Origin of the sequence: Paraburkholderia sp. BCC1885, from assembly GCF_900996235.1 — a bacterium.
Lineage (GTDB): Bacteria > Pseudomonadota > Gammaproteobacteria > Burkholderiales > Burkholderiaceae > Paraburkholderia.
This window is the reverse complement of the sequence record NZ_CAAJGM010000033.1, coordinates 1-193243: the sequence shown is the minus strand read 5'-3', so window position 1 is coordinate 193243 and position 193243 is coordinate 1. Positions and strand designations below refer to the sequence as shown.

The 193243-nt window shown below is 62.5% G+C and carries 166 protein-coding genes, 1 tRNA gene and 2 pseudogenes; 108 read left to right on the top strand and 61 right to left on the bottom strand.

Going from position 1 to position 193243, the window contains the following annotated elements; genetic code table 11:
- Nucleotides 1-141: 141 nt before the first annotated feature.
- Nucleotides 142-1542: a GntP family permease gene (locus FQ755_RS03160; RefSeq protein ID WP_144150897.1), complete on the bottom strand. Its 1401-nt coding sequence runs from the start codon at nt 1540-1542 to the stop codon at nt 142-144.
- Nucleotides 1543-1825: 283 nt separating this feature from the next.
- On the opposite strand from FQ755_RS03160, the gene FQ755_RS03155 reads away from it, so the two are divergent.
- The 9 genes from FQ755_RS03155 to FQ755_RS03115 all read left to right on the top strand — a co-directional run bounded on the left by FQ755_RS03155 (nt 1826) and on the right by FQ755_RS03115 (nt 10578).
- Nucleotides 1826-2383: a BON domain-containing protein gene (locus FQ755_RS03155; RefSeq protein ID WP_144150895.1), complete on the top strand. Its 558-nt coding sequence runs from the start codon at nt 1826-1828 to the stop codon at nt 2381-2383.
- Between the two features lie 65 nt (nt 2384-2448).
- Nucleotides 2449-2736: a hypothetical protein gene (locus tag FQ755_RS03150; RefSeq protein WP_409937055.1), complete on the top strand. Its 288-nt coding sequence runs from the start codon at nt 2449-2451 to the stop codon at nt 2734-2736.
- 533 nt (nt 2737-3269) lie between these two features.
- Entirely contained in the window at nt 3270-3497 is a 228-nt protein-coding gene (locus tag FQ755_RS03145) for a hypothetical protein (protein WP_144150891.1), read from the top strand.
- A 260-nt stretch (nt 3498-3757) separates the two neighbouring features.
- Nucleotides 3758-4957: a serine hydrolase domain-containing protein gene (locus tag FQ755_RS03140; protein ID WP_144150889.1), complete on the top strand. Its 1200-nt coding sequence runs from the start codon at nt 3758-3760 to the stop codon at nt 4955-4957.
- 115 nt (nt 4958-5072) lie between these two features.
- Nucleotides 5073-5363 carry an H-NS family nucleoid-associated regulatory protein gene (locus FQ755_RS03135; protein WP_144150888.1) on the top strand — a complete coding sequence of 97 codons (291 nt, stop codon included), beginning with the start codon at nt 5073-5075 and terminating at the stop codon, nt 5361-5363.
- A 623-nt stretch (nt 5364-5986) separates the two neighbouring features.
- Nucleotides 5987-6511 carry a formaldehyde-activating enzyme gene (gene fae / locus FQ755_RS03130; protein WP_144150886.1) on the top strand — a complete coding sequence of 175 codons (525 nt, stop codon included), beginning with the start codon at nt 5987-5989 and terminating at the stop codon, nt 6509-6511.
- Between the two features lie 31 nt (nt 6512-6542).
- Nucleotides 6543-7580, top strand: coding sequence for an aldo/keto reductase (locus FQ755_RS03125; protein ID WP_144150884.1), 1038 nt, complete (start codon nt 6543-6545; stop codon nt 7578-7580).
- Entirely contained in the window at nt 7577-9016 is a 1440-nt protein-coding gene (locus FQ755_RS03120; RefSeq protein ID WP_144150882.1) for an NAD-dependent succinate-semialdehyde dehydrogenase, read from the top strand. The genes FQ755_RS03125 and FQ755_RS03120 overlap by 4 nt, the downstream gene beginning before the upstream one ends.
- Nucleotides 9017-9186: 170 nt before the next feature.
- Nucleotides 9187-10578, top strand: coding sequence for an MFS transporter (locus tag FQ755_RS03115; RefSeq protein ID WP_144150880.1), 1392 nt, complete (start codon nt 9187-9189; stop codon nt 10576-10578).
- A gap of 16 nt (nt 10579-10594) precedes the next feature.
- Here FQ755_RS03115 and FQ755_RS03110 read toward each other — a convergent pair whose 3' ends face one another.
- The 3 genes from FQ755_RS03110 to FQ755_RS03100 all read right to left on the bottom strand — a co-directional run bounded on the left by FQ755_RS03110 (nt 10595) and on the right by FQ755_RS03100 (nt 13649).
- Nucleotides 10595-11128, bottom strand: a complete 534-nt coding sequence (locus FQ755_RS03110; protein WP_144150878.1) for a hypothetical protein — start codon at nt 11126-11128, stop codon at nt 10595-10597.
- A gap of 33 nt (nt 11129-11161) precedes the next feature.
- The gene (locus FQ755_RS03105; RefSeq protein WP_144150876.1) at nt 11162-13219 is read right to left on the bottom strand and encodes an alkyl/aryl-sulfatase; all 2058 of its coding nucleotides are present in this window, start codon (nt 13217-13219) and stop codon (nt 11162-11164) included.
- Between the two features lie 175 nt (nt 13220-13394).
- Nucleotides 13395-13649: a hypothetical protein gene (locus tag FQ755_RS03100; protein WP_144150874.1), complete on the bottom strand. Its 255-nt coding sequence runs from the start codon at nt 13647-13649 to the stop codon at nt 13395-13397.
- A gap of 95 nt (nt 13650-13744) precedes the next feature.
- On the opposite strand from FQ755_RS03100, the gene FQ755_RS03095 reads away from it, so the two are divergent.
- Entirely contained in the window at nt 13745-15346 is a 1602-nt protein-coding gene (locus FQ755_RS03095; RefSeq protein WP_144150872.1) for a peptide chain release factor 3, read from the top strand.
- Nucleotides 15347-15357: 11 nt separating this feature from the next.
- Here the strand turns inward: FQ755_RS03095 and FQ755_RS03090 are convergent, their stop codons facing one another.
- The gene (locus FQ755_RS03090) at nt 15358-15726 is read right to left on the bottom strand and encodes a hypothetical protein (RefSeq protein ID WP_144150869.1); all 369 of its coding nucleotides are present in this window, start codon (nt 15724-15726) and stop codon (nt 15358-15360) included.
- A 148-nt stretch (nt 15727-15874) separates the two neighbouring features.
- On the bottom strand, nt 15875-16744 hold the full coding sequence (locus FQ755_RS03085; protein WP_144150867.1) for a LysR family transcriptional regulator: 870 nt from the start codon (nt 16742-16744) through the stop codon (nt 15875-15877).
- Nucleotides 16745-17018: 274 nt separating this feature from the next.
- Here FQ755_RS03085 and FQ755_RS03080 point away from each other — a divergent pair, with 274 nt between their 5' ends.
- The 5 genes from FQ755_RS03080 to FQ755_RS37940 all read left to right on the top strand — a co-directional run bounded on the left by FQ755_RS03080 (nt 17019) and on the right by FQ755_RS37940 (nt 21814).
- Complete coding sequence (locus tag FQ755_RS03080) at nt 17019-19385, top strand: GNAT family N-acetyltransferase (protein WP_144150865.1); 2367 nt, start codon at nt 17019-17021, stop codon at nt 19383-19385.
- Nucleotides 19386-19614: 229 nt separating this feature from the next.
- Nucleotides 19615-19929, top strand: coding sequence for a hypothetical protein (locus FQ755_RS03075; protein WP_144150862.1), 315 nt, complete (start codon nt 19615-19617; stop codon nt 19927-19929).
- 146 nt (nt 19930-20075) lie between these two features.
- Complete coding sequence (locus tag FQ755_RS03070; protein WP_144150860.1) at nt 20076-20318, top strand: hypothetical protein; 243 nt, start codon at nt 20076-20078, stop codon at nt 20316-20318.
- A gap of 46 nt (nt 20319-20364) precedes the next feature.
- Complete coding sequence (locus FQ755_RS03065) at nt 20365-21162, top strand: peptidoglycan DD-metalloendopeptidase family protein (protein ID WP_144150858.1); 798 nt, start codon at nt 20365-20367, stop codon at nt 21160-21162.
- Between the two features lie 193 nt (nt 21163-21355).
- Nucleotides 21356-21814, top strand: a complete 459-nt coding sequence (locus FQ755_RS37940) for a septal ring lytic transglycosylase RlpA family protein (RefSeq protein ID WP_409937051.1) — start codon at nt 21356-21358, stop codon at nt 21812-21814.
- Between the two features lie 45 nt (nt 21815-21859).
- On the opposite strand, the gene FQ755_RS03055 is transcribed toward FQ755_RS37940, so the two are convergent.
- Nucleotides 21860-22402 (bottom strand): hypothetical protein, encoded by a 543-nt coding sequence (locus FQ755_RS03055; protein WP_144150854.1) that lies wholly within the window; start codon nt 22400-22402, stop codon nt 21860-21862.
- Between the two features lie 94 nt (nt 22403-22496).
- Entirely contained in the window at nt 22497-23294 is a 798-nt protein-coding gene (locus FQ755_RS03050; protein ID WP_144150923.1) for an IclR family transcriptional regulator, read from the bottom strand.
- Between the two features lie 315 nt (nt 23295-23609).
- Between FQ755_RS03050 and FQ755_RS03045 the strand changes: the two genes are divergently transcribed.
- The 9 genes from FQ755_RS03045 (at nt 23610) to FQ755_RS03005 (ending at nt 32707) form a co-directional block, all read left to right on the top strand.
- Nucleotides 23610-24659, top strand: a complete 1050-nt coding sequence (locus FQ755_RS03045; protein WP_144150852.1) for a sugar ABC transporter substrate-binding protein — start codon at nt 23610-23612, stop codon at nt 24657-24659.
- An 8-nt stretch (nt 24660-24667) separates the two neighbouring features.
- Complete coding sequence (locus FQ755_RS03040; RefSeq protein WP_144150850.1) at nt 24668-26215, top strand: sugar ABC transporter ATP-binding protein; 1548 nt, start codon at nt 24668-24670, stop codon at nt 26213-26215.
- Nucleotides 26205-27248: an ABC transporter permease gene (locus FQ755_RS03035; protein ID WP_144150848.1), complete on the top strand. Its 1044-nt coding sequence runs from the start codon at nt 26205-26207 to the stop codon at nt 27246-27248. Before FQ755_RS03040 ends, FQ755_RS03035 begins: the two co-directional genes overlap by 11 nt.
- 25 nt (nt 27249-27273) lie before the next feature.
- On the top strand, nt 27274-27597 hold the full coding sequence (locus tag FQ755_RS03030) for a UxaA family hydrolase (protein WP_144150846.1): 324 nt from the start codon (nt 27274-27276) through the stop codon (nt 27595-27597).
- A 28-nt stretch (nt 27598-27625) separates the two neighbouring features.
- Nucleotides 27626-28948 carry a UxaA family hydrolase gene (locus FQ755_RS03025; RefSeq protein WP_144150844.1) on the top strand — a complete coding sequence of 441 codons (1323 nt, stop codon included), beginning with the start codon at nt 27626-27628 and terminating at the stop codon, nt 28946-28948.
- Nucleotides 28949-29102: 154 nt separating this feature from the next.
- Nucleotides 29103-30143 carry an aldo/keto reductase gene (locus FQ755_RS03020; protein WP_144150842.1) on the top strand — a complete coding sequence of 347 codons (1041 nt, stop codon included), beginning with the start codon at nt 29103-29105 and terminating at the stop codon, nt 30141-30143.
- A 6-nt stretch (nt 30144-30149) separates the two neighbouring features.
- Nucleotides 30150-30989 (top strand): amidohydrolase family protein, encoded by an 840-nt coding sequence (locus tag FQ755_RS03015; protein WP_144150840.1) that lies wholly within the window; start codon nt 30150-30152, stop codon nt 30987-30989.
- 88 nt (nt 30990-31077) lie between these two features.
- Nucleotides 31078-31821, top strand: a complete 744-nt coding sequence (locus tag FQ755_RS03010; RefSeq protein ID WP_144150838.1) for an SDR family oxidoreductase — start codon at nt 31078-31080, stop codon at nt 31819-31821.
- 37 nt (nt 31822-31858) lie between these two features.
- A complete protein-coding gene (locus FQ755_RS03005) occupies nt 31859-32707 on the top strand; it encodes an ureidoglycolate lyase (protein WP_144150836.1) in 849 nt (282 codons plus the stop codon).
- Nucleotides 32708-32869: 162 nt separating this feature from the next.
- Here FQ755_RS03005 and FQ755_RS03000 read toward each other — a convergent pair whose 3' ends face one another.
- Nucleotides 32870-33304: a PaaI family thioesterase gene (locus tag FQ755_RS03000; RefSeq protein WP_144150834.1), complete on the bottom strand. Its 435-nt coding sequence runs from the start codon at nt 33302-33304 to the stop codon at nt 32870-32872.
- Between the two features lie 239 nt (nt 33305-33543).
- Between FQ755_RS03000 and FQ755_RS02995 the strand changes: the two genes are divergently transcribed.
- Nucleotides 33544-35166 (top strand): methyl-accepting chemotaxis protein, encoded by a 1623-nt coding sequence (locus FQ755_RS02995; protein ID WP_144150832.1) that lies wholly within the window; start codon nt 33544-33546, stop codon nt 35164-35166.
- 14 nt (nt 35167-35180) lie between these two features.
- Here FQ755_RS02995 and FQ755_RS02990 read toward each other — a convergent pair whose 3' ends face one another.
- On the bottom strand, nt 35181-36278 hold the full coding sequence (locus FQ755_RS02990; RefSeq protein ID WP_144150830.1) for an AGE family epimerase/isomerase: 1098 nt from the start codon (nt 36276-36278) through the stop codon (nt 35181-35183).
- A 159-nt stretch (nt 36279-36437) separates the two neighbouring features.
- Here FQ755_RS02990 and FQ755_RS02985 point away from each other — a divergent pair, with 159 nt between their 5' ends.
- From FQ755_RS02985 to FQ755_RS02960, 7 genes are all read left to right on the top strand, one after another.
- Nucleotides 36438-37124 (top strand): MgtC/SapB family protein, encoded by a 687-nt coding sequence (locus FQ755_RS02985; protein WP_144150828.1) that lies wholly within the window; start codon nt 36438-36440, stop codon nt 37122-37124.
- 120 nt (nt 37125-37244) lie between these two features.
- On the top strand, nt 37245-38531 hold the full coding sequence (locus tag FQ755_RS02980) for a hypothetical protein (protein WP_144150826.1): 1287 nt from the start codon (nt 37245-37247) through the stop codon (nt 38529-38531).
- A 335-nt stretch (nt 38532-38866) separates the two neighbouring features.
- Nucleotides 38867-39025: a hypothetical protein gene (locus FQ755_RS37120; RefSeq protein ID WP_186308401.1), complete on the top strand. Its 159-nt coding sequence runs from the start codon at nt 38867-38869 to the stop codon at nt 39023-39025.
- A 427-nt stretch (nt 39026-39452) separates the two neighbouring features.
- Nucleotides 39453-39746 (top strand): hypothetical protein, encoded by a 294-nt coding sequence (locus FQ755_RS02975; RefSeq protein WP_144150824.1) that lies wholly within the window; start codon nt 39453-39455, stop codon nt 39744-39746.
- A 214-nt stretch (nt 39747-39960) separates the two neighbouring features.
- Nucleotides 39961-40875 (top strand): 3-hydroxyacyl-CoA dehydrogenase family protein, encoded by a 915-nt coding sequence (locus FQ755_RS02970; RefSeq protein WP_144150822.1) that lies wholly within the window; start codon nt 39961-39963, stop codon nt 40873-40875.
- Between the two features lie 45 nt (nt 40876-40920).
- On the top strand, nt 40921-41535 hold the full coding sequence (locus tag FQ755_RS02965; protein ID WP_144150820.1) for a flavin reductase family protein: 615 nt from the start codon (nt 40921-40923) through the stop codon (nt 41533-41535).
- A 154-nt stretch (nt 41536-41689) separates the two neighbouring features.
- Complete coding sequence (locus FQ755_RS02960; RefSeq protein WP_144150818.1) at nt 41690-42124, top strand: cupin domain-containing protein; 435 nt, start codon at nt 41690-41692, stop codon at nt 42122-42124.
- A gap of 64 nt (nt 42125-42188) precedes the next feature.
- Here FQ755_RS02960 and FQ755_RS02955 read toward each other — a convergent pair whose 3' ends face one another.
- A complete protein-coding gene (locus FQ755_RS02955) occupies nt 42189-43577 on the bottom strand; it encodes a polyhydroxyalkanoate depolymerase (RefSeq protein ID WP_144150816.1) in 1389 nt (462 codons plus the stop codon).
- Between the two features lie 222 nt (nt 43578-43799).
- On the opposite strand from FQ755_RS02955, the gene FQ755_RS02950 reads away from it, so the two are divergent.
- A complete protein-coding gene (locus FQ755_RS02950) occupies nt 43800-44453 on the top strand; it encodes a glutathione S-transferase family protein (protein ID WP_144150813.1) in 654 nt (217 codons plus the stop codon).
- Nucleotides 44454-44556: 103 nt separating this feature from the next.
- Here the strand turns inward: FQ755_RS02950 and FQ755_RS02945 are convergent, their stop codons facing one another.
- On the bottom strand, nt 44557-46905 hold the full coding sequence (locus FQ755_RS02945) for a heavy metal translocating P-type ATPase (protein ID WP_144150811.1): 2349 nt from the start codon (nt 46903-46905) through the stop codon (nt 44557-44559).
- Nucleotides 46906-47100: 195 nt separating this feature from the next.
- Nucleotides 47101-47742: an FMN-binding negative transcriptional regulator gene (locus FQ755_RS02940; RefSeq protein ID WP_144150809.1), complete on the bottom strand. Its 642-nt coding sequence runs from the start codon at nt 47740-47742 to the stop codon at nt 47101-47103.
- 207 nt (nt 47743-47949) lie between these two features.
- On the opposite strand from FQ755_RS02940, the gene FQ755_RS02935 reads away from it, so the two are divergent.
- The 5 genes from FQ755_RS02935 (at nt 47950) to FQ755_RS02915 (ending at nt 57190) form a co-directional block, all read left to right on the top strand.
- Nucleotides 47950-49368 carry a DUF1254 domain-containing protein gene (locus tag FQ755_RS02935; RefSeq protein ID WP_144150807.1) on the top strand — a complete coding sequence of 473 codons (1419 nt, stop codon included), beginning with the start codon at nt 47950-47952 and terminating at the stop codon, nt 49366-49368.
- Between the two features lie 303 nt (nt 49369-49671).
- Nucleotides 49672-53595, top strand: a complete 3924-nt coding sequence (locus FQ755_RS02930; RefSeq protein ID WP_144150805.1) for a DUF748 domain-containing protein — start codon at nt 49672-49674, stop codon at nt 53593-53595.
- 341 nt (nt 53596-53936) lie between these two features.
- Nucleotides 53937-54566 (top strand): response regulator transcription factor, encoded by a 630-nt coding sequence (locus tag FQ755_RS02925; protein WP_144150803.1) that lies wholly within the window; start codon nt 53937-53939, stop codon nt 54564-54566.
- An 18-nt stretch (nt 54567-54584) separates the two neighbouring features.
- Nucleotides 54585-56114 (top strand): Hpt domain-containing protein, encoded by a 1530-nt coding sequence (locus tag FQ755_RS02920; protein WP_186308400.1) that lies wholly within the window; start codon nt 54585-54587, stop codon nt 56112-56114.
- Nucleotides 56111-57190, top strand: coding sequence for a hypothetical protein (locus tag FQ755_RS02915; protein ID WP_144150799.1), 1080 nt, complete (start codon nt 56111-56113; stop codon nt 57188-57190). Before FQ755_RS02920 ends, FQ755_RS02915 begins: the two co-directional genes overlap by 4 nt.
- A gap of 108 nt (nt 57191-57298) precedes the next feature.
- Here the strand turns inward: FQ755_RS02915 and acnA are convergent, their stop codons facing one another.
- The 6 genes from acnA to FQ755_RS02885 all read right to left on the bottom strand — a co-directional run bounded on the left by acnA (nt 57299) and on the right by FQ755_RS02885 (nt 65462).
- Entirely contained in the window at nt 57299-60016 is a 2718-nt protein-coding gene (acnA, locus tag FQ755_RS02910) for an aconitate hydratase AcnA (protein ID WP_144150797.1), read from the bottom strand.
- Nucleotides 60017-60056: 40 nt separating this feature from the next.
- Nucleotides 60057-61508, bottom strand: coding sequence for a bifunctional 2-methylcitrate dehydratase/aconitate hydratase (locus tag FQ755_RS02905; protein ID WP_144150794.1), 1452 nt, complete (start codon nt 61506-61508; stop codon nt 60057-60059).
- A gap of 20 nt (nt 61509-61528) precedes the next feature.
- Entirely contained in the window at nt 61529-62047 is a 519-nt protein-coding gene (locus FQ755_RS02900; protein ID WP_144150792.1) for a hypothetical protein, read from the bottom strand.
- A gap of 102 nt (nt 62048-62149) precedes the next feature.
- Nucleotides 62150-63337, bottom strand: a complete 1188-nt coding sequence (gene prpC / locus FQ755_RS02895) for a 2-methylcitrate synthase (RefSeq protein ID WP_144150790.1) — start codon at nt 63335-63337, stop codon at nt 62150-62152.
- Nucleotides 63338-63362: 25 nt separating this feature from the next.
- Complete coding sequence (locus tag FQ755_RS02890) at nt 63363-64379, bottom strand: HpcH/HpaI aldolase/citrate lyase family protein (RefSeq protein WP_144150788.1); 1017 nt, start codon at nt 64377-64379, stop codon at nt 63363-63365.
- A 99-nt stretch (nt 64380-64478) separates the two neighbouring features.
- Nucleotides 64479-65462 (bottom strand): malate dehydrogenase, encoded by a 984-nt coding sequence (locus tag FQ755_RS02885; protein WP_074294070.1) that lies wholly within the window; start codon nt 65460-65462, stop codon nt 64479-64481.
- A gap of 510 nt (nt 65463-65972) precedes the next feature.
- Between FQ755_RS02885 and FQ755_RS02880 the strand changes: the two genes are divergently transcribed.
- From FQ755_RS02880 to FQ755_RS02770, 24 genes are all read left to right on the top strand, one after another.
- On the top strand, nt 65973-66776 hold the full coding sequence (locus tag FQ755_RS02880; RefSeq protein ID WP_144150787.1) for a GntR family transcriptional regulator: 804 nt from the start codon (nt 65973-65975) through the stop codon (nt 66774-66776).
- Between the two features lie 193 nt (nt 66777-66969).
- Nucleotides 66970-67386 carry a succinate dehydrogenase, cytochrome b556 subunit gene (gene sdhC, locus FQ755_RS02875; RefSeq protein WP_144150785.1) on the top strand — a complete coding sequence of 139 codons (417 nt, stop codon included), beginning with the start codon at nt 66970-66972 and terminating at the stop codon, nt 67384-67386.
- A gap of 4 nt (nt 67387-67390) precedes the next feature.
- Complete coding sequence (sdhD, locus tag FQ755_RS02870) at nt 67391-67759, top strand: succinate dehydrogenase, hydrophobic membrane anchor protein (protein WP_144150783.1); 369 nt, start codon at nt 67391-67393, stop codon at nt 67757-67759.
- Between the two features lie 4 nt (nt 67760-67763).
- Entirely contained in the window at nt 67764-69539 is a 1776-nt protein-coding gene (gene sdhA, locus FQ755_RS02865) for a succinate dehydrogenase flavoprotein subunit (RefSeq protein ID WP_144150782.1), read from the top strand.
- 24 nt (nt 69540-69563) lie between these two features.
- A complete protein-coding gene (locus FQ755_RS02860; protein WP_074294075.1) occupies nt 69564-70268 on the top strand; it encodes a succinate dehydrogenase iron-sulfur subunit in 705 nt (234 codons plus the stop codon).
- Nucleotides 70269-70349: 81 nt separating this feature from the next.
- A complete protein-coding gene (locus FQ755_RS02855) occupies nt 70350-70619 on the top strand; it encodes a succinate dehydrogenase assembly factor 2 (RefSeq protein ID WP_144150780.1) in 270 nt (89 codons plus the stop codon).
- Between the two features lie 72 nt (nt 70620-70691).
- The gene (gltA, locus tag FQ755_RS02850) at nt 70692-71993 is read left to right on the top strand and encodes a citrate synthase (protein ID WP_144150778.1); all 1302 of its coding nucleotides are present in this window, start codon (nt 70692-70694) and stop codon (nt 71991-71993) included.
- A gap of 290 nt (nt 71994-72283) precedes the next feature.
- On the top strand, nt 72284-73693 hold the full coding sequence (gene leuC, locus FQ755_RS02845) for a 3-isopropylmalate dehydratase large subunit (RefSeq protein WP_144150776.1): 1410 nt from the start codon (nt 72284-72286) through the stop codon (nt 73691-73693).
- A 77-nt stretch (nt 73694-73770) separates the two neighbouring features.
- Entirely contained in the window at nt 73771-74421 is a 651-nt protein-coding gene (leuD, locus tag FQ755_RS02840; RefSeq protein WP_144150775.1) for a 3-isopropylmalate dehydratase small subunit, read from the top strand.
- Between the two features lie 54 nt (nt 74422-74475).
- On the top strand, nt 74476-75543 hold the full coding sequence (leuB, locus tag FQ755_RS02835; protein ID WP_144150773.1) for a 3-isopropylmalate dehydrogenase: 1068 nt from the start codon (nt 74476-74478) through the stop codon (nt 75541-75543).
- A gap of 159 nt (nt 75544-75702) precedes the next feature.
- Complete coding sequence (locus tag FQ755_RS37935) at nt 75703-75831, top strand: hypothetical protein (protein ID WP_260858260.1); 129 nt, start codon at nt 75703-75705, stop codon at nt 75829-75831.
- An 83-nt stretch (nt 75832-75914) separates the two neighbouring features.
- Nucleotides 75915-77036: an aspartate-semialdehyde dehydrogenase gene (gene asd, locus FQ755_RS02830; protein WP_144150771.1), complete on the top strand. Its 1122-nt coding sequence runs from the start codon at nt 75915-75917 to the stop codon at nt 77034-77036.
- A gap of 139 nt (nt 77037-77175) precedes the next feature.
- Nucleotides 77176-80097, top strand: coding sequence for a FimV/HubP family polar landmark protein (locus FQ755_RS02825; RefSeq protein WP_144150769.1), 2922 nt, complete (start codon nt 77176-77178; stop codon nt 80095-80097).
- Nucleotides 80098-80105: 8 nt separating this feature from the next.
- Complete coding sequence (gene truA, locus FQ755_RS02820; protein ID WP_144150921.1) at nt 80106-80918, top strand: tRNA pseudouridine(38-40) synthase TruA; 813 nt, start codon at nt 80106-80108, stop codon at nt 80916-80918.
- Nucleotides 80915-81643, top strand: a complete 729-nt coding sequence (locus FQ755_RS02815; RefSeq protein WP_144150919.1) for a phosphoribosylanthranilate isomerase — start codon at nt 80915-80917, stop codon at nt 81641-81643. The genes truA and FQ755_RS02815 overlap by 4 nt, the downstream gene beginning before the upstream one ends.
- A gap of 63 nt (nt 81644-81706) precedes the next feature.
- Nucleotides 81707-82900, top strand: a complete 1194-nt coding sequence (gene trpB / locus FQ755_RS02810) for a tryptophan synthase subunit beta (protein ID WP_144150767.1) — start codon at nt 81707-81709, stop codon at nt 82898-82900.
- An 11-nt stretch (nt 82901-82911) separates the two neighbouring features.
- Nucleotides 82912-83823 carry a DNA-methyltransferase gene (locus FQ755_RS02805; protein WP_144150765.1) on the top strand — a complete coding sequence of 304 codons (912 nt, stop codon included), beginning with the start codon at nt 82912-82914 and terminating at the stop codon, nt 83821-83823.
- Nucleotides 83824-83904: 81 nt separating this feature from the next.
- Nucleotides 83905-84720: a tryptophan synthase subunit alpha gene (trpA, locus tag FQ755_RS02800; protein WP_144150763.1), complete on the top strand. Its 816-nt coding sequence runs from the start codon at nt 83905-83907 to the stop codon at nt 84718-84720.
- 84 nt (nt 84721-84804) lie between these two features.
- Nucleotides 84805-85677, top strand: a complete 873-nt coding sequence (gene accD, locus FQ755_RS02795; RefSeq protein ID WP_144150761.1) for an acetyl-CoA carboxylase, carboxyltransferase subunit beta — start codon at nt 84805-84807, stop codon at nt 85675-85677.
- Between the two features lie 168 nt (nt 85678-85845).
- A complete protein-coding gene (gene folC, locus FQ755_RS02790) occupies nt 85846-87156 on the top strand; it encodes a bifunctional tetrahydrofolate synthase/dihydrofolate synthase (RefSeq protein WP_144150759.1) in 1311 nt (436 codons plus the stop codon).
- A 29-nt stretch (nt 87157-87185) separates the two neighbouring features.
- A complete protein-coding gene (locus FQ755_RS02785; RefSeq protein ID WP_144150757.1) occupies nt 87186-88139 on the top strand; it encodes an SPOR domain-containing protein in 954 nt (317 codons plus the stop codon).
- Nucleotides 88140-88146: 7 nt separating this feature from the next.
- Nucleotides 88147-88641, top strand: a complete 495-nt coding sequence (locus FQ755_RS02780; RefSeq protein WP_144150755.1) for a CvpA family protein — start codon at nt 88147-88149, stop codon at nt 88639-88641.
- Between the two features lie 111 nt (nt 88642-88752).
- Nucleotides 88753-90300, top strand: a complete 1548-nt coding sequence (gene purF, locus FQ755_RS02775; protein WP_144150753.1) for an amidophosphoribosyltransferase — start codon at nt 88753-88755, stop codon at nt 90298-90300.
- 431 nt (nt 90301-90731) lie between these two features.
- Nucleotides 90732-91922 (top strand): O-succinylhomoserine sulfhydrylase, encoded by a 1191-nt coding sequence (locus FQ755_RS02770; RefSeq protein WP_144150751.1) that lies wholly within the window; start codon nt 90732-90734, stop codon nt 91920-91922.
- 33 nt (nt 91923-91955) lie between these two features.
- Here FQ755_RS02770 and FQ755_RS02765 read toward each other — a convergent pair whose 3' ends face one another.
- A complete protein-coding gene (locus tag FQ755_RS02765; RefSeq protein ID WP_144150749.1) occupies nt 91956-92747 on the bottom strand; it encodes a helix-turn-helix domain-containing protein in 792 nt (263 codons plus the stop codon).
- Nucleotides 92748-92767: 20 nt separating this feature from the next.
- Nucleotides 92768-93109 (bottom strand): FKBP-type peptidyl-prolyl cis-trans isomerase, encoded by a 342-nt coding sequence (locus FQ755_RS02760; RefSeq protein ID WP_144150747.1) that lies wholly within the window; start codon nt 93107-93109, stop codon nt 92768-92770.
- A gap of 210 nt (nt 93110-93319) precedes the next feature.
- Here FQ755_RS02760 and FQ755_RS02755 point away from each other — a divergent pair, with 210 nt between their 5' ends.
- From FQ755_RS02755 to FQ755_RS02745, 3 genes are all read left to right on the top strand, one after another.
- Complete coding sequence (locus FQ755_RS02755) at nt 93320-94117, top strand: sensor histidine kinase (protein WP_144150745.1); 798 nt, start codon at nt 93320-93322, stop codon at nt 94115-94117.
- Between the two features lie 171 nt (nt 94118-94288).
- Nucleotides 94289-95638 carry a hemolysin family protein gene (locus FQ755_RS02750; RefSeq protein WP_144150743.1) on the top strand — a complete coding sequence of 450 codons (1350 nt, stop codon included), beginning with the start codon at nt 94289-94291 and terminating at the stop codon, nt 95636-95638.
- Between the two features lie 30 nt (nt 95639-95668).
- Complete coding sequence (locus FQ755_RS02745; protein WP_144150741.1) at nt 95669-96391, top strand: sulfite exporter TauE/SafE family protein; 723 nt, start codon at nt 95669-95671, stop codon at nt 96389-96391.
- Between the two features lie 73 nt (nt 96392-96464).
- Here FQ755_RS02745 and treY read toward each other — a convergent pair whose 3' ends face one another.
- The 8 genes from treY to FQ755_RS02705 form a co-directional block, all read right to left on the bottom strand.
- Nucleotides 96465-99317, bottom strand: coding sequence for a malto-oligosyltrehalose synthase (treY, locus tag FQ755_RS02740; protein ID WP_144150739.1), 2853 nt, complete (start codon nt 99315-99317; stop codon nt 96465-96467).
- Nucleotides 99314-101518, bottom strand: a complete 2205-nt coding sequence (gene malQ / locus FQ755_RS02735) for a 4-alpha-glucanotransferase (protein WP_144150737.1) — start codon at nt 101516-101518, stop codon at nt 99314-99316. Before malQ ends, treY begins: the two co-directional genes overlap by 4 nt.
- A complete protein-coding gene (treZ, locus tag FQ755_RS02730; protein WP_144150917.1) occupies nt 101515-103428 on the bottom strand; it encodes a malto-oligosyltrehalose trehalohydrolase in 1914 nt (637 codons plus the stop codon). Before treZ ends, malQ begins: the two co-directional genes overlap by 4 nt.
- A gap of 54 nt (nt 103429-103482) precedes the next feature.
- Nucleotides 103483-105693, bottom strand: coding sequence for a glycogen debranching protein GlgX (gene glgX, locus FQ755_RS02725; protein ID WP_144150735.1), 2211 nt, complete (start codon nt 105691-105693; stop codon nt 103483-103485).
- Between the two features lie 69 nt (nt 105694-105762).
- Nucleotides 105763-107979: a 1,4-alpha-glucan branching protein GlgB gene (gene glgB, locus FQ755_RS02720; protein WP_144150733.1), complete on the bottom strand. Its 2217-nt coding sequence runs from the start codon at nt 107977-107979 to the stop codon at nt 105763-105765.
- Nucleotides 107972-111436, bottom strand: coding sequence for a maltose alpha-D-glucosyltransferase (treS, locus tag FQ755_RS02715; RefSeq protein ID WP_144150731.1), 3465 nt, complete (start codon nt 111434-111436; stop codon nt 107972-107974). The genes glgB and treS overlap by 8 nt, the downstream gene beginning before the upstream one ends.
- Complete coding sequence (locus FQ755_RS02710) at nt 111436-114879, bottom strand: maltotransferase domain-containing protein (protein ID WP_144150729.1); 3444 nt, start codon at nt 114877-114879, stop codon at nt 111436-111438. The genes treS and FQ755_RS02710 overlap by 1 nt, the downstream gene beginning before the upstream one ends.
- A gap of 434 nt (nt 114880-115313) precedes the next feature.
- A complete protein-coding gene (locus tag FQ755_RS02705) occupies nt 115314-115976 on the bottom strand; it encodes a DUF1345 domain-containing protein (protein WP_144150727.1) in 663 nt (220 codons plus the stop codon).
- Nucleotides 115977-116154: 178 nt separating this feature from the next.
- Between FQ755_RS02705 and FQ755_RS02700 the strand changes: the two genes are divergently transcribed.
- From FQ755_RS02700 to FQ755_RS02685, 4 genes are all read left to right on the top strand, one after another.
- Nucleotides 116155-116736: a sugar dehydrogenase complex small subunit gene (locus FQ755_RS02700; RefSeq protein ID WP_144150725.1), complete on the top strand. Its 582-nt coding sequence runs from the start codon at nt 116155-116157 to the stop codon at nt 116734-116736.
- Nucleotides 116737-116847: 111 nt separating this feature from the next.
- Nucleotides 116848-118449 carry a GMC family oxidoreductase gene (locus FQ755_RS02695; RefSeq protein ID WP_144150723.1) on the top strand — a complete coding sequence of 534 codons (1602 nt, stop codon included), beginning with the start codon at nt 116848-116850 and terminating at the stop codon, nt 118447-118449.
- Nucleotides 118450-118473: 24 nt separating this feature from the next.
- Nucleotides 118474-119916, top strand: coding sequence for a cytochrome c (locus FQ755_RS02690; RefSeq protein ID WP_144150721.1), 1443 nt, complete (start codon nt 118474-118476; stop codon nt 119914-119916).
- A gap of 175 nt (nt 119917-120091) precedes the next feature.
- Complete coding sequence (locus FQ755_RS02685) at nt 120092-120829, top strand: metallophosphoesterase (protein ID WP_144150915.1); 738 nt, start codon at nt 120092-120094, stop codon at nt 120827-120829.
- 58 nt (nt 120830-120887) lie between these two features.
- On the opposite strand, the gene FQ755_RS02680 is transcribed toward FQ755_RS02685, so the two are convergent.
- Together FQ755_RS02680 and FQ755_RS02675 are read right to left on the bottom strand one after the other, a co-directional pair.
- The gene (locus FQ755_RS02680; protein ID WP_144150719.1) at nt 120888-121589 is read right to left on the bottom strand and encodes an RES family NAD+ phosphorylase; all 702 of its coding nucleotides are present in this window, start codon (nt 121587-121589) and stop codon (nt 120888-120890) included.
- The gene (locus FQ755_RS02675) at nt 121586-122023 is read right to left on the bottom strand and encodes an antitoxin Xre/MbcA/ParS toxin-binding domain-containing protein (RefSeq protein ID WP_409937036.1); all 438 of its coding nucleotides are present in this window, start codon (nt 122021-122023) and stop codon (nt 121586-121588) included. Before FQ755_RS02675 ends, FQ755_RS02680 begins: the two co-directional genes overlap by 4 nt.
- Nucleotides 122024-122153: 130 nt before the next feature.
- Here FQ755_RS02675 and FQ755_RS02670 point away from each other — a divergent pair, with 130 nt between their 5' ends.
- The gene (locus tag FQ755_RS02670; protein WP_144150717.1) at nt 122154-122741 is read left to right on the top strand and encodes a hypothetical protein; all 588 of its coding nucleotides are present in this window, start codon (nt 122154-122156) and stop codon (nt 122739-122741) included.
- A gap of 23 nt (nt 122742-122764) precedes the next feature.
- On the opposite strand, the gene FQ755_RS02665 is transcribed toward FQ755_RS02670, so the two are convergent.
- Entirely contained in the window at nt 122765-123619 is an 855-nt protein-coding gene (locus FQ755_RS02665) for a LysR substrate-binding domain-containing protein (protein WP_144150715.1), read from the bottom strand.
- Between the two features lie 97 nt (nt 123620-123716).
- On the opposite strand from FQ755_RS02665, the gene FQ755_RS02660 reads away from it, so the two are divergent.
- A complete protein-coding gene (locus tag FQ755_RS02660; RefSeq protein WP_144150713.1) occupies nt 123717-124100 on the top strand; it encodes a tautomerase family protein in 384 nt (127 codons plus the stop codon).
- A gap of 25 nt (nt 124101-124125) precedes the next feature.
- On the opposite strand, the gene FQ755_RS02655 is transcribed toward FQ755_RS02660, so the two are convergent.
- The gene (locus FQ755_RS02655) at nt 124126-124836 is read right to left on the bottom strand and encodes a phosphatase PAP2 family protein (protein WP_144150712.1); all 711 of its coding nucleotides are present in this window, start codon (nt 124834-124836) and stop codon (nt 124126-124128) included.
- A 406-nt stretch (nt 124837-125242) separates the two neighbouring features.
- On the opposite strand from FQ755_RS02655, the gene FQ755_RS02650 reads away from it, so the two are divergent.
- Nucleotides 125243-126445 (top strand): PHB depolymerase family esterase, encoded by a 1203-nt coding sequence (locus FQ755_RS02650; RefSeq protein ID WP_144150710.1) that lies wholly within the window; start codon nt 125243-125245, stop codon nt 126443-126445.
- 141 nt (nt 126446-126586) lie between these two features.
- Entirely contained in the window at nt 126587-126763 is a 177-nt protein-coding gene (locus tag FQ755_RS02645) for a DUF3563 family protein (protein WP_144150708.1), read from the top strand.
- A gap of 78 nt (nt 126764-126841) precedes the next feature.
- On the opposite strand, the gene FQ755_RS02640 is transcribed toward FQ755_RS02645, so the two are convergent.
- The 4 genes from FQ755_RS02640 to FQ755_RS02625 form a co-directional block, all read right to left on the bottom strand.
- Nucleotides 126842-128341: a cryptochrome/photolyase family protein gene (locus tag FQ755_RS02640; protein ID WP_144150706.1), complete on the bottom strand. Its 1500-nt coding sequence runs from the start codon at nt 128339-128341 to the stop codon at nt 126842-126844.
- A gap of 108 nt (nt 128342-128449) precedes the next feature.
- Nucleotides 128450-129256: a BPSS1780 family membrane protein gene (locus FQ755_RS02635; protein WP_144150704.1), complete on the bottom strand. Its 807-nt coding sequence runs from the start codon at nt 129254-129256 to the stop codon at nt 128450-128452.
- Nucleotides 129247-130242: a homoserine kinase gene (locus FQ755_RS02630; protein WP_144150702.1), complete on the bottom strand. Its 996-nt coding sequence runs from the start codon at nt 130240-130242 to the stop codon at nt 129247-129249. The genes FQ755_RS02635 and FQ755_RS02630 overlap by 10 nt, the downstream gene beginning before the upstream one ends.
- A 177-nt stretch (nt 130243-130419) precedes the next feature.
- Nucleotides 130420-130815: a hypothetical protein gene (locus FQ755_RS02625; RefSeq protein ID WP_144150700.1), complete on the bottom strand. Its 396-nt coding sequence runs from the start codon at nt 130813-130815 to the stop codon at nt 130420-130422.
- Nucleotides 130816-131012: 197 nt separating this feature from the next.
- On the opposite strand from FQ755_RS02625, the gene FQ755_RS02620 reads away from it, so the two are divergent.
- Nucleotides 131013-132539, top strand: a complete 1527-nt coding sequence (locus tag FQ755_RS02620; RefSeq protein ID WP_144150698.1) for an AMP nucleosidase — start codon at nt 131013-131015, stop codon at nt 132537-132539.
- Nucleotides 132540-132604: 65 nt separating this feature from the next.
- Here the strand turns inward: FQ755_RS02620 and FQ755_RS02615 are convergent, their stop codons facing one another.
- Both FQ755_RS02615 and FQ755_RS02610 read right to left on the bottom strand, forming a co-directional pair.
- Nucleotides 132605-133135, bottom strand: coding sequence for a chromate transporter (locus tag FQ755_RS02615; RefSeq protein ID WP_144150696.1), 531 nt, complete (start codon nt 133133-133135; stop codon nt 132605-132607).
- Nucleotides 133132-133713, bottom strand: a complete 582-nt coding sequence (locus FQ755_RS02610; protein ID WP_144150694.1) for a chromate transporter — start codon at nt 133711-133713, stop codon at nt 133132-133134. The genes FQ755_RS02615 and FQ755_RS02610 overlap by 4 nt, the downstream gene beginning before the upstream one ends.
- 98 nt (nt 133714-133811) lie before the next feature.
- Here FQ755_RS02610 and FQ755_RS02605 point away from each other — a divergent pair, with 98 nt between their 5' ends.
- The gene (locus FQ755_RS02605; protein WP_144150692.1) at nt 133812-134711 is read left to right on the top strand and encodes a transcriptional regulator GcvA; all 900 of its coding nucleotides are present in this window, start codon (nt 133812-133814) and stop codon (nt 134709-134711) included.
- 186 nt (nt 134712-134897) lie between these two features.
- Here the strand turns inward: FQ755_RS02605 and FQ755_RS02600 are convergent, their stop codons facing one another.
- Nucleotides 134898-135641, bottom strand: a complete 744-nt coding sequence (locus FQ755_RS02600; protein WP_144150690.1) for a TIGR00730 family Rossman fold protein — start codon at nt 135639-135641, stop codon at nt 134898-134900.
- 1 nt (nt 135642) lies between these two features.
- On the opposite strand from FQ755_RS02600, the gene polA reads away from it, so the two are divergent.
- The 3 genes from polA (at nt 135643) to FQ755_RS02585 (ending at nt 140899) form a co-directional block, all read left to right on the top strand.
- Nucleotides 135643-138408: a DNA polymerase I gene (gene polA / locus FQ755_RS02595; RefSeq protein WP_144150688.1), complete on the top strand. Its 2766-nt coding sequence runs from the start codon at nt 135643-135645 to the stop codon at nt 138406-138408.
- A gap of 175 nt (nt 138409-138583) precedes the next feature.
- Nucleotides 138584-139936 carry an NAD(P)/FAD-dependent oxidoreductase gene (locus tag FQ755_RS02590; protein ID WP_144150686.1) on the top strand — a complete coding sequence of 451 codons (1353 nt, stop codon included), beginning with the start codon at nt 138584-138586 and terminating at the stop codon, nt 139934-139936.
- Between the two features lie 93 nt (nt 139937-140029).
- A complete protein-coding gene (locus tag FQ755_RS02585) occupies nt 140030-140899 on the top strand; it encodes a dienelactone hydrolase family protein (RefSeq protein ID WP_144150684.1) in 870 nt (289 codons plus the stop codon).
- Nucleotides 140900-140952: 53 nt separating this feature from the next.
- Here FQ755_RS02585 and FQ755_RS02580 read toward each other — a convergent pair whose 3' ends face one another.
- Nucleotides 140953-141822 (bottom strand): sulfurtransferase, encoded by an 870-nt coding sequence (locus FQ755_RS02580; protein WP_144150682.1) that lies wholly within the window; start codon nt 141820-141822, stop codon nt 140953-140955.
- 188 nt (nt 141823-142010) lie between these two features.
- Nucleotides 142011-143117: an aromatic ring-hydroxylating oxygenase subunit alpha gene (locus FQ755_RS02575; RefSeq protein ID WP_144150680.1), complete on the bottom strand. Its 1107-nt coding sequence runs from the start codon at nt 143115-143117 to the stop codon at nt 142011-142013.
- Between the two features lie 286 nt (nt 143118-143403).
- Between FQ755_RS02575 and FQ755_RS02570 the strand changes: the two genes are divergently transcribed.
- The 4 genes from FQ755_RS02570 to folE2 all read left to right on the top strand — a co-directional run bounded on the left by FQ755_RS02570 (nt 143404) and on the right by folE2 (nt 147645).
- Entirely contained in the window at nt 143404-143712 is a 309-nt protein-coding gene (locus tag FQ755_RS02570; RefSeq protein WP_144150678.1) for an exodeoxyribonuclease VII small subunit, read from the top strand.
- A complete protein-coding gene (locus tag FQ755_RS02565) occupies nt 143709-144590 on the top strand; it encodes a polyprenyl synthetase family protein (protein ID WP_144150676.1) in 882 nt (293 codons plus the stop codon). Before FQ755_RS02570 ends, FQ755_RS02565 begins: the two co-directional genes overlap by 4 nt.
- A gap of 85 nt (nt 144591-144675) precedes the next feature.
- Entirely contained in the window at nt 144676-146574 is a 1899-nt protein-coding gene (gene dxs, locus FQ755_RS02560; protein WP_144150674.1) for a 1-deoxy-D-xylulose-5-phosphate synthase, read from the top strand.
- Between the two features lie 261 nt (nt 146575-146835).
- A complete protein-coding gene (gene folE2, locus FQ755_RS02555) occupies nt 146836-147645 on the top strand; it encodes a GTP cyclohydrolase FolE2 (protein ID WP_144150672.1) in 810 nt (269 codons plus the stop codon).
- 151 nt (nt 147646-147796) lie between these two features.
- On the opposite strand, the gene tsaD is transcribed toward folE2, so the two are convergent.
- Nucleotides 147797-148825, bottom strand: coding sequence for a tRNA (adenosine(37)-N6)-threonylcarbamoyltransferase complex transferase subunit TsaD (gene tsaD / locus FQ755_RS02550; protein ID WP_144150670.1), 1029 nt, complete (start codon nt 148823-148825; stop codon nt 147797-147799).
- Nucleotides 148826-148973: 148 nt separating this feature from the next.
- Between tsaD and FQ755_RS02545 the strand changes: the two genes are divergently transcribed.
- From FQ755_RS02545 to FQ755_RS02515, 7 genes are all read left to right on the top strand, one after another.
- Nucleotides 148974-150197, top strand: a complete 1224-nt coding sequence (locus tag FQ755_RS02545; protein ID WP_144150668.1) for an NAD(P)/FAD-dependent oxidoreductase — start codon at nt 148974-148976, stop codon at nt 150195-150197.
- Nucleotides 150198-150359: 162 nt separating this feature from the next.
- Nucleotides 150360-150572: a 30S ribosomal protein S21 gene (gene rpsU, locus FQ755_RS02540; protein ID WP_074266548.1), complete on the top strand. Its 213-nt coding sequence runs from the start codon at nt 150360-150362 to the stop codon at nt 150570-150572.
- A 236-nt stretch (nt 150573-150808) separates the two neighbouring features.
- Nucleotides 150809-151255 (top strand): GatB/YqeY domain-containing protein, encoded by a 447-nt coding sequence (locus tag FQ755_RS02535; RefSeq protein ID WP_144150666.1) that lies wholly within the window; start codon nt 150809-150811, stop codon nt 151253-151255.
- Between the two features lie 81 nt (nt 151256-151336).
- On the top strand, nt 151337-153202 hold the full coding sequence (gene dnaG, locus FQ755_RS02530) for a DNA primase (protein WP_144150664.1): 1866 nt from the start codon (nt 151337-151339) through the stop codon (nt 153200-153202).
- 81 nt (nt 153203-153283) lie between these two features.
- Entirely contained in the window at nt 153284-155677 is a 2394-nt protein-coding gene (gene rpoD / locus FQ755_RS02525) for an RNA polymerase sigma factor RpoD (RefSeq protein ID WP_144150662.1), read from the top strand.
- Nucleotides 155678-155849: 172 nt separating this feature from the next.
- A tRNA-Ile gene (locus FQ755_RS02520) sits at nt 155850-155937 on the top strand.
- Nucleotides 155938-155993: 56 nt separating this feature from the next.
- The gene (locus FQ755_RS02515) at nt 155994-156254 is read left to right on the top strand and encodes a hypothetical protein (protein WP_144150660.1); all 261 of its coding nucleotides are present in this window, start codon (nt 155994-155996) and stop codon (nt 156252-156254) included.
- 196 nt (nt 156255-156450) lie between these two features.
- Here FQ755_RS02515 and FQ755_RS02510 read toward each other — a convergent pair whose 3' ends face one another.
- The 9 genes and pseudogenes from FQ755_RS02510 to FQ755_RS02475 form a co-directional block, all read right to left on the bottom strand.
- Complete coding sequence (locus FQ755_RS02510) at nt 156451-157368, bottom strand: ACP S-malonyltransferase (protein WP_144150658.1); 918 nt, start codon at nt 157366-157368, stop codon at nt 156451-156453.
- 3 nt (nt 157369-157371) lie between these two features.
- Nucleotides 157372-158199, bottom strand: coding sequence for a triphosphoribosyl-dephospho-CoA synthase MdcB (gene mdcB / locus FQ755_RS02505; RefSeq protein ID WP_144150656.1), 828 nt, complete (start codon nt 158197-158199; stop codon nt 157372-157374).
- 17 nt (nt 158200-158216) lie between these two features.
- Nucleotides 158217-158861, bottom strand: coding sequence for a malonate decarboxylase holo-[acyl-carrier-protein] synthase (mdcG, locus tag FQ755_RS02500; protein ID WP_222105706.1), 645 nt, complete (start codon nt 158859-158861; stop codon nt 158217-158219).
- Nucleotides 158854-159585 carry a biotin-independent malonate decarboxylase subunit gamma gene (locus FQ755_RS02495; RefSeq protein WP_144150654.1) on the bottom strand — a complete coding sequence of 244 codons (732 nt, stop codon included), beginning with the start codon at nt 159583-159585 and terminating at the stop codon, nt 158854-158856. Before FQ755_RS02495 ends, mdcG begins: the two co-directional genes overlap by 8 nt.
- Complete coding sequence (locus FQ755_RS02490; protein ID WP_260858265.1) at nt 159572-160507, bottom strand: biotin-independent malonate decarboxylase subunit beta; 936 nt, start codon at nt 160505-160507, stop codon at nt 159572-159574. Before FQ755_RS02490 ends, FQ755_RS02495 begins: the two co-directional genes overlap by 14 nt.
- A 63-nt stretch (nt 160508-160570) precedes the next feature.
- Nucleotides 160571-160756: pseudogene (locus FQ755_RS37930) on the bottom strand (malonate decarboxylase acyl carrier protein); the annotation flags it as partial.
- 57 nt (nt 160757-160813) lie between these two features.
- The gene (mdcA, locus tag FQ755_RS02485) at nt 160814-162460 is read right to left on the bottom strand and encodes a malonate decarboxylase subunit alpha (protein WP_144150909.1); all 1647 of its coding nucleotides are present in this window, start codon (nt 162458-162460) and stop codon (nt 160814-160816) included.
- Nucleotides 162461-162560: 100 nt separating this feature from the next.
- Nucleotides 162561-163367 carry an alpha/beta fold hydrolase gene (locus FQ755_RS02480; protein ID WP_144150650.1) on the bottom strand — a complete coding sequence of 269 codons (807 nt, stop codon included), beginning with the start codon at nt 163365-163367 and terminating at the stop codon, nt 162561-162563.
- A 157-nt stretch (nt 163368-163524) separates the two neighbouring features.
- On the bottom strand, nt 163525-163887 hold the full coding sequence (locus FQ755_RS02475) for a DUF4148 domain-containing protein (RefSeq protein WP_144150648.1): 363 nt from the start codon (nt 163885-163887) through the stop codon (nt 163525-163527).
- A 433-nt stretch (nt 163888-164320) separates the two neighbouring features.
- Here FQ755_RS02475 and FQ755_RS02470 point away from each other — a divergent pair, with 433 nt between their 5' ends.
- Nucleotides 164321-165253 (top strand): LysR family transcriptional regulator, encoded by a 933-nt coding sequence (locus tag FQ755_RS02470; RefSeq protein ID WP_144150646.1) that lies wholly within the window; start codon nt 164321-164323, stop codon nt 165251-165253.
- Nucleotides 165254-165344: 91 nt separating this feature from the next.
- Here FQ755_RS02470 and FQ755_RS02465 read toward each other — a convergent pair whose 3' ends face one another.
- Together FQ755_RS02465 and FQ755_RS37115 are read right to left on the bottom strand one after the other, a co-directional pair.
- Nucleotides 165345-166385, bottom strand: a complete 1041-nt coding sequence (locus FQ755_RS02465) for an alpha/beta fold hydrolase (RefSeq protein WP_144150644.1) — start codon at nt 166383-166385, stop codon at nt 165345-165347.
- Between the two features lie 567 nt (nt 166386-166952).
- Nucleotides 166953-167342: pseudogene (locus FQ755_RS37115) on the bottom strand (TetR/AcrR family transcriptional regulator); the annotation flags it as partial.
- A 278-nt stretch (nt 167343-167620) separates the two neighbouring features.
- Here FQ755_RS37115 and FQ755_RS02455 point away from each other — a divergent pair.
- The 3 genes from FQ755_RS02455 to FQ755_RS02445 are packed head-to-tail and all read left to right on the top strand — an operon-like array spanning nt 167621 to nt 171773.
- Entirely contained in the window at nt 167621-168985 is a 1365-nt protein-coding gene (locus tag FQ755_RS02455; protein ID WP_144150642.1) for a c-type cytochrome, read from the top strand.
- A complete protein-coding gene (locus FQ755_RS02450) occupies nt 168982-169449 on the top strand; it encodes a (2Fe-2S)-binding protein (RefSeq protein ID WP_144150640.1) in 468 nt (155 codons plus the stop codon). The genes FQ755_RS02455 and FQ755_RS02450 overlap by 4 nt, the downstream gene beginning before the upstream one ends.
- Entirely contained in the window at nt 169446-171773 is a 2328-nt protein-coding gene (locus tag FQ755_RS02445) for a xanthine dehydrogenase family protein molybdopterin-binding subunit (RefSeq protein WP_144150638.1), read from the top strand. Before FQ755_RS02450 ends, FQ755_RS02445 begins: the two co-directional genes overlap by 4 nt.
- A 17-nt stretch (nt 171774-171790) precedes the next feature.
- On the opposite strand, the gene FQ755_RS02440 is transcribed toward FQ755_RS02445, so the two are convergent.
- Nucleotides 171791-171991, bottom strand: coding sequence for a hypothetical protein (locus FQ755_RS02440; protein WP_144150636.1), 201 nt, complete (start codon nt 171989-171991; stop codon nt 171791-171793).
- 100 nt (nt 171992-172091) lie between these two features.
- Between FQ755_RS02440 and FQ755_RS02435 the strand changes: the two genes are divergently transcribed.
- The 4 genes from FQ755_RS02435 (at nt 172092) to FQ755_RS02420 (ending at nt 176194) form a co-directional block, all read left to right on the top strand.
- On the top strand, nt 172092-173234 hold the full coding sequence (locus tag FQ755_RS02435; RefSeq protein WP_144150634.1) for a Re/Si-specific NAD(P)(+) transhydrogenase subunit alpha: 1143 nt from the start codon (nt 172092-172094) through the stop codon (nt 173232-173234).
- A gap of 10 nt (nt 173235-173244) precedes the next feature.
- Entirely contained in the window at nt 173245-173571 is a 327-nt protein-coding gene (locus FQ755_RS02430) for an NAD(P) transhydrogenase subunit alpha (protein WP_144150632.1), read from the top strand.
- Nucleotides 173571-175025, top strand: a complete 1455-nt coding sequence (locus tag FQ755_RS02425; RefSeq protein WP_144150907.1) for an NAD(P)(+) transhydrogenase (Re/Si-specific) subunit beta — start codon at nt 173571-173573, stop codon at nt 175023-175025. The genes FQ755_RS02430 and FQ755_RS02425 overlap by 1 nt, the downstream gene beginning before the upstream one ends.
- Nucleotides 175026-175246: 221 nt before the next feature.
- Nucleotides 175247-176194: a LysR family transcriptional regulator gene (locus tag FQ755_RS02420; protein ID WP_144150630.1), complete on the top strand. Its 948-nt coding sequence runs from the start codon at nt 175247-175249 to the stop codon at nt 176192-176194.
- A gap of 80 nt (nt 176195-176274) precedes the next feature.
- Here FQ755_RS02420 and FQ755_RS02415 read toward each other — a convergent pair whose 3' ends face one another.
- Together FQ755_RS02415 and FQ755_RS02410 are read right to left on the bottom strand one after the other, a co-directional pair.
- On the bottom strand, nt 176275-177075 hold the full coding sequence (locus tag FQ755_RS02415; RefSeq protein ID WP_144150628.1) for an SDR family NAD(P)-dependent oxidoreductase: 801 nt from the start codon (nt 177073-177075) through the stop codon (nt 176275-176277).
- A 246-nt stretch (nt 177076-177321) separates the two neighbouring features.
- Nucleotides 177322-178266: a GlxA family transcriptional regulator gene (locus FQ755_RS02410; protein WP_144150626.1), complete on the bottom strand. Its 945-nt coding sequence runs from the start codon at nt 178264-178266 to the stop codon at nt 177322-177324.
- Between the two features lie 137 nt (nt 178267-178403).
- Here FQ755_RS02410 and FQ755_RS02405 point away from each other — a divergent pair, with 137 nt between their 5' ends.
- The 5 genes from FQ755_RS02405 (at nt 178404) to FQ755_RS02385 (ending at nt 183599) form a co-directional block, all read left to right on the top strand.
- Nucleotides 178404-179108, top strand: coding sequence for an SDR family NAD(P)-dependent oxidoreductase (locus FQ755_RS02405; protein WP_260858264.1), 705 nt, complete (start codon nt 178404-178406; stop codon nt 179106-179108).
- A 53-nt stretch (nt 179109-179161) separates the two neighbouring features.
- The gene (locus FQ755_RS02400; protein ID WP_260858256.1) at nt 179162-180100 is read left to right on the top strand and encodes a type 1 glutamine amidotransferase domain-containing protein; all 939 of its coding nucleotides are present in this window, start codon (nt 179162-179164) and stop codon (nt 180098-180100) included.
- A 229-nt stretch (nt 180101-180329) separates the two neighbouring features.
- Complete coding sequence (locus FQ755_RS02395) at nt 180330-181409, top strand: XdhC family protein (protein WP_144150623.1); 1080 nt, start codon at nt 180330-180332, stop codon at nt 181407-181409.
- Between the two features lie 234 nt (nt 181410-181643).
- Nucleotides 181644-182039 carry a tautomerase family protein gene (locus tag FQ755_RS02390; RefSeq protein WP_144150621.1) on the top strand — a complete coding sequence of 132 codons (396 nt, stop codon included), beginning with the start codon at nt 181644-181646 and terminating at the stop codon, nt 182037-182039.
- 240 nt (nt 182040-182279) lie between these two features.
- Nucleotides 182280-183599, top strand: coding sequence for a dicarboxylate/amino acid:cation symporter (locus FQ755_RS02385; RefSeq protein ID WP_144150619.1), 1320 nt, complete (start codon nt 182280-182282; stop codon nt 183597-183599).
- Between the two features lie 26 nt (nt 183600-183625).
- Here the strand turns inward: FQ755_RS02385 and FQ755_RS02380 are convergent, their stop codons facing one another.
- From FQ755_RS02380 to FQ755_RS02365, 4 genes are all read right to left on the bottom strand, one after another.
- Nucleotides 183626-184360, bottom strand: a complete 735-nt coding sequence (locus FQ755_RS02380) for an SDR family NAD(P)-dependent oxidoreductase (protein WP_260858255.1) — start codon at nt 184358-184360, stop codon at nt 183626-183628.
- Nucleotides 184361-184406: 46 nt separating this feature from the next.
- Nucleotides 184407-184670, bottom strand: coding sequence for a hypothetical protein (locus FQ755_RS02375; protein ID WP_144150617.1), 264 nt, complete (start codon nt 184668-184670; stop codon nt 184407-184409).
- 192 nt (nt 184671-184862) lie between these two features.
- Entirely contained in the window at nt 184863-185744 is an 882-nt protein-coding gene (locus FQ755_RS02370) for a fumarylacetoacetate hydrolase family protein (protein ID WP_144150901.1), read from the bottom strand.
- Nucleotides 185745-185985: 241 nt separating this feature from the next.
- Nucleotides 185986-186378: a tautomerase family protein gene (locus FQ755_RS02365; protein WP_144150615.1), complete on the bottom strand. Its 393-nt coding sequence runs from the start codon at nt 186376-186378 to the stop codon at nt 185986-185988.
- Nucleotides 186379-186533: 155 nt separating this feature from the next.
- Here FQ755_RS02365 and FQ755_RS02360 point away from each other — a divergent pair, with 155 nt between their 5' ends.
- The 6 genes from FQ755_RS02360 to FQ755_RS02335 all read left to right on the top strand — a co-directional run bounded on the left by FQ755_RS02360 (nt 186534) and on the right by FQ755_RS02335 (nt 192860).
- Nucleotides 186534-187448 carry a LysR family transcriptional regulator gene (locus FQ755_RS02360; RefSeq protein ID WP_144150613.1) on the top strand — a complete coding sequence of 305 codons (915 nt, stop codon included), beginning with the start codon at nt 186534-186536 and terminating at the stop codon, nt 187446-187448.
- Nucleotides 187449-187579: 131 nt separating this feature from the next.
- The gene (locus tag FQ755_RS02355; protein ID WP_144150611.1) at nt 187580-188125 is read left to right on the top strand and encodes a MarR family winged helix-turn-helix transcriptional regulator; all 546 of its coding nucleotides are present in this window, start codon (nt 187580-187582) and stop codon (nt 188123-188125) included.
- A 338-nt stretch (nt 188126-188463) separates the two neighbouring features.
- Nucleotides 188464-188895, top strand: a complete 432-nt coding sequence (locus FQ755_RS02350; protein ID WP_144150609.1) for a MarR family winged helix-turn-helix transcriptional regulator — start codon at nt 188464-188466, stop codon at nt 188893-188895.
- A gap of 170 nt (nt 188896-189065) precedes the next feature.
- Nucleotides 189066-189506, top strand: a complete 441-nt coding sequence (locus FQ755_RS02345) for a tautomerase family protein (RefSeq protein WP_144150608.1) — start codon at nt 189066-189068, stop codon at nt 189504-189506.
- A 100-nt stretch (nt 189507-189606) separates the two neighbouring features.
- Entirely contained in the window at nt 189607-191232 is a 1626-nt protein-coding gene (locus FQ755_RS02340; protein WP_144150899.1) for an MFS transporter, read from the top strand.
- A gap of 83 nt (nt 191233-191315) precedes the next feature.
- Nucleotides 191316-192860: an MFS transporter gene (locus FQ755_RS02335; protein WP_144150606.1), complete on the top strand. Its 1545-nt coding sequence runs from the start codon at nt 191316-191318 to the stop codon at nt 192858-192860.
- The last annotated feature ends 383 nt before the right edge of the window (nt 192861-193243 follow it).

Here is a 193243-nt window from a genome sequence, read left to right as displayed (position 1 = left end):
CGCGGGGCGCGCCCGGCGTTGGCCTCGCACTGGCCATTTCCGCCGTTCGCCTGTCTGCAGCTTCGGGCGACCGGCGCGACCTATATCATTCCCACCGCGATATCGCCGGTGTCGCGTGCGCTGATTTTTGGCTTTACCCCCTTAAACCCACCCCGTCGCGTAATACACCGCGATCACAAAGAACACCGCCAGTGTCTTGATGATCGTCACGGCGAAAATGTCGCGATACGACTCGCGGTGCGTCAGCCCCGTCACCGCCAGCAGCGTAATCACCGCGCCGTTGTGCGGCAGCGTATCCATGCCGCCGCTTGCCATCGCTACTACGCGGTGCAGCACTTCCATGGGAATATGCGCCGCCGTAGCGGCCTTGATGAAAGTGTCCGACATCGCGGCGAGCGCGATACTCATGCCGCCCGACGCCGAGCCGGTAATCCCCGCGAGCGAGCTGACCGACACCGCCGCGTTGACGAGCGGATTGGGAATGCTCTTGAGCGCGTCGCTGACCACCAGAAAGCCCGGCAATGCCGCGATCACGCCGCCAAAGCCATATTCCGACGCGGTATTGAGCGAGGCCAGCAGCGCACCCGCGACAGCCGCCTTGGTGCCGCTCGCGAAGCGCTCGCGCATGCGGGGCAGCGCAGTCAGCATGACCAGCACGATGCCGAGCAGCAACGCGCCTTCCACCGCCCAGATACCGACCACGGTCTTGATCGCAGTCGTGACCGGCGCATGGATACCGGGCAGCACTTCCGGCGCCACCGTGTACGACGCGCCGTACCAGTCGGGGATCAGCTTGGTCAGCGCAAAGTTGGCCACGCCCACCAGCACGAGCGGCGCGACGGCCAGCAGCGGATTCGGCAACTGCCGCGACTCGATGTGCTCCGGCTCGTTGACGAGCGACGTGCCGTACCCTTCACCCCTGGCCATCGCCGCACGCCGGCGCCATTCCAGATACGTCAGGCCCACGATGATGATGAACACCGAACCGATCGTGCCGAGTACCGGGGCCGCCCAAGAGGTGGTCTTGAAGAAGGTGGTCGGGATGATGTTCTGGATCTGCGGTGTGCCCGGCAGCGAATCCATCGTGAACGAGAAAGCGCCTAGCGCGATCGCGCCCGGCATCAGGCGCTTCGGAATATTGCTCTGACGATACAGTTCGGCCGCGAACGGATACACCGCGAACACGACCACGAACAGCGACACGCCGCCATACGTCAGCAGCGCGCACACCGCGACGATCACCGCATTGGCGCGCGAGCGTCCGATGTAACGGATCGCCGCGGCCACGATGGATTCGGAGAAGCCCGACAGTTCGATGACCTTGCCGAACACCGCGCCGAGCATGAACACCGGGAAGTACAGCTTCACGAAGCCGACCATCTTGTCCATGAAAATGCCGGAGAATACCGGCGCGACGGCGGCGGGGTCGGTCAGCAGCACGGCGCCGAGGGCGGCAATCGGCGCGACCAGAATTACGCTGTAGCCGCGATAGGCGGCAAACATCAGAAACGCCAGAGCGGCGAGGACGATAACAAAGGACATTGAGTCTCCAAAACCTGGTTGTTCTAAGTGGCCGCGCGCAAGGCGGTACGGCGCCGGCGCGCGGTCCTGAGGATTGTACCGAATCGTTTCCATTTCGAGATGCGACGCGCCTTCGCAGCGGTTGCGTCGTTGATGTCTCCGCGCAAATCGGCATCGGGCGCGCTGCTTTCTATAGGAGAATCGCCGTATGCGGGGGCAAAGTTTGTGTATCCGCGGCGGCGGCTCCGGCATCCCGGGATGGCGGTTGTCGTGAGAGCGTGTCGGTCGATGCAGCGGAGGAGCCATGAGAGGCTGGTTTGTCATCACCTTGCTGTTGGTGCTGGGCATCGCGCCCGGCGCGTCTTACGCACAGGAGCCTGAACTCAAGAACTGGTACAACGACCCGTTCTTCACGCTCTCGCAAGGTTTCGCGGATTGCCCTGTGCCGCTCGGGCCTTTCATGACGCGCGCGCAAATGGAAGACGACGCACACTATCGCGTCGAACGCGGCACGACTTGCTGGCTGGCCCACAAGTGCAGCAAGCCGAACTCGTATATGTACGACGCGGACATCGCCGCGGCGATTCGCGCGCGCTTCACCGACCCGCATGCCTTCGACGGCACGAGCGTCTGGATCCGGGTGCAGCGCCGTTTTGTCTACGCGGAAGGTTGCGCGCCGGCCACGTTCGACATTCATGCGCTGCAGCAACAACTCGAGGCCATCCCGGATGTCGAACAGGTTTTCATGCGCATCGGTACGGACGCGCATGGTCCGCTTCCCTACAAAACGCTTGCCGCGCCTGACGAAGCGCCAGTCGAGCCCGCCATGGATCCTGCAAAAGATCCTGCTGTTCGCGAGTGACGCAGTGCAACGCGCGCGTGGCACAATCGAAGGGTCAAAGAATTAGAAAGGGATCGGGGTTTTCAATGAAACGCAGCTACTCATTCTCAGTTCGAACGGACCGTCTCATGCGTGGCGTCCTGGGCGCGACCGGCTTCGCCTTGCTCGGGGCGCTGGCAGGTTGTAGCAGCAGTCCGCCGCTGTTCCTGCCGGACGGCCGCCCAACTACGCTGGTGCAATGTCCGGAGGGCTCGGATTCGTGCGCACAACAGGCGCGCGCCAGTTGCGGCGGCCAGTTCGATGTAGTTCGCCAGTCCAGCGACAACGGCTCGCTCAGTCTGATCTACGCGTGTCCGACTCGACCGCAGCAGTGACGACCGGTCGCCGCAGTTCGCTTCATCGGACTGTCGGCGATTGATAAACAGGCTTTATCAAGCGGGACCGGCGCGTCCGAGCGCAGGTCCCGCTTATGCGCGTTGCGGTCAGCCGCCGCATTGAAAATACGACGCACATGGCCGTCATACTCATAGCGGGTTATTTCAAAACGAGTTTGGGCGAAAAGGGCTGACGGCTTATATAATTCATTCACATTCGAATAGTCATCGATAATAAGAAATATATCGTCGCATTATCACGATATTGTCAGCAGTCATATGACTAATCGTAAACATGGCTTTGTCGACGCGCCCGTGACTTCAGTGCGTCGGCCGATGGAGCTATATGGTAGCTGCTTTTATCGTCGTTCCCAGCGAGGCCCACGCCGCACTGCGTCGATGGACCGGTGGGCCGCCATGAGCGGTGACGAGCCCGGAAGCGGGAAGCGTTCCCGCTTCTTAATAGCGAAGGCGTGCGCGGCACGTTTCATGCTTTGTGATCGGTTACACGAAAGATTTCCGGGGAAAAAGCAATGAATCATCATCAGATCGAAAAAGACATCGAACATCTCGAACACGTCATTACTCGAATTTCCGCTGCGGACCGCATTCCTCTCTCGTATTGGCGTAACCGGGTGACATCAATACTGGCTGCGGTATTGGTGCCGTCTCAGGCGAGCCGTGTCAGACGGCTGAGCGACGCTCTCAGCGCCATTGAAGCGCGTCAGGAACTGGTGCCAGATACCGCCCATGTGCGGTAACGTTTAGCGGATAAAAGCGGAATGTTACGTATCGTCTTTACCGAATATCCGATTGGCCGGTATATTTTGCCTATTGCGCACGAGGCGAGCTTGGGGTCAGTTCCGCGGACCATAAATCGCCACCTGCCCGCAGTCGACTTGGTTTACGCTTGATAGATTGCAATAATTGAGGTCTCAGAGCTGCCGTTCTGTGGCCGATTAAACCGTAACGCCCTTAAGCAATCCGGCGAAGCGGGCTAACTGTGCACGCGGGACGACCCATGCGGAAAGCAGGCTTTTCGGCAGCAAAACTGACGCGACTGACAGCGGCCATGCAGACTTACGTCGACCGGGGCGAGGTGGCCGGCGTAGTGACGCTGGCCTGGCGGCATGGCGAGACGGCGCACTTCGAGCCGCAGGGGTGGCGCGACGACGCTGCGCAATTGCCGATGCAACGCGACACCCTGTTTCGCATCGCCTCGATGACCAAGCCGATCACGAGCGCGGCCATCATGATGCTGATCGAAGAAGACCAGCTCACGCTCGACGCGCCCGTTGCCCGCTGGTTACCTGAACTGTCCGCGCCGCGGGTGTTGCGCGATCCGGCAGGGCCGCTCGATCAAACGGACGCCGCGCACGCTCCGCTTACCGTGCTCGATCTGTTGACCCACCGAGCCGGCTACGCCTATCACTTTACTGCCACGGGGCCGCTTGTTAAGGCCTACGAAGCAGTGTTCAACGGTTTCGAGTCGCAGGTCGATCCCGACGCATGGCTTACGCGTGTCGGCACGCTGCCGCTACTGTTCCAGCCGGGTACGCGCTGGCACTACGGTATTGCGACCGACATCCTCGGCGTATTGATCCAGCGTGTCAGCGGCCTGACACCAGGCGATTTTTTCCGTACCCGCATCTTCGAGCCGCTCGGCATGCGCGATACCGCGTTCTGGGTGCCGGAGACACAACTCGACCGGCTGGCGAGCGCCTATAGCATCGATCCGGGCACGCAGCGGCGGGTGGTCGAAGACCGTCCGCCGACGAGCCGCTGGGCCAATCCGAAGCGTTTTCAGGGCGGTGGCGGAGGCCTCGTGTCGACGGCGCAAGACTATCTGCAGTTCGCGCGCTTGTTGCTGGGGCGTGGCCGGGTCGATCAAACCCGCCTGCTCTCGAATCGCTCGGTCGACCTGATGCGCTCCAATTTCCTCAGCCGCGAGCAGCGTCGCGTGCCGGCCTTCGGGCACGAGCTTTGGGCGGGCCAAGGCTTCGGGCTCGGCCTGTCGATTGTCGACGATCCCGCGCGGCAGTTGCCGCTTGGCTATCGCTCGGTCGGCTCGTTCAGTTGGCCAGGTGCTTATGGAACGAGCTGGTTTGCCGATCCGGTGGAAAATATGATCGGTCTGATGTTGATTCAACGGCGCTCCATCGAACGATTTCCGATGTCAGCCGACTTCGAGCGTCGCCTATACGACGCCATCGACGCATGAGCTTGGAACTTGCTTGAACCGTTAATCCGAGAATGCGTGAACCGACGCTATCCGGCACTTTTTCGATCTGATAGGGTCACACTGCAGTTATCCAACCGACTGGAGACTAAGCTTCATGGCCACCTACAAACAATTGACTGCGCAACTCGAAAAACTGCATAAGGAAGTCGCTGTCGCTCGTGAAAAAGAAATTGAACAGGCCATTTCCGATATCAAGCAAAAGATAGTGGACTACGGCATCAGCGCAGAGGAGCTTGGTTTTGCAAGCAAACGCGGGTCGGCCAAGAAGACACCATTGCCGGCGAAGTATCGCAACCCGAAAACCGGCGAGACCTGGAGCGGTCGCGGCCGTTCGCCGGCATGGCTGGCGGGCAAGAATCGTGATCGCTTTCTGATCGAAGAGTGAGCATCCCGTACCGGATGGCGCGTCGCCCGATGGCGCGCTTCCGTCTATAAGTGAAGCAGCGGTGGCGATTTTACGACCGCCGGGTTGGTCCCGAAAACCCTCACCTTTAGTTTTTATCGCAGCCGCTGAGGCCAGACGCGGCTGCGCTTTGCATTCGTCGGTTATCGCTTTGTCCGGCAAGCCTTCGCCGGGCTAATGCGGGCTTAGGCGCCTCGGCGCAAGTGTGTCGCAAGGTGCCACGGGCAACGTGCGGCGTCGAGCCGAAGTCCTTATGACATAAGGGTTTGCGCGTTTCGATCTACGGTGTCTTCTGCATAACTCAAAGCGTTTTTCTCACCCTCCTTTTTCAATCGCATGCGCCTCGATTTTATCGTGGAGTCCGGAACGTCCGGTGCGCGCGCGGCGCTTTTACATCTCACCCCAAGTCCCCTTTCTGCCGTTTTCCGCGCTGGTCCCGAAAACCCTCACCTTAACGTCGAAACCGCTGCGCACGCGTCATCGTCCCCAGGACAAACCCGGAGTTGAGTCCGTCTCATACCCAGGATCAAAAAACATCGATTCATGATGGCGCAGCGCGAATAGCACAATCCGCTCATCCACCCCAACCCTTGACGGGATCAGACATGAGCGTATCGACGGAAAAGCAGTTGTATATCGGTGAAGGCTTCGAAGGCCCGGGCGTCAACCTTGCCCACATCAACGTATTGGTCGGGCCGCGCAACGGCCCGGCAGGCCAGGCATTTGCCACCGCCTTGTCCACGCCGTCCGCCGGTCATGCGCCGTTTGTCGTGATTGCCCGTCCGGGTATTCCGACCAAGCCGCTCACGCTGTATGTGAACAAGGCGCAGATCGAAGGCGATTTCCACGGCAACGCGACGTGGGGTGCCTCGCAGGCAGGTATCGCCAAGGCGGTCGCCGAGTCGCTCGAGAACGGCACGCTGCCGCCGGAAGCGGAAAACGACTGGGTGGTCGTGTCGGCCAACTGGGTCAATCCGAAGACGGACGATCTCGACGCCGTGTTCGAGAACAACTACCGCGCTTGCAAGAACGCGATTCTCGCGGCCATGAAAGGCCTGCCGCATCGCGATGAAGTGTTCGCCGCCGCGCGTGACGTTTCGAATCCGTTCTATACGCCGAAGAAGCGTTAAGACCACCGCCCAGTCGAAGGAGACAAACACAATGGAATACATTCGCCTCGGCCAATCGGGCCTGAAGGTTTCGCGTCTGTGCCTTGGCACGATGAACATGGGCACGCCGGACTGGAAGCCGTGGATTTTCAACGAAGCGCAAAGCGAGCCGATCGTGCGTCACGCGCTCGAAGCGGGTGTCAACTTTATCGACCTCGCGGACTTCTATTCGACCGGCGTCGGCGAAGAAGTGGTCGGCCGCATTCTGAAGCGTCTCGCGCGTCGTGAAGAGATTGTCGTGACGACCAAGGTCGGCTACGACATGGGCACGTATCAAAACGCGGGCGGCCATTCGCGCAAGCACATCATGGACGGCATCGACGGTTCGCTCACGCGTTTGGGCATGGACTACGTGGATATCTTCATGCTGCACTTCTTCGACGTGAATACGCCGGTCGAAGAAACCATGAGCGCGATGAACGATATCGTGCGTGCGGGCAAGGCGCGCTATATCGGCGTGTCGACCATGTATACGTGGCAGTTCGCCAAGATCATGCAGGCGTGCGAGCGCAACGGCTGGCACAAGCCTGTCAACATGCAGTTGCAACTCAACCTTGCATACCGCGAGGAAGAGCGCGAGATGATTCCATATTGCGCGGATCAGGGCGTGGGCGTGTCGGTGTTCAGCCCGCTCGCACGCGGCCTGCTGACGAGCGATCCGAACTCGACGCGCAACCAGACCGACTTCTTCACCGCGCAAATGTACGGCGATACGGCTTCGCGTGAGATCGCCGCGTCCGTGGCGCGCGTGGCGGCAGCGCGCGGCGTGTCGCCGGCGCAGATCGCCCAGGCGTGGGTGCTGAATCACGGTGGCGTATCGAGCATGCTGGTCGGCGCGGACACGCCGGCGCAATTCGACAGCGCGCTCGCGGCACTCGACACCCAGCTTTCCGCCGACGAACTCCACGAACTCGAACGCAACTACACGCCGTGCGATCTGATCAACGATTACACGGCGGGCAAGCGCATTGCCCGCGAACCACGGCCGGCGCAGGGCGCATTCGGCCAAACTCTGGAAAAAGCAGCATGAGCGAATTTCTCCGTACTGGGCATTACATCAACGGCGAGTGGCATCAAGGCGCGCAGACGTATGCCGTGTTCAATCCGGCCACCCGCGAACTGATCGCCAACGTGGCGAAAGGCGGCGCGGCGGAAACCACGGAGGCAATCGCCGCCGCCGAACGCGCCTTCCCCGCATGGCGCAAGTTGACCGCCAAGGAACGCGGCGCGCGGGTGAAGCGCTGGGGCGAGTTGATGCTCGAGAACCGCGATGCGCTGGCTGAGCTGATGTCGCGCGAACAGGGCAAGCCGCTGGCCGAAGCACGCGGCGAAGTGGGCTACGCAGCGAGCTTTTTCGAGTGGTTCGCGGAAGAAGCGAAGCGCGCCTATGGCGACGTGATTCCGAGCCCGAATCCGAACGCGAAGATCATCGTGACGCGCGAGCCGGTGGGCGTCGTTGCCGCCATCACGCCGTGGAATTTTCCGCTGGCGATGATCACGCGCAAAGCCGGCCCGGCGCTCGCGGCCGGCTGCACGATGGTGCTCAAGCCGTCCGAGGAAACCCCGTTGTCCGCCTTCGCGCTGGCCGTGCTGGCCGAACAGGCGGGCATTCCCGCCGGCGTGTTCAACATCGTTTCCGGCGATGCAGCCGCGATTGGTGACGTGCTGACGGCGTCGCCGGTAGTGCGCAAGCTGTCGTTCACCGGCTCGACGCGTGTCGGCAAACTGCTTGCCAAACAATCCGCGGATACGCTCAAGAAGCTCTCGCTGGAACTCGGTGGCAATGCGCCGTTCATCGTTTTCGACGATGCGGACATCGACGCCGCCGTGCAAGGCGCGATGGCTTCAAAGTTTCGCAACACTGGGCAGACCTGTGTGTGCGTTAATCGCTTCTACGTGCAGGAGGGTGTTTACGACGCCTTCACCCAGGCGCTGACGAAGGCCGTGCAGAAGATGCGGGTGGGCAATGCGCTGGAAGGCGAAGTCGAGCAAGGTCCGCTGATCAATGCGGCCGCGCTGAAAAAAGTCGAAACCCACGTCGCGGATGCGCTGCAAAAAGGCGCAAAAGCGCTGACGGGCGGCAAGCGTCACGTGCTCGGCGGCACGTTCTACGAACCGACGGTGCTGGTGGACGCATCGCGATCGATGCAGCTCGCCGATGAAGAAACCTTTGGTCCGGTGGCCGCGTGCTTCCGCTTCAAGACGGAACAGGAGGCGATCGCGGCGGCCAACGATTCGCCGTTCGGTTTGTCCGCGTACTTCTACACGCGCGATCTCGGTCGTGCATGGCGCGTGGCCGAGGCGCTGGAAAGCGGCATGGTGGCGATCAACGAGGGCATTCTCTCGACCGAAGTGGCGCCGTTCGGCGGCGTCAAGGAGTCGGGTCTGGGCCGCGAAGGGTCGAAGTACGGCCTCGATGAGTACATGGAACTGAAGTACATGATGATGGGCGGCCTCGGACGCTGATCGTCGCAATACCGGCGGCAACCATGGTCCGCTTCGCGTAGCGCACGCGCGAAGCGGACGACGCGGTATCGCGCGCGAGACGACCGGCTACCGGCGGGCCGCGCAGGGGTACCCGAAGATGAAATCGGAGTACGCGGCAAAACGCTGACTCCGATACAAAAGGAGACAGCGTGAACAATCAGGACATCCAGGCAGGCACATTTGCCGTCACCGCCACCGCGCCGCGTGCAAGCTACGCCGCGCCCGCAACAAAACCCGTTCCCCTCGACGACGTGCCGCTGAACGGGTTTCACATCAAGATCGCCGGCCTGACCTTCGGCGCCCACTTCACCGAAGGCTACGCGCTCGGCACGATAGGCTACGCCCTCGCTTCGCTGAATCGGCAGATGCCGCTCGACGCGTTCTGGATGGGCATGATCGGCAGTTCGGCCTTGATGGGCATTTTTCTGGGCAGCCTGGTGTTCGGCTGGCTGTCGGATCGCATGGGGCGGCAGAAAATCTTCCTGTTGAGCTTCGTCATTATCGCGGCCGCGGCATTTGCGCAGTTCTACGTGCGCTCGCCCTTCGAATTGTGTGTGTTGCGGGTGCTGATCGGCTTCGGCATGGGCGGCGACTTCGCGGTAGGACATTCGATACTGGCTGAGTTCTCGCCGCGCAAGCATCGCGGGACCTTGCTCGGTTCATTCAGTGTGGTGTGGACCGTGGGCTATGTCGTGGCCAATGTGCTCGGTCTGGAATACGCGCACTCCGCGCCCGATGCGTGGCGCTGGTTGCTGGCTTCCGCAACCGTGCCCGCGTTGATCGTGCTGCTGCTGCGTATCGGCACGCCGGAGTCGCCGCGCTGGCTGCACGGCAAAGGACGCATCGCGGAGGCCGAGGCGATCGTGCTCAAGCATTTCGGCCCGAACGTGACGCTCGACGGCGGCGGCGCGGACCATCAGGGCAACGTGCGCGGCGGCTTCGCGCGTCTGTTCAAAAAGGATCTGATTCGCCGCACGCTTTTCAATTGCGCATTCTTCGTGTGCCTCGTGATTCCCTATTTCGCGGTGTACACGTTTTTGCCGACCATCCTCAAGGCGGTCCATCTGACCGAAGGCTCGGGCGCGGATTTCCTGCTGAATGGATTCCTGGTGCTCGGCGCGTTGATCGGCATCTGGCTCACCATTCAGTTGCCGCGTCGCGTGTTTCTGATCGGCTCGTTCGCGGTGACGTGTCTTTCGCTGGTGGCGTTGAGTCTGCTGCCCGAGTCGGCCAGTGTGGCGATGATCGTGGCGTTCGGCATCTTCACCTTGACCATGTCGGCGTTCTCGAATCTGGTTGGCGTATTTCCGCCGGAATGCTTTCCGACCGAGGTGCGTGCCTGTGGCGTGGGACTCGCTATCGCCTGTAGCCGGCTCGGTTCGGCGGTCGGGACGTTTCTGCTGCCGCTCGGCATTGCACAGTGGGGCTTTCACGCCACCATGATGGCGCTGGCTGCCGTGCTTTTGATCGGCATGGTGGTATCGATCGCGTGGGCGCCGGAGACGAAGCACCTGACGTTGAACGAGGCGAGCGGCGCGTAGGGCCGCTCGCCTCCGCCTAGAAATTGACCGCCTTGTTCCCTTCGACGGGAAAGGTGGCGTCGAGCGCCGAGCGAAGCAGTTTGGTGTGTGCGTCGCCGGCGTCCAGAACGATCAGATGGTCGGTGAATGCAGCGTCGACGGAAAGCGCGCCGTTCAGGATAGCCTGCATGGCCGCTTCCGATGAAACCAGCACCACATCCCGGTCGGCCTGCTTTTCAGAAGTCACGTTGGGTGGCTCGGGCGTGATGTCCGGATCGAATCCCGCCTCGGTGGCATGGAAAAATCCCCATGTGCCAATTTCGATCAGGAGAACGTAGAAGTCGGGCAGCGCCATGAGCCGTCCAACCGGCACCGACGCTTCCAGGCGCGCCTGCAGGCCTTTGAGTGCCTCGATGGCGGCCATGCGCAGCTTCATGTTGCTCAACGCGCCCTCTACCGCGGTTTCCGGCAACGCGCCTGAGTCCATGGCTTCGCGCGTTGCGACGGCTACCGTGAGCGCCTGAGGGTGCCCGATATTGAATTCGATCTTCAGTTCGCAGATTGCGCACATCGTTTCGGTTCCATATTGAGAGCCACGCGCCGGTTACGGCGTGACGATGTTGAACCAGAAGTCGAAGTTATCGAGCCAGGAAACGAATTCGCCCAGTCTCGGCGCACTGCCGGTGATTTTGGCTTTACCGGCCATGACCAGTTTCTCCATCGACGTATTGCCCATCATGACTTCGTTGAGATCGGCGCGTGTCATGGTGACCGAGGCGTCCGCGCTATCCGACGTCTTGCCTTTCGAATAATGGATCGCGGAATTCTCGACGCCGACCAGATAGTTTTCGTTCGTATCGGTCATCACGAAGTTGAAGGTAATGGATTTGCCGGCCGCACGGTCGCCATTCAGGCGCACCCCCTGATAGTCGAGAAACATTTCCAGAGGCATCGCCTTGATCGTGTCCGGGCTTTGCGAACTGCCGAACGGCACGCGATGCACGCCGTTGCGCAACTCCATGGCGCCGGTCAGATAGAAATTCCGCCAGCTGGCCGATTCCGCCTGATAACCCATCTGCTCGTAGGCATCGGCCAGCATATGCTTGGCAGCGGTGTTTTGCGGGTCGGCAAACACGACGTGGTTCACCACTTCGGCTACCCAGCGATATTCGCCTTTGTCGTAATAGTGCTGCGCCTTCTGCAATACGGCGGCAGAGCCGCCCATGAACTCGACATAACGCTTGCCGTTTTCGACGGGCGGCAGCCGGTGAAGATTGGCCGGCACGCCGTCGAAAAAGCCCAACCGAAGGTTGTATTGCGCGACGAGGTCATGAAACACCGTGCCGTAATAGCTGCGGCAATACCATTGTTTGGCCAGGCTGTCGGGCAGGCGCAGCATGTCGGCGATTTCCAGCGGCGTGTAGCCGGTATTGGCGAGACGCATGGTCTGGTCGTGCAAATACCGGTACATGTCACGCTGTGCTTTCAGGAAGGCGACAATCCGCTCGTTACCCCACGTCGGCCAGTAATGCGAAGCAAACAGCACTTCCATTTCACCGCCGAACATGTCGATGGCGGCCTGAAGGTATTTCGACCACAGCAAGGCATCCCGAACCTTGGCGCCGCGCAACGTATAAAGGTTGTGTAGCGTATGGGTGGCATCCTCGGCGGCGCAAAATGCCTTGAACTTCGGGATGTAGAACATGAACTCAGACGGCGCCTCCGATTCCGGCGCCATGATGATGGTGATGTCGACACCATCCAGCGTCAGTTTCTGGCCCGTCGAGGTGGCGAAGTCGGTCGGCACGAGCAGCGTGATGGCGCCGATGGAGGTTGTTTTACCCAGACCGCCGTCCACCACGCCATTGGCGTTGCGCGGCAGGAGATTGCCGTACATATAGGCGGCCCGCCGGCTCATGGCGTTGCCGGCAATCACGTTTTCGCCGACCGCGGCTTCAGTAAAAGCCGCCGGCGCGTAGATTTTGACCTTGCCCGCCTGGATATCGGCTTCGTCGACGATGCCGCGAATGCCGCCGTAGTGGTCCGCGTGGCTATGGGTGTAAATGACATGGGTAATGGGGCGTTCGCCGAGATGCGGGACCACTAGCTGTTTCCATACGACCACGGACGCATCCGCGGTCATCAGCGGGTCAATCACAATCCAGCCAGTATCGCCGCGGATAATACTCATGACCGAAAGATCATAACCGCGCACCTGCCATATTCCATCCACTACTTCGAAAAGACCGTGATTCATATTCAGCTTGGCATTGCGCCATAAACTGGGATTAACTGAATCAGGCGCATTATTTTCGGGGCCACCGGTAATAAAAGAAAATTGCCCAAGATCCCAGGCGGCGCCGCCTTTAGAACTCGGAATAATACCGGGATCGGGTAATGTGGCAATCAGTCCGCGGGTGGCGTCCTGAAAATCCTGGGTGTCGTTAAACGCCAATTGATTGGCATACACTGCGTTGGCGTCCCGGGTTGCCCTGGTGGGTGGCTTTGAACCGATGCCGGTGGCTTTAGGGCTTGCCGGGCTTTGGGCCAGGGTTTCGCCTACGACGGAGCCGAGCCCCGTAGCTATCCCGACCGTAGCGACGCCTTTAAGAAAATCGCGGCGCTTACTGGCATTAGAAACCGGATTATTTTCGTCGGACATACACCCACCTCCAGAGTTTCCGGATATCTCACAGGCCAATGCCTGAGCAAGTTTATTGCGGACGCCAGGCGCTGCGGCGACCGTGCTTAATCGTATGCTAACGTTGGATGATCCGCAATGTTCTTGAGATTTTAACTATTTCAATTGATGCGATTAATTGATTGAGTGTTGCACCTCAAAAAACAGTAATGGAATCAATTGTTATTTTCAGGATGAAAGGAATTCCTTGAATGTCACGATCGGGCAGGACGACCGGGCGTTGAACGTGACCAGACAATTGGCGTTCGCTGACCGCTACCTGCGCGAAGAGGCGGCTCGGCGGCAACCCGTCTCCCCATCCGCCCCCAATCCCGATTTCATTACGCCGGTCGCCATCACGTGTATCATTCGTTCCCTGCGCTGTTCTGCGCCGGCCATTCCCGTTTTTCAAAACGTTCGTTCGCAACCGGCTTGTGTAGCGGCGCGCCTGCTTTGCCGCAAGCTCCTCACGACCGCCCGAACCTTTATCCGTGACCGCCCGATCCGATGTCAGCCTCTGAACTCAAACGCCGCCGCACTTTCGCGGTCATTTCCCACCCGGATGCGGGCAAGACCACGCTGACTGAAAAGCTGCTGCTGTTTTCGGGCGCAATCCAGATTGCCGGCACCGTGAAGGGCCGCAAGAGCAATCGCTACGCGACCTCGGACTGGATGGAGATCGAAAAGCAGCGCGGCATTTCGGTGGCCAGTTCGGTGATGCAGTTCGAGTACGGCGACGCTGTCATCAACCTGCTCGATACCCCGGGCCACGAAGACTTCTCCGAAGACACCTACCGTGTGCTGACGGCGGTCGACGCCGCTGTGATGGTGATCGACGGCGCCAACGGTGTCGAAGCGCAGACGCTGAAGCTGCTCGAAGTCTGCCGCAGCCGCAAGACGCCGATCGTCACGTTCATCAACAAGCTCGACCGCGAAGTGCGCGAGCCGCTCGAACTGCTCGACGAGATCGAACAGCATCTGGGCGTCGCCGCCGTGCCGTTCACGTGGCCGATCGGCATGGGCAAAGATTTCCAGGGCGTCTACGACATCCAGCGCGACCAGGTGCGCCTGTTCCGCGCGGGACAGGACAAAGCGGGCGGCGAGGTCGAAACGCTGCACGCACTCAGCGACGAAGAGGGCGAGCGCCGCTTCGGCCATGCCTGGGTCAAGGCGAAGGAAGAGATCGATCTGATCACCGGCGCTTCGCCGGACTTCGATCGCGCGCAGTTCCTCGCCGGCCAGCAGTCGCCGGTGCTGTTCGGCTCGGCCATTAATAACTTCGGCGTGAAGGAAATTCTCGACGCGCTGGTCGATCTGGCGCCGCCGCCGTCGGCGCGCATGGCGGTGCAGCGCTCGGTCGAGCCGGATGAACCGAAGTTCACCGGCGTCGTGTTCAAGGTGCAGGCGAACATGGATCTAGCGCACCGCGACCGGGTGGCGTTCATCCGTGTGTGCTCGGGGCATTTCGAGCGCGGCATGGCGTTGAAGGTGACGCGTTCGAACAAAACGTTCCGCGCCAATAACGTGGTGACGTTTCTGTCGCAGCGCCGTGAGACGGTGAGCGAGGCGTATCCGGGCGATATCATTGGCATTCCGAACCATGGCACGCTAAGCCTCGGCGACACGCTGACCGAAGGCGAGATCCTGCAATTCGTGGGTCTGCCGTTCTTCGCGCCGGAAATCTTCCAGACGGTCGAAGTGGTGGACCCGATGCGCGCCAAACAACTCGGCGAAGCGTTGAAGCAACTGGGCGAAGAGGGCGCGATCCAGGTGTTCCGCCCGGTCGGCGGCGGCTTGATGATTCTGGGCGCAGTCGGCCAACTGCAGTTCGAAGTGGTGTCGCATCGTTTGTCGACGGAGTACAAGGTCGACGTGCGGATGGCGACGGCGCGTTATCGCATGTCGCGCTGGGTGACCTGCGACGACGCGGCGGAACTGCGCCGCTTCACCGATGCCTATGCGGCGCGGATTGCCCTCGATGCGTCGAATGCGCCGACCTATCTGGCTTCACACATCTCCGAAATCGAAGTTGCGCAGAAGGCGTGGCCGAAGATCGTCTTCAACGAATTGCGCGAGCACTCGGGCGCGCCGTTCAAGAAGGCGATGTAACGCAGACCTCCTCAGTGCTTCGTCGTCGTGGACGGCGCGAGAATCATGACTTCGGGAACCGGCTCCGCGCGTTGCTCGTGTTGCCGGCGCAATTGCTGCTTGATGGTTTGTCCGTCGCGCAAGCCTTCGAAAAATTCCGCGTCGAGCTTCGCTTCGGCTTCAGCGCTGCTCGTGAGTTCTTCGAAGCTGAAAAGCATCTTGGCGCGCGTGGCCGGCGACGAATTGCATTGCTCGATGGCTCGGGCGAGTGCCGCGAGTCTGGCGAACTGTTCGGCGTTGCGCCGCGCCGTATTGACCGCTCTTTCGAGGATGCCGTCGAGCAACTGGTCGCTGGGATGTGTTTTCAAGGCGTCTGGGATGCCGGGTTTGTTTTCATCCATGATTGGCTTCCTTGGAGAGCGGGTCTGTGCGCCGTGGGCGGCCCAGGCGGTCAAGTCCCATGTATGCGGTTTCGGAGACAACGCAAGTATAGAGTGTCGCGAGCGGGGAACGAGGCTTCGCGAACCCTGCACGAACCCTGCGTGAACCTCACCCCATCTTCAAAACTTCTTCCCGCAACCAGCCCGCGAACGCCTGCACGTGCTCAAGCGCCGCGTGGCGTTGCGCCACGTCGAACCAGTAACCGAACGGCCCGCTGACTTCAATGTCTGAAATGCGCGCGAGGCTGCCGTCCGCGAGTTCCTCGACGATCATATTGCGATCGACGACCGCCAATCCCGCGCCTTTGCGCGCGGCATGAATGGCCTGCTCCAGATTGGAGAACTCGATGCCGTTCTCGGCGTAGTGGGCGGGCATGCCGGCCGTGGCGAGCCAGTTCGGCCATAGATCGAGCCGCGCGTCGTTATGCAGCACATGCAGCGCGGGCATCTTTTCGAGCAGGGTTTCGAGCGGGCGTCCGAGCAGATGCGGCGCGCCCACTAGCGTGTGGCGTTCCGTCATCAGCAATTCAGAATGCGCGTCCGTCAGCGCGTTGCGGCCGAAACGGATGTTGCAGTGGCAATCTTCGGTGGGTTCGGTACGGATCGACAGTTCGACGTCCGGCAATTCCACCGCCAGCGAACCGAGCCGCGGCGAGAACCATTGCGTCGCGAAGGTCGGCGGCACGGAGAGCACGAGGCGCCGCCGACCCTTCGCCGTGGTCACCTGGCGCGTGCCTCGCTCGATCGTGTCGAACGCCTCCGACACGCACGGCAGCAACTGCGAGCCCGCGGCGGTCAGGCGGATGCCCTTGTGGTCACGCTCGAACAGCTTCGCGCCGAGTGATTCCTCGAGTATCTTGATTTGGCGGCTGACGGCGCCTTGCGTCACGCACAACGCGCTTGCCGCGCGGTTGAAGCTCAGATGACGTGCCGTCTCCTCGAAAAAGCGCAACGCGATCAGCGATGGCAGGCGCCGCATAACTTCACCTTCTGTCTATTCTGGTCGTCCGGGGCGCGCCGGATTGGCGCCGTCCTGCCGTCCGCAATGGTTGTCATGGCGTGGATTGTCGCATTTCGGACGGCGCCGTGAGCAGACGTGGCCACAAAAGGCGCTCGCCGGGCGACACGGGACACGCCGGGCGCGCTTGACGTCCTTTCCTTGCCCGACGGCAACGTTTCACTGCCCGACATCGCCTATCCTGAGGGGATGCGCGTTCCCGTTGACGCGTCCCTTTCGACTCGCGGAGCGCCCGGTGACCGTTCGCAATCTCGATGCCCTGTTTCGACCCAAATCCGTTGCGGTGATCGGCGCTTCGCAGCGGCCGCGCAGCACTGGCGCCATGGTATGGACGAGCCTGCTGGGCGGCGGTTTCGACGGGCCGCTGTGGCCCGTGAATCCGAAATACGACGCGCTCGACGGCCATGCGGTGGTGGCGGACACCGGGGACCTGCCGGGAGCGCCCACGGTGGCGCTGATCTGCACGCCGCCGTCGACCTGGCCCGGCATCATCCACAAACTCGGCGGTCTGGGCACGCGCGCCGCGATCATCGTAGGCGAAGTGCGCAGCGACGAGGACCGTACCGCGTTGAGGCACGCGCTTTCGGCGGCGCGGCCGAATCTGCTGCGGATTGTCGGACCGGGCAGTCTCGGCGTGATATCGCCGGCGCTGCGCGCGCATCTGGGCGCGCCGGCGCGGCTGGTGAAGGCGGGCGGGGTGGCGTGGGTGTCGCAATCCAACGCGCTGACCAATGCCGTGCTTGGCTGGGCGTATGCGCGCGGGCTGGGCTTTTCGCACGCGGTGGCGCTCGGCGGCGAGGCGGATGTGGATGCCGGCGACGTGCTCGATTACCTCGCCAGCGATCCGGGTACCCGCGCGATCCTGCTCGAACTCGATACGGTGCGCGCGGCCCGCAAGTTCATGTCGGCGGCGCGAGCGGCGGCGCGCAACAAGCCTGTGCTGGCGCTGCGCTCGGGCCGCGACGACCCCGCCGACGCCCTGTACACGGCGGCATTTCGCCGCGCCGGGATGGTGCGTGTCGATTCGCTCGACGACCTGCTCGACGAAATCGAGACGCTCGGAGTGGGCCGCGTGGCGGCCGGGGCGACGGCGACGTTGATCACCAGCGACCGCGGCGTCGCGACGCTCGCCTGCGACGCGTTCGATGCCGCGGGCGATACCCTCGCGCAGTGGCCCGAAGAGACCGTGCAAGCGGTCGCCACGGCATTGCCGAGCGCGGTCGCGGGCAACCCCCTGCTGCTCGGCGATGACGCGCATGCCGAGCACTTCGGTACGGCTTTGCAGGTTCTCGCGCAGCATCGGGAAACCGGCACGGCGTTCGTGGTCCACGCGTCGACCCACAACGCGCCGGTCGGTGAGGTGGCGCAGGCGCTGATCGCGCATCAGAAGTTCGCCTACCGCGGCTTGCTGGCGTGCTTCTTCGGCGGCGTGGACGCCGCGACGCGCGATGCCCTGCATGCGCAGGGCATTCCGGTGCATACGACGCCGCAGCGCCTCGCGCGGGCTTTCGCCCGGCTGGTCGATTACCGGCTGGGACGCGAGCTGCTGATGCAAACGCCCGAAGGACTGCCGGCGCGGATTCCGGCTGAGATCGACGCCGCCCAGGCGCAGGCACGCGCGGCCTTGGCAGCGGGAGAGGACGTGCTGACGGGCGAGCCCGCGGCGCATCTGCTCGCGCATTTCGGGCTGCGGGTCGAGCCGCAGGATGAAACGCCGGACAAGATCGTTGACATCGAGGTCGAACTGCACGACGACGACAACTTTGGCCCGGTGTTCCGCTTCACGACGCCATCGGCGGATGGGATGTCGGCGCCGCTGCGGGTGTTCGGCCTGCCGCCGCTCAATCCCATTCTGGCGCGCGATATGGTGGGCCGCTCGCCGTATGCTCGGGTCGCCACGCCCGAGCCGGTGCTGGCCGCTTTTACCGCGCTTTCGCAGGCGGTGTGCGACGTGCGCGAGATTGTCGGTCTGAAGCTGGCGCTGCGGGTATTCCGCGAGCGCGCCGCGATCGTGGCGCCGTCTATCCGGCTGGGCGCCACGCGCAGCCGGCTTGCGATCATGCCGTATCCGCGCCGCTATGAGGAAACGCTTGACTGGCATGGTCTGCGCATCACGGTACGGCCCATTCGGCCGGAAGACGAAGCGGCGCATCACGACTTCGTGGAAGCGATGACGCCCGACGATCTGCGTCTGCGGTTTTTCGGTGCGGTGGGCAGCTTCGATCATTCGCAACTCGCACGCATGACGCAGATCGATTACGACCGCGAAATGGCGCTGATCGCGACGGTTCCATGCGAAGAGGGCTTTACGCGGACGCTCGGTGTGGTGCGCGCAGTGGCGGACCCCGATAACGAAACCGCCGAATTCGCAGTGGCGATCCGCTCCGATCAGAAGGGGCGGCATCTCGGCACGCTGCTGATGCAAAAGATCATCGCCTACGCGCGCTCGCGTGGCACGCATTGGCTGGTGGGCGAAGCACTGCGCGAGAACGGGCCGATGATCGCGCTGGCCAAAGCGAGCGGTTTCACCGTCACGTCCACCGAAGATCCCGGCGTAGTGGGGTTCAGGATGGCGCTGGACGAGGCCGAAGCGGCGACATAGCCCGCTCGGGACGCACGAGGCCTGCCTCGGGGCGCGCTCCCTGCCGCGCCTTTGAGAATCCTCTGAGTGTCTGGAGCCGCGATTCCCGATATATTTTTTGCTTCACTCAGCGATCGCAGTCGCGGCTCTATTTGACCGCTTCGCGGCACGAATACGTCCTTTGTTTTCGTGCCCGTCACGCAAGTTCGAATCGCTGGCCATATCACGAAACGTTTCGACGGGCATTCAAATGGATAACCTCGCTGTCTCCGATCAATTCATCAAATCATTGCTGTTTGCGTTTTTCTGCAGTGCTGTCCTGATCTTCGTGCTGCAACTGACCAACCTCATCGACCCGGACCATCTGGTGGGCCGCGAAGGCGTGGCATGGCTCGTCGCGACCATCGTTTGCACCGTCGAACCGCTTTTGCGTCATCAGGGCATCCTGAAAGGCGGCATCGAATGCCGCATCGGTGAATTCACCAAAGCGAGCACGCTCGGGCGTGTGATCGGCGCGCCGGCAGGTTGCCTGTTTGCGTGGGCCATCACGATCGTCGGGTCTTAAGCTGATTGTTCGTGCAAAGTTGCAAAGAATCGTCAAGGATTCCATATTAAATCGTGAGCGAGTCAACGGCTTCGGCGGCAAGCCGTTATACACCCGACCGTTACCAGGTCGCACTCAACCATGATTTTTTTCAGGATGTATCAACGATGAACAAGCAGATCACCATTGCCGCTCTCGCCGGTTTGTTTTCGCTGGGCGCGTTTGCACAAGCATCGGCTCCGGCCGCTCAGGTTGCCCCGGCAGCACAGGAGCAGACCGCTGCACCGGCCGAGCCGGCATCCGCTGTGAAGCATCACCACAAGCATCACAAAAATCACAAGCATCACGCATCGGCAGTTGCTGAAGCGTCCGCCGCAGCGCCCGCTTCCGCTCCGGAAATGAAGCCGTAAGACCCGGTCCGGTCCGCGTCCGCTCTTTCGTCAATCGGGAAACCTCATGTATTCGTGCGCACAAGCTCGCTGGCGCCTCTCGCTGCTTTGCGTGGCACTGATCACGTTTGCCGGTTGCGCAAACAGGCCGCAGCCCGTCTCATCGCCTGAGGTCGTTCAGACCGAAACGGGCGCGGCTTCTTCGACGGCGGCGGATGTTCCTGCGCCGCTGGTCGAGGCCGGTTTCTACCGGGTCAACGCCGGCGATACGTTGACGAGTATTGCGAAGTCGTTCGGACGCGCGCCGGCATCGGTGGCGCGCTGGAACAACATGTCGGTGACCGATGTGATTTCCGTCGGGCAGGTGCTGCGGGTCGCGCCGCCGGCGGCCACGAGCGCTAAATCCGCGCTGGGCGAAGCGGGCAAATCCGCGGCAGCAAGCGCAAAGCCCGGCGGGGCGTCGGCATCGGCATCGTCGGCATCGGCTGGGGAAGCTGCGCGCTTCAAGTGGCCGGTTGCGGGTCCTGTCAGCACGAAATTCGTTGCTGGACGATCCAAGGGCATCAACCTGGGTGGCCGCGTGGGCGATCCCGTCAAGGCGGCCGAAGGCGGTCGCGTGGTGTATGCGGGAGGACGGATCAAGGCCTATGGCCACCTGATCGTCATCAAACACGACGGCCATTTCGTCACGGCTTACGGCAATAACCGCAAGCTGCTGGTCGCGGAAGGCGCTGTTGTCAAGCAGGGGCAGACAATCGCCGAGATGGGAGCGGGTTCCGATGGCGATGCCTCGCTCAGGTTCGAAGTCCACAAGGACGGCAAACCGGTTGACCCGCTCGACTATCTGCCGAAGCGTCCCGGCTAGCCGGCCGGTTTCGGCTCGGCTCTAACCGTCACACACTTTTTACTGGATCGTCTTGCGCCGCAGCGGCGTCGTCGACGTCGCTCATATCATGCGCATATCTTTGAAAAAATATCGTTTATACCGAGGCTTTAGCGCTTCGTTGTCCTTAGCGTTAGTGGCTGCCTGCGTACATCAACCCGCGGTGGCCGAGCCCATGAACCTTGACTCGCCGAGCGAGCAATTGCCGGAAACGGTGATGGATAACCCGCCGCTCGAACTGGAAGGCGCGCCGCTCCTGCCCCAGCCGGCGGACGAAGAGAGCGACACGGCGCCCGCTCCGCCTGAGATCCGCGACGTTTCGTCGTTCCTGCAATCAGGCATCGCGTCCTGGTACGGCAACCGGTTTCAGGGGCGCCGCACGGCGAGCGGCGAGTATTACAACTTGCACGCGCTGACGGCCGCGCACCGGACGCTGCCGATCGGCTCGTATGTTCGCGTGACCGCCGTGAAAAGCGCGCGCTCGGTGATCGTGCGCATCAATGACCGTGGACCCTATGTACAAGGGCGAGTAATCGACCTGTCGTATGCGGCAGCCGAGGCGCTCAATCTGCCGCGCTCCGGCACCCTGCTCGTGCGCATCGAACGGGTCGGACGGCAGGAAGCCGGTTCCTAGTTCGCGGATGACGTCCGCGGCACCGCCGTCATCCGCGCCCTTGACTCAAGCCGGCAGCTTGGCCGCTGCCTCGTCCACCTGGCTGCGCGACACCGACAACTCTTCGAGCCACGCCTGCGCGTACACGGCACCCGTTTCGCGTTCGAGGCGGGCAATCGTGGCCGCGCAGCGAGCCGCGTCCTTCGGCGTCGCAATGAAATCCTTCACCGATTGCCCCGCGTTGAACGCTTCGAACAGCGGCACGCGGATGTCGTCGGGCAGCGTGCGGGTCCACTGATACGGCTTGCCGTTGTAAGTGAACGAGGGCGGCAGCACGCGCTCTTTCTTCGCGGCCGGAATCAGGCCATAAGTGCGCGCGGCTTCGCCGATCTGCTCCGGCGAAAACAGCTCGTCCGGGCTAATGTCGAATTGCTGAATGTAGGCTTCCATCGCCTGCATGGCCGCGGCGCGATCGTCGCGCTTTTGCTGCGCGCGGGCCACGATGTCGCGCAGTTCGTCGGCTTCTTCGCTGGTGATCGTGAAGCTCGCCTGCTTCTGCTGGAGTTCGGAAAAACGCTGGAATTCGGAATCGGTCAGAAGTTTCGCCATGAGGTATCGATAGCGCGCGCGGGTCGGGTCCGCGCGGCGACATTTTTGAAAGGGTCGCCATTCTAAACCATGCGGGCTTCGATCATGCCGCCCGCTAGTTCGCTGAGCCCGCTTCCTCGCGGAACATCGACAGCGCCTCTACCGTTTCACGCAGCATGGCGGTTGCCGCGTCGAGTTCCGGCGCGGCGTACTCGTCGATGCGCCGCAGGTACGGACAGGTCATCACGGCAATCGCCTGCCCTGACGGCCCGAGGATGGGGAAGGTCACGTCGGTGACGCCGAAGATCTGCTGGCTGTCTTTCTGCGAGAACCCTGCCGTGCGGATTCGCTCACAGGTTGCATCGAGCGCCTCGCGGTCGATCGTCACTTCCCCTTTCACCGTGGTGTGTTCCGCGAGCATGTGCGCGCGCTGCTCGGCGGTCTGGAACGCGAGCATGACGCGGCCGGAGCCGGTATCGATCAGCCCGACCCGCGAACCGAGCCGCACCGACATCCCCCACGTGCCCGGACCGTCGACCTGGGCAATTACCAGCAGATTGCCGCGGTCGTACACCACCAGGTGGCACGACTGTTCCGCGCGGTCCGAAAACCGCTGCATCAACGGCAACGCTTCGTAGATCAACCGGTTCATCGGCGGATGCCGATGCGCGAGCGCATACAGCTTCAGGCTCAGCGAATAACGGTCGCCCGCCGCCGAACGCACCACATATTGACGGGCGACCAGCCGCTCGAGCATCCGGTACATCTCGCTCGCATTGCGTCCCAGCAGCTTGGTGATCTCGGCGCGCGTCAGCCCGTCTTTCTGCTCGGCGAGCAGTTCAAGAATGTCGAGGCCCTTGTCCAGCGCGGGCGCCCGGTAACGGTCGGCGTCGTCTCTTTCTTCCGCATCCATCATGAGTGGGTTACTCCGGTGCCGTGCATAGCTGTGCAGCTCTCATTGTCATCTGGCGCGTGAGTGTAGAGCGCAATTGACGAAGCTGGCCAGGGAAAGTACGGACACCCGCCAGGCCGGACTTTCCTTGACTTCGAATGATGCATATATGAATAATACGTTCATTGGTGAACTGATGCTCGCCAATGTCGATAAGAACGAAAAACGCGCAGGGACGATACGCCGACCGTCAGATGGAACGGCGGAGCCAGTTCAATAACGCGTGGATTGGAACAGACGCCAACGCGCCATTCCGACCCACACAGGAGACACGACATGACATTCGTTAAAGGGCCGCGCTCGGCCCAACGCTTTATCCGCAGCGCTTTCTCAATTGGGGTAGCCGCCGCCTGCGTGGCCGGCCTCGTGACGAGCGGCGCGGCGCGCGCCGCGGATTCCGGCAAGATCGGCCTCGATCTGCCGCTCCTGACCTCGCCGTTCTGGCAGTCGTACAACAACTACCTGCCCGTCTATGCGAAGCAAAGCGGTCTCGACATCCTCGCGCCGGTGAATTCCAACGGTGACCCTGCCCAGCAGATCACCGACATGAACAACATCCTGAATCTGGGCGCCAAGGGCATCGTGGTGGGTCCGCTGGACTCGGCTGCGATCAGCCGCGCGCTCGACGCCGCTTCCGCGAAGAACGTGCCGGTGGTGGCGGTGGACGTCGCGCCGACCCAAGGCAAGGTCGCGATGGTGGTCCGCGCCGACAATCACGCGTATGGCGAGATGGCCTGCAAGTACATCGGCGAGCACGTGAAGTCCGGCAAGGTGGTGCAGATCGAGGGCGACCTGGCGTCGGTGAACGGGCGCGACCGGTCGGAAGCGTTCCGCTCCTGCCTGAAGCACTATCCGTCGCTGTCGCTGCTGGAAATTCCGGCTGGCTGGAAGGGCGACGTCGCGGCCACCGCGCTCGACAGCCTGCTGACCGCCAATCCCGACGTGAAGGCGATCTACATGCAGGCAGGCGGGGTCTATCTGTCGCCGACCCTGCAGACGCTGCGCCGCAAGCAGATGCTGTATCCGCTGGGCGACGCGAAGCACGTGGTGATCGTCAGCAACGACGGCATTCCGCAAGAGTTCGACGCGATCCGCAAGGGCGAGATCGACGCCACCGTTTCGCAACCGGCCGACCTGTATGCCAAGTACGGCCTTTACTACATCAAGGCCGCGCTCGCCGGACAGACCTTCAAGCCGGGTCCGACGGATCACGGCAGCACGATCATCCAGATCGCGCCGGGCATGCTGGAGGACCAGTTGCCGGCGCCGCTCGTGACGAAGGCGAATGTCGACGACAAGAACCTGTGGGGCAATACCGTTAAATGAGCGGCCAAATGAGCGAGTCCATGCACACGCCTGGCGTCGCGGCGGCCGCGTCGGATCAGGCGATGGTCGAAGCGCTGGCTGTTACCAAGCGCTTCGGATCCTACGCCGCGCTGAACGACGTGAGCATCCGCGTGATGCCGGGCGAGTCGCATGCACTCGTCGGGCGTAACGGAGCCGGGAAATCGACGCTGGTGTCGATTCTCACCGGCCTGCGCAAGCCGGATACCGGCGAGGTGCGCTTTGGCGGCGCAAGTGCGCCGTCGCTCGCCGACCGTGACGCGTGGCGCGAACGCGTCGCCTGCGTCTATCAGCACTCGACGATCATCCGCGACCTGAGCGTCGCGGAGAATCTGTTCATCAACCGACAGCCTGAGCGGCGCGGCATGATCGACTGGCAGGCCATGCGCCGCGACGCGCGTGAACTGCTCGACCACTGGAAGATCGACGTGCGCGAAGACGCGCGCGCCGGCGACCTGAGCGTCGAAGCGCGTCAACTGGTGGAGATTGCGCGGGCGCTCTCGTATGGCGCGCGCTTCATCATCCTCGACGAACCCACCGCGCAACTCGACGGCGACGAAATCAAGCGCCTGTTTCGCCGCATCACCGAGTTGCAGCGCGAAGGCGTGACGTTTCTGTTTATCTCGCATCATCTGCAGGAGGTGTACGAGATCTGCCAGGCTGTGACGGTGTTGCGCGATGCGCGGCATATCATCAGCGCGCCGGTGTCCGCGCTGCCGCGCGAGCAGTTGATCGAAGCCATGACCGGCGAGCGCGGCGGCCTCGCCGTCGCCGATGCGGCCGCCCGCGCGCCGCTGCCGGCGGATACGAAAGTGGCGCTGGACGTAGCCCGCCTCGGCGGCCTGGATTACGAAGACGTGTCGTTTACGGTCAGGCGCGGCGAAGTGATCGGCCTGACCGGCGCGACGAGCAGCGGTCGCACCAGCGTGGCGGAAGCCATCGCCGGTTTGCGCTCGCCGCAGCGCGGCGAGATCCGCGTGGCCGGCAAGGTGTTGCCGCCGGGCGACGTGCCGGCGGCGCTGGCAGCCGGTATCGGTTGCGTGCCGAAAGACCGCCATCACGAGGGGCTCGTGCTGACGCAATCGGTGGCGGAAAACGCTTCCATGACGATCACGCGTCTGCTCGGCAAGTTCGGCCTGACGCCGCCGGCGAAGAAAAACGCCTTCGGCCAGAAGATGATCGAGGCGCTCGGCATCGTCACGCCAGGGCCGGAGCACGTCGTCTCGGGCCTGTCCGGCGGCAATCAGCAAAAAGTGGTGATGGCGCGCGCACTCGCGACCGATCCGGACGTGCTGGTCCTGATCGACCCGACAGCGGGCGTCGACGTCAAATCGAAAGAGGCGCTGCTGTCCGTGGTGGACCGCGTGCGCGAAGAAGGTAAAGCGGTGCTGGTGGTGTCCGGTGAACTGGACGACCTGCGCACCTGTGACCGTGTGCTGGTCATGTTCCGTGGCCGCGTCGCGGCCGAATTTCCCGCGGGTTGGCAGGACCACGACCTGATCGCATCCGTTGAAGGAGTCAGTCTCCATGAAGAATAGTGTGCCAAGCCCTGCATTCGGCGCGGCTCAAGGACAGGCGGGCGCGCAAGCCGCGCCGAAGCGCCGCGCGCGGATCGAATTCGCGCGGTTGCGCGACCTCGCGCTGGTGCCGGCGCTGGCCCTGTTGATCGTGATTGGCGCATTCGTCAGTCCGAGCTTTCTCACCAGGGCCAATCTGATCAGCGTGCTCGGTGCGTCCGCGGCGCTCGCGCTGGTGGTGCTGGCCGAATCGCTGATCGTGCTGACCGGCAAGTTCGATCTGTCGCTCGAATCCACGGTGGGGATTGCACCGGCGGTCGGCGCCATGCTGGTGATGCCGGCCGCGTCCGCTGGTTTCGGCTGGCAATGGCCGGCCGCGGCGGGCTTGCTGGCGATTCTGCTAGTCGGCGCGCTGATCGGTTTCATCAACGGCTTTCTGGTGGTGCGCCTGCGGCTGAATGCGTTCATCGTCACGCTGGCCATGCTGATCGTATTGCGCGGCATGCTGGTGGGCGCCACCAAGGGCGGCACGCTGTTCGATATGCCGCCGTCGTTTTTCACGCTGGCAACTACGATTGTGCTTGGGCTGCCGTTGTCGGTATGGCTCGCGGCGGTGGCGTTCGCGGTGGCCGCTTTTGTGCTGCGCTACCATCGGATCGGACGGGCGCTGTACGCCATCGGCGGCAATCCGGAAGCGGCGCGCGCCGCGGGGATTCGCGTCGAGCGCATTACATGGGGCGTGTTCGTGCTTGGCAGCGTGCTGGCGTCGATCGGCGGCCTGATCGTCACCGGCTACGTGGGCGCGATCAACGCCAATCAGGGCAATGGCATGATTTTCACGGTGTTCGCCGCGGCGGTGATCGGCGGTATTTCCCTCGACGGCGGCAAGGGCACGATGCTCGGCGCCCTGTCCGGCGTATTGTTGCTCGGCGTGGTGCAGAATCTGTTGACGCTCGCCCAGGTGCCGTCGTTCTGGATTCAGGCGATCTACGGCGCAATCATCCTCGGCTCGCTGATGGTGGCGCGGCTCGCCAGCGGCGAAGGCCAGAATTGACCCGCGCGCTTCACGGAGACCTATTTTGAGCAGCCCATTGCATACCGACGCCCGCCTGATCCTGCTCAGTCCGCAGGACAACTGCCTGATCGCGGGGGCGCGGCTCGAAGCCGGCACCGAGGTCGAGATCGAAGGCGAGCGCGTCACGCTTGGCAAGGCAATCGACCTTGGCCACAAGGTGGCGCGCGGCGCGCTGTCCAAGGACGACAAGGTACTGCGCTACGGCGCGGTAATCGGCCACGTGACCGAAGCCGTCGCGCGCGGCGAGCATCTGCACACCCACAACCTCGAAAGCGATTACCTGCCCACGTATACCCACGATGCGGGCCACGAATTCGTGCATCATTGACGCGGTGTGATACCGCGCTGGAACGCTCATGACTGACACTTCCGCAGCAACGATCTCCTCATCCGCCGGCGCCCGGCCCACGCTGCAAGGCTATTTGCGCAGCGACGGCCGCAAGGGCATCCGCAATGTGGTCGCGGTGGCCTACCTGGTGGAGTGCGCGCATCACGTCGCGCGCGAGATCGTCACGCAGTTTCGCGAGCCGCTCGACGCCTTCGACGACCCGAACGCGCAGCGCGATCCGGCTGTGCATCTGATCGGTTTTCCCGGCTGCTACCCGAACAGCTACGCGGAGAAGATGCTCAAACAGCTGACGACGCACCCGAATGTGGGCGCGGTGCTGTTCGTGTCGCTCGGCTGCGAGAGCATGAACAAGCATTACCTTGTCGATGTCGTGCGGGCCACCGGCCGGCCTGTCGAAGTCCTGACGATCCAGGAAAAAGGCGGCACGCGCAGCACGATCCAGTACGGCGTGGACTGGGTGCGCGATGCGCGCAAACAGCTGGCCGCGCAGGAACGCGTGCCGATGGGCCTCGACGAACTGGTGATCGGCACGATCTGCGGCGGCTCGGACGGCACCAGCGGCATCACGGCGAATCCGGCGGTGGGCCGCGCGTTCGATCATCTGATCGACGCGGGCGCGACCTGCATCTTCGAAGAAACGGGCGAGCTGGTCGGCTGCGAGTTTCATATGAAGACGCGCGCGGCGCGGCCGGAGCTGGGCGACGAGATCGTCGCCTGCGTGGCCAAGGCGGCGCGCTATTACTCGATTCTCGGCCACGGCAGTTTCGCGGTGGGCAACGCGGACGGTGGCCTGACCACTCAGGAAGAAAAGTCGCTCGGCGCGTATGCGAAGAGCGGGGCGTCGCCGATTGTCGGCATCGTCAAACCGGGCGACGTGCCGCCGACCGGCGGCCTCTATCTGCTGGACGTCGTGCCGGATGGCGAGCCGCGCTTCGGCTTTCCGAACATCAGCGACAACGCCGAGATCGGCGAGCTGATCGCGTGCGGCGCGCATGTCATCCTGTTCACGACGGGGCGTGGTTCGGTGGTGGGGTCGGCCATTTCACCAGTCATCAAGGTGTGCGCGAATCCGGCCACCTATCGCAATCTCGCCGGCGACATGGATGTCGACGCCGGCCGGATTCTGGAAGGGCGCGGCACACTGGAAGAAGTGGGCCGCGAAGTGTTCGAGCAGACGCTGGCGGTGGCGCAAGGCGCCGCGTCGAAGTCGGAGACGCTCGGGCACCAGGAGTTTATCCTTACGTATAAGAGCTTCGAACCGGTGGGGCCGTCGTGCCTGCCGTCGAGCGCGGCGCCGACGCACCGGGTGGTCGAACTCGCTTCGCATTGATCGAGGCAATGAGGTCAGGCGGCCCGATCATCATGAGCGGCGCGAGACCGCCCAAGGCCACGGTGGCGCAGACGCAGACGCAGCCGGCTCAATAAGGCGGGCCGAACGCGAGCCGCAGGCGGGCCGCGCCACATAAAATATTGGAGACGCAGGCATGACACAGACGGTCAATTCGAAGGTAAGCCAGCTGCGCACCATCGGCCGGCGCGGCCTCAAGGTGACAGGGCTCGGGCTCGGCACGGCGCCGCTCGGCGGCCTCTACAGCGATCTGTCCGAAGAAGAGGCGCAAGCGACCGTCGCCGCTGCCTGGGACGCCGGCGTGCGCTTTTTCGACACCGCCCCGCACTACGGCCACACCAAGGCCGAACACCGCCTGGGCGATGCGCTGCGCCGCTATCCACGCGACCAATACGGGCTGTCGACCAAGGTAGGACGCCGCTTCGTGCCGCGTACCACGCCTTACGACGGCAGCGAAGGCTGGCAGGATCCGCTGCCGTTTCAGGCGATCTACGACTACACCCACGACAGCATCCTGCGATCCTTCGAGGACAGCCAGCAGCGCCTCGGCATCGTCGAGATCGACATTCTGCTGATCCACGATATTGGCCGCGTCACGCATGGCGAAAAAAACTCGCATTACTGGCAGCAACTGACGGATGGCGGCGGCTTTCGCGCGCTCGACGAATTGCGCTCGGCGGGCGTGGTCAAGGCCGTCGGTCTGGGTGTCAACGAGGGCGCGGCGATCCTCGAAGCGATGGCCGATTTCGACATCGACTGCGCCCTTCTGGCGGGCCGTTATACACTGCTGGAGCAGGCCACGCTCAATGATCTGCTGCCCGCGTGCGAAGCGCGCGGCGTCGGCATCCTGCTGGGCGGCGCGTTCAACTCGGGCATCCTCGCGCGCGGCGTGCAGGGCGAACTGAAGTTCAACTATGCCGCCGCGCCGCAAGAGGTGATCGACCGGGTGGCCCGTCTCGAGGCGGTATGCCGCGCGCACGACGTGCCGCTGGCGGCCGCCGCGTTGCAGTTTCCGTATGCTCACCCGGCCGTCGCAACGGTGCTGACCGGCGCGCGCAGTGTTGCCGAATTGCGCGAGAACGTCGCCTCGTTCGAACGTCCGATTCCCGCGGCGTTGTGGACGGCATTGCGCGACGAAGGTTTACTGGATTCGAGAGCGCCGGTGCCGAAGGACTGACGGACCATGCAGATCGATGCGCACCAGCATTTCTGGAACCCGGCTCGCGGCGATTACGGCTGGCTGACTCCCGAGCTGACCCAGCTATACCGGACCTTCGAGCCTGCCGACCTCGCGCCGCTGCGCGAGCGGGCCGGCGTGCAGCGGACGGTGGCGGTGCAGGCGGCGCCGACAGTCGAGGAAACCCGCTATCTGCTGGACCTCGCGCGAGGCGATGCATCGATTGCGGGCGTGGTGGGCTGGGTGCCGATGCTGCTGCGCGACGCCCCCGCCTTGCTCGCCGAACTGGCGCGCCATCCGCAATTCAAGGGCATTCGCCCGATGCTGCAGGACCTCCCCGACGACGACTGGATCGCCAATCCCGATCTCGCGCCCGCCGTCGAAGCGCTCATCGAGCACGACCTCGCCTTCGACGCGCTGATTTTCACGCGCCACGTCGCGCCCTTCGAAACCTTCGCCAAACGCTTTCCGACGCTGCGCATTGTGATCGACCACGGCGCCAAGCCGCCGATCCGCGCCGGTAATGTCGGCCGCGGCGGCTGGCAAAGCTGGGCCGACGGCATCACGCGTCTGGCAAAGCTGCCGCATGTGCATTGCAAGCTCTCGGGTCTGGCGACGGAAGCCGCGTCCGGCTGGACCGAGGCGACGCTGCAGCCATACGTCGACCATCTGCTGCAGTCGTTCGGCCCCGCGCGCCTGATGTGGGGCAGCGATTGGCCGGTGCTCAATCTGAACGGCGATTACCTGCTGTGGCACTCGGTGGCCAACAGCTTGCTCGCCGGGTTATCCGACGCGCAGCGCGAGGCCGTGTTCGGTGCGAACGCCGCCGCTTTCTATCGTCTGTGAACTGAATCCGTGAGCTGAATTTGTGACCTGAGTGGGCAACCCGAGCTGGGCGCCTTTCCCAATTGACCTGGACGAACTGGAGCCGTAGATGACACAAAGACTGGCCGGCAAGACCGCCCTGATTACCGCCGCCGGACAAGGCATCGGCCTCGCGACCGCGGAACTGTTCGCGCGCGAAGGCGCGCGCGTGATCGCGACCGACATCAAGATCGATTCGCTCGCCGGCAAGCCGGTTGAGGCACGCAAGCTCGACGTGCGCGACGCCGCCGCGATCGACGCGCTCGCCGCCGAAATCGGTGCGATCGACGTGCTGTTCAACTGCGCGGGCTATGTGCACGCCGGTTCGATCCTCGAAGCGACGGAAGAAGATTGGGACTTCGCCTTCGACCTGAACGCGAAGGCGATGTACCGGACGATCCGCGCATTTCTGCCTGCCATGCTGGAGAAGGGCGGCGGCTCGATCATCAATATGTCGTCGGCGGCCTCGAGCGTGAAGGGCGTGCCGAACCGCTTCGTGTACGGAGCGTCGAAGGCCGCGGTGATCGGCCTGACGAAGTCCGTCGCTGCAGACTTCGTCACGCGTGGTGTACGCTGTAATGCGATCTGCCCGGGCACGGTGTCTTCGCCGTCGCTCGAACAGCGGATCGCGTCGCAGGCCCAGGCGCAAGGGGCGAGCGTCGACGCGGTGCAGGCGGCCTTCGTCGCCCGCCAGCCGATGGGCCGCATCGGCAAGCCCGAAGAGATCGCGGCATTGGCGCTGTATCTGGCCTCGGACGAGTCGGGGTTTACCACCGGCCACGCGCATGTGATCGACGGCGGCTGGTCGAACTAATTTCCACTGGACACTCTGAATAGAGGGAAGTGCAACGATGAAACTGCTTCGTTATGGACCGAAAGGTCAGGAAAAGCCGGGCCTGCTCGACGCGCAAGGCAAGATTCGCGATCTGTCGGGCGTCGTGGGCGATATCGATGGCGCCGCGCTGACCGATGCCGGCCTCGCCAAACTGCGTGCGCTCGATCCGGCGTCGCTGCCGGTGGTCGAGGGCAATCCGCGCCTCGGACCGTGCGTCGGCAAGATCGGCAAGTTCATTTGCATCGGCCTGAACTACGCCGACCACGCGGCGGAATCGAACCTGCCCGTGCCGACCGAGCCGGTGGTGTTCAACAAGTGGAATAGCGCGATCAGCGGCCCGAACGACAACATCGAAATCCCGCGCGGCTCGAAGAAGACCGATTGGGAAGTCGAACTCGGCGTGGTGATCGGCAAGCCGGCCAAGTACATCGACGAAGCCAACGCGCTCGATTACGTCGCCGGCTATTGCGTGATCAACGACGTCTCCGAACGCGAATGGCAGATCGAACGCGGTGGCACGTGGGACAAGGGTAAGGGCTTCGACACCTTCGGCCCGATCGGTCCGTGGATCGTGACGCGCGACGAAGTGGCCGATCCGCAAAACCTGAACCTGTGGCTCGAAGTGGACGGCCATCGCTATCAGAACGGCTCGACCAAAACGATGGTGTTCGGCGTCGCCAAACTGGTGGCGTATCTCTCGGCCTGCATGAGCCTGCAACCGGGCGACGTGATTTCGACCGGCACGCCGCCGGGCGTCGGTATGGGCGTGAAGCCGAACGCGATCTACCTGAAGGCGGGGCAAACCGTGCGCCTCGGCATCGAAGGCCTGGGCGAGCAACAACAGAAGACTGTCGCGGCGGAGTGACGTTGCGCGGTGGCCGGCGGCGTCATCCATGATGCTGTTGGCGTGAGGTTTAGCAGAAGGAACAGAAGGCCGTTTCCGCTCAATCGGGAACGGCCTTTTTTCGTGGGCATCACAGCCGCATAAAGCGGCTTCATTGACGACGTCACGTCACGCGGTGGCCCGTCAACTCGCCGGTGCGCTTTCGCCGGCTTCACCGATCCGGTTGATTGTCCCTTGCGCGACGGCGACGAGCCGTTCGCGGTCGTCATCCATCACGAAGATATTGCACTGACAGGTCGCCTGGGTGCGTCCGGCATAGACGACCTGGGCCCGCGCGACCAGCGTGCCGTTCATGGCGGGCCGCAGATAGTTGATCTTGAATTCGCCGGTGACGACCCGCGGCCCGAGTGCCAGCGCCCCGGCGAAGGTGAGCGCATTGTCGGCCAGATAACTGATCACTCCCCCGTGGACGAAGCCGTGCTGTTGCCGCAACTCGTCGCGAATCGGCAGGCAGAGAGTCAACTCGGTGGCGCTCGCCTGCATCAGTTGGGCGCCAAGCAGCATGCTGAACGGCTGGGCATGGAGCGCGCCGCGCGCCCGGTCCAGTAGATCGGTCATTTTGAGTCCTTCGGGGCGATGCCCGTGGTGGCGTCCCTACCCACTCTAGGAAGCGCTCACGCGCCGCGTCAAGGTGAATCGCAAAAGTGCCATTTATATTGTTGCGGAAAGCGGCATCAATTGAGCAAATGCGCGAAGAAAGCGTAGGTAAGACAGATTTTCAGGTTGGTTTCTCAAGGAATCGCCCGTCTCGCCGTAAACACACCCGTAGCTCCCGTCTCTCTTTGTAGGTGTTCAAGATGTTTAGCAAGATCAAGGTCGCATCCGGCCTGTTGTGTGTTCTGGCCGCTTTTTGTGTGTTGCAACTGGTGACCGGGGGTTTGGGGTTCTGGTCGCTCACGCGTACTCATGACGACGTCGACGATCTGTCTAACGTGGCGCTGCGGCAGGTCGATGCGGTCAACCAGACTACCCAGGACCTGATGGACGCGCGTATCAATTTGTCGCGCGCCAGCACGCGGATGGTGAAGGGCAGCCCCGAACCGGCCGAGATCGTCCAGCACGCCCGCGATCAACTGGCCGCGGCGGATCAATCCTTTGCGGCGTTCTCCAACGCTCCCAAAACCAGCGACGAAAACAGCGCCCGCGCAGCCGCGCTGGCCGAGCGCTATCAGAAATTTCATGCGGCGCTGGTCGAACTGACGCAGGACCTGGACGCGGGCAATATCCAGGCTTTCCTCGATCAGCCGACCCAGTCGTTCCAGGACGCTTACCTCGCCGAGTTGCACAACTTCGTGCAGTTCGGCGACGCCGCGGGCCGTGCGTCGCTCGAATCGATCGACAGCCGTCTCGCGCTGTTCCGCACGGTAGGTATCGCGATCGTATTACTGCTGCTGGCGGGCACGGCGGCGGTGTACATCGGGCTCAGGCGTGGCGTGGTGGCGCCGCTCGAAGAGGCGGGCCGTCACTTCGACCGCATCGCGCAAGGCCGGCTCGATCAGCCGATCGCGGCGCGCGGCACCAACGAAATCGGCCGGCTGTTTTCGGGCCTCGCGCGCATGCAGGCGAGCGTGGCGCGTACAGTGAAAACGGTACGCGAATCGGCGGATTCGATTCACCTTGGCGCCGACGAAATCGCCACGGGCAACGCGGATCTTTCCGCGCGGACCGAGAACCAGGCCGCCTCGCTGGAAGAAACCGCCTCGAGCATGGAAGAGCTGACCGCGACCGTGCGCCAGAACGCCGATCACGCCCGCGAAGCGAACGCGCTGGCGCAGACCGCGCTCGACGCAACCTCGCGCGGCAGCGACGTTGTCAACCAGGTGGTCGAGAAAATGTACGGGATCGCGCAAAGCTCGGACAAGATCGCGGAAATCATCTCGGTGATCGACGGCATTGCTTTCCAGACCAACATCCTCGCCCTGAACGCGGCCGTCGAAGCAGCGCGCGCGGGCGAGCAGGGGCGTGGCTTTGCGGTGGTGGCGGGCGAAGTGCGCGGGCTCGCGCAGCGCAGCGCGCAGTCGGCCAAGGAAATCAAGACGCTGATCAGCGAATCGGTGGCGGAGATCAAGGGCGGCTCCGCGCTGGTCGAACATGCCGGCGAGGCCATGCGCAACGTGTCTGCGTCGATTTCACGCGTCACGCAGATGATGACGGACATCAGCGCGTCCTCGCTCGAACAGAGCACGGGCATCGAACAGGTCAACCAGGCGGTGGTGCAGATGGACGAGATGACGCAGCAGAATGCGGCGCTCGTCGAAGAAGCCGCGGCGGCTGCGGCCTCATTGCATCAGCAGACCCAGCAGTTGAAGGCGGCCGTGTCGGTGTTCGAGATTTCCGATGTGGTGTTCAGGACGCAGCAGTTCGGCGCCTTGCACCCACAGGAACAGGAGTTTTCGTTGGGCGTGCCGACGGCGGCCTAAGCGGGCCAGGCCAGCTAGACCGGCAACGCCGCGTAAGCGGTGGCGAGATGGTAAGGCGTGGTGGACGGCATATCGGCGCGCGACACTTCGCCCGCCGCAGTCTTGCACTCGTACCACCCCTGCGCGTGCAGAAAGCGCCGCCTGAAGCGCTCGATCTGCTGCGGCAGCACCGCGCGCGCGGCGGCGTCGTCGCGCGTGGCGAGGGCGCGCAGATATTCGCTTTGCGCCCAGATGCGCTGGGTCGCGTCCTTGACGCGGCCGGCTTCGTCCAATGATGCACACACCCCGCCCGTTACCCCATCCACGCCGAACTGCTGCGCGAAATCGAAGGCGCGCGTAAGCGCTTCGTCGAGCCCTGTGCCGTCCAGCAGCGCGCCCGCCTGCCTGACCAGCCAGAACCATTCGAACTGATGACCCGGCTCAAGACGGTTGTCGTGCGCGCCCAGCGGCAGTTCCGCGACGCAGCCGGTCGGCGCATGCACGAAAGTGCGCTCGATCGCCTCGGCCAACTGGCGCAGAGCGTTATCGAACGCGCTATCCTGGGTGGCGGCACGGGCGGCGAGCCAGGCCTCGGTGAGGTGCATCAGGGGGTTCTGCACCGGCGTGCCGGCTACCGTGGAGAAATCCGCGTCGAGGGCCGCATTGAAGAGGCCGTGCGGTGCTGCAAAGCGGTCTTCGATCAATTGGGACGTGCTGCTAACCATCGCGAGCGCGTCGGGATTGCCCGAGCGCGTGGCATATTCCGCACACGCGAAGACGAGGAACGCGTGGGTGTAGAGATCCTTCGTGGTATCGAGCGGCGCGCCTTTTGCGTCGACGCTAAAGAACCATCCGCCGCGTTGCTTGTCCTGAAAGTAGTGCACGAGCGCATCGAACAGCACCTGGGCGTGGGCAAGCTCGCCCGCCTGGGCGAATACGAACAACTGGCGCGCGCAGGCCATCGCGCGGTAACGTTCAGCCGGCAGCGGACGGTGGTTTTCGGCGCCGACTGCCTCGTAGGGCAGCTTCAGGGCGGTGTTGAAGCCCGGTCCGCGCCAGATCGGCAGAACGACGCCGGCGAAATGGTCGCGCAGCGCGGCGGCAAGGGGGATCGCGGAGACAGGTGTGGTCATGCTATGAATCGGCTTCGGTAAGATCTTGAAAAAGTCGGCGCGGCGGCGGGTGGCGGGCAAGCGCGCGGCGAGCGACCAAGCATAAAGCAAAGCGCCGGCGATGGCACGCCGTCGCCTGCTTCGTTGCACTACCAAAAATTCTGATGAGGAGGAACAGGCATGCTTGGGAATCTCGAACTCGTCTCGCGGCTGGTATTGGCGGCCGCGCTCGGCAGCGTCATCGGCGTGGAGCGCGAGCGCCTGTCGTGGGCGGCGGGGCTGCGCACGCACATGCTGGTGTGCGTCGGCTCGGCGCTCATCATGATCGTATCGGCGTTCGGCTTTGCCGATGTCCTCGGCACCCAGAACGTCGTGCTCGACCCGTCGCGGATGGCCGCCCAGGTGGTCTCCGGGATCGGCTTTCTCGGCGCCGGCTCGATCCTGATGCGCGGCGAGATCGTGCGCGGGCTCACGACCGCCGCGAGCCTGTGGTCGGTGGCGGCCATCGGGCTGGCGGTGGGCGGCGGCATGTACACGGCGTCGATTGCGGCGACCATCATCATCCTGATCATCCTCGCGGGCATCAAGCCGCTCGAGCGGCGTTTCATCACGGTCAAGCAGCGGCGGCAGATGACCTTGCTGGTCGAGCGCGGCTCGCTGACGTTCCATTCGCTGCATGACGCGCTCGGCACGGCAAGTCCGCGGGTCAAGCAGTTCGTGATGCAGCAGAGCGACGACGCGCCCGAACACGACGTGGTGATGATCACGCTGCACCGCGTTTCCACCGCCGAATACGCGGCGATTCGCGACCGCTTGCGTCAGTTGCCCTGCGTGAAGGAATTCCGCGACGATGATTCGACGTCTTAAATAGGCGATTGGCTTTAGCGGGCGCGCACGGCCATGAGACAATGCGGTCTCGAAAAATACTGATGGCATTTTGTAGCGGCTGATGGCGCCCGGTGGCTGGCGACGACCGCTTCTTTCTCTATGGCAGATTCCGCAGCATCCACGCAGTCCCGAACGACCCGCGCCAGCTCGACGAGGCGGCGCGCCAACACCGTCTCCACCGAGACCGAAAACAAACTGGCACGCGCCGCCCGCTCGGCGCAGCGCCTCGCCCAACTGAGCGACCCGTCGCGCGACGACGTCACGCTCGATCTGTTCCCTGACGATCCGACCCGCGCGACGCTGGAGGCGATGAATATCGACGTCCGGCAGGGCACGCTGCATGGCTTTGAGTTGCCGGACGTGGTGCTGGCGGCGGTGGGCGTGCCTGCGGCGCTTGACGCCGTCGCAGGCGCTTCGTCCGATACGCGTGCAGCGCGTCGCGCGCCGCGTGAGAAAGTCGAACCGGCTTATGCCTCGGTTCCGCTGGATGGTTTTGAACGGGTCGAACCGGCGCAGAAGGTGGTGGTGGATAAGGATGCGGACTTTTCTGATTTGATGGGCGCGAACGGCGGGCCAGCGGTCGAGACGGTGGATGCCCCGGCGACGACCGCGCCGGAGGGCTCGCAGACTGCCAGGCCGGTTGGCCCGACGCTGGTTTCGCCGTCGATGGCCGCGGCGAGCCTCGTGCGCAGCGTGACTGCACGGCGTCAGCCGGTTGAGCCGGCGAGCGCGCTGGCGGCGGATGTTGCGGATAACGCGGCGGGTGTCGAGACTGCGCGGCTTGCTGAGGGCTCTTCTGCCAGGGAGACGGCGGCTTCGACTGCTGCCTCGACGGTGGCTTCGGGCGAGGCGATCGCGGCACCGGCCCCCTCGCCCGCGACCAATACCGCACCGGCCTTTCAGGACACGCCACCCACGCCACCCACGCCACCGACCGCGCCCGAACTCGACCGGGCCCGCGCAACGGCGTTCGCCGATACCGTCGACGCCCTTTACGGCGTGATCTCCGATCAACGCCGCGCGGCGACCGACCACTCGCGCCGGATGAAATGGATGTTGTCGATTGTGGTGGGCGCGCTGCTCGCGACGGTCGCCATCGGCGTGACGCAAACCTGGCTGCTGATGCGTCTGACGCGGGAAACGACCGCGCAGCAGCATCGCATCGAACAGTTGATGCAGAACCAGCAGGCGGCGATGACGAGCTTGCTCGATGCGCATCTCGCCGCAGCCGCGGCTGCGGCGACACCTCCAGCCGTTGCCACGCCGGCCGTGGCGCCGCGAACGCCTGCGGCAGCGCCGACTGCCACGCCTGCACCGGCCAGTAGGCATAAAGTGCGCGCCCAGCCGACGCACGCTCATAAGCCCAAAGCCGCGCCAACTCGCTGACCTGCCGCGCCGCCCGGCTACGCGTCAGCGTGCCGGACGCGCCCGCATCGATTTTCCCCTGGTTCCGACAGTAGATCCGCCGCGCCGTTGATCCGGCGCGGTGCGATGACACGCGCCCTGCCGTCAACTGGACAGTGATAGGGCCAAACCGGCCGACCCCACCGCAGCGCCTCTGGACGGCTTTCTTGTTGTAATGACGCAACGCAACATGCACGAAAACCATGCGACAAGGGACCACACCCAAAAAATGTTGCATCGCACTAGCTTTTGCCTAGGGAAAACCCTATACTTCTTCTTAAGGGAAAACCCTAGCACCAAACCAACCGGGAGTCGCCATGAGCGTTATCTTTGCATTGTTCCAAAAGGTCAGCGACCTCTTTGCGTCGCCTCATCTGCCGCTGGACGCGGATTACTCGTACGAAGCGCGCTGCCGCGAAGCAGATCGTCAACGTCGTGCGCAATCCACGTTGTTCGGCGTCAAGCTGAGCGACTAAGTCGCCTGGCCTCGGCGCGCTCGGTCGCGTCGGCTGCGTGTTCAGACGCAGGTAGTTTTATTTGAGCCACGGGTCTCGCCGTGGCTTTTGTTCGTTTACGGACGGGGAGCGGGGTCGCTCGGCATCTCAAACGCGCGGCGAAATAATGCCCCGGACGATTGCGGAATATTTCCTCCTCGAAATGAATGTAACAGGGACTGACAGTCCCGTTTCACCAATACCGCCCGAAACCCTTCGTTAAGCCACTATCGAGCTTGCGCTTTCCCTACGGACGCGGCTTCCATCCAACCCCGATTTGGAAACGTCCTCTTACAAGCGCTCACGTCTTTATGCATTCCGCCTCGCTAAAGTGTTCTCAAGCGCAGGGGCTGAAGAGACGTCTCCGTCTTTCGGTCCGGGCGACATCAAACTTGAAAGGGAGGTCCAAATGAAAACGTGGAATACGACATCGCGTTCGGTTCTCGCAACCCTGCTGGCTGGCGGCGCACTGCTTGGTGCAGGCAGCGCCTTCGCCCAGGACCGCATGGTCATTTCGGCGCCGGGTCCGGTTGTGACCTACGAACAGCCGCAGATGATGCCGGTTGGCGTGCAGATCGACATCGGCTGGCACGGCGATCGTTACTGGGACGGCCACCGCTATTGGGCGCACGACGACTGGATGCGTAACCATCCGCACGATCGGGATCCGCATCGTCACGACGACCATCACGACCACGGTTAATCGCGTTGTAGCGGCGTAATGGTTACGCCGTGAGACTGACTAAGGCCGGTTTCCCGCGAGGGGAGCCGGCCTTGTTGCGTTCTGCTGGAGCGCGGCGCCCGGATTGCCGCGCGGCGCCGCGTGCCAATCGCTCGCCTGCCGGCCGTTCGTCGCACTTTCCCGCACTGCGCTATCCTTAGGCGCTTTCAGCAACGAATCCGGCAGGGAGCGCAGCGTGGACAAAGCAGTAGTGGGCGTAATAGGAACCGGCTTGATGGGCGTGGGCATTGCGACGCAAAGCGCCCTGCACGGACATCGCACGATCGTCCACGACGTCGATGCCGCGCGTCTGGCGAGCGTGGCGCCGAAGGCCGAGGCGGTGCTCGACGAACTGATCGACGCGAGCCGGATCGATGTCGTGGCGAAGCGCGCCGCGCTCGCGCGCATCGAAATCCACGCGACGCTGGAGCCGATAGCCGCCGCGCAATTCGTCATCGAAGCCATTCCCGAGGTGCTCGAACTGAAGCACCGTCTGTATGTGTCGCTGACGCAACTGCTCGCCGCCGATGCCATTCTCGCCAGCAATACCAGCGGCTTCACGCCCGATCAGTTGGCCGCGCCCTTGCTCGCGAAAGGGCGTTTTCTGATTGCGCATTTCTGGAATCCGCCGCATATGATTCCGCTTGTCGAAGTCGTACCCGGCAGCGCCACCGACCCGCAAGTCACCGAGCAAACCGTCGACCTGATGAGCGCAATCGGCATGGAGCCGGTGGTGCTTGCCAAGGCGATTCCGGGCTTCGTCGGCAATCGCCTGCAGTTCGCCGTGCTGCGGGAAGCGCTCAACATCGTCCGCTCGGGCGCGGCGACGCCGGAGGTGGCGGACCGGGTGATGAAGGCGTCGCTGGGACGCCGCTGGGGCATCATCGGCCCGCTCGAAGGCGCGGACCTGGGCGGCCTCGACACCTTCCTCGACATCGCCACGCACCTCATGCCCGAACTCGCCAAAGACGAAGACGTGCTCGACCTGTTGCGCGAGCAGGTGGACGCCGGGCGCGTCGGGGCGCGCAGCGGCGCGGGCTTTTACGATTGGGACGAGGTGGACCTGGCGCGGGTGAAGGAAGGCCGCAAGCGAATCATCGGCCGCGGCTGACGACCGAACGTCCCACCAACAATCACAGACACTCAGGCTCTCGACATGAACGACACCTATTTCTACGATCCGGCCAAAGGCCACGGTCTCAAGCATGATCCGTTCAAGGCCATCGTGGCGCCGCGCCTGATTGGCTGGATCTCGACGCGCAGCGCCAGCGGCCAACTCAATCTGGCGCCGTACAGTTTCTTCGGCGCCTTCGCGACCTTTCCGGCCATCATCGGCTTTTGTAGCGAAGGCCGCAAAGACAGCATCAGCAATATCGAGGCGACTGGCGAATTCGTGTGGAATCTCTCCAGCAGGACGCTGGCCGAGAAGATGAACCGCAGCTCCGCGCCGGTCGCGCCGGAGGTCGATGAATTCGAGCTCGCCGGACTCACACCGGCGCCGGGCCGCAGCGTGTCGGTGCCGCACGTCGGTGAATCGCCCGCCGCACTCGAATGCAAGCTGCTGCAGATCGTGCGGCTGCATAATCTCGCGGGCGAGCCGATGGACAACTATCTGGCGCTCGGTCAAGTAGTGGGTGTTCACATTCAGACCGCCTATCTCAAGGACGGCCTGTTCGATACGCATGCGGCTCAGCCGGTCATGCGCGCGGGTTATCGCGCGGATTATGCGGAGATCGGCGAGATGTTCGAGATGTTCAGGCCTACTGCATAAGTTGAAAACCGGCTGGACAATCATGCTGCCGCGACCGCCTGATGCAGCCTGATATGGCCTTGGACCACGCACCACGAAGCTGGAACATTTGATGCTTGAAAACGACGCTCACCGTGCCGTTTTCCTTGCCCGTTCATCCTTCTGGAGCGCGATCATGTCCACCGAATTCGCCACGCAGTTCACGCATATCCGTCCGCAAGACACCTCGTATGAGGATCAGGGCCTGCGCGACTTCTTTCTCTACCGTGATCTGGGCATTGCGCAGGCGACGGGCGGCAAGGTGTTGGCCCAGCTCGTGAAGGCGAATCATGCACCAGAGCAAGGCACCGGCTGGCACCGTCATGAGGCCGATTTCCACATTGTGATCATGCTGAAGGGCTGGGCGCGCTTCATGTACGGCGACAAGGAGACGCTGGTCGCCGCCGGCGATTGTGTACACCAGGCGCCCGGCATTGTTCACTATCTGTTCGACTACTCGGAAGATATGGAGTACATCGAAATAGTTTCACCGGCCGATTTCAAATCGATTGACGTCGAAGGTCCGTGCGACGTTCCGGCGGTGACGCCGTGGAAAAGCGTTGCAGCATGACGCTTACGCTTATGCATCTCGCGGCGGCGAAGCATGACGCCCGCCCGGCATTTCTCGCCGCATCTCAGACAAGATTGCTTTGATGCGGCGGGAGCGCGTCGCCGGTGGATGGCGCGGCGGCATGTGCGTTCACCGCGGAGGCAGCCGGCGCGGCGAGCGGCGCCAATGCCGCCGGCACGCCCGGCTTGATCGCCCGTGCGCGCGAACTCACGGCCACGGCGCGCGGCTCGTTGTCGTAGATCACCGCGCGCACTCGCGGATAAATATGCCGCTCCCAGCGGTGTCCGTTGAACACGCCGTAATGCCCGACGCCGGTCTGCACATGATGAGTCTTCAGATAAGGCCGCAGCTTGTCGCACATGTCCTGTGCGGCGAGCGTTTGTCCGACCGCGCAGATATCGTCCTTCTCGCCTTCCACGGTTAGCAGAGCGGTACGGCGGATTTTCGACGGTTCGATCAGACGCCCGCCCACGTGCAGTTCATGAAGCGGCAGCGCATGACGCTGAAACACGGTTTCGACCGTCTCCAGATAGAAGTCGGCGGTCAGATCCATCGTTGCAAAGTACTCCTCATAGAATGTCCAGATCGTATCTGCCTTGACGGGATCGCCTTTGGCGCGCTCGTAGTGCATGGTCTCGAAGGAGTCGAGGTGACGGCCGAGATTCATCGCCATGAATGCATTGAGTTGCACGAAGCCGGGATACACGCGACGGTGCGCGCCCGCAAAGCCGGGCGGCACCGCGCTGATCAGGTTGCGCTCGAACCACTCGATCGGTTTGCTTTTGGCGAGGGCATTGACCTTGGTGGGGTTGATGCGCGTGTCCAGCGGCCCGGCCATCAAGGTCATGCTGGCGGGCTGGGCGGGATGGTCGTCCGCGGCCATCAATGCCACCGCCGCGAGCGCCGCGACCGTCGGCTGGCACACCGCCAGCAAATGCGTGCCGGCACCGATTTTCGCGGTGAAATCGATGACGTGCTGAACGTATTCGTCAAAGCCGAAGCGGCCCTGCGATAGCGGTACGTCGCGCGGGTTGTGCCAGTCGGTGATATAGACGTCGTGCTCGGCCAGCATGGTCTTGACGGTGCCGCGCAGCAGCGTCGCAAAGTGTCCGGACATTGGCGCGATCACCAGCACGCGTGGCTGGGCCGGCGACGGCGCCGTCTCCTTGCGAAAATGCACCAGCGAAGCGAACGGCGTGCGTGTCGCGACTTCCTCGACCAGCTTGACGGGCTTGCCGTCCACCACGATCTCATTCAGCCCGAACGGCGGCCGTGTGTGCGTGAGGCCCGCCAACGTAATCAGGTCGCATGACGCGCGCAGCGAGCGCCCTTGCGGCGTGTCGCGAAAGGCAGGCCACGCATCCAGCGAATGATTGATGAGCGCAGCGCCGTGACGGGCCGGAAGCATCAGGTCGGCGAAGGCCTGGTATGCGGGATATGCGAACAGGTTCATAGCCTTCGCACGAATGCCCAAAAGGAAGGAGACCGAATAGAGGCAATAGGTGTGCCAACGCCGCGCGGCGTGTCGGGCACCGCTTCACGCTGGCATAGCATTTGCGCTACTTCGCCTGGGGTGCCTGTTTTGCCGTGATTTGGTGCGCCGGCGCACCGGAACGTGCACGCGGCGGCCCAAACCGTGTGGCACGGATGTGCGCCCGCTCAGGAGGAGATTCGTATGGCGAATACCACGCTAACGCTTAGCAGCAAGAACTATTCGTCATGGTCGCTGCGTGGCTGGCTGCTGACGAAATTCAGCGGCTTGCCCTTCGAGGAGATCGTGATGCCCGTCGACGATCCCAGCGCCCGCGCCGAATTGCTGCTGCTGTCGCCATCGATTCTCGTGCCTTGCCTGTTCCATGACGGCATCAAGGTGTGGGACACGCTGGCGATCGCCGAGTATCTAAACGAGGTGCAACCCGATGCCAGGTTGTTGCCGCAAGACCGGCGCGCGCGGGCGCACTGCCGGGCGATCAGCGGCGAGATGCATTCGGGATTCGGTTCGCTACGTTCTGCACTGCCAATGAATCTCAAGGCGCATTTTCCGGGCTTCAAGGTGTGGGCGCGGGCGCAGTCCGATATCGATCGGATCGTCGCCATCTGGCGCGAATGTCTGGAGCAGTACGGCGGCCCGTTTCTGTTCGGCGAACGCAGTGCCGCCGACGCCATGTACGCGCCGGTGGTGACCCGCTTTGTCACTTACGACGTCAAGCTCGATCCGGATATCGTCGAATACGGACAGCGCATTCTCGCGCTGCCGGAGATGCAGCAGTGGATAGCCGACGCACAACGGGAAGTGGATGAAATCGACGAGCTGGACGTCGAGTTTTGAGCGGGACGGCGGCACTAGCGAGTCAACCCGTCAGCCGTGTTGACTCGCCAGTGCCGCCGTCCCGCGTCTTCCTGATACGCCTGGGGCGCGTCCCTCGCATTCCTCAGCGAGCCTCCCGGCCCGCACGCCAAGTGCGGAGCAACAACGCATTCGTCACCACGCTGACACTTGAAAACGCCATCGCCGCTCCGGCCAGCATCGGATTCAGCAAGCCGAATGCGGCAAGCGGAATGCCGACCAGGTTATAGACGAACGCCCAGAACAGGTTCTGCTGGATCTTGCGCCAGGTCCGGCGCGAGATATCGATGGCGTCGGCGACCAGGGCCGGATCGCCGCGCATCAAGGTGACGCCGGCCGCATGCATGGCGACGTCGGTGCCGGTGGCCATCGCGATGCCGAGGTCGGCGGCGGCGAGCGCGGGGGCGTCGTTGATGCCGTCGCCGGCCATGGCGACGATGCCGGCGGTGCGCATCTTCAGATCGCGGATCACTCGCGCCTTGTCTTCCGGCAGCACCTGAGCGTGGACTTCGTCGATGCCGAGCGCCGCCGCGACGCTGGCCGCGCTGCCGTGGTTGTCGCCCGTCACGAGGACGCTGCGGATACCCATTTGCTTCAGGCGTGCAATGGCGGCGCGGGCCGTGGGTTTGACGGTGTCGCCAAACGCGAGCAAAGCGAGGGCGGCGGGCGGCGTGGTGCGACTGCTGTCGCTCTCTGTATTGCGGCCTGCCAGGCTCATTAGCCACGAAACCGTATTGCCGTCGTTTTCCAGTTGTTGCGCGCGGGCCGTGAGTTCGGCGGGCAGCTTGATGCCCAGTTCGTTGAGCCAGCGCGTGCTGCCGATCGCCAGCGCGCGGCCGTCGATTTCGGCTTCGACGCCGCGTCCGGGTACCGCGCGAGCTTTGGACGCCGCCGTCGCGGCCAGCGTCTTCGCGTGGGCAACCAGCACTTCGCCGTCGGATCCGGAAGCGTCGCGATCGTCCAACGGCATCGCCTCCTCATACGCCTTCATTACCGCCCGCGCGAGCGGATGATCGCTGTGCCGCTGTACGGCGGCCGCGAGCGCCAGCGCCTCGGCGCGCCCGAGTCCGATCGGTTCGAACGCGGTCAGTGACGGCTGGCCCACGGTCAGCGTGCCGGTCTTGTCGAAGGCAACGAGCTTGACCCGATGGGCGATTTCCAGCGCTTCGGCGTCCTTGATCAGCACGCCGTGGCGCGCCGCGACGCCGGTGCCGGCCATGATGGCGGCGGGCGTCGCGAGGCCAAGCGCGCATGGGCAGGCAATCACCAACACGGCGACCGCGTTGAGCAGGGCGGTTTCGCCGCCCGCTCCGGCCGCGAGCCAGCCGGCCAGCGTGAGCAGGGCAAGCACCAGGATCGCCGGCACGAAGATCTCGCTGACACGGTCGACAAGGCGCTGAATCGGCGCCTTCTCGGCCTGCGCCGTTTCGACGAGGCGGATGATCCGCGCGAGCGTGGTCTCCGCGCCGGTCGCCCGGGTCGAGACGGCGATCACGCCTTCGCCATTGATCGAGCCCGCCGTGACCGGATCGTCCGTCTGTTTGGAAACCGGCAGGCTCTCGCCGGTCAGCAGCGATTCGTCGATGTGCGTGCGGCCTTCGACCACCACGCCGTCCACCGGCACCCGCTCGCCCGGCCGCACGACCACGACCATGCCGACCCGCACTTGCGCGAGCGGCACCTCGTGCTCCTCGCGGCCGACGCGGATGCGCGCCCGCTCCGGGCGCAGCGCGTTCAGCGCGCGGATGGCGTCCGTGGTCTGACGCTTGGCGCGTGCTTCGAGCCACTTGCCGAAGCGCACGAGGGTGATCACGACCGCCGATGCCTCAAAATAGAGATGCATCGGATCGCCCGGATGCATGAGCAGGTCGTAGACGCTGACGCCGTAAGCCGCCGAGGTGCCCAGCGCGACCAGCAGATCCATATTGCCCGCGCCGGCCCGCACGGCGCGGTATGCCGCCTGGTAGAAGCGCGCGCCGAACACCACCTGCACGAACGTGGCGAGCCCGAACTGAAGCCATGGCGGCACCAGCGCGTCCATGCGATGCGAGCCGAAGCCTTCGCCGAGCATCGGCAGGACGAGCGGCAGCGTCAGCAGCGCGCAGGTCACCACGCCGGCGAGTTCGCGGCGGGTGCGGTCGTGGAATCGTTGCGCGTCGGAGGGGGCGTCGGCGGCGGCAGCTTCGGCGACGACCGGCGTCGCCTGATAGCCGGCCTTGGTGACCGCGGCAATCAATGCATCGATGCCGGTGGGGCCATCCGCGAGATTGACGGTGGCCTTTTCGGTCGCAAGATTGACGGACACGCTGGCGACGCCGGGCAGCTTCGCCAGTGCCTTTTCGACCCGCATGGCGCACGACGCGCAGGTCATGCCGCTGATATCGAGTTCGGCGCTGGTCTGCGCGACGTGTTCGGGAGTGGAAAGATCGGTCATGGTGAGATTGGCTCAGGCGGCGTGAGGCCGCATCATGAGTCCAGTATTCACCTTCCCATGATGGGAAGGTCAAGGACTGATGTTCGAAGCCATTCAGGACGGACGATAAGCCAGCCGAGCCGGGCCGATACCCCCGTAGGGCCAGAACAGGTACGGGTCATCGTTCTTCGGCGCATGCTCAAGGCAAATTCCCGCTTAGAACTCCGGCGGCGCATTCAACATGGCCTCGGCCACCGCCTCCTGAACTTCGCTGCCGGCGGCCAGCAAGCCTTCGGCTGCGCCGCGCCGATCACGCGCCTCCTTGTTCTGGCCCAGCTTCCATTTGCCGACAATGCGCGTCACCTCGATCTCGATGCCGACGATCGCCCCCAGCATCTGCGCGATAAAGTCAGGCGGCGCGTCGCCCATCTTCCACGGCTTCGGTTCATTGGTCTCCATCTTGCGCGTGAGCCGCGCGACGACACCGCGCAGGAAGGTTTCATCGTCGTGGACGACGATCTTGCCGTGCGCGTGGACCACCATGTAGTTGTAAGTCGGCACCTGGCGATGCGTTTCGTGCTTGCCTGGATACCAGTTCGGCGAAATATAGGCAGCCGGCCCCTGGAAAATCACGAGCGTGTCCGGCCGCTCGGCCACCTCCTGCCAGACCGGATTGGCGCGCGCGACGTGCGCGCGCAACGTGCCGTGCGGACCCTCTCCCGCGGCGAATTCAAAGGGCAAATGATTCGCGTCGAGACCGTTGGGGCCGACCGTCACCAGCGTGCCGAACGGCTGGTCGGCGATGAGTTGTTGAAGGACCTCGGGACGGTTCTCTTCGAAATGGGCGGGGACGTACATGGGCGCTCCGGGGGCAAGAGTGCGGGAGTTGTACAAAAGCTGCGTTTGTGCCTTTGCGCTTGATAGCTGTCAAGGATACGATACAACCCGTTGTTGTCGGGATCGAGATACGTGGCGCGTTCGCGGGGGACTTGGGAGCTACGCGAGCCAAGCCGTAACTGTTGCCCGGCGCTTCCTCCTGGACCGAACGTTCTGCCACCTGAACGAATGATAAAAAATCGCCGAGAACTGTTTTCGCTTCATTGGACCTGCGCGTCGTTCGCGGGGCTCGCATTCCTCGCCGGCTGTGGCTCGACACCCATCGACACACCCAAGCCAACTGGCTGGATCAAGGACGAGGTGGCCGATTCCTATGTTTTCGGCTATCCGCTCGTGTTGATGGAGACGGCGCGTGACGCCGCGGTCGGCAGCGATCCCGGCCAGGCGCCGCTCAACACCTTGCATCAAGCGCAGGCATTGCCGCCGGTCGGTTCGGCCAATCCGCCCACACCGGGTCTCGACACGCTCGACTCGAGCGGCTGGCTCGATCTCGGCGCGGAGCCGGTGATTCTTGCGTTGCCCGATTCGCACGGCCGCTATGTCGACGCCCGCGCGCTCGACATGTGGACCAATGTGGTCTGGTCGACGAGTTCGCAGATCGGACCGCGTGCCGGCGGCATCAAGGAACAGGCGGTGGCCTTCGTCGGTCCCGGCTGGCAAGGCGACTTGCCGAAGAACGTCAAGCGCATCGACGTGCCGACCCGCAACGCGTGGGTGACGGTGCGCATCCAGTCGAACGGCGGCCGCGATTTGACGCTGATCCGCAAGCTGCAACATGGCATTCGCCTCGTGCCGCTGAGCGCCTATGCCAGCGATGCCCGTCCGGCAGCGAACGCGCCGGGCGGCAGCGCCGCCACGGCTGCGGCTTTGGCGGTTTCGGGCTCGCCGGCCGCGCAGGTCGCCGCGCTCGACGCGAACGGCTTCTTCAGCCGCCTTGCGGACGGCATGCAGGACAACTCGCCGGTCCCGGACGATCCGCATGCCCTGAAGATTCTCGCCGACCTCGGCGTGAAACCGGGCCAGCCGGTCAAGCTGCCGGACGCCAGCGACGCCATCGCCGCGGGTCTCAGCGATGGCCGTGAGCGGGTGGTGACGCCGCCGCCTAATCTGCTGAGCGTGAACGGCTGGAGCTGGTTCGGCGACGGCGTCGGCAGCTACGGGCCGGACTACGCGCTGCGTGCCTACGCGGCTTACGAGCAGCCCGGTATCGGGACGAAGGACGACGAAGTGCGCGCCACGGTCACGCAGGACAGCGACGGCCACGCCCTGAACGGCGCGAATCGCTACGTGATCCACTTTGCGGCGAACCAGTTGCCGCCGGTGCGCGGCTTCTGGTCGATCACCGCCTACACGAAGGACGGCGCGCTCGGCGAAAGTGCGCCGGCGCGGCTTGCCGTCGGCGATCGCAATGGCGCGCGCCGCAATCGTGACGGCTCGCTCGACGTGGTGGTGTCGTCGGCCCGCGCGCGCGGGCCGAACTGGCTGCCGGCGCCGCGCACCGATCTTGAACTCGTGCTGCGTCTTTACGCGCCGAAGCCGCAAGCCACCGACGGCACCTGGCAACCGCCGCCGCTCGTTCGTCAATAACGAAGGGCCGTGCGTCACAGTCGCGCCCGCGTGACTGTGACGTACACGTTCTTGCCGTCGCCGCTTCGGTTCATCAGCGATTATTTCGGAATCTGAAATAACGGTTTGCTGCACGGCAACGACGACCGTCACAAGCGCGTCATGCCCATTGCGCCGACGCCCGGCGCATGGATGCATGCATTTCAGTGTTTATTTTCTTTCGCCTTACATTTCTATCCCGCGCACGACTCAAGACATATACTTGCCCGAGGCAGGACTTTAGTCATCGCGGCGGGCTTGCCGCCGCATCACCCATGACCGAGCATGGCAAGCCTCAACAAAGCAAACCTGGCGTTATCCCTGCAGGCCGTGCGCGGTGTCGCGCAGGCGCGTCGTACACGGCGCATCGTGATCGGCCTGCTGATCTTCCTCGTGGTGTTCGGCCTGCTGGGCTTTTTCGCGGCGCCGCCGCTGATTCGCCACATCGCCGAGCAGCAACTCAGCAAACAGCTCGACCGGCCTTCGACCATCGGCCGCATCGCGCTCAATCCGTACACGCTCCGGCTCGAAGCGGATCGTATCCATATTGGCGAGCGTGGCGGCCAGGGCGACTTTATCGATATTTCGCGGCTGATCGTGAAGCCGTCATGGAGTTCGGTGTTTCGCGGGGCGCCGATCGTCGATGAAGTGCAACTCGATTCACCGCGTTTCAACATCGTTCGCTATGACGCGCAGCGCTTCAACTTCACGGATCTGATCGAGAAGTTCGCCAGCCAGCCGTCCAAACCGGACAGCAAGCCGACGCTTTTCTCGGTCTCTAACATCCGTCTTGAAAACGGCCAGATTACCTTCGACGATCGCCTGCTTGGCGTGAAGCACGTGATCGATCAATGGAAGCTCGGCATCCCGTTCATCGCCACCTTGCCGTCGAAGACCGACATCTTTGTCGAGCCGCTGCTGCGCGCGCGTATCGACGGCAGCCCGCTCGCGATCGACGGCAAAACCAAGCCGTTTTCCGCGTCGCGCGAATCGGATGTGTCGCTGCGCTTCGACGGGCTGGACGTGCCGCGTCTGCTGTCGTATTCGCCGCAAAAACTGCCGGTGACGGTGCAGGCGGGCAAGCTCTCGACCGATCTCAAGCTCAACTTCATCATGTCCGCAGACGCGCCTTCGCTGCGCGTGACGGGGACCGTCGACCTCGACGATCTGGATGTGCGCGACGAAAACCGCCAGCCGTTCTTCGCCGCTCACGCGCTGCACGTGGCCGCCGCGACGCTCGAGCCGATGAAGAGCGTGTATCACTTCGACGAGATCCGCCTCGACACGCCTACCGTCAATCTGTCACGCGACAAGGACGGCGTGTTGAGTGTGACGCGCACTTTCACGCCGGCCGATACGGCCGCGAAGGCGCCTGCCGCGAGCAGCCCGCAGGGGGGCGCGAGCGCCCCGCAGGCCGCATCGGCCGCCGCCGCGCCGCCCAAGGCCGTGGCGCCGCTCGATCTGGCGATCAAACGCTTCGCGCTCAACGACGGCACGGTCAACGTTCAGGATAACGCCGCATCCCGGCCGGTGAGCCTCGGGCTGAAGAGCCTGGCGGTGTCGCTGACGGATTTCTCGACCTTGGCCCAGGCGCCGGCGCATTACACGGTCAGCACCGCGTTCAAGGACAGCCCCGGCTCGCTCGATGCCGCGGGCTCCCTCGGCCTCGTGGCGAAAAGCGCGGATTCGAAGATCGACCTCAAGACCTTGCCTTTGCCGATGCTGCAGCCGTATCTCGACGGCGTGACGGCAGCCCAGGTGACGGACGGCACGCTCTCCGCGACGGCCAGCGTGAACGCCGATTGGTCCAAATCTCCGCCGGCCATTCAGGTCGGCGAGAGTCAACTGAATCTGCAGTCGCTGAAGCTGGCGACCCGTGGCGGCAAGGAACCGGCCGTCGCGCTCACGGAGGGGCAGGTGAACGTCAGGCAAGTGGACGTCGCGGGACGCAATGCGCAGATTAGCGGCGTCGACGTGACGGGCCTCGCGATCAATGCACAACGGCTGAAGGACGGCAGAATTGATCTGGCCGCGCTCGCCGGACCGCACGAAGAGGCGCAGCAACGCACGGCGATCCACGCGGTCAAGACGGCGCAGGAGCAGGGACCGGCGTGGCACTACAAGATCGACGAACTGAGCCTGAAGGATGCGAGCGCTAACTTCACGGACAATTCCACGCCGCGTCCGGTCAAGCTCAGCATCACGCCGCTGCAACTGAAAGTGCAGCAGATCAGCGACGACCTGAGCCGGCCGCTGCCCATCGACCTGCAGGCGACACTTAATCGCAAGGGCACGCTGGGTGTGAGCGGCGACGTGACCGCCACACCGCTGAAACTGACGCTGAAGGTGGATGCCAACCGGCTCGACGCCGCCGCGTTCGAACCTTACTTCGGCAGCAAGCTGAATGCGACCATCGCGAGCGCGCTGCTGAACATGAAGGGCGACGTGGCGATGTCGCAGGCATCGAAGGATCTGAAGGCTTCGTATCGTGGTAACGCGGCGCTCGTCGACGTGCGTATGCTCGACAAGGCGACCTCGGACTCGTTCGCCGGGTGGGGCTCGCTCGCGCTGACCAATCTCAAGGCCGACTACGACGAACATGGCACCAATGTCGATGCCGGGCGCGTCACGTTCTCGAATTTTTACGGACGGGTGCTGCTGGATCCGCAGGGCAAGCTGAATCTCACCGACGTGGTGGCGCAGCCGAGCGGCGCGCCGCAGTCGCTGACGCGCAGCAAGAGCAAAACGGAGCCGGTGCCGCTTACGCCCGGCACGGCGCCTGAGCCTGCCGAGCCTGCTTCCGCCGGGGGGGCGGCGGGAGTGGCCGCAGTCGTGCCGGCGTCCGCGCCGGCGGTGGCTTCGGCGAGTGTGCCGGCATCGGACGCGGCAGTGGCGGTGGCGGGCGCGCCCACGGGGCGTGGCTCGTCAGGGGCGCGGTCCGCGAAAACGGCTGCGGCCGCCGGAGCGGCTTCCGGCCCGGCCGCGGCTTCTGTCCAGCCTTCCGCCGCATCTTCCGCGCCGCTCAAGCTGCACTTCGGCCAACTCGTGCTGCAGCAGGGCCGTGTGACCTACACCGACAATTTCATCCGGCCGAACTTCACGGCGAACCTGGTCGGGATTCAGGGGACGATCGGCGCGTTCGGCACGCAATCGACCACCTCGGCGCCGGTGGATGTCTCCGCCAAGCTCGCGGCCAACGGCCCGCTGTCGATTCGCGGCACGGTCAATCCGCTGATTGCGAAGCCGGCGCTCGACCTGACGGCGAGCGCGCACGATATCGAACTGACCAATCTCACGCCGTATTCGGCGAAGTACGCGGGCTATCCGATCACCAAGGGCAAGCTCAACGTCGACCTGCACTACAAGCTGGATAACGACCAGTTGAGCGCGAATAACCACATCTTCATCGATCAGTTGACGTTCGGCGATCACATCGACAACGACACGGCGACCAAGTTGCCGGTGCGCTTTGCGATCTCGCTGCTCAAGAATTCGAAGGGCGAGATCGACGTGAACATTCCGGTGTCCGGGTCGCTGTCGAATCCGGAGTTCAGTATTGGCGGCCTGATTTGGCATGCCGTGCTGAATTTGCTGGAGAGGGCGGTGACAGCGCCGTTCTCGCTACTGGCGAATGCATTCGGCGGTGGCGGCGAGGAAATGGGCTACGTGGAATTCGACGCGGGGTCCGCGAAACTTTCCGATGCCGCCGACAAGAAGCTCGACAGCATCGCCAAGGCGCTGGCGGACAAGCAGTCGATCCGCATCGACGTGATTGGGCGCGTCGACCCGGCGGTCGATACGCCGGCGCTGCGCACGGAGTACGTGGAGAAGCTGGTCAAGCAGGAAAAGATCAAGGACGTGGTCGGAAATGGCGAAAGCGTCGACCTGTCGACTGTCACCGTCGATCCAAAGGACTACAGCAAGTATCTGACCAAGGCCTATAAAGACGCCGACTTCAAGAAGCCGCGCAACTTCGTGGGCCTGACCAAGACGCTGCCCGACGACGAAATGAAGAGCGCGCTCGCCGAACATGCGCCGATCAACGACGCCAGTCTGCGTGAGCTCGCGCAGCAGCGCGCGCAAAGCGTGCAGCAATATTTCGACGGCAAGATCGACAGCAGCCGGGTGTTTATCGTCGCGCCGAAGCTCGACGCGCAGGGCATCAAGGACAAGGGCGCGACGACGCGTGTCGATTTTGGTTTGAAGTGAAGGGCGTCGCGCCCGCCGTTAAGTTATCCAGCACAACAGTACTCTAAGAATCTTCCCATTCCTTGCGCGGCTTGGTCTGTCCATACTGCAAGCTTTCTTAAGGGAATGCGTTTTCGTATCAGGCCCGTGGCATGCCGCAAGGCGAACCCGGTGCGAGATGCGTACAAACGAAGCGTGGCGCGCAGGTGATTTTCCTTACCCGAACCGCAGCGTCGAAATCCCGTTCATACGCGAACGGGATCGAGGGCGTGCGCTGGCAAATCCCTTGCATACGGCCGTCCCGTCAACCGGTGCATTTTCAGGTTGAGGCATGGTTGGAACCAGGTTAGGAAAACATATAAATGGCTACCATTCTGATAGTTGACGACCATCCGGCGCTTCGGCTGGTTATCAAGACGCATCTCTCCGAGCTGCTTGGCGTAACCGACGTGATCGAGGCGGATAACGGACAGACGGCGGTCGAAATGGCCCGTCAGTATCTACCTGACGTCGTTATTCTCGATCTCGATATTCCACGCATTAGCGGGCTCGATGTCATCCCGCGTCTCAAGCTGGTTCATCCGTCAATCCGCGTGCTGGTGCTGTCGGGGCAGGACGCGGGTACCTTCGCGCCGCGCGCAGTGCGCTCGGGCGCTCAGGGGTTCGTCGGCAAGTCGCAGGAGATGAAGGAAATCCTGCGCGGCGTGGAGGCCGTGCTGGCGGGCTATACCGTGTTTCCGATCAGCGTGGGCGGAGCCGGGATGTCGTCGCCGGAAGCCGGAGAGGAAGATAAACTCAAGCTGCTGTCGGACAAGGAACTCGTGATCCTGCAGATGCTGTCGAAGGGCATGTCGAACAAGACAATCGGCGACGCGCTCTTCATTAGCGATAAAACAGTTAGCACGTACAAAAGCCGCATTCAGGAAAAACTCGGCCTGTCTTCGCTGGCGGGGCTGATCGAATTTGCGACGCTGCAAAAGCTGATTGACTGAGACGCGCAGAGTATGGACATGACGAGCCAGCCAGGTTCCCGAGTGCGCGCGCAGGGTTTCGCCGATGCGGCGCGCGCCGCGCGCGCGACCTCGATTCGCTACGCAACTGTGTTCGGTAGTGTCCTGGCGTTCGCGCTGTTGTGCATCGTGTCCGCCCGCGCCGATACCCTCGTGGGCGTGAACCCTAATGCACGCGCGCTGTCTCCCGATGCCGGTCATGCGGACATCGCGGGGTATGGCTTGCTGGCGGCATTGGCCCTGCTGAGCGTATTGACAGCCTTCGCTTTCGGCGGCTGGTGCAGGGCGGGCGCCCGGACGCGCCGGGCCGTCAAGACGGCGCGCGATACCGAAGATACCTGGCAGCGCCGGTATGCGGCCGTCGAGGCACAGGAGCAGGCCACGCGCGCTTTGGCTGCGGCGCAAGTGGCTGCCGCCGCGACTCAGGAGCGCGAGCGCGTCCAGGTCGCCATGCGCCATTTCATCCGCGGCCCATTGTCCGCGCTGGCGGCTTTGCTGGCGACCCTCAACGGCAGTTCTTTGCCCACGGCTCACCGGCCGCTAGCCGGGCGCATCCAGTCCGCTTTGCACACCTGCGTTCGAGCGCTGGAGGACATGCTGGCCTCGTCGCCGGTCGAATCGCGCCCAATTATCCTCGATGAAAGCCTGACCGATCTCCGCGAAGTGATCGACGGCGTCGTCGCGCTGTTCTCATCCGCTGCAGCGCAAAAAGGTGTGCATCTGCGCGTGAGTATCGATCCGTCGATCGCCGCACGCGTTCTTGCAGACGGTAGCCGGGTCGGGCAGATGGTCTTCTATCTCGTGAGTCGGGCTGTTTGCGCTACCGAACACGGCCAGGTCGCGATCGTCGCGTGGGCGGAGCCGCTGAATGCCGGCTCGCAACGCATTTTCATCAGCGTGAGGGAAGGGGGCGATGCCGTCGTCTGTCCCGCGAGGCCGATTCAGGCTCAACTGTCTCGGCCATGCGAGCACCGGTTAGCTGTCGGCACGATATATGACGAGACCGCGACCGATCTTGCGCTTTGCCAACGGCTGGCGCAGCACATGCGCGGCGAACTCACGATAAGGAGCGAGTCAGGCTGCGGTGCTTGCAGCACCTTTAGCGCGTCGTTCGCTGTCGAGCCTGCGTGTGCGCCTATGGTGTCGGCTCGCGCGGGCAACTCGTCGCCGCGCCCGGCGGTCACGCCGGCCAGATCGTTCGATCAAAGCTACCTGGATGCACTATCCAGCGAAGGCGTCGACCTTCATGTGTTTTTGCGTGGCTGGCAGCAGTCGATACGCGACGACCTGATCCAGATGCAGCGTATGTGCGATCTCGACGACGTCAGCGGTTTGCGCGCATCGTTGCACAGATTGAGTGGGGCGGTTGGCATGGTCGGCGCGCGCAGTCTGATGGAAGCGCTGCAGCTCGCCAGCGTCGCGCAGCCCGAACCCGAAGCGGGTGCAATCGATGTGCTGCCGAAGCGCATTGAAGCGCTAATGAGGGACGTCGACGAGGCGATCGACATGGACCGGAGCAATCTGTCATGACTCGACCGTTAGCCTTGATCGAGGGAAACCTGGCGATACCGCTGCCGCGTCCCCACGACGGTTTGCCCCCACCGTTCGGCGCGCGCCACCGCCCGATAGGCGGAGCCGTGCATGAGGCGGTGCGCGAAATCGCCACCCCTGCGCGGTCCGGCCGGTCTCAGTCGGAAGTCAGGCACGTCCTGGTTTATAAGGAGCCGCCGCAACGGGTCGAGCCGGGGCGTTGGGACGTCGCGCTGGCGGAGGCCAAGCGCTATCTGGAGATGGATCGCAGCCGTCCGCGTTCGTCGCGCTCCGATCGATTACTCGCGGCTTCGATTTTTGGCGCCTGCACCATTGCGCTGACATGGCTGCTCGTCACGTGCTCGATGAAGGAAGCGGAGAAGGCAAAAGCGGCGCCTGACGGGCCGACGGTTTTGTCGGCGCTAAGTTCGCGCGTGGATGCGCCTAAATCGGTGGATAAGCCGACGTTTGCAAATGCGCAAACCGGGACGGTGATCAAGGGAGCTTCGCCGGAGACCGTCACGGCTTTTGCCAATGAAGTGGCGAGGCCAGTCATCGCCGAGACGCCGCGCGCCGTGTCGAAGAGTGAGCTGGCTCAAACAGAGCCATTGCCGTCCGTCTTGCCGAAGCAGATTGCCAAGGGCGCGCGAATGGCCCGACGCTCGCACGCAGAGTCGAAGTATGCTGTGCGGATTTTGCCGCGCCAGACCGTGCAGCTTTCCATCCCTGACGAAGACACGCCTGCGTCGCGCGCAAGGCCGCCGAAGCGAGTCAAGGTGGCGCAGCTCTCCAGAGCGCACGTCCACGCACGTGTGGCCATGAGCCATGCAATGCATCCGGCCACGCATCCCGCCTTGTCAAAGCAACCGGACTGGACGACCCGTGCGGCCCATTTGCATCGGGACGCTTCGATCGACAGCGCGCCGTGGCTCAATTGGTCCGCGCAGCAGCATCGTCCGGGGCCGACGATTCATCGGGCCGCACCGGCATCGGGCGACAGTAACTGGAACGATCACATGACCCAGCGCCGGATCACCGACGATCCCGCGGCATTTCATATCGGCGGTGGGAAGTAAGTAGCCCGAGCCGCGGCCATAAAAAAAGCCCGACCAAAGTCGGGCTCTCAAATCGGCTGCGTCCTTCCACAAGGACGCAGCACCTGCAAAACAGCTATCGCGTGAGGCTTAAGCAGCCAGCAGCGAACGCAGCACGAACGGCAGAATCCCGCCGTGCTTGTAGTAGTCCACTTCGATCGGCGTATCGATACGCAGCAGAACCGGCACGCGCTTCGTCTTGCCGTCCTTGCTGTGGATCACCAGCGTGACTTCTTGCTGCGGCTTGAAGTCGTCGCCGAGGCCTTCGACGTCGTAGGTTTCTTCGCCGGTAATACCGAGCGATTGCACGCTATCCGAGCCCTTGAACTGCAGCGGCAAAACGCCCATGCCGACCAGGTTCGAACGGTGGATCCGCTCGAAGCTGCGTGCGACCACGGCCTTGACGCCCAGCAGTTGCGTACCCTTGGCAGCCCAGTCACGCGACGAACCCGTGCCGTACTCTTCACCCGCAAACACGATGGTCGGCGTACCCGCGTCGATGTACTTCATCGCTGCGTCGTAAATCGACAGTTGTTCGCCGCTCGGCTGGTGAACCGTCAGGCCGCCTTCCACGCGCGTGCCGTCTGCCTTTACCGGGATCATCAGGTTCTTGATCCGCACGTTGGCGAACGTGCCGCGCATCATGACGTCGTGGTTGCCGCGGCGCGAGCCGTAGCTGTTGAAGTCGGCCTTCTGCACGCCGTTTGCCTTCAGCCACTTGCCTGCCGGCGAGTCTTCCTTGATCGAGCCGGCCGGGCTGATGTGGTCGGTCGTGACCGAGTCACCGAAGATGCCCAGTGCACGTGCGCCCGTCACAGCAGCGATGCTGTCAGCCGGTTGCATCGAAAAGTCCTTGCCGAAGAACGGCGGCTCAGCAATGTAGGTCGACTTCGGCCAGTCGTACACCTGGCCTTCTTCGCCTTCGATCTTGCTCCACAGGTCGCCCTTCTTGGTGAGCTGCGCGTAGTTCTTGCGGAACGCGTCGGCGTCGAGTGCGAACTTGAGCAGGTCGTTGACTTCGTCGCTGGTCGGCCAAATGTCGCCCAGGTAGATGTCCTTGCCGCCCTTGCCCTTGCCAACCGGCTCGGTCATCAGGTCGCGCGTGATGTTGCCCGCGATTGCATAGGCCACAACCAGCGGCGGCGATGCCAGGAAGTTGGCACGGATGTTCGGGTGAATACGCGCTTCGAAGTTACGGTTGCCCGAGAGCACAGCCGCTGCGACGATGTCGTTCTTCGTGATCGCTTCGTTCAGTTCCGGCGTCAGATCACCCGCGTTACCGATACACGTCGTGCAACCATAAGCAGCCAGTTCGAAACCCAGCTTCGACAGGAACGGCAGCAGGCCGGTCTTCGTCAGATACTCGGTGACGATACGCGATCCCGGCGCCAGCGACGTCTTGATATGCGGAGCGACCGTCAGACCAGCCTCGACAGCCTTCTTCGCCAGCAGACCAGCGGCCAGCAGCACGCTCGGGTTCGACGTGTTCGTGCACGACGTGATGGCGGCGATCAGGATGTCGCCGTTCTTCACGTTCACACCGTTCGACGTCGTGTATTGCGCGTCCAGATCGGCAGCCTTCTTCGCGAAGCCGTTTTCGCCGACCGGCTTCGAGAACAGGTCGCCGAAGGTCGACTTCACATGACCGATTTCGATACGGTCTTGCGGACGCTTCGGACCCGCCAGCGACGGCGTCACGGTGCCGAGGTCGAGCTTGACGACCTTGGTGTAGTCGATTTCGCCAGCCTTCGGCACGCCGAACAGACCCTGCGCCTTGAAGTAGTTTTCGAAGGCGGCGATTTCGGCGTCGGTGCGGCCCGTGCCCTTGAAGTAGTCGATAGTCTTTTCGTCGACCGGGAAGAAGCCCATCGTTGCGCCGTATTCCGGCGCCATGTTGCCGATCGTTGCACGGTCCGGCAGCGACAGCGACTTCGTGCCTTCGCCGAAGAACTCGACGAACTTGCCGACCACTTTCTCTTTACGCAGCAGTTCGGTAACGGTCAGCACCAGGTCGGTTGCCGTCAGGCCTTCGCGCAGTTTGCCCTTCAGTTCGACGCCCACCACGTCCGGCGTCAGGAAATACACCGGCTGGCCGAGCATGCCCGCTTCCGCTTCGATGCCGCCCACGCCCCAGCCCACCACGCCGATACCGTTGATCATCGTCGTGTGGCTGTCCGTGCCGACCAGCGTGTCCGGGTAGTACACGGTGTCGCTGCCGTCAGCTTTCTTGTGCACGCCGCGTGCGAGGTACTCGAGGTTCACCTGGTGGACGATGCCCACGCCCGGCGGCACGACCTTGAACGTGTCGAATGCCTGCATGCCCCACTTCATGAACTGGTAGCGCTCGTTGTTGCGCTGGAATTCCAGTTTCATGTTCAGGTCGAGTGCGTCCTTTTGACGGAAGTAATCGATCTGCACCGAGTGGTCGACCACCAGATCAACCGGGACCAGCGGTTCGATCGACTTCGGGTTCTTGCCGGCACGTTGCGCGACACCGCGCATTGCCGCGATATCGGCGAGCAGCGGCACGCCGGTAAAGTCCTGCAGCACCACGCGCGAGACGACAAACGGGATTTCGTCGACGCGCGCTGCGGTCGGCTTCCAGTTCGCCAGTTGCGTGATGTGTTCTTCGGCGATCTTCTTGCCGTCGTAATTGCGCAGCACCGACTCCAGCACGATACGGATCGAAACCGGCAGACGGTCGATCTTGATGTTCAGTGCCTTGCCGAGTTGCGGCAGCGAATAGAACTTGCCTTTGCCGGAACCGCTGTCGAATTCCTTGAGCGTTTTGTGGAGGTTGTGGGCCATGGTGTTTTCCTTGGTTTGATCGCGGAACTACAGTACTGAACTAGATGACATACAGATCGACGTATTCATTGACCGGCATGGCTTCGAGCCTTGCCTGATCCAGCGACACATCGAGAATCGCTTGTTGCTGCTTGACCGGAAACTTGCGCGCGAGGTTGGTCCGGAACTTCTCGACCAGCAACGGGATGCCGTCTGCACGGCGGCGCTTGTGCCCGATCGGGTATTCGACCACGACCTCGTCGAATGTCGATCCGTCGTTGAATTCGACCGTCAGTGCATTGGCGATCGAACGCTTCTCCGGATCGTGATAATCCCTGGTGAACTGTGGGTCTTCCACGCAGCGCATCTTGTCGCGCAGCGCGTCGATGCGCGGGTCCTGCGCGACGGAATCTTCGTAGTCCGCGGCCGTCAGGCGGCCATGGATCAACGGCACCGCGATCATGTACTGGATGCAGTGGTCGCGGTCGGCGGGATTGTTCAGCGGCCCGGTCTTGTCGATGATGCGGATCGCGGCTTCGTGCGTGCGAATCGTGATCCTGCTGATGTCTTCCACCGTCTTGCCCGCCGCGCGCAATTGCGCATGCAGCGTCATGGCCGCTTCCACCGCCGTTTGCGAGTGGAACTCGGCCGGGAACGAAATCTTGAACAGCACGTTTTCCATGACGTATGAGCCATACGGGCGCTGGAATTTGAATTCGCGGCCCTCGAACAGCACGTCGTAAAAGCCCCACGTCTTCGCGCTCAGCACCGACGGATAGCCCATCTCGCCGGTCTTCGCGATCAGCGCGAGACGCACGGCGCGCGAGGTGGCGTCGCCCGCGGCCCACGACTTGCGCGAGCCGGTATTCGGCGCGTGGCGGTAGGTGCGCAGCGCCTGGCCGTCCACGAAAGCGAGAGAAACGGCATTGATCAACTCGTCACGCGTGAGGCCGATCAGTCGGCCGACCACGGCTGTTGAAGCCAGCTTCACGAGCAGAACGTGATCGAGCCCAACCTTGTTGAACGAGTTTTCCAGCGCAATGCAGCCCTGGATTTCATGCGCCTTGACCATGGCGATCAGGACGTCTTTCATCGTCAGCGGCTTTTTGCCGGCGGCGATGGCGGTACGCGAGAGCCAGTCGGCCGTGGCGAGGATTCCGCCCAGGTTGTCCGACGGATGGCCCCATTCGGCGGCAAGCCAGGTATCGTTGAAGTCCAGCCAGCGGATCATGGCGCCGATATTGAAGGCGGCCTGAACCGGGTCGAGCTGAAACGATGTGCCGGGCACTTTGGCGCCATTGGGGACGATCGTGCCAGGCACGATTGGTCCCATCAGCTTGGTGCAGGCGGGATAGGTCAGCGCCTCGAGTCCGCAGCCGAGCGTGTCGATCAGGCAATGCCGCGCGGTTTCCAGCGCGAGCGTGCTGTCGATCGGGAAATCCAGAACGTAGTCGGCGATCTCGACCAGGACTGGGTCCGGGTCGGGCCTTACGTTGGATATCGGAGCGGACATCGAAGCCTTCCTGGTAAAAATCAGTTCTGCGGGTTCTTGATCAGCTCGTTCGATTGCGTCGGAGCCGGTGCGCCTTGTGCCATTTCAGGCGTCTTGCACTCGTCAGCGAGGCGCGAGCCGTCGTTGTCCGAGAACAGCATGGCCTTGGTCGGAATCACGACCAGGTCCAGACCCGAAGCGGCGTCGTGGAAGCGGTCAGCGCCCGTCGTGGTGGTTTCGCGCGGCAGGTTGTAGTTCTTGTTGGCCCAGTGAACCGTGACGATCTGGTCGCGCTTCATGTCGCCCTTCAGGTCGAAAGACAGGCCTTCGTTACATGACCACTTGATTGCGCCGTCCGGTACCGGATCGACCTTCGCTTCCTTGGCCGGATTCGGCTTGCGCTTGATCAGGCGCTTCGGAGCCGGCCGCTTCGGCACGGCTTTCTTGGCGGGAGTGGTCGCGGCGGTGGCCGACGCCGTTTGTGCGGAGGCGTCGGTCGCGGCAATCAGCATCGCCGAGGACAAGGCGCCGACAACGGCGGCGATCAGCAGCTTTTTCATGGAGTTAGCCTTTCTATCTATATCGGTTGAAGAGTGCGCGGCTGCGGGTCGGGGCAACCGCCAGGGTGTCACTGCTCGCGCCCTGAAAGCGCACAGCGGACGCTATTTTCTCCTATTTAGCGCCACGAACTTCAAATTCTCTGGACCGGTGTAATTCGCGCTCGGCCGGATGATCTTGTTGTCGATGCGCTGCTCGATGATGTGCGCGCTCCAGCCGGCCGTGCGGGCGATCACGAACACCGGCGTGAACATCGCCGTCGGCACGCCCATCATGTGGTACGACACCGCGCTGAACCAGTCCAGGTTCGGGAACATCTTCTTGGCGTCCCACATGACCGTTTCGAGCCGCTCGGCGATGTCGAACAGCTTCGTGCTGCCGGCTTCCTTCGAGAGCTGCTTCGCGACTTCCTTGATGACCTTGTTGCGTGGGTCGGAGATCGTGTACACCGGATGGCCGAAGCCGATCACGACTTCCTTGTTCTCCACGCGGCGGCGGATGTCTGCTTCCGCCTCGTCCGGCGTCTGATAGCGCGACTGGATTTCGAACGCGACTTCATTGGCGCCGCCGTGCTTCGGCCCGCGCAGCGCGCCGATCGCGCCGGTCAGGGCCGAATACATGTCCGAGCCCGTGCCGGCGATCACCCGGCCGGTGAAGGTCGAGGCGTTGAATTCGTGCTCGGCGTACAGGTTCAGCGAGACGTGCATTGCGTCGACCCACGACTTCGACGGCTCCACGCCATGCAGCAGATGCAGGAAATGGCCGCCGATCGAATCGTCGTCGGTTTCCACCTCGATGCGCTTGCCGTTGTGCGAGTAGTGGTACCAGTACAGCAGCATTGAGCCGAGCGAGGCCATCAGCTTGTCGGCGATGTCGCGGGCGCCCGGCAGGTTGTGGTCGTCCTTTTCCGGCAGCACGGTGCCGAGGACGGAGACGCCGGTGCGCATCACGTCCATCGGATGGGCGGCGGCCGGAATCCATTCCAGCGCGGCCTTCACGTTGGCGGGCAGGCCGCGCAGCGCCTTTAGCTTGGCCTTGTAAGCGGTGAGTTCCGCCTGCGTCGGCAGCTTTTCGTGTACCAGCAGATAGGCGATTTCCTCGAATTCGCAGGTGCTGGCGATGTCGAGAATGTCGTAGCCGCGGTAGTGCAGGTCATTGCCGGTCTTGCCGACCGTGCATAGGGCCGTGTTGCCGGCCGTCACGCCCGACAGCGCGACGGATTTTTTCGGTTTGAATGCGCCAGCGGCTCCGGCCTCGCCTGACGTTCCTGCGGCTTGCGTCTTTTCGCTCATCTCCAGCAGTCTCCTGTATATCCGCTCATGATGCGGACTCTTGGGTGGAACCGTTTGTAGCAAAGAGCGGCGCGGCTTCGGCCGGTATCGTGCGTCCGGTTGAGCGCGCCCGGCGCAGCACCGACCAGTAGTAGCGGTAGCTCGCGCGGTCGTGCAGGGTGTCGTGATGACGTGTCGGGCCCCAATGGGCGGACTGCGCGGCCAGCAAAATCTCGGCGGCGGTGACGATCTCATCTTCGCGCGGCGCGAAGGCCGCCACGATGACCGGCACCTGCGCCGGGTGAATGCTCCACATGCGCGTATAGCCGAACTCGTTGCGGGCGCGGCTGGCGTCATTGGCCACCACGCTCATGTCGCGCACTTCGGTGCTGACGTTATGCGACGGCACCTTGCCGTGTGCATGGCACGCCGCCGCAATTTCGAGCTTGGCGCGCCGTACCAGCGGATGATCGAACTGGCCGGGCGAGCGCATGGCGGTATCGGGGATCGCACCGTCGTGCGCGGAGACGAAGTCCATCAGGCCGAAGCTGAGGGCTTCGACGCCCGGCAGGGCGGCCAGGTCGAAGGCCCGCGCCAGTGCACCGTGGGTTTCGACCAGCAACTGCACCGGAACGGGCTGGGCAATGCCGAGCTCACGCCGCGTCGCTTCGATGTAGGCACACATTTCGGCGGCATCGGGGACACTGCGGATCTTCGGCAGGGTGATATAGGCAGGGGCTCGTTTGGCGGCGCGCAGGATCAGGCGCACGTCGTCGCGCCAGTGCGCGTGATTGAAGTCGTGGATGCGCACGCCGACGCGCCCGAAGCAGTCATGCCCGCTACCCAGCAGCGACGCCACCAGTTCGGCGTGCTCGGCTTCGCGGCCCACCTGGGCGCCGTCTTCGCAATCGAGCGTGATGTCGAACACCGGCCCCAAGTCCTGCTGCAAAGCGAGCGATTTCAGCATCAGCTTCTCGCTGCCGGCGTAGTGATCGCAGGCAGGCAGAACTGTGGGCGGCGCTTCGCCGTCAAACAGCACTTCGGCGGGTGTGAGGGCGCGCATCTTCGGCGTCAGGGGCGTGTTTTCGCGTGGGAGAATCGGATGTAAAAAACCGGAACCCGTCGACAAGCAACGGAGTCCCGGCTGGTCTGCATCAGGCGCTTAGCCGAGCAGGTGCTGAACGCCTTCGCGCTCTTCGAGCAGCTCGTTCAGCGTAGCGTCCATCTTTTCGCGCGAGAACGCGTCGATGGCGAGGCCTTCGACACGCTTGTACTCGCCGTTTTCGCAGGTCACCGGCACACCGTAGATGATGTCTTCCGGAATGCCATACGAGCCATCCGACGGAATACCCATGGTGACCCACTTGCCATTCGTGCCGAGCACCCAGTCGCGCACGTGGTCGATTGCGGCGTTAGCAGCCGACGCCGCCGACGACAGGCCGCGTGCTTCGATGATCGCCGCGCCACGCTTGCCGACGGTGGGAATGAACGTGTTGCGGTTCCATTCGTCGTCGTTGATCAGCTTGGTCAGGTCTTGACCTTCTGCGGTTGCGACGCGGAAGTCCGGGTACATCGTGGGCGAGTGATTGCCCCACACAGCCAGCTTTTCGATGGAAGCGACCGGCTTGCCCGACTTGGCAGCCAGTTGCGACAGCGCGCGGTTGTGGTCCAGACGCAGCATGGCGGTGAAGTTCTTCTTGGGCAGATCCGGCGCCGACTTCATCGCGATGTAAGCGTTGGTGTTGGCCGGGTTGCCGACCACCAGCACTTTCACGTCGCGGCTGGCGACTTCATTGAGCGCCTTGCCCTGCACCGTGAAGATTTCGGCGTTGGCCGACAGCAGATCCTTGCGTTCCATGCCTTTCGAACGCGGACGGGCGCCGACCAGCAGGGCCACATCGGCATCCTTGAATGCGACCTTGGGATCGTCGGTGATCACGACGCCCTGCAGCAGCGGGAATGCGCAATCATCCAGTTCCATCACGACGCCTTTGACGGCGCCTTGCGCTTGCGGCAGGTCGAGCAGTTGCAGGACCACCGGCTGATCCTTGCCGAGCAGGTCGCCATTGGCGATGCGGAACAGCAGGGAGTAAGCGATTTGACCTGCGGCGCCGGTGACGGCAACGCGCTTTGCGGGCTTAGCCATTGAGAATTCTCCAGGACGATGCGTTAGACGCTAGGGAAAACGCCATTCTATATGCGCGTTAGGCGAAGCGTTGTGAAACACGGCGGAATTCACTGTGACGCGGGGCCTCAAGCCGAAAGCCGAGACCGGAAAGCGCGTTGCGGCAAGACCGCCATGCCGGAAACCTGTGCAGCGGAGCGAGGTGCGCGAGATACCGGTGGCCACTGCATGGTGCCGGGCTCCTGCAAGGGTGTGTTCCGAAGCGTCTGACGGGACAAAGACCGGCGAATCGAAAGCTGGACCGCGAGAGACAACAGCGTGATGCAGAGCGGCTTGCGGTGCATGGCGGCCTGCTCGAAGCCCCTAAAGAGACTCACGAAAAAGCCGCCAGATTACCCTCGAACCCTTGCTCGCCAAGGAGTGTAGGAGTCGGCACACGCAAAGTCAACAGTATCTTATGTCTTATATAAGACAGATCTATTGCAGGGAAAGTAATAGACGGCGCACAGGCGTTTATGATGAAATGCGCGCATGAATTCGAACCCGGCGAGCACTGCGAATCCCACCGGCCCTGCGGGGCCGGGCGAGGCCGTGCCCGCTGCCGCCGCGCCCGCCACGTCGCCCACTTTCAGCCCTTTGTATCAGCAGATCAAGGGCTTGATTACGCAGAGTCTCGAGTCGGGTGAATGGAAGCCCGGCGAGATCATTCCCAGCGAGGTCGAACTGGCCGCCCGCTTCAAGGTAAGCCAGGGAACGGTACGCAAGGCGATCGACGAACTGGCTGCGGACAACCTGCTGGTGCGCCGCCAGGGTAAGGGTACTTTTGTTGCGACGCACAACGAGGATCGTGCCCAGTTTCGCTTTCTCAGGTTACTGGCCGATGACGGCGCCGAACATCCCCACGTCAGCCGTTTGCTCGAATGCCGGCGCCTGCGCGCGTCGGCGGATATCGCGCGTCAGCTCGACCTGAAGCCGGCCGACCCGGTGGTGCTGATCAAGCGTCTTTTGCAGTTTGATGGTGAAATTACGGTTCTGGACGAGATCTGGCTGCCGGGCCTGGTGTTTCGCGGGCTGACGCTCGAACGGCTCTCGGAGTACAAGGGTCCGCTCTATGCGATGTTCGAGACGGAGTTCGGAACCCGCATGATCCGGGCTTCCGAGAAGATCCGGGCAGTCGCGGCCGACCCCACCGTTGCCGGCCTGCTGCAGGTGCCGCCCGGATTTCCGTTGCTATCGGTGGAGCGAGTGTCCTATACCTATGGAGACCGTCCCGTCGAAGTGCGGCGTGGATGGTATGTCACAACCGGGTATTACTATCAGAACGATCTCAGCTGAAACCGGGTTGTCGGAGACCCGGATTTTCGAGCTGGATCAGTGTGTTTAAGGGTGACGCACATAAAGCGCGTAACCCTGTCGATGACGCCGATGTTGCGCGTGTGGCAAGGGACCCGTGGGGGTTTTCGCTGCAGCGCGATATAAAAAGGCGCTAAAATTGCGGATTAGTGTTACTACATAGTAGGGGTCTAGCATGGCTGAAGCCGTAAAAAAACCGAGACCGGAGTTCCGGAACATCGGTATCGGGCAGATATTGACGGCATATCGCCTCCCACTAGCGGGGCGTGTGTCGATTCTCCATCGCGCTAGCGGTGGGCTGCTGTTTGTTTTTCTTCCGTTCCTGCTGTACCTCTTCGATTTAAGCCTTACCTCAGAGCTCAGCTTTGACGTATTCAAGGGCTTCCTCTCCAATATCATCGTCAAGCTCATCACGCTGGTTCTCGCGTGGGCCTTCCTGTTCCACTTCTGTGCCGGCGTGCGTCACCTGTTCATGGACACGAGCCATAACCTCACGACGAAAGAGAAGGGCAAGCAAACCTCCATCGTCGTGCTGGTCGTGTCGTCGCTTCTGACCATTGCATTCGCGCTCAAACTCTTCGGAGCATTCTAAAAAAATGGCAGCTAATAACCGAATCGGCCCGAAGCGTCTCGTCGTCGGCGCGCATTACGGTCTGCGCGACTGGCTCGCACAGCGCATTACCGCCACCATCATGGCGATCTACACGATCATTCTGCTCGTGTGGTTCTTCGGTGCACAAGATTTCTCGTACGACGGCTGGGCGTCGATCTTCGCGACGCAGTGGATGAAGCTCGCCACCTTCGTGACGCTGCTGTCCCTGTTCTACCACGCGTGGGTCGGTATTCGTGACATCTGGATGGACTACATCAAGCCCGTCGGTGTGCGTCTTCTCCTTCAGGCCCTGACGATCGTCTGGCTGCTGGCGTGTGCCGGCTACGCTGCGCAGATTCTCTGGAGAGTATAAAAGAATGGCTGCAATCAAGAATTCTCTGCCGCGTCGCAAGTTTGACGTGGTTATCGTCGGCGCAGGCGGCTCGGGGATGCGCGCTTCGCTGCAACTGGCGCGGGCGGGTCTGTCGGTCTGCGTACTGTCGAAGGTGTTCCCGACGCGCTCGCACACGGTGGCGGCTCAAGGCGGCATCGGCGCATCGCTCGGCAACATGAGCGAAGACAACTGGCATTACCACTTCTACGACACGATCAAGGGTTCCGACTGGCTCGGCGACCAGGACGCGATCGAGTTCATGTGCCGCGAAGCACCGAACGCCGTCTACGAACTGGAACACATGGGCATGCCGTTCGACCGCAATGCGGACGGCACCATCTATCAACGTCCGTTCGGCGGCCACACGGCCAACTACGGCGAAAAGCCGGTGCAACGCGCTTGCGCGGCTGCTGACCGTACTGGTCACGCGCTGCTGCATACGCTGTACCAGCAAAACGTCGCGGCGAAGACGCAGTTCTTCGTCGAGTGGATGGCGCTGGACCTGATCCGCGACGCCGAAGGCGACGTGCTCGGCGTGACCGCGCTGGAAATGGAAACGGGCGACGTCTACATCCTCGAAGGCAAGACCACGCTGTTCGCTACGGGCGGTGCGGGCCGGATCTTCGCGGCCTCCACCAACGCGTTCATCAACACCGGTGACGGCCTGGGCATGGCTGCGCGTTCGGGCATCGCGCTGCAAGACATGGAATTCTGGCAATTCCACCCCACCGGCGTGGCCGGTGCGGGCGTGCTGATTACCGAAGGCGTGCGCGGCGAAGGCGGCATTCTGCGCAATTCGAATGGCGAGCGTTTCATGGAACGCTACGCGCCTACCTTGAAGGATCTGGCGCCGCGCGACTTCGTTTCGCGTTCGATGGACCAGGAAATCAAGGAAGGCCGCGGCGTGGGTCCGAACAAGGATCACGTGCTGCTCGACCTGTCGCACATCGGCGCCGAGACGATCATGAAGCGTCTGCCGTCGATCCGCGAAATCGCGCTGAAGTTTGCCAACGTCGATTGCATTAAAGAACCGATCCCGGTTGTGCCGACCATCCACTATCAGATGGGCGGCATTCCTACGAACATTCACGGCCAGGTGGTGGGCACGTCGAAGGGTCACGAAGATCCGGTCAACGGCTTCTACGCTGTAGGCGAATGCTCGTGCGTGTCGGTCCACGGTGCGAACCGCCTCGGCACGAACTCGCTGCTCGACCTGGTGGTGTTCGGCCGCGCGGCCGGCAACCACATCGTCAAGCACGTGAAGGAAATCAAGGATCACAAGCCGCTGCCGGCTGACGCCGCCGATTTCGCGCTGTCGCGTCTGGACAAGCTGGACAAGTCCTCGTCGGGCGAATACACGCAGAACGTCGCCAACGACATCCGCGCCACGATGCAGGCGCATGCCGGCGTGTTCCGTACCTCGGAGCTGCTGTCGAAGGGCGTGGAACGCATCCGCGAAGTGGCCGAGCGGGTCGACAACATCCACCTGAAGGACAAGTCGAAGGTCTTCAACACGGCTCGTGTGGAAGCGCTGGAACTGGCGAACCTGATCGAAGTGGCACGCGCCACGATGGTGTCGGCAGAGGCGCGCAAGGAAAGCCGTGGTGCGCACGCGCAGAACGACTTCGAACATCGCGACGACGAAAACTGGCTGCGCCATACGCTGTGGTTCAGCGAAGGCGATCGCCTCGACTACAAGCCGGTTCACATGCAACCGCTGACCGTCGAATCGGTGCCGCCGAAAGCGCGTACCTTCTAAGGCACAAGTCAAAGGAATTCAGAAATGGCCAAGCGTACATTTGAAATCTACCGCTACGATCCGGACAAGGACGCAGCACCGCGCATGCAGTCGTATGAGATCGAAATCGACTCGCACGAACGCATGCTGCTCGACGCGCTGCTCAAGCTGAAGGCGGTCGATGAAACGCTGTCGTTCCGCCGCTCGTGCCGTGAAGGCGTGTGCGGTTCGGACGCAATGAACATCAACGGCAAGAATGGTCTGGCGTGCCTGACCAACATGAACGACCTGCCGCAGAAGATCGTGCTGCGTCCGCTGCCGGGGCTGCCCGTCGTGCGCGACCTGATCTGCGACTTCACGCAGTTCTTCAACCAGTATCACTCGATCAAGCCTTATCTGATCAACGATACGCCGCCGCCGGAAAAGGAACGCCTGCAGTCGCCGGAAGAACGCGAAGAGCTGGACGGCCTGTACGAGTGCATTCTGTGCGCAAGCTGCTCCACGTCGTGCCCGAGCTTCTGGTGGAATCCGGACAAGTTCGTCGGCCCGGCCGGTCTGCTGCAAGCCTATCGTTTCATCGCGGATAGCCGCGACGAAGCGACCGGCGAGCGTCTCGACAATCTGGAAGACCCGTACCGTCTGTTCCGTTGCCATACGATCATGAACTGCGTCGATGTGTGCCCGAAGGGGCTCAACCCGACGAAGGCGATCGGCAAGATCAAGGAATTGATGGTTCGCCGCGCTGTCTGATGAAAGAGCCCTCACGCTCCCTGCGTTCAGGCCCCCCAAAGGGGCGGTCAGTACGCTTGGGGCGGTCCGGCACGTACTGATATGAACGAACCGCATCAAGCCGACCCGCTTCGGCGGGAGCGCCTTCGCTGGCGCGCCCGCCGGGGCTTGCTGGAAAACGATCTGATTTTCGAGCGTTTTTTCGGCAAATACGAGCATGACCTCAGCGACGCCGATGTGGGCGCACTTACGCGCCTGCTAGAGCTGAGCGATAACGACCTGATGGACTTGCTACTCGCGCGCAAGGAACCGGAAGGCGACCTTGCAGATCCGGATGTAGCCCGGGTGCTGGAGCTGCTGCGCACTGCCTGAGTAAAGCCAGTCCGTTGTTCCACGCGTGCAATTATCGAAACCCTGTTTCCATACTTCGATTGAGGATGTGCCATGACCCCGTCAGATGTTAAAGCCACGCTATCGTTCAGCGACAACTCGCCGAGCGTTGAAATGCCGATCTACAAGGGCACGATGGGCCCGGACGTGATCGACATCCGCAAACTGTACGGCCAGACCGGCAAGTTCACGTACGACCCGGGCTTCATGTCGACGGCGGCGTGTAACTCGGCCATTACGTACATCGACGGCGACAAGGGCGAGCTGCTGTACCGCGGCTACCCCATCGACGATCTCGCGCAAAATGCCGACTTCCTCGAAACCTGCTTCCTGCTGCTGAAAGGCGAACTGCCGACCGAAGCGCAAAAGACCGAATTCGTCGACACCGTCACGAAGCACACGATGGTGCACGAGCAGATGCACTTCTTCTTCCGCGGCTTCCGCCGCGACGCGCACCCGATGGCGATTCTGGTGGCCGCAGTCGGCGCGCTGTCGGCGTTCTATCACGACTCGCTCGACATCAATAACCCGCGTCACCGCGACGTGTCGGCCATTCGCATGATCGCGAAGCTGCCGACGCTGGTGGCCATGGCGTACAAGTACAGCATCGGCCAGCCGTTTGCGTACCCGAAGAACGAACTCTCGTACAGCGCGAACTTCATGCACATGATGTTCTCGAACCCGTGCGAAGAGTACAAGGTCAACGACGTGCTGGTGCGCGCGCTGGACCGTATCCTGATTCTGCACGCTGACCACGAACAGAACGCGTCGACCTCGACGGTGCGTCTGGCTGGTTCGTCGGGCGCGAATCCGTTTGCGTGTATCGCAGCCGGTATCGCCTGCCTGTGGGGTCCGGCGCACGGCGGCGCGAACGAAGCCGCACTGAACATGCTGGAAGAGATCGGCTCGGTCGACAACATTCCTGAGTTCATCAAGCAGGTGAAGGACAAGAACTCGGGTGTGAAGCTGATGGGCTTCGGTCACCGCGTCTACAAGAACTACGACCCGCGTGCCAAGCTGATGCGCGAAACCTGCCACGAAGTGCTGGAAGAACTGGGCCTGCACGACGACCCGCTGTTCAAGCTCGCCATGGCGCTGGAAAAGATTGCGCTGGAAGACGAATACTTCGTGTCGCGCAAGCTGTACCCGAACGTCGACTTCTACTCGGGCATCGTGCAGCGCGCGCTCGGCATTCCGACCTCGATGTTCACGTGTATCTTCGCGATGGCACGTACCGTGGGCTGGATTGCGCAGTGGAACGAAATGATCGCCGATCCGGAGCAGAAGATTGGCCGTCCGCGTCAGCTGTTCGTTGGCGACACGCCGCGTGAAGCGAAGCCGATTTCGGCACGTTAAACGCATGCTGATTTGCGCGGATCTCACGGCCGGTTAGATTGCTGTGAGTTGTGCAAAACGATGAAGTGAAAGACGCCCCAACGGGTTCCACGTTGGGGCGTTTTGCTTTTTGGGCGTGATTTTGCCGGCGGCAGGCGTTGCCGGGCACCCGCGATACAGGTATCGCTACTACCACCCAACTCCCTGTTTTTTATCGGTTTTTTGCTTCAGCGACCGGCAAAAGGCGGGATCAGCGTGGCATAATCGATCGCACACACAGCTTGCCCGCAGTCATCACTACCCCGCATACCATGGCACAGACTCTCTACGACAAATTGTGGAACACGCACGTGATCCACACGGAAGAAGACGGTACGACGATTCTTTACATCGACCGTCACCTGCTGCATGAAGTCACGAGCCCGCAGGCCTTCGAGGGCCTGAAGCTGGCCGAGCGTCCGGTGTGGCGCATCAGTGCGAACCTGGCCGTCTCTGACCACAACGTGCCCACCACCGACCGCAGCCAGGGCATTGCCGATCCGGTGTCGAAGCTGCAGGTCGACACGCTCGATACGAACTGCGACGCCTACGGCATCACCCAGTTCAAGATGAACGACCTGCGTCAGGGCATCGTGCACATCATCGGGCCGGAGCAGGGCGCCACGCTGCCGGGCATGACCATCGTCTGCGGCGACTCGCACACGTCCACCCACGGCGCGTTCGGCGCGCTGGCGCACGGTATCGGCACCTCGGAAGTCGAGCACGTTCTGGCCACGCAAACGCTTTTGCAGAAGAAGAGCAAGAACATGCTGGTGAAGGTCGAGGGCCCATTGCCGCGCGGCTGTACCGCGAAAGACATCGTGCTCGCCATCATCGGCAAGATTGGCACGGCGGGCGGCACGGGCTACGCCATCGAATTCGGCGGCTCGACCATTCGCGCGCTGACCATGGAAGGCCGCATGACCGTCTGCAACATGGCGATCGAAGCGGGCGCGCGCGCCGGCATGGTCGCGGTCGACGACACCACGGTCGAGTACCTGAAGGGCCGCCCGTTCTCGCCGGAAGGCGTCGAGTGGGATCACGCGGTCGAATACTGGAAGCAGTTCAGGTCGGACGACGGCGCGCAGTTCGACCGCGTGGTCGAACTGAATGCGGCGGAAATCGTGCCGCAGGTCACGTGGGGCACCTCGCCCGAGATGGTCACGGCAATCGACGGCCGCGTGCCGGATCCCGAACGCGAGAAAGATCCGGTCAAGCGCGACGCGATGGAACGCGCGCTCAAATACATGGCGCTCGAACCGAACGCGCCGATCGAATCCATCAAGCCGGACAAGATTTTCATCGGCTCGTGCACCAACGCGCGTATCGAAGACCTGCGCGCCGCGGCATACGTCGTGCGCAAGCTGGGCCGCCGGGTGGCGCCGAGCATCCGTCTGGCGATGGTGGTGCCGGGTTCGGGGCTGGTGAAGGCGCAAGCAGAACGTGAAGGTCTCGACAAGGTGTTCACCGACGCAGGTTTCGAATGGCGCGAACCGGGTTGCTCGATGTGCCTCGCCATGAACGCCGACCGGCTCGATCCGGGCGAGCGTTGCGCGTCCACCTCGAACCGCAACTTCGAAGGCCGTCAGGGCGCGGGTGGCCGCACGCACCTCGTGAGCCCGGCCATGGCTGCGGCCGCGGCCATCGAAGGCCACTTCGTCGATATTCGCAAGCTCGGCTAAGCCGCGCTACTTTCGACTCCACCGGCGGCGCGCATTGTGTCGCAGCCGCCGGTTTCTACTCTGGTTGGTGATGGGCCATGGATAAATTCATCGTACATACCGGCGTCGTGGCGCCACTGGATCGTGAAAACGTCGACACGGACGCGATCATTCCGAAGCAGTTCCTGAAGTCGATCAAGCGCACGGGTTTCGGTCCGAATGCGTTCGACGAATGGCGTTACCTCGATCACGGCGAGCCGGGTCAGGACAATTCGAAGCGTCCGCTGAATCCGGATTTCGTACTGAACCAGCCGCGTTATCAAGGCGCGTCCATCTTGCTGGCGCGCAAGAATTTCGGCTGCGGCAGTTCGCGCGAGCACGCGCCGTGGGCGCTGCAGCAGTACGGCTTCCGCGCGATCATCGCGCCGAGTTTCGCGGACATCTTCTACAACAACTGCTTCAAAAACGGCTTGCTGCCGATCGTGCTGACCGAGCAGCAGGTCGATCATCTGTTCAACGAAACGTATGCGTTCAACGGTTTTGAGCTGACCATCGACCTCGAAGCGCAGACCGTGCGCGTCGGCGACGGCACGCAGTATTCGTTCGAAGTGGCGGGTTTTCGCAAGTACTGTCTGCTGAACGGCTTTGACGATATCGGCCTCACGCTGCGTCACGCCGACAAGATTCGCCAGTTCGAAGCCGAGCGTCTGACCAAGCAGCCGTGGCTCGGTCACCGCATTGTCGGTTGAACGCGCACGCGTCACACGCGGTGGTGTGAAGAGAAAACAATCAAGGAAATTCGCATGAAGATTGCAGTGTTGCCCGGCGATGGCATCGGGCCGGAAATCGTCAAGGAAGCCGTCAAGGTTCTGAATGTGCTCGGCGAGAAGTTCGAGCTCGAAGAGGCGCCCGTCGGCGGCGCGGGTTATGAAGCGAAAGGGCATCCGTTGCCCGATTCGACGCTGGCGCTGGCGAAGGAAGCCGATGCGATCCTGTTCGGCGCCGTAGGTGACTGGAAGTACGACTCGCTCGAACGCGCGCTGCGTCCGGAGCAGGCCATCCTCGGCTTGCGCAAGCACCTGCAGCTGTTCGCGAACTTCCGCCCGGCAATCTGCTATGCGCAGCTGGTGGCGGCCTCGTCGCTGAAGCCGGAAATCGTTGCGGGCCTCGACATCCTGATCGTGCGCGAGCTGAATGGCGACATTTACTTCGGCACGCCGCGCGGCGTGCGCGAGGCGCCGGACGGTCTGTTCGCCGGCGCGCAGGAAGGCTTCGACACCATGCGTTATTCGGAGCCGGAAGTGCGCCGCATCGCGCACGTCGCGTTTCAGGCGGCGCAAAAGCGCAGCAGGAAAGTCACGTCGGTGGACAAGGCCAACGTGCTGGAAACCTCGCAGTTCTGGCGCGACATCATGATCGACGTGTCGAAGGAATACGCGGACGTCGAACTGTCGCACATGTACGTGGACAACGCGGCCATGCAACTGGTGAAGGCGCCGAAGGCGTTCGACGTCGTCGTCACCGGCAACATGTTCGGCGACATCCTGTCCGATCAGGCCGCGATGCTGACGGGTTCGATCGGCATGCTGCCGTCGGCCTCGCTCGACAAGAACAGCAAGGGTCTATACGAGCCGTCGCACGGTTCGGCGCCCGACATCGCCGGCAAAGGCGTGGCGAATCCGCTCGCCACCATCCTGTCCGCCGCGATGATGCTGCGTTACTCGCTGAACAAGGCCGAGCAGGCCGAGCGCATCGAAGCCGCCGTGAAGAAAGTGCTGGAGCAAGGCTTTCGCACCGGCGACATCCTCACGCCGGGTTGCCAGCAGGTTGGCACCGCGGCGATGGGCGACGCCGTCGTCGCCGCGCTTTAAGGCCGCTGTTGCAACTGCGTTAGTAAAGCGCCGCGAAATTTCGCGGCGTGCGGTGAGTTAGATAGAGAATCACGCGCGAATGGGCCGCAATCCAGCCAATTCGCGCGCAATAGCGGCTATCCAGGCTGCTTAAATCCGGTTTTCGTGTAGACTGTAGAAATGGCTAACGCTCTTCAAATCACCTCGATTTCCAACCACCACGGCAAAACGGCCCGTGTGGTTGAGCTCGCCATTGCCATCAAAACGCTGGTCAAAACGATTACCCCGAAAACGATCACGATTCGCTGATCGTCCGTCGTGCCCGCCCATCTTCCCCGCGCGGTCACTGCGGGCAAAGATGCGGGGAAGCCTCCACTCGAAGGGTAAGTGTCATGAACGTAGGTCTCGTAGGTTGGCGCGGCATGGTCGGCAGCGTCCTGATGCAGCGTATGCAACAGGAAGGCGATTTCGATCTGATCGAACCGGTGTTTTTCAGCACCAGCAACGCGGGCGGCAACGCGCCGTCGTTCGCTAAAAACGAGACCAAGCTCAAAGATGCTTCGAGCATTGACGACCTGAAAAAGTGCGACGCCATCATCTCCTGCCAGGGCGGCGACTACACCAACGACGTGTTCCCGAAGCTGCGCGCAGCGGGCTGGAACGGCTACTGGATCGACGCGGCTTCGTCGCTGCGCATGAAGGACGACGCGGTCATCATTCTCGACCCGGTCAACCTCGACGTGATCAAGAGCGCGCTGGTGAAGGGTCAGAAGAATTTTATCGGCGGCAACTGCACGGTCAGCCTGATGCTGATGGCGCTGGGCGGCCTCTTCCGCGAGAATCTCGTCGACTGGATGACGGCCATGACGTACCAGGCCGCTTCGGGCGCGGGCGCGCAGAACATGCGCGAACTGCTGCAACAGATGGGTACGCTGTACGGCGCGGCCAAGGAAGATCTGGCGGACCCGTCGTCGGCGATTCTCGATATCGACCGCCGCGTGCTGGCCGCGATGAACAGCGACCGCATGCCGACCGACAACTTCGGCGTGCCGCTCGCGGGCTCGCTGATTCCGTGGATCGACAAGGATCTCGGCAACGGCATGTCGAAGGAAGAGTGGAAGGGCGGCGCGGAAACCAACAAGATCCTCGGCAAGCCGGCGATGGGCACGCCGGGTTCGATTCCCGTGGACGGCCTGTGCGTGCGCATTGGCGCGATGCGTTGCCACTCGCAGGCGCTGACCATCAAACTGACGAAGGACGTGCCGCTGGACGAAGTGAACAGCATCCTCGCCTCGGGCAACGACTGGGTCAAGGTGGTGCCGAACGAGCGGGAAGCGTCGATCCGCGATCTGTCGCCGGCCGTGGTGACGGGCACGCTGTCGGTGCCGGTTGGACGTCTGCGCAAGCTCGCGATGGGCGGCGAATATCTGTCGGCTTTCACGGTGGGCGACCAGTTGTTGTGGGGCGCCGCTGAGCCGCTGCGTCGGATGCTGCGCATTCTGCTCGACAAGTAAAGTAAACTACGCGCCTACGACGCGTAAAAACTCAAAAAGCGTCGCGCTTGCGCGGCGCTTTTTTCATTGTGTGCTCCGAAAAATCTTGTCCCAATCCAATCGCAACCAAGGGCTGAGCGCTGACGCGCCGGTCGTCCCGATGACCGTTCGAGTTTCTTCGCTTCACGCTGCGTCGCGCAGCCGTGTGTGCCGGATCGCAGCCGCGGCGGCGCTTGCATGGACTTTTGCCGGCGCCTCCGTTGTGCAGGCCGCAACTGCGGACGGTGCAAGCGCGGCGAGCGCCGCATCGGCACCGCTTGCGGCCGGCAGCCAATACACGATTCACCCGGGGCAATCGCTCAATGACGTGGCGATCGCCGCCACGCAGTCGCACGATCGCGCGACGCTGGTGCGCGCCTCGAAGGCCCTCTTCGATGCGAATCCGAATGCGTTTATGGCGCACGATCCGAGCCGGTTGCGGCTGGGGGCGGTGCTGACGATTCCGTCGCTGGATGCGACGGGGGCGGCGGTAGCGTCAGGGGCTGTTTCGGGGACAACTTCGGGGACGTCAAGCGCGGCGGTCGCGGCAAGTTCAGCCACGTCGACGACTTCGACGGCTGGCGTGTCGGGCGCGGCGTCCGCGCCGGCTACGGCCAATGCGGCGAGCGCTGTGTCGCAATCGGCTGCGACTGGGATTGCGATGCAGTCGAATGGTGCAAGCGGTGCCGTGCATGCCGCGCCCGCGCCTGCTCCGGCAGTGGCCGCCGCTCCTGCGAGCGCGCCGCTCCTTGCAAGTTCGACGACAGCGGCTACCGCAAGCGCGCCGTTGGTGGCTAGCGTGCCGGCCACGGTTGCTCAAGGTGCGGTAGCGGTCGCTACGTCTGCATCTTCGTCCTCGGCCGTTGGCGCTTCTTCGACGGCGCCTGTCGCCGCGCTGCCTCCGGCGCAAGCCAGTGGCGCTCACGTCTGGGCGGGTGCTATCCAGCCTTCGTCGGGCGCTGCGCCGTTGGCGGGGGCGTCGGTGGTGCAACCGTCAGCGCCTCCCGCTGCCGCTCCGGTGGTGCAGGCCCCGGCGCAGGTTTCAAGTCTGCAGCAATTGCTCGCGCTGAAGAGCCGGGTGTTGCTTGAATTGCGGAAGCATGGCATCGGCGGCAAGACCGCCCAGCCTGTTCAGGTGGGAGGGGCGGCGCCGGCGGTTGGGCCGGCGAATGCTCCCGCGGGGGCGGCGTCCAGCGCGCGCGTGGCGAGCAATGGCGCGGGGGCGAACTCGCATGCGAGCGTCGGTAATCTGGATCTGTCGCCGGTGAACGTGGGCTTTGCTGCGGCCATCGGCGCGGCCTTAGTGGCTCTGTTGGCCGCATTTGGCATTCGGCGGCGCAAAAGTCGGGTCACACCGGCGGATGCAGCTGCGGCAAGCGCGGCTTCGGGCGTGAACGAGACTGCGGCCCCGCTGGCGCGAGATGCCGTGGCGCCGCACGAGGACATCGACGCGCGTGGCCATGTCGTCGTTGATGAGGAAGACGCACACGACGTAGCAGCCGTGGCTGCGCTCTCGTCGGAAGCAGCGGCGCGTGCAGCAGCCGAACGAGAGGTATCTGAACGAGAGGCAGCCGAGCGAGAAGTGAGCGCTCACGAGGCAGCGGCGCATGATCTGGCCGCCGGCAATGCGCCCTCGTATGAGGCGGCGGAGCGCGAAGCCGAATTCCGTGAGGCCGCCGCCCAGGAAGCGGCAGCGCATCAATCCATCGCGAATGACGAGGCAGCGCGCGAAGCGGGTGAACACGAAGCGGCCGCGTGGGACGCGCAGGCTCGTGAAGCAGCGAGCCGTGAGACGACGCAGGAATCAGCGGCGCAGCAGCACATGGCAGAGCACGACGCGCCGCCCCACGAACCCGCCGCGTTCACCAGCGAAAGCGTGCCGCAGACCCACGCAGACGCGCCCGAATCCGGCGAGGATGCAGAACCGTCAGCATTCGACGCATCCGGGTACACGCCGTCCGCCGCGCCGCATACCGCGTCGCTGGAAGACACGCACGCTCCGTCGCTGAACCCTTTCGAAGATGCCGCCGCAGCCGCCGGCCTCACCGCAGCAGAAAAGCCCCACGACGACACACAACTGCCGCCCCATGCCGCCCCAGCACAAGGCGAACAGGCAAGTCATCCTACGCCGTCCGAGGCCAGCCAATGGAATCAGGCCACGGATCATTCGCCTGAACAAATCCCCGCCGCCGGGCCGAATGCAGGCGAGGCCCCGCCGGTGCCGCAGATGGATTTCGGCACGCCCGCGTCGTTTGGCGAGTTGCAGACGGATACCCCGTTTGGCGAAGGCTTTGCCCACGGCGAGGCGTCGTTCGATCCTTCGGCATACCGGCACGCCGACGCGCCGGCAGAGCAACGCGAGATGCCGGAAGAACCCAGCGCATTCGCGCCGGCCCACGGGGCAGAGTCGCACACAGAAGCCCACGAGCAGCCGGAAGCGCCGGCACACGACGAGCCGTCCGCGCCGCACGCCGTGGACGCCCATGAGCACGCGTCAAACACGCCGCTCACGGAAACGCCCCAAGAGCCGCCGCAAGAGGAGCCGACCACGCCAACCGGCTTCCCGCGTGCCGCCGTCGACGCCTTCAGCAGTCTCGACCTCGGCTTGCCGCCACGCGCCGAGTCGGCCGCTCCGCTGACGCCACCGCCCTCGCTTTCTACCCAGCCGGTTGTCGACCCCGAGATCACGGCCCAGCAAGCCGTCCCGTCGCAGGAAGCGGCGCCTCAGCATGCCGCCGACGAAATCAGCGCCGGCGTCGCAGGCGCGGCCGCCGTCGCCGGTTTGGGCGCGGCGCATTTCGGCGCGCTCAATCTCGATTTCGACCTCGAATTGCCGCCGAGTCCCGCGCAGCCGTTGCCGTCGTTCACGCCGCAGGACCTCGTCAGGATCGCGCGCAACAAGCTGGAACTGGCGTCCGAATACATCGAGCTAGGCGATCTGGCCGGCGCGCGGGCGCTGATCCACGAAGTCATCGACGCGAACGACCTGGCGACGCGCACCGAAGCGCGCGCGTTGCTGTCGACGCTGGCGCCCCTGTCGTAATGCCTGCCGTGACGCGGATTGCGCTAGGGATCCAGTACGACGGTTCGGCCTTTTGCGGCTGGCAGTCGCAACCGCACGGCAAGACGGTGCAGGACGAGCTCGAACGGGCGCTGCGCGAATTTGCGCAGACGCCGCTGCCGACGGTGGTAGCCGGCCGTACAGATACCGGTGTCCACGGTCTCGGTCAGGTGGTGCATTTCGACACCGAACTCGACCGCACGGATTTCTCCTGGGTGCGCGGCACCAACGCGTTTTTGCCGAAGACGATTGCGGTGCAATGGGCCAAGCCGATGCCGGAGGCGTTCCACGCGCGCTTTTCGGCCTTCGAGCGGACCTATTACTACGCGCTGTATGTCCATCCGGTGCGCTCGCCGATGCTCACCGCCCGCGCCGGCTGGATTCACACGCCGCTCGACGTCGAAGCCATGCGCGCGGCGACGGCCTGTCTGATTGGCGAGCACGATTTTTCGGCGTTCCGTTCCTCGGAATGTCAGGCGAAGACGCCAGTCAAGCATCTGCATCAGATCGACGTGCGGCAGCAGGGCGATTTCATTCACTTTCGCTTCCGCGCCAACGCCTTTCTGCATCACATGGTGCGTAACCTGATGGGCTGTCTGGTGGCAATCGGCCGTGGGCGCTATCCGGCCACGTGGATGGCCGAGGTGCTGGCGAGCCGCGACCGCAGCCAGGCGGCGCCCACTTTCATGCCCGACGGCCTGTATCTCGCGCAGGTAGGCTATCCTGAGGAATTCGCGGTGCCTGCCGCGCAGTCGGGTAGCGTGCCGTGGAGCACCGTTTGGACCGAATCACCGGAATCATGAATTCAAGCACACTGAACCCGCCGGCCGCCGTCGGCGCATCCCAGCCGCAGGACGAGACGCAGGACGCGGCGCCGCGCCGGACCCGCATCAAGCTGTGCGGATTGTCGAAACCCGCGGACGTCGCCCATGCCATCGAGCTCGGCGCCGACGCGTTCGGCCTCGTGTTTTATCCGCCCAGCCCGCGCTCGGTCGGTATCGCTCAGGCGCTCGAGCTGGTGCGCGACGTGCCGCCGTTCGTGTCGGTGGTGGGCCTGTTCGTGAATGCGTCGCCGGAATGGGTTCACGAGGTGGTCAGCAACATTCCGCTCACCTTGCTACAGTTCCATGGTGACGAGACGCCCGAGCAGTGCGAGGCGCTCGCCAGTGTTGCGGGTTTGCCTTGGTTGCGCGCTTTGCGTGTCGGGGCTGATACTCGGCAAGCCGATTTGGTAAAATCGGCGCTTAACTATGCAGCAGCCAGCGGTCTTCTGTTCGATACCCATGTGGAAGGCTATGGCGGCGGCGGGAAGGTTTTCGATTGGTCACTTATTCCAGCAGAGCTCGCGCGTCGGGCCGTTTTGAGTGGTGGGTTGAACGCGCAAAACGTCAGTGACGCGATTCGTCGTGTGCGCCCCTACGCGGTCGATGTCTCCAGCGGCATCGAAGTAGCGGGCGCCAAGGGCGTGAAAGATCACGCCCGAATGGCGGCGTTTGTACGCGCAGTGCGCGCGGCGGACGCAGAGTGATTCAGCCGCGGTGCCGGCTTCGAACGAAGCGGCCCGTCCGGCACACTGAGAAGAGTGACATCCATGTATAACTTGCCCGATGAACGAGGCCATTTCGGCCAATTTGGCGGCGTGTTCGTTGCCGAAACGCTGGTCCACGCACTCAATGAGCTGCGTGAAGCCTACGAAAAATTCCAGAAAGACCCCGAGTTCGTTGCCGAATACGAACGCGAACTGAAGCACTTCGTCGGCCGTCCGTCGCCGATCTATCACGCGCAGCGCTGGAGCGAACTGCTCGGCGGCGCGCAGGTTTACCTCAAGCGCGAAGACCTGAACCACACCGGCGCCCACAAGATCAACAACGTGATTGGTCAGGCGCTGCTCGCCAAACGCATGGGCAAGCCGCGCGTGATCGCGGAAACCGGCGCGGGCCAGCACGGCGTGGCCACCGCTACGATCGCCGCGCGTTTCGGCATGGAATGCGTGGTCTACATGGGCTCGGAAGACGTGCGCCGCCAGGCCGCCAACGTCTACCGCATGAAGCTGCTGGGCGCGACCGTCGTGCCGGTGGAATCGGGCTCGAAAACGCTGAAGGATTCGCTCAACGAGGCGATGCGCGACTGGGTCACCAACGTCGAAAATACCTTCTACATCATCGGCACGGTTGCGGGTCCGCATCCGTATCCGATGATGGTGCGCGATTTCCAGCGCGTGATCGGCGACGAGTGCAAGGTGCAGATGCCCGAGCTGGTCGGCCGTCAGCCGGATGCGGTGATTGCCTGCGTGGGTGGCGGATCGAACGCAATGGGTATCTTTTACCCCTATATCGACGACAAAGACGTGCAGTTGATCGGCGTTGAAGCGGCGGGCGACGGTCTCGATACGGGCCGCCACGCGGCGTCGCTGATCGGCGGCAGCCCCGGTGTGCTGCACGGCAACCGCACGTATCTGCTACAGGACGAAAACGGCCAGATTATCGAGACGCATTCGGTGTCGGCCGGTCTGGACTACCCGGGCGTCGGTCCCGAGCATGCCTGGCTGCACGAAACCGGCCGCGCGCAATACGTCGGCATCACGGACGAAGAGGCGCTCAAGGCGTTCCACGATTGCTGCCGGATCGAAGGCATCATTCCGGCGCTGGAATCGAGCCACGCGCTGGCCTACGCGGCCAAGCTCGCGCCGACCTTGCCGAAGGATAAATGCCTTCTGGTGAACCTGTCGGGTCGCGGCGACAAGGACATGCACACGGTCGCCGAGCGATCGGGCATCACGTTCTGAGCGCCGCGACGATGCGCGACGAGTTCGACGAGCCGCAACCGGCCGGCACCGAGGCTGAAACGGCTGAAGCCACCAGGACGCCCGAGTTGGCGTCCGCAGTGGCTTTGCCGGTGGTGCCTGCCGGTATTCAGCTCTTGAACCGCGATTTTCTGACCGATGTGGCGAACCTGCCGGATGCATCGATCGACCTGATCCTCGCCGATCCGCCCTACGGGCTCGGCAAGGATTATGGCAACGATTCCGACATGCGGTCGGGCGAGGACTTCATCGCCTGGACGCGGGGTTGGCTCGAGCTGGCGATCCCGAAGCTCAAGCCGTCCGGTTCGCTGTATATCTTCTGCACGTGGCAGTACGCGCCGGAAATCTTCAGCTTCCTGAAGATGCGTTTGACGATGGTCAACGAGATCATCTGGGACCGGCGCGTGCCGAGCATGGGCGGCACCACCCGCCGCTTCACGTCCGTGCACGACAACATCGGCTTTTTCGCGGTGTCGAAGGATTACTACTTCGATCTCGATCCCGTCCGCATCCCATATGATGCCGTCACGAAGAAGGCGCGTTCGCGTAAATTGTTCGAGGGCAGCAAGTGGCTGGAGCTTGGCTATAATCCGAAGGATGTCTGGTCGGTATCGCGCCTGCATCGGCAACATGCCGAACGCGTCGATCATCCGACCCAGAAGCCTCTGGAAATCGTCGAGCGCATGGTGCTCGCGAGTTGCCCGCCGGGCGGCCGTGTGCTTGACCCATTTATGGGCAGTGGCACCACCGCAGTCGCTTGCGCCCGTCAGAAGCGCGAATTCGTCGGCTACGAAATCAATGAAAGTTACTGCGCGATCGCGCGTGAACGCGTCAGCGCGGCCGCGCAGGTTGCGTCAGATAAAACCGTCGCGCCGCTTGCGTCCGAAGCCGCTGAAACCGAGTAAGGCGCTATTTTGGCGCTAATTTAGTTTGATCAGCGGTGAATGGAAGCCAACGCGCAGCTAACTATTTTCGAGAATATTTCAATGTCGCGTATTAAAAGCACGTTTGCAGCTTTGGCTGCGCAGGGCAAGAAAGGACTGATTCCGTTCATGACGGCTGGCGATCCGGACCCGGCTCGGACCGTCGAATTCATGCACGCGCTCGCCGCCGGCGGCGCGGATGTGATCGAACTCGGCGTGCCATTTTCCGATCCGATGGCCGACGGTCCGGTGATCCAGGCTTCGTCGGAACGCGCCTTGGCGCATGGCGTCTCGTTGCGTCACGTGCTGGCGGACGTCAGGCAATTCCGCACGCGCGACGACAAGACGCCGGTGGTGCTGATGGGCTATGCCAATCCGATCGAACGGATGGGCGTCGACGCCTTCGCCGCAGCCGCTCGGGAAGCGGGCGTAGATGGCGTGCTGGTGGTCGATTACCCGCCGGAAGAGTCGGTGAATTTCGCTGAAAAGATGCGATCTTCCGGCATCGATCCGATCTTCCTGCTGGCGCCCACCTCGACCGACGAACGCATCGCCGAAGTGGGCAAGATCGCCAGCGGCTACGTCTATTATGTGTCGCTCAAAGGGGTCACCGGAGCGGCAAATCTGGACGTTTCCAGCATCGCGGGTAAAATCCCGGCCATCAAGTCGCGCGTGCCCCTGCCGGTGGGCGTCGGTTTTGGTATCCGGGACGCCCAGACGGCGCGCTCGGTGGCCGAAGTCGCCGATGCCGTCGTGATCGGCAGCCGTATCGTGCAATTGCTCGAAAAAGCCGCGCCGGAGGCCGCTGCCGAGACGCTCACGCGTTTCATCGCAGAAATCCGTGAGGCGCTGGACAGCATCGGCGCGAACGCCCGATAACCGTTACTTTTTGTCTGCTGTAAGCTGCGCGGCGGGGTTTCGTCCCCGCTGTCGCGCGTACCGAAGACCCTGGAAGGAATCATCATGAGCTGGCTCGACAAGCTGCTGCCGCCCAAAATCAAGCAAACCGATCCGAAAAACCGTAAAGGGATTCCGGAAGGTCTGTGGATCAAGTGCCCGTCGTGCGAAGCGGTGCTGTACCGCAACGACGTGGAAGCGAATCTGCACGTGTGCCCGAAGTGCGACCACCACATGCGCATCGGCGCCCGTGAACGCCTCGACGGCCTGCTCGATCCGGAAGGCCGCTACGAAATCGGCCAGGAAATCCTGCCGGTCGACGCCCTCAAGTTCAAAGACAGCCGCAAGTACCCGGACCGCCTGAAAGAGGCGATGGAAGAAACCGACGAAACCGACGCCATGGTCGTCATGGGCGGCGCGATTCACACGCTGCCGTGCGTGGTGGCCTGCTTCGAGTTCTCGTTCATGGGCGGCTCGATGGGTTCGGTGGTCGGCGAGCGCTTCGCGCGCGGCGCGCAAAACGCGCTCGAACAGAACGTGCCGTTCATCTGCTTCACTGCTTCGGGCGGCGCGCGGATGCAGGAAAGCCTGCTCTCGCTGATGCAGATGGCCAAAACCACGGCCATGCTGACCAGGCTGTCGGAAGCCAGGCTGCCGTTCATCTCGGTGCTGACCGATCCGACCATGGGCGGCGTGTCGGCGAGCTTCGCCTTCCTCGGCGACGTGGTGATCGCCGAGCCGAAAGCGCTGATCGGCTTTGCCGGCCCGCGCGTGATCGAACAGACCGTGCGCGAAAAGTTGCCGGAAGGCTTCCAGCGCGCCGAATTCCTGCTGACGAAGGGCGCGGTCGACATGATCGTGGACCGTCGCAAACTGCGTGAGGAAATCGCCCGCCTGATGGCGCTGATGTCGCGCCAGCCGGCCGACGCGGTGGCGTAAGTAAAAGTCGCGCAAAGGCCCTGACGCCGCGCCACGACGCGCGGCGGAGCAAAAAGATAGCGCGCCGCGAGAGGTCATCAAGCGGCGCGCAGTCATTTCCGGGATAATCGCGGTCTCGCTGCGAAGCGACCCGAGCAACCGCGCAACACCGCCTAACCGACGCATCCGATGACCACATTCCCCACTCTCGACGCGTGGCTCACGCACCTTGAATCCGCGCATCCGGTCGGCATCGACATGGGTTTGACGCGGATCGGCAAGGTGCGCGAGGCGCTGAATCTGTCGTTCGACTGTCCGGTGATCACGGTGGGCGGCACCAACGGCAAGGGCTCGACCTGCGCGATCCTCGAAACGATCCTGTTGCGCGCCGGCTACCGCGTGGGCTGCCACACCTCGCCGCATCTCCTTACCTTCAACGAACGGGCGCGCGTGAACGGCGTGGTGGCCAGCGACGCCGATCTGCTGCGACATTTCGAAGCAGTCGAGGCGGCGCGCTTAAGCCTCGCCGAACCGGTCTCGCTGACGTATTTCGAGTTCACGACGCTGGCGATCATGCATCTGTTCGCCGCCAGCGGGCTGGACGCGGTGATTCTGGAGGTCGGCCTCGGTGGCCGGCTGGACGCCGTGAATATCCTCGATACGGACTGCGCGATCATCACCAGCATCGACATCGATCACACCGAATACCTCGGCGATACACGCGAGAAGATCGGCTTCGAGAAGGCCGGCATCTTCCGCGCAGGCAAGCCGGCCATCTGCGCCGACCCGGTGCCGCCGCAGACGCTGATCGACCATGCGGAAGCGATCGGCGCCGATCTGTGGCTATTCGGCCGCGATTTCCGCTACGAAGGCCAGGCGGGCAGCGAGCGCCAGCAATGGAGCTACGTCGGCCGCACCATGCGCCGTTCGGCGCTGGCGTATCCGGCGCTGCGCGGCGCGAACCAGCTCATCAATACGTCGGCGGCTCTGGCGGGCCTCGAAGCCTTGCGCGACCGCCTGCCGGTCTCGGCGCAGGACATCCGCCTCGGCCTCGCCAACGTCGAACTGGCCGGGCGCTTCCAGGTGCTCCCGGGCAAGCCGTCAATCGTGCTGGATGTCGGTCACAATCCGCACGCGGCCGCCGTGTTGTCGCAGAATCTCGGCAACATGGGCTATTTTCCGTACACGTACGCTGTTTTTGGCGCAATGCGCGACAAGGATATCGCCGGCGTTGTCGAACACCTGAAAGGCGAAATCGACCATTGGTGCGTGACCGACCTGCCGAGCCCGCGCGCGGCGTCCGCGCAGGATCTGGAGGCGATTTTGCGGGAATCCGGCGTGGCCGATGGGACGGATAGCAGCGTAACGCGCTACATTTCGCCCGCGGAGGCTTTTCAAGACGCGCTAAAACGAGCCACGGAGAATGATAGAATCGTGGTTTTCGGCAGTTTCTATACGGTAGCCGGCGTGATGGCCTATCGTAAATCGCAGCAACACTGAACGGGCGGCAGCCTCGAACCAAGCGATTCATGGGAATTTTCTCGTTCGGCAAGAAAGACGACACGCCCACCCGGCGTGGCGCAAACACCAGTTCCACCCGGGCCGCCCGTGGCGAGCGCGTGGAGCGGCGAACCCGCCGCACGGAACGGCCTGACGCCGACGCGATGCTGCTCGACCCCACGCTGCCGGAAAAGCAGCGCGCGCGTCGCCGCCTGGTCGGCGCAATCGCGATGGTGGTCGCAGCCGTGGTGATTCTGCCCATGGTGCTCGATTCGCACCCGAAACCCGTCACTGACGACATCGCCATCGACATCCCCAATCGTCCAGCGCCCAAAGCGGCTGCCGACGACGAAGACACCCAGGCGGGCGTGGCACCCGACAATCCGGCGGCCGACAGCGCTAACAGCTCGCTGGCGGCGTCCGGCGTGGCTCCGGCCCCGGCAGCTCCTGCCACGGCCAATGCCATGACGCAGCAAGGATCGGCCGCCGTGCCGGCTGGCGCGGGCAAGTCGGGCGGCAAGTCGCCGACATCCACGGCCATCGCGGCGAATACGTCGCCGGCCGCGTCGTCCGCTAATGGCGCGAAAGCGGGCAACAAATCAGCGAAACCGCTCAAACCGGCGCCCGCGCCGACCCAAAGCGCCGCCAACCCGAGCGCGAACAGCACCAATAGCCTCAACAGCAACAGCACCGATGCCGCCGCCGCGGACGCCGATTCCGGCACGCCCGCCTCGCCGCCGGGCAGCCGTTTCGCGGTGCAGCTGGGCGCATTCCCCGACGACGCCGGCGCAAAAGCGTGGGCGGCCAAGTTGAAAGCGGCGGGTGTGCCCGCATATACCGAACGTCGGAAGCAGGCCGACGGCACCACCCAGACGCTATTGCGCGCCGGCCCGTTCGCCGACCGCTCGGCTGCCTCGGCGGCGATCGCCAAGGTTCGCGCGGCTGGGTTGACGTCGGGTTCGAACAGCGGCTCGGCGCAGTAAGTCAGCGATGTTCACGGCCTTCGACTACGCTGTAATGGCGGTGATCGGTTTGTCAGCCTTGCGTGGCACCTGGCGTGGTTTCCTGTCCGAGATATTCGGGCTGATCGGCTGGGTGGCGGCGTTTTTGATTGCGTGTCATTTCGTCGGCCTTGTGGTGCCGTACATGCCGGCCAGGTGGCCGGGCGGCGCGCTGACGCAATGGCTGCTGGCCTTTGCCCTGTTGATCGTCGGCGTGATGCTGGTGGTGGGCGTGGCCAACGCGCTGCTGAGCCGGCTCGTGCAGGTATCCGGTTTGAGCGGCGTGGACCGCTCGCTGGGTTTGATGTTCGGCCTCGTCCGCGGGGTCATTCTGGTGCTGATTCTGGTCGCCCTTGCAGGCCTGACCGAACTGCCCCAGCAGGAATTCTGGCGCAACGCCTTGCTACGGCCCTACGCGGTCCAGGGCGTGCACGAACTGAAACCGCTGCTTCCCGAGACACTCGCTGCTTACGTCCGTGTGTGACGATCACAAGCTGACGAGCCGTTCAGGGGAACACGCAGGACACCGGCGCGACCCGGCTGCTTCCCAGGCACCGGCCGCCGTTACGAATTTCGTACCTTTGAAGGACATGCCATGTGCGGCATCGTAGGCGTAGTTTCCCAATCTCCGGTCAATCAGCTGATCTATGACAGCCTGCTGCTGCTGCAGCACCGCGGTCAGGACGCAGCCGGCATTGCGACGGCGAACGGCAGCAATTTCCACATGCATAAGGCCAACGGCATGGTGCGCGACGTGTTCCGCACGCGCAACATGCGCAGCCTGCCCGGCACCACCGGCATCGGCCAGGTGCGTTACCCGACGGCCGGTTCGGCGTCGAGCGAAGAAGAGGCCCAGCCGTTCTACGTGAACGCGCCGTTCGGCATCATCCTCGCTCACAACGGCAACCTGACCAACTGGCAGCAACTCAAAGACGAGATGTTCCGCGTCGATCGCCGCCACATCAACACCAATTCCGACACCGAAGTGCTGCTCAACGTGCTCGCGCACGAACTGCAGCTTTCCACGTCCGGCTTGCAGATCGACCCGGCGTCGGTGTTCAAGGCGGTCTCGGGCGTGCACCGCCGCGTGCGCGGTTCGTATGCGATCGTTTCGCTGATCGCCGGTTACGGCCTGCTGGCCTTCCGCGACCCGTTCGGCATCCGTCCGCTGTGTCTCGGCAAGCAGGAAACGGCGCACGGCGTGGAGTGGATCGTGGCGTCAGAATCGGTGGCGATCGAAGGTATCGGCTTCGAATTCATCCGTGACGTGGCGCCGGGCGAGGCGCTGTTCATCGACGTCGAAGGCAATCTGCACTCGCAACAGTGCGCGCCGAACGCCAGCCTGAACCCGTGCATCTTCGAACTCGTGTACCTCGCGCGTCCGGACTCGGTGCTCGACGGCGTGCCGGTCTACAACGTGCGTCTGCGCATGGGCGATTACCTCGCCGAGAAGATCAAGCGCGAACTGCCGGATGTGCCGATCGACGTGGTCATGCCGATCCCCGATTCGTCGCGCCCCGCGGCCATGCAGGTCGCCAAGAAGCTCGGCGTCGAATATCGTGAGGGCTTCTTCAAGAACCGTTACGTGGGCCGCACCTTCATCATGCCGGGCCAGGCGGTGCGCAAGAAGTCGGTGCGCCAGAAGCTCAATGCCATGGCGATCGAATTCAAGGGCAAAAACGTGCTGATCGTCGACGATTCGATCGTGCGCGGCACCACCTCGCACGAAATCGTGCAGATGGCGCGCGACGCGGGCGCGAACAAGGTGATCTTCGCTTCGGCGGCGCCGCCGGTGAAATTCCCCAACGTCTACGGTATCGACATGCCGACGCGCGGCGAACTCGTCGCCCACGGCCGCACGGACGAAGAAGTGGCGCGCATGATCGGCGCGGATCACCTCGTGTATCAGGACGTCGACGCACTCAAGCAGGCTGTGCGCGACACCAACCCGGCGCTGAAGGAATTCGAGGCCTCGTGCTTCGACGGCAACTACATCACCGGCGACGTCACGACCGAGTATCTGGATCGCATCGAAACGGCCCGTCTCGCGCCGTCCGCGCAATCGGACCGCGATGCCGCCAGCGAAGCCATGGAAGGCGGAGCCGCGCGTTCCCAGTTGCACCTGCAGTTGTCGGTGGAGTAACGAGTCCTCGCAATGGTTTGTCGCGGTGCGTGAGACGCCCGGCGCGGCTCGGAAAATGTGGCCTGGTCCGGCATTTTTTCGAGATAGTCGGGCGCGAGCGAGACCATTGCAACTTTGGAGCGACCCTGCACGCCGCGCGCCACGCATGTTAGGATGACGGCTTGCGTCGATTTGATCTCAGCTTGCGGACGCGGGGCAACCCAAAACAGCTAAAGCGAACGGTGGAAACCAGCAGCAACCGTCCGCCGCCGCTCCAGCTTTCCCCGCACACGAAGCCCGCTTATGCCGACGCAAAGCGGGCTTTTTTGTTGCCGGCGCGCCTGCCGTTCATTCAGCGTGACAACGAACCTGAAATGAACCCGAGGCGAGCAGCGCCGGTCTGGAAAACGTGCAACACGTGATGACACGTGGAAAATGGAACTAGAACCAACATGGACGACTCCCTGAACTTCGACACCCTCGCGGTCCGCTCGGGCACACTGCGCAGCGACTTCAACGAGCATTCGGAAGCGATTTTCCTGACGTCGAGCTTTATGTTCACCAGCGCCGCCGACGCCGCCGAACGCTTCAAGAATTCCGAGGACAACTACACGTACTCGCGCTTCACGAATCCCACGGTCACGATGTTCCAGGACCGTCTGGCCGCGCTGGAAGGCGGCGAGGCCTGCATCGCGACGGCTTCGGGCATGGCCGCGATCATGTCGGTGGTGATGTCGGCGTTGCAGGCGGGCGATCACCTCGTCAGTTCGCGCAGCCTGTTCGGGTCGACGCTCGGCATGTTCTCGCAGATCTTCAGCAAGTTCGGCATCGTGACCACCTTTGTCGATCCGACGGATCTCGACGCGTGGAAAAACGCCGTGCGTCCCGAGACGAAAATGTTCTTCCTCGAAACGCCGTCAAACCCGCTGACCGAGATCGCCGACATCGAAGCGATCGGCAAGATTGCCAAGGCGTCGAATGCGCTATTCGTGGTCGACAACTGTTTCTGCAGCCCGGCGCTGCAGCAGCCGCTCAAGCTGGGCGCGGATGTGGTGATGCATTCGGCCACCAAGTTCCTCGACGGCCAGGGTCGCGTGCTCGGCGGCGCACTGGTCGGCTCGAAGCAGTTCATCATGGAAAAAGTATTTCCGTTTGTGCGCAGCGCTGGGCCGACCCTGTCGGCGTTCAATGCGTGGGTGCTGCTCAAGGGCATGGAAACCTTGTCGCTGCGAGTGGAGAAGCAGTCGGATAACGCGCTGGAAATTGCTCGCTGGCTCGAAGCGCATCCAGCGGTGAATCGGGTGTTCTATCCGGGGCTGGAATCGCATCCGCAATACGAGATTGCCAAACGTCAGCAGAAATCGGGCGGCGCGGTGGTGTCGTTCGAATTGAAGGGTGATACGCCGGAAGCGCAGCGCGCGAACGCATGGCGTGTGATCGACGGCACGGAGATCTGCTCGATTACGGCCAATCTGGGCGACACGCGCACGACGATCACCCATCCGGCGACGACGACGCACAGCCGCATCACGCCCGAAGCGCGCGCCGCAGCGGGCATTTCGGAAGGGCTGATCCGTCTTGCCGTAGGGTTGGAAAATGCGGGCGATATCCGCGACGATCTGGCGCGCGGATTGGCGGGGTAAGTCTCAAGCCATCAGGCGTAAGTCACGCCGGGATCAGTGGCGCACGGTGCGCCATTGGCCCGGCGCCAGACCGAAACGCCGCGTGAACGCATGCGTATAGGCACTTTGATCGCCAAAGCCGACTTCAAGGGCGATGTCGGTAAGCGAACGCCGTGGATCGGCGAGCAAGGTAATCGAGGTATCGAGCCGCAGACGCTGCAGATAGCGATGCGGCGTCTCGCCGAACGCCTCGATAAACAACTGATGAAAGCGCCGCATGCCGAAGCCGCAATGTGCGGCGAGATCGGCGATGCGCAGCGGCTCCGAGAGACGCGCGCGCAGCCAGCGGTCAATGCGCGCGAAGTCGAGGCCGGCGGCCGACGCGCCGTCGGGGGTTGCGGAGTGCGTCGTGCCGGCGTCCGCGAGCATGGCCGCGCATAGGCGCGCGGCGGCGTCCCAGTGAAAGCGCCGCGCCGCCGGATTGTCGGCGGCCTGCATGCCGCCCGTGGCGCGGGCGGCGATGCTATGCACGAGCCGCGTCAAGGACGCATCCACCGACACCGCCCGCGCGCGGTCGAACAACCGTTGCGGCACCGCCAGCGACGTGGCCGGCAGATCCAGCACCAATTGCCGGTTTTCGCCGACCCCGGCGTAATCGTGCTGCGCGCCCGCCGGAATCAGCCACGCCGAGCCGGAATCGATCATCTGACCGACCCCGTCCACCGTCATCACCATCGCGCCGTCGAGCCCGAGCACGACCTGGTGAAAGTCGTGCAGATCCGTGGCCTCGACCGCGCCGTAACGGCGCAACGAAACGCTGGGGGCGGTGACGGCCGCGTGGCTCATGAACGAACTGGAGAGAGAATTTAGACTTCGAGCAGTTCCACTTCGAACACGAGCGTCGCATTCGGCGGAATCACGCCGCCCGCGCCGCGCACGCCGTAGCCGAGTTGCGGCGGAATCGTCAGCTTGCGCACGCCGCCCACTTTCATGCCCTGCACGCCTTCGTCCCAGCCCTTGATGACCATGCCGCCGCCCAGCACGAACGCGAAGGGATCGTTTCGGTCCTTGCTCGAGTCGAACTTCTGGCCGTCGGTCAACCAGCCGGTGTAGTGCACGCTGACGGATTTACCGGCGACGGCTTCAGCGCCGCTGCCTTCGGTCAGGTCTTCATATTTGAGGCCGGATTCGGTAGTCACGGTCGCCATGAGTTGCTCCTTAATTCAGGTCGTAAAAAGCGACATTGTAGGCGTGTTGGCGGTGCGCCGGCCAGATGGCATGGGTTTGGCTACGGGTTTTGACGCGCTTGCGATTCCATTGGTATGCCAGCGCATGCTGATGCAGCCTGGCACGCAATGGAGCGTGCCTATAATGACAGTTCCGTTCCATACCATGCACAGCCTTAGAGGGCTTCGATTGTGACAACGTCTTCCACCGGAACCGGCAGCGGCCAGCAGGGCGCATCAGGGGTCTCCTTGTCCGAACGCACCGCGCATCTGTGCGCCGAGGCCGCACTGTTCATGCGCGATCACGTTTTGTCGCTGGTGTCGCACGACCTGCGTGGTCCGCTGAATGCGATCCATAGCTGGGCCTACGTGCTCGAACGCAAGCTCGACGCCAACGACCCAGCCGCGCAGCGTGCCATTACCGGCATTCGCAGCGGCGTGGATCAGCAGGTCAAGCTGCTGGAATCGCTCGTCGATACGACGCGCGCCGGCACCAAAACGGTGGCGCTCACGCGCGGGCCGTTCGCCTTGCAGGCTTTGTTCTCGGATTCGGTCGACGAGGTCCGCGCAGGCTTGGCGAGATCGCGCGGCGTGTCGGTCGCGTTCGAGTCGCAACTCTCCACCGAGCAATGCAACGGCGATCGCGAGCGTCTCGCCGCCACGTTGTGGCTGATGCTGACGTTCGCCGTGGAAGCCAGCACGAGTGGCGCCGAGGTCAAACTCGCGTCGAGTGCGGATGCAAATGCGTGGCACGCCGTCGTTACCTACGATCCGACGCTGGCCGCGTTCGACGATGCCTCACTGCCGCATCTGCTCGAACCGTTCGCGCGCACCCAGGCGCGGGCGCCGCGCGAAGCGGGGCGGATTGCGTGGGTGTTATCGCTGTGCAAGCGCGTCGCTGAAGCGCACGGCGGCGCCTTCGAGCAAGGCGAAATGCAGGACGGCCAGGCCGCGACGCTGACTTTGCGCATTCCGCTCGCCGCGGCTTAAGGGCGAGGGGCGAAGGGAGAAGGGCGAAGGGCGTCTGCGAGGCGGGCGGCAGACCGGTATCACCCGCCTCTTACATTCCTGCCTGCGCCACGATCGCCACGTCGCACTCTGGCTTTCACCCAGCTTTCGCCGCTTTATACTGACAACCTTTCGTTGCCGGAGCTTTTTCTCTTGATTCAGGTTGTCGCCCTTATCGGTGCGTTGCTGCTGGTCGCGCTCAATGGATTTTTCGTCGCCGCCGAATTCGGTCTGGTGAAATTGCGGCAGACGCGCATGCAGAGCCTCGCCGCGAAGCACGGCATGCGCGGCCGGTTGCTGGCGAAAGTACACGGCCAGCTGGACGCCTATCTGTCGGCCTGCCAGCTGGGCATCACGCTGGCGTCGCTCGGTCTGGGCTGGATCGGCGAGCCGGCTTTCGCGGATCTGCTGACGCCGGTGTTCAAACTGCTGGGCATCGAATCGGAGAAGCTGATCCACGGCGTTTCGCTGTTCTTCGCCTTCTCGTGCATCTCGTTCCTGCATATCGTGGTGGGCGAGCTGGCGCCGAAGTCGCTCGCGATCCGGCAAGCCGAGAAGGTGTCGCTGTGGGCCGCCACGCCGCTCTACGGTTTTTACTGGGCCATGTACCCGGCCATCTGGCTGCTCAACACCAGCGCGAACGCGGTACTGCGTCTGGCCGGCCTGACGGCGGATCACGGCGGCGACGCGCATTACTCCACGGAAGAACTGAAGCTGATCCTGCGCGGCCGCCGCGCCAATGTGGCGAGCGGCGCGGCCCTGGGCACGGCGGATGGCGCATACAGCCAGGATGAATGGAACACCATCGCGCACTCGCTGGATTTTTCGCGCATGACGGTTTCCGACCTGATGCGGCCGGCCTACGAGATGGTCGGACTACGCCGCGACTTGCCGTTGCGCGAGAACATGCAGGTGGTTGCGCAGCATCGCTTCAGCCGCTATCCGCTGTTCGAGGACGGCGCGGGCGAGCGCGTGGCCGGCATGATTCACCTGAAGGATCTGTTGCTGGCGCGTCAGGCAGGCAGCACGCTCGACGATCTCTCGAAGTATGTGCGGCCGGTTCAGTACGTGAAGCCGGACATGCCGGCGCTGGAACTGTTCCGGCGCTTTCGCAAGGGCGCGCCGCATATGGCGCTGGTCGGACATAAGAACGCCGCGCCGATCGGCTTTCTCACGCTCGACAATCTGCTCGGCGCGCTGGTCGGGCAGATTCACGACGAATTCCGTCAGGGCGACGCCGACTGGACCCGCATGGACGACGGCACGCTGATGGGCAAGGGCAGCTTGCCGGTGGTGTCGCTGGAACGGGCGCTGGGAATCGATATCGAGGAAGGCAGCGCCGAATCGGTGGGCGGCCTCGTGATTCAGGCACTCAACGATCTGCCGGCCGAAGGACAGCGGATCGAATTCGATCGCTTCGATATCGTCGTCAAGAAGATGAGGGGGCCGCGCATTCTGCTGGTGCGCGTGTATCCAAAGCACTTCGACGATGAGGACGGTTAAAATCTCCGTCCGACATCATCCGGGGGCGTCATGGGATATCTGCTCGTACTAGGCGTTGGACTGTTCGCAGGCATGCTGAGCGGCGTGATCGGCACCGGTTCGTCCATGCTGCTGATGCCCGTGCTCGTCATGCTGTTCGGCCCGCAACAGGCCGTGCCGATCATGGCGATTGCCGCGATCATGGGCAATCTGGGCAAGATCCTGGCGTGGTGGCGTGAAGTCGACTGGCGGGCGTGCGCCGCTTACTGCTCGACGGCCGTGCCGGGCGCGGCGCTGGGCGTGCGAACCTTGCTCGCATTGCCGCCGCATGCGGTCGAACTCGCGCTCGGCCTGTTTTTTCTTGCGATGGTGCCGACCCGTCGCTGGCTGGCGCGCCGCGCCGTCCGCTTCTCGTTGTTGCATCTCGCGCTGATCGGCGGCGTGGTGGGCTTTCTGACGGGTATCGTCGTGTCGACCGGGCCGATTACCGTGCCGGTGTTCATGTCATATGGCCTCGTGAAAGGCGCGTTTCTGGCGACCGAAGCGGCCGGGTCGCTCGCGGTGTACGGCACCAAAGTGGCCGTGTTCCAGCACTTCGGCGCGCTGCCGCTGCATATCGTGGTCGATGGCCTGATCACCGGTTCGGCGCTGATGGCGGGCTCGTTCGCGGCGCGCTATGTGGTGGTTCGCATGAGCGCGCGCACGTTCAAGCTGGTGGTCGACGGCTTGATGCTGTCGTCCGGGCTTTCGTTGTTGTGGGCTGCGGCACGTTAAAGCCTGGCAAGTCGCGGACTGCCATTTGCGCGCGCCGCGCTCGTGTCGCAAGCCTGGGTCTCAAGGCTTTAGTTCAGGCTCGCGGCACGCCATCCTCCACCAGCACCGCAACCGGCATGGCCGAAAGCGCGTCGCGCAGCAGCAGCGAGCCGTTATCGTCGACCTTGGGCGCGGCAGTGCTCATCCAGTCGAATAGCGAACGTGAGGTCAACTCGGCGGGCATCTCGACCGCAGTGTCGTCCCAGCGCGCCGCATCGACGAGCGGCAGGTCGCTGTCCTCACCGAGCAGGCCAGCCGCAAGGTGCGTCACGATGATTACCGCCCACGCGTTGCCATGCCTGCGCGCAAACGCGACCACCTGCGCGGCGTGCTTGCCCGTCACGTTTAGCGGCACATAAGCGCCTTCGTTCAGCAGTTGAGGCAGATGCGCGCGCAACGACAGCAGGCGCTGCACGACAGTCAGTTTGACGCGGCCATTGCGCCACTCGGGGAGGAATTCCGTCGGCGGCGTTTCGACCAGCCATTCGGCACGCTGGGCGAAATCGACCGGCCGGCGGTTGTCGGGATCCACGAGGCTGAAGTCCCACAACTCGGTGCCTTGATACAGGTCGGGCACGCCAGGCGACGTCAATCGTAGTACGGTCTGCTGCAAACTATTGATGGCGCCGGCCCGGCTGATGCGCGCCACCAGTGCCGACAACTCGCGCAGGAAGCCGTCGCGCCGCTGTGGCGCGAGGATATCGAACGGGAAGTCGTGGCAGGCCTTCTCATAGGCTTCGTCGGGCGCGAGCCACGACGTGCGCAGTTTCGCTTCGCGCAGCGCCTTCAACTGCCATTGCGCGACCCGTTCCGCGAGTTCTTTGACGCCGGCTTCGTCGTCGGGCGAAAGCTCGGGCGGCCAGCAACCCACCAGGGTTTGATACAGCATCGCCTCCGCGGCCGGCCCCGGCGCCCATTCGTGATTCAGCGTGGCCAGACTGCCGTCGAGCGCGCGGCGTTGCGGCGCATTCAAGGTCGACCACGCCCGCAGCGTCGCGCTCCAGTCGTGTGCAATCTCGCTGAGCACCGCTAGCCGCGCGCGCACGTCCTCACCGCGCTTGTGATCGTGCGTGGCGGTTGCCAGCATGGCATGCGGGAAGCGGCGCGCGCGTTCGAGATTGCCGTCGTGAAACTGCTTGACGGAAAGCGCGAACTCGCCCGGATCCGCACCCACCTCGTTGCGCGACAGCAGACGGCCATACCGATAGCAGGCGGTATCCTCGACCGCTTTCGCCGCCACCGGGGCGGTCAGTTGCGAAAACAGCGTCTGTGCCGTGCGACGCGACGAGCCCGCGTGATTGAACGGCTGCCCGTTCGCGCCTTGCTGCGCATTGGCGGCGGCGCCCTGGCGAACCAGCGCGGTGTCTTCGGCCGCGCCGTTGCCAAGCCACGCGTCGACCTGTTCCAGCACGGCGTAATCGGATGGCGGCAGGGCTTGCCGCGCGCCTTCCAGCGCCTGATTGAAGTAGACGTTATCCGCCTCGGTGCGCAAACCGCCTTGCGGATAGACCCGATACACCGGGAAATGCACTACCAGTTCGGTCAGCACGCGACGCAGCGCGGTGAACGTGAAGTCGCGTGTGTTGATCGAGTCACGCGCGATCCGATGCAATGCACGCGTCGCGCGGTCCAGTTCCGCCGAGAGATTTTCCGCGAGGATCTTGCGCCGCGCGGGCAATGCCTCATCGGCGAAATTCGGGCTGCGTCCGGTCAGCTCGGCCCATGTCGCCGCGAGCGGTTCGGCGCCGGCCGGATCGTGCAGCAGCGCGCCGACGTCGTTCATAAAGTCATAGCCCGTAGTGCCGTGGACCGGCCAGTCTTCGCGCAACGGTTCGCCGCGCGCGAGGATCTTTTCCACCACGATATACGGCTCACCTTCGCGCAGTTCGCCAAGGCGCTGCCGCAGCCGCTGGCAATATTCGCGCGGCTCGGCGAGACCGTCCACGTGATCGATCCGCACGCCGTCGATCAAACCTTCGGCATAAAGACGCAGCGGCAACGCATGCACCGCGTCGAACACCTCGGGGCGCTCGACCCGGATGCCGGCAAGCGTGCTGATATCGAAGAAACGCCGCCAGTTCACTTCGTCCGATGCCGTGCGCCACCATGCGAGCCGGAAATGCTGCCGCTCAAGCAACCGATGCAGCCGGTCGCGCGTTGCGGTTTCACCGGGTGCATAGTTGGCGAGCGCCGCTTCGATTGCCGATTTGCCGTTCTGCGCGACGAATTCGCGCAGCAGTTCGCGTCCTTCGGCGGCGCGCGGCTGGTCGGTGGGCTGGGTGGTGAGTCCGTGGAAGCGTTCGGCGAGCGCGCTGAGATCCGCGCGCTCGGCGCTTTGCAGAATCGCCGCGTAATCGACCGGACAAATCGGCCCGACGTGCGGCCCGTAGGCCACGTGAAAATGTCCCGTCTGCTCGGAGAAGGCCAGTTCGATGCGCCCTGCCGCGAGCTCGTCGCCATATGAGGCGCCGAGGCACGGCATCAGCACTTTGCCGCGCAGGGCGGGATCGGGCGAATGCCAGTCGATGTCGAAATGCCGCGCATACGCGCTATGCCGTCCCCATTCGAGGATATCGAGCCACCACGCGTTGCTCGATCCGCCGACGCCCATGTGGTTCGGCACCACGTCGATGATCAGCCCCATGCCGCGTTCGCGCAGTTTATCGACGAGCCGTTTGAGGCCCGCTTCGCCGCCGCATTCCTCGCTGACGCGGCTGTAGTCGACGGTGTCGTAGCCGTGCATCGAGCCCGGTTCGGCCGTCGTGACCGGTGACGCGTAAAGATGGCTGACGCCGAGCGCAGCGAAGTATTCGACGTGCGCGAGGGCGTCGTCGAACGTAAAGCCCTTGTGGAACTGGAGCCGGAGTGTGGAACGCGGGACGGTCATGGTGTGTCGGCCCCCGTAGAAGCCGTAGTGGATGCAGTAGCTGAAGCAGTGCCGGGGACGCTGGCGCTGCGGGCGCGCTCGACTGCCAGCAGGCGGTCGCAGAAAGCGGGTTCGGCGAACAGTTCGTCGACCGGCAAGGCGAGACGCCGCCGCCAGTTCGGATGCTCGTCGATCGAGCCGGGCAGATTCGGCTGGTCTTCGAGCGCGAGCAGATCTTCGAGCGGATACGTGACGAGCGGCATGGGCGTGGCGGCGACGAAGGCCAGCGCTTCATCCACGGGCGCGGTTTCGGGCGGCGGCGCGGGCACATCCTTCGCGGCCACGCCAGCCTGCTGGAAGGCGCTCCACAGCAAGGCGCGATCTTCCGCACGCTCCGCCATTGCGGCTTCAACCGGGTCCAGGCCGTCGGCGCGCGGCATGGTCTGGCCGATGCGATTGCGCCACACGATGTCGGCGCCGCGCCACCAGCCGGTGACGGTCGGCAGATCGTGCGTGGTAGTGGTGCCGACCGCGTTACGGTCCCACTGTTGCGGCGGTTTGAAGCCCTTGCCCGCTTCGGCGCCTTCGAACCACAGCACGCGAATGCCGGCGATGCCGTGTTCGTCGAGCCGTTCGCGGAACCCAGACGGCACGGTGCCGAGATCCTCGCCGATCACAATCGAACGATGCCGCCACGATTCGAGCGCGATCAGCCGCAGCATGTCTTCGAGCGGATAGCGCAGATAGGCGCCATGACGCGCGCTTTCGCCCTCCGGCACGAGCCACAGGCGGCGCAGGCCGAGGATGTGGTCGATGCGGATGCCGCCCGCGTGCGTAAAGGCCGCGCGCAGCATGTCGATGAAAGCCGAGAAGCCCTGGTTGCGCATGGCGCGCGGCGAGAACGTCGTGAGCCCCCACGCCTGGCCGGCCTGGTTGAACAGATCCGGCGGCGCGCCCACCGACACGCCCTGCAGCATCTCGTCGCGATACGACCACGCGTGGCTGCCGGCGCTGTCGCAACCGACGGCGAGGTCCGCGATCAGGCCGACCGCCATGCCCGCATCGCGCGCCGCATGCTGGGCGTGCGAGAGCCCCTTGGCGGCCAGCCATTGCAGGAACAGATGAAATTCGACTTCATGCCGATGCTCGTTTGCAAACGCTTCGACTTCCGCGCTGCGCGGATCGCGCAAGGCCTCGGGCCAATTGCGCCAGTGGCCGCTCGGCTCCGCTTGCGCAAGCTGAACCGCCTGCAATGCTTCGAAACGCGCGTGATCTTCGAGCGCGCGGCCGCCGCGCACGCAGAACGCGTCGAATTCGAGCGAACGCGGCGCATCCTGAGCGCGCTCGTTCACGCAGAATTGTTCGAAGAGTGTGCGCAACACCTTGAGCTTGAGCCGCACGGCCTGCGGCCAGTCGATCAACGTCAGGCGTTCGAGTTGCGACCACGCTTCGCCGGCCTGATGGGTTTCGATCGCGGCACGGGCTGCCTGCGCGCCGAACACGGCGGCCGGATCGATATGTGTCACGTTGAGCCACAGGCGCGAGGATGGCGAATAGGGGCTGAAGCGCTCCGGTTCGGCGCTGAACATCGCGTGGGTCGGACTGACGGCGAGCGCGTGCGCGCCGCGCTTCGCGCTTTCGATGGCAAGTTGCGCGAGCGCCGAATAGTCGCCGATGCCGCCGTCGCCGGTGCGCCGCAAGCCATATAGCTGGGCGGCGATGCCCCAGAGCGGCGGTGCGGGCGGCTTGTGTGCTGCCTGCCATGCATCCGCCGCGGTATAGCAGCGCGCAGGCGCCACCGCGAGCGTGATGCGGTGATCGTTGATCAGGAGCGTGTGATAACCGGGCTCGTCGATTGGCGCCAGCAGCGCGGCTTCACCCTTCGGCGCCGTGAAGCGGCCGTCGATCTGCGAGCCGCTTTCCAGTTCGATCCGGTAATGGCTGCCCGCCTTGATCGCCGCGGCGGGCAGCGCGATGCCGCGCTCGCACTCGGCGGTCATCAGCGGCGGCAGCTTGCGGCCGGACAGTTCCGCGTCGAGCGCGGCGGCGCTCTGGCGGATCTGGGTCGCGTTGCCGCACGGCAGCCCCATGCGTTCGAGCAGCACCGAGAGCGTGCTCTCGGGGACGTGCTGCATGACATGGTGTGCGTCTTGCCATTCGACTTCGAAGCCGGCGCGCGTGGCGAGGCTGTCGATGGATTCGGTGCGTCGCGTGGCGTTCATGCGTGCCACTCCCGTTCAATGACCTTGCGGGCGTCGTGCGTGTTGGCGTAGTCGCTGACGTCGCCGGTCAGCCATGCGATGAAGGCATAGGGCGGCAATTGCTGCTCCTCGAGATGATCGCGCGCGCGTGGCGGTGTTTCGAAGACGACCTTGCCTTCCGGCGTGTGCGGCAACGGCACGGCGGCGTCGCCCAGATTCAGGGCGATCGAGAGCGTCTCGCCGTCGTCGAGCCGCCAGCGGGCGACGAGCGCGTTCGCGTCGCCGCCGTTCTGCGCGGACAGCACCTCTGCCCCTAGCGCCTTCACATGCGCGAGACGCGGTGTGATGAGTTTTGCGCGCACCGTGAGGGCGGATTTGTAGAAGTGCATCCAGTCGAGCCGCTCCTGCGCGTCGGTTTGATCGGCATTGGCACTCGCGCGAGGCGACGACGCGGCGAAGGTCTGCGGATCGTTCGGATCGGGAATCTGCGCACGGCGCTTTTCGTCGCTGAAGGACGCGAAACGCGCGAATTCGCGGCGGCGTCCCTCGCGCACGGCATCCGCGAGATCGCCCTTGTAGTCAGTGAAAAACAGGAATGGCTGATCGGAGCCGAACTCTTCGTCCATGAACAGCAGAGGAATTTGCGGCGACAGCAGCAACAGCGCGGTGGCGGCGCGCAGCGCGCCGGGCGGGCTGAGTTTGCGCAGACGCTCGCCGAACGCGCGATTGCCGATCTGGTCGTGATTCTGCAGGAACATCACGAACGAAGTGGGCGACACATGCCCGCTCGGTTCGCCGCGCGGCTTGCCGTCGTGGATGGGCGAAGGCTCGCCCTGATACGCAAAACCTTCGGCCAGCACGCGCGCCAGCTTGCGGATCGGTTGATTCGCAAAGGCGTGATAGTAGCCTTCGGTCTCGCCGGTCAGCAGCACGTGCAGCGTGTTGTGCGCGTCGTCGTTCCATTGCGCGTCGAAATGCGTTTCGAGCAGGTTAGCCGTGTTGTGCTCGTTTTCGAGCACGAGATGCACATGGCGTCCATGCCGCACCTTGGCGCGAATATGGTCCGCGAGTTCGCGCAGCCATTCGTCGTTGTCGATGGCGTGTACCGCGTCGAAACGCAGGCCGTCGAAGCGATATTCGTCGATCCAGTACAGCGCGTTATCGAGGAAGAAATCGCTGACTTCGGTACGCTCGAAGTCGATCGCGGGACCCCACGGCGTATGCGTGCCTTCGCGAAAGAACGGCTTGGCGTATTGGTGCAGATAGTTGCCGTCCGGGCCGAAGTGGTTGTAGACCACGTCGAGGAACACATTCAGCCCGAGGCCGTGCGCCGTATCGATGAGCGCTTTCAGTTCGTCGGGGCGTCCATAGGCCGAATCGGGCGCGAACGGCAGCACGCCGTCATAGCCCCAGTTCCGCGAGCCGGGGAAGTCGTTCAGAGGCATCAGTTCGATGGCGGTCACGCCGAGTTCGGCGAGTGCGGGCAGCCTTTGCATGACGCCGGCGTAACCGCCCAGCGCGCCCACATGCAACTCGTACAGCACCGTCTCTTCCCACGGCCGGCCATGCCAGTGCGCGTGCTGCCACGTATAGGCGCGCGCGTCGATCACTTCGCTCGGTCCGTGGACGTCCTGCGGCTGAAAACGCGACGCGGGGTCGGGCACTTGCAGCTCGCCGTCGAGGCGATAGCGGTAAAGCGTGCCCGCGCCGACATCGGCTTCGGCTTCATACCAGCCATTGCCGGTGGCCGTCATTTCGAGCGTGGCGGGAGTACCGGGGCCTTCTATCATCAACTGCACGGACTGGCACGACGGCGCCCAAAAGCGGAAGCGCGTGTGCGGCCGCGTGCTGGCCGCGCCCATGACCTGCGCGCCGAACGGCAGACAATGCGCATGATGACGCGCGTGAGGATCAATCGGACTTTCGGACATCATTCATCACCATTCGGTTTAGCTCCGCCGCCTCGTATTCCGGTCACGCCGGATTTACGGGGCGCCGTCGCCGGGCATTGCGGTGCCGGGATCGGGCGGCAGTGCGGTCAAAAGCCGCGGGCCGTGTTGCGGCCCAGCTTGCCAGCCGGCCTGCCAGTCTGCGTCGCCTACTGGCCTTGCGGCCAGCACGACGAGGCCGTGGCCGGCCACTTCCACCTCCGGTGCCGCCAGAGCACGAGGGGGCGCAGCGGGGTCTGCAGTATCTAGCAGCACGTGCCATTCCAGATGCGGCGCGGGTGGGGCGAAACGCAACATTCCGCTCGATGCATTGAGCATCATCAACAATACTTCCGTTTCTCCATCGAGTGCCGGACCCGCGCGGCGCAACGTCAGCGCGCGTCCTTCGGGATCCTGCCAGGCCTCGATGGTCAAGGGAAAACCGCGTTCGTCGAACCAGCCGATGTCGTACAGGCCGGGCAGGACTTCACGGTCGCCGAACAGGAAACGAGTCTCGCGCAGCAGCGGATGCTGCTTGCGCAAGGCGATCACGCGCGCCACGAACCCGGTCATCTTGCGACCTTCTTCGGAGCCCGCCCGTTCCCAATCGATCCATGATAGTTCGTTGTCCTGGCAGTACGCATTGTTATTGCCGTGCTGGGTGCGGCACGATTCGTCGCCGGCCGGCAGCATCGGCGTGCCGAGCGCCATGAAGAGCGTCGCCATCAGCGAGCGCGCCACGCGGGCGCGGGTTTCGAGAATCGCGGGATCATCGGTGGGCCCTTCGACGCCCCAGTTCGAACTGCAATTTTCGTTGTGGCCGTCGTTATTGTTTTCGCCGTTCGCTTCGTTGTGTTTCTGCTCGTAGGAGACGATGTCCGCGAGTGTAAAACCGTCGTGCGAGGCGACGAAATTGACCGACGCCCACGGTTTTCTGAAACGGCGGTTGAACAGGTCAGCCGAGCCCGTCAGGCGCGCGGCGAGGTCCGGACGCAAGCCGGCGTCGCCACGCCAGAAACGGCGCACGGTGTCGCGGAAACGGTCGTTCCACTCGCCGAAGCCCGGCGGATGATTGCCCAGCTGATAGCCGCCGGGGCCGATGTCCCACGGCTCGGAAATCAGCTTGCGCTGCGACAGGATCGGGTCCTGGCGCAAGGCGTCGAAAAAGCCCGAGCCGGGATCGAAGCCGTTATGTTCGCGCCCGAGCGTCACGCCGAGATCGAACCGGAAGCCATCGATGTTGAACGCCGTCGACCAGTAACGCAGCGAATCCATCACCATCTGCAGCACGCGTGGATGCGGCAGATTCAGCGTGTTGCCGCAGCCGGTGTCGTTGATATGGTGGCGTTCGTCGCCAGGCACGAGGCGGTAATAGCTGGCGTTGTCGAGCCCTCGCCATGACACCGTCGGGCCCATCTCGCCGCCTTCGCAGGTGTGGTTGTAGACCACGTCGAGGATCACTTCGATGCCGGCCGCATGCAATTGCCGCACGGCGATGCGCATTTCGTCGAGCCGGTGCGTGCTCAGATACGACGGCTCCGGCGCGAAGAACCCCGCCGTGTTGTAACCCCAGTAGTTGCGCCGGCCGCGCTCCACCAGAAAGCGGTCGTTCAGAAAGGCGTGCACGGGTAATAGTTCGACCGCGGTGACGCCGAGCTTTTGCAGATGCTCGATGAATTCCGGCGACGACAGCGCCGCGAACGTGCCGCGTTCGTGCGTGCGCAGATTCGGCCGCAGCATCGAGGCGCCGCGCACATGCGTTTCGTAGATGACCGTTTCGCCCCACGGCACATTCGGCCGTGTGTCGTGCGACCAGTCGAAGGCCTCGTCGATCACGACGCATTTTGGCATGGCCGGCGCCGAATCGCGCCGGTCGATGGAAAGGTCGAGCCGGTTCGAATGCATCCGATAGCCGAACAGCGCGTCGGACCAGCGGAACTGGCCCACCAGCTTGCGCGCATACGGATCGAGCAGCAGCTTGTGCGGATTGAAACGATGGCCGTTTTGCGGCTGATAGGGGCCGTGCGCGCGGAACCCGTAGGCGGTGCCGGGATGCGCGTTAGGCAGGTAGCCGTGCCAGATTTCGTCGGTGCATTCGGGCAGCGTGAAACGTTTCAGTTCCTTGCGGCCCGTCGGGTCGAACAGGCACAACTCGATTTGCTGCGCATTGGCCGAAAACACCGCGAAATTGACGCCGAGTCCGTCCCAGCTCGCCCCAAGTGGATAGGGCGAGCCCGGCGAAAGCCGGTCGGGCAATGCATGCGACATGGTTCCCGTCCTTGTTCTGATGGTTCATTTATTCGCGGGGCATTCCTTTAAGCGGTTCGCGGCTGGACTTCAGTTGTCCGCGCGCAGCACGATCGTCGCGAGCGGCGGCAGGATCAGCGCAGCCGAATGCGCCTTGCCGTGGCTGGCGATGTCCTCGGTATAGATCAGCCCGGCGTTGCCGACGTTCGAGCCGCCGTACACGCTGGCATCCGTATTGAGGACTTCGCTCCAGCGCCCGGCGAGCGGCATGCCGACGCGGTAGCCGAGGCGCGGCACCGGCGTGAAGTTGCAGACCACCACCAGTTCGCGGCCCGCTCCATCGAGGCGGCGGTAGGCGAAGACGCTGTTGTCGGCATCGTCGCCGATCAGCCATTCGAAGCCGCCCGGTTCGCAGTCGAGCGTGTAGAGCGCGGGCTCGTCGCAATAGAGGTGGTTGAGGTCGCGCATCAGTTTTTGCGCGCCGTGATGGAGCGGATCGTCGAGCAGATGCCAATGCGGCGAGCCGTCGTGATCGAACTCCGCCATCTGCCCGAACTCGCCGCCCATGAACAGCAGCTTTTTGCCGGGATGGGTCCACATGAAGCCGAAATACGCGCGCAGGTTGGCGAACCGTTGCCAGCGGTCGCCCGGCATCTTGCCGAGCAGCGAGCCCTTGCCGTGCACCACTTCGTCATGCGAAAGCGGCAGCACGAAGTTCTCGGAATACGCGTAGACCATCCCGAACGTCATGTTGTGGTGATGGTAGCGGCGGTACACCGGATCTTCCTGCAGATAGTGCAGGGTGTCGTGCATCCAGCCCATGTTCCACTTGAACTCGAAGCCGAGGCCGCCCTCTTCGACTGGCGCGGTGACGCCCGGCCATGCCGTCGATTCTTCCGCAATCGTGATTGCGCCCGGCACGCCCGGCACGTAACCCACTTCGTGATTGAGCCGCTTGAGAAACGCGATCGATTCGAGATTTTCGCGGCCGCCGTAGATGTTCGGCACCCACTCGCCCGCCGCGCGCGAATAGTCGCGGTACAGCATCGACGCCACCGCATCGACGCGCAGCCCATCCACGTGATAGCGCTTCAGCCACGCCAGCCCCGAGGCGATCAGGAACGCGCTCACCTCGTTGCGGCCGAGGTTGTAGATCATCGTGTTCCAGTCCTGGTGGTAGCCTTCGCGCGGATCGGCGTGCTCGTAGAGCGGCGTGCCGTCGAAATCGATCAGGCCGTGCGCGTCGTTCGGAAAGTGCGCCGGCACCCAGTCGAGAATCACGCCGAGACCGGCTTCGTGGGCGCGATTGACGAACTGCGCGAATTGCTCCGGCGTGCCGAAACGTGCCGAGGGCGCAAATTGCCCGAGCGGCTGATAACCCCACGAACCGCCGAACGGATGCTCGGCAATCGGCATGAATTCGACGTGCGTGAAGCCCATGCCCTGCGCGTATGGAATCAGACGGTCGGCCAGTTCGGCCCAGTCGAGGCCACGGTGTCCGTCTTCCGCGATGCGCAGCCACGACTCGGCATGCACTTCGTAGATCGAGATCGGCGAGCGCGCCGTCTGATTGGCGCCGCGCGACTGGATCCACGCCTCGTCGGTCCACGGAAACTGTTCGATCTCGTCCACGTGCGCGACGACCGAGGCCGTCGCCGGCGGCCGCTCGGTTTGCATGGCGCAGGGGTCGGCCTTCAGCGGCAACGGATGACCGTCGCGTGCCAGCAATTCGTACTTGTAGCGCGTGCCCGGCCCGACGCGCGGCACGAACAGTTCCCACACGCCTGCCTGATGCCGCAGGCGCATCGGATGACGCCGTCCATCCCACGAGTTGAAGTCGCCGACCACCGAGACGCGTCGTGCATTCGGTGCCCATACGGCGAAACGCACGCCGGGTACGCCGTCGATTTCCATCGGCCGCGAGCCGAGGCATTCGAGCACGGCGTAGGGGTCGCCATTGGCGAGCCGGTAAAGCGGTTCGTCGCCCAGCACCGGACCGAATGAATAGGTGTCCTCGATTTCCTGCACGGGGCCATGCCAGTCGATGCGCAGCCGGTAAGGCACGGCGTCGCTGACGCGGCCAACGAACAATCCGCTGGAATGGATCTTCTGCAATTCACCGAGCGTCGCGCCGTCGGCACGTGCAATCACCGTGACCTGCGCGGCATTCGGCAATAAGGCGCGCACCACCGGTCCCGCGTCGGTCTGATGCAGGCCGAGTTGCGAAAACGGATCGGGGTGGCGTGCTTCGACCAGCGCATCGAGATCGAGCGGTTGCAGGCTGGCGGTCGGATCGTACTCACTCATAATCGCCCTCAGCCGGGTTAGGCGGTGTGGCGCCGGTCGAGCCGGACGCGGATGAATCGTGGGGAGCGCCCGTGTCGCCGAGCAAACGGCTCGCGAGCGCAGCAAGGCCGCGGACCGGCAAGCCGAGCCAGGTCGGCCGGTTGGCGGCTTCGTAACGGATCTCGTAGGCGGCCTTTTCGATCAGGAAGAGATCGAGCAGGGCCTGCTCCGAGGCCGGCGCGACGAGCGGTTGATCGGCCTGCGCGACGGCTGCGCGGTAGGCGTCGAGGAAACTTTCGGTTGCGTAGACGCGGAAGCGGTCGAACAGGGCGCGCTTGCGGTCGGCGGTCTGTTGTGGCGCGCTTTCCGTGGTGGACTGGGCGGCGGCGCTCGCATACGAGAACGAGCGCAGCAAACCGGCGACGTCGCGCATCGGGCTCGACTTCTGACGCCGTTCGTCGAGCGAGCGGGCGGGCTCGCCCTCGAAGTCGATCAGATACGCGTCGCCTTGCGCAACCAGCACCTGGCCCAGGTGGAAGTCGCCATGGATGCGGGTGCGCAATGCGCCTGCATTGGCCGGGACGAGTTTCGCGACCGCTTCGGTCAGCGCCGCGCGACGGTCGAGCAGACTGCGCGCCAGATCGCGCGTATCGTCGGTCAGTTGATCGACGCGTTGCGCGAGCAGGTCGAGTGCGGAGTCGAGCAGGGACAATGTGCCTTCGGTCCATGCCTTCACCTGCCCGGCCGTGGCGGCTTCCGGCGCGAACGCCGGATCGTCGGACGGCAAGGCGAGCGCCACGTGCAGCTCGCCGAGGCGCCGGCCGATCACGCCGGCCATGCTCCGGTAGCCGTCGATGGCCTGGGCTTCCTTCTCGCGATCGGGCACGGCGTCGTCGGCATCGACGGCCAGCGCGAGGTCGTCGATGGTGCGGCGCAGATAATCGAGCGCCCAGTTCCACGCGTCGCCCTGGTTGTCGATGAAACCTTGCAGGATGCACAGCGTATGCGGCACGCCGGCCGGATCGACGCGCACCACTTCGCCATACAGCGGCGCGGTGTTGGCGTAACCGATCTTCGTCAGATAGCGGCTGATTTCCGCTTCCGGATGAACCCCGGCCACGAGCCGCCGCACCAGCTTGAGCACGATGGCATCCGCGATGATCAGCGAACTGTTGCTCTGCTCGGCCGCGAGCCAGCGAATTTCCGGGCGGTCGCCGAGATCGATTTCGTCGAGGCGCTCGGTGGGGATAAAGCGGATTTCGCTCTTCTGCACCGTCGGCACCACCGCGCGTTCGCGCAGCTTGCGCAGCACGTTGTGGGCGAAGATCGGCAGGGCGAAGGCGTCCGTGAGATGGCCGACGTTGCGGCCGCGGCGCACGCGCGCCAGCGCCAGTTGTATGAAGAGCGGCGTGGTGGTTTCGCCGCCCCACGTAATCGCGATCGGCAAGACATAGCGCTCGGTGTGATCGCCCACGTCCGCTTCGATCTCGGTGAAGGCGAAGCCGCCGTTCGGGATCGTCGTCAGCGCGGCGAGACGTACTGCGTGCAGTTGCTGATCTTTGGACGCGAACCAGCGGCGCCGGCTCAGCCACGACGGCAGCACTTCCGATTCGAGCAAGCGGACGTTTTCCGGCGTCGGACCCGCCTGGCCTTCGCGGATCACGATGGTCACGAATTCCGGCAGCGGTTCCGAGTGCGGCTGCGCCCAGGTGGGACGCTGGGTCCCCGGGCAGATCAGGAACCACAGGAAACCATAGGGCGGAAAAGTCAGCAGATAGGTCAGTTGGCCGATGGCCGGGAACACGGAGTCCGCCGTCATTTCGATCGGCACCGAGCCCGCGAATTCGGACAGATCCAATTCGACCGCCTGCGGCGCCCGCGACAGATTCGCGACGCACAGAATGGTCGGCTCGCCCGGCAACTCGCGCAGATACGCGAGAATCTTGCGATTGGCCGGCTTCAGGAAGCGAATCGTGCCGCGCCCGAAGGTCTGCTTGGCGCGGCGCGTGGCGAGCATGCGGCGCGTCCAGTTGAGCAGCGAGTGCGGATCGCGGCTCTGCGCTTCGACGTTGACCGCGTCGAAACCGTACAGCGAGCCCATCACCGGCGGCAGCACCAGTTGTTCGGGATCGGCGCGCGAGAAGCCGCCGTTGCGGTCCGACGACCATTGCATCGGCGTGCGCACGCCGTCGCGGTCGCCCAGGTGGATGTTATCGCCCATGCCGAGTTCGTCGCCGTAATAGATCACGGGCGTGCCGGGCATCGACAGCAGCAGCGAATTGATCAGCTCGATGCGGCGGCGGTCGCGCTCCATCAAGGGGGCAAGACGGCGCCGGATGCCGAGATTCAGGCGCGCGCGGCGGTCGCTCGCATAGGTGTTCCACAGATAGTCGCGCTCGGAATCCGTGACCATTTCGAGCGTCAGTTCATCGTGATTGCGCAGGAAAATCGCCCACTGGTTGGTCGGCGCCAGATCCGGCGTTTGCCGCATGATGTCGGTGATCGGAAAGCGGTCTTCGCTGGCGATCGACATGTAGATGCGCGGCATCAGCGGGAAGTGGAACGCCATATGGCATTCGTCTTCGTCGCCGAAATATTCCTTCACGTCTTCCGGCCATTGATTCGCCTCGGCGAGCAGCATCCGGTTGGGATACTCGGCGTCGATGGTGGCGCGAATCTTCTTCAGGATTGCGTGCGTTTCCGGCAGATTTTCGTTATTGGTGCCTTCGCGTTCCACCAGATACGGCACGGCATCCAGACGCAGCCCGTCGATGCCCATGTCGAGCCAGAAGCGCATCACCTGCAGCACTTCCTTCAGCACGGCAGGATTGTCGAAATTCAGATCCGGCTGGTGCGAATAGAAACGGTGCCAGTAATAGGCGCCTGCCACCGGATCATGCGTCCAGTTGGACGGCTCGCTGTCGATAAAGATGATCCGCGTACCGGTGTATTTCTCGTCCGTATCGGACCACACATAGAAGTTGCGGTGGTTCGAGCCGGGCTTGGCGCGCCGCGCGCGCTGAAACCACGGGTGCTGATCCGACGTGTGGTTGATCACCAGTTCGGTAATCACACGAATCCCGCGTGCGTGCGCTTCCTGAATGAAGTGCCTCACGTCGGACAGATTGCCGTAATCCGGATGCACATTGCGATAGTCGGCAATGTCGTAACCGTCGTCGCGGCGCGGCGACGGGTAGAACGGCAGCAGCCAGATCGCGTTCACGCCGAGTTCGGCGATGTAATCGAGCTTGGCGATCAGGCCGGGGAAGTCGCCGACGCCGTCGTTATTGGCGTCGAAGAACGACTTGATATGCACCTGATAGATGATCGCGTCTTTGTACCAGAGCGGGTCGTCGCTCAGCGTCGATACCTTGCCGCGCTTTGCCGGCTTCGCTTTTGCGGCACGGCTGCTGGCTGTCGCTGCGACCGCTGTGGCGGAAGCCTGCGACGTGCTCTCGGTCGGGTCGTCACGTTTCATTACGCACCTTCGGTCGGGGGTTGGGCGCCAGCGTCTGCATGGCTGCCGCTGTCGTCGTCTGCGCTGGGGGGCTCGGCAGGCAAGCCGCCGGCAGGTGCGATGCGCCAGATGGCGAACGGCATCACACCGGGGTTGAGCCGCACGTGCTGCCAGCGGCCGTACCACTCGGAGCGGGCGCCGGTCATCTGGTCCACCACTTCGAGCGCTGCATGATCGTCCAGATGCCAATGCGCAAACGTGGCCCACGAAAGCTCCACGTCGGCGCCCTGTTCGTTGTGCGGATCGAGATTGATGGCGACGACCACTACGTTGTCGCGCGCTTCGGTGGCTTTCTCGAAGAACAGGATGTGGTCATTGTGCGCCGGCAGGAACGTCACGCCCAGATGCGATTGCAGCGCGGGATTGGCGCGGCGGATCCGGTTCAGAGCCGTGATTTCGCCGACGATGTTGCCGGGCCGGTTCCAGTCCCACGCGCGCAACTGATACTTTTCGGAGTCCAGATACTCTTCGCTATTGGGCAGCGCGGCGGCTTCGCAGAGTTCGAAGCCGCTATACACGCCCCACAGACCCGACAGCGTGGCGGCGAGCGCGGCGCGCATCACAAAGCCGGCGCGGCCCCACGACTGCAAATGACGCGGGTTGATATCCGGCGTGTTGACGAAGAAATTCGGCCGGTAATACTCGCGGGCATTCGTCTGCGTGAGTTCGGTGAGGTAATCCGTGAATTCGCGCTTCGATTCGCGCCACGTGAAATAGGTGTACGACATCGAAAAGCCGATCTTGCCGAGCCGGTTCATCATGCGCGGCCGCGTGAAGGCCTCGGCGAAGAAGATCGTGTCGGGATAGCGCGCCCGCACGTCGCCGATCATCCATTCCCAGAACGGCAGCGGTTTGGTATGCGGATTGTCGACGCGGAAAATGTGCACGCCCGCTTCGATCCAGAACAGGATCACGTCGCGCAATGCCAGCCACAGGTCGGGCTTGGCATCGTGCGCATAGAAGTCCGGGTTGACGATGTCCTGGTATTTTTTCGGCGGATTCTCCGCGTAGCGCAATGTGCCGTCCGGGCGCCAGGCGAACCACGTGGGATGTTCCTTTAGCCACGGATGATCCGGCGAGCATTGAATCGCGAAATCGAGCGCGATCTCGAGACCATGCTCGTGCGCGGCGGCGAGCATCTGCTTGAAGTCGTCGAGCGTGCCGAGTTGCGGATGAACGGCCGTGTGGCCGCCTTCCGCCGCGCCGATCGCATAGGGACTGCCGACGTCGCTCGGCTGCGCATTCAACGTGTTGTTGCGGCCCTTGCGATTGGCGAGGCCGATTGGGTGGATCGGCGGGAAGTACAGCACGTCGAAACCCATCTCGCGGATGCGCGGCAGTTTCTTCGTGACATCCGCGAAGGTGCCGTGACGGGCTTCGTCGTCGCTCATCGAACGGGGGAAGATCTCGTACCAGCTTGCGAAGCGCGCGGCGGCCCGTTCGGCGTCGATCCGGTAGACGATCGGGTCGCGCGCGAGGAACGGCCGGTGGCGCGCCGCAGCCATGGCTTTGGCCGTGGTGGGCGCGAGCAGCAGGGCAATGCGCGTGTCCAGATCCGCCTTGGCGAACACCTTGACGATATGTTCGAGCGGCTCGGTGACGGCGCCTTCCACCGTCTCCACTTCGGCCAGCACCAATGCAAACAGGTGACTCGCTTCGTCGACTTCCAGCTCGACGGTCTGCCCGGCCTTGAGTTTCTTCTGCACGTGCTCGACCAGCGAGGCGAAATCGTCGCGCCAGGCGATTACCGTGAATTCATGGCGGCCGACCCGTTCGAGCGGGATGCGCGCGGCCCATAGATCATTGCCGGCGGGCGCCACGGGAAGCATCGGCACTTCGTGCCAGGCGGTTTCGTCCGCTGCCCGCCAGACGACTGCGGCGGCGATCTTGTCGTGCCCTTCCGCGAAGATTGCGGCGGTCACTTCCGCCCGTTCGCCCACCGTGCGCTTGACGACGAAGCGGCCATTGTCGACCGACGGGCCGACGCTTTCGATCGCCACGCGCGGCGCGGCAATCGCCTCCATCACCGATTTGCGGCCGCTGCGCTTGCTGCCCGCCTTGTCGACGGGCGGCGCGAGACGCACCGGCTTTTCGGCCAAAGCACTGAACAGGCGGCAGGCGCCGGGTCCAAGCGTAAAGGGCTGCAGGGTGGCGGGCGCGGTGCCTTGAGCGGCGTCGAGCGGCACGAAGCGGGTGAAATTGCCCGGCACGCCGGCGAGAAAGCGCGCGGGATCGACCCGCACCGGCTTGCCGAGGTCCGGATTGACGACGATGAGCGTGGCCCGCTGGCTGTCGCGAAGGTCGAGACGATCGCCGCGCAACAGCACGGCAGCGGGCGCGCTCGGGCCGCTTAGCGCGCGCAATTCGCCGACGCTTTGCAGCGCCGCCGAGTCGCGCAGCACGGCGTTCACGTGTTTGATCGGGCCGGAGAGATCGAAGCGCCGCGCTTTGCATAGCTCGGCGAACTGCGAGGCGTTACCGCGGGTGTAGGACATTGGTTGCGCGACGCCGTATTCGAAGCCCATCGACATCATCCAGCCGGTGCCGGTGGAGGCGGCCATGAACAACGCGCGAAGGTAGGCGCGTTCGAGAATGGCGGCGTCGTGGGCGTCGTCGTGATCGGCGGCGAGGCGGCTGCCGTAGGGCGCTTCCGGAAATGCGACCGGCGCGGCGATGCGGCTCAGCGCGGCATGTTCATCGGTGATCCAGCTGGCGCGAAAGTCCCACCAGCGAATCGAGGAAAACACGCTGTCGAAGCCCGCGTCCTCTAATTGCAGCAGGTCGCCACGTGCCAGACCCGGCGTCGCGGCGAGAAAGCGCACCTCGGGATACTGCGCCCGTACCGCTGCACCAAGCTGGCGCCAGAAGGCGGGCGGCACGCGATGCGGCGAGTCGAAGCGAAAGCCGGCAACGCCCGCTTCGGCCAGCGCGAGCAATTCGCGAGTCCACCACTCGAGCAAGCCGGCCTGGTTACCTTCGTTGCCGAAGTTCACATAGGCGACGTTGTCCTCGCGATGCGCGTGACGGGGATCGAGCCGTGCTTCCTCGGATTCGAACGGATGGAACCAGTCGGGATGCTCGGCAAACAGCACGCCGTCGGCGGCGACCCGGTCGATCACGAGGTCGATCAGCAGGTTCAGCCCGTGTTGACGCGCGGAGCCGGCGAGGCTGCGCAGCGCCTCAGGCGCGCCTTGCTGGGCTTCGAAGACCGGATGCAGATGACGATGATCGCTGACGATCTGCGCGTGTCCTGCCCGTCCGGGCTGGAACAGCGCGCCGATCAACACGTGGTCGAAGCCCGACGCGGCGGCATGCGCGAAATGCGCGGGCCAAGCGTCGAGGGGTCCGACGAGGAGGGAGTGGAGAAAGTAGATCCGCGGCGCATACCTTTGTGAAGGTTCCATCGGTCGTTTCCAGATTCGTCCTGCCGCGATGCGGATGCACCTGAATGCGATCACATCACTCGTTGGGGGCTTCCAGAGCCGGGGCCGCGCGCCGTCGAAAGTCTGCGCACCACTGGTCAATGTAGCGCAAAGATCGCCTGCCCGCCGGGCAGTAGCGAACACTACGCACGCGCACGCGCCAGTCACGCGGTTCTGGACCAGATAATGCAGAACATGCAGCAAGCGTTGTGCCAGCGGCGCGGTGGCCAGCGAAAAAACGGGAGAAGCGCGGGCGGATGCGGCTTGGGCCGAAGCTGCGCATCGCGGCGCCGGCGGATGAACCGGGCGCCTGCTCAGCGGCTTTTACAAAGAAGGAGAGGGGATTGCCGGCAGCGGCGTCTTCGCAGGACGAAGCGCGCTGCCGGATAACTGGGCTTTGCTCTGAGAACCCGGCTTTACGAACCGAGCAGGCCCGCTGCAATGTTCACGCACAGGCCGAGCACGGCCACGTTGAAATAGAACGAGAGGATGGATTGCGCGAGCGCGGCGCGACGGATCGTGCGCGAGCGGAGCACCACGTCCGAAGTCTGCGAGGCCACCGCGATGGTGAACGAAAAGTACAGGAAGTCCCAATAGTTCGGCTGCAGTTTGGTATCGGGGAACTGCAGCGCGGTCTCCTGCGGGTCGGAGCCGTAGTAAAGGCGCGCGTAGTGCAGCGTGAAGATGGTAGGGATCAGGAACCATGCGCCGAACATCGTCAGCGCCGTCAGCACGTAGTGGGCGAGTGTCGACGCGGTGCCGAGGTTCTTGGCCGAAGCCAGTTCGAGGACGATGGCCGCAATACTCGCCACGGTAGCGAGGCAGATCACGAACAGCACGACACCGGCGTTTTCGTCGTCGCGCATTGCGAACTCGCGGACGCGGTCTTCGTGGGCCATCGCCATATGCGTCCAGATGAGCACGAGGTAGGACCAGACCGCGAGATCCCACGCGGCCAGCACGCGCACCATGGGCCGCATATGCGACGGCACGAACAGGGCGACGATGATACCGATTACAAGCGCGGCGACCATACGTGGCCGGTTGCGCAGAACCTGCGGATAAATATTCGATGGCATGGGCGATTGAGTGTGAGGTGCTGTTCGGACGCAGCACTGTTGGGCAACAAAGCGCGTGTTTGGTTCTACCGCGCGCGCCCGGCGGCATTTGTAGAATGATCGCCGGGCAGTTATAGTCTCCCGCAACGGCCTTGCGCCGGGCTTTCAATTGCAAAAGTTGTGCATGAGCGGAGCCCCCATGACGGATGTACCCGATAAAGATGAGCATGGCGCGCGCCGCGACATGGCGCACGCCCACTCCGCTGGCCGCCGAACGTGGCTGCTGGGCGCGTGCGCGGCGGCCGCCGCGCTGGCGTTCAGCAGTGTGGGACGCCTCGGCGCGTCGTTTGGAATCTCCCCCGCCTTGGCCGATTCGCCCGCGGGCGGCGGCCTCGACGCCTTTCTCGCCCTGTCGCAGCATCTGACGGCTCGAACCAGCTTCGACCCGGTGCTCAGCAAGCGTGTCTACGATGCGCTGTGTCATGCAGACGGTCAGTTCACGCAGAATGTCGCCGCCCTCAACACCTGGTTGCAAGATCATGGCGGCGTGCCGTCCGACAAGGTGACGCAGACCTTGCAAGCGGATCAACCGGCGCTCGCGAGGACGGTCGGCGCAGTGATGCGCGGCTGGTATCTCGGCCTCGTCGGCGACCTGCCGCATGTCCAGGTGGTGGCCTATGAACGCGCGCTGATGTTCGATCCGGTGAAGGACGTGCTGACGATTCCGTCGTATTGCCGCGACGTGCCGTTCTACTGGACGCAAAAGCCCGCCGGCGCCTGACGCACGGCATGCCTCTCGCACGTGTCGTGAGTCGCTTGAGTACGCGGCTGCGGCATGCATCAATAGCCACTGGCGACAAGCCAGGCCAGCACAAAAGATAAGAGCGCAACAATGGCAAATTCCAATTCCGCCGACGTGGTCGTGGTCGGTTCGGGCGTAGCAGGTAGCCTCGTGGCGCATCAACTGGCGCTGGCCGGCGCCTCGGTGATCATGCTCGAAGCCGGGCCGCGCATTCCGCGCTGGCAGATCGTCGAGAACTTCCGCAATTCACCGGCCAAATCCGACTTCGCGACGCCCTACCCCTCGACGCCTTACGCACCGCATCCCGAGTATTCCCCCGCCAACAACTACCTGATCCAGAAGGGCGAGTATCCCTACAATTCGCAGTACGTACGATTGGTGGGCGGCACGACCTGGCACTGGGCCGCGGCCGCATGGCGATTGTTGCCGGCGGATTTCCAGTTGAAGAAACTGTATGGCGTGGGCCGCGATTGGCCTTATCCGTATGAAACGCTCGAACCCTGGTACTGCGCCGCCGAAGCGCAGCTTGGCGTGTCGGGTCCGGATAGCTCGATCGATCTCGGCTCGCCGCGTTCGAAGCCGTATCCGATGAGCCCGCTGCCGTTGTCGTATATGGATCAGCGCTTTAGCGACGTGCTCAACGCGCAAGGCTTCAAGGTGGTACCCGAGCCGGTCGCGCGCAACAGCCACCCCTACGATTCGCGCCCAACCTGTTGCGGCAACAACAACTGCATGCCGATTTGTCCGATCGCTGCCATGTATGGCGGCGTCGTGCATGCGGAGAAAGCCGAGCAGGCCGGTGCGAAACTGATTCCGGAAGCGGTGGTGTATCGCGTCGAAGCGGACAACAAGGGGCTCATTACCGCAGTCCACTACAAGGACCCGAACGGCAACAGCACACGCGTGAGCGGCAAGCTGTTCGTGCTGGCGGCCAATGGCATCGAAACGCCCAAGCTGATGCTGATGTCGACTTCCGACAAATTCCCGCACGGTATCGGCAACAGCTCCGATCAGGTGGGCCGCAACCTGATGGATCATCCAGGCACGGGCGTAACCTTCCTCGCCAACGAGCCGCTCTGGCCCGGCCGCGGACCGATGGAAATGACCTCGGTGGTCAACTTCCGCGACGGCGCGTTCCGCTCTGATTACGCGGCGAAGAAACTGCATCTGTCCAACGGCGTGCCGACTATGTCCGTCACCGCCGCGTTGCTCAAACAGGGCGTCACCGGCGCCGAACTCGACCGCCAGATTCGCGATCGCGCCGCGCGCACGCTGAACATCAACAGCTTCCATGAACATCTTGCCGAGCCGCAGAACCGCATCGTACCTTCGGCGGATCAGAAGGATTCGCTGGGCATTCCGCAGCCGGAGATCTACTACTCGATCAACGACTACGTGAAGAAGAGCGCGGCCAATACGCACGAACTGTATGCGCAGATCGCCGCGCTGTTCGGCGGCGCGGAGGTGTCGTTCGACGATACGTTCGCGCCGAACAATCACATCATGGGCACCACGATCATGGGCAACGATCCCGCGGATTCCGTCGTCGACGCGGATTGCCGCACGCACGATCATGCGAACCTGTTCATCGCGAGCAGCGGCGTGATGCCGACGGCCGCCTCGGTGAACTGCACGCTGACGATTGCTGCCTTGTCGCTGAAGTTGGCCGACAAGCTCAAGCATGAGATCTGAACCGAGCCCTGACGGAGAGCCACAATGACGAACAAAACGTCTCGCCCGCAGCCGGCCGGTTCGCTTGCGCAGATCGCACATGTCGAGCGCCGGCGACGCATTCGCATCAAGATGGCGACACTCGCGGCGGCATTCTCGCTGTTCGCTTTGTATCTCGCATGGCACGAGGCCTACGATGCACCGACGCGCCACGACGACGAATCGCCGATCTCCCAGGCGCTCGCCGACGACCCCGCGCAGCCCGGAGGAGCGTCAGCGACCGACGCGGCGTCGGCCGATCCAGGCCTCGTCAAGCGTGGCGAATACCTCGCGCGCGCGGGCGATTGCGTGGCCTGCCACACCGCCGACAAGAGCCGCCCCTTCGCCGGCGGCCTGCCGATCAACACGCCGTTCGGCACGATCTACACACCGAACATCACGCCCGATCCCGACACCGGCATCGGCCAATGGACCGACGCCGATTTCCTGCGCGCGATGCAGCAGGGTATCGGCAAGGGCGGCGAGCGGCTCTATCCGGCGTTTCCGTATGCCGAGTACACCAAGGTCACCGGCCAGGACGTGCTGGCGATTCGCGCCTATCTGAACACGCTCGCGCCCATCCATTACGTGCCGCCGCGCAACCAGATGGGCTTCCCGTTCAATCAGCGCTGGTTGATGGGATTCTGGAACATGTTCAATTTCACCGAAGGCCGCTATGTGCCCGATCCGAAGCAGAGTGCGCAATGGAATCGCGGCGCGTATCTGGTGCAAGGGCTTGCGCATTGTGAGGAGTGCCACACACCCCGCAACATCACACAAGGCCTGAAAACTAGCGAACGTTTCTCCGGCGCCACCCAGGCAGGTTGGCACGCGTTCAACATCACGTCCGACAAAACGGGCGGCGTAGGCAACTGGAGCGACGCGGAACTGGCGGGTTATCTCTCGACGGGCGCAGTGCCGGGCCGTGCGAATGCCGCAGGGCCGATGGGCGAAGTGGTGGCCGACAGCACGCAATATCTGACGCCGGAGGACGTGAATTCGATCGTCACCTACTTGCGTTCGATCGCGCCGGTGAGCGGCGGCCAAACGCATCCGCGCGATCAATGGGGCGCGCCGGCCAACGACGTGACTGCGCTGCGCGGCACTGAAATTGCCGGTATCAATGGCGCGCAGTTGTTCGTCGCCAATTGCGCGTCGTGTCACAACTGGACCGGACAAGGCGTGGGCGCGAGCGCGGCGGGGGCGTATCCGTCGCTGATTCACAACACGACGGCCGGCGCGAACGATCCGAACAATCTGGCCATGGTGATCCTGCATGGCGTCAGCCGCACGACAAAACAGGCCGACGTGCTGATGCCGGCCTTCGGCACGGAACTCACCGACGATCAGGTGGCCGCGATCACAAACTACGTGACGAAGCAGTTCGGCAATCCGCAAGCCGTCGTAACGGCGGACACGGTGGCAAAGTTGCGGGCGCAGCAACAATGACCGTTTGATACGGAGTGAGGGCGGCGCGATGCGGCAGACTTTGCCGCTTGCGCCGCTACGGCGGGCGGTTTGATCCGACGAAAGGCCGGATTTCGCCGTATTCTCCTCGCCCAGTGGCCTGGAAAAGATGGAAAGCACGCATACGCGCTTTGCGTTCGCGTTCTATCATGGTCGCATGGCATCCACACTCGTTACTACCGTCGAACATCACGACGTCAACCGCACCGGACGCGACTTTGTCGTGGGCGATCTGCACGGTTGCGTCGATGCGTTGCGCTATCTGCTGCGTGAAGTGTCGTTCGATCCGTCGCGCGACCGGCTGTTTTCGGTCGGCGATCTGATCGATCGCGGTGCTCAATCCGAGGAGGCGCTGGCGCTGCTCGACAAACCCTGGTTCTACGCAGTGCTTGGCAATCACGAAGACACGCTATGCGCCGTCGCCGATGGACGCTTACGGCGGCAGTGGTGGTACGGCATTGGCGGGGCATGGGCGGCCCAGTTGCCCGACGAGAAGTTGCGCTACTACGCGCAGCAGTTGTCGCGCTTGCCGCTCGCGCGCGTGATCGGCAGCGGCAGCGAGCGTTTCAACGTGCTGCACGCCGAATTTTTCGGCACCGACGCCGACCTCGACGCAGGCGAGTTTTCCGCCGATGAACGCCAGCAATTGCTATGGGGACGCCAGCTGGCGGTGGGCAACGGCGACCCGATGCGGCAACGCAGTTTGTCGCTGACGTATTGCGGCCATACGCCGATGCGCAGCGTCCAGCAGATCGGCGCGCAGGTATTCATCGATACGGGCGCATTCGGGCCCGGCGGCAAGCTGACGATGGTCGAGGCGCGCCGCACGCAGCGTTGGTCCGTGACGGTGGATATGGCGCGTGCCGAAGGCGCGGCGGCGCTGGCATTGCCTTGATTTTCGGCAGGCGGTGAGCCGTGCCGCGATGCAGGCCGTTTCGCGTCTGAACTAACGGCTAGCCCACCTGATTCAATTCGAACACCATATCGACGGCATGGCCGTTCCAGTTGTATTCCAGATACGCCGCGTGATGGCAGTCCCGCAGCAGCGTGGTTTTGAATGCCGCGAGACATTCGCCGCCCGCGTCACGTACCGACGGATACGCGATGCCCGGCGCGCCCGCCGCGTGCGCCGCCCGTCCTAGCGATTGCCCGGGGAGGTAATCGTGCGGCGAGAAAATGGCGGCGTCCAGCGAGGTGTCGTCGCGCAAATCCACCACCTCTCCAGCCGCGATCACCGTATACAGGCGCATTTGCTGACGCATCGGCGCTTCGGCGGTGGCCGCGAGAAACTGACCGGTGTGATAGCGCGTTTCCGCAATCGCGGTGGCGCGGGTTCGGGCGCAATAGAACACGCCGTAGCTGCCGTCCGAAAAGCGGCTGCCGAGCGGATTCAGATGCGTGAGTGCCGCCATGATCGGCCCATAACCCGGGCCGAAGCGGCGCTCTTCGCGCGGCACCAGATCGAGTTCGCCGATCTCGGTGCGCAGACGGTCGTTGGTCATGGCTTCGAGTGCATACAGCGCGTCGAAGTCTTCGGGGTTGGCGACCCGGTCGAACAGATTTACCGCCGGAAAGCGCGTGGGAATCACGCGATATGCAGGCGACCAGTCGAGCGGCGCGACGCGCCAGCGGTCCTTCCAATGCAATTCAGTCACGCCCAGCCGCCTCGCGTCGCGTCGAGATACTGGCGTACCGCGACGAGGTCGCTGATATTGCCGGCGAGCATGCGGTCGAGCGCGCGACGCCCGCCGAACGGCGGCGCGCTATTCGGGCGCTTGATCCAGCCGTCGGCGGCGGCCGGTTGCGGCAACAGGATCTGCAGTGCTTTGTAAATGCCGAGCAGCAGCGAAAGACGCTCGAGCGTGTCGCGCCCGAGGCGGGCGGTTTGCGGCTCGGCTTTCCACTTGAAAAAGGTCGAACGGCCCGGCGAGCCGAGCAGGACGATCTGTTCCTCGGCGCTCAAATCCCAATCCCGGGCAATCTTGAAGAAGGCACGCAAGCCCGCCGCCGACATTTCGGTCAACGATGGTTCCGTGACGGGCCGGCGCATGGGCGGGTCGTCACGCGATGCGCGGGCGGCGTGTGGCATGGAAATAGGTCCTTATCTGTACTTCGAATCCATATTAGTCCATATGTGGATTATTGCAAGGACGAATTGGGTATAATCGCGTCCCAGCGGAAACAGGCAAGACAGGTCAATCGATTAGGAGTGGCAAGCGATGTGGGTGCGAGCAGTGGCGGTAGCGGTGGCAGTGGTGTGTTGTGCGGGAGCGGTGCAGGCCGGGCAGTACGCGGAGGTGTGGAATCCACCGGAAGCGCGCCACGCGCCGAAGAAGATTAAGGTTCATGCCGCTGTGCCAGCGGCAACAAGGGTGGCGGGCAAGAGCGTGGCAGGCGGCGGTAAGGGTAAGCAGGGCAAGGCAGCTTCCGTGCACGCCGCACGCCAGGCGAAACCGCATACGAGGCTGGCTGCGAAGGGTGCACCGGCGGGTAAGACGGTCAAGATGGCGCGGGGCAAGGGTGCGCCGGGTAAGCCGGTGAAAATGGCGCATGCCGCCGGCGCAAAGAAGGCTGCGGTAACGACGGCACATTCCGGGGTCACCGGACATGCGCAGATGGCGATGCGACCGGAGTCGCAGAAGCTGGCGAGCAAGGCGGCTCCTTCGACACGGCCTGCTTCCGCGATGGCGAGCGCCGCGCCGAGAACGGCGCCGGTGCAACCGGCCGCGACGATGGCTAATGCGACAGCGAGTCCAGCAACGAATTCCGCTGCCGGGGGCGGCAATTTACCGCCGATTTTGCATTGAAGGCAGGCCATTGAGGGCAGGCTTCAACCTCCTCCCGCCAACCCTTCCGTCAACAACCGCAACGTCTCCACCGACCGCGAATCGCGCAAGCGCGAATGCAGCGTCACGCGCGACTCCGGCAGCCTGGGCAAACCGAGCCGCGCCCCGACGTCGATCAACCCACGCGGCGCGACCCGCCGCGCTAGCGGCGACACCGCCAGCCCGGCCGCCGCCGCCGCGCCCACGGCCGCCACCCCGCCGCCGACAAACGCCTCACGCCATGCCACGCCGGCCTCATTCAGCGTGTGGATGGCCGTCGCGCGCACATTGCACGGCGCGGTGAGCAGCGCCAACGGGAGCGGCTCGCCGGCGCGCAGCAGCCACTCGGGCGCGGCGAGCCAGCTGAGCGGTTCACTGAACAGCACGGTCGCGTCGTCGCGCGGCGCATCCTCAGGCTCGTAGCGGACGATCGCCGCATCGAGCCGCCGTTCGTCGAACTGCGCGAGCAGCGTCGCCGACATGCCCAGATGCAATTCGATCACCAGTCCCGGATCGTAAGCGTTCAGCTTCCCGAGCAACTCCGGCAGATTGGTGCCCGCGACGTGCTCGCTCAACCCCAGCACGAGCTTGCGCCGCTCCACCGACAGCGAACCCAGCGCCCGCTCATGCGCGTTCAGCAGGTCGCGCGCGGCCGCGAGGAACGCGTTGCCGTCGGCGGAGAGCCGCACCAGCCGTGGCGTGCGCTCAAGCAGTTGCTTGCCCAGATGCGCCTCCAGCCGTTTGAGCTTCAGGCTGACGGCGGACTGGGTGGTGTCGAGCGCGTCGGCTGCGCGCGTAAAACTATGCAGGTCGGCGACCAGAACGAAGGCGCGGACTGCATCGAGATCGAGCACTTTCATTTCTATTGACAATAAATGAAATATCTATAGATGCCTGTTCATTATGATTGAAGCGGCCTAGGCTGTGTACTCAATCTTCTTCAACAGGAGTTTCATCATGCCGTTCACCCGAATTGCAGTCCGCGCCGGTAAGCCCGTTGCTTATCGCCAGGCGCTTACACAGGGCATCCAACGTTCGTTGGTGGAGGTGTTCAACGTGCCGGCAGATGACATCTTCATGGCCGTCACCGAGCACGACGAGGGCAATTTCGTCTACGACAAGCAGTATCTGGGCGTCCACCGCAGCGATGATCTCGTGATGATTCAGATCACCGTGAGCAACACCCGCACCGTGGAGATGAAGAAGGCGCTCTTCAAGCGGATTGCGGAGCATCTCGCGGAAAGTCCGGGCGTGCGGCCGGAAGACGTGCTGGTGAATCTCGTGGATGTGCCGAAGGAGAACTGGTCGTTCGGCAATGGGATCGCGCAGTACGCGGTTTGACCTGAGGAGGGGTGGTCCGAAACCGCTACGCGCGCGTGACGTTCGGCTGCCCTGGCGCGGCGAGTGTGTTCCGCGTCTGCGCCACCGGCGCCGTGTTCGGCAGGTTGTAGCGGCGCGCCTTCCAGCGGGCGCGGATGAACGGCCGGTCGTGGCCGGAGACCTTGAGGGCGATGTGCGTCACCCAGCGCTGCGTCGGCACGCGCACGCCATGCAAGCCGATTACCAGCATCATCAGGCTGACGGTGACGGCCACGGCCGACAAGCGGCCGGGTTGCGCATCCCACGCGATGCGCACGAACAGCAATGCAGTCACGGCGCCGACGATGCAACCGGTGATTGCCTCGGACGGCGAGTGCGCGTCCAGCACCACGCGCGACAATCCAACCGCCATGCCTGCCGCGATTCCCAGCAGGACGCCGACGAGCCGGAACCCAGGCCGCGCCGGAAGCAGCATCAGGAACAACGCGACTGGATAGACGGCGGTAGAAAGCATGGCGTGACCGCTCACGCCGGTGAAATCCAGTTCGCGCACGCCCACGCCCCAGCCGAGAAACGCCAGCTTGGTGACGGTGACCACGCCGATCGCCACGCCCAGCAGAGCCAACCACGCCGCGGCCACGCGCCACGAGTAACCGAGCGCCAGCCACAGGGCGATCGCCAGGGCGAGCGGCAGCGTCACACCTGCGCCCCCGAGGCTGGTGATCAAATTCCAAACGTGAGATGGCAAGTCAGGCATAGCAAGGAGCGCGACAGGCGCCGCGTAGAATCAGAAGCGTGATGGTTTAACGCGCCAGCCGAACATCTGGCCGACAAAGATTGAAACACGTCTCGCGTGTTTCTTGCATATGACTGTCAGTATAGACGGGAGTGCCGTTCGGAACTTATAGCGCGACATCATGGCGTCGGCTTTGGCGCTTCGTGCCGATGCCTTGGCGGTGCGCGACTGCGTATGAAGCGTCTGACGAAAAACCGCGTGGATGCGGGCAGCCCTCGCGGGCAGGCGTTGACGGGGGCGATGACGCGCGATTTCGATACCGCGGTGCGGCCAAGCGTCGGCTGGCGATTGATGTTATTGTGCATTGCACAACGACCTGCCGTTCCCACAGGACAGTATCGGTCCCTTTTTGCGAGGTCATCATCCAATGGCAAAAAGTCTGACGAAAATCTGGCTGGGCGGTCTGAAACGCCTGATCTCGATCCAGGCTCAACACGCGCGCGATACCGCCAAGCGCACTGCCGCGCGGCCGGTCCGGCCGACGGGCAAACTGTCCGCCAAGCTCAAGCCCGTTAAATCGATCAAGCCGGCTGTCACCGTCCGCGCCCCCGTCAAACGCGATGCGCCGCATCCGGGCGCCCGCGAATCCCGGGTTCGTCCGCGCGCCGCCGCATGGGCGAGCGGTGCATGGACGCGTTCGTTCCACTCCGCGCCTGCCGCGCCGGGACGACTCGTCAATCATCTGCAATACGGGTTGTATTTGCCGCCCGGGACGGCGTCCGCGCCGTTGCCACTGCTGGTGATGCTGCACGGCTGCAAGCAGTCCATCGACGAGTTCGCCGAGGGCTCGCGCATGAATCTGCTTGCGGATCGCTTCGATTTCGCGGTCGTCTACCCGGAGCAGTCCAAGCATGTCCATGCACATCGGTGCTGGCACTGGTACGACAGCGGCGATACCGCCGGCGGCGCCGAGGCGTGCGCGGTGGTATCGCTGGTCGACGCGCTGGTGGCCGAGCATGGTTTCGATGGCGAGCGGGTGTATGTCGCTGGGCTGTCGGCGGGGGCGGGATTGGCGACTTTGCTGGCTATCCGCTATCCGGATCGCTTTGCGGCGGTCGCGCTACATTCCGGACCGGCATTCGGCGAGGCGCGCTCGGGTATCGCCGCCATGGACGTGATGCGGCGCGGCATGCGCCACGACCCGGTCGAGTTGGTGGATCAGGCGGTCGATGTGGCCACGTATCCCGGCATGCCGGCCATCATCGTCCACGGCGACGCGGATCATGTAGTCGCCCCGGTCAATGCCGAACAATTGACCGCGCAGTTCCTGCGTCTGAACGGCCTGGTGGACGCACAGGGCGAACGCAAAGCCGGCGAGGTCCGCGAGGAACGCAAAGCGGCCGTGGTGACGCGCGATTACGTCCGCGGCGGGCGGCGGGTTGTGCGCCTGTGCCGGGTTCAGGCTTTGGGGCATGCCTGGAGCGGCGGCGACGATGCTGTTCCGTTCCATTCATCCAAAGGGCCGGATGCGAGCGCCCTGATCTGGGAATTTTTCAGATATCAGCGGCGCGCCGCGAAGGCCGGCGAAGCTGAACGCGTTGCCGCCGGAGCCGCGTCGGGCGGGGCTTAGAGAGTATTCGACGCAGTTCGGCGGCAGATGTGCGGCGGTAGAGCAACACCTCAGGAAAGAGTGCTTGGCACGCCCTAGGGTTTTCCCTATAATAGGGGTTATCCACTAGGCAGTAACCCTAGATTCTTTCCGAGGTTGATCATGTACCTGCTGAGCCGCTTGTTCCTGTTCCTGACGAAATCCGCTGACCAGATGGCCAAAGAGCGTAGCGACGCTTACCTGGCTGAAGCAACGGATCTGTACGATCTCGAATTCCGTATGCGCAAGCTGGACCGCGAAGCTGCCGTCCGTCATCCGGCATGGATGATCCAGCACTAAGCTGAGCTGAAGCTGTACAACGAACCGCCGGATTTGTCGGGGTTCGCCGGGGTTTGCAGATGTAAGTACCCACTATCGTCATTTGCCGAAGCGCGCCAATGTGCGCTGCCTTGCTTCCGCATGATCGACGATCGGCGCCGGGTAGTCTTTTTCGAGCGTCACGCCGAAGCCGGCGAGGCGGTCAGCACCCGCCAGCCAAGGCGCGTGAATCCACTTAGGCGGCACGTTCGCCAGTTGCGGCAGGTAACGCTTGATAAAGCGCCCTTCGGGATCGAATTTCTCCGATTGCGTCACCGGATGGAAGATCCGGAAATACGGCTGCGCATCGCAGCCCGTCGAGGCTGCCCATTGCCAGCCGCCGTTATTCGCTGAAAAGTCGAAGTCGTTCAATTGCTCGGCGAAGTAGCGTTCGCCAAGACGCCAGTCGATTCCCAGATCCTTCACCAAAAAACTCGCTGTCACCATGCGCAGACGGTTGTGCATGTAGCCCGTCTGATTGAGCTGCAACATGGCTGCATCGACGAGCGGATAGCCGGTGCGCCCGTCGCACCACGCCGCGAATGCCGCGTCCGCGTGCTTACCGCTCTCCCAGCGCAGACTGTCGTACTCGGCTTTGAACGCCGCGCCGCCCGCGAGCCGCGGATGGTGCGACAGGATCATGAAGTAAAAATCCCGCCAGATCAGTTCCGATAGCCACGTGGCCGCGCCTTTGCCGTCCGGTTGCAGTGACAACTCGTGTGCGAGCCGCGCCAGCGTGCGGATTGACACGGTGCCGAAACGCAAATGCATCGATAAATAGCTCGGTCCCTTGGCGGCCGGAAAGTCGCGGCGGTCGCCGTAGCTGTCGATGCGGGTCAGAAAGTCGTCGAGCAGTTGCTGGGCGCCGCTCATCGCCGCAGGCAGCTTCAGGTCAGCGAGGTTGCTCGGCGCAAAGCCAAGCTGCTTGAGCGTCGGCCGCTGGCCATTCACGGCGGCGGGCAGCGGCGCCAGATTCGAGAGATATGTCTCAACGGGATACGGCTTTAGATCGAAGGCGTTGAGTTCCTTGAGCCACGCGTTCTTATAGGGCGTAAAGACCGTAAATGGCTTGCCCTGTCCTGTGAGAATTTCCTCGCGCTCGAAGATCACCTGATCCTTGAACGTGATCAGCTCGCGGCCCTGTTCGGCGAGTTGTTCGCGCACGGCATCGTCGCGTTCCAGGGCGGCCGGTTCGTAGTCGTGATTGGTGAAGACGGCTTCGACGCCGAGTTGTTTCGCCAGCGCGGGAATCGCGGAGCGCGCGTCGTCGTGCAGGACCATGAGAGCACCGCCGTGCTGCCGCAGCGCCTGATCCAGCTCATCCAGCGCGGCGAGGATGAAGTCAACCCGCCGGTCCTCAGGCGGGCGATCCGGCCGACGCGCGTTCCAGGTGTCGAGGAGCGGCTGCAGGATAGTCGTATCGAGGACGAACACGCACCAGACCTGCCGGCAATGCTTCAAGGCGTAGTAAAGCGCGGCGTGGTCGGTGCTGCGCAGGTCGCGGCGAAACCAGACGAGGCCGGTGTCGTAATCGGTAGTCAGGTGTCGGACGCGCGTCATGATCTCGGCTCGGTGGATAACAGGCTCGCTGACGCGTCAGCACTGGGTATGCCCGGTCGATGCATCGAGCGGGCTCTCCGTGCTCAGCCGCTTTCGCTTCAGCTTCGCTCAGCTTGCCGGTGTGCGCGGCAGATCCGGCGCGTCGGGCGCCGGCACGCCGAAGCAGCCGCGATAGGTCGCGTAGAACGAGCAGTAGAGCATGGTCGTGACGATGATGGTGGCGGGCATCAGCACGGCGACCGCGTAATCCCCGGCGCCGAGCACTTGCATCAGCGCGGTCAGGCCGAACATGACGGCTGTTTCCACCGCGAACCACAAGGCGCCGAACACGACGAACGCGCCGCGGTTGCGCCAGCAACTGACGATGCTGAAGAACATCGCCTTGACCGGCGGCACGTCGTGCCACGCCGCGAGGACCGGCGCGAACCAGAACAGCATTGCGACCGGAATATAGAGCGCCATGGCCGCGAGAATCCCCATCATGATGTTGCTGTTCAGAATGGTCTCGGGCTCCATGGGCGCGGTGCCCAGCATCACCTTCAGCAGCATGCCGTCGTCGGCGAGCGCCGAGCCGGCCAGCACGAGCGCCATCGCGACAAGATAGATGCCGCCCAGCAACAGTAGACGTCTTGCCACCACCGAGCCATACGAGCGAAAGCCGTCCACGAGGATGGTAGGGAACACGGGCTTGCCCGCGATGGTGTCGCGGCACGCCGCCATGAAACCCACTGCCACGCCCGGCACAAAAACCAGCGGCAATACGCCGCCCACATACGGCAGTTGCGCGACCAGCGTCATCACCAGCAGGTAGGCGAAGAACAGCGTCAGGAAGGCGAGCGGGTTCTTGCGGAACAGCCAGATGCCTTGCCGGAACCATACATAGCCGGTCTTCGCGGGAACTTCAATTAGTTGCATGAGGTATGGATGCCTGGTAGTGCAACGCCCGAAAGGCGCTCGCGCAGAATGCGCTCGAAATGACCGGGGTCGTGCGGCTTGAGCAGTTCCGCCGCACGCGGCATATAAAAATCATACAGGCGCGAGACCCAGAAGCGGTACGCGCCGGCGCGCAGCATGTCGCCCCAGTGGCGGTTCTCTTCCCGCGTGAACGGACGCACCGTCTGATAGGCCCGCAGCATGGCCTCCATGCGCGCGTCGTCGAGCTTGCCGGTGGTGAGGTCGACGCACCAGTCGTTGACCGTCACGGCTACGTCGAACAGCCATTTGTCGCAGCCGGCAAAGTAGAAATCGAAGAAGCCGCCGAGGCGCACCTCGTGGCCGCTTTCCGGCGCTGCCTGCGTGAACAGGACGTTATCGCGGAACAGGTCGCAATGGCATGGCCCTTCGGGCAGCGCCGCGTAATCGGCGGAGGCGAAAAACGCCTGCTGGTGCGCGAGTTCGGACGACAGCAGAGCGCGTTGCGCATCGCTCAGAAACGGCAGCACCGCGGGCACGGTCTCCTGCCACCACGGCAGGCTGCGCAGATTCGGCTGATGATGCCCATAGTCGCGCCCGGCGAGATGCATGCGCGCCAGCATCTGGCCGACTTCGATGCAGTGCTCGACGCCCGGCGCCAATTGCGGGCCGCCTTCGAGTTTCGTCACGATCGCCGCGGGCTTGCCCTGCAGCATGCCGAACAGCGAGCCGTCCGCACGCGGCATCGGGTCGGGCACCGGCACCCGATGCGCCGCCAGATGACGCATCAGGTCCAGATAAAACGGCAGTTGTTGCGCCGTCAGCTTTTCGAAAATTGTGAGGACGTATTCGCCGCGCGTCGTGGTCAGAAAGAAGTTGCTGTTTTCAATACCGGACGCAATGCCGCGAAACTCGACGACGTCGCCGAGATCGTAATGCGTCATCCATTGCGCGAGTTGGGGTTCGGTAACAGCGGTGAAGACAGCCATGCGGGAGACGTCGGATCAGGTGGTCGGGCTGGCGCGGTGCGGCCAGTGCGGCAAGGTATAGACAAACACGGAACAAACACGGCAAGCGCGATAAACAGACTGAAGGCCCGGATCGCGGGCCTTGCAGGGGGCGAGCGGGCGTGCCGCCGCCTCGCCGCGGGTAAGCGTCCGTAAGAATCAGTAGCTCAGGCTCATCGACGGCAGGCGTGTGCTCGGATGGCCGCTGTTGGTCGCGCTCGGCGACGTGTCGAGCGGCGCGCCCATGTGGTAGCTCGTGCCGAAGTTCGAATGCACGTTGATTTCAACCGGCTTGCCCTTGTCGCGATATTCCGTGATCTCCGTGCCGTTCGGGCTCTTTTCGTAGAAGCTCGGCAGGCGCGGCTGATTGATCTCGACCTTCGAGCTGACCTCAGCGGCCGGGCGATTGATCGCGTCCAGGTCCGGCAGGCCGGCCTGTTCGTTGGCGGACAGAGGCCGGTCGGCGGGCGGCGGTGCGTCAACGGGCTGGGCAGCCATCGCAGTGCTGGCGATGGCGAGTGCCAGCGCAACGGCGACGGGAAGGAGCGGCTTCATGGTGATTCTCCAATAGGGTGACCCGATTCTAGCAAATCCAGCCTTGCCTACGGGCGCGGTGCCCTTATTTTGCGCCGCTTTCGAACGCCGTGCGCGCGGCATGCGCGCAATCCGGCAGACGCCGGTTGGTCGGTCCCCGATGATCAATCCTGCAAGGTTCCGTGGTAATGTCAGCTCATCAATCGAGGCGAACGACGATGAACAACAACACCAATCAGCGCGCGGTGCAAACGCCCGCCAATGACTTCCCGACCGAGGCCTTCGACGACGCGGCAGACGCCGTCACTCATCTGTCTGCCATCTACGAGGCGAACACGTCTTTCCTGCGCGACGCGTTTGCGCGTTACCGGCGCAACGAGCCGTTCGAGCACCGCGTGCGCGCCTGTTACCCGTTCGTCAGGGTGTGCACCGAGGTCAATACGCATATAGATTCACGCCGCTCGTATGGTTTCGTGGCGGGACCCGGCGTGTTCGAAACCACCGTGACGCGGCCCGATCTGTTCGGCAACTATTATCGCGAGCAGTTACGGCTACTGGCGAAGAACCATCATGTGCAGATCGAAGTGGGCGTGTCGGATCAGCCTATCCCGGTTCATTTTGCGTTTGCGGAAGGTATCCATCTGGAGGGCGACCTGGATCGCGAGCGCCTGCTTGGCATCCGCGACGTGTTCGATACGCCGGATTTGCGTTTTCTCGACGATCGTATCGTCAACGGCACTTACGAACCGGGACCGGGCGAGCCGCATCCGCTGGCGCTGTTCACGGCGGCGCGGGTCGATTTCTCGCTGCACCGGCTCAAGCACTACACGGCGACCGCGCCCACGCATTGCCAGAACTACGTGCTGTACACGAACTATCAGTTCTATATCGACGAGTTCGTCAAACTAGGCCGCACGATGATGGCTCACACGGACGATGCCGAGTTGCGCACGTACCGCAGCGAGTACACGTCGTTTGTCGAGCCGGGCGACGTGATCACCTACAACGCGAATCTCGGCGATCAGGAGACCGAAGGCACGCCGCCGCCGCGCCTGCCGCAGATGCCTGCGTACCACCTGAAGCGCGCCGACGGCAGCGGCATCACGATGATCAACATTGGCGTGGGACCGTCGAACGCGAAGACGATCACCGACCATATCGCCGTGCTGCGTCCGCATGCGTGGATCATGCTTGGTCACTGCGCGGGTCTGCGCAACACGCAGCGTCTCGGCGACTACGTGCTGGCGCACGGCTATGTGCGCGAAGATCACGTGCTCGACGACGATCTGCCGCTGTGGGTGCCGATTCCGGCGCTCGCCGAAGTACAGGTGGCGCTGGAGCGCGCGGTCGCGCAGGTGACGCAGCTCGACGGCGTCGAACTCAAGCGCGTGATGCGCACGGGGACGGTGGCGAGCGTCGACAACCGCAACTGGGAATTGCGCGATCATCGCGAGCCGGTGCAGCGGCTATCGCAAAGCCGCGCGATTGCGCTCGATATGGAAAGCGCGACGATTGCCGCCAACGGCTTTCGTTTCCGCGTGCCTTACGGCACCTTACTGTGCGTCTCGGACAAGCCCTTGCACGGCGAACTGAAGCTGCCGGGAATGGCGGACCAGTTCTATCGCGCGCAGGTCGATCAGCATTTGCAGATCGGCGTGAAGGCGATGGAATTGCTGCGCATGAACGGGCTGCATCGTTTGCATAGCCGCAAGCTGCGGAGTTTTGCGGAAGTGGCGTTTCAGTGAGACGGCGGGTGAGGGCCGGCCGGTCGAAACACGGCCGCGCCTGAAGCTCAAAACTCAAGCTCAAACTAAAACTGCCCAAACCCCGTCAACCCGATCAAACTGCCCGCCGCCAGCAACCACAACGGGTGAATGCGCGTCCTGACCGCCATTACCGCGCAAACCGCGGTGATGGCCCACGCGATCGGCGTCGTATCCGAGGCATGTGCGATCAGCGCCGCGCTCGCGGCTACCAGCCCGGCCGTCACCGGCACCAGCCCGGCTTGTGCATAGCGGCGCCACGGGCGGTCCTTGAAGCGCTCCCATGCCTTGAGCGCGAGAATCGTCACGATCGACGATGGACCGAACTTTGCCACCGACGTCACCAGCATTCCCGCCCACCCGGCCACATGCCAGCCGATGAGGGTCACGACCATCAGGTTCGGACCGGGCGCCGCCTGCGCCAGCGCGAAGAGCGCGCTGAACTCGCTGGCGGGCATCCAGTGATGCACGTCGACCACCTGACGTTGCATCTCCGGCAGGATCGTATTGCCGCCGCCGAACGCCAGCAGCGACAACTGGCTGAAGATGATCGCGAGCGAGATCAAGGTGTCGTTCATGGTGTAGTCCTCGATGCGAGGTAGATGCTCAGCGGAGTGAGGACCAGCATCGTGGGGAGCAACGGCAGGCGCAGCAGCGCGATCGCCAGGAAGCCCAGCACGGCGACCATCGTGCCAACCGGTTTGCGCCACAACGGCAGCACGATCTTCACGGCCATCGAGATCAATAATCCGGCCGCGGCGGCAGCGAGTCCGGCAAACAGATGACGGATGTGCGGATCGTTCTGCGTGTGCTCGTAGAGCACGCCCAGGCCGATCACGACCAGCGATGGCCCGGCGATCAATCCGAGCAGGCCCGCAAGCGCGCCGGACAAGCCGCGAAAACGCATGCCGATCGCTACCGACAGGTTGATCACATTGCCGCCCGGCAGAAACTGGCACAGCCCTAACAGATCGGTGAAGTCCGAGGCGGAAAGCCAGCGACGCTGCTCGACGATCGCGCGTCGTGCGAGCGGCAGTGCGCCGCCGAACGAGATCAGCCCGAGGCCAAGAAAACCGAGGAAGATTTCGCTGACGCTGGGCGGCGGCGCGAGGCCGGTTTCGGTTCCGGCTTGCCCGGAGGGGAGGTTTGAGTCCATGTTTTAAGCCATCTTGTGCATGCTGGGGAGGTTAACGCCGTTTTGTCCATCGGCAAAACGATTTCTCGGGCGTCTCCTTGTGATCTAGAATCACAAGCATGGCTCGAATTCTTCCTCCTTTTGCGGCGCTGCGCGCCTTCGAAGCCGCGGCGCGGCATGAGAGTTTCACGGCTGCAGCGAACGAATTGCATGTGACGCACGGTGCGATTAGCCGCCAGGTCGCAGCCTTGGAGGCGTGGGTCGGCGTGCAGGTATTTCATCGCGCGGGCAAGCGGGTTCGTCTGACCGATGACGGGCGCCGCTATCTGGCGACCATCCAGACCGCCTTCGACAGCATCTCCGTTGCGACGGCCCAGCTACGCGACACCGGCGTGGTGCATGTGCTGCGTGTCAACGCGTTGCCCACCTTCGCCATGAAGTGGCTGTTGCCGCGCCTCGCGCAGTTTCAGCGCAAGATGCCCAACGTGGAGTTGCGGCTGTCGACTTCGAATACGCCCGTCGAAATTCTGGAAGGCTATGACGTGGCAGTCAGGCGCGGTCCGGCGCATTGGCCGAATTGCGTGAGCGGACATTTTCTGGGCGAAAGCGAGTTGCCGGTATGCAGTCCCGCGCTATTGCAGCGCGCACCCATCAAGGTTGCCGATGATCTCGCGCGTCATGTGCTGCTGCATTCGGACACGCGTCCGGATGCGTGGCGCAACTGGCTCGGCGCAGCGGGCGTGCGGGCGAAGTGTCGCAAGAAGCAATCGTTCGATCACTTCTATCTGGCGCTGCAAGCGGCCGTGGATGGACTCGGCGTGGCGCTTGGGCCGATCCCGATGCTGGCGGACGAACTCGCATCGGGCAGGCTCGTGATGCCGCTCGACGGTCCGCGACTCGACGCACGTGGCTACTGGTGGGTCGCACGGCGCGAAGTGGCGCACGCGCCTCTGGTCGAACAGTTTTGCCGCTGGCTGCAGGAGCAGGGCGATCAGGCGGATGAGGTGGAGCGCGCTTAAACGCGTACAGGCGCGTTTAAGCACTCGATACGACGGCGGGGAGCGCCAGCATGATCCGACGTCCTCGCCGCAACAAACGAACAAAAAGCCGCGTGGCAGCGCGCCACGCGGCGTTCATCGAATGCCGTCCTATAAGGCTTTAAAAAAGGGCTTTAAAAGGGCTTTAAAAACGCCCGGCCTTACACCTTACAGGTAGAACATCCGGTCTTCGTCCGACTTCGCAGGATGCGGTTCTGCCTCGTCGCGATCTTCGTAGAACTTGAGCACCGCTTCGAGCACCTGGTCCGGATCGTCGATGACCTGCATCAGGTTCATGTCGTCCGGATTGATGAGGCCCATCGGCGTGAGCGAATTCTTGAACCACGAGAGCAGGCCTTCCCAGAACTCGCCGCCCACCAGAATGATCGGCACGTGGCGCGATTTCTTGGTCTGAATGAGCGTGAGCACTTCTGCGAGTTCATCCAGCGTGCCGAAGCCGCCCGGCATCACGATCACCGCGTCCGAATTTTTCACGAACGTGACCTTGCGCGTGAAGAAGTGACGAAAGCGCAGCGAGATGTCTTGCCACTGGTTGCCCGATTGCTCGTGCGGCAGTTCGATGTTCAGGCCCACCGACGGCGCCTTGCCCGCATGCGCGCCCTTGTTGGCTGCTTCCATGATGCCGGGGCCGCCGCCGGAGATCACCGCAAAGCCCGCGTCCGATAACTTGCGCGCAATCTGCGTGGCGAGTTTGTAGTATGGCGAGTTCGGTTTCAGGCGCGCTGAACCATAGATGCTGACAGCCGGGCGAATCTCCGAGAGGTACTCGGTCGCCTCAATAAACTCTGCCATAATCGTGAACATCTGCCACGATGCGCGAGCCTTTTTGGCTGTCGCGCGCTCTTGATCTGCGAGTGATCGCAGACTCGGAATCACTTTTCTCTTTGTCATAATGCCTGAAGAACGAGTCCTGGAAACTAAGCTGGGCACCGAGCTGGAAGGAAAGACCCTGCTATTGGTCGACGGTTCGAGTTATCTGTACCGGGCCTACCATGCGATGCCTGATCTGCGTGGACCCGATGGCGGACCCACGGGTGCGCTATACGGAATCATCAACATGCTGCGGCGCATGCGCAAGGAAGTTACAGCAGAGTATAGCGCGTGCGTGTTCGACGCCAAGGGCAAAACGTTCCGCGACGACTGGTATCCCGACTACAAGGCGAACCGTCCTTCGATGCCCGAAGACCTCGCGCAGCAGATCGAGCCGATCCACGTCGCGGTGCGCGCGCTCGGCTGGCCGCTGCTGATGATCGACGGCGTCGAAGCGGACGACGTGATCGGCACCTTGAGCGTCGAGGCGGAAAAGCGCGGCATGAAGGTGATCGTCTCGACGGGCGACAAAGACCTGGCGCAACTCGTCACAGACAACGTCACGCTCATCAATACGATGACCAACGAGACACTCGACCGTGCCGGCGTGCTGGCGAAATTCGGCGTGCCGCCGGAGCGCATCGTCGACTACCTGTCGTTGATCGGCGATACGGTGGACAACGTGCCCGGCGTCGAAAAGTGTGGTCCCAAGACCGCAGTCAAGTGGCTCACGCAATACGAAACGCTGGATGGCATCGTCGAACATGCGAACGACATCAAGGGCGCGGTAGGCGAGAACCTGCGCCGCGCGCTGGATTTTCTGCCCATGGCGCGCAAGCTCGTGACGGTCGATACGCAATGCGACCTGGCGCAGCATCTGGTGTCGATCGAAGAAAGCCTCGCGACGCGCGCCGAAGCGCGCGACGAGTTGCGCGACATCTTCGCGCGCCACGGCTTCAAGACGTGGCTGCGCGAAGTCGAAGTGGCGGAAGTCGTGGACGGTCCGGCGGCGGGCGTGGACGTTGCACCGGTAATCGACGGCGAGCGTCACTACGATACCGTGCAGACGTGGGAGCAGTTCGACGCGTGGCTCGCCAGGGTCAACGCGGCAGAGATAACCGCCTTCGACACGGAAACCACCGCGCTCGATCCGATGTCGGCGCAACTGGTGGGCATTTCGCTGTCGGTCGAGCCTAATTCTGCTGCGTATATTCCGGTTGCGCACCGTGGCCCGGATCATCCGCAGCAACTGCCGCGCGACGAAGTGCTGGCAAAGCTCAAGCCGTGGCTCGAAAGCGCCGGCCATAAAAAAGTCGGCCAGCATATGAAGTACGACGAGCAGGTGCTCGCCAACTACGGCATCGTCATGGACGGCATCGAGCACGATACGTTGCTGCAATCGTACGTGCTGGAATCGCATCGCACGCACGACATGGACAGCCTCGCGCTGCGCCATCTCGGCATCAAGACCATCAAGTACGAAGAGGTGGCGGGCAAGGGCGCGGGGCAGATCGGCTTCGATGAAGTCGCGCTCGAACAGGCCGCCGAATACGCCGCGGAAGACGCGGACATCACGCTGCGCCTGCACCAGGCCTTGTATCCGCAAGTGGCCGCGGACGAAGGCTTAAAGCGCGTCTATAGCGACATCGAAGTACCCACCTCGCGCGTATTGCGCAAGATGGAGCGTACCGGCGTGCTGATCGACGCAGAAAAGCTGCGTGTGCAAAGCAATGAAATTGCCACGCGCCTGATCGAACTGGAAACGCAGGCCTATACGCTCGCCGGCGGCGAATTCAATCTTGGCTCGCCCAAGCAGATCGGGCAGATTTTCTTCGAGAAGCTGCAATTGCCGGTGGTCAAAAAGACGCCGAGCGGCGCGCCGTCCACGGACGAAGAAGTGCTGCAGAAGCTGGCCGAAGATTACCCGTTGCCGAAGCTGCTGCTCGAACATCGCGGCCTGTCGAAGCTGAAGTCCACGTATACGGACAAGCTGCCGCGCATGGTCAACGCCGAGACGGGGCGCGTGCATACCAACTATGCGCAGGCCGTGGCGGTCACCGGGCGGCTCGCTTCGAACGACCCGAATCTGCAGAACATTCCGGTGCGCACCACGGAAGGCCGTCGCATTCGCGAGGCCTTCATTGCGCCGCCGGGTCACAAGCTCGTCTCCGCGGATTATTCGCAGATCGAACTGCGCATCATGGCGCACATTTCCGGCGACGCGTCGCTGTTGCGCGCGTTCGCGCAGGGCGAAGACATCCACCGCGCCACGGCGGCGGAAATCTTCGGCGTGACGCCGCTCGAGGTTTCGAGCGATCAGCGGCGCGTGGCGAAGGTGATCAACTTCGGCCTGATCTACGGCATGAGCGCGTTCGGTCTGGCGGCGAACCTGGGCATCACGCGCGATGCGGCCAAGCTCTACATTGACCGCTACTTTGCGCGCTATCCCGGCGTCGCGAGCTACATGGACGAAACGCGCATGAGCGCGAAGTCCAAGGGCTATGTCGAAACCGTGTTCGGCCGCCGGCTGTGGCTGCCGGAAATCAACGGCGGCAACGGACCGCGCCGCCAGGCCGCCGAGCGCGCCGCCATCAACGCGCCGATGCAAGGCACCGCCGCCGATCTGATCAAGATGTCGATGATCGCCGTGCAGAACTGGCTTGAAGCCTCCAACACCGGCACGCGCATGATCATGCAGGTGCACGACGAACTGATCCTCGAAGTGCCGGACGGCGAACTCTCCGAGGTGCGCAAGCGTTTGCCCGAACTGATGTGCGGCGTGGCCTCGCTGAAAGTGCCGCTGGTCGCGGAAGTGGGAGCCGGCGCCAACTGGGAAGAGGCACATTGACGCAGGCTTGACGATCACGCGATATCGTCGTGCGCATGTCACACATGCGCCGCGATGGCTTGTGGCAAACCGTGCTGCTCGCTGACAATCACTGACAGAAGGCTCCTACGCGGATTACCTAGATGACGTAGGCTTGCCTCGACGCACAACCAATCAGCAAACACGGAGAACTACGATGCATCGTTTTATCGTCGTTGGTGGAGGTGCGGGAGGGCTGGAGTTGGCGACACGTCTCGGTGATCGCTATGCCCCACGTAAGAACAAGGGCGAGGCGCGCGCGCTGGTCACGCTCGTCGACCGTAATCCGACCCATATCTGGAAACCGCTGCTGCACGAAGTGGCTGCCGGCAGCATGGACCCGTTCACCCAGGAACTCGAATACGCCGCCCAGGCGCGCTGGCATGGCTTCGAGTTTCAGCAGGGCGAGTTGCAGGGACTCGACCGCGCCGCGAAGCAGATCACGCTCGCGCCGGTCATCGATGACGACGGCGCCGAGTTGCTGCCGCAGCGCGTGCTCGAATACGACACGCTGGTGGTGGCGATTGGCAGTACGACGCATTTCTTCGGCGTGCAGGGCGCGCCGGAATATTCGCTGGCTCTGGACACCGTCGGCCAGGCCGAGCGGTTTCGCAAACGCCTGATCGCGGCCTGCATGCGCGCGGAGCATCAGGTCCACGAACCGGTGGAATCGGGACACGACACCTCCGTGCCGTCGACGGAGCCGCGCGTGCAGGTGGCGATCGTCGGCGCCGGCGCGACGGGGGTCGAATTGTCTGCGGAATTGCGCAACACGGCGCAGGTGTTGTCCGCGTATGGACTGCATAAGCTCGATCCGCGTCACGACGTGGGCATCGTGCTGATCGAGGCGGGTCCGCGCATCTTGCCGGCCTTGCAGGAGCGTGTTTCCACCGCCACGGCGGAATTGTTGACCAAGCTGGGCGTCAAGCTGATGACCGGCGAAACGGTGGCCGAAGTTGCACCGGGCCTCGTGCGGACTGCGAGCGGCAAAACCATTCGCGCCGATCTGACGGTGTGGGCGGCGGGGATCAAGGCGCCGGCCATCCTGAGCCAGCTCGACGGCTTGCCGGTCAACCGGCTCGGCCAGTTGGTCGTGCGCCGGACGCTACAAACCGAGACCGACGACAATGTCTTCGCGCTCGGCGATTGCGCCGCCTGTCCGTGGCCGGGCAACGAGCGCAACGTGCCGCCGCGGGCGCAGGCCGCCCACCAGCAGGCGAGCTTTCTGCTAAAGGCGCTGGCTGCGCGGCTCGAGAATCAGCCGCTGCCGGAATTCACCTATCGGGACTTCGGCTCGCTGGTGTCGCTCGGGCATTTCAGCGCGGTCGGCAATCTGATGGGCGGGGTGATCGGCGGCAATATGCTGATCGAAGGGCTGTTTGCGCGCTTCATGTATATGTCGCTGTACCGGCTGCATATTGCCGCGCTGCACGGCTACGCGCGGATGGTGCTCGACACCTTCGCACATTGGCTGCGCCGCACGACGCTGCCGCGGGTGAAGCTGCACTGAGCGAAGGCGTATCCTGTTGCCTTTCGCACCGTCGTCTAGCGCCGTTTACTGCTCTTCATCGCTCTTCACTCGAGTTCACCCAAGGAGTGCTGCATGCTGAAACCTGAAATCGACAGCCTGGTCCCGCACGTTCCGTTCAATCGCCGCACGTTCATCAAAGCCGCGCTCGGCACGGGATTCGCCGCCGCGGTGATGCCGGTGTCCGCGCAAACCATCCATACCGACAGCGAAGGTCTCGAAGCCGGCGAAGTTGCCGTGCATTCGGGCGACACGCTCGTGCCGGCCTATCGCGCGCAGCCTGCGGGCAAGACGCATTTGCCCGTGATCATCGTCGTGCACGAGATTTTCGGCGTGCATGAGCACATCGCCGACGTCTGTCGGCGCTTCGCCAAGCAAGGTTATCTGGCGATCGCGCCGGATCTTTACGTGCGCGAAGGCGATGCATCGGCGTATCCGTCCATGCAACAGTTGAACGATCAGTTGGTCAGCAAGGTACCGGATGAGCAGGTTCTGGCCGACCTCGACGCCACGGTCGCCTGGGCCGGCGCGAACGGCGGCGATCTGAGCCGGCTGGGCGTCAATGGGTTCTGTTGGGGCGGGCGAATTACGTGGCTTTACGCGGAGCACAATCCGCGCGTGAAGGCGGCCGTGGCCTGGTATGGCCGGGTGGCGGGCGCGACCACGGCGAACACGCCGGCCAATCCGGTCGACCGGGTGGCGGATCTGCATGCGCCGGTGCTGGGTCTGTACGGTCTGCAAGATCAGAGCATCCCGCAGGACACGCTTGCGCAGATGAAGCAGTTGATCGCGCAAGGTCCGCAGGCGGGACGCGGCTCGCAATTCGTCGTCTATGACGATGCCGGGCACGCCTTTTTCGCGGACTATCGCCCCAGCTACAAGAAGGCCGATGCCGAAGATGGCTGGCGCCGTGCGCTGGTGTGGTTCAAGCAGCACGGCGTGTGAGATAGGCGCAAGCGGCTGGTGCGGCGGGCGACCTTACCCCGCCGCCGCTGTCTTTACGGATTCGGCCCGGTGGCAACCGGCCGCGCCGGATTCGAAGACCACTCGCTCCACGACCCCGCATAAAGCGCCGCGCCATGTAGGCCGGCCACTTCCATCGCCAGCGCGTTGACGCAGGCCGTCACTCCCGACCCGCACTGCAATACGACGCGGTCCGGTGCGATTCCGGGCAACAACGCCTGGAATTCTTCCCGTAACGAATGGGCCGGCTTGAAGCGGCCGTCCGCGGTCAGGTTGTCCTTGAAGAAGCGGTTCAGCGCGCCCGGGATGTGGCCGCCCACCGGGTCGAGCGTCTCGTTCTCGCCGCGATAGCGGTCTGCCGCGCGTGCGTCGATCACCACGCGTTCATGCGTATCCAGATTGCGCTCCACGGCCTGCACGTCGATGGTGACGGCAAGCGGCGCGCCGGCCTTGAAGTCGCCCGCGCCATGGGGCGCTACCTCTTGCGTCAGCTCGTAGCCGGCGGCTTGCCAGGCCTGCAGGCCGCCATCGAGCAACGCCACGGCGTCGTGACCGAGCCAGCGCAGCAGCCACCAGGCGCGCGCCGCGTACATGCCGCCTTGCGCATCATAGGCAACCACTTGCTGGCCCTGCCGGAGGCCGCGGGCGGTGAGCATGGCGGCGAGTTGTGCGCGGTCCGGCAGCGGATGGCGGCCATTGGTGCCCGTCTTCGGGCTCGACAGATCGTGATCCAGATTCAGGTATTGCGCCCCCGGCACATGGCCGGCCGCGTAGGATTTTTCGCCGGCCTGCGGGTCGGCCAGATCGAAACGGCAGTCGACCACGAACACGCTGCCAGGCGCAGCGCTCAGCCGTTCGGCGAGATTCGCCGCGGAGATCAGGGTGGTGTAGTGGGTGTGTGGCATGACGGGCCCCATGCAGGATGGTTACGAAGCGAGCGGTTTCGGCTCGACCCGGGCCCATGACCAGGCGGGCTCAGGCAGTTCGACCGAATGATCCTGCTAGTCTAAACAAAAAAGACGGGCCGAAGCCCGTCTTTCCGTGATTGCCGGTTAGCCTCGTGGGCTGCGCGACGGTTGCGACACTCGCGCTCTCAGATGGTGCCGAGCTCGCGCCGCAGGAACTCGTGGAAGTGCTGCATGCCGTCTTCCATCGGGCTCTGGTACGGACCGACCTGCGACTCGCCGCGTTCCATCAGCGCGCGGCGGCCGGCGTCCATGCGCTCGGCGATCTCGTCGTCTTCACGCGCCGTTTCCATATATGCGGCGCGTTCCGCCTCGATGAACTCACGCTCGAACAGCGCGATTTCCTCGGGGTAGTAGAACTCGACGACATTGGTGGTTTTCTGCGTGCCGCGCGGAATCAGCCATGACACGACCAGCACGTGCGGGTACCACTCGATCATGAGACCGGGGTAGTACACCATCCAGATGGCGCCGAAATCCGGCGCCTTGCCGTCGCGAAAACGCAGCACTTCGTCGTGCCACTTGCGGTATGTGGGGCTGCCCGGCTGCTCCAGATCCTTGTGGACGCCCACCGTCTGCACGCTATACCACTCGCCGAATTCCCATGTCAGGTCGTCGCAATTGACGAAGCTGCCGAGACCCGGATGGAATGGCGCCACATGGTAGTCCTCGAGGTAGACCTCGATGAAGGACTTCCAGTTGTAGTTGCATTCATGGACTTCGACGTGGTCGAACATGAAGTTCGAGAAGTCGAAATGCTGCTTGGTGCCGAGCCGCGCCAGATCTTTGGCGACATCGCGCCCGGCGGCTTCGAATAGCAATCCTTGCCAGTTCTGCAGCGGCGTGGCGCCGAGATTCAGGCAGGGGTTGTCGGCGAAATGCGGCGCGCCGAGCAGCTGGCCGTTCAGGTCGTAGGTCCAGCGGTGCAGGGGGCAGACGATGTTCTCCGTCTGGCCGCGGCCGTTGAGCATGATGGCTTGCCGATGGCGGCACACGTTCGACAGCAGTTCGACTTGCGACTGCTGGTTACGGACGAGCACGCGCCCCTCGCTCTCGCTGGGCAAGGCAAAATAATTCCCCGCATCCGGCACCATGAGTTCGTGCCCGATGTAGCGAGGACCTTTCTTGAAAAGGGTTTCGATTTCGCGCGTTAGAAGCGCATCGTCAAAGTAAGCCGTGACTGGCAGCTGGCTGTGAACAGACCGCAACTGCAATGCATTGCTCAGATTGGACATTCCCACTCCCGTGAAGACGTGAAAGCAGTGAACAACCCAACCATCGAAGGTTTCGATTTAGGGAGCCCGCGATTATACCCGTTTACCCCTCCTTGGGGCGACTAAGTGTCTGATTTGGGTCAAAATTGTGAAGATGGTTCACTGTTTTCGTCCGAGCAAAAAGGATTTTTTTCTGTCAGGCTCTGGGGGAGCCGTAAGGGAAGCGGGCGGAGTGGGGACCGCAAGCGGATCGGTTTGGTCGCTTTTGCCGTAGAATGTCCGACTTGTTTTAATTTTGCGACCATTCATGGCGAAGACCGCATCGAAAGATACCGTTGCAACGGCCGCCGAAGGCGCTGACAGCACACCCTTGCCCGAGAATTACGAAGCGGCGCTGGCGGAGCTGGAAGGCCTCGTGGCCCGGATGGAAGGCGGCAGTCTGAGCCTCGAGGAATCGCTGTCCGCCTATCGGCGCGGCGCGGCCCTCGTGACGTTTTGCCAGCAGCAACTGGAAAAGGTCGAGCAGCAGGTGCGGGTTCTCGACGGCGAGACCCTCAAGCCGCTGCCCATGAGTGGCGCAGGCACAACCGCTACTGAGAGCGGGGACGACCTATGACCTTCGAACAATGGATGCACTCGGTACTCGGGCGCGTCGAAACGGCACTCGAACACTATTTGCCGGCGCCTTCCGTCGCCCCGGCGCAATTGCATGAAGCCATGCGCTACGCCGTGCTGGGCGGCGGCAAGCGGGTGCGTCCGCTGTTGTGCCATGCGGCGGGCGAGCTGACCGGTGCCGGCGCCGATTGCCTTGACGCAGCGGCGGCCGCGCTGGAGATGATCCACGTCTACTCGCTGGTGCATGACGACATGCCCTGCATGGACGACGACGCATTGCGCCGCGGCAAGCCCACGGTGCACGTCAAGTATGATGAACCGACCGCCTTGCTGGTGGGCGACGCGCTGCAGTCGCAGGCGTTCGTCGCGCTGACGTCTGAAGTGCTGGCGCCCGCGCAACAGGCCGCGCTGGTGCGCGAGCTGGCGCTGGCGAGCGGCTCGATCGGCATGGCGGGGGGCCAGGCCATCGACCTGGCGAGCGTCGGCCACACGCTGACGCGGCCGCAACTCGAAACGATGCATCGCATGAAGACCGGGGCGCTGCTGCGCGCGTCGGTGCGCATGGGTGCACTGGCCGGCGCAACGCCGAGCGCGGATGCCATGCGTTCGCTCGACGCGTACGCGGCGGCCGTGGGCCTCGCGTTTCAGGTGGTGGACGACATTCTGGACGTCACGACCGATTCCGCGACGCTCGGCAAAACGGCAGGCAAAGACGCGAAGGACGGCAAGCCGACCTACGTGTCGATCATTGGGCTCGAGGCGTCGCGCGAACTCGCCGCGCAATTGCGCACCGATGCCCACGCTGCAATCGCGCCGTTTGGCGCGCGGGCGCAGCGTCTTGCCGAACTGGCTGATCTGGTGGTGAACCGGGTTAGCTGAACGCGAAAGCCCGCCGCCGCGCATTCGCCACGATGAATGCGTGAATGAAGTGCGGGCGCGTAAGTTTTCCTACAATGGAACGACGATGTACGACTTGCTGAAAACCATCGACGACCCGGCGGATCTGCGCCGCCTCGATCGCCGCCAATTGCAACCGCTTGCAGACGAGTTGCGTGCCTACGTGCTCGACAGCGTCTCCAAGACCGGTGGACACCTGTCGTCCAATCTTGGCACGGTCGAACTGACGATTGCGCTGCACTACGTGTTCGACACGCCGCGCGACCGGATCGTCTGGGATGTCGGCCATCAGACCTATCCGCACAAGATCCTGACGGGCCGCCGCGACCAGATGCATTCGCTGCGTCAGTACGGCGGCATCTCGGGTTTCCCGCGCCGCAGCGAGTCGGAGTACGACACGTTCGGCACGGCTCACTCGAGCACCTCGATCTCGGCCGCGCTCGGCATGGCGATCGCCAGCAAGCTGCAAGGCCAGAACCATATGGGCATCGCCGTGATCGGCGACGGCGCGATGACGGCCGGCATGGCCTTCGAGGCGATGAACAATGCGGGCGTCGAAGACGACGTGCCGCTGCTCGTGATCCTGAACGACAACGACATGTCGATTTCGCCGCCGGTGGGCGCGCTGAATCGCCATCTGGCGCGTCTGATGTCGGGCCGCTTCTACGCAGCGGCGCGCGCCGGCGTGGAGCGCGTGCTGCGCGTCGCGCCGCCGATGCTCGACCTCGCCCGCAAGCTCGAAGAGCACGCCAAGGGCATGATCGTGCCGGCCACGCTGTTCGAGGAATTCGGTTTCAACTACATCGGCCCGATCGACGGTCACGACCTCGACTCGCTGATCCCGACGCTGCAGAACATCAAGGAACTGCGCGGTCCGCAATTCCTGCACGTCGTGACCAAGAAGGGTCAGGGCTACAAGCTGGCCGAAGCGGACCCGGTGCTGTACCACGGCCCCGGCAAGTTCAATCCGGCTGAGGGCATCAAGCCGGCCGCGGCGCCGTCGAAGAAGGCGTACATGCATGTGTTCGGCGAATGGCTGTGCGACGCCGCCGAACTCGACCCGCGCGTCGTCGGCATTACGCCCGCCATGCGCGAAGGCTCGGGCATGGTGGAATTCGAGAAGCGCTTCCCGGACCGCTATTTCGACGTCGGCATTGCCGAGCAGCACGCGGTGACTTTCGCGGGCGGTCTCGCCGCCGACGGCATGAAGCCGGTCGTGGCGATCTACTCCACGTTCCTGCAGCGCGCGTATGACCAGTTGATCCACGACGTTGCCTTGCAGAACCTGCCGGTGGTGTTCGCCATCGACCGTGCGGGCCTGGTCGGCGCGGACGGCGCAACGCACGCGGGCGCCTACGATCTGGCGTTCATGCGCTGCATTCCGAACATGACGGTCATGGCGCCGTCCGACGAAAACGAATGCCGCCAGATGCTGTACACGGCACTGCAGCAGTCGGGGCCGGCGGCAGTGCGCTATCCGCGCGGCGCGGGTACCGGCATCGCAACAGTCAAGCAGATGACCGCGCTGCCGGTGGGCAAGGGCGAAGTGCGCCGCGAAACGGCGCAACCGGCTGGCAAGCGGATCGCGATTCTGGCGTTCGGCACGATGGTCGCACCGTCGCTGGCAGCGGCTGAGGAACTGGACGCCACCGTGGCGAACATGCGCTTCGTCAAGCCGCTCGACGCCGAACTGGTGCGCCAGTTGGCCGAGACACATGACTACCTCGTGACGGTCGAAGAAGGCTGCATCATGGGCGGCGCGGGTTCGGCCTGCGTCGAAGCCCTGCTCGCCAGTGGGGTTATGCGGCCCGTACTACAATTGGGCCTCCCCGATCGATTCATCGATCATGGAGATCCGGCCCAACTGCTTTCGGAGTGCGGTCTGGATAGCGCGGGCATTGCTAAGTCGATCCGCGAACGCTTCCTGGATCACGCCGCCGGCAAGTCCGTCAAGCGCGTCGCTTAATGGCGTCGTTGGTGGCGTTAGCACGCAGGTCGTAAGACCGGGCCGGGCGCCGAAGTTCGCGGGCGCTATCGCGGCTATAGCAATCTCCAACTTGAATCGATGGGCCCTCGGGCTCATCATGCAACGCCGGCTTCAGCCGGCGTTCGCCGTTGCGTGCGTCGATCCGCGCGGCGGCTGAGCACCCCAGGCCGTCGCCGAGCGACGCGCCCGCAGCGGGCGCAGGAATTTGGGGCAGCCCGGCGTTTTCTAAAGGACAAGAAGATGAATCAGATGAATCCCGCCTTCGTGATGCCCGACGTGCAGAGCACCGTCGACACGCGCCAGATCCCGATTCAACGGGTCGGCGTGAAGGCGGTGCGCCATCCGCTGACGGTGCGCACGCAAGGCGGCGAGGTGCAGCCGACGGTCGGTACATGGAACCTCGACGTCCATCTGCCGGCGGATCAGAAGGGCACGCATATGTCGCGTTTCGTGGCGCTGCTCGAAGAGAACAAGGCGCCGCTGGACGCATCGACATTTCGCACCATGCTGGCGGCGATGCTCGAAAAGCTCGAAGCCGAAGCCGGCCGTATCGAAGTGTCGTTCCCGTACTTCGTCAACAAGACCGCGCCGGTCTCGGGCGTGCAAAGTCTGCTGGACTACGAAGTGACGCTGACGGGCGACATTCGCAACGGCGTGACGCGTCTGTTTCTCAAGGTGCTGGTTCCGGTGACGAGCCTGTGCCCGTGCTCGAAAAAGATCTCGCAATACGGCGCGCACAATCAGCGCTCGCACGTGACGATCAACGCTGAACTGAACGGCGACGTGCCGGTGGAAGAGCTGATTCGGATTGCTGAAGAAGAGGCGTCGTGCGAATTGTGGGGCTTGCTGAAGCGGCCGGACGAGAAATTCGTCACCGAGCGCGCCTACGAAAATCCGAAGTTCGTCGAAGACCTGGTGCGCGACGTGGCGCAGCGTCTGAATGCGGACGCGCGGATTGTCGCGTATGTGCTGGAAGCAGAGAATTTCGAATCGATCCACAATCACAGCGCTTATGCCGTGATCGAGCGTGATAAGCGGCTGGCAGCCTAAGCCGCTGTGTCTTGCTTTGCGATGAGGTAGAAACGGCCGCTAACGCGGCCGTTCTGATTTGCAGCAGGTCTTTTTGCAGCGGGCGAGGCCGCTGCCCGCGCCTTTAGCTTTGGCGCTGCCGGGCCTGCGCCCGTCTCGTGCAGCAGCCCGCTTACCGCCCAAGCGAAGTCAGATCCCAGCGCGGTTTGACCGTGAATGCATAGTCTTTGCCCGCTTGTTCCGGCCAGCGCTGCAGGCGCAGCGCGCCGGCGAGCGCGATCATCGCGCCGTTGTCGGTGCACAGAGCGAGGTCCGGGTAATGCACGGCGAAGCCGCGCTTCTTCGCGGCGGCGGAGAGCGCCTCGCGCAACTGCCGGTTGGCGCCCACGCCGCCCGCCACCACCAGCCGCTTGAGGCCGGTTCTCTTGAGCGCGGCCAATGACTTCGCCGCCAGAACGTCCACCGCCGCATCGACGAAGCCGCGCGCCAGATCGGCTTTGGCCTGTTCGCAGATATTCGCGCCGCCGAGCTTTTTCACGTGTGTCAGGACGGCGGTTTTCAGGCCGCTGAAGCTGAAATCGAGGTCGCCGGAATGCAGCATGGGGCGCGGCAGAACTACGGCGCCCGGCGTGCCGAATTCCGCCATCCGCGAGACTTCGGGACCGCCCGGATAACCGAGGCCGAGCAGTTTCGCGGTTTTGTCGAAGGCTTCGCCGGCGGCGTCGTCGAGCGTTTCGCCGAGCGTCTCGTAGACGCCCACGTCGGTCACGCGCATCAACTGCGTGTGGCCACCGGAGACGAGCAGCGCGACGAACGGAAACGGCGGCGGCTCATCCACCAGCAGCGGCGACAGCAAGTGCCCTTCAAGATGATGAATGCCGATGGTGGGCTTATCCCACGCCATGGCGAGCGCGTTGGCAATGCTGGCGCCGACGAGCAGCGCGCCCGCCAGTCCCGGCCCCTGCGTGTAGGCAATGGCGTCGATCTCGCCGCGGGCCGTGCCGGCACGCTCCAGCACTTCTTCGAGCAGCGGCAGCGCGCGCCGGATGTGGTCGCGCGACGCCAGTTCCGGCACGACGCCGCCGTATTCCCGGTGCATCGCGATCTGCGAATGCAGCGCGTGCGCGAGCAGGCCGCGCTCCGTGTCGTAGAGCGCGAGACCGGTTTCGTCGCAGGAGCTTTCGATGCCGAGAACGAGCATGATTCGAGGGCCAAAGGGCGCGGCAATATGCGGCGGAACGGCTTGTCTGGCTAAGCCTGCTGGAGGCTTGCGCGCATGTTCAGGCGCCCGGAAAAGTGAAAAGGCAAGCTTCAAAGTATAGCAGTGCGGGGGAGGGGCCGCGGGTACAATGCGCGCCATGGAATCCTACGATATCGCGGTCATCGGCGCGGGCGCGGCCGGCATGATGTGCGCGGCGGTTGCCGGGCAACTCGGGCGGCGCGTCGTGCTGATCGACCACGCGCCGCGCCTCGCGGAGAAAATCCGCATTTCCGGCGGCGGACGCTGCAATTTCACGAATCTCTATGCGGGACCGGCAAATTATCTGTCGGCGAATCCGCATTTCTGCCGCTCGGCGCTGGCGCGCTATACCCCGCGTGACTTCATGGCGCTACTCAAGCGCCATCACGTGACATGGCACGAGAAGCACAAAGGACAGTTGTTCTGCGACCAGTCGAGCGACGCGATCATCGACGTCCTGAAAAGCGAATGCGACGTCGGCGGCATCGCGTGGCGCCGGCCGCTCGCGGTGGAACAGGTGCGGCAGGATGCAGCCGAGGGCTTCACGCTCGACACGCACGCCGGTCCGATCCGTGCCCGTGCGCTGGTGGTGGCGACCGGTGGCCTGTCGATCCCGAAGATCGGCGCCACGGACTTCGGCTACCGGCTCGCCAAACAGTTCGGCCACAAGCTGATCGACACGCGCCCGGCTCTGGTCCCGCTGACCTTCGCCGCGGCAGATTGGGAGCCGTTCGCGGCGCTTTCCGGCGTGTCGCTCGAGGTCGAACTCGCCACCGGCAACAAGAAGACCGGCGCCGAGTTCGTCGAAGATCTGCTGCTCACGCATCGCGGACTGTCCGGGCCGGGCGTGTTGCAGATTTCCAGCTACTGGCAGCCCGGCGAGCCGATCCACGTCAACCTGCTGCCGCAGCAGGACGCCACCGCCGCGCTGCTGGAGGCGAAAACCACCACCAAACGGCAAATCGCCAACCTGCTGGCGGAATGGGTGCCCACGCGGCTCGCCCATGTCTGGCTGGAAACTCATCAGATTCCGGCCGAGGCGCGCATCGCCGATTTGCCGGACAAAACGCTGCGGCGCATCGGTGAGGCGCTGTCGCGCTGGACCCTCACCCCCAACGGCACCGAAGGCTACCGCAAGGCCGAGGTGACGCGCGGCGGCGTCGATACGCGAGAGTTGTCGTCGTCGACGATGATGAGCGCGCGCGTGCCGGGGCTGTATTTCATCGGCGAGGCGGTCGATGTCACCGGCTGGCTGGGCGGTTACAACTTCCAGTGGGCGTGGGCCTCGGGCGTGGCGGCAGGCCAGGCGGCCGCGGAGTACGCCCGCGCCTGAAGAGACCGGCGAAACGCGCTGAAGAGTCGCGCTAATAAGGCGCGCTAATAAGGCGAAGGCGCGCACCGGCATGAACCGGCCCTAGGGGGCTTGACGCGCGCGTCGCTTTATGAGAAAGCTCTGCTATAATTCTCAACCTTTACGAAGTTCCGTTATTGAAAAATGACGATCATCCGCGTAAAAGAAAACGAGCCGTTTGAAGTCGCCATGCGCCGCTTCAAACGCACGATCGAGAAGAACGGTTTGTTGACCGAACTGCGAGCGCGCGAGTTTTACGAAAAGCCCACGGCTGAGCGCAAACGCAAGAAGGCATCGGCGGTGAAGCGCCACTTCAAGCGGCTGCGCAGCCAGATGCTGCCCAAGAAGTTTTATTGATTCTGACGTCGCTGCGGTTCCTACGGAGCGTCGGCACGCAACCGGTGGCGGCAAAGATGGCTGCCCCCGTGCGGACAACCTGGCCGTGAGGGCCACCTGGTCACGCCGCATCCACTCTGCGCATTTGTGCAAACCCGCGCGCCAACCCGCTTGAGGAAGCAGTCCCAAGCGGGTTTTTGTGTTGATGCACCCGGCATGGCCAGACCTTTTTACATTCCAACGCATTCAGGTGAGTAATGAGTCTCAAGGATCGGATCAACGACGATATGAAGGCCGCCATGCGGGCCCGCGAAACCGAGCGCCTCGGCACCATCCGCCTGCTGCTCGCCGCGATCAAGCAGCGTGAAGTCGACGAGCGCATCGTCCTCGATGACGCCGCCATCACCGCCGTCATCGACAAGATGATCAAGCAGCGCAAAGACTCCATCAGCCAGTTCGAAGCCGCTGGCCGCACGGATCTGGTCGCGAAGGAAAGCGCCGAGCTGACCATCCTCTCCGCGTACATGCCGGAGCAGCTGTCCGAGGCGGAAATCGCCGCCGAAGTGCAGGCCGCGGTCGCCCAAACGGGCGCCGCCGGCCCGCAGGACATGGGCAAGGTAATGGGCGTGCTCAAGCCGAAGCTCGCGGGCCGTGCCGACATGACCGCCGTGTCCGGGCTGGTCAAGGCTGCCCTCGCGAAGTAATCCGCTGTTTCCGGCCGGCGCGGCCTGTGCCTGAATGGACCGGCCGCGCAGCCTTCATGCATTAAAGGTCGCGCCCCCACTGTGATTCCGCATTCGTTCCTGCAGGATCTGTTGAACCGCGTCGATATCGTCGACGTGGTCGGCAAGTATGTGCAACTGAAAAAGGGCGGCGCCAACTTTATGGGGCTCTGTCCGTTTCATAACGAAAAGAGCCCTTCATTTACCGTTAGTCCGACTAAGCAGTTTTATCATTGCTTCGGTTGCGGCGCGCATGGCACGGCGATCGGTTTCCTGATGGAACACGCCGGGCTGACGTTTCCTGAGGCGGTCAACGATCTCGCGCAATCGGTCGGCTTGACGGTGCCGCAGGAGCCCTCGCCGACTCAGGGCGGCGGAGGCGGCGGCTATGCGCCGGCGGTGTCCAAGGCGGTCACCACCGCGCTGTCGGACGTGATGCAGACCGCGTGCGACTTTTATCGCAAGCAGTTGCGCGGCGCGCCCAATGCCATCCAGTACCTGAAAAAACGTGGCCTGACGGGGCCGATTGCGGCCCATTTCGGTATCGGCTACGCGCCGGACGGTTGGCAGAATCTCGAGGCTGCGTTTCCCAATTATCGGGATGAGGCGCTAGTGGACTCGGGACTCGTGATCGTCAGCGAAAAGGCCGACGCTCAGGGTCAGAACCGCCGCTACGACCGTTTTCGCGAGCGGATCATGTTCCCGATCCGCAATGTCAAAGGGCAGGTGATCGGCTTCGGTGGCCGGGTTCTGGACGGCGGCGAACCCAAGTATTTGAATTCGCCGGAAACGCCTCTATTTAACAAGGGCAGCGAGTTATACGGGCTGTTCGAGGCGCGTTTGGCGATTCGTGAACAGCATTACGTCCTGGTGGTCGAAGGGTATATGGACGTGGTGGCGCTGGCTCAATTAGGGTTTCAGAACGCCGTGGCGACATTGGGCACGGCCTGTACGCCGGTCCACGTGCAGAAGCTGATGCGTCAGACCGATACGGTCATTTTCAGCTTCGACGGCGACTCGGCGGGCCGCCGGGCGGCGCGCCGGGCGCTGGACGCCTGTCTGCCGCACGCGGCGGATAACCGGACCATCCGCTTCCTGTTCCTGCCGTCCGAGCACGATCCGGACAGCTACGTGCGGGAATTCGGCACCGAAGCGTTTGCCGGGCAGGTCGAGCGGGCCATGCCGCTGTCGCAGTTCATGCTGAATGAAGTGCTGGCCGGCAAGGAGCTGGACCAGCCGGAAGGCCGGGCACGCGCGCTGTTCGACGCCAAACCCTTGCTGCAGGCGCTGCCGGCTAACGCGCTACGCGCGCAGATCATGCATATGTTCGCCGATCGGCTCGACGTGCCGTTCGACGAGGTAGCGGCGTTGTGCGAAGTGGATTCCCGCATCGCCGCCGCCGCGCGGCAGGCGCCGGCCCGCAAGGATCGGCGCAGCGTGACCGGAATCGAGGAAAAGACGCTGCGCAATCTGGTGATGCACCCCCGGACCGTGGCGGTGCTGGACGAAGACGCCGAGCAGGCGTTACTGACCATTACACGGCACGGCGAGCTTTTCGAGGAAGTCACGACGCACGCCCGCGCGCTGGGCGACGCCGCGGAGTTCCAACTGCTGTCGGATCTCCTGCGAAATGGGGCCAATGCCCCGACTTTCGAGGAAATCTTTCGCAAAATTCTGGACTATGATGAAAACGTTCGGGATTTGTTGCTGAAGGACCCGGCGGATGCGGCCGTCATAGAGGAACGGCGCGAGCAGGAGCGGATTGTCGGCGAGGAATTGAAAGCGGCAATCCTGAAGATGCGTTACGACGCTTATTGTGAGCGGCTCGAACAGCTTTCGCGGCAATCCAGACATACCGCGGAGGAATTTGCGGAATTGACGGAGTTGAATCAGAAACGCGCTGACATGAAGCGTCAGCTCGGGCTGTAAGCAGGGGTAGGGCGGACCTAAGTTATAATAAAAGGTTTTCAGCGGTTTGATTTTCCAGGCAAAAGGCGAAAGGCGATTGCAATGGCAAAGACTACAGGCGGGAAGAAAGCGGCAGGCACAGGCTCGGACGAGCCGACCACGAAGGTCACCGGAGCCAGGCCCAGTTCTGCCGCGAAAAGAGGGTCTGCCGAGGCCGCCGAGAGCGTGACACCTGTTGTCAGGAAGAAATCCTCGACTTCTTCCGCTGCGAAAGCGGCGTCGGTGAGTACGGTGAAAGCCGCCAAGCCGGTTACGAAGCAGCCGAGTGCCAGAAGCGCAAGGGAAGCGGTTGCCGCCCAGGACGATGCGGTAGCGCGCGAGTCTTCAGTATCCACGGTTCTACCGGCTGTCGTCCAGCAGCCGCGAGTCGAGACTACAGCCGGTACGGCGAACTCCATGACGAAAAAGCTGAACGAAGTATCCGTCGATGACGACGCAACCCCGAGCGAGGAAACTACTGCAGCTCCGGGCAAAGGCGAAAAGGCCAAGGCACGCGACCGCCGCGCGAAGGAAAAAGCGCTGCTGAAAGACGCGTTCGCGTCCAGCCAGCCGGGCACCGTCGAAGAGCTCGAAGAGCGCCGCTCGAAACTGCGCGCGCTGATCAAGCTCGGCAAGGAGCGCGGCTTCCTGACCTACGCTGAAATCAACGACCACCTCCCGGACAACTTCACCGAGACCGAGGCGATCGAAGGCATCATCAGCACGTTCAACGACATGGGCGTGGCCGTCTACGAGCAGGCGCCCGATGCCGAAACGCTGCTGCTGAACGACAACGCGCCGGCGGCTTCGTCGGATGACGAAGTCGAAGAGGAAGCCGAAGTCGCGCTGTCCACCGTCGATTCCGAATTCGGCCGCACCACCGACCCGGTCCGCATGTACATGCGTGAAATGGGTACGGTCGAGCTGCTGACGCGCGAAGGCGAAATCGAAATTGCGAAGCGCATCGAAGACGGCCTGAAGCACATGGTGATGGCCATCTCCGCCTGCCCGACTACCATCGCCGACATCCTGGCGATGGCCGAGCGCGTCGCCAACGAAGAAATCCGTATCGACGAACTGGTCGACGGCCTGATCGACGCCAACGCGGAAGACGCTGACGGCTTCTCCGCGCAGGAAGCGGAAGCGATCGAAAGCGAAGACGAGGAAGTCGAAGAGGAAGAGGGCGACGACGAGGAAGACGACGACGGCGCCGCGCAAGCCACTGCCAACGCCGCGCAGATGGAAGCGCTCAAGCGCGCCTCGCTCGAGAAGTTCGCCATGATCAGCGAATGGTTCGACAAGATGCGCCGCGCGTTCGAGAAGGAAGGCTACAAGTCGAAGTCGTACCTGAAGGCGCAGGAAACGATCCAGAACGAGCTGATGACCATTCGCTTCACCGCGCGAACCGTCGAGCGTCTGTGCGACACGCTGCGGGCTCAGGTGGACGAAGTGCGCCAGGTCGAGCGTCAGATTCTGCATACGGTGGTCGACAAGTGCGGCATGCCGCGTGCGGAGTTTATCGCGCGTTTCCCGGGCAGCGAGACGGATCTCGAATGGGCCGACAAGATCGTCACGGAAGGGCACGCCTATAGCGCGATCCTCACGCGGAATATCCCCGCTATCCGCGAGCAGCAGCAACGCCTGCTGGATCTGCAGGCACGCGTTGTTCTGCCGTTGAAGGACCTGAAGGAAACCAACCGTCAGATGGCGGCGGGCGAACTGAAGGCGCGTCAGGCCAAGCGTGAAATGACCGAGGCCAACCTGCGTCTTGTGATCTCGATTGCGAAGAAATATACGAACCGTGGTCTGCAATTCCTGGATCTGATCCAGGAAGGCAACATCGGCCTGATGAAGGCGGTGGACAAGTTCGAATATCGGCGTGGCTACAAGTTCTCCACGTATGCCACGTGGTGGATCCGTCAGGCCATCACGCGTTCGATTGCGGACCAGGCGCGCACGATCCGGATTCCGGTTCACATGATCGAAACGATCAACAAGATGAACCGCATCTCGCGTCAGATTCTGCAGGAAACCGGTCTCGAGCCGGATCCGGCGACGCTGGCGGAAAAGATGGAGATGCCGGAAGACAAGATCCGCAAGATCATGAAGATCGCGAAAGAGCCGATCTCGATGGAAACGCCGATCGGTGACGATGACGATTCGCATTTGGGCGACTTCATCGAAGACACCAACACGGTGGCGCCTGCTGACGCGGCGTTGCACGCCAGCATGCGCGATGTCGTGAAAGACGTGCTCGACTCGCTGACGCCGCGCGAAGCGAAGGTGCTGCGCATGCGCTTCGGTATCGAGATGAGCACCGATCACACGCTCGAAGAAGTCGGCAAGCAGTTCGACGTGACGCGTGAGCGGATTCGTCAGATCGAGGCGAAGGCGCTGCGCAAGCTGCGTCACCCGAGCCGTTCTGACAAGCTGAAATCGTTCCTCGAAGGCAATTGATCGAAGGACGTCCGGCTGCTATTGCGGACACGGGGCTTTCGGGTCGTTTTGCTGATGCAAAGCGGTCACGAAAGCCCCTTTTTCGTGTAGTATGTCGGCCAATCAGCGAATAGGCCCGGCCTGTATTTAGACCGGGTCTTTTTGTTGGTTTCTGTTGGTTCAAATCATCTCAGGGCCGGACGCCGTGCTGGTTGCAGGCAGCGGACTCATAATCCGCCTCCGAAAGGACACCGTCGGTTCGAATCCGACCCGGCCCACCAAAGAAAAATCAAAGAGTTACCTGTTCGAGCCGGAGTTTTGCAACCGGGCGGCAGGCATGCGCGCTCATTTCGAGAAGCGCAGACCGTTACTCGCCGGAGAGGGATCGTTTGTCAAAAATTCCAGCGCATCAGTTTGTGAGGAGACCTGCTACGCCGACTTGGCGCTGTTTTGTTTTTTGATTGGTGAAGTGATGGGCGAGGGTAGGGCTGCGCTGGACAACGCCTGGGATGTGTTGGAGCGGCTGATGGGCCGTCTCTCGACAATTCCGACAGACTCTCCGTCCGCTGCTGATCAATTCTACGAGCTCGCGATATAAGCAATACTTCACATATTGATCCCGTTAGCCCCGCGATCCTTACTGCGACAAATCCTCGTCCGACTGCTTCACTCCGTCAACGGCCATTCGACCGCTGATGACGTGCGTGGCATCGTTGGCCAAGGCAGACGTTCGTCCATTGACCTCGCTATCCGGACTCGAAGATCGCAGTGACAACCTTGCGTCACGCGACCCCTCAGTTTCCAAGCCATGCTTTAGCGCCTTCGATTGAACAAAAGTCATCCAGCGCGCGAACGCTGACGGTCGGGTACTCGCCCCGCACCATGTCCGCAAGCGCACTGCCAGGTCCTAACTCGAGTATTCTGTCCACACCCTGCTCGACCAATGCGACCAAGACGGTGTTCCAGTCGATAGGGCGGGCCAACTGCGCTGCCAGGCCTTGAATAGCCTCTGCGGGCCGAAAGATCCTTTCTGCACATGCCGCGCCAAGCAACTTGCAACTGGCCGTGATCTTCTTCGCTTCAATCGCGCGCAGAGCCCGTTCGAAAGGTCCAACCGCCGCATCTAACCGCGGCGTATGAGACGCGACATGTACGGCGAGCAGACCGCTATGCTTCGCACCCGCACGCAACGCGTCGTCGCACAGACGAGCGAGCATCCCACGCGCTCCACCGACGATAAACAGATTCCCAGGATTGATGATCGCGATTGCACAACCTTTTTGCGTCGCCATCCCGGACACCGTATTGTAGTCAAGGCCGCGCACGAAGCCAAGCGCGTCGTCGCTGCCGCTCGCGTTGCTCATGAGTTCCGCGCGCGTTGCGGTCAGGCGCAGCGTGTCGGCGATCGACCATACACCAGCGATCCCCCACGCAGCCATCTCGCCAACGCTATAGCCCGCAACGATCAGGTTCGGTGGAAGTGCCGAAGCGATGCACTGGTGTGCCACCAGCGCACGCGTGACGTTGAGCAACTGACTCGTCCGGTTCTGATGTAACGCGGTGTTGTTCGCATTCCTGACAACATCACGTATATCGCTGCCGAACACATCGTTCGCCTCAGCGAATACTGGTTCGGCCTCGGGCGAGTCAGCGAAAAGATTGAACATGCCGGCGCTTTGCCTGCCTTGGCCGGAACATAAGAGCGCGAGCATCGCCTACTCCCAATTCCGGACGAACAGCGTCATGGCCAGCAGATCGGCGCAGCCGCCGGGACTCAGCCTGCGTGCGACGAATGCCCGATGCATCGTAATCGCGTTGGTACGCCAATCCGGCGCATCAATGCCACCGCGCTGCATAAATAAGGACGCCTGATTACGTGCGAAATCAAGCGCCTCCATGCCGCCCCGGTACAGCAGGTTCGTATCGTCGACGGTTGCAATCAGACGCATGAGCGCGTGAACGCGAGCGGCTTCCGGGTCACGTGGTCGCAGGGATTCGCCCTCGATCAGCGCGGGTAATGCACACGCATAAATGGACGGAAAGCCGCTTGCAGCCTCCATGCGTGCGCCGCCTGCGTTGAAGTGACGGAGAACGCGCGCGCCATGACTATCGACTGCACCGGGACCGTCAAGAATCTCGTCGCCCCACTCTTGTGCAATGATTGCTCCGAGTGTACCGGCCACGTCGAACGCATCGCGAAACCCTGCTGCGGCAGACAACAGTCCCATGCCAAAGATCGCACCGCGATGCGCATTCACACCACCCGTTGCAGCCATCATGGCTCGCTCGGCGGCAATACCAATCGAACGCAACGCTGGCATGCGGGCGCCGTCCGCGCCGGCTCGCGCCATTTCGATAAAGTACGGCGTCAGCGATGCCGCACTGCGGTACATCAACGGTGCGTCCATATCGTCGTGTGCGCCAGAGTCGACGTGACTCACCAGCCCTGGCTTTGGATAGGTCGCCACTTCCAGCTTCAGGCATGCACTCGCGAGGCGTCCGATCGCCACTGTGTCGACGGCATGCTCCATCAAGATGGACATGTCCGGATCCGTTGCGTTCATCGGAACACCTCGTCGCGTGGCAGCAGGCGGACGCCCTCGGCGCTCTTCACCAGCAGTATCGCGTCTGCGTTGCACCACTCCCGCCATTGCACTGCGTTGGCTGACGGCGCGATCAGTTCTCCGTCGATACAGACCGGCGCATGCCCGGCGACAATTTCAATCTGCCGGCTCAACGCGGTGGCGCGCGCTGCGTCATCGAGACGCCACAGCAGATCCAGATCGGACGTCTCGCTGATATATTCGAGTCCGGTCAGGTATTGCCACGCAAGACTGCCAAAGCAGCGCACGCTCTCGTCAATATCGAGCAGCGCCCTGATCGTCTCCTGCCAGTCCACCGGCGCTGCCTGCGCAGCCAACTTTAGCAACGGCGAGGGAGCGTCGTCGACGATAGCGTCAGGCGGCACGCGCAACGAAACGCGACCCTTGCCCCACGCCGGCGGCAAGGGCAAACCGAGCGCCGCCATCGCTGCCTCGTCACTGCACGCGGCACGACGGCTGATGAGCGGCCAGCCCGCGCCCGCCCAACCTGCAACGAGGGGCTCGCCGGACAGCGCGGGTTCACCGGCTATCACGTCACGCCACCTACCCGGATCGACCCAGATCATGCGATGCCGCTCGAAACACACGTTGCAATCATTCATGGCGTTGTGCCTCCTCGCTAGCCTGCACGGCAATCGCGGCCGCCTTCGTGCGGCCCCCACGCGCTTCACCGAGGCTCGCGCGAAGGTCGTCGCCAATCACGTCAACCGCACTGTGCAAAAGCGCAACCAGTTGAGCCGAGAGCGGCTGCTTCGGGTCCAGGATTCGCGCGATCCCCCCCGTCTGTACCAGGTTGTCCAGCCCGGGTGCAAAAACTGGCGTGGTTCCGGCCTTTTCCTTAAGGACATCGAGCGACAGCTTGGTGACACGCGCCATGGAGGGCAAATCCATCACCTCGGGATGAGCGCCGGGCAGCGCCACCAGAGTGCCGCACGCCAGCGCGGTCGCGATGAAGGCGCCTGCGGCACTGCCGCCGTAAAGCAACGCAATGGTGCGATGCCCAGCGCTTTCGGCCAGCAGCAGACACTTCGCCAGATGCGCGAGATATTCGCTGAGGCCTAACAGTTCATCGCGACGGCTCATGCGCTGACTGCTCGAATCGACGAGGAACAGGATTGGCGCTCTGTCGGTCGCAGTTGCAATCGCCAGCACCTGGGCGGCGAGTTCAGCCGCATCATCGACACCAAGCGGCGAGCGATTCGTCAGGCCCAGTACGTGAAACTCCGGTCCATCCAACACACGGGCTTTGCCTGCGAGACGATTGCCCTCAAGCTTGATCGCATGCGGATCGACGAACAGCGAAGCAAGGATGTTATCGAGCGTCATCTGCATTCTCCCTGTGGGACGCGGCTTGTTCGAGGAAAGCGTCGGGTGGTAAATCGGATATGGCGTCTGGGTTTGACAAGCCGAGTGCGTGCCAGATATCGCGCGCATCGGAACAGTCGCCGAAACGCTTCAGACGCATATCCAGTCGCGCCTGCTCCGCCTGCAATACATCGAGACTGAGGCGCGCGGGATGTCCCAACGCCACAGTGGCAGCGGCGCGAAATGCGTGAGCGTCGTCGGCGGCGTAAAGGTCCGCACCGCCAATCAGATAACGGTGCTTGCCGCCCATCGTGCGCCAGACCAGTGCGCGATCGCGCGAGTCGAACTCCTCGACGCCTTTGTTGGTTTCGATCACTTCAGGACCAGACACGCTGATGCGTCCCTGCTCCGAAACGATTAGCGTCGAACAGCATCCAGCAATCAGACCACCGCCGCCATAGCAGCCCGCGCGACCACCGACAAGCCCAATGACACGAATGCCCGACTCGCGTGCCTGTACGAGCGCGCGCATGATTTCGGCAATCGCCAGTTCCCCGGCGTTCGCTTCCTGTAGCCGCACGCCACCCGTATCGAAAGCAATCACGACATCGCGTTTCATGGCCTGTGCAGCGCGCAGCAAACCCGTCAGCTTCGCGCCATGCACTTCGCCGAACGCGCCGCCCATGAAGCGCCCCTCCTGCGCGGCAACCAGAACGGATCGCCCCTCGATCGACGCCGAACCGATCACGATGCCGTCGTCGAACTGCGACGGCAGATTGAATATGCCCAGATGTTGGCTACTTTCTCGCTCGGCAGGGCCGACATATTCGTTGAATGTGCCGGTATCCACGAGGGCCTGTATACGTTGGCGCGCACTCGCTTCAAACCAGGTGAGCGATTGCGCCGGCGCGCCCGACGCCGCATCGTCAGCGTGCGTTTCCATCAGACGCACGCCTTGCGCGAGTCGCAGGGAGACCGTATCGGGTCGCGCGCCGCCATCGTTGATGGAGATGTGCAGACCGCCCGCCGCGCGACGCTCGACAAAGTCGTCGATTACCGCTTGCCATAACGGCTCAAACCCATGCGAGGCCGTGCTGACCTGGACCGTGCAGCGGTCGATCGGCCCTTTGCGTTCGAGAAGAACTTCGAGATTGCCTGATGCAACCACTCCGACCAGCGCGTTAACGCGCATGCCACGCGCGGCACGAGGCGCCGCCCGCTCGAAATGAAACGATTCCATTTTGTCCTCCTACCAGTTACGGAAACGGCCAGGTGGCTGATACAGTCCACCTGAAGCGCGCATCAGATCCCTGATCGAGCGTGCCGCCAGCAGGCTGCGATCAGCATCCAGCGGATCGATGTCGAGATCCTCGGGGCGTTGAATAACGCCGCGCTCGCGCAGGCGGTCCACCATCTTCCGGTCGCGTTGGCGACCTACCTCGGTGAAACCCGCTACGCCGCGAATCGCCTGCTCACGCTCGTCTTTGTCACGGCAGAGCAGCAGATTGGCGATGCCCTCCTCGGTCACGATGTGGGTCGTGTCATCGCCATACACCATGACGGGTGCCAGATCCAGATTCAGCTTCTCGGCCAGGTCAAGCGCGGCAAGACGTTCGACGAACAACGGCGCATTCGCCTCGCCAAACGTCTCGCCAATCTGCACCACCAGCTTGCGGCCACGGCGCAGCGGACCGGCAACATCGGGCTGCGCCTCGCTTCCGGCACGCAGCCAGGCCGCGCTCGGATGCCGGCGGCCGCGTGGGTCCGAGCCCATATTCGGGGCACCGCCAAACCCGGCGATGCGGCTCGCCGTCACAGTCGAACTGTGTCCTTCCAGATCGATTTGCAGCGTCGATCCGATGAACATGTCGCACGCGTATAGACCGGCCGTTTGAGACAAGGCCCGATTCGACCGCAAAGACCCATCGGATCCGGTAAAGAAAATGTCGGGCCGCGCGGCGAGGTAGTCCTCCATGCCGACTTCGGACCCAAAGCAATGCACCCGTTCCACCCATCCCGCTTCAATGGCCGGAATCAAAGTGGGATGGGGATTGAGCGCCCAATGCGTACATATCTTTCCGCGCAGACCGAGCTTCTCGCCGTAAGTCGGCAACAGCAGCTCGATTGCTGCAGTGTTGAAGCCGATCCCGTGATTCAGACGGCGCACGCCATAGGGCATATAGAGCCCCTTGATGGTCAGCATGGCCGTGAGAATTTGCGTTTCCGTGATGGCGGCGGGATCGCGCGTGAAAAGCGGTTCGACATAGAACGGCTTGCCTGCATTGACGAAGAAGTGCACCTGGTCGCCGGGGATATCGACACGCGGTACCTTGTCGACGATTTCACCAACCTGCGCAATGACAATGCCATTGCCGAAGCTGGTCGCCTCGACGACGGTGGGCGTGTCCTCGGTATTCGGCCCGGTATAGAGATTGCCGTCGCGATCCGCGCTTACTGCGGCGATCAACGCGACGTGCGGCGTCAAGTCCACGAAATAACGGGCGAACAACTCCAGGTAGGTATGGATCGCACCCAGTTCGATCTTGCCGCTAAACAACATCCGTGCAATTCGCGTGGCCTGCGGCCCGGAGTACGAATAGTCAAGCTTTCTTGCAATACCTTTTTCGAAGAGATCGAGATGCTCGGGCAAGACGACGCCGGATTGCACCATGTGAAGGTCGTGCAAGACCTGTGGATCGGCATCGGCCAGGGCGCACGCCAATAAATCAGCCTGCTTCTGGTTATTTCCCTCCAGACAGACGCGATCGCCCGGCTGGATGACCGCGCTCAAGAATTCAGCCAGCCTGTCTGGCCGGACTGCCTTTCCTTCAGCAAAGGCAGAACCGGCTGCGATGCGTCGCCGACGTTCTTCGCTCTGTACATTCCATTGCTTCATTTTGGCTACCTCGGTGGTCTGCCGGAAACACGCCGCGCGCCTGACGGCCGCGGCGTAACTCGTTGATGACACCTGGATGCGGCGCATCCGGGTGCCGTCATCACTGCTGCGCGTGCTTTGCCGCGTCTTCGATCACCGCAGCCACTTCCTTCGGACGTGATTCGTAGACGGAATGACTTGCACCGGCCAGCACGGTGGTGTGGCTATGCGCGCGCTGGTAGTAGAAGCGTTCGAGATCCGGGTTGATGATCTTGTCGTCAGCAGCCACGATGCCCCAGCTCGGCTTGGTGGTCCACGCGGCGACCGTCATCGGCGCGGAGAAGACCTTTGCGGCCGTCAGGATCTGCGACTGCGCTTCGAACTGCGCCTGCTTGAGCGGCAAATCAGCAGCGAAGTCCTTCGGGAAGTCGGAAGGGTTCAGATACGTGTAGCCGTCGTCCGTCTTCTTGATGGCACCAGGCTGCTTCGACGTATAGCTGGGATATTGCTTGCCCAGATCGCTTTCGTCTTCGCCAACAGCCGGCGCATGGGCGGCGACGTAGACGAGTCCGGCGACCTTCGGATCAACGCCGGCTTCCGTGATGATCGAGCCGCCGTAGCTGTGCGCAACCAGAATGACCGGACCGGTTTGCAGGTCAATGACGCGCTTCGTGGCGGCCACATCGTCGTCAAGCGAGGTCAGAGGTTCCTGCACCATCGTGACGTGATAGCCGTCTTTGGTGAGGATGTCATAGACCGGTTTCCAGCCGGAGCCATCCACCCATGCGCCATGCACGAGAACGATGTTTTTGATCGGCGCATTAGTCGGCTGGGCATCCTGTGCCATTGCTGCTGAAGAGGCGAAAAGGCAGGCAGAGAGGGAAAGGACAGCGGCTGCGAGGGGCAAAATCTTCACGACAGACTCCATTGATATGAAAGGAAACATGAGAAAGAAGTAGCAGGCTTGATTCGTCACTGCGTATTTGAGCGACGTTCAGGTCTATCAAGCCGCCTGCTTCTGTGTATCGGGCATTGCGGGGATCCTGCGCGGGATAGCGATGGGCACAGGATCCGCAGATCACCACTTAGCTACCGAAGTACAAATTGCAGAAGCTGGCGGGACCGACGCAGCTCGACGGTGTTTTCGTACGCATTGCGGTATGCGTCGGCGCACCCGATGCACTGGTGCTGTTTTGCGCAACGCCGCCAACTGCCTGCATGGCCAGTTGCTGATCGTTTTGCGCGGCGATCCTGGCTTCCGCTGCCTGGATGTCGGCAGGGTAGTTGTTGTCGTTGCCGGCGCCAGGGGTGTAGCCCGCCTGCTCGACGTGAACCAGATCAGCACGAACTTCAGCGCGGGTAAGCGGCGCATTCGACTGGGCAAAACTGAGAGCCGGGGCCCCGAGGGCCGCAACGACGAAAGCGATACCAGCGAACATCTTTGACATGATTAATACTCCTATATAAAGTTAGAGAAACCCGGCTGTACGATCGACAGCATCCGGGTGATAAACAAACACGTTAAAGCGCACTGCGGATATTTATAAACCGACGAACCACCTGAAGATTTCGTGACATCGATGCCGGCTAGGTCGCAAGAAGCGCCACCGGGCATATTGATCTCGCTTTATCCTTGCGAGTCGATGTCAAGCTCAGCTCCATTGCAACGAAACTGGGATGACGCCATGCTCGTCCTTCCAGGGTGCTAACACCATCTCTTTGCGACGAAAGACGAATAGACGCCGCGAAATGCCTCTGCATCGGCGCGAAAAGCGATGCATCGTATTAGCTGCGATCCGCCAGAAAGTGTTATACGATCCCACATTCCGGTTTCCACCCGTCGGGCAGCGGTGAAACACGACATCAACATGAGCGAAAGCAATGGCCGATCTGCGCGACGTCAACCTCAACCGGATGCTAGTGTTTGTCGCCGTGGTAGAGACCGGCTCTCTGACCCGCGCCGCCGAACGGCTCGGTCTTGCCAAGACGATGGTGAGCAAGCACATGCAGCGCCTGGAGGCCGAAGTCGGCGCGAGCCTGCTTATCCGTACCACCCGAAAGCTCACCATCACCGAAGCTGGGAATGCCTTTTATGAAGCCAGTTCCGCCGCGCTGCGGGCTGCGGAAGATGGCCTGACAGCTATCGCCGGCGATGTGGACACATTGAGGGGGACATTGAGAGTGAGTGCGCCAATCGACTTCGCGTCACTGTTTGTCACGCCCGCACTCGTCGAATTGCGCCACACCTATCCCGCACTCGAGGTCGATTTGCATTGCAGCGACCGGTTTGTAGACCTGGTCGGCGACGGCATCGACGTTGCAATCCGCTTGGGACGCCTTGCGGATTCGAACTATCGCTCAATAAAAATCGGCGAGTTCGTCAATTGGCTCGTAGCGCACCAGACGGTAATCGACACATGGGGGGCGCCGAGCGATCCCGCCATGCTTGCTTCGATGCCCTATGTCGCATTGTCAAGTTTGCCCCGGCCGTCCTCATTGGCGCTGGAGCGCCGGGATGGAACGCGGCAGGTCGTACGTTGCGCCAACCCGTATCTGACTAACGCCGCGATCGCGTGCCGTGCAGCCGTGCTCTCGGGAGGCGGAGTCGGGTTGCTTACCGATTTCTCGGTCGCCGACGATGTCGCTTCGAGACGTCTCGTCCGCCTGCTGCCCGACTGGACCACAGCACCGGCCAATGTCCAGGCTATTTTTCCGCCCACGCGTTTTCCTTCGAGGAAGGTGCGAGTCTTCATCGAGGCAGTCAGAGCGCAGTGGCAAACCGCACTTGCCCAACGCTTCGTGCCGGATAACTGAATCCACGTGAGCGTCGATCATTGAGGTAGTCAACGCAATAGCTCACGCAGATGCCCGTTTCATCCTGGCACGAGGGCCATTGCCGCTCGACTCAGGCTCGTGATGGCAGCTTTCTCGTCAGGAACTCGTCCATCAATACGGCGATTTCCGTGCTGTGTGTTTCGAGTGCGAAGTGTCCGGTGTCGAGGAAATGAACCTCGGCGTCGGGGATGTCGCGCTTATACGCCAACGCGCCCGGTGGTATAAATGACGGGTCGTTTTTGCCCCAAACAGCCAGCAGCGGCGGACGATGCGTGCGGAAGTACTTCTGAAAGGTCGGGTACAGCGCAACGTTGCTTCGATAGTCGAGAATCAGATCGAGCTGGATCTCTTCGGCGCCTGGCCGCTCCATATAGGCAATATCCAGTGTGTATCCATCGGGCGACATGAGTTGCGGATCAACACCCTTCAGATACTGGAAGTTCTTGATCGTGTCAGCAGAAAGCGAGCTGCGGCAGGCTTCCCGATTCGCGGGTGTTGGGTCACGCCAATAGGCTTGCCACGAGCCCCAGGTGTCGCTGAGACCTTCAAGGTATGCATTGCCGTTCTGGCTCACGATGGCCGTTACGCGTTCCGGATGCGCGACCGCGAGACGGAATCCGGTGGGTGCGCCGTAGTCGAACGCATAGATGGCGTATTTTTCGAGCCCCAGCGCAACCGTGAACCCGTCGATCACCGTCGCAAGGTTGTCGAACGAGTAATCGAATTCCCCGCGTTGGGGGGCCTTCGTGTTTCCAAAGCCAGGCAGGTCCGGCGCAATCAGGCGGTAACGACCGGACAGTTTCAACATCAGGTCCCTGAAGAGATGACTTGCTGTCGGGAAACCGTGCAGCAACAGAATAACCGGTGCATCCTTCGGACCCGTTTCCCGGTAAAAAACTTCGACATCGCCGACGATCTGCGTCTTGTAATGCGTTTTTTCGCCATATTGCAGCTTCGCACGCGCTTGCGCGGCGCCATTCGCTTCGTTCGTTTCCCGTGCCTGTGCGAGGATTGGCGCGAGTGCACCGAGCGCACCGATTCCGGCTGCCAAGAGCGCCGTACGACGCGTCGGGTTGGGAAGGTTTTCGACCTTGTTGATGGGCGTGGCCATGATTGAGTCCTGTCGAGTCGCTAAAAAGTGGTAGTACGGCATTGGAAGCCTTGCCAAGAGACGCTAGGGGCAATGTTCGAACCGATAGACAGGAGCGTACGCGGCTGTCGTCGTCACGAATAGACGGACAATCGGACATACTATGTCCCTCTCTGGGGGACAATAAATCGGGTGTATTTTGGAACGTGCGATATCGCTGTCGGAACGCTCGAACTGCCGAGCCGATTTCGGGAACCCGTTCGAGACATCAAAGGCCAAAATTTGTTTTCAGCAATACGGCACTGGCACTGGCATGAATTCCTCTCGGAGGACTCGGCGGCGGGGGGACTGGCGCTGGTCAGCTTGCTGGGGTAGCAAGCGGCCTGACTTTACCCGCGTGAGCGTGAAACAGTAACCACTCCCTGCAATTGCGCGATTCGTTGTATTGCTGACACCGCGAGTGGGACCAACTGAAAACGATCATGTTGCAATTTGTTTTCCGCCACATTGGTCTGCTGATACCGACGTTCATTGGCGTCACCATCCGCGCGTGCGCCCGTGTCCATCTGATTGCGTGTGACCTTATCAAAGTGCTGCACGTTCGTCAGGAACTTCAGCACCGAGCTTGACCACCAGACACTTGCCGTTGGGATCGGCATCCATCTGGCTGTCGGCCCAATGCTGCCAATAGTGCATAAGCCGGTCACCCATGCTGAGATCCTGTTGCTGAAGAACGTTTTCCAGCTCATCCAGCGATTCGTCGAAATATGCCTCCAGCAGCGCTTGTCCAAACGCATCCTTCGAACTGAAGTAGTGATAGAAGGAGCCTTTGGGTACACCCGCGGCACGTAAGACTTCATTGAGGCCGACGGCTGAAAAGCCTTTGTTTGCCATGATTGGCTGCGCGGCGCTGAGAATTCTGCGCCGGGTGTTTTGTGCCTGAAGTTCCGCATTCGTCTTGGCTGCAAGGTCTGGAATAGACCAGTCGTCTAGTTCGATGGATTGATCTTAGGCTTTGCCATGAAGCGTGGGCAATGTCATATCCGCCATGTTTTCGGACACGCGAGGAGGAACCATGGCCGGAAAGGCCTCGATGGCCTAAAAGTCAGGTCTATTCGACATGGACCGGATGATCGGCGTCACCTATCGTTAGCACGAGAAATTTTCTGGCCGCACGTGGAGCGGCGGCTAGTCAGTTATGTCTGTTTGTCGGCGCGCGTCGCCGTCGAACGTGCTCACGACCGGAAATAACAGTAATGTCCAGAGGCAAACAAACCCTGCCGCAACCAGGCCCAGCATCGACGCGCCGGACGGGCAGCCGTCTCAAACGCATCGTCGCGTGCGTCGTGACTGTTGTGATCGTCGGCGTGATTGCATTTGCCGCATTCGCCTGGCGGCCGGCCTTCTCTGAAGTGCCGACGCCGGCGCCATCGAGCTTTTCGCCGGTCCTGATCCAGCAAGGCGCCCGCCTGGCCGCGGCAGGATTCTGCGCGAGCTGCCATACCACTACTGGCGGAAAACCCTTCGCGGGTGGCTACGCCATGAAGACCGGCTTCGGCACCATCTACTCCACGAATATCTCGCCGGACCGCGAAACAGGCATTGGTACGTGGTCCGAAGCGGCGTTCCTGCGTGCCATGCATGAAGGCGTGGCGCGCGATGGCTCGCACCTCTTCCCGGCGTTTCCCTATGACCACTTCACCAAACTATCGGACGCAGACGTGCAGGCGCTATACGCTTACGTCATGACTCGGCCGCCTGTGCATGCGGAGAATCATGCTGACGAGATGCCGTTTCCGCTTGGAATTCGCGCGCTTCAGGCAGGATGGAAGTTGCTGTTTTTTCATCCGGGACGATTCGAGTTTCAAAGCAGCGAATCGCAATTGTGGAATCGCGGAGCCTATCTCGCCGAGAGCCTGAGCCACTGTTCGGCCTGTCATACCCCGCGCGGTCCGCTGGGAGAAGAGTTGACGAATCGCCTGTATCAAGGGGCGGCGGTTGACGGATGGTTTGCTCCGGCTCTGACTGCGGCCAATCCGACGCCGGTTCCATGGACATCGGCGGAATTGCACGACTATCTGACGACGGGCCTCAGCCGTTATCACGGACCCGCAGCAGGCCCGATGGCGCCCGTGACGCATGAGCTGGCCACGCTGAGTCCCGACGACCAGCAGGCGCTGGTGACCTACATTGAGTCGCTCGGCGCGGGTGATACGAGGGCTGGCCGTACCGCACCGGCAGTGACGGCGGCGCTCGCCGTCGATGCGCGGGATAGCCAGAAAATCAGTACTGCGAATGGCCGTCTGTTTATCTCGGCATGTGCCTCGTGTCACTACAACCGGACACCGGACGTCAATCCGAACCGGCCGGAGCTCGGCCTTAACAGCTCAGTGTTTGTGGACGATCCATCCAATCTGATTCGCGTGATCCTGTACGGCATCAGTGTGAAAGAAGGTGCCGGCGGCATCGTCATGCCAGGTTTCGCGCGCGGCATGAGCGACGAAGACGTCGCGAGCATCGCCGCCTATTTGCGCAGTACGCGCACCGACAAGCCGCAGTGGCCCAATCTCACGAAGCAGGTCGCCGCAATTCGTGCAGCAGGACCAGGAGAGATTCGATGACGAGCTTTCGTATCAACGGCCGCCCGGTCACAGTCGACACGGACGGGCAAACGCCTCTGTTGTGGGTCATCAGGGATGAGGTTGGACTGAAGGGCACCAAGTTCGGCTGTGGAATCGGAATGTGTGGTGCATGTACGGTTCATGTCGGCGGTCGACCGACACGTTCCTGCGTCACGCAACTGCGTGCTGTCGAGGGCGCGGATATCACCACGATCGAAGGATTGGATCCCCAAGGCCAGCATCCGGTGCAGCGCGTGTGGAGAGAAATCCAGGTGCCTCAGTGCGGGTACTGCCAGTCGGGGCAGATCATGCAGGCGGCCGCGATGCTAAAGGATTTTCCTGATCCGAGCGACGCGGATATCGATGCCGTGATGACCGGCAACCTTTGCCGTTGCATGACGTATTCGCGCATTCGGGAAGCGATTAAACAGGCGGCACGCGAAATGGCGGAGAACAAGGCATGAGTCGAGTACAGCACGGCGGCGCCGGTGAAGCCGTCAATCTTTCGCGGCGCTCCTTTCTCGTCGCGACGGTTGCGACGGGGGCGCTGTTCGGTTTCTCGCGGACCGCATCGGCGTTGAATGCGTTCGGCAACACCCAGCCTGATCTCGCCGAAGCGACGGGACCGGTCTTCGAACCTACTGTGTGGTTCGGGATCGACCATCAGGGGATCGTTTCCGTGAACGTGCCGAAGGCCGAAATGGGTCAGCACATCGGCACGGCGATTGCCCGGATTCTCGCCGACGAACTCGAAGCCGACTGGGACAACGTCAGGATCGTGGGAGTGGATACCGATCCCAAATGGGGCTTCATGGTCACGGGCGGCAGCACGTCTGTATGGGCGACCTTCCCGGTGTTTAGCCGGGCGGGAGCGGCCGGCCGCATTGCGCTGATTGAAGAGGGCGCGAAGCTGCTGGGCGCGCCTGTCGCAAGATGCGCCGCCCGAGGCGGTTCGGTCCACGCGGGTGCCCGCTCGATCAGCTATGGCGAGATCGCGCGTCGCGGCACTTTGGGGCGGCGCTTTTCGGCCGACGAAATGAAAGCATTGCCGATCAAACCGGCAGCGAGTCGCACGCTGATCGGCAAACAGACCAGAGCGCTTGACGTTCCGCACAAGACCACCGGTACGGCGGTCTACGGCATCGACGTGGTCATTCCGGGCATGGTCTATGGACGCCCCAAGCTGCCGCCCACGCGCTACGGGTCGAAGGTGATGGCGATCGACGACAGCGCCGCGCGTGGCGTCAAAGGCTACCTTCGCAGCCTCGCGCTCGACGATCCGTCGGGGACGGTACCCGGCTGGGTGATGGTGATGGCGGACTCCTATTACGCAGCGCTGCGCGCGACGGATCTCGTCAAGGTGACGTGGCTAAGCGGAGACACATCGACGGTATCCGAGAAGGATCTGTTCGATCACGCCGCCGCGCTGATTGCCGACGGCACACAAGGCGCGCTGCTCGACACCGGCACCGGCGACGTGGACGGTGGCCTCGCGAGTGCACACAAGACAATCGAAGGCACTTACACGACGACGGGTGTCCTGCATTTCCAGCTTGAGCCGGTCAACGCGGTGGCGCTCGAGAAGGACGGCATCTTTGAAATTCACACGGGCAATCAGGCGCAGGGCTTCATTCTGCCGGTCCTCGCCAAGGCGCTGGGGGTGCCGGTGGAGCGCATCGTCATGCGCACCTACCTGATTGGCGGGGGCTTCGGCCGCCGCCTCAATGGCGACTATACGGTGCCGGCGGCGCTGACCACGAAGGCGCTTGGGCGCCCGGTTAAGATGGTGTTGACCCGTGAAGACGACACCCGGCTCGACTCTCTGCGCTCGCCCACCTTGCAGCGGCTAAGGCTGGGATGGAACGAGAGCGGCAAGATCACTGCGATGGAACACGTCGCTGTGGCGGGCTGGCCTAGCCTGACGGTGTTTCCAAAAAACTTGAAGAAGGGGACTAACGGCGCCCCGTATGACCCGTTTTCGATCTCGGGTGCGGACCACTGGTACGACGTGGACGCATTGCGGGTTCGGGCAGTCAACAATGATCTGGCGCAGAAAAGTTTTCGCCCAGGGTGGTTGCGCGCCGTCGCTCCCGGCTGGACGAACTGGGCGCTCGAATCCTTTATGGACGAGGTCGCGCATGCTCAAGGAGTCGATCCCGTTGCCATTCGCCTGGCACACCTAACCGGTATCGGAAGAAACGCGGGGACGGCGCCTAGTTCGGTTGGTGGCGCGCTGCGCCAGGCGAAGGTAATCCGGCGGGTCGCGGAGCGTGCAGGGTGGGGCCGTGTCATGCCACCGGATACCGGTCTTGGCATCGCGAGTTCATTTGGGCAGGAGCGCGAGATGCCCACATGGTGTGCGTGCGTCGCTCAGGTCAAGGTTGACCGGCACACGGGGCAGGTCGCGGTCCAGAAGCTGTGGATGGAAATCGATGCGGGCTCGATCATCGATCCAGATGGCGCCATGGCGCAGGCGCAAGGAGGGACTTTGTGGGGCTTAAGCATGGCGCTCTATGAAGGCACGGAGTTCGCGAATGGCAGCGTCAAGGACCTGAACCTGGACACGTATACGCCCCTGCGCATGGCCGATGTTCCGGAGATGGACATTGCCTTTGTAGAGAGTGCGGAGGCGCCGGTCGGGCTGGGCGAACCACCGACGACGGTCGTTGCGCCGGCCATCGGCAATGCGATTTTTGCGGCGGTGGGCGCGCGGATGCGGCACTTGCCGATTCGGGCCGCGGCGGTGAGATTGGCGCTCGAAAAGGAACGGCAGGCGAAGGTTGGCTAGCTGCTGCAGACATTGCATCACCCACTAACGCCCGGCTTCATCCGGGTAACGGCCTGATCAATCGTCCGGCCGGCAGTTTCAACGAGCCTGGAACCGTTCTGGAAGAACGAGATGGCGCTCCGAGGAAGGTTCACCGTGGCGGTCATCCCGACAGCACCCATCACCGCGCGCCGAAAAAAAGCGATGGCCGGATTCGTTGCATCTGCGTCATTGAGCATATGGCTGCCGATCCCTACTATTCGTGTGACCGCGTGGTGTTGCGCCGTTAGCGTCGGCATGTTGCGAGTACCGCGCCACTTCCTTTGAGAGATCAATCGTATGGATATCGGAGTTTTGGCAGAGACGAGGCCACACGAAAGCCGTGTCGCCGCGACGCCTGACACAGTCAAAAAATATGTGTCCCAAGGGCACCGCGTTCTCGTTCAGCGTGATGCGGGCTTGGCAGCCAGCTTTACGGATGAGAGTTTTTCTGCGGCTGGCGCCCAGATTGTTGATGCAGCGGCTGCCTTCGCAGCCGACATCGTATTGAAGGTGCAGAATCCAACGGATGCTGAAATTCCTCTGTTAAAGCGAGGGAGCGTTCTCGTCGGCATGCTGGATCCATTCAATCAGGATAACGCAACAAAGCTGGCCTTGGCGGGCGTCACTGCATTCGCTCTCGAGGCTGCGCCGCGCACGACTCGCGCGCAAAGTCTGGATGTGCTGTCGTCGCAGGCAAATATTGCGGGCTACAAAGCGGTTCTGTTGGCAGCCACGCTCTATCCGCGCTTCATGCCAATGCTGATGACGGCCGCCGGCACGGTGAAAGCCGCGCGGGTTCTCGTTCTCGGCGCAGGTGTAGCAGGCCTGCAGGCCATCGCGACCGGGAAACGACTCGGTGCAGTGATCGAAGCCTCAGACGTGCGTCCTGCGGTCAAAGAGCAGATTGAATCGCTTGGCGCCAAATTTATCGATGTGCCCTTCGAAACGGATGAGGAGCGCGAAGCGGCTCAAGGCGTCGGCGGTTATGCGCGGCCTATGCCGCCTTCCTGGCTAGCCCGCCAGTCGGAATTGGTCCACGAACGCGCGAAACAGGCGGATGTGGTGATTTCCACGGCACTCATTCCGGGCAGAACTGCACCGACGCTCATTTCGGTAGAGACGGTAGCGGCGATGAAGCCTGGGTCCGTGCTGATCGACCTGGCGGCCGGCCGTGGCGCCGAGTACGAAGGAAAGCGCGGCGGCAATTGTCCGCTCACCGAAGCCGATAAGGTTGTGACGAAGCATGGCGTGCAGATCGCCGGCTACACGAATCTGGCTTCGATGGTACCCGCCGACGCGTCATCGCTGTACGCACGTAACCTGTTTGACTTCCTCAAATTGATTATCACGAAGGAAGGAATCCTTAATATTAACCTCGATGACGACATCGTTGCGGCCACGCTTCTGGCGCGTGACGGTGAAGTTGTGCGCAAGATTTAAGGAGAGGGAGATGGAAGCCATCAACCATACCGTTGTCAATCTCACCATTTTCATCCTGGCAATCTACGTCGGCTATCACGTCGTCTGGAACGTCACGCCTGCGCTGCACACACCGCTGATGGCCGTCACCAACGCCATATCGGCGATTGTGATTGTCGGTGCGATGCTGGCTGCGGGCCTGACGGTTGGGCAGACCTCTAAATTCTTTGGTGCGGCTGCTGTGGCGCTTGCCGCAGTGAACGTCTTTGGTGGATTCCTTGTGACGAGGCGAATGCTGGAAATGTTTCGCAAGAAGGAGCCGAAAAAGGTGTCCGCAACCGGCAAGGGGAGCGCATGATGAACTTGAATGTCGTCACACTGCTGTATCTGGTCGCGTCGGTCTGTTTTATTCAGGCGCTCAAAGGGCTGTCCAATCCCAAGACCGCACGCATCGGCAATACATTCGGCATGGTCGGGATGGCGACCGCTATCCTCACGACCATTGCGTTGATCGTCATGCAGGCGAATGGGCTCGGCTCGAATCTCGGCTTAGGGCTGGGCTTACTGCTGATCTCGCTGGTGGTTGGCGGCACCGTCGGTGCGATTGTCGCGGCGCGAGTCGAGATGACGAAGATGCCCGAACTGGTCGCGGCGATGCACTCCCTGATCGGTCTGGCCGCCGTGTGCATCGCCTATGCGGTGGTGTCGGAGCCGTCGGCATTTGGTCTGATCGATCCCGACCACGCGGCGGCGGGTTTCTTGCCACATGGCAATCGCGTCGAGTTGTTTATCGGCACGTTCGTCGGCGCTATTACCTTTTCCGGTTCGGTCATCGCGTTCGGCAAGCTGTCGGGTAAATACAAGCTGCGGATTTTTCAGGGAACGCCAGTCGTCTATGCAGGACAGCATCTGATCAACCTGGCGCTTGCGCTCGCGATGATCGGCTTCGGCATCGCTTTCTTCCTCACGCAATCCTGGCTGCCGTTCATCGTCATGACGGTGATCGCCTTTGTGCTCGGCGTGCTGATCATCATTCCGATCGGCGGCGCGGACATGCCGGTGGTCGTGTCGATGCTCAACTCGTACTCGGGCTGGGCGGCGGCCGGCATCGGCTTCTCGCTGAATAACCCGATGCTGATTATCGCCGGCTCGCTAGTGGGATCGTCCGGGGCAATTCTTTCGTACATCATGTGCCGGGCGATGAACCGCTCGTTCTTCAACGTGATTCTCGGCGGGTTCGGCAATGAGGCAGGTGCTGCGTCGGCCGGCGGCACTACCGAACAGCGCCCGGTGAAATCCGGCTCGGCTGATGACGCGTCGTTCATGCTCGGCAATGCTGAAACAGTGGTAATCGTGCCGGGATATGGTCTTGCGGTCGCACGCGCGCAGCATGCACTGAAGGAGCTCACCGACAAGCTGGTGGAGAAGGGCATTGAAGTGAAATATGCCATTCACCCGGTGGCGGGCCGGATGCCGGGACATATGAATGTGCTGCTCGCCGAAGCCGAAGTGCCATACGACATGGTGTTCGAAATGGAAGACATCAATAGCGAGTTCGGTCAGGTCGACGTGGTCCTGGTGCTTGGTGCGAACGACGTGGTGAATCCAGCCGCGAAGAACGATCCGAAGTCGCCGATTGCCGGCATGCCGATCATCGAGGCATACAAGGCGCGCACCGTGATCGTCAACAAGCGTTCGATGGCGGCAGGCTACGCCGGGCTCGACAACGATCTGTTCTATATGGACAAGACCATGATGGTGTTTGGCGACGCGAAAAAGGTAATCGAGGACATGGTCAAGTCCGTCGAATGAGTTTAAAGCCGTCGCCCTTAAGCTGATCACGTCATAAGGGCGGCAATTCATACATCTAATACACGGTCCAAACGGCTTAGCCCGTGGTGATGGCTGGAGTGAGACCGGGTGTTGGCCGGATAACCTGCCGTCAGGCGATTTTCTTAAGCTCTGGCCAACGAATTGCCGCTGACTGAGCCGAGTGTCCTTGGCTCGCGGCGCATGTCAATGCTGAGGCTGCTATGGATCAACTTTCATCGATACGTGCATTTGTCACGGTCGCAAAAACTCAAAGTTTCACGAAGGCTGCAGACATACTCAACGTATCGAGAGCTGCACTTTCTCGCGCCATATCGGATCTGGAATCACATACCCGTTCAAGACTTCTGAACCGGACAACTCGCCGTGTCTCCCTGGTGGAATCGGCGAGGGACTACTTCAATTCCTGCTCAAGAATAATTGACGAACTGGAACAGGCGGAGCGGCGACTTACAGACGACAAGATCTCGGAGTGCGGGTATGTGCGCGTCGCGGTACACCCGCTGGCCGTAGCCGCAGGTCTCTCGACAATGCTCGATGCGTTTGCGGCAGCGGCCCCTTGCATAAAGGTACTCGTGACCATGCAGGACGGGCCGTTCAATCTGATCGAGTCTGGTTGCGACCTTTCAATTTACCCGCCGGATCGTATAAGCAATTCGACGGTGGTGAATCGGCCTCTATTTCATTCCAGCTTTGTACTGGTAGCCAGTCCGAAATATCTGGACCGAGGCTCGCCGGTGAGCACATTTTGTGATCTTTCGAAGCATCGGATCATTGATGGACGGGATGAAACGGCCAGGAAGGGCCACGGCATTTCGGAGGAAACGATCGCCTGCCCCGCTTTCTCGTTGCAAGGCGCTGACTTTAACGTGCCGGGGGCGATTGCAAGAGAACTGGCCTTATCTGGAGCAGGCATTGCGCTTTTGCCCGAAGTGGCGGTTCGGGTTGACCTCGCTAAGGGTGACCTCAGAAAAGTGGAACTTGACGCAGGCGCGTCGTGGGGTGGAATTGATTTGGGCGTTCAGTATCAACAGGTCAGCGCGATGCCACGAAGGACAAAAACGTTTATCGATGCTTGTCTGAGCTATTTTCGCTCGCTTGATACGGAGCGTGAGGCGGTGGTTGTTTCTACATCTATTTTGGGGCGTTAATAAGTGTCACCTAGCGCCGTCGCCCGTACTTTCTGGCCGGGACGACGGCGCTTTGAGCCTGGCCTAAGCCAGGCGGATACTTACTTGCTCGCAGCGATGCCGTAACGAGCCGCCGGCGCCGAATTGCCGAATTTCTTCGAGATCGCGCGGCGGTCCGCTTCCCAACGGTCCCAGTCTTGCGCGTCGTGTAGCCCCGGAATCGTGACGATTTCGCCCGCATCGAGACCTGCCAGTGCAGCGTCGACGAGGTCGGCTGCCGACATCGTAACCGGCGAGGTCTTCTGGTTCGGGTAACCGGCGACGTCCCAGAATTCGGTTGCCGTAGCGCCCGGCAGCACGGACTGCACGCGCACACCCTTTTCGGCCAGATCACGTTGCAGCGCGTGGCCGAAGCTGATGACATACGACTTCGACGCGCTGTAAACGCCATTCAGCATTTCAACCGCGATACCCACCACCGACGCGATGTTGACGATCGTACCCGTGCCGCGCGCCACGAATGCAGGAGCGACCGCATAGGTCAGACGAGTCAGAGCCGTGATATTGAGGGCGATCATGTCTTCCATCGTGTCGACATCGCCCGCCAGAATCGAGTTGACCGAACCGACGCCGGCATTGTTCACGAGCATGGTGATGCTCGCGTCATCGCGGAGCACAGCCTCAACGCGGCGGACCGCGGCTTTATCGTTCAGGTCTTCGGCGAGGTACTTCACCGAACGGCCCGATTCGCTGGCCAGACGGGCGGACAATGCTTTCAGTCGTTCTTCGTTGCGCGCGACCAGAATGAGGTCATAGCCGCGCTTCGCGAGACGGTCCGCGTAAACGGCGCCGATGCCGGTCGACGCGCCTGTAATGAGGGCAGTGCCCTTGGAATTGCTCATGGTTTTCTCCTGGATTTTCGGCCGATGGATATCGACTTCGAGACGAAAGATACGCCCGCTCGGCATCGTCGCAAATGTCATATACACCACGATTCCGGCCATTGCGTAAAAATGCGGCTGGAAACGGGGGCGCGGTGGTCCGGAGGAGAGTGCCGTCCCGTCGCTGCAAATGAGGAGCGGCGTTCAGTTCAAACCAGTAGATAGGCCAGCTTCCATCAAGCAGCGCTGGCTGGAAACGGGCGCGCGTCACGCTGTGACGGCGGGCGCGGCGGTTCGCTGAATCGATTGCGGAGGCTGGCCGAATGCGCGCAGAAACGCACGACGCATACGCTCGCGGTCCCCGAAGCCTGTTTCCCGCGCGATCCTGTCGATCGGATGACGGCCCGTTTCCATCATTGTTCTGGCGGCTTCGACACGAAGACGCTCCACCGCCTTCGCGGGCGACTGACCGGTCTCTTCGCGGAAAACCCGGCTGAACTGCCGGGGGCTGAGGTTAGCGGCTTCGGCCAGTTCTTCCACCGACAGCTCTGCCGTCAGGTGTTCCCTCGCGTAAGCCAGCGCGGTTTGCACGCGGTCAGACTTGGCGTCGAGCTCCAGCAAGGCCGAGTACTGGGACTGGCCGCCGGCCCGTCGATGAGATACGACGAGCTTGCGCGCAATGTCGCGAGCGATTTGCTGACCGAGATCCTTTTCGACGAGTGCGAGTGCCAGGTCGACGCCGGCGCTCATGCCCGCGGAGGTCCAGATATGCCCGTCGATCATGAAGATGCGGTCTTCTTCCATTTGAACGTTCGGGTAGGTGCGCTGAAACGTCCTGGCGAACTGCCAGTGTGTCGTCGCTCGACGTCCGTCCAGCAAACCTGCCTCAGCAAGCACAAAGGCGCCGGTGCAAATCGCGCAAACCCGGCGGCTATGACGGCTCGCCGCGCGCAGATATACCTTGAGTCCTTCGCTTGGCTTCGCCGTTTCGTTGTCGCCGGTCACGATCAACGTATCGAATTTGCGGCGCACGAATGAATGGGTCTCGACCGAAAAGCCCTGGGATGACTTAACAAGTCCGCCCAGCTCCGACACGAGCGAAAGCTCGTAGATCTGCTCGCCGCTCATGATGTTGGCGTACTCGAACACCGTGGTGACGGCGAGCCCGAGCGACTGAAAGTTGGGATAGACGACGAGTCCGACCTTGTGCATGACAACCTCCGGATTGGGGAAAACGTCGATGGCAGGAAACGTGGCATCTACGTCATTGAGAAGATGATGGCATAAAACTAAGATTCGTTCACGCTTAGTCATTAGCCAAGGTGCTTCGGAGATACGTCTTGATTGAAGTGATCAGCAAGGGAACTGCGGTCGTCACCGGCGCCTCAACCGGCGTTGGTGCGTGCTACGCGGAACAGCTTGCTGATCGCGGATATGACGTGATCATGATTTCACGTAATCGGGCGCGAATGAATACGCTCGCAAGCCAGTTGACGGACAAGACGGGGCGTAGTTTCGAGGTGATCCAGGCAGATCTCTCTTTGCAGGCTGACGTGCAGAACGTTGAGTCACTTCTGCGTACTGATTCGAGCATAACCATGCTCGTGAACAACGCAGGTATCGGCGCCACCGCGCTAACGGCAAATGCGGACGCACATCAGATCAGTCAGGTTATAGCGGTAAATCTGGCTGCTTTGACACGATTTACCGTGGCGGTGGCACCGGCATTCGCGGCGCGCGGTAACGGGACGATCATTCAGGTGGCTTCAGTCGCATCGGCACATCCTGAGTGTCGGAGCGGGATGTGCGAGGCGATTGCAGCTTATGTTTTGGCGTACTCCAAATCGGTGCATCAGGATTTTGCCGATCAGGGAATCAGGCTTCAGGTGGTGTTGCCGCAATCCAGGTACCGAAGGATTACGGACCTCACTGGCTACGAAGTCTCAACGGGGCCGCGAAGCACCGCGACGGCAACGGAGGATATGGTACGGACGGCTTTGGCTGGATTTGATCGGGGCGAGTTCGTGTCGATGGCCTCGCCTCGGTACTGCTAAGTCCCGGCAGGGGCGCGGGCGCCAACGAGGAAAACGGTCCAGATGGATAGATATTGAAGTCATGTAGATTTTTATATTTAAACAGTAATCCTAATTTAAACGCAAAGGTGAAATTCATGAACTTGAAGAAAATGAGCGGACTCATTCTGGCGCTGGGAATTGCTACGGCTGTTCCGACGGTTGCTTCGGCACAGTCTCACGGTAAGGTTCTGGTGGTGCTTTCGAGTGCTCACGTGCTGGATCTCCGTGATGGCAAGACATACAAGACCGGCTACTATCTGAACGAACTGGCGACCCCGCTCAAGGCGATCGTCGATGCGGGTTATACACCTGTATTCGTCAATCCGAAGGGCGACACGCCGTCGATGGACGAAAATTCCAACAATAAGATGTTCTTTGGCGGTGACGACGCAAAGCGTCAAGACGCGCTTAAGTTTGTCGACAGCTTCAACGGGATCAAACATCCGATGAAGCTCGCAACGGTCGCGGCCAAGGGAACGCAAGGTTACGTCGGCCTGTTCATGCCGGGCGGTCACGCGCCGATGCAAGATCTGCTGAAGGACAAAAACCTCGGCAAGATCCTTGTTAGTTTCCACGATAGCGGTCGTCCGACTGCCATTATCTGCCACGGCCCGATCGCATTGCTGTCGACGATGAAGGACCCGGTTGCTTTCGATAAGGCATTGATCGCTGACGACGGCGCGTCGATCGACAATCTCAAGCAGGGGTGGCCTTATGCCGGTTACAAGGTGACGGTGTTTTCGAGCGCGGAAGAAAAGCAGCTTGAGGGCGAGGGCAAGCCGTTGGGCGGCCAGGTCCAGTTCTATACCGATGAAGCATTGGCGAAGGCTGGTGCGAACGTTCAGAACGCCGCGGCGTGGCAAAGCAACGTTGTCGTCGATCGTGAACTGGTAACGGGTCAACAACCGTTCTCGGACCATGCATTGGGCGACGCGCTGGTTGCGAAGTTGAATGAGCAGGCGTCGAAGTAAGTTTTAGAGCGCTCCTGTCTTTAGCCTTAAGCGGCTAAAGCATGGCCGGGGCTTCGGTCCCGGCACTTTTTGCGTGAAATGTTCCTTTGGGCCGGCAAATGAGCGTCGTTTTAAGTTGACGCGAATGCACTTGTCAATGCGATCCTGATCACGGTGACACGGAGTTTTTCGACTGAAAACCCCAGTGGTTCGCCGCGTAGGACAGTTTCTTTGGATGTGAGAGATTGCCGTGAACAGCGTCGATTTGGATGTAATCAGGACGAGCTTGCGCTGGCTGGAGGAAGGCCGCGAGGTCTTGCTTGCAACGGTCGTAAAGACATGGGGATCGTCACCACGTCCAGAAGGCGCAATGCTCGCGTTGCGTGGAGACGGTCGTGTCGTCGGCTCAGTTTCTGGCGGCTGCATTGAAGACGACCTGATAGCACGTGTGCGCGCGCGCACCATACGGCCGCGTTATCCGGAAGCCGTCACGTATGGGGTCACCGCCGAGGAAGCCAGACGATTCGGTCTGCCATGCGGCGGCACCATTCAATTAGTCCTTGAGCCTTTGTCCCGCGAACGAAGCGGTATCGGCGAATTGCTCAGCGCTCTCGACAACGGCCTGCTGGTGAGCCGCATGCTAGACATGGCGACAGGCATTGCGCGCATATCGGCCGCAAGCAGAGATTTTGCGCTGTCGTTTGAGGGAAAAACATTGAAAACGGTGCTTGGTCCTCGTTATCGAATGCTTGTGATCGGCGCTGGAGACTTGTCCCGTTACCTTTGCATGATTGCCTCAGGTCTCGACTATCAAATCACGGTTTGCGATCCGAGAGAAGAATACACGCACGACTGGGCTGTTGCCGGAGTGCGAGTCGTACATTCCATGCCGGACGATACGGTTCTCGACATGAGGCTTGACGAACGTTGCGCGGTTATCGCTCTGACTCACGATCCCAAGTTGGACGACCTTGCGCTGATGGAAGCGCTGAAGACTCCTGCTTTTTACGTCGGTGCGCTCGGATCCAGGCGAAATAATGCGGCACGCCGTGAACGGCTCAAGCTGTTCGATGTGTCGGGCGAGGAGCTAGGTCGTCTCCGCGGGCCGGCCGGTCTTTACATCGGCAGCAAAACGCCGCCGGAGATTGCTGTCTCGATCCTCGCCGAAGTGACCGCGTACAAGAACGGAGTCAAGCCGTCTGTGCACGCGACGGTGGAAGGCGGCAAGCTTCTTCGTGAACGCGACGGCGAGCTTCCCGCTTCCCCCAACCGTCCTGGCAAGCGAATCGCAGATAGCCGCGAAGCCGAAACAGCAATTGTTATGGGGTGACGGGCATGCAATGGAATTGTCTGAGGTTTGTCCAGAGAACTACGCCAACTCGTGCTTGCCGGCGGGACGATCGAACAGGAGACGTCACCGCGCGGATAATGCCGGGAAAATTTCCAGAAGTGCGATTGTCGGAATGTGGGCGCTACGCGTGGTTGCCCACGATACCCAATCGCATGTTTTCAAACGGACGACGAAGCGGTTTTGCGTCGACCTAACTATTCAGTTGAGGAACCTATGCCATATCTGCAGCTTGACGTACCCTACGAGTACACGCCGGAACAGAAGAAGGCGGCCGCGAAGAGAATCGGTCAAATCTATTCGGACGTGATGAAAGTCAATGCCAACATCATCACGGTGGCGATTCGGGAAGTTGGTAAGGGCGGCGTGTGGCGTTGCACTAACGATGAACCAGACGAAGCCGCGATCATGATGCTGGACATTCGCAAGGGCCGTCCCATCGAGCAACGCGCGGAAGTTGCCCGGCAGTTGATCGAAGCATGCGTGGAGTTGCTTGGTCTAAAGACAAACCGGCTGAACGTCGAGTTCACGCAGCATTCAGGTGATGAAATGTATCACCCGCTGCTGGGTGGCTTTAACAAAAACTGGATTGCGGACGAACGCAGCGAATAATACTTCGCTATCCGAAATACTGATTAATTTGACTGACGGAGCCGGCTTGCGTTCGCTAGCCGGTCGCCCTGTTGTGCGCGTAAAAGGCTGAATGGTTTAGCCGCGTTGGTTCAGCCGCCTATGACACCGGCAAGCCAAAGAAAAATGCGACGTAGCCGTTCAGTTGGTGAGGGCAGGTTGTGCGCCTCGCCAACAAGTCCACACGCGCAATCAGCGGCAGGGAATGTGAGGACGACACCCATGAAACAACCGTTATACAAGCTGTTGTATCTCCAGGTGCTGTTTGCGATTGCATTAGGCATCGTACTCGGTCACTTCTACCCATCATATGCGATGGCGATGAAGCCGTTTGGTGACGGGTTTATCAAGCTCATCCGAATGGTGATTGGTCCGGTCATATTCTGTACGGTCGTCACCGGTATCACGAGTATGGGCGATCTCAGGAAAGTGGGGCGGGTTGGTGGGAAGGCGCTCGTCTACTTTGAGGTCGTTTCAGCCATGGCGCTGGCAGTCGGTTTGATATCCGGCCATTTTCTTCGACCCGGTGCCGGCTTCAACGTGTCGCTGTCGTCGTTAGATCCCCATGCAGTTTCGGGCTTTGTAACTCAGGCGAAACATCTTGATGGTGTCGCAGGCTTTCTTCTTGCGATTATTCCCAGCTCGTTTTTCGACGCGTTCGCAAAAGGCGACACCTTGCCAATTCTGTTCGTCTCGGTGATGTTCGGCATTGCGCTGTCTGCCGCAGGTGAGAAGGTGCAGAGCATTACCGTTGCCATCGAGAAACTGTCGAACGTTTTCTTCTCGCTTGTCACGATCATTACGAAGGCCGCACCCATCGGGGCATTCGGTGCGATTGCCTTTACGGTTGGGAAGTATGGCATTGGCTCGCTGGTCCCGCTGCTGAAACTGATTGGTGTTTTCTATCTGACAGCGTTCGCGTTCGTAGCGGTAGTTCTTGGCACCATTGCCCGCTTGACGGGATTCAACGTCTTCCGCTTTCTTGCGTACCTTAAGGAGGAACTGTTCATTGTACTGGGGACGAGTACGTCGGAAGCGGCACTGCCGCAGCTTATGCAGAAACTCGAGCGGTTGGGTTGTTCAAAAGCTGTGGTTGGACTGGTGGTCCCCACCGGATATTCGTTCAACCTGGATGGCGCGAATATCTACATGACACTTGCGGTGATGTTCCTTGCACAAGCGACAAACATCGATCTCACCACCACTCAGGAATTGACGTTGTTCGCGGTCACCATGCTGACGTCGAAAGGGTCGAGTGCTGTCGTCGGCGCCGGTTTTGTCGCGCTCGCAGCGAGCCTCTCGGTGGTGCCTACTGTGCCGGTCGCGGCAATGGTTTTGATTCTGGGTGTTGACCGTTTTATGGCTGAGTGCCGGTCCCTTGTGAATATCATTGGCAATGCGGTTGCCGTGGTGGTCGTGTCTGCCTGGGAAGGAGAACTGGACCGGGACGTCATGGCTCGTGAACTATTGGGGCGTGGCCTGGCAGTTCCGCACGAACCTCGCGCAGAACTGCCGGCGGCGGCGACCGAGCATAAAACGTAGTGCGGAGACGCTAATATTCGCAGCTTTTAAAACTGTTCCTTGAAGGGCCGCAGATCGAGTTCCTGCGTCCACGCAGAGCGTTGCTGCGTGTGAATGTGCCAATAAGCGTCGGCGATTGCCGCTGGATCCAGCAGTCCATCTTCTCCACGTTGGCTTGCTGCGTCCGGATTTAGCGTTCGCAGTCGCTCACCGTCGATTCCGCCGTCGATAATCACGTGAGCCACGTGCAGACCCTGTGGCCCATATTCTCGCGCCATACTTTGAGAGATCATCCTTACGGCGGCTTTGGCCGCGGAGAAATGACCAAAGCCGGGCTTGCCTCGCAGACTTGCCGACGCACCGGTGAAGATCAGGGTTCCGCGCCCAAGCGGTACGATACGTCGCGCGACTTCTCTACCGACGAGAAACGCTCCAACTGGGCCGGTGCGCATGAAGCTGTCGAAATCAGCCATCGACATTTCGCGGAAATCGATCCGACGGTTATTGCCAACGTTATATACGACTAGATCGGGTGCGTCGGCTCCATTGCCTTGGGCCATGACCTGATCGAAGAGGCTGACGACGTCCTGTTCTTGCGTGACATCGGCCACCATTTCTTGCGCTTCGCCACCAGCGGACCGAATGGCTTGTGACAGTGCCGCAAGCCGTTGCTCAGTTCGACCAACCACGTACACGCGGTAACCTTCTCTCGCGACGCGTTTGCATAGTGCTCCGCCAAGACCGTTTTCTGGACCAACACCGATAATAACGGCGCTCTTCATTTTTATCTCTCCGAGCTTTATATGATGGCTTTCCATCGTGTCCGCGCTAGCGCGGGCCGACTTGCCCGGGGTGGACAATAAGATGATCAATGAACCTATGTGCCGCTTCAATCTGGTCCGTAATGGGCGTCGCGGCGTCAAGAGCATGCAAAACCGATGCGCCGAGTTGCTTTGATGCTTGCGCAAGCTCCGGCGGCGTGGAGGAGGTCGGATTGATGAATAGCGTCGTTTCGATTCTTCCATCATCAATATGCCTGAGAACGAGAAGAATTTCGAAGCTACGATAGACATCGCGTACAGGTTCTTGCACGTCTGTAGCCCTCTTGGTCAATGCCGGTGCGGTGGATCGCGGCGCAATCGAAAGCAGATGAAGCGTGCCTCCAGCAGACGCGCGGACTGGCGGCGTCAAATTGAGCACTCAATTAAGTAGTATCGTGCTCAAGTATAAATCGGTGTTGCCGTTACTTGTCAATAGCGCTTCACTCGGCCATGTAGATCGAGATTAGCCGCCGATCTTGTTGACCAGGACACCGACGTTCTGGATTTCAATGCGAACTTCATCACCCGCTTGCAGGAACTTCGGTGGGCTGAAGCCAATGCCCACACCTGCCGGTGTACCCGTTGCAATCACGTCACCTGGCTGAAGTTCGATACCGGCGGAGAGTGTTGCGATAAGTGTTGGAATGTCGAAAATAAGCTGACGGGTGTTTGAATTCTGGCGTAACTCACCGTTTACCCAACATCTTATATCGAGGTTCTGACCGTCCACTTCATCTGCCGTGACTACATACGGCCCCATGGGACAGAAACCGTCAAGCGCCTTGCCGATGAACCACTGCCGATGCAGCTTTTGCAAATCGCGGGCGGTGACGTCATTGATCACCGTGTATCCAAAGACATGATTCATGGCGTCACTCTTCGTGATACCACGTCCCCCTTTTCCGATCACCACACCTAATTCAGCCTCGTAATCGAGCTGACTCGTCACGTTTGCATGACGCGGAATTTCCGCACCCGGACCGATGACAGTGGAAGCCGGTTTAGTGAATACGACGGGTGCCTCGGGGGCGAATTCACCATCTTTAGCGCTATGGTCGAAGCCGGATTTCTGGAATTCCGCCGCATGCTCGCTATAGTTTTTCCCGACGCAAAAAATGTTGCGTCGAGGCTGGTCGATGGGCGCGAGAATCATCGACTCTCTCAACGTCATTCCTGCGACCTTTGTGCTCAGGCGCGACTTGATCGCGTCATATTCCCGTATCAGGTCGACCATATCGCCGGCAAAATCCGGCACCAGGCTGGTGACGGGCCAGTAGGTCCGGCCATCAGCTGAAACGACGGAGACGGTCTTTCGGCCATCAACTAACAGGTTTGCCAGGCGCATGGTGGTTTGCTTCACAGATGCTTGATTGTTGGAAGGGAGGTCGCGCCTGCAGATTCCAAAAAGGCTTGGGCTGAGAAATGCCGGCACGACGCTATGCGATGCGTGATTCTCAAGGTTGCCGATCCGCGGTCGCGGAAGCAGGACTTGGCGCATGCAAATAAGCCGTGGCATGTCTCCCCACCACGCTTGTTGCAGGCCGGGCTCAATAGTGGCTGTGATATCTCCGCAGGGTGGCTGAGCTTCACACCTTTGGCGCGTATTGCATTTCGCCGTTACCGAAAGACCAGTCTTCGCGAGCGACGTCCACAAGGCTGATCCACACATCCTCTTTACGAACGCCGGCTCGGGTATGGATGCTGTCCGCGACCGCGCGATAGAAGGCTTTTTTGATTTCGACAGTCCGCCCTGCATTCCAGGTCACCTGAATGAAGATGATGCCGGGCGAGTATGAGACGCCCAGGTAGCCCTCCTCAGGGTACACAAGCTCGTCGGAAGCATGACGCGTAATCACCTGGAACTTATCGTTTGCGGGCACGTTGGCGATGTTGATCATCGCGTCATAGACCGACTCGCTGACTGCGCGGACGACCTCTGGAGATGCATCTTTGGAAAGATTGATTCGAACGAGCGGCATGTTTAGCACCTTAAATTGACGGCATTTCGCCATCGTGACGTGACGGCGCGCCGTGAACAGGGGCGGCGGTGGCGCGCGATGAATGCATAGGTTAGACTCGGCTTATCTCTTCCGCAAGCGCATATTAATCATGCTAGACATGATGGAACGGAATAATGATTGATGATCTGAGATCGTTCGTTACCGTGATCGAGGAGGCCTCGTTGACGCGGGCCGCCGCAAAGCTGTGTGTAACGCAGTCAGCGGTTTCACGGCGCATACAACGTCTCGAAGAGTTGTTGGGCGCCGAACTCTTTGACCGCAATTCAAAGCCTCCCCGAGTGACAGCACTAGCAGCCAGAATTTACGAGCAGGCCGTGCCGGTATTAAGAAACCTTGATCGCCTGCTCGACATGCCTCGGGAAGGGGCCACACCGTTTGGCACGCTTCGCGTCGGATTGCCCCAGACGGTTGCCGAGCTCGTGCTCTACGATGCTGTCGTCAACATTAAAAGCGCGTTTCCAATGCTTGATGTGCGGCTCCTCACCGATTGGAGTTCGGGTTTGCATCGCATGATCGAAGGTGGCTCGATTGACGCGGCGGTTCTGATGTTGCCGAGCGGAGCGACGCCGGTGGAGGAACTGGCTGGGCGCTACATGGCGACGTTCAAAGTGCTGGCGGTACAAAGCAAGGCGCAGCCTTTAGTGGAGGGGCCAACTACGGTAAAGGCACTTGCTACACGGGATTGGATCCTTAACCCGCAAGGTTGCGGGTACAGGGCGGCGCTCGAGCGAGCGATGAACGAAACAGCGCGAAGTTTGCGGCTGAGCGTGGATACCCACGGTATAGACATGCAATTGAGACTGGTCTCCGCGGGTCTGGGATTGGGACTGGTTCCCGAAACTGTGCTCGCTCGCAGCACGTTGAAAGACCGACTTTCTGTCGTTGAAATAGCCGATTTTTCCCTCTCGTTCGACATCTGGCTGGTTTTCCCGCATCAGTTAGGCGCGTTGCGACGCGCGGTCGAGTTACTTGGCGATTCGATGATCCGCTCGTTTGAGCGGGGCGCTTCGGAATTGCATGACGATTAGGTCGGCCGCTTCAATGCCGTGCGCCCAGATGCCGAGCGTCGGAGTCAGTGCTATTTTTTAAAATCCGCTTCTATAGGCAGACGGAGTTACGGGTACTTGTCATTGGTTCTTCACTCGATCATCATTTCGCTATGAGAAAAAAACTGGGTGAAACAAAGGTGGGCCGCAGTCGGGCTAAGACGAAAGCCGAAGAGTTGGAGTTCTTCGAGGAACTGGCATGCACGAACACCGCGCTGCGGCGGGCGGCCCGTCGCATGGGCAACCTCTACGACGAGGCGTTTGCCGCGGTTGGACTGAAGGCGACTCAGGCGGGTCTTTTAGCTGAGATCGAGCGGCTTACCACCAGCAATGAAGGCGTGCCTCCCACGTTGCAGGATTTGGCGACGAAGCTCGCGATACAGATTTCCGCGGTGACACACGCACTTCGGCCTCTGATCCGGGGTGGCCTGGTCGAGCTTCAACCTGATGAGCAGGACCGGCGTGCCAAGCACGCGGCCCTGACGCGTCTCGGCGCAGCACGAGTTCGCGCGGCGTTCGTGCACTGGACCGCGGTAAACCAGCGCGTCGAGGACGTATTGGGGCCGGAGTCGGCGGCCACGCTGCGGGCTCTCGCCGATTATGTCTCCTCTGACGAGTTCCTTGCCGCATTCGAAGACACTTCCGCCGAAAATGCCTAGGGCGCCTGAAGGCAATCGCACCGGCGCATGATCCAATCCCTGCCCGTGTGGCTCGGCTACATGTTGTGTCTCGCCTTCTTGCGGACACTTGGGCCGCCGCCTCAGATATCGCGCCGGAATGTGGCCTGAGCGGGCGAATAATTCGCGACGTATTCGTGCATTCCCGGATGCCTTAGGGTACGGCGCTGGGATGGCGTTTGCCGCGCGAACTTCTGTCATAGGGCGCGCGTGGTTGCAAAGTGCCCTATACTGTTGTAGCTGCATCTACCTTTTCATTACCTCTGTCCCGCCGCTGATTCGGTGCGCGCAGGGCCAGCGGATTGCTACTGGCGCTGAGAATGTTTACAGATTGCTATTGCACACAATTTCGACGTTCGGCGAACGCCCTCACTAGCGTTTACGACGAGGCGCTGCGCCCCATAGGGCTGAAAATCACGCAGTTTTCCCTGTTGAGAGCTCTTGAGCGCCTGAAAGCTGCAACGTATACAGAAATCGCCGCTGAGGCGGCTCTGGATAAGACAACCATCTCACGCAATCTGAAGGTGCTGATCAATGCAGGATGGGTGACCGTGTCGGCTGACGAGGACGCGCGGTACAAGGTCGCGCAACTAAGTGCGGACGGGAAAAAGATGCTTCGACGGGCCGAGCCGCATTGGGAAGTTGCCCAGAAAAAGGTCGAAAACGAAGTGCAGCGGTTCATGAAGGGGCCGGCAAACAAGCGTCTCCTTGAGGCACTCGAGTCGTTGCAGCGAACTGGCAGCGCGCTTTAGGTTGATCGGTGTCACCGGGTAAACACGTGTTACCTGGAAGCACTCCCTCTAATAAGATGTACCTACAACTATGTTGCAACAGGCCGATAGTTGTAGGTACATCTGAACAAAGGCCGGGCAAATAGATGTATGTACATCTAAGCCGGGTTTTTTGAATGAGGGAAAAAGCAATGCCCACCTATTCTGTTTCAGCCGCCGCAGGGCGTCTCTCCGAAGACCAAAAACTGAAGATCGCGCAAGCTATCACGCGCTCACATAACGAAGCGACTGGCGCGCAAGGATTCTTTGCACAAGTGATATTCAACGAGGTGACAGCGGGAAATCACTTCATCGGCGGCGCACCGCTTCGAGCAGAGCAAATTTTTGTTCATGGGCACATCCGGGCCGGGCGACCCGATGACAGAAAGAGGTTGCTGCTGTCTGGAATCGTCGGCTCCGTAGCGGAAATCGCTGGCGTCGAGCGGCGCTTTATCTGGGCCTACATCTCCGAAATTCCCCCGCTTCAGATGATTGAATACGGTTGCGAACTACCTCAACCGGGACAGGAAGATAGCTGGCTGGAGAGCCTGGCTCAAGCCGACAGAGACTATATGCTCAGTCTGGGCAAGTAGATCACAAGAAGATGGCATCGCGCGTGGAGCAGGGCGCAACGACAGAACAAACGGAGAGGATGTGAACACTTCTACGATGGTGGCCGCAGCGTCGCCCAGGATGACACGCAACGAGCGGAAGGTCATCTTTGCGTCGTCCCTTGGCACTGTATTCGAGTGGTATGACTTTTACCTGTACGGATCGCTTGCGGCTATCGTCGCAAAGCAGTTTTTCTCCGGTGTGAACGAGACCGCTTCTTTCATTTTCGCTTTGCTGGCGTTCGCGGCCGGATTTGCGGTCCGGCCGTTCGGCGCGTTAGTATTCGGCCGCCTCGGCGACCTCGTTGGGCGCAAATACACGTTTCTTGTCACCATCTTGCTCATGGGGGCATCGACGTTCCTCGTCGGCATATTGCCGTCATATGCCAGCATAGGGATTGCTGCGCCGGCGCTGCTGGTCGTCTTACGGCTCGTCCAGGGGCTGGCCCTCGGCGGAGAGTACGGCGGAGCGGCGACATACGTCGCCGAGCATGCTCCGCCAGAACGTCGGGGCGCCTATACTGCCTGGATTCAGACCACGGCAACGCTGGGCTTTTTCCTGTCGTTACTAGTTATCCTGGGCACACGTCTCGTGCTCGGCGAGCACGCCTTTGCCGATTGGGGATGGCGTGTTCCATTTGTTTTCTCCGTCGTGCTGGTTTCGCTCTCTGTATGGATTCGCATGACGCTTAGCGAATCGCCTGTATTTCTGAAGATGAAGGCGGAGAAAACGACATCAAAAGCGCCTATCAAGGAAGCCTTTGGCGAATGGAAGAACATCCGTCTCGTTCTCATTGCACTCTTTGGCGTCGTTGCTGGGCAGTCGGTCATCTGGTACGCGGGCCAGTTCTATACCTTGTTCTTTTTGACCCAGACCCTGAAAGTCGATGCCGTTACTGCCAATCTGCTCGTCGCGGCCGCACTGTTGATCGGTACACCGATGATCGTTTTCTTCGGCTCTTTGTCCGACCGTATTGGCCGTAAGCCAATCATGCTGGCGGGGTTCCTGCTGGCAGCATTGGGCTATTTCCCGATTTTCCACGGTCTCACCCGGTATGCAAATCCGGCGCTGGCCGAAGCACAGCAACGCGCCCCTGTCGCGGTTCTCGCTGATCCGCAGGCCTGTTCCTTCCAGTTCAATCCGGTTGGCACGTCTCAGTTTGAGCGGTCTTGCGACATTGCCAAGTCATTCCTGGCTAAGGCGTCGGTCGACTACGAGAACATAGCCGCCCCAGCGGGAACGGTTGCATCGGTTCGTATCGGTAGCGTGGTCGTACCGGCATATGAAGGTGCGGGATTGTCTGGCGGCGAGCAGAAAGCGAAAGCAGCGGCATTTTCAAAGAATCTTGCCCAACAGATCAAAGCCGTGGGTTATCCAGCGGCTGCCGACGTATCACGCATCAATTACGTAATGGTCATGATCATGCTGGTCGCGCTGGTCTTTCTCGTTGCCATGGTCTATGGGCCGATCGCTGCTGTGCTTGTCGAGCTTTTCCCCACACGTATCCGCTACACCGCGATGTCGTTGCCTTATCACATCGGCAACGGATGGTTCGGCGGCTTCCTCCCGACGACAGCGTTTGGCCTCGTAGCCGCAACCGGAAATATGTACGCGGGACTTTGGTATCCGGTTTGCATCGCTGCTGTGTCGTTTGTCGTAGGTCTGATCTTTCTTCCGGAAACGAGGACACGCGCTCTTGACGCATAGACGAGGTATGCAGCCCGCGTTCGATTGGGCTACGCCTTACCAGCCTGATCGACGGACTTGATATCTGTACGCATCCGAAAACTATGCAAGTCATAAAACCTGCGACTGAGCAAATTTCATTGAAGCGCTCAGAGTTCCTTCTGCTCACCATTGCCACTTCATTGTGCGTACTGGTGGTTCTGGACGCGAACATGGTGGCACTTTCTCTGCCCTCCATTTCCCGCAGCTATCGGACGGCGTTTGACCAACTCGAGTGGGTGATCAGCGCTTACATGATCACCTTCGCAGCGTGTCTTTTGCCCGCGGGTGGGTTAGCCGACCAATATGGCAGGAGGACCCTCCTGCTCTGGGGGCTTTTGATTTTTTCTGTCGCGTCGGTCCTGTGCGGTTTGGCGTGGTCGCCGCTTGCGCTCAACATCGCGCGAGCCGTGCAAGGGGTTGGCGCGGCCATGCAGCTAACTTCAGCGCTCGCAATCATTGGCAACGCCTTTACCGATTCGAAGCTGGCAGCAAAAGCATGGGGGATCTGGGGGACCTGCATAGGCATTACCACCTGCGTGGCCCCGATTGTCGGCGGCGTATTTACTTATCTCTTCGGCTGGCGCTCCATTTTCCTCGTCAACGCCCCTTTGGGTGTGTTGATCGCCTATCTCGTGCGCAAGCATGTTCCAGACTCGCGTAGCAATGTTTCCCATCCAGTCGACGCCGTCGGAAGCCTGTTATTTGCATGTGCGCTAGGCTTACTCATCTGGGCGCTGATCTCTGCGGGCAGCGTGGGTTGGACGGCTGGCCCCACCGTCGCGAAGCTGTGCGCTGCCTTGGCGCTGCTTATCGTTTTCATAGCCGTTGAATTACGCCGCCCCCATGCGATGGTCGACCTGAGCCTGTTCAGGAACGGCCTTTTTACTGCCGGTGTAATCGGCATGTTTGGTTTTGCGGCGGCAGGGCAAGTTCTTCTGACGCTTTTCCCGCTTTACATGCAGACCTGGTTTGGCTTCCTGCCCTTGACCGCAGGTGCCGCGATGCTCCCCTTTGCGATAGCGATGGCAATTGGACCGACGGTGGGCGGTCGAATCGGTCGTGGCAAAAAGCCACAATTTCTTCTTTGTGTGGGCCTGGTGGTCGTAAGCGTCGGGAATATGACTGCTGCACACTTCGCGACAAGTCACCGTTACTGGCATATAGCGATTGCTATGGCTGTCATTGGGCTCGGCGTTGGAATCTTAAACGGAACGACGCAGCGGGCGATCATGAGCGAAGCGCCTGTACAGCGCTCAGGCATGGTTTCCGGGATTGCTCAGACTACTCGATTTTCGAGTATCGTCATGGCGGTTGGCGTGTTGGGAGCTGTTATGGCCCAGCGAACCCATGCGATATTTGATGCTACCTTCAGGCCCGCAATCCTCGACGAGCGGTTGCTACACATATTTGTCGATAAAGTCCTCTCGGGCGATGCAGAGCACACGATTGGACTTCTCCCTTCCTCGCTGCGTGCGTCGGCAATCGAGGCCGCGCGGGCCGCAAACGCCGAAGGGTTCGCCGATGCGTTGCTGGTGACTGCAGGAATATCAGCTTTCTCGTTCATCGCTATCGCACTGCTGACAAACTTTTCTCGCTCACGCCGCTAACGGGGCGGATCGATCCTGCCTGTGGTAACTATCGTTGCGCGCAGTGAACTGAGCCGGTTTCTGCAACGGCTTTTGATGATCGCCGCTAGATAGCCATGCGCAAACCCAACCACACTGCGCGTGGCGGGGCGGTGCTGTCCGGTCCTCGCGCGCTCATCCAACGTATCGGAGCGCAGTTCGACAAGGCCATCGCGAACTGGAGGCTTGCGTCGCCTCCAGCCTGACCTTAGCAAATGCGTCGTCATAGAAATTGCCTAAGGAAGGTCTGAACAAATCATTTTCAGCCTGACTGTTCGCCACATTCGAAATTGGCGGGTCTCGAAAGTCGTTTTCTTGTTGGGAACCGAATGAATACCGACCAGAAATTGATCTCGATGTTTGAA

What these genes read in the sequence shown, in the direction of transcription:
- FQ755_RS03160 (WP_144150897.1), bottom strand. Translation starts at nt 1,542, where the DNA reads ATGTCCTTTGTTATCGTCCTCGCCGCTCTGGCGTTTCTGATGTTTGCC.
- FQ755_RS03155 (WP_144150895.1), top strand. Translation starts at nt 1,826, where the DNA reads ATGAGAGGCTGGTTTGTCATCACCTTGCTGTTGGTGCTGGGCATCGCG.
- FQ755_RS03150 (WP_409937055.1), top strand. Translation starts at nt 2,449, where the DNA reads ATGAAACGCAGCTACTCATTCTCAGTTCGAACGGACCGTCTCATGCGT.
- FQ755_RS03145 (WP_144150891.1), top strand. Translation starts at nt 3,270, where the DNA reads ATGAATCATCATCAGATCGAAAAAGACATCGAACATCTCGAACACGTC.
- FQ755_RS03140 (WP_144150889.1), top strand. Translation starts at nt 3,758, where the DNA reads ATGCGGAAAGCAGGCTTTTCGGCAGCAAAACTGACGCGACTGACAGCG.
- FQ755_RS03135 (WP_144150888.1), top strand. Translation starts at nt 5,073, where the DNA reads ATGGCCACCTACAAACAATTGACTGCGCAACTCGAAAAACTGCATAAG.
- fae (WP_144150886.1), top strand. Translation starts at nt 5,987, where the DNA reads ATGAGCGTATCGACGGAAAAGCAGTTGTATATCGGTGAAGGCTTCGAA.
- FQ755_RS03125 (WP_144150884.1), top strand. Translation starts at nt 6,543, where the DNA reads ATGGAATACATTCGCCTCGGCCAATCGGGCCTGAAGGTTTCGCGTCTG.
- FQ755_RS03120 (WP_144150882.1), top strand. Translation starts at nt 7,577, where the DNA reads ATGAGCGAATTTCTCCGTACTGGGCATTACATCAACGGCGAGTGGCAT.
- FQ755_RS03110 (WP_144150878.1), bottom strand. Translation starts at nt 11,128, where the DNA reads ATGTGCGCAATCTGCGAACTGAAGATCGAATTCAATATCGGGCACCCT.
- FQ755_RS03105 (WP_144150876.1), bottom strand. Translation starts at nt 13,219, where the DNA reads ATGTCCGACGAAAATAATCCGGTTTCTAATGCCAGTAAGCGCCGCGAT.
- FQ755_RS03095 (WP_144150872.1), top strand. Translation starts at nt 13,745, where the DNA reads ATGTCAGCCTCTGAACTCAAACGCCGCCGCACTTTCGCGGTCATTTCC.
- FQ755_RS03090 (WP_144150869.1), bottom strand. Translation starts at nt 15,726, where the DNA reads ATGGATGAAAACAAACCCGGCATCCCAGACGCCTTGAAAACACATCCC.
- FQ755_RS03085 (WP_144150867.1), bottom strand. Translation starts at nt 16,744, where the DNA reads ATGCGGCGCCTGCCATCGCTGATCGCGTTGCGCTTTTTCGAGGAGACG.
- FQ755_RS03075 (WP_144150862.1), top strand. Translation starts at nt 19,615, where the DNA reads ATGGATAACCTCGCTGTCTCCGATCAATTCATCAAATCATTGCTGTTT.
- FQ755_RS03070 (WP_144150860.1), top strand. Translation starts at nt 20,076, where the DNA reads ATGAACAAGCAGATCACCATTGCCGCTCTCGCCGGTTTGTTTTCGCTG.
- FQ755_RS03065 (WP_144150858.1), top strand. Translation starts at nt 20,365, where the DNA reads ATGTATTCGTGCGCACAAGCTCGCTGGCGCCTCTCGCTGCTTTGCGTG.
- FQ755_RS37940 (WP_409937051.1), top strand. Translation starts at nt 21,356, where the DNA reads ATGAACCTTGACTCGCCGAGCGAGCAATTGCCGGAAACGGTGATGGAT.
- FQ755_RS03055 (WP_144150854.1), bottom strand. Translation starts at nt 22,402, where the DNA reads ATGGCGAAACTTCTGACCGATTCCGAATTCCAGCGTTTTTCCGAACTC.
- FQ755_RS03050 (WP_144150923.1), bottom strand. Translation starts at nt 23,294, where the DNA reads ATGGATGCGGAAGAAAGAGACGACGCCGACCGTTACCGGGCGCCCGCG.
- FQ755_RS03045 (WP_144150852.1), top strand. Translation starts at nt 23,610, where the DNA reads ATGACATTCGTTAAAGGGCCGCGCTCGGCCCAACGCTTTATCCGCAGC.
- FQ755_RS03040 (WP_144150850.1), top strand. Translation starts at nt 24,668, where the DNA reads ATGAGCGAGTCCATGCACACGCCTGGCGTCGCGGCGGCCGCGTCGGAT.
- FQ755_RS03035 (WP_144150848.1), top strand. Translation starts at nt 26,205, where the DNA reads ATGAAGAATAGTGTGCCAAGCCCTGCATTCGGCGCGGCTCAAGGACAG.
- FQ755_RS03025 (WP_144150844.1), top strand. Translation starts at nt 27,626, where the DNA reads ATGACTGACACTTCCGCAGCAACGATCTCCTCATCCGCCGGCGCCCGG.
- FQ755_RS03020 (WP_144150842.1), top strand. Translation starts at nt 29,103, where the DNA reads ATGACACAGACGGTCAATTCGAAGGTAAGCCAGCTGCGCACCATCGGC.
- FQ755_RS03015 (WP_144150840.1), top strand. Translation starts at nt 30,150, where the DNA reads ATGCAGATCGATGCGCACCAGCATTTCTGGAACCCGGCTCGCGGCGAT.
- FQ755_RS03010 (WP_144150838.1), top strand. Translation starts at nt 31,078, where the DNA reads ATGACACAAAGACTGGCCGGCAAGACCGCCCTGATTACCGCCGCCGGA.
- FQ755_RS03005 (WP_144150836.1), top strand. Translation starts at nt 31,859, where the DNA reads ATGAAACTGCTTCGTTATGGACCGAAAGGTCAGGAAAAGCCGGGCCTG.
- FQ755_RS03000 (WP_144150834.1), bottom strand. Translation starts at nt 33,304, where the DNA reads ATGACCGATCTACTGGACCGGGCGCGCGGCGCGCTCCATGCCCAGCCG.
- FQ755_RS02995 (WP_144150832.1), top strand. Translation starts at nt 33,544, where the DNA reads ATGTTTAGCAAGATCAAGGTCGCATCCGGCCTGTTGTGTGTTCTGGCC.
- FQ755_RS02990 (WP_144150830.1), bottom strand. Translation starts at nt 36,278, where the DNA reads ATGACCACACCTGTCTCCGCGATCCCCCTTGCCGCCGCGCTGCGCGAC.
- FQ755_RS02985 (WP_144150828.1), top strand. Translation starts at nt 36,438, where the DNA reads ATGCTTGGGAATCTCGAACTCGTCTCGCGGCTGGTATTGGCGGCCGCG.
- FQ755_RS02980 (WP_144150826.1), top strand. Translation starts at nt 37,245, where the DNA reads ATGGCAGATTCCGCAGCATCCACGCAGTCCCGAACGACCCGCGCCAGC.
- FQ755_RS37120 (WP_186308401.1), top strand. Translation starts at nt 38,867, where the DNA reads ATGAGCGTTATCTTTGCATTGTTCCAAAAGGTCAGCGACCTCTTTGCG.
- FQ755_RS02975 (WP_144150824.1), top strand. Translation starts at nt 39,453, where the DNA reads ATGAAAACGTGGAATACGACATCGCGTTCGGTTCTCGCAACCCTGCTG.
- FQ755_RS02965 (WP_144150820.1), top strand. Translation starts at nt 40,921, where the DNA reads ATGAACGACACCTATTTCTACGATCCGGCCAAAGGCCACGGTCTCAAG.
- FQ755_RS02960 (WP_144150818.1), top strand. Translation starts at nt 41,690, where the DNA reads ATGTCCACCGAATTCGCCACGCAGTTCACGCATATCCGTCCGCAAGAC.
- FQ755_RS02955 (WP_144150816.1), bottom strand. Translation starts at nt 43,577, where the DNA reads ATGAACCTGTTCGCATATCCCGCATACCAGGCCTTCGCCGACCTGATG.
- FQ755_RS02950 (WP_144150813.1), top strand. Translation starts at nt 43,800, where the DNA reads ATGGCGAATACCACGCTAACGCTTAGCAGCAAGAACTATTCGTCATGG.
- FQ755_RS02945 (WP_144150811.1), bottom strand. Translation starts at nt 46,905, where the DNA reads ATGACCGATCTTTCCACTCCCGAACACGTCGCGCAGACCAGCGCCGAA.
- FQ755_RS02940 (WP_144150809.1), bottom strand. Translation starts at nt 47,742, where the DNA reads ATGTACGTCCCCGCCCATTTCGAAGAGAACCGTCCCGAGGTCCTTCAA.
- FQ755_RS02935 (WP_144150807.1), top strand. Translation starts at nt 47,950, where the DNA reads ATGATAAAAAATCGCCGAGAACTGTTTTCGCTTCATTGGACCTGCGCG.
- FQ755_RS02930 (WP_144150805.1), top strand. Translation starts at nt 49,672, where the DNA reads ATGGCAAGCCTCAACAAAGCAAACCTGGCGTTATCCCTGCAGGCCGTG.
- FQ755_RS02925 (WP_144150803.1), top strand. Translation starts at nt 53,937, where the DNA reads ATGGCTACCATTCTGATAGTTGACGACCATCCGGCGCTTCGGCTGGTT.
- FQ755_RS02920 (WP_186308400.1), top strand. Translation starts at nt 54,585, where the DNA reads ATGACGAGCCAGCCAGGTTCCCGAGTGCGCGCGCAGGGTTTCGCCGAT.
- FQ755_RS02915 (WP_144150799.1), top strand. Translation starts at nt 56,111, where the DNA reads ATGACTCGACCGTTAGCCTTGATCGAGGGAAACCTGGCGATACCGCTG.
- acnA (WP_144150797.1), bottom strand. Translation starts at nt 60,016, where the DNA reads ATGGCCCACAACCTCCACAAAACGCTCAAGGAATTCGACAGCGGTTCC.
- FQ755_RS02905 (WP_144150794.1), bottom strand. Translation starts at nt 61,508, where the DNA reads ATGTCCGCTCCGATATCCAACGTAAGGCCCGACCCGGACCCAGTCCTG.
- FQ755_RS02900 (WP_144150792.1), bottom strand. Translation starts at nt 62,047, where the DNA reads ATGAAAAAGCTGCTGATCGCCGCCGTTGTCGGCGCCTTGTCCTCGGCG.
- prpC (WP_144150790.1), bottom strand. Translation starts at nt 63,337, where the DNA reads ATGAGCGAAAAGACGCAAGCCGCAGGAACGTCAGGCGAGGCCGGAGCC.
- FQ755_RS02890 (WP_144150788.1), bottom strand. Translation starts at nt 64,379, where the DNA reads ATGCGCGCCCTCACACCCGCCGAAGTGCTGTTTGACGGCGAAGCGCCG.
- FQ755_RS02885 (WP_074294070.1), bottom strand. Translation starts at nt 65,462, where the DNA reads ATGGCTAAGCCCGCAAAGCGCGTTGCCGTCACCGGCGCCGCAGGTCAA.
- FQ755_RS02880 (WP_144150787.1), top strand. Translation starts at nt 65,973, where the DNA reads ATGAATTCGAACCCGGCGAGCACTGCGAATCCCACCGGCCCTGCGGGG.
- sdhC (WP_144150785.1), top strand. Translation starts at nt 66,970, where the DNA reads ATGGCTGAAGCCGTAAAAAAACCGAGACCGGAGTTCCGGAACATCGGT.
- sdhD (WP_144150783.1), top strand. Translation starts at nt 67,391, where the DNA reads ATGGCAGCTAATAACCGAATCGGCCCGAAGCGTCTCGTCGTCGGCGCG.
- sdhA (WP_144150782.1), top strand. Translation starts at nt 67,764, where the DNA reads ATGGCTGCAATCAAGAATTCTCTGCCGCGTCGCAAGTTTGACGTGGTT.
- FQ755_RS02860 (WP_074294075.1), top strand. Translation starts at nt 69,564, where the DNA reads ATGGCCAAGCGTACATTTGAAATCTACCGCTACGATCCGGACAAGGAC.
- FQ755_RS02855 (WP_144150780.1), top strand. Translation starts at nt 70,350, where the DNA reads ATGAACGAACCGCATCAAGCCGACCCGCTTCGGCGGGAGCGCCTTCGC.
- gltA (WP_144150778.1), top strand. Translation starts at nt 70,692, where the DNA reads ATGACCCCGTCAGATGTTAAAGCCACGCTATCGTTCAGCGACAACTCG.
- leuC (WP_144150776.1), top strand. Translation starts at nt 72,284, where the DNA reads ATGGCACAGACTCTCTACGACAAATTGTGGAACACGCACGTGATCCAC.
- leuD (WP_144150775.1), top strand. Translation starts at nt 73,771, where the DNA reads ATGGATAAATTCATCGTACATACCGGCGTCGTGGCGCCACTGGATCGT.
- leuB (WP_144150773.1), top strand. Translation starts at nt 74,476, where the DNA reads ATGAAGATTGCAGTGTTGCCCGGCGATGGCATCGGGCCGGAAATCGTC.
- FQ755_RS37935 (WP_260858260.1), top strand. Translation starts at nt 75,703, where the DNA reads ATGGCTAACGCTCTTCAAATCACCTCGATTTCCAACCACCACGGCAAA.
- asd (WP_144150771.1), top strand. Translation starts at nt 75,915, where the DNA reads ATGAACGTAGGTCTCGTAGGTTGGCGCGGCATGGTCGGCAGCGTCCTG.
- FQ755_RS02825 (WP_144150769.1), top strand. Translation starts at nt 77,176, where the DNA reads ATGACCGTTCGAGTTTCTTCGCTTCACGCTGCGTCGCGCAGCCGTGTG.
- FQ755_RS02815 (WP_144150919.1), top strand. Translation starts at nt 80,915, where the DNA reads ATGAATTCAAGCACACTGAACCCGCCGGCCGCCGTCGGCGCATCCCAG.
- trpB (WP_144150767.1), top strand. Translation starts at nt 81,707, where the DNA reads ATGTATAACTTGCCCGATGAACGAGGCCATTTCGGCCAATTTGGCGGC.
- FQ755_RS02805 (WP_144150765.1), top strand. Translation starts at nt 82,912, where the DNA reads ATGCGCGACGAGTTCGACGAGCCGCAACCGGCCGGCACCGAGGCTGAA.
- trpA (WP_144150763.1), top strand. Translation starts at nt 83,905, where the DNA reads ATGTCGCGTATTAAAAGCACGTTTGCAGCTTTGGCTGCGCAGGGCAAG.
- accD (WP_144150761.1), top strand. Translation starts at nt 84,805, where the DNA reads ATGAGCTGGCTCGACAAGCTGCTGCCGCCCAAAATCAAGCAAACCGAT.
- folC (WP_144150759.1), top strand. Translation starts at nt 85,846, where the DNA reads ATGACCACATTCCCCACTCTCGACGCGTGGCTCACGCACCTTGAATCC.
- FQ755_RS02785 (WP_144150757.1), top strand. Translation starts at nt 87,186, where the DNA reads ATGGGAATTTTCTCGTTCGGCAAGAAAGACGACACGCCCACCCGGCGT.
- FQ755_RS02780 (WP_144150755.1), top strand. Translation starts at nt 88,147, where the DNA reads ATGTTCACGGCCTTCGACTACGCTGTAATGGCGGTGATCGGTTTGTCA.
- purF (WP_144150753.1), top strand. Translation starts at nt 88,753, where the DNA reads ATGTGCGGCATCGTAGGCGTAGTTTCCCAATCTCCGGTCAATCAGCTG.
- FQ755_RS02770 (WP_144150751.1), top strand. Translation starts at nt 90,732, where the DNA reads ATGGACGACTCCCTGAACTTCGACACCCTCGCGGTCCGCTCGGGCACA.
- FQ755_RS02765 (WP_144150749.1), bottom strand. Translation starts at nt 92,747, where the DNA reads ATGAGCCACGCGGCCGTCACCGCCCCCAGCGTTTCGTTGCGCCGTTAC.
- FQ755_RS02760 (WP_144150747.1), bottom strand. Translation starts at nt 93,109, where the DNA reads ATGGCGACCGTGACTACCGAATCCGGCCTCAAATATGAAGACCTGACC.
- FQ755_RS02745 (WP_144150741.1), top strand. Translation starts at nt 95,669, where the DNA reads ATGGGATATCTGCTCGTACTAGGCGTTGGACTGTTCGCAGGCATGCTG.
- treY (WP_144150739.1), bottom strand. Translation starts at nt 99,317, where the DNA reads ATGACCGTCCCGCGTTCCACACTCCGGCTCCAGTTCCACAAGGGCTTT.
- malQ (WP_144150737.1), bottom strand. Translation starts at nt 101,518, where the DNA reads ATGAACGCCACGCGACGCACCGAATCCATCGACAGCCTCGCCACGCGC.
- treZ (WP_144150917.1), bottom strand. Translation starts at nt 103,428, where the DNA reads ATGTCCGAAAGTCCGATTGATCCTCACGCGCGTCATCATGCGCATTGT.
- glgX (WP_144150735.1), bottom strand. Translation starts at nt 105,693, where the DNA reads ATGTCGCATGCATTGCCCGACCGGCTTTCGCCGGGCTCGCCCTATCCA.
- glgB (WP_144150733.1), bottom strand. Translation starts at nt 107,979, where the DNA reads ATGAGTGAGTACGATCCGACCGCCAGCCTGCAACCGCTCGATCTCGAT.
- treS (WP_144150731.1), bottom strand. Translation starts at nt 111,436, where the DNA reads ATGAAACGTGACGACCCGACCGAGAGCACGTCGCAGGCTTCCGCCACA.
- FQ755_RS02710 (WP_144150729.1), bottom strand. Translation starts at nt 114,879, where the DNA reads ATGGAACCTTCACAAAGGTATGCGCCGCGGATCTACTTTCTCCACTCC.
- FQ755_RS02705 (WP_144150727.1), bottom strand. Translation starts at nt 115,976, where the DNA reads ATGCCATCGAATATTTATCCGCAGGTTCTGCGCAACCGGCCACGTATG.
- FQ755_RS02700 (WP_144150725.1), top strand. Translation starts at nt 116,155, where the DNA reads ATGACGGATGTACCCGATAAAGATGAGCATGGCGCGCGCCGCGACATG.
- FQ755_RS02695 (WP_144150723.1), top strand. Translation starts at nt 116,848, where the DNA reads ATGGCAAATTCCAATTCCGCCGACGTGGTCGTGGTCGGTTCGGGCGTA.
- FQ755_RS02690 (WP_144150721.1), top strand. Translation starts at nt 118,474, where the DNA reads ATGACGAACAAAACGTCTCGCCCGCAGCCGGCCGGTTCGCTTGCGCAG.
- FQ755_RS02685 (WP_144150915.1), top strand. Translation starts at nt 120,092, where the DNA reads ATGGCATCCACACTCGTTACTACCGTCGAACATCACGACGTCAACCGC.
- FQ755_RS02675 (WP_409937036.1), bottom strand. Translation starts at nt 122,023, where the DNA reads ATGCCACACGCCGCCCGCGCATCGCGTGACGACCCGCCCATGCGCCGG.
- FQ755_RS02670 (WP_144150717.1), top strand. Translation starts at nt 122,154, where the DNA reads ATGTGGGTGCGAGCAGTGGCGGTAGCGGTGGCAGTGGTGTGTTGTGCG.
- FQ755_RS02665 (WP_144150715.1), bottom strand. Translation starts at nt 123,619, where the DNA reads ATGAAAGTGCTCGATCTCGATGCAGTCCGCGCCTTCGTTCTGGTCGCC.
- FQ755_RS02660 (WP_144150713.1), top strand. Translation starts at nt 123,717, where the DNA reads ATGCCGTTCACCCGAATTGCAGTCCGCGCCGGTAAGCCCGTTGCTTAT.
- FQ755_RS02655 (WP_144150712.1), bottom strand. Translation starts at nt 124,836, where the DNA reads ATGCCTGACTTGCCATCTCACGTTTGGAATTTGATCACCAGCCTCGGG.
- FQ755_RS02650 (WP_144150710.1), top strand. Translation starts at nt 125,243, where the DNA reads ATGGCAAAAAGTCTGACGAAAATCTGGCTGGGCGGTCTGAAACGCCTG.
- FQ755_RS02645 (WP_144150708.1), top strand. Translation starts at nt 126,587, where the DNA reads ATGTACCTGCTGAGCCGCTTGTTCCTGTTCCTGACGAAATCCGCTGAC.
- FQ755_RS02640 (WP_144150706.1), bottom strand. Translation starts at nt 128,341, where the DNA reads ATGACGCGCGTCCGACACCTGACTACCGATTACGACACCGGCCTCGTC.
- FQ755_RS02635 (WP_144150704.1), bottom strand. Translation starts at nt 129,256, where the DNA reads ATGCAACTAATTGAAGTTCCCGCGAAGACCGGCTATGTATGGTTCCGG.
- FQ755_RS02630 (WP_144150702.1), bottom strand. Translation starts at nt 130,242, where the DNA reads ATGGCTGTCTTCACCGCTGTTACCGAACCCCAACTCGCGCAATGGATG.
- FQ755_RS02625 (WP_144150700.1), bottom strand. Translation starts at nt 130,815, where the DNA reads ATGAAGCCGCTCCTTCCCGTCGCCGTTGCGCTGGCACTCGCCATCGCC.
- FQ755_RS02620 (WP_144150698.1), top strand. Translation starts at nt 131,013, where the DNA reads ATGAACAACAACACCAATCAGCGCGCGGTGCAAACGCCCGCCAATGAC.
- FQ755_RS02615 (WP_144150696.1), bottom strand. Translation starts at nt 133,135, where the DNA reads ATGAACGACACCTTGATCTCGCTCGCGATCATCTTCAGCCAGTTGTCG.
- FQ755_RS02610 (WP_144150694.1), bottom strand. Translation starts at nt 133,713, where the DNA reads ATGGACTCAAACCTCCCCTCCGGGCAAGCCGGAACCGAAACCGGCCTC.
- FQ755_RS02605 (WP_144150692.1), top strand. Translation starts at nt 133,812, where the DNA reads ATGGCTCGAATTCTTCCTCCTTTTGCGGCGCTGCGCGCCTTCGAAGCC.
- FQ755_RS02600 (WP_144150690.1), bottom strand. Translation starts at nt 135,641, where the DNA reads ATGACAAAGAGAAAAGTGATTCCGAGTCTGCGATCACTCGCAGATCAA.
- polA (WP_144150688.1), top strand. Translation starts at nt 135,643, where the DNA reads ATGCCTGAAGAACGAGTCCTGGAAACTAAGCTGGGCACCGAGCTGGAA.
- FQ755_RS02590 (WP_144150686.1), top strand. Translation starts at nt 138,584, where the DNA reads ATGCATCGTTTTATCGTCGTTGGTGGAGGTGCGGGAGGGCTGGAGTTG.
- FQ755_RS02585 (WP_144150684.1), top strand. Translation starts at nt 140,030, where the DNA reads ATGCTGAAACCTGAAATCGACAGCCTGGTCCCGCACGTTCCGTTCAAT.
- FQ755_RS02580 (WP_144150682.1), bottom strand. Translation starts at nt 141,822, where the DNA reads ATGCCACACACCCACTACACCACCCTGATCTCCGCGGCGAATCTCGCC.
- FQ755_RS02575 (WP_144150680.1), bottom strand. Translation starts at nt 143,117, where the DNA reads ATGTCCAATCTGAGCAATGCATTGCAGTTGCGGTCTGTTCACAGCCAG.
- FQ755_RS02570 (WP_144150678.1), top strand. Translation starts at nt 143,404, where the DNA reads ATGGCGAAGACCGCATCGAAAGATACCGTTGCAACGGCCGCCGAAGGC.
- FQ755_RS02565 (WP_144150676.1), top strand. Translation starts at nt 143,709, where the DNA reads ATGACCTTCGAACAATGGATGCACTCGGTACTCGGGCGCGTCGAAACG.
- dxs (WP_144150674.1), top strand. Translation starts at nt 144,676, where the DNA reads ATGTACGACTTGCTGAAAACCATCGACGACCCGGCGGATCTGCGCCGC.
- folE2 (WP_144150672.1), top strand. Translation starts at nt 146,836, where the DNA reads ATGAATCAGATGAATCCCGCCTTCGTGATGCCCGACGTGCAGAGCACC.
- tsaD (WP_144150670.1), bottom strand. Translation starts at nt 148,825, where the DNA reads ATGCTCGTTCTCGGCATCGAAAGCTCCTGCGACGAAACCGGTCTCGCG.
- FQ755_RS02545 (WP_144150668.1), top strand. Translation starts at nt 148,974, where the DNA reads ATGCGCGCCATGGAATCCTACGATATCGCGGTCATCGGCGCGGGCGCG.
- rpsU (WP_074266548.1), top strand. Translation starts at nt 150,360, where the DNA reads ATGACGATCATCCGCGTAAAAGAAAACGAGCCGTTTGAAGTCGCCATG.
- FQ755_RS02535 (WP_144150666.1), top strand. Translation starts at nt 150,809, where the DNA reads ATGAGTCTCAAGGATCGGATCAACGACGATATGAAGGCCGCCATGCGG.
- rpoD (WP_144150662.1), top strand. Translation starts at nt 153,284, where the DNA reads ATGGCAAAGACTACAGGCGGGAAGAAAGCGGCAGGCACAGGCTCGGAC.
- FQ755_RS02515 (WP_144150660.1), top strand. Translation starts at nt 155,994, where the DNA reads ATGCGCGCTCATTTCGAGAAGCGCAGACCGTTACTCGCCGGAGAGGGA.
- FQ755_RS02510 (WP_144150658.1), bottom strand. Translation starts at nt 157,368, where the DNA reads ATGCTCGCGCTCTTATGTTCCGGCCAAGGCAGGCAAAGCGCCGGCATG.
- mdcB (WP_144150656.1), bottom strand. Translation starts at nt 158,199, where the DNA reads ATGTCCATCTTGATGGAGCATGCCGTCGACACAGTGGCGATCGGACGC.
- mdcG (WP_222105706.1), bottom strand. Translation starts at nt 158,861, where the DNA reads ATGAATGATTGCAACGTGTGTTTCGAGCGGCATCGCATGATCTGGGTC.
- FQ755_RS02495 (WP_144150654.1), bottom strand. Translation starts at nt 159,585, where the DNA reads ATGACGCTCGATAACATCCTTGCTTCGCTGTTCGTCGATCCGCATGCG.
- FQ755_RS02490 (WP_260858265.1), bottom strand. Translation starts at nt 160,507, where the DNA reads ATGGAAACGCACGCTGACGATGCGGCGTCGGGCGCGCCGGCGCAATCG.
- mdcA (WP_144150909.1), bottom strand. Translation starts at nt 162,460, where the DNA reads ATGAAGCAATGGAATGTACAGAGCGAAGAACGTCGGCGACGCATCGCA.
- FQ755_RS02480 (WP_144150650.1), bottom strand. Translation starts at nt 163,367, where the DNA reads ATGGAGTCTGTCGTGAAGATTTTGCCCCTCGCAGCCGCTGTCCTTTCC.
- FQ755_RS02475 (WP_144150648.1), bottom strand. Translation starts at nt 163,887, where the DNA reads ATGTCAAAGATGTTCGCTGGTATCGCTTTCGTCGTTGCGGCCCTCGGG.
- FQ755_RS02470 (WP_144150646.1), top strand. Translation starts at nt 164,321, where the DNA reads ATGGCCGATCTGCGCGACGTCAACCTCAACCGGATGCTAGTGTTTGTC.
- FQ755_RS02465 (WP_144150644.1), bottom strand. Translation starts at nt 166,385, where the DNA reads ATGGCCACGCCCATCAACAAGGTCGAAAACCTTCCCAACCCGACGCGT.
- FQ755_RS02455 (WP_144150642.1), top strand. Translation starts at nt 167,621, where the DNA reads ATGTCCAGAGGCAAACAAACCCTGCCGCAACCAGGCCCAGCATCGACG.
- FQ755_RS02450 (WP_144150640.1), top strand. Translation starts at nt 168,982, where the DNA reads ATGACGAGCTTTCGTATCAACGGCCGCCCGGTCACAGTCGACACGGAC.
- FQ755_RS02445 (WP_144150638.1), top strand. Translation starts at nt 169,446, where the DNA reads ATGAGTCGAGTACAGCACGGCGGCGCCGGTGAAGCCGTCAATCTTTCG.
- FQ755_RS02440 (WP_144150636.1), bottom strand. Translation starts at nt 171,991, where the DNA reads ATGCTCAATGACGCAGATGCAACGAATCCGGCCATCGCTTTTTTTCGG.
- FQ755_RS02435 (WP_144150634.1), top strand. Translation starts at nt 172,092, where the DNA reads ATGGATATCGGAGTTTTGGCAGAGACGAGGCCACACGAAAGCCGTGTC.
- FQ755_RS02430 (WP_144150632.1), top strand. Translation starts at nt 173,245, where the DNA reads ATGGAAGCCATCAACCATACCGTTGTCAATCTCACCATTTTCATCCTG.
- FQ755_RS02425 (WP_144150907.1), top strand. Translation starts at nt 173,571, where the DNA reads ATGAACTTGAATGTCGTCACACTGCTGTATCTGGTCGCGTCGGTCTGT.
- FQ755_RS02420 (WP_144150630.1), top strand. Translation starts at nt 175,247, where the DNA reads ATGGATCAACTTTCATCGATACGTGCATTTGTCACGGTCGCAAAAACT.
- FQ755_RS02415 (WP_144150628.1), bottom strand. Translation starts at nt 177,075, where the DNA reads ATGAGCAATTCCAAGGGCACTGCCCTCATTACAGGCGCGTCGACCGGC.
- FQ755_RS02410 (WP_144150626.1), bottom strand. Translation starts at nt 178,266, where the DNA reads ATGCACAAGGTCGGACTCGTCGTCTATCCCAACTTTCAGTCGCTCGGG.
- FQ755_RS02390 (WP_144150621.1), top strand. Translation starts at nt 181,644, where the DNA reads ATGCCATATCTGCAGCTTGACGTACCCTACGAGTACACGCCGGAACAG.
- FQ755_RS02385 (WP_144150619.1), top strand. Translation starts at nt 182,280, where the DNA reads ATGAAACAACCGTTATACAAGCTGTTGTATCTCCAGGTGCTGTTTGCG.
- FQ755_RS02380 (WP_260858255.1), bottom strand. Translation starts at nt 184,360, where the DNA reads ATGAAGAGCGCCGTTATTATCGGTGTTGGTCCAGAAAACGGTCTTGGC.
- FQ755_RS02370 (WP_144150901.1), bottom strand. Translation starts at nt 185,744, where the DNA reads ATGCGCCTGGCAAACCTGTTAGTTGATGGCCGAAAGACCGTCTCCGTC.
- FQ755_RS02365 (WP_144150615.1), bottom strand. Translation starts at nt 186,378, where the DNA reads ATGCCGCTCGTTCGAATCAATCTTTCCAAAGATGCATCTCCAGAGGTC.
- FQ755_RS02360 (WP_144150613.1), top strand. Translation starts at nt 186,534, where the DNA reads ATGATTGATGATCTGAGATCGTTCGTTACCGTGATCGAGGAGGCCTCG.
- FQ755_RS02355 (WP_144150611.1), top strand. Translation starts at nt 187,580, where the DNA reads ATGAGAAAAAAACTGGGTGAAACAAAGGTGGGCCGCAGTCGGGCTAAG.
- FQ755_RS02350 (WP_144150609.1), top strand. Translation starts at nt 188,464, where the DNA reads ATGTTTACAGATTGCTATTGCACACAATTTCGACGTTCGGCGAACGCC.
- FQ755_RS02345 (WP_144150608.1), top strand. Translation starts at nt 189,066, where the DNA reads ATGCCCACCTATTCTGTTTCAGCCGCCGCAGGGCGTCTCTCCGAAGAC.
- FQ755_RS02340 (WP_144150899.1), top strand. Translation starts at nt 189,607, where the DNA reads ATGACACGCAACGAGCGGAAGGTCATCTTTGCGTCGTCCCTTGGCACT.
- FQ755_RS02335 (WP_144150606.1), top strand. Translation starts at nt 191,316, where the DNA reads ATGCAAGTCATAAAACCTGCGACTGAGCAAATTTCATTGAAGCGCTCA.